The following is a 223,764-nucleotide window of genomic DNA, read 5'->3' as shown; positions in this document are numbered from 1 at the left end:
GATCATTCCATTCATCATCAACGACTATTGGGCCAACGCGCTTTTGCTGCCATTCCTGATCTACGCGATCGCGGCAATCGGCCTGAACATTCTGGTGGGTTATTGCGGACAGGTCAGCCTTGGTACGGGCGGGTTCATGGCAGTGGGGGCTTATGCCTGCTACAAGCTGATGACGGCCTTTCCCGATGTCAGCATGTTTATCCATGTCATACTGGCAGGCGGTATCACAGCCATTGTCGGCGTTCTGTTCGGTCTTCCATCGTTGCGGATCAAAGGGTTCTATCTGGCGGTGGCGACGCTGGCCGCGCAGTTCTTTCTTGTGTGGCTGTTCAACCGTGTGCCGTGGTTCTACAACTACTCGGCTTCGGGTCAGATCAACGCACCGGAGCGCGATGTGTTTGGGATCATCATCACTGGACCGAATGCTCCGGCATGGGCGACGTATCTGTTCTGCCTGATCTTCCTGACCGTCTGCGCCGTGATCGCTCGCAACCTGACACGCGGCACCACAGGGCGCACGTGGATGGCGATCCGCGACATGGATATCGCGGCCGAGATCATCGGGGTGAACCCGCTCAAGGCGAAACTGACCGCCTTTGCCGTCAGCTCGTTTTTTGTGGGCATCTCGGGCGCGTTGTTCTTCGCAGTCTATCTCGGCGCGGTTGAAGTCGGCGAGGTGTTCGGGATCACCAAGTCGTTCCTGGTCTTGTTCATGATAATTATCGGCGGATTGGGCTCTATCTTCGGATCCTTTGCGGGGGCGGCGTTCCTTGTGCTGCTTCCGGTGGTTCTGAAAGTGGTCGGTGCTGACATGCTGGGCTGGCCCACGGATATTGTGGCGCATTTGCAGCTGGTGATCGTCGGTGGGCTGATCATCATGTTCCTGATCCTCGAACCACACGGGCTGGCGCAACTGTGGCGCGTCGCCAAAGAGAAACTCAGACTCTGGCCATTCCCGCACTAGGGGCAGGCCCAATCAGAAAACGGGTGCAAAGCCCGAATCCAACATCGGACCAACCAAGGGAGGAGACACCCGATGAAATTGAAACTGGCAACCGTGGCGCTGGGCGCTGCACTGGCGGCAGGACCGGTTATGGCCGACCTCGTATTCCCGTCGCTCAGCTACCGCACCGGACCTTACGCGGCGGGTGGCATTCCGTTCGCGGATGGCTATGCGGATTACTTTACCCTGCTGAACGAGCGTGACGGCGGGATCGGTGGTGTTCCGGCGAAAGTGATCGAATGCGAAACCGGATATAACACCGAAAAAGGTGTGGAATGCTATGAATCGACCAAGGGCGAAGGTGCTCTGGTTTATCAGCCGCTGTCGACCGGTATCACGTATCAGCTGATCCCCAAGGCGACCGCGGATAACATCCCGATTCACTCGATGGGTTATGGCCGTACATCTGCCAAGAACGGCGATGTGTTCAGCCACACGTTCAACTATCCTGCGAACTACTGGGATGGTGCTTCGGGCGCGGTGAACTATCTGCTGGAAGAGAATGGCGGAGACCTGAACGGCAAGAAAATCGCGCTAGTCTACCACAACTCGGCCTATGGCAAAGAGCCGATCCGCACGCTCGAGGAGCTTTCGGCCAAGCATGGCTTTGAACTGGTCGCCCTGCCGGTTGACCACCCGGGTCAGGAACAGAAATCGCAGTGGCTGCAAATCCGCCGCGACCGCCCTGACTATGTCCTGATGTGGGGCTGGGGTGTCATGAACCAGGTCGCTGTTCAGGAAGCTGCCAACATCCGCTTCCCGATGGAAAACTTCATCGGCATCTGGTGGTCCGGCTCGGAAAACGACGTGCTGCCAGCGGGTGAGGCCGCAAACGGCTACAAGGCGCTGACCTTCCACAACGTGGGCACGGACTTCCCGGTCTTTGACGATCTGAAGACACATGTTGTCGACGCGGGTAAAGCTGCCGGTGCTGGCGATCAGGTTGGTACGGTTCTGTACAACCGTGGTCTTTATGCTGCGATGCTGGCGGCCGAAGCTGCCAAGAAAGCGCAGGAAATCCACGGCACTGCCGACATCACCGCTGCGATGATGCGCGACGGTATGGAAGCGTTGGAAATCACCGAAGCCAAGATGACCGAACTGGGTCTGCCTGGTTTTGGTCCGGCATTCTCGGTCTCGTGTGAGAACCACGGCGGGGACGCTCTGGTTGGTGTGACCCAGTGGGACGCAGCCAACAAAACCTGGAGCCTGATTTCCGAGTTCAAGGCAACCGATGGCGACGTGATCGGCCCGCTGATCGACGAAGACTCGAGCGCCTACGCGTCCGAAAACAACATCGAATCGCGTTGCTGATCCGATGCAATGAAATCCGGGGCGGCGGCAGACCGCCGTCCCGACCCCAACACTCGCACGAGGACACGCGCTGATGCTGGATGCGGCTCAAACCACTGACGTGCAGGCGGAAACCCTGCTTGAGGTCAACAATATCGAGGTGATCTACAACCATGTGATCCTTGTCCTGAAAGGTGTCAGCCTGACCGTTCCCAAAGGCGGTATTACTGCTCTGCTCGGCGGTAATGGCGCGGGCAAGACGACGACGCTCAAGGCGGTGTCGAACCTGCTGCACTCGGAACGGGGCGAAGTCACAAAAGGGTCGATCAAGTATCGCGGGTCAAGCGTGCATGAAAGCGACCCGGCCGATCTGGTTGAAAAAGGCGTGATCCAGGTGATGGAAGGCCGCCATTGTTTCGAACACCTCACGGTCGAGGAAAACCTTCTGACCGGAGCCTATACGCGCAAGGACGGCAAGGCCGCGATCCAGAAAGACCTTGATCTGGTCTACACCTATTTTCCGCGTCTGGCTGAACGTCGCCGGTCGCAGGCGGGCTATACCTCGGGTGGTGAGCAACAGATGGTTGCTATGGGCCGGGCGCTGATGTCGCGGCCGGAAACGATCCTGCTGGACGAACCTTCGATGGGTCTGGCCCCGCAGTTGGTCGAAGAGATTTTCGGCATCGTGAAGGATTTGAACGAAAAAGAGGGCGTGTCCTTCCTGCTAGCCGAACAGAATACAAACGTGGCCCTGCGGTTCGCGCATTATGGCTATATCCTGGAATCCGGCCGTGTTGTGATGGACGGTCCTGCAGCCGAGCTGCGCGAAAACCCGGACGTGAAAGAGTTCTATCTGGGTATGTCCGAAGAAGGCCGCAAAAGCTTCCGCGACGTGCGATCCTATCGCCGCCGCAAGAGGTGGCTGTGAGCGGATGGAGGATCTGGCGATGACTTACTACGACGCACTCGAGACCCGATCAGCCGACAAACGCGCGGCCGATCAGTCAACGGCGCTGCAGGAACAGATCAGACGCGCCCTGTCCGCGCCGGGATTTGCAGCACAGTTGAACGACGCCGATACCAGCGGTGTCAAATCCGTCGACGATTTGGCAAGACTGCCGGTTTTGCGGAAATCCGACCTGAGCCGCGCTCAGGCCGCGCGGCCTCCGTTCGGCGGGTTTACGGTCAAACCTGCGCGTCACTTCCAGCATGTCTTTCAGTCTCCGGGTCCGATTTATGAACCCGGCAGCACCGATCACGACTGGTGGCGCATGGGTCGTTTTGTTCACGCCGCTGGTGTGGGTCCGGGGGACATCGTTCAGAACTGCTTTAGCTATCACCTGACCCCAGCAGGCATGATGTTCGAAAACGGTGCGCAGGCTGTTGGCGCGGCGGTTCTGCCCGCAGGCACCGGTCAGACCGAATTGCAGGTGACGGCTGCGCGCGATGTGGGCTGCACGGTTTATGCGGGAACGCCGGATTACCTGAAGGTAATCCTGGACAAGGCCGATGAGATGGGCGTGGACCTTCACTTTACCACCGCCGTTGTGGGCGGCGGCGCGCTGTTCCCGTCGCTGCGGCAGGGCTATGTGGATCGCGGTATCACCTGCCTGCAAGCCTATGCCACCGCCGATCTGGGCAATATCGCCTATGAAAGCCCCGCGATGGAGGGGATGATCCTCGATGAACATGTGATCGTCGAGATCGTCACCCCCGGCACCGGCACTCCGGTTGCAGAGGGCGAAGTGGGCGAGGTCGTTGTAACTTCGCTGAACCCCGATTACCCCCTGATCCGGTTTGCCACCGGTGATCTGTCGGCCATCCTGCCCGGTCAGTCACCTTGTGGACGCACCAATGCGCGGATCAAGGGGTGGATGGGTCGCGCCGATCAAACCACCAAGATCAAAGGCATGTTCGTGCGTCCCGAACAGGTCGCCGCACTGGTCGACAAACACGCCGAAATCGTCAAAGCCCGTGTCATTGCCGCCCGACAGGGTGAGATGGATACGATGACCGTTCAGATTGAAAGCCCCAGCGGAGACGACATGACCTATGCCAAATCCGTGATCGAAGTGCTGAAGCTAAAAGGCGCGATCGAGGTCGTTGCGCCCGGTTCACTGCCCAAGGATGGTTTGGTGATCGAGGATCAGCGGGTCTACGAATAAGGTCTGCGGCAGTTTGTGCCGCAGATTTGTTCCCGCGCAGACTGGTGTTTCTTAGCGTTTTGGTCGATTAATGGCCAACTCTGCGCATTCGCCAGTTACAAGCCGGGAAAATGGCCGACATAGAAGTTTCAGAACATGGCACGCGCAACCGCGGCGCGTTTGGCACCCGGCTGGTTGGTACGGTCGCCTGTCTTGTGGCGGCGGCCTGCCTGTTGCCGATGCTCGCCGTTGTTCTGGCGGCTGTGACGGGCGGAACGGATACGATCTCGCACCTGTTGCAGACGGTTCTGCCGGGCTATGCGCTAACGACGGTGATTTTGGTTGTTCTGGTTGCGATGGGTACGTTTGCCATCGGTGTCGGGGCTGCGTGGCTTGTGACCATGACGCGTTTCCCCGGCGTTCGGTTTCTTGAGATTGCCTTGGTCTTGCCGCTGGCGTTCCCGGCCTATGTGCTGGCCTATGCCTATACGTTCATTCTGGATCACCCCGGCATTGTCCAAAGCACCCTGCGCGATGTGACCGGCTGGGGCCCTCGCGATTATTGGTTCCCCGAGATCCGGTCGACCGAGGGCGCGGCCGTGATGCTGATCCTTGTCCTCTATCCATATGTTTATCTACTGGCGCGCGCCGCGTTTCTTCAGCAAAGCGCCACGGCTTTTCTTGCGGCGCGGGCGTTGGGCAAAAGCCCTTGGCTGGCGTTCTGGCACGTGTCGCTGCCCATGGCGCGCCCGGCGATTGCAGGGGGCGTTCTTCTGGCCATCATGGAAACCATCGCCGATTTCGGCACGGTCGCCTATTTCGGCGTCCAGACATTTGCCACTGGCATCTACACAAGCTGGTTTTCCATCGGAGACCGGGCCGCCGCCGCGCAGCTTGCTCTGTGTCTGCTGGGTTTTGCGCTGGTCATGGCCGTGGCCGAACGGATGCAGCGCGGTAAGGCGAAATACTATCAGGCAGGGAAAAGCCATGCGTCACTGCCCTCGGCGCAGCTAAAGGGCTGGCAGGCCGTCGCGGGCTTTACGCTCTGCGCCATTCCGGTTCTTCTGGGGTTCCTGCTGCCGGTGTTCATCCTGATTCAGATGGGGCTGGAGTCTGAGCAGAACCTGCTGTCGCGGCGTTATATCGGCTTCATCCAGAACTCGCTGACTTTGGCGGGCACTGCCGCTGTGGTCACGGTTTGCGCCGCAATCTGCGTCGGGTTCTTTCAGCGGCTGCGCCCCGGGCGTTTGTCATCTGGTGCGGGGTACATGGCGCGGTTGGGCTATGCGGTGCCCGGAGGTGTCATTGCGGTGGGCCTGATGGTGCCATTTGCCAGTTTCGACAATGCACTGGATGCGTGGATGCGGGCGACCTTCGATGTTTCGACGGGTTTGCTGGTGACGGGCTCAATCTGGCTGCTGGTCGCCGCTTATATGGTGCGGTTTCTGGCGGCGGCGCTCGGCGCTTATGAAGGTGGGCAAAGCACGGTACACGCCAATATGGACGCGGCTTCGCGTTCCTTGGGGCAAACCCCGCTCGGAACATTGCGCCGGGTTCATCTTCCTATCCTGACGCCGTCCTTGCTGACCGCGCTGCTGATTGTGTTTGTGGACGTGATGAAAGAACTGCCCGCGACCCTGATCATGCGCCCGTTCAACTTTGATACGCTGGCGGTGCAGGCCTATCGGCTGGCCTCGGACGAGCGGCTCGAGGGGGCCGCGGTCCCGTCGCTGGTCATACTGGCGGTGGGGCTGTTACCGGTCATTCTGATCTGCCGACAGGTCGGTCGGCGGCGTTAGTGCGATTCAAAAATATCACACCCGAGTGTCGCCAGACTTGATTCACAAGCGTTTTCCGGCAAGGCTTGGGGTATGAACATGCAGCCTCCCAGCCGGTTCTCTGCAAACTCGGCCCAAATGCCCGTCGCGTTTAACCGGCATGAGATGTCCCATATCCTGTCCGTCTATGGCCGGATGGTCGCCGCCGGAGAATGGCGCGATTACGGTATTTCCAACCTGCGGGACATGGCCGTGTTCTCGATCTTTCGCCGAACTGCGGAACATCCCATCTATCGGGTCGAAAAACATCCCCGGCTTCGGCAGAAACAAGGGATGTATTCAGTCGTGGGCATGGATGGCCGCATCCTGAAACGCGGCCACGACCTGCGCACGGTGCTGCGTGTGCTCGAGCGTAAGCTGATCCGCTCGGTTGACCTTGGTTAGAGCCGTTTATGGGCCGTCACCGGCCCGTCACCCTGTTCCATAATCCGCGCAATCGCATGTTCCAAAGGCTCAAACGTCACGTCCATGTGGAAGGCGTTGGCGTGCAGCAACATATCCTCGGCATAGACCCATGCCACATGCCCCTTCCAGAACAGCAGATCGCCGCGCTGAGGGGGGGTGCCTTGGGGCACCAGATGACCAATTTCGCGTTCCTGATCGCCGCTGTCGCCCGGGCAGGGTTGTCCGCAGGCCAGCAACCCGGCTTGCACAAGACCTGAGCAATCCAACCCGAACCGGCTGTTTCCGCCCCAAAGATAGGGCGTGCCCAGAAAAAGTTCGGCCACTGCAACAGGATCGGTCAGCGTGACGCCGACATGTTTGGCGTGAACGGATGGGATGAATCCAAGCTCGGTCTCCAGAAACCCATTCACCTCGGACGTGGCCGCAATTCTGCTGCCAAAACTCAAAGAGGTCCGGTCGCGGCTTTTCATGTCTGGCCGTGCATATGCGTGGGTGGCTGGTGCGGTGATCCAATGCGTTGCACTCAGGTCCGGGCCAAGCTGTTCCGACCGGACCCAGCCCGCATAGCCGTCTTTTTTGGCAGTGACCCGGCTCCAGCCATCTGCCTGATCCGAGCTTTCGACCGCGTCACCAAAAAGCAACTGCCGATCGCGCGGGCCATCGGGTTCGCGCGACAGGTCTGTGACCGGCTGGATGATGCGTTGGCGCGTCACAGGCCCAGTATCTCGGGCAACGCGGTCAACAAGGCGCGCGGCCCCTGGCCAAACCCGCCTTTACTGCGGCCGGGCTCACTGCTGCGCTGCCATGAGAAGATGTCGAAATGCATATAGCGGCTTTCCCCAACGAAGCGCCGGAGGAACAGCGCGGCGGTGATGGAACCGCCAAACCCGCCCGCGGGGGCGTTGTCCAGATCGGCGATACCCGGTTCGATCAACCCCTCATATGGGTCGTGGAATGGCATGCGCCAAACCGGATCAGCGGCCTTGCGCGCGGCGCGGGTCAACGCCTCTGCCGCGTCGTCGCTGTCGGTGAAATAGGGCGCAAGATCGGTTCCAACCGCCACGCGCGCAGCCCCGGTCAGCGTCGCCATCGAGATCACGAGGTCCGGTTTTCCTTCGTCCGCCAACGCCAGCGCGTCTGCCAGCACCAGCCGCCCTTCGGCATCGGTATTGTTGATCTCGACCGTCAGGCCCTTGCGCGAAGTCAGGATGTCGCCGGGCCGGAAGGCGTTTCCGGCCACCGAATTCTCGACCGCCGGGATCAGAACGCGCAGTTGCAGCGGCAGCTTCAGCGCCATGATCATCCGGGCCAGACCCAGAACATTGGCGGCACCGCCCATGTCTTTTTTCATCAACCCCATCGACGCGCCGGGTTTCAGGTTCAGCCCGCCCGTGTCAAAGCACACACCTTTACCGACCAAGGTCAGCTTTGGCCCCGCCGTGCCCCAGTTCATCTCGATCAGGCGCGGCTTTTGTGCTGCGGCGCGGCCAACCGTGTGGATCATCGGAAAGTTCTGATCCAGCAGCGCATCGCCCGCGATCACCGAACAGGACGCGCCGAATTCCTGCGCGAGGTCCTCGGTGGCGGCCTGCAACTGCTCCGGCCCCATGTCCGAAGCGGGTGTGTTGACCAGATCCCGGATCAGGGCCTCGGCCTTTGCCAGAACCTCGAGGCGCGCGGCATCAATGCCGTCGGGGGCAACCAGCCGGGCTTTGGCCGGTGACTGACTGGCGTAGCGGTCAAACGCGTACCCGGTCAGCAGCCAGCCAAGGCATTCGGTTTCCAGCACGTCCCCGGGAACACATGATGCGATGTGATAGGTGCCTTCCGGCAAAGCCACCGCTGCGGCCGCCAGTGGAAAACGCTTGCGGGCGCGGCCCGCCGGTTTGCCATACCCCGCCAGCGCGCAAAGCGGAGCCTCGTCGGTTCCGGGAACCAACAAGGTTTGACCCATCGCCCCTGTAAACCCGTTATTCGTGACCCAGTTCTGCACCGCGTCAGGCTGATCTTTCACCCAATCCTCCAGATCGGGTTGGGCGATCACGTGCAGCGGGACAGAATGGTCAGAGGGTGAGGCAAAGGTCAGGGTCATGGGTCACTCGGCTGGTTCGATTTGCGCCCAGCCTAGCCGCCCACACTCCATCCGCAAGCCCCTGTCAGACCGAAAGGTCCTGCTGGTCCCAGATAACGGTCAGGGATTTCTCGCCTACGCGAATGAGGCGCGACAGGGTGGCACCGGTGGCGACCGCATCGCCGGCATCCACATTCCGGGCCACGTCATCTGCAACGCCAGCCAGCGCTGTCATGCCGATCTGGTCCGCGATTGCCACCAAAGACCGGGAACATTTGCGCAGTCCGGTCCAATCGCGCTGCCGCCAGAACCGTTCGCAATTCGACAGGCGCACGGCCAACTCCTCGACCGTGCGACACAGCACGTCCAATGCGTTCTTTTCCCCAAGCTGCCGGTACAACCCGTTCAGGCGGTCCGGGTCCAGTCGGACAGATTCCTTGTGTTCAAGCGTGATAATATTTTCCACCACATATTCCCCAATTCACTATACCCCCACGGTACGATGTGACTTTGACCGGGAAGTTCTTTGCAAAACCTTGCTCTGGTGAAGGATAATTGCTCGAATTTTCCGCGAATTCGGGCTAGAGCAGCCCACAGCGAACAAATCAGGGACACGAACATGGATCATGCCAAGCCTTTGCCGAACTATCTGGTCAAACGGTATCATGGCTGGAAAGCCACCACTTATTCCGAGAATCAGGTCTGGTATCGCCGTCTGGCTACAGAGGGGCAGCGTCCGCGCGCCATGGTGATTTCGTGCTGTGACAGTCGGGTTCATGTCACTTCGATCTTCGGGGCTGATCAGGGCGAGTTCTTCATTCACCGCAATATCGCCAATCTCGTACCGCCTTACGCCCCGGATGGTGATCACCACGGCACGAGCGCGGCAATCGAGTATGCCGTAACCGCACTGAAAGTCGCGCATCTGATCGTGTTGGGCCATTCGCAATGCGGCGGGGTTCAGGGGTGCATTGACATGTGCAAGGGACAGGCCCCGCAGTTGGAAGCAAAAGAAAGCTTTGTCGGCCGCTGGATGGACATCCTGAAACCGAAATACGAGCTGGTTTCGGATGTCGAAGACGGGACGGAGCAGGCGCGCCAGTTTGAACGGCAGGCAGTTGTGGCCTCGTTGGAGAACCTGATGACCTTCCCGTTTGTGTCGTCGGCGGTGCAGGATGGCTCGCTCAGCCTGCATGGGTTGTGGACCGATATCGGCGAAGGCGGGCTGCAATGCTATGATCCGCAAGAGAAGAAATTCGTCGTCGTCTAAACCGTCGGGTTTTCTACACATATGACGGGCGTGGGATCAGTTTTCTGATTCTGCGCCCTTTTTTGATCCAACATCCTTTACCCAGCCTGAAGCGATTCAGGTCGGCTGATCCGCAAACTGTGTTGTCCGCCAACATTGGACATTGGTTCAAACGCAAACCTCGTTGGTTAAATTAAAGGCGTTTGCCCGGTTGAAACGGCCCAGCAGCGCACTTGCCCGATAAGAAGAAGCCGAAAAATTAGCCATTCTGCACTTTTTTTTAACTTTTTCGTTGCCGAAACCGGTTTCGGAACAAAAAATCGCAATCAATGACGGCGAATCTTTCATATCGGTCGCGCGATGCCGCAGACCGCCCCTCGGTCTCTGGGCGCGTCAAGCTGGACGAACTGGCTGCGCATCTGGGCTTGTCGAAAAGCACGGTGTCGCGGGCGTTGAACGGGTACTCGGATATTTCGGCCGTGACCCGCGCCAGGGTGGAAACGGCGGCGCGCAAGCTGGGCTATCGCCCTCTGAGCCATGCGCAGGCCATCCGAACCGGTCAGGTCCGCGCAATTGCGATGGTGTTGAACAGTGACGAACCTGATCGTCATAACCCTTTCCTGCAGGATTTTCTGGCGGGCGCGTGCGAAGCTGCCAGCCACCTTGACTGGACCATGACGATTTCGACCGCGACCTCGGAACGGGACACGCTGACAGTCCTCAGCAGACTGTTCGAAGAGCGCAAGGCGGATGGTTTCATTCTGCCCCGGACCGCAGTCAAGGACGCAAGGATCGGCCTTTTGCGCAGCCTTGAAGTTCCGCATATCCTGTACGGTCGCACCGGGTACGGGCAACCGAACACGTGGGAGGAAACCTCGTGGTTCGACGTTGCGGGCGAAACGGCGATGCGCAATGCAGTTTTGCGGCTGGCCGGGTTTGGCCATACGCGCATCGGCTATGTCGGCAGTGACCTCAAGTTCAATTACAGCCACCTGCGCCGCGACGGATATGCCGAAGGTTTGCACAAGGCGGGATTGCCTCTGGACCCCGAGTTGATCCGCGACGGCGCCAGAACGCGGGATGAGGGCGCAGCGCAGGCCATGGCCTTGATGCAGGTCGAACACCCCCCGACGGCGATTGTCTTTGCCACGGATCTGGCGGCCTTGGGCTTTTATCCGGTCGCGCAGGATCTTGGGCTTGAGATCGGGCGTGACGTGTCCGTCATCGGCTATGACGGCATTCCCGAATCCCGATACGCACGCCCGGCTCTGACCAGTTTTGCGGTGGATTCCCACATGGCCGGACAGCGTTTGGCGACGATGCTGATCCGGCAAATCCGGGGCGACGACCCCGCAGGTTTACGCGAACTGACCGAAGCCACCCTGGTCGAGGGTGGATCGGACGGACCGCCAACACGAACGCCACAGGAACTGGCGCACATAATACAGACTGACAATAATCATAACCGGGGAGACCGATCATGAAACTTACACCCAAGATGTCCCGACTGATGCTGGGCACATCGCTGGCAGTGATGCTTGGCGCGCTGTCGGCGCAGGCGGATACGATCCGCTTCTGGACCACCGAGGAACAGCCGGAACGTCTGGCCAAGCAGCAGGAGATGGCCGACCAGTTCAAAGCTGAAACCGGAACGACGGTCGAAGTGATCCCTGTCACCGAAAGCGATCTGGGTACGCGTGCAACCGCAGCCTTTGCTGCCGGTGATCTGCCGGACGTTGTCTATCACACGCTGCAATACGCTCTGCCTTGGGCCGAGGCGGGTATTCTGGATACCGAAGCTGCAACAGAGGTGATCGAGGAACTGGGTGCGGACACATTCGCCCCCGGCGCGCTGGCAATGGCGGCGTTCAACGGTGAAACGGCCTCGGTCCCGGTTGATGGCTGGACCCAGATGGTCGTCTACCGCAAGGACCTGTTCGACGAGGCCGGTCTGGAAGCCCCAAGTTCCTATGCCAATGTTCTGGCTGCGCTGGATAAGTTGCATAACCCGCCGGAAATGTACGGCTTTGTCTCGGCCACGAAGGTTGACGAGAACTTCATGAGCCAGGTGTTGGAGCATGTCTTCCTTGCCAACGGCGTTTCGCCCGTTGGCCCGGATGGGTTCCAGCCTCTGGACGAAGCCAAGACCACCGAGGTTCTGGATTTCTACAAGGCGATTTCCAAAGCCTCGCCTCCGGGTGAGCTCTATTGGAAGCAATCGCGCGAGCTGTATTTCGATGGCAAGGCCGCGATGATCATCTGGTCACCCTTCATTCTGGACGAATTGGCCGGTCTGCGCGACAGCGCACCGCCCACCATCACGGATGACCCAACCTCGCGCGATCTGGCGTCGAAAACGGGAATTGTGACCAACTTCTCAGGCCCGTCCAACCCGGATGGCGCGGCTTGGGGGGACGTGCGGTATTTCGGGATCACCAACGATGCCGATACCGATGCGGCGATGGAGTTTGTGAAATTCGCCATGGATGACGGCTATACCCAGACGCTGGCCATCGCGCCCGAGGGCAAGTTCCCGGTGCGTCGCGGCACTGCGGACAACCCGACGGCCTTTGCCGAAGCCTGGGCGGAACTGCCCGTAGGCGTTGATCGTAAAGCCCCATTGGGTGAGTTGTACGATCAGGCGATGATCGACGAGATCGTCGGCGGTCTGGACGTGGCACAGCGTTGGGGTGTGGCCGAAGGGCAGCTTTCGCTGGCGTCCAAGATGATCAACTCTCAGGCCATCAACCGGATCGTGCGTCAATATATCGACGATGAGATCGACGCCGCCGCTGCCGTGGCTGCGATGAACGAAGAACTTGCCAAGGTTCAGTAGACCCCTGCTTGACCGGCATCTGCAGCGGCGTGCGCGCCGCTGCACCTAACCCTCTGAGGTCCACCCATGTCTTCGGCCACCCCACCGACCGGAACCGGGGCGCTTGCCAAACGCGAGGCGCGTCTGGCCTGGGCGCTGCTTTCTCCGACCGTGATCAGTGTATCGCTTGTGGTGATCCTGCCCTTGCTGGCGATCTTCTGGATCAGTTTCAAGCCGTTCACCCTGTCTGACCTGCGCCCGCCTGCGCCCGTTGTGCGTGAAAGCCTGCGCGGATCAGGCGAGGATCTGCGGATCGAATACCGCGTACGCAACTCAAGTCAGGAGATCGCCATTGAAGGCGTGACCGTGACAGATGTGCTGCCTGATGGCGTAACGGCGGGCGAAATCTCGGCCCCCTGTGTGCTGGACGGACGGGACCTGTTCTGTGACTTCGGCGCGTTGGAAGGTGGTCAGCGCGAACGCATCCGTATTCCCGTTACCGTGGACGGAGACCCTGACGCCTTTGAAGAGGCGATCGAAGGGTCCGAACCCGGCGTCACCGGCAGCGGCCCAAGCGTTCTGACCAATTTCGAGTTCAGCTTTGAAAACTTCGCCCGTGTTTTTGACGGGGATGAGTTCTGGGGCGTTCTGTGGGTCACGCTGTTCTACACGGTTTTCGGCACCATCGGAGCCTTGGTGATGGGCCTGTTCGCGGCTCTGTTGCTAAACAAAAGTTTCAAAGGACAAGGGATCATCCGGGGGCTTTACCTGTTTCCCTACGTGGCCCCGGTGATCGCCGTGGCCTTTACGTGGGTTACGTTGTTTGACCCGTTCTCAGGCTCGGCCAATGCGCTGTTGGTGCAGATGGGGCTGAGCAGCGAGCCGATCAATTTCTTCGGCGAGCGCCCTCTGGCGCTGATCATGGTCACGGTGTTCGAGATCTGGCGTTATTTCCCGCTGTCCTTCCTGTTCATTTTGGCGCGGATGCAATCCATCGACTCCAGCATGTATGAAGCGGCGGATATGGACGGGGCGTCGCCCTTCCAGAAATTCTGGCTGCTGAGCATCCCGCAACTGTTGGGCATCCTGTCGGTGCTGTTCCTGCTGCGTTTTATCTGGACGTTCAACAAGTTCGACGACATCTTCCTGCTGACTGGCGGCAATGCGGGCACACGCACCCTGACCGTGAATGTCTATGAGCAAGCCTTTGCGATCTCCAACATCGGAGCAGGCGCGGCTGTGGCCGTGGTAATCCTGATGTGCCTGATTGCCTTCAGCTTTGTCTTCTTCCGCTTTATCAGCCGAGAGGAGGGCCTGTGATGCGCAAAGGGTATATCACGGGCCCGGTTCTGGGCGCGCTCTGGCTGGTGGTGATCGCCACAACGGTTGCCATCACAATGTCCTTCTCGACCGGGGCGGCGTTTCGTCCGCAGGTCTTGCTCTGCCTGATCTGGGGCGCGGTTGTCGGGCTGATCTACGTCCGGTTTCCAGCACATCGCGCACCGGCGCGGTTGGGAGCCTCGGCTTTGTTGGGCTTGTCTGCTCTGACCGGGTTCGGGCCTGTCCTGATCGGTTCGGACACATCTGTGCAGGCCGTGCTGGTCACGGTGTTTGCCATGGCCATTGTCACGCACCTGTCGTTGGCCGCGATCCTGCGGGATACGCCCTTTGGGGACCTCACTCGGCATGAGTTCGAGGATGCGGTGATCCGGTTCTGCACCGGGTTTGGCTATATCTTCTTCACCGCTATCGTCGTCATTCCCTTCTATGTCATGGTGATGACCAGTCTGAAATCGCAACAGGCCCTGTTGCAGAACCCGCTGGATTTCTCGGTCGACCTGTCGCAAGGCTGGGCGCTGTTCCGCAGCTATACCGAGCTGTTCCGCGATTTCAATTTCGGCACCTACCTTTGGACCTCGTTCTATGTGTCGGTCCTGACGGTGTTCATCACCCTGTTGTTCAGCGTTCCCGGAGCCTATGCGGTGGCGCGGTTCCGGTTCAAAGGGCAAAAGGCGTTCTCGCGCTCGATCCTGCTGATTTACATGGTGCCGATGATCGTGCTGGCGTTGCCGATCTACATCGCGTTTTCTCTGACGGGTCTGCGCAACTCGATCCTCGGCATTGTGATGATCTACCCGGTCACAACGATCCCCGTCGCGCTTTATATGTTGCAAGGGTATTTCCGGGGCCTGCCGACCGAGGTGGAGGAGGCCGGTCTGATGGACGGCCTTTCACGTCTGGCGGTAATCTGGAAAATCACCCTGCCGCTCAGCCTGCCCGCGCTGGCGTCGGTGTCGCTTTATGTCTTCATGATCGCCTGGAACGAATTCCTGCTGGCCTTCATGCTGCTGGACGACCCGTCGAAATTCACCCTGACCCGAGGTGTTACGATGCTGAACTCTTCGGAAATTCCACGCCAACACCTGATGGCCGGGGCGGTGATTGCCACCGTTCCGATCATGGCCCTGTTTCTGGGGCTTGAGCGTTTCATGACCAAGGGCCTGACGGCAGGCTCGGTCAAAGGATGACTGACATGAACTACTATACCACGCCGAGTGAATCGGCCCGCAACATCCTGATTGCCAATGACAGGGGCGGCTACACGATCCCGACCAGTGGTCTGTATCCCTACCAATGGAACTGGGACAGCGCGGTTGCCGCACTCGGTTTTGCCGAGTTCGACATCAACCGCGCATGGGTTGAGCTTGAGACGTTGTTCTCGGGTCAGTGGGCGGACGGCATGGTCCCACATATCCTGTTTCACAAACCCGATCCGGGCTATTTTCCGGGGCCGGACGTGTGGGGCGGAACGGGGCCGATCCCGTCTTCGGGGATCATTCAGCCTCCGTTGGCCGCAACGATGGCCCGGCGGTTATTGGACATGGATCCGGTGACAGGCAAAGAACGGATGCGCGCGCTGTTCCCCAAGATGCTGGCTTGGCACCGGTGGATCATGGCGTGGCGGCTGGACGATCACGGCGCGGTCTGCACCACCCACCCGTGGGAGGCCGGGCGCGACAACGCCCCCGACTGGGACAATACGATGGCGGCGATTGATGCCTCGGACGTGGGCGAATACCAGCGTCGCGACACCAGCCATGTCAACAGCGCCGACCGCCCGACGAAATACGACTATGACCGTTATATCAAACTGGTGAATATCGGCCGTGAGGTTGGCTGGGATCAGGCCAAGCTGCTGGAGCTGAACCCGTTCCGCGTGGCCGACCCGACCATGAGCTTCACCACCCTGCGCGCCGCCCGTGATCTGCTGGCCGTAAGCAAAGACCTCGGGCTTGAGGCTGACGGTCTTTGCGCCGATATCGACCGTCTTGAGGCGGGTGCCCGGTCCTTATGGAATGAGGCACTGGGCGCGTTTGACGCACGGGATGCGCATACTGGTGAATGGGCAGAAAGTGTCTCTAACGCGAGCTATTTGTGCTGGTATGCGGGGATTGACTCGGCCCGTATGCTAGAGCGGGTCAAGACGGTACTGACCACCGTGCCGCACCCCATTCCCAGCTATGACCCGCATATGCCCAAATTCGACGAGCGCCGATACTGGCGCGGCCCGACATGGGCATTCATGAATATGCTGACCGGCTTTGGACTGGCCGAAATGGGCCACGGGGTCGAGGCCGAAGCCCTGCGCCTGAAAACCGCGCGCCTGATCGCCGGACATGGCTTTGCCGAGTATTTCGATCCGCTCACCGGTGGGCCCGCAGGTGGCAATTCATTCACGTGGACCGCTGCCGTTTGGCTGCACTGGGCAGGGAGGAACTGATGGGCAGCATCGAACTCAAAAGCGTCGAGAAGTGGTTCGGCGACGTGCAGGTGATCAAGGGCATCGACCTGCAAATTCAGGAAGGTGAGTTTGTCGTCTTTGTCGGCCCCTCGGGATGCGGCAAGTCCACCCTGTTGCGCATGATCGGCGGGCTCGAGGACATCTCGCGCGGGGGGCTTTTGATCAACGGGGCGGATGTGACCGACCACCCGCCCTCGAAACGGGGGCTGACGATGGTGTTTCAGTCCTATGCCCTGTACCCCCATCTGTCGGTGGCCGAGAATATGGGCTTCTCGCTGAAAGTGGCGGGTGTATCCAAGGCCGATATCGCCGAGCGCGTTGGAAAAGCGGCCGAAGTGCTTAAGTTAGAGCCTTATCTTGAACGCCGCCCCAAAGACCTGTCCGGCGGACAGCGTCAGCGCGTGGCCATCGGTCGGTCCATCGTGCGCGACCCGACCGCGTTCCTGTTTGACGAACCCCTGTCCAATCTTGATGCCGCCCTTCGGGTCGAAATGCGCTATGAGATTGCCAAGCTGCATCAAAGCCTGAACCGAACCATGATCTACGTGACACACGATCAGGTCGAGGCGATGACGCTGGCCGATCGAATCGTGGTGCTGGAGTTCGGCAAGATCGCGCAGGTCGGCACCCCGCGCGAACTGTATGAACGCCCAGCCAACCTGTTTGTGGCGCAGTTCATCGGCAGCCCGAAAATGAACGTCCTGCCCTGTACCGTGGCCGGGGGTCAGTTCCGTCTGGAAAACGGCGGCAGCGGTCCATTTGACCGGACGGGTGAGGCAACACGGCTGGGCATCCGCCCCGAACATATCAGCGTGGTCGAGCCGGGCGCAGGCCACAGCGATGGCGTGGTCGAGGTTGTCGAATATCTAGGCGCTGACATGTTCATCATCGTCGACTGCGGCACCGAAGAAAAAGTCACCGTCCGCCTTGGGGGAGATACCGAAATCAAGGCCGGGGCACAGATCGGTCTGCATTTCGCGCCCGAGAAATTGCAGTTCTTTGATGGGGAAGGACAGGCTTTGTGAGCAGATCGGTCCCAAATAGGTGAGTTTGCATCTTTCCGATCCGCACAGAGGCTGTAAGCTGTCTGAAATTTCAGCGATTCATTGATCGAAGTGATTTCAGGTGGTGATTGTGCATACGAAAAACGACCTTCCCGAACGGGAGCCCCACGTCTGGATTTCTACGACTTGGAACGACACGGTTGGCGTAACTCCGATGACGCGGAGGGAATATGAACGGCACTGGCGTGCGGGTCAGCCCAAAGAAATTGGCGAAAAATACAGCGAATTGCTGCAACGCACTTATAACAAAGTTCCGAAGGGCGAGGTGCTGACGGCAGAAGAAATTGGCGATGTCTGGTACTATGGCTCGCAGGACGGCAATCCTGCACCTAGTTTCATGAACGGAGGCGGGCTGCCGGTGCTGTCAGACTCGGCCAAAACGGTTTTGGAACAGTTCGATCTGGGCGAAACCTATTTCCACTTGATCAGATTGCAGGCCCCGGCGGGCCATGCAACCACGGATGAGCCGTATTACATCCTGAATGTGTGCAATAAACGGTCGATGGGGAACTATTTGGCGTTGGGGCCCGAGGGTGATTTGACGGCTCCATTGAACAATAGATACGGGAAAAGGTTCACGCCAAGATCGGGTTGGGAACACAAACTGGTCGTTACCCCCGAAGCACTGGACGGGCCCGACATCCGGATCGACCCGAAAATTCCCGAACTTCTGTTCCTCTCTGAACGTCTCGTTTCAGCTTTGAAAGCTGCCGGAGTCGATGACGGTTGGGGCTTGGTCCGCTGCCCCGTCGGGGTTCTTTAAACACTGTTTGCGCCAAAACGACCTTAGTACGGCTTGTGTTTTTTCAATCCATACTGCACGCTTTGCGTGTATTGAGTTTCAGGGATTCTAGTATGTTCGATCAGCGACAAAGTGATCATATTCGCAAGCTTCAGGCCGACAGAGCTTCGGCTGCACACCACCCTCGTCCGTCTGCGAAACCGGCCCCACAGAACAGGGGTATCACGATGGGGTATCGCATTGTCGTCGCCCTCATCGTGTATCCAATCGCTGTGACGGCGCGGCGGATTGTTGATATGGGGGCGGATGAAAATTTCAGTATCGAACAATTTACTCATTTGCTTCCGCTGATCTACACTGCGCTCGGGTTTGTCATTTTCATGTTTGCCGGAGGCGTGTTTGCTTTGTTCACATTCCGAAAACGCCCCCGGTTCGCTTGGTTCATCGCAATGTGTTTCATCGGGTATTTCCCAGGTGGGGCCTTGATGAAATTTTTTACCTAGCCGGGCACCATTTGGCTGAGGTCATTGGTGAGCAATAAAAAAAGGGCCAACCTATGGTTGACCCTTCGTTTTTCTGGCCGATTTGACCTTAGCCCTTTTTCAGAACCTCACGGCCCAGCAGTTCTGCGATCTGAACCGCGTTCAACGCCGCACCTTTGCGCAGGTTGTCGGACACGCACCACAGGTTGATGCCGTTCTCGATGGTCGAATCCTGACGGATGCGGCTGATGAAGGTGGCAAAGTCACCGGCGCATTCGATGGGCGAGACGTAGCCGCCCGGTTCGCGCTTGTCGATCACCATGATGCCCGGTGCTTCGCGCAGGATGTCGCGGGCTTCATCCTCGTCCAGGAATTCCTCGAACTCGATGTTCACAGCTTCGGAGTGGCCGACGAAGACCGGAACGCGGACGCAGGTCGCGGTGACCTTGATCGACGGATCGACGATCTTTTTGGTCTCGACCACCATCTTCCACTCTTCCTTGGTCGAGCCGTCCTCCATGAAGACGTCGATCTGTGGAATGACGTTGAAGGCGATCTGTTTCTGGAACTTCTTCGGCTCAACCTCGGTGGTGGGGTTGTAGATGGCCTTGGTCTGATCCCAAAGCTCATCCATGCCCTCTTTGCCCGCGCCCGAAACCGACTGATAGGTCGAGACAACAACGCGCTTGATCCTGGCGCGGTCATGCAGCGGCTTCAGCGCGACAACCATCTGCGCGGTCGAGCAGTTGGGGTTGGCGATGATGTTCTTGTTTTTATAGTCGTGGATCGCCTGCGGGTTACATTCCGGCACGATCAGCGGAATATCCGGGTCGTAGCGATAGAGCGAGCTGTTGTCGATCACCACGCAACCCGCCGCAGCCGCCTTGGGCGCATAGATTTTGGTCGCGTCCGAGCCGATGGCGAACAGCGCCATGTCCCAGCCGGTGAAGTCGAAGGTGTCGATGTCCTGGGTGGTCAGTGTCTTGTCGCCAAAGCTTACTTCGGTACCCAGCGAACGACGGCTTGCCAGAACAGCAAGTTCATCGACGGGGAACTGGCGTTCCGCCAGGATGTTCAGCATTTCGCGGCCCACGTTACCCGTGGCGCCGGCGACAACGACGCGATAGCCCATTTCATGTCTCCAAAGTTAAGGACGCGCGTTCATAGCCGCGTTGCAGCAAAGAAAAAAGAGTTTTCCGGGCATATTTCGCCCGATGACACCGATTTGACGCGGCGCATCGCCTCAGTTTTCGGTCAGAAGCCGTTCGTAGAGGGCGACAAGGGTCTTTGCCTCGCCGTTGATATCGAAATTCTGTTCGACATGGGCACGGGCGGCGCGGCCGGATTGGGCGAGGGATTCGCGGTTCTTCAGCATTTGCGCACTGGCGTCCACCATGGCGGGGATGTCGTCCGGTGGGATGATACGGCCCAGCGTAGGGTCGGTGACGATTTCCGAGAACGCTCCGACATCGGTGGCCACGACGGGCACGCCGCAGGCCATCGCTTCCAACGGGGTGAGGCCGAACCCTTCCCACCGCTGGGGGGCGATGAAGAGGTCCAGCACCTGATACCATTCGGCAATCTGGTCAACGGTGATTTCGGGCATGAACAGGATGCGGTCGGACAGACCGGCAGCGGCAACCTTGTCATTCAGCTCGGCCAGAAAAGCGGTGTGCTTCTCGGTCGCGCGGCCCATTACGATGCCGTGGACGTCATCGACCCGGTCACACAGGCCGATCATCGCATCGACAAAAGCGTCAGTGCCTTTCTGATGACGGATGCGGCCATAGCAGCCCAGCAGCAGACCATCCGGCAGACCCAAGCGAGTACGAACCGCCGCCTTATCCTCGGGCGGGGTGAAATCCTGCAGGTTGATGCCGTGCATAATGACCTGCGCGTCCCGGTCCAGATATCCGGCAGTCTTGCGCGACGTGGCGACCACGGCGTCCATCTTGCCGATCAGCCACTTGGTATAGCCGGTATGGGCGCGTTGCGAGGCGCTGGTGAATAGCAGCTTCAACCGCAGGCGCAGGATGTTGCGCAGGAACAGGCCCAAAAGCATCTCGGTGTTGCGGCGCGCGTGCCAGACACGCAGGGTTTTGCGGGGCAGAAAGGGCAGGCGGCCCAGCGGGATGTGCGGGATATCGGCGGGCAGACCCGGACCGGTGGCGGCAATGTCGATCCATTGCCCTTGTAGGGGCACCAGTCGCGCAATTGTGGCAGTCACGCCCGACAGCCTGCGTTTGAGATTGGGGGCAATGACGCGCGGGTCTGTCAAAGGGGTTCTCCCGAAGAGTCTCAGTCCAGGCTATCGCGGCTGAACAGGTAAATCACGCAGCCAAGCGCGACGGCTATGGCGAAAAATCCGAATATTGCTGTGTAAGGTGCGCTTGCGCCCATGTCCACCGTCGCCGCGTGGATCCGCCCCGAGGCGAACTGTGCCAGCCCAACGCCCCCGATGCCGAAAAGATTGAGCAACGCAACACCGCGCCCCACAAGATGCGGCGCGATAAACGCGCGCCCATGCGCCATGATGACCGGGAAGGCCGCGCCAAGAAAGCCGATCAGGGCCAGCAAAGCCACGGATAGCCAGACGGATGCTTCAATCCAGAAACACATCGCCGTCAGCGCCAGGCTGCTGAGGACATTGCCGCCGAAAATAACCCATTTCCGAGTGCCCAACACGCGATCCAATGGTCCATAGACAAAGATACCCGCGATCATCGCGGCCCCCATGAACAACGTCGCCTGACCGATCTGCGACGTGGTCAGCCCAAACACCTCTCGCAGGTACGGGCCCGCCCACAGACCGCGCAGCGCAGCCGAAGGCGCATAGGCCACCAGCATCAAGGGTAAGATGGTCCATAGCGCCGGTTCCCTGAGCAGGTCAAGCACAGACCCTTTCTGCTCGGTTTCGATCCGCTGAGGATCACGCACCGTTGAAAGAATACCCAGCGCCACAACTGCCGAAACCGCGGCCAGCGTCCAAAGTGTATTGCGCCACCCCATCAATTCCACGGCAAGCGCTGTCGGGTATGAGGCCACCAGATTTCCGACCGACCCGACCCCCATCATCAAGGCCGCAAGGGTCGCGAACTTGGCAGGCGGAAACTCGCGCGCGAATATGTAGTAAGAGGCCATCAGAACCGGGGAACATCCAACGCCGATCAGCCCCATCGCAAGGGTAATGTGAAACGGCGTGGTGGCCACGGCAAACAGGCCCGCGCCACCTGCACCGCCGACCAGCAGCAGGACCGCCGCTGTCAGGCGGGGGCCGACCCGATCCAATGCCCAGCCCACGGGCAATTGCATGGCCGCAAAGACCAGAAACCAAAGGCCTGACGCAAAGGCCAGATCCTCGGGCGTCGCACCGATGTCGCGCCCAAGATCGACGGTGAGAACGGCCAGGAAAGCACGAAAAAACTGGCTGAGCACATAGCCCAGACACAACACCACCAGACCTGCTTTCATCTAACGCCCCTCTTCCCCATCGGCTGACCGGACCTGATTGGCACGACAAACAGGTTCACACAAGCGCGTGTGTCGTGACGATTTCGTGGGAAAGTGGCGGAGATCGCGCTACACTGAGGGATAATTTCCGATCGAGGCGATTATGAAAGACGCTCAGGCCGCGTTCTATGACAGTCTTCCTTTGCTGCGCGATTTTGCCCGGCTTGCTGATCCCGTGCAGTTTTCAGCCCTTCCTGACGATTGGGTCGTCGGGGTTGCCGATATTGTCGACTCGACTACAGAAATTGCCAAAGGTCGCTACAAGACGGTAAATATGGTCGACGCTGCCGTTATCTCTGCCATGATCAACGCCATGAAGGGCAACGACTTCCCTTACGTGTTTGGTGGAGACGGCGCAGGGTTTGCCGTCCCCGCAAGCGCCGCTGAAGACGCCCGATCCACACTGGCTGCCTTGCGGCGCTGGGCGGAAGAAGAGTTCGCAATATCCTTGCGTGCAGCGTTGATGCCCGTTGCCGAAATCCGAGCGGCGGGCCGGGACTTGCGCGTCGCCCGCTATGCCCCGTCTGACGGCGTGGACTATGCGATGTTCTCGGGTGGCGGGTTGGCCTGGGCCGAGGCGCAGATGAAAGCGGGCGCGTTCGCTGTGCCGATTGCGGAGCCCGGTGCCCAGCCGGACCTGACGGGCCTGTCCTGTCGCTGGTCGAATATCAAGGCGGTTCATGGTCAGATCGTGTCACTGGTGATCGAGCCGACCTCACACGCGACCGAGAGCGATTTTGCAGATCTGGCGCAGTCCGTTCTGGCCGCGTCAGAAGGGTTGGAGCGGGCGGGTCATCCTGTGCCAGTGAACGGCCCGCCAATGCACTGGCCGCCGCCGGGTCTGGACATCGACGCGCATGTGTCCCGGCGGGGCCGCAATGTTACCCTTCAGAAACTGGGGTTGCTGGTGCAGAACCTGCTGATCTACCTGTTGTTCAAGATCGGTCGGCCCATGGGAAACTTCCAGCCCGAGCACTATCAGCAGATGGTCAGTCGTAACGCGGATTACCGGAAGTTCGACGACGGGTTGAAGATGACGCTGGATTGCGACGCGGCGACGCTGTCGCAAATCCGGATAATGCTTGAACAGGCCCGTGGACAGGGAAAGATCCGCTATGGCCTGCACGCACAGGACGAGGCGATGATGACCTGTTTTGTTCCGGCGGCCACGCGCGACGATCACGTTCATTTTGTGGATGGCGCATCCGGAGGATATGCTCAGGCAGCCGCCGCCATGCAGGGCTGAGGCGTTATTTCCCTTTCCACTGCGCAGCCAGTGCGCGGGCAGCCCGGGCCAGCAACATGACATCAATGCCGACCGCCAGAAACTGGGCGCCCATATCCAGATAGGCTTGATTGGCCTCATCCGTCGTTCCCAGAATACCCGGGGCTTTGCCCGCGGCCCTGATCCGTGTCATGGCATCTGCAATCACGGCACGCACTTCGGGTGCGGTACTGTCGCCCTGATATCCCATATCCGTAGACAGATCCGCAGGTCCGATAAAGACACCGTCGACGCCCTCTATCTTCAGAATGTCGTCCAGAGCCTCGATCCCGGCGCGGTTTTCGACCTGCACCAACAGGCATATCTGGGCGTCTGCGGTGTGAATATAGTCGGTGGCCGTTCCGTACATCGTCGCCCGTGACGCCATGGCCCCAACGCCCCGCACGCCCTGAGGCGGGTAGCGGCAGGCGCGCACCAGTTCCTGCGCCTGTTGCGCGGTCTCAACCATGGGAACAAGAATGGTCTGTGCCCCTGCGTCCAGAACCATCTTGATCAATGCAGTGTCGCCTACGGGCACCCGGACAACGGGATGGGTCGGACTGGACGACAGCGCCATCAGTTGATCGCGAACGGATCGAATGTCGTTTGGCGCGTGCTCTCCATCAATCACCAGCCAGTCGAACCCGGCCGTGCCCATGATCTCGGCCGTGACAGCCTCGGCAAAGCTGCTCCAGCAGCCGATCAACCTGTCACCGTTTTGCAAAGCCTGTTTGAAGCTGTTTGTAGGGGCGGGCATGTTGGAACCTCTATGTCTGTGACCGGACAAGCTCGGGGATCGAGTCTTGAAAGCATCATTCCCAGTGGTTCCGAGTTTGACCAGCCCAAAAGTGAAGGACCGACCACCGCCCGAGAAGGTTCGGGCGGTTATTTAAGTTCTGCGCGGGTGATGTCATTCAGTGAGATAAATATCAGGCTCTAAATATAGGTTTTTCGGAAATACACGCACGAGTTGCAGTCTGGAACGAATTCGTCCAAGATTCCTTATGCCCAACGACTTGCCACTTACGTCGCGCTCGTTGCCCATAGCTTTGCTGCGGGCACGCGAACGTGTGATGGGCCCTATTCGAAAGATGCTGACCGATGCTGGCGTGACAGAACAGCAATGGCGTGTCCTGCGCGTTCTGCAAGAGGAAGGCCCACAGGAACCCACGCATATTGCAGAGCGAGCCTGTCTTCTGCTGCCCAGCCTCACGCGGATACTGCAAAAACTGGAGGCCAAGGGTTTGATCCGACGCAGGACTCATCCCGGCGACAAGCGTCGCCAGATTGTCGAGGTGACGGCGCAGGGTGAGCGGATTATTCAGGACAATATCGAAGTGATGAAGCATCTTGCCGAAGAAATCAGACAGCAACTGGGCCCCGAACGTCACGAGGCATTGCTTGACCTGTTGAACGACCTGCACGATCTGTAGCCCTTTTGGGGCTTCTGGTTCTGGGCCGCCAAACCGCGCTGCTTTCTAAAGGCAACTCACCTGCTTGCCCCCACAGGTTTGTCGACTAAGATGCGCTGTCGTTGCCAGACAAAGGGGGCATTATGTCGGACATCCTGTTTTCGCTGCCAGAACCGCTTGGAATTCCGGTCGAGGGGCTGTCGTCCCCTTATCCTTTGGGTCGCATTTTCTGCGTTGGGCGGAACTATGCGGCACACGCCGCCGAGATGGGCCACGAGGTTGATCGCGAAGCGCCGTTTTATTTTACGAAATCTGCCGCCAATGCGGTTTTGTCCGGGGCCACTGTGCCGTTCCCGCCGGGAACAGAAAACTTCCATCACGAGATGGAGCTGGCCGTTGCGATCGGCACCCCCGTTTTTCGCGCGTCCCGCGCCGAGGCCGCAGAAGCCGTGTATGCGTACGGGTGCGCTTTGGACATGACCCGCCGTGACCTGCAGATACGGGAGCGAAATAAACAGCGCCCCTGGGATCTTGGCAAAGACCTTGAGAACGGGGCAGTCTTCGGCCCCCTGACCCGCGCTGCGAACTGGTCGCCGGATGACGACAAGCGTATTGTTCTAAGCGTGAATGGCGAGGTGCATCAGGACGCAACGCTGCACGAATTGATATGGAAGATCGACGAAATCATCAGCCATCTTTCAGGCTATTACCATCTGCGGCCCGGCGATCTGATCATGACAGGCACCCCGGCGGGCGTTGGGCCGGTGCAAGCTGGCGACAGGCTGGAGGGTACGATTGACGGTTTGCAACCGATAAGCTTGACCCTATCGGCGGCGGAATAGACCCTAAACAGGGTCTTTCAGCCAGTTCTCTGCAAACTCGACACGCTCAAGGCCGGCGAACCTGCGAACCCGGTCGAACTCTGATTCCAACCGCCCTGTCCGCGCCGCAGACCAGCGGACGGACCGTTCCGGCCAAACCGCGCTGACCCGCAATGCACCGTCGTCGCGGTGGGCCTTCATGTCGATGCGACCGATCATTCGGTCACCTTCCAACAGCGGAAATACATAATATCCGTAGGTTCGTTTTGGGGCGGGTACGAATACCTCGATCCTGTAGTGAAACCCAAACAGCTTTTCGGCCCGGTTGCGATCGCGAAGCATGGGGTCAAATGGGCTAAGTACACGGACGCGGCCCGGTGGCTTGCTCAATTGGCCTACGTCTTCGAAGTCGGGCCGAGACAGCATCCTGCGCGTCCGACCATCGGCGCAGGTCACGTCAATTTCCTCCAGATCTCCTTTTGTTAGAGCCTGTTTGCACCACTCCCGCGCTTCGGTGGTGCTGACCGTATCCCAAAACGCGGCCAGCTCGCCCGAGGTCGCAAATCCCAACCGGTCCATCGCCGCATTGCACAGCCAGTCAACGGTTTCTTCGGGATCGACCTGCAGCTTTCCGGGGCAAAGGTGGTCGTCGATCACGCGTTCTGTCAGGTCATAGCGTTTCTGAAATCCCTGCCGCCCAATCACGGTCAAGGCCCCGGACCGCCAAAGGAACTCCAGTGCAGTCTTGGACGGGTGCCAGTCCCACCAGCCGCCCGATCCTTTCTTTTCGTCTTTGCCGACATCTGACGAAGACACTGGCCCGTGGTCACGGATATGCTGCAAGACGGTCTCAAACCGCTGCTCGAACCCATCCCGACGCCAGTTCTTCCACCGGGATTTCAACAAATCCGCATCACGTTGAAACCTGAGATGCCAATGCCGGTAATACTCCATGGGGATTACGGCTGCGTCATGAGTCCAGTGTTCGAACAGCGCCCGGTCTTTTTCATAGAGGTGTTTGAGATTTTTCGGGCGATAGCTGGGTCTGCGGGAAAACAGGATCATGTCGTGGGCGCGGGCCACGGTGTTGATGCTGTCCAGCTGCACAAAGCCCAACCTCTGGATCAGGTCCAGAAGGTCTGCTCCCTTGGCGCTGCCTGTCGGCGGTTCAAGAAGCGCGTGCCGATCCATGAACACGGCCCGCGCAGTTCGATTGTCCAGTTGACGAAGCGCCATCAGGTCAGCGTCGTTTCAACGTATCGCCATAGCTGATCTTGGGGGTCAGGGTCACACGGGTGTCGACCTCTGCATCGGGGTCGGCAAGCTGCGCGGCGATGATTTCGGCCGCTTTGCGCCCGATCTCGAGCCGGCAGGCGTCCATCGTGGCCAGCTTGCGTGGCAGACCCTGCAAAAGCTCGACATTATTGAAACCAGCCAGACCGATCTGGCCGGGTACATCAATGCCTTGGTCCAACAGGTAAAGCAGGCCACCCGCGCCGATCATGTCGTTGGAATAATACAGAAAATCCAGTTCGGGTGAGCGTTCCAGCATGGCCTGCGTCATCTCGCGCCCCTTGGCCAGGGCCGACCCACCAGAGTAGAATTCGCGATCTTCGATTTCGACGCCGTGCTTGCCCAGTACTTCGGTAAAGCCTTCGAACCGTTTGCGTGCCCGGTGATCCAGCGGCATTTTTGTGCCCATGAACCCGATATGTTCATAGCCGGCCTTGAGGATTGCCTGAGCCATCTCGCGCCCGGCCCGACGGTGCGAAATCCCTACCATGGCGTCGACCGGTTTACCGTCGGTGTCCATGATCTCGACCACCGGGATCCCGGCCGAATCCAGCATGGCGCGGGCCGCGTCCGTATGTTCCAGCCCGGCGATGATCACACCTGAGGGCCGCCACGAAAGCATCTCGTAGAGAACTTTCTCTTCTTTTTCCGGCAGGTAATCTGTGACGCCGACTACGGGTTGCAACTCGGTATCTTCCAAGACCTGATTGATTCCAGTCAGTACTTCCGGGAAAACCATGTTGGAGAGCGACGGAATAATGACCGCGACCAGATTGACCCGGCTTGACGCCAATGCCCCCGCGATTTTGTTCGGCACATAGCCCAATTCCTTGGCCGCAGCCAGAACCCGTGTCCGGGTGGCGTCGGATACATCCCCCCGGTTTCGCAGAACCCGGCTGACCGTCATCTCGGATACGCCGGACGCCTCAGAGACATCACGAAGGGTAAGCGGGCGTTTAGTATCTGTCGTCACTGGGGTACCTGCGTTGTTGTTTTGTGGAATGGTAGCGTGAACAGAGCGCATTTTACAACTGTTGCGCAAAGGTCATGACAACCAGAAAAAACACAGGTAGAGAGAGCCTTGCGCGGCCCCGTGGCTCAACTGGATAGAGCAGCCCCCTCCTAAGGGGCAGGTTGCAGGTTCGAATCCTGCCGGGGTCGCCAGGGTGGTCAGAAAGCCTTGTTTTGGCAATGTGTTATGCCAATTTCACAAGTCGCACAGGCGAGGTCTTAGATTCTTTGATCCATGGATTGCGACGGGACCTGTTCGGTGCTGTGCCACCGTACCACTTTCGCTGGAATGCCCGCGACGGTGCAATTTGGCAGAACGTCCTTTAGTACGACACTTCCCGCCGCAACCTTGCTCATGGCACCGATCTGGACGTTTCCCAGGATTTTGGCGCCTGCTCCGATCATCACGCCTTTTGCGATTTTCGGGTGGCGATCACCGGTTTCGTTTCCGGTGCCGCCAAGGGTGACGTTCTGCATGATCGACACGTCGTCAAGGATCACTGCGGTTTCGCCGATCACGACGCCAGAGCCGTGATCTATCAGGACACCTCGTCCAATCTGGGCCGCCGGGTGAATATCCGGACCAAAAACAAGTGAAACCCGGTTCGCCAGCCAAGACGCAACCTGCGGTCGACCGTCATTCCAAAGCTGGTGTGCTATCCGATGGGCCTGAAGCGCTTGAAACCCTTTGTAATTAAGAAGCGCGTGCAGGAAGCTGGTGCAGGACGGGTCTCGGGCGCGCACAGCCTCCAGATCGGCGACGGTGGCATTTGGGATTGCGGGGTTTGCCAGCAGCAATTCCGTGAACATGTCCGACAGGATATAGTCCTCGAACCCTGCGGTCTGCAGAACGGAGGCCAGTTGATTTGCCACCAGCCTTTCAAGGGACCGTGCGTCCACGAGATGAGCAAGCAGCGCGCGCATGAACGGGTCCTCTGCCATCGACTGTTCAATCTCGGTCAAAAGAACCTCGGACATCGCCTGCCGTGAATGCCGGTTTGCGATTTCCAGTTTCATGACTTGTCTCCTGTTTTGCGCAGGGTCCAGACGCTGCTGACATCTTGGTTTCAGAACGTCTCGACATGGGGGCGCAGTTCGATTTCATAAGTCCAGGCGCTGTTATGCTGACGAGACAGTTCAAGATAGCTGCGCGCGATCTCATCGGGGTGAAGGGTGGTGTCGGGGGCGTCGTAGGGGGCACCGCGGTCGGGTTGATAGATCACCCCGTCGATGACGACATGAGCCACGTGGATTTTTTTTGGGGCCAGCTCTCGCGAAAGGCTTTGGCACAATCCACGCAGCGCGAATTTACCCATTGCGAACGGAGCTGATTGCGCAAATCCTTTCAACCCAGCCGATGCACCTGTGAACAGCATTGTGCCGGTTCCGCGCGGGATCATTCGCCGCGCGGCCTCTTGCGCAACGACCAGCGCGCCCCACCCGTTGACCGACAGCGTCGCGCGCACAGCGTCCAGATCCAGATCAGCGATGGGGCCGCGGGTATAAGCACCGGCGTTGTAGACAACCAGTTCGGGCGATCCGACCTCGGCGTCGACACGGCTGAACATGTTCCGCACACTGTCTGCGTCGGACGCGTCACAGACAAAGTGTTTTGCGCCGATCTTTGACCAGAGTGGGGCGGCCTGTCTGGACGCCACCGCCACATCATAGCCGGATTGCGCAAAGGTGCGGGTGAATGATGCGCCGAGCCCTGGCCCGGCGCCCACAATCAGAGCAACCTTACTCATGGAATTGTTCCCACGAGACAGGTGAGGTTGCCGCCATTTTAGCCACCTCGACAGGTGCGCTCAGCCATTCCTCGTATTGTTGGAGTACCCGCTTCGTATACGCCTTGGCATAGTGCTCGGTCAGAGCGTTCTCGTCTTCAAAACACTCAAACAGGTTGAGCGTGTTGGCCTCGGTCTTGCTTTCAAAGGCCGAAAAGATATGGCAACCGGGTTCCTGCAGGGTCGGTGGAACAATCTCGTTCAGCGCGTCCCTGGCCATCTCGAAATATTCCGGCTTCGTCCGGATCGTGGCGAACAGGAACAGCTTTTTCTTGGTTCCGGTCATTCAGACCTCTCCCATATAGACGGGTTTGAGGCCCTTCACGAGTTCGGCCTGAATTGGTGCGACAGCATCATTGTAGGCGGCCACGCCCATGTCGTGACCAACCTGTGTACGGATGGGGCGCGGGGTTTCCATCTCGATCAGGTTGGCGATGCGATCGGCCACGTTATTGGCGTCTGTGCTGGCATCGCCTTCGTCAAACATCCCGCGGAACATGCCAAGCAGCCGGTCCCGGCCCTTTGCCAGATCGCCATATTCGCTGAGTCTGGCGGTGTCGCTGGGGGCAGGTGCGGTCACAACCAGATCGGTCCCGTGACCACTTGGCTCGATCAGGATCGATTCAATGCCAAAGGGTTCAAGCTCATAGTGCAGCGCCTCGCAATACGCCTCCATCGCCCATTTGCTGGAACAGTAAAGACCGAAGAACGGCATGCCGAACCGCCCGGCAACCGAGCTGAGGCTTATGATTAGACCCTGATTTCTGGGGCGCATGTATTTCAGAACCGCGCGGTTCATACGCATGATGCCATAAAGGTTCACATCGAACAGATCCTTGGCCTGATCCAACGAGAAGGCTTCGGTCAGTCCAACTGGCATGACCCCCGCGTTGTTCACCAGAACGTCAATCGGATGCGTCATTTCTATTCTTTGAACGACGTCTTCGCAGCCGGCTTCGTCTGTCACGTCCAACTCGACAGGTTCAATGCTGCCTGCGACGTCATGGGAAAACTGGGCCAAGGCGTCGGCAGCCAATTTGTTGCGCCCGGTCACGTCGCGCATCGCGGCGTAAACCCTGTGCCCCTGCGATGCCACCATCTTGGCGGTGCGCAGGCCGATTCCGCGGCTGGCGCCTGTGATCAATACAGTCTTGGAAGTCGTCATGATTTCGTATCCTCTGTTTTGAAAATTGTGCGCATGAAAAGAGACAGCGGTTTGTCGGTGCCGCTGGCTTTCATTCGGGTCAGTGCCCCGCTCCAAGAACTCAGCAGCCAATCGGCGGCCTCGGTCGGGGACAGGTGTTGTAGTCCGATTTGTGACAAGTCAGCCTGGCGCAGGCATTGGCTCAACTCGTCGATAAGTTCGTTCCAATGGGTATCGAGTTCGGCCTGAAAAACCGGCCGTTCATCGGCCAGTTCGGTCGACAGGTTGCACATCAGACAACCTTGGGCGTATTGGCGGCTTTTCATGTCGTCCCGCGCGCCTTCAAAGAATGCCTGAACACGGGCCAGAGGTGGCAGAGAGGGGTTGTTCAGACAATCCTGCGCGAATTCAACCTGCCGCTTGTGATAGCGGCGGGCGACTTCGATTCCGAACGCCTCTTTCGAGGGGAAGTGGTGGTAGAACGACCCCTTGGGCACTCCGGCTGTGTCAAGGATGTCATTGATCCCGCTTTCAGCGAAGCTTTTGGTTCTTATTGAATGCTCACCGGCGTCGAGAAGTTTTTCGCGGCTTGCAGCAAGGGCTTTAGGGTTCTTAGGGCGGGCCATGAGGGGGTCCTGTTCGTGGCTTTCAGTTTTTATTAGACCAGTCTCTTATAAACTGGAACTCACATGAACTCACGAATTTGTGAGGGGCAGTCTTTGGTTCAGGTTTGGCGCGCGGATTGAGGACCGGCAGGAGAGTTACTTGCGGATAGATTCGCCTGAAGATTACACTTATAATCTAAAATTGAAAGAGATTCGCAATCCTAAACAACCGAAAAAGCAGCGAGACGTAAGACAATGCGCGTAAATAGGGAAACGGCACAAAGAAACCGGGAAAATGTTGTGGACACAGCATCCAAGCTGTTTCGGGAGCAAGGCGTTGACGGGGTTGGCATCGGGCCGTTGATGAAACAGGCCGGGCTGACCAATGGCGCTTTCTATAAACAGTTCGAAAGCAAAGATGCCCTGGTTCTTGAGGCGGCCGACTACGCCTTCAAACAGAACAGGGCCGCCTGGCGCGAGGCGCTGAAGGCAGAGGCCTCTGATCCCCTTGCCGACTTTAAGAAATGGTATTTGTCCCAAGATCACATCCATCACAGGGGCTTGGGGTGCACCTATTCGACACTGGGATCAGAAGCCCCGAGACGCGGTAAGCCGTTTCAGGACCTTTTTGCCGAAGCTGTCGAAAAGTCATTGGGGATTTTGCACGATCACGCCCCGATGGAGCGGTCGGAAGAGGTGAAAACCCTCTGCGGTCTTGTCGGGGCATTGATCCTGTCCCGCGCGGTTGGCGAGAGCGACCTTAGCGCTGAAATAGTCGAAGCGATGACCGACGCACCGGCCAAACCAAAGGGCTGAAATACCGCGCCTCGTGCTGGCAATGCTGCGATCTGATTGACGCAAAACGGACCGGATTTTCATCAACCTCAACAGAGTGTGATCAGCTTTCTCTTGATTAGATTACGATTGTAATCAAAAATGTCGGTAAACTTATTTTGGAGCTACTGACATGCGATTGAAGACAACCGGTCCTGCCCGAAAGATCCCCAGAAACACCGCGTCTCAATCCTCCGTCGATAGCTGTTCCAAACAGCCCTCCGTTTGGGCGATGATTGCGGCCACGCTAGTTCTGCTGACAGGGTTTCAGGCCGGAGCAGACGCGTTAAGCGACTTTGAAAACTCCGTCGGACATCATACCACGTCGCGATCCGGTGCCTCTATCCACTATGCGGTGACCGGGTCGGGTGACCCGGTCTTGTTCGTACATGAATTTCCCGATCACTGGCTCACATGGTGGCGTCAGATGGATGGGTTGTCGTCGGATTACAGCGTCGCTTCGACGGGCTTGCGGGGCTTCAACCTGAGCGATCAGCCAACTGTGCCCGAGGCCTATGCCTTTGAAAACCTTATCGCTGATGTCGAGGCTGTGATCTCGGATATTGACGCGGGCGCCGTTGACGTTGGCCATCTGCCAACGGAATCGGCTCAACTCCAACCCAAATAATCAAAGGGCGATTGCCATGACAAAGAAGAGACTCCTGATCACGGGCGCAACCGGTTTGGCCGGCGGCCATGCCCTTGCACAACTCGATACCGCTGACTTTGAGGTCAGAGCATTGGTTCGCAGACAGGACCAAAGATCCAAAGCTCTGGAAGAAAGAGGTGTCGAAATCAGCGTTGGTGACATCACCAACATGGCGGATATTCAGCGCGCGTTAACAGATGTGGACCGCGCGTATTTTGTTTATCCGATACGACCGGGGCTGGTATCCGCGACCGTTCAGTTTGCCCACTTTGCCCGCGAAGCAGGTGTAAGCTACATCGTCAATATGTCCCAGGTTTCGGCGCGCCCAGACGCGACAAGCCGGGCGGCACGGGCGCATTGGCTGGCGGAGCGCGCTTTGGATTGGTGCGGCGTGCCCGTTACGCATCTGCGCCCCACATTCTTTGCCGATTGGATGACGCGAACGGCGCCCATGCTGGCGCGGGGCGACACTGTTTATCTGCCATTTGACGGTGGACGCCACGCACCGATTTCCGGCCTGGATCAGGGGCGCGTGATTGCCGCGCTGATGAAATCACCACATCAGCATGCCGGACAAACCTATAAACTGACGGGCACAGCCGAGGTGACTCCGGCCGAGATGGTGGAACAGTTGGGTCAACATATCGGTCGCAGCCTGACGTTTCAGCCGGTCCCGGCGGCGGTCTTCTGTGATCCCATTAAACAACAGATCAGTGGTGCTTTTTCCGATCCCGCCGATCCGGGACTGGTCGAACGGCTTGCTGACATAGACTACCTTGCGCAGCATCTGGGAGAAGTCGCCAAAGACTATGCCGCCGGATCGTTCAGCGGGATTGATACGTCGGTCGCGGATATCACCGGAACCCCGGCGCAGACACTGGCGGAATTTTACTCTGACAACGACGCGGTCTTTCGAGCATCAAAACCTGTGGGATCAGCGGCAAATTAGCGTCGCTTTGATGCCAGCTTCCCAAGTCCCGAAATCGCTATTTGTTTGACGCAAATTTATTTGAAAACCTTTTATAAACAACGACTCACAGGTCAGGACATGAAAACGATTCACGTGGAAAAGAACCCGGATGTCGAGCAAGCCGTTCCGACCGAATGGCGGGTGACATTGAAGACGATTGCAGATGCGTTTGTCGAAGGTCGCAAGCCCATGGGCCCGGGGATCGGCGACGTTGATACGCAGACGCTTGAGATATGCCAAAAGTCCATCACCGACTATCCGGACAGTTTTGGTGAGCTGAGCGCAGAAAGCTGGAAGACATCAATCTACCTGTGGATGGATGGCTATTGGCAGGTCCTCGTCGATCTGTCCAATTCAGACGGGGAAACAAGCGACCTTGTGCTGCACGTTCAGGTTTTCCCCGAAGGTGGTGGATATTTGTTCCAGCCGGGCCTTGTCTATGTGCCCTGATTGATTGGGCGAACGTCAGAAACGGCTCTAACTCGGGGCCGAGATCCGTAACTCCGCACCATCCCTGGCTATGATGTCCAGCAATTGTGTCAGGGCCTTCGCAGGCGCGGACCCGAAATCAACCGTCAGACGATGGGCTTCGACAGACACAGAGTGAATGGCATTGGAAAACGCCCCATTCCCCGTTTCATTGTGACCTTCCAGATCGAACCAACGACTGAACCACTCCTGAAATTGAAGCATGTCGATATAGGGGCGTTCGTGTTCGATACGGACGTTATTCCAGTGCAGATCGGAAACCCGCAATGGTGCCTCTTTCCACTGAAAGATCGTGGCGGGGCACTTGAATGGCTGTGTCGAGGAAAATTCTAAAAACTCGCCGCTTTTTCCTGCCGTATAGAAATCAGCGCAGTAATATCCCCCGTAGAGACCGGTTTCATCGCCCACTTGCAGTTTGATTTCCGCAACGCCCGATTGGTGAACGCGCCGCTGGTTGAGCACAAACCGTTCAAACTGAGTTGCATAGTGATTTTGGGCGTTCTCGGCCAATTCAGCAAAGTTCATTCCTAAGTCCTGAAAATTTCGATGAGAGGAGTGGGTGAATTTTCAATGATGCGGAACGCGGGCAACCAGATCGGTGGCTTTTTCCCAACTGATGCCGGACGTCGCATCGCCGTACAAAACATGAAGCGTGGGGCGCAGCTTTATCAAAGGCCGCAGGCCTTTGGGCTGGCCAACAAGTTCGCAATTCAGAACGTGATTCTTGCCATGTCGATCGAACCCTTCATAGCCCGGCATTGTCACGGTGATCTGCCCGCTCGTCGCGACGCCAGAGCGGTCTGTGCCGCGCGTGTCTTCGTATGCCTCAAGCTCGGCTTGGGTTTGGGTGACCCACAACCCCCAACTCAACGGCTCTTTCACCCCTTGGATCGGGATATCGAGCAAGCCTTTGACGAAGAATTTCTTGTCGTCGATGACGCAGACATCCGGGTCAAGCCAGACACGCTCAGGGCGTTCGCTTTCCGGGATATCGAAAACCTCGATCGGCATGTCATAGCCAAAAGACGGCGTGCCCCGTTGGGGCAGGCCGCAGCAAACACAGGTGTATTCAAACACACGTTCCGAAGCGGACATGTTCAGGCTTCCTAAAGATTGGGCGTCATCAGGTACGAAAACAGAAGGGGGCAGGCGGCGGTGCCCGAAAAACGCCGCCGCCCGGTCAGGTTCATTGATTGTCCAGATGGAGGTTACCATACGGATTGTCGATGACCATCAACCACTTACCATCTGGCTGCTTTCGCAAAACGGCAACGGACAAACCGCCTGTTTCGAAGGCATTTCCATCCGGCCCTGTGCCTTTCATTTGCCAGGGGCTGATGTGAAGCCCGACATCCCCGGCGACAACAACCTGATGTCCGCCATAGGAAAAGCTGGGGTTCATCGAGGCAAACTGCGCAAAGCTTTGGCGTACGGCGTCTTCATCGCTGGTCCCAACACCGGGCTCGAACAGAATGACTGCGTCGGGTTCGTAGGTGTTCATGACCGCGTCGATATCGGCTTTTGCAAAGGACGATGTCATGGTTTCGATGACACTCAGGACATTCGTTTCTTCTTTTGTCATGGTTTTACTTTCTTCGGCTGTGGAGGGGGTCAAGAAAACGCCGAGCGTGATGCAGGCGTAAATCAGCGTCGTCAGGATTTTGGGGGTCGTCATGTCGTTTCCTTTCTTGGTGGGGCAGGCATGTGTGGAACGGGTCCAAACTGCGGCGCAGATTGGATAGGCAGGTGTTTCATGGGCTAAGTCTGGTCAGACGGGGTTGGTGCGGTCCGTCAAAATCTGTTTCAGCTTGTCACTAAAATTTCTGGGGTTTCGAAACTCCGGAACCAGCTTCTGGGCGCAAAGCCCGCGCAGGCTTTCTTCGACGCGGGACACTTCGCGCAGAACGTCGTAATAGCCCGGAGTATCTTTGCCCTGGGTCAATGGGGCCGAGGGATCGACCCGCTGCATTTCCAAAGCTTTGGGCAGGCGTCGGGGGCACGCGCATTTCGCCCTGTCCGGCGAGACCACACCGCATCGCCGGGCGGTAAAAGCCTCGACCTTCGCCGAGGCGCGGGACACGCGCTTGCGGTATGTCGCGGCCGGCAGCCCCAGAATTTCAATGGCCTCGGATTGGCTCAGCTCAAGAATTCGGCCCAGCACGTAGGCTATCCGGTGATCCATATCGAGGCACAATAACATTGCCATCGTGCAGGCGACGCGCAGTTCGTTGAACATGACCACATCGGTTGGGTCTGTCGCGTCAGAATCCTGCAGGCCGTCTTCCAGATCGTCGGCATAATCTTCAAAGGTCAGACCGAATTCGCGCGCCCTGATCTTTCTGGCGGTTAGCAGGTGGTTGACGGCGACCCGGTAGACCCACGTTGAAAACCGGCTGTCTCCGCGAAACTGGCTGAGCCGCGTGATAACCAGAACCAGAATGTCCTGAGTTGCGTCTTCTGCTGCCGTGGCATCTGCAAGCATTCGGATCGACAGCTTGTAAATCGTGTCCTGTATTCTGGACACGACCTCGGTCAAAGCTACCTGATCGCCCTGTTGCGCGGATCTGACGACGTCCTGAATGTCTCGCATCCTGTTCACCTTCAATGTGGTCATCTGTTAGTTTAGACGACAGGCACGTTGCATGTGTGACCGGTTTTTTTGAACAGATGTCAGAATTCACGTAGAAGCATGATGAATCCAAGGTTGAAATCCGGGATCACAACAGGTTTCGGATGAAGCATGTGGTCGTGCCCGTGGCCAGCAGACGCCCCTTCGTATCCTCTACGCGCCCCGAGGCTGTTGCGGTCTGTGTTCCCCGGCTTTCGATCTCGGCCCGGCACCTCACCTGACCGGTCGAGGGTAGGATGGGCCGCAGAAACTTCACTTCGGTTCCCAGCGACGCGAAGGTTTCGCCGCGTTTCAGCACCGTCTGGATGGCGCAACCCAGTGCAGAATCCAAAAGGGTCATTGTCCAGCCGCCATGGATCAGCCGCATGGGATTCAGATAGCGCGGATCGGGATTTCCCAGGAAAGTCACATGTCCCTCACCCAGTTCATGAATCCATTGTTGGGTGACTTCGACGATTGGGGGCGCTGGAAAGTCCTGACGAACGATTGCCTGCATCTGTTCCAGCCCGGTCATCTCGGCGGCTTTCTGTGGGTCAGCCAGACCAAAGGTCAGGTCCGGCATGGGAACCATGTTGTATTTGTCGCCTTCCATGTTCATTCCGGCACCTCCACTGCGACCGCTGTTGCCTCTCCGCCCCCGATACACAGGCAGGCCACGCCCCGCTTGAGCCCGCGGGCCTTCAGCGCGTGGATCAGAGTCACCAGAATGCGCGCGCCCGTCGCTCCAATCGGGTGGCCCAAAGCACAGGCCCCGCCGTTGACGTTCAGTTTGTCACGCGCAATCCCGATCTCTTGCGCGGTGGCCATGGCGACCACGGCGAAGGCTTCGTTGATTTCGAACAGGTCGACATCCTCGACCTGCCAGCCAATTTTCTGCAGCAAAGCGCGGATTGCCGGGATGGGTGCCGTCGTGAACCATGCCGGGTCTTGTGAGTGAGTGGTGTGGCCTATGATACGGGCCATGGTCGGCAATCCGCGCGCCTCGGCCTCGCTTGCCCGGGTCAATACCAGGGCAGCCGCTCCGTCAGCATTGGCCGAGGAACTGGCGGCCGTTATTGTGCCTTCTGCACCGAAGGCGGCTTTTAGATCGGGGATTTTGGCCACGTCGATCCGTTCAGGTCGCTCATCTCGGGATACAGTGGTCGTCGTTTTGCGGCCCGTGACAGTGACAGGGATGCATTCGTTATCGAAGGCACCCGTCGAAAGGGCTTGCTGCGCCCGTTTCAGGGTTTCCGCTGCAAACCTGTCTTGCTGGGCGCGGGTAAACCCATAGCTCTGAGCTGTCGCTTCGCCAAAATCGCCCATGGGCCGCCCGTGTTCATAGGCATCCTCCAACCCGTCCATCATCATGTGATCCAGAACCTCGGCGCTGCCAGCCTTGTGGCCTTTGCGCATTTTGGGCAACAGGAACGGTGCGCTGGACATGGTTTCCATCCCCCCGGCCAGCACGATTTTGGCGCTGCCGGCCCGGATCAGATCATGCCCCAACATCACCGCTTTCATGCCAGAGCCGCAGACCTTGTTCACGGTCGTTGCACCGACAGAGTTCGCCAGACCCGCCGATTTCGCAGCCTGCCTTGCCGGGGCCTGCCCTTGTCCTGCGGGCAACACGCACCCCATCAAAACCTCAGAGACGTCAGAGGAACCGATGCCCGCGTCGTCGAGAACGGCGCGCATGGCGGCCGCGCCAAGTTCGGTCGCGGGCGTAGACGAAAACGCGCCCATAAACGCCCCAAGGGGGGTTCGACGGGCGGCTGAGACGATGATGTCGTCAGGTGCATGCGTGGTCACAGGGAATCTCCTTTTTCGATTAAATTACGATCATAATCCAAATTGTCAATTATCGAATCCCCGTCATGCCAAAGCGATGTGAAAACCGTTGGCCGTTGAATGGGATAGGCGCATCTGCCGAAAGCCGGAAACCGTGAATCCCGAAAGGGGCATTCGCCATTGAGAATGCCATGACGCAGGCTGCCCGGTGATACGCCTTCCGAAATTGAAAGGAAGGAGGTCACCATGAAATTCGGATTTGTCGGGTTGGGCCAGATCGGGGCACCTATGGCCGCGAACCTGGCCAAAACATACGACGTGATGGTCTATGACCTGAACCAGACCGCGCTGGAGGCCGCGGAAAAAGCGGGCGCAATGCGGGCCTCTGGTGCCGAGGACTTCGCCGTCGTTGACGTTCTGATTACGTGCCTGCCAAGCGGTGAGATCGTCGAGAAGCTGTTGTTGGACCAAAACAAAGGGGTCGCGCGACATCTCGAACCTGGCGCGGTCGTGGTCGACATGTCGACGATTGAATACGGAACCACCCTGCGCATCGCCAAAGGTCTTGAAGACCTGAAGCTGCGGTTCATGGATGCGCCCGTCTCGGGGATGTGGAAACGCGCCAAAGACGGGACGCTGACCATGATGATTGGTGGGGATCCTGACCAGTTTGCTCGTCTCAAACCCGCCTTATCGACCATGGCGACTACGATTTTGCATACCGGCGCGGTTGGCTCTGGTCAGTTGACGAAACTGATCAACCAACTGCTTTTTGACATCAATGTCGCAGCGCTGGCCGAGATTTTGCCAATGGCCAGCAAGCTTGGCCTTGATCCGGAAAACACCGCCACGGTCGTGAATTCCGGCACAGGACGCAGTTATGCGTCCGAGTATTTTATTCCGCAGATTTTGGGCGGCAAATTCGACACCGGATACCCGCTGCAGGCTGCTTACAAAGACCTGATCAGCGGGGCGGAACTTTCGGCGCGTTACCAGATCCCAGCGCCCGTTCTGGCCGCTGCAACCACCACCTATCAACAGGCCCTTCTGGAAGGGCACGGCGCAAAGGACAAGGGCGCGATGGTGCTCGTGTACGAACGGTTACTGGGCATCGCCTGCCGAAAGGAGGGGCACGATGAGTGAAGGGAAAGGGATTCAGGGCGGCCTGACAAACTATGGCGACACCGATTTTGCCAGCTACCTGCGGCGCTCGTTCGCGCGCTCGATGGGGTTGTCGCGCGACATGCTGGACAAACCGATTGTCGGGATCGCAATGACGCCGTCGGGGTTCAACAACTGCCACCGGTCAATGCCCGATCTTGTCGATGCCGTGTCGCGCGGCGTTCTGGCGGCCGGAGCGTTGCCGAGACCGTTTCCAACCGTTTCGCTGGGCGAAGTTTTTCTGAACCCAACGTCGATGGTTTACCGCAACCTCATGTCAATGGACACCGAGGAAATGGTGCGGGCACAGCCGATGGACGCGGTGGTGCTGATCGGCGGATGCGACAAGACCGTCCCGGCCCAGCTTATGGGCGCAGCCTCGGCGAATATTCCGGCCATCCAGTTGGTCACCGGTCCAATGATGACAGGTCGACACAAGGGCGAGCGATTGGGCGCCTGTACGGATTGCCGCCGGTTCTGGGGGAAATTCAGGGCTGGTGAGGTATCAGCCGAAGAAATCGCCGATATCGAGGGTCGGCTGGCGACCACTGCGGGCACCTGCGCTGTTATGGGAACAGCCAGTACGATGGCCTGTATCGCCGAGACGATCGGAATGTCCCTGCCCGGCACCGCCGCCATCCCAGCGGTTCATGCGGATCGTCTGGTCGCTGCGGAAGAATGCGGAAAGCTTGCGGTCGAACTTATCCAAACCCCGCGTTACCCGCGTGAGATCATTACCGAGAAATCCGTCGAAAACGCATTGCGCGTCCTCATGGCCGTGAGCGGGTCAACCAACGCCATCGTTCACTTGGCGGCCGTCGCCGGAAGGTTGGGTATCAGGATATCGCCCGAGCGCATCAACCAGATATCCGACGAAACTCCGGTTCTTGTAGATCTTAAACCGGTGGGCGAGGGCTATATGGAAGACTTTTACGCCGCTGGCGGTGTCGGGGCTGTGTTACGCGAAATCCGCCATCTGCTGCATCTGGATACCGTTAGTGTGACTGGTCAAACGCTGGCTGACCGTCTTGAGGCCGAGGCTCCGTGGGTGGATCGCAAGGTTATCCGGGCTTTCGACGATCCCGTGTCCGACAAGGGCGGTCTGATCAGCCTTCACGGAAACATCGCCCCGCAGGGTGCGATCTTCAAAAGAGCGGCTGCCACACCAGAGCTTTTTGAAGTGGAAGGCCGCGCCATCGTGTTTGACAGTCTGCAGGATCTGGCGAACCGCGTGGATGACCCAGCGCTTGATATCACCCCAAATGACATCATGGTGCTCAAGAACGCGGGTCCGGTTGCGGCGGGCATGCCCGAGGCGGGGTATCTTCCGATCCCGAAAAAGCTGGCGCGCCAAGGGGTCAAGGATATCGTCCGAATTTCGGATGCGCGTATGTCGGGCACGGCTTTTGGTACGATCATCCTTCACATCGCGCCCGAGGCCGCGGTCGGCGGGCCCTTGGCGGCCGTGCGGAACGGCGACCGTATACGCTTGTCAGTCGCGGAAAAGCGCATCGACCTGTTGGTGGATGACGCTGAAATTGCGCGACGGCTGGAACAGCATCAATCGCCGACCCTGCAAAGCCGGGGGTATCGCGGGTTGTACAGCCGTAGCGTCCTTCAGGCCGATGAAGGCTGCGATTTCGATTTTCTCACACAAGATGGCTGGTCCAGAGAGGGCGCCAAATGAACCTGTTCGCGAAACTCGAAGCCCGCGCCGAGCAAGGTCGCCCCGTGCGCGTCGGAATGATTGGCGCGGGTAAATTCGGCACCATGTTTCTGGCCCAGGCGCTTCGATTGAAGGGGATCCACATTGTCGGTGTCGTGGACCTGCAGCCGGATGTCGCCAAGTCAAATATGAAACTGGTCGGCTGGGACGACGCAGCCTATGCCGCGCCGACACTGGACGAGGCTGCGGCGACAGGCGCAACCTGTGTAAGTGACAACTGGGAGGCTCTGGTAAAGCACCCGGCCATCGAGATCATCATCGAGTGTACCGGAAACCCGATAGCCGCCGTCACGCATTGCCTGAGGGCATTCCAAAACGGCAAGCACGTCATAAACGTCACGGTCGAAGCAGACGCTTTTGTCGGGTCCGGACTGGCTGAGAACGCCCGCGACGCGGGTGTGATCTACAGCATGGCCTATGGCGATCAGCCTGCTCTGGCCAGCGACCTTGTGGATTGGGCGCGCGCCTGCGGGTTTCGCGTTGTCGCGGCAGGCCGGGGCCACAAGTGGATGCCGCATTACCGTCAATCCACCCCTGACACCGTTTGGGATCACTGGGGCCTGACCAGAGAACAGGCCGAGCGTGGCCGCCTGAACCCCAAGATGTTCAACGCTTTTCTGGATGGCTCCAAACCGGCAATCGAAAGCGCGGCAATCGCAAATGTATGCGGGTTGGACGCGCCCGAAGAGGGGCTCGTTTTTCCGTCAGGTGGCATTGATGACATTCCGAACCTTGCGCGACCGCGATCCGAAGGCGGCGTTCTGGATCACAAGGGGATGGTGGAGGTGATCTCATGCCTGACACCTCAGGGACAGCAGATCCCCCATGATATCCGCAAAGGTGTCTGGGTCTGTTTTGAAGGGGATACCGAATACCTGCGGAACTGTTTTGAAGAGTACAGGGTCGTGACCGACGACAGTGGCCGTTACATGTGCAATTACAAGCGGTGGCACTTGATTGGCCTTGAACTGGGCATTTCTGTTGCGTCTGTCGGGCTTCGGCAGGAACCAACCGGCGCGGCCCGGGAATTCCGGGCGGATGTTGTCGCCATCTCCAAACGTGACCTGAAGAAAGGTGAGCTTCTGGATGGAGAGGGCGGCTACACCGTAGCTGGCGGTCTGCGCCCTGCCTCCGTCTCGGTAGCGTCCGGCTATGTGCCGCTGGGGTTGGCGCATAACGTGGCGCTGATCAACGACGTTCCGGCAGGCCAGCCGGTCAGGTGGCGCGATGTGCGGGCAGAAACGGATACAGATGCCTATCGGTTGCGCCGCGACGTCGAGAACAGCCTTGGCAGGGCCCCGGTTGGATAGCGCGGGGTTTTGTTAGGGTACATTCGCGCTTATCAGGAATGGGTCTCGGCCTGGAAAGCCCAACGGGACGTGTTGGATGACAGCCTTGTCGAAACAAGAGAGTACCGGACCGATGCGAAAACGATTTGATCTTGTAACTCTTGAACTCTTCGTCGCTGTCGCAACGTCCAAAAGCATCGCGCAGGCGTCTGCGGCAGAAAACATCGCCGCATCCGCGATCAGCAAGCGGATTTCGGATTTCGAGGCGCAGGTTGGAACACCGCTCTTTTATCGCCAGCAAAAAGGCGTTGAGCTGACCCCGGCCGGAGCCGAGATGTTGCGGCATGCAAAAGACCTGCAACGCCTACTGGATCGCGTCGACAATCACATGAGCGATTACGCGCAAGGCGTGCGGGGCACGGTCCGGATCGCGGCGAACACATCCGCCATCACCCAGTTCCTGCCCGAGGACCTTGCGCTGTTCGTTGCGGATCATCCCGATATGCGGATCGACCTGACCGAACAGACCTCTGATCAGATCGTGACCGCCGTGCGGGATGGTATCGCCGATATCGGTATCTTTTCCGGTATGATCCCGAAACCGGATCTGGATGTATATGTCTATCGGCGCGACACGCTCATGGTTCTGACACCCAAAGGGCACCCGCTGGGGACGGACGGCCCCGTTGCATTCAGTGAATTTGCCACCCATGACCTTGTTGGTTTGCAAAAAGGCAGTTCGCTTCAGGCGTTCATCGAGAAAAAGGCGGTTGAGCAAGAGCTGGAACTGAGAACGCGCGTGGAGGTTTTGAGTTTTGACGGGGTACGGCGCATGGTTGAGGCTGGCCTTGGTATCGCGATCCTGCCGCTCGGCGCTGTCGAACCTTACCTGACGGCTTCGGATTTGCGGATGGCCCCGCTTGCCGAGGATTGGGCGGAACGCAGCTTGAAGGTCGCGGTTCGCGACAAGAACGCCCTGGCGCGACCGATCCGGTCGCTGATGGCCCATCTGACAAGCGAGTTTGCGTCGGCCTAATCCCGCATCTCAGCGCGCGATGGGGCCGCTCTTGGATCGCTACTGGGTGTCTGGCCGGAAGACCATGTAGACAGATGCGAAAACACAGGAGATTGGATCGTGAAAATCGACCGGGTTGATCACTTTGTCCTCACCGTTGCGTCTATTGAGACCACGTGTGAATTCTATTCCCGTGTTCTGGGCATGGACGTGGTGGAGTTCGCCGGGGGGCGCAAGGCATTGTCTTTCGGGGCGCAGAAAATAAACCTCCACCAACGTGGACGGGAATTCGAGCCCAAGGCATTGACGCCCACGCCCGGCAGTGGGGATTTCTGCCTGATCGCGGCTGTTCCGATTGAAGAGGTCGTTGCGCATCTGGAGCGCTGTGGCGTCGAGGTCGAAGAAGGCATCGTCGCGCGCACCGGGGCCACGGGTCCTATCAAATCCGTGTACTTGCGCGACCCGGACCAGAATCTTGTCGAGATATCGGTTTATGAGGGGTAGTGGCGGCGCCGCGCTCTGCCAACCAATTCTCTTAGTCAGGCGCGCCTATACCCAAAGTTTGCCGCGTGTTCGTCAGCACAATGTCAAATGGGTCATGTGACTTGGATATCTTGACCATGATGCTGGCCCCGATCCACAAGTAATACAGGCTGGCTGCCACGGCAGTTGGGGCCTGCGTCACACGAAGGGACCCATCCGACACACCCGTTTCGACGACGGCGGCAAGGCGGGCGATAATACCGTCTGTTCCATCTTTCAGCGCGCGGCGCATCGGTTCGGAAAAATCGGAAACTTCCGCTCCAAGCTTCACTGCCAAACACCGGCTTTCGCAATCCTCAAGACCCTGACTTTCGCGCCAGTTCGAGAAATACAGCATCAGCATTTCCGCCGCTGTAAGCCCTTGCTTCGCAAAGAGCTGATCCAGATTCTCGTGGTAGGCCTCAAAATACTCGTTCAGCAAAACCACGCCAAACGCATCCTTGGATTCGAAGAAATGATAGAACGAGCCTTTCGGAACGCCTGCGGCCTTTAGGATTTCCGCAAGACCAACGGCACTGAAACCCTTTTGGCCGATCAGGGACTGGCCAGCCGATACAATGTTAGTTCGCGTGTTCATCCGCCCCATCTCTTGCCCCGTTCAGGTGTGTTTCCAGAATAGACGTACAGTCTAATATTTCAGCCGTGCGCGGGCAATAGCCTATGTGACAATGAGATATACTTGTACATCACCGCCTAAAATTGACATTCTTTGCTCAGGAAAAATATCTCTAGACGACTGGTCTAGTTTGCCTTAAGTGAGTCGCTCATGGCCCTCTGCACCGCGAATATCTCCGGGACAGATTCCCGATCGCGTTTCAGATGCGACTGCGCGATCCAACTGAATTGAAGCAACTTTGAAAGTCGAACATGAAAATCCTGATGGTACTGACCTCGCATGACAAACTCGGTGAAACCGGATTGAACACCGGTTTCTGGCTCGAGGAACTGGCTGCCCCCTACTACGTCTTCAAGGATGCGGGCGCGGACGTCACTTTAGCATCCCCGCTGGGAGGTCAGCCTCCGCTTGATCCCAAAAGCGCAGAGGAGGGCTTCCAGACCGACGCGACTCGTCGGTTCGAAGCAGATGCCGACGCTGCGGCGCAATTGGCAGATACGGTCAAGCTGGCGGATGTCGCGCACGGCACTTTTGATGCGATATTCTACCCGGGCGGCCATGGTCCGTTGTGGGATCTGGCCGAAGACGCACAGTCGATTGCTTTGATCGAAGCGTTCCACGCGGCTGGAAAGCCGGTTTCGCTTGTGTGCCATGCGCCGGGTGTTCTGAAAAACGCCAAGGACAGTGACGGTAAACCGCTGGTTGCGGGTAAGAAGGTAACAGGGTTCACCAACTCGGAAGAAGCGGCAGTTGAACTGACCGAGATTGTCCCCTTCCTGGTAGAGGACATGCTCAAAACCAACGGGGGTGAATACTCCTCGGGGGATGATTGGGCGCCCTATGTCCTGCAGGACGGTCTGCTGATCTCCGGTCAGAACCCGGCCTCTTCCGAAGGTGCTGCGGAAAAACTGATCGCAGCCCTGAACGCGTAAATAAGTGACGGGGCGGCGATCCGTGGCCCCGTCTTTTCGATCCGAACGATGACATTCAGCGAAATTTGCAAACACGAAATTCAGGAAGCTGCAACACCATGAGCATGACACTTGGCCGGTGCCTTCTGGCCCTCTATTTCCTCGTCCCCGGACTGATGAAATTCGCTGCGTTCGATATGCACATCGCGCTGATGCAGCAGCACAACGTCCCGGTACCGGAGCCGCTGCTGGTAGTGGCCGGAATTGCAAACATTGCCGGTGCGCTATTGCTTTTGTTCAACCGTTTCGTGCGCGCCGCCAGTTTTGGACTTGTTGCCTATATCCTTGTGGTGAACTTCTGCCTGCATGACTTCTGGAATTTTGAGGGTATCCAAGGTCAGCATGAAGTTCAGAATTTTATCAAAAACCTTGGAATTTTGGCTGGAACACTCATCCTTGCCGGAGCCAGCCCGAAAAGGCCGCTTGATCTGACTTTGCTGTCAAAATCAGACAAGGCCTATGCCGCCTGAACCAACAACCAGTATCAAAGGGAGAATAAGATGCCACAATCAACAGACACCAATCGCCGGATCGTTCTGAACGAACGTCCCATAGGCTTGCCTGACGAAAGCACGTTGCGGATGGAAACGACGGACGTGCCGACTCCGGGTGAAAACGAAATGCTCATTCGCACGGTCTATCTGTCGCTCGATCCTTACATGCGCGGTCGGATGAACGATGCCAAGTCTTACGCGGAACCGGTCGCCATTGGTGGCGTCATGACGGCGCAGGTTGTGGGGCAGGTGGTTGCGTCCAATCTGACAGGGTACGAGCCGGGGGATTACGTTCTGTCCGGCAGCGGTTGGCAGGACTATGCGATTTCGGATGGAACCCAAGTCATCAATCTGGGCAAGTCGCCACAGAACCCCTCCTGGGCCTTGGGCATTCTGGGCATGCCCGGATACACGGCCTATGCAGGGCTTCTCAAGATCGGTGAGCCGAAACCGGGTGAAACCGTTGTTGTTGCCGCGGCTGCGGGCCCGGTGGGTGCAACGGTTGGACAGGTCGCCAAGCTCAAAGGGTGTCGGGTTGTCGGTGTCGCTGGTGGGGCTGAAAAATGTACCCATGTGGTCGAGAACCTGGGTTTTGATGCCTGTATTGATCATCACGCCGATGATTTTGCCGCTCAGCTTGCTGCGGCATGTCCCGACGGCATAGATGTGTATTTCGAAAACGTGGCCGGCAAAGTCCTGTACGCCGTTTTGCCCCTGCTGAACCCGTTTGCGCGCATTCCGGTGTGTGGCATTGTCGCCTGGTACAACCTGACCGGCTTGCCAGACGGTCCGGATATGGGCCCTGCGATCATGGGAACCTTGTTGCGGCTGAAGGTCAAAATGCAGGGCTTCATCATTTTCGACAGTTTCCCACCGTCCGTGTATCAGGAATTCACCCGCGACATGACGGGTTGGATCGAAGACGGGTCGATCAAGTACAAAGAACACATGGTCGACGGTCTCGAGAATGCTCCGCAAGCGCTGAACCAGCTGCTGCAGGGGGGTAATTTCGGCAAGATGGTGATCAACGTCGCTGCGTGATTTTTGCCAGCGTTACTGATAGCTCCGGGGCCAATAGGTGGCCCCGGAGAATCTGACTTCGGACAAGGTTAGTGGCTGAGCTGATCGTGCGGTTTATCTCCGCGGTCGGTTCTTGCGCCCATGGCATTGCAAGGGTTTATTCCGCCACTTCAGCTTCCGGTTCGCGTTTCTTGAACTGTTCGTCAAACAAGCTGCGGAAACTGCCGTTTTTCTGCAAAAGCTCATCAAGGTTACCTTGTTCGATGACAGCTCCGTCCTGAACAACCATGATCTTGTCGGCTTCAAGAACCGTCGAAAGGCGGTGGGCAATCACGATCACCGTAACGTCCTTGGTAAGCGCATCCAGAGCTTCCTTGACCAGCGATTCGGATTTTGCATCCAGTGCGCTTGTCGCCTCGTCCAGCAACAGAATCTCGGCTTTGCGCAGGATCGCACGGGCGATTGCGACCCTTTGTTTTTGGCCGCCTGACAGGAAGGAGCCGTTTTCGCCAACCGGGGTATCGTACCCTTTGGGCAGCTCGCTGATAAAATCATGCGCGTGGGCGGCTTTCGCTGCCGCTATCACTTCTTCATCCGTTGCATCCGGCGCAGAACAGCGAAGGTTCTCCATGATCGAGGTGGAAAACAGGAAGGTGTCCTGACTGACATAAGAAATCTTGCGCCGCAGCGACGAGAAGCTGACATTGCGCAAATCCTGCCCGTCGATTTCGACGCTGCCTTCATCAGGGTCATAAAAGCGCATAATCAAGCCAAACAGCGTTGATTTGCCGCCGCCGGACTGCCCCACAAGCGCAGTTGTCTTGCGCGGCTCAAATGTCAGGCTCATATCTTCGATCACCGGCATCGACCCTTGATATCCGAAGGTTACATTGCGCAATGCGATTTCACCCGGACCTTCGAGAAGATCTTGGGCATCCGGGCTTTCCTGCATCGTGTCTTCCTGATCCAGCAGGCTGAACAACAAGCCGACTCCGACCATTGCTGTCTCGATCTGGACACGCATCTTGGACAGCCGTTTTGCAGGCTCATAGGCCATAAGCAGTGCGGTGATGAACGACATCAGCTGACCGGCGGTCGGCTGCTCGGTTCCGGCAAGTCCGATTGTGCTGACGATCAGAACACCCGCGACAGCGAGGCCCGCAAGAAACTCCATCAACGGGCTGGCGATGGACTGAAGTCGTGCAATGTCGTTGGAGCGCTGCTCAACCTTGTGGATGGCGGTATCCATCCGGTTGATCATCTTGTCTTCAAGCGAAAACACCTTGATCACTTTGATCCCGGACGATGTCTCTTGCAGAACGCGAATGATCTCGGCCAGGGACTTGAACTCGGCCTGCATGATCGAACGGACGCTTTTCAACAGATAGCGAACGCCCATCAACGCAATCGGGCCGACGATAAAGAACATCACAGATAAAACCGGTTGCTGATACACCATCACGATGACAAGCCCGACCAGCGTCAGAGTATCCCGGACAAAGCCCGTGACGATGACGTCGATCAGTTTCCGCGCCGCCTGCGCCCCTTGGGTGGTCCGCATCAGCAAGTTTGACGATTCATTCTTGGAAAAGAAGGAAACGCCATGCCTGAGCAGTTTGCGGTACACCTTTTCCTGCTGAACGGCCACGATCCGGTTCCCCGCTCGGGCCAGATAGACCGCCTGAACATAGGATGCGACGGCTTTCACAAGGAACAGGCCAATGACACCCAGCGCGATCAAATGCGCCCAGCCGCGCATTTCGGGGCTCGTCATGGCGTCGACGATGTATTCCATCATGTAGGCAGACCCGGCTGTCGTCACCGCAACCGCAATCATTGCGACAATCGCGACGGCATAGAGTCCACCCTGCGCAATGAAGCTCTCGCTGATGAGGCGACCCATATAGCCTGACCGCCATTTATCCCAGGCGCGCTTTATCATTGCGTTCTCCAGATCGTGAAACTGTGCGCTCGCTCAGATAACCTATAACCGTTCTTCTCTAAAGAGCAGATGAAACGAATTGACCCAACGGTTTGTTCTGACTGTTTGGCGATAGCCCCAGCCAGATAAGTGTCAGAAAGGCAGTGAGCAAGTGTCAAAGAAAAAGAAAGGACGGTTTTTGTTGTAAACGTCTGAACAAGCAGGGCGAAGGTGTATGGAGAGTGCGCGATCCGGGCATTTAGTTGTTTGAATCAACATACTGAAAAATAAACATATTTTTCGACTATTTTTACGCGCCTATTTGACGCGGATCACAGTTTTGTTCTTTGTTTTTAGCTGCTTGTCCATATTCGGAGATGGCACAGAATCTTCAGGGCGCAATTTTGACGTTCTTGAGCATGGGATAGGCAGTTGTACTTGCGCGGTTTTTTGCCGCTGTCGGTTTTTCGCATAGCTTTCGAAAAAAACGCTCGTTCTTTCCCTTTTCAACTGCTTAAATGTTAGTATTAGGGACGCGGAATCTTAAATTGGTATTAAAATCGTGTCGATTACTGCCGTTATCCTTAGCCTGCCAAAAGATGTAGAGCGGCGACGTTTCTGCGAAGCAGAGCTTGCGCGCTTAGGATTGCGTCATGAATTCTCCGATGCGATTGCAGGCGAACAGCTGGATCGGTCGGATCTGAAACTCATCTATGATGAAGAAATGAACCGCGTTAAGTTCAAGCGGCCTCTTAGTCTAAATGAGGTTGCCTGTACGCTTGGGCACCGCCAGATCTGGCAGCACATCGCCGAATCCGATGATTATGTGGGCCTTGTCCTGGAAGACGATGCCACTTTCATCCGTGATCCAAGGTCCTTTCTGGACGCGCTTGCTGAATGTCCCGAGTGTTTTGAAGATGTGATGATCAAACTGGATGGCGTTCCGGGTAAGAACGCGCAGATCATCAAGGAATTTGCCGATCAGAACCTTGTCATGTCAGACATTCTCCCGCCCAGAACCACCGGGTATATCCTTGGTCGGCGCGCGGCTGCCAGGTTGCTGCAGGTTGATGCTCCGATCGCGCGGCCGGTCGATATCGACCTGAAATTCTATTGGGAACATAATGTGCCCATACTGACCTTGGGTAAGCAGATGGTCGCCGAACGCAATTCCCAGGACAGCAATATCGAAACGGATCGTCGTAAAACCAAGCCGGGGTCGGCGGTCGAAAGATTTGTCCGAAATCTGGTCTATCAGGCTAAGTTTACGCATGGCCGGTTGAGCCATCCGCTGAACCCGGATCTCATTGACGGGCTGGGCCCTTTGCTGCGCAACGATAAGCAGGTCCGGACCCACGTATGAAGAACAGCCTCGTGGTTGTCCGTGCAGGCAGCAACTCACTTCATCACCGTTGGCAGGACATTCCTTATGAGGACCGAAACTACGATCTTTTGATCAGTTACTTTTCGGACGAGGCATTTGCGGAGTTTACGCCCGAGCCCGGTGTCGAGGCTGTTTTGGTCAAGGGCGGCAAATGGGACGGGCTGTACACAACCCTCTTGGACCGCAATTTGGATCAGTATGACTATTATTGGCTGCCCGATGATGATCTGGACATAAGCGCGACAGAGGTGAACGCTTTGTTCGACGCCATGAGCGGTTATGGGCTGCGTATCGCACAGCCGTCTCTCAGCCCCGACAGCTATTTTTCCCATTTCGTGTTCAGCCAGTGCCCCGGCTTTGTTCTGCGCTACACCAATTACATCGAGATCATGGCCCCCTGTATGCATCGGGACATCCTGAAAAAGGCGTTGCCGTTGTTCAAAAATACCATGAGCGGCTATGGGCTGGATTACATCTGGTGCCGCTGGGCCGAAGCCGGGGCCTTTCGCACCGCGATTCTGGATGAAATCGCGATGCACCATACCCGTCCGGTTGGAAAGAACCTGAAAGCTGCCATGGCCGAGACAGGCAACCTCAGTTCGGAAGAAGAAGAGGCCGTGCTGAAAGAGATGTTCGATCTGTCGCGCCGTACCGTGCCCGTTATTTTTGCCGGGATTTTGCAAGGCGGGCAGCCAGTTTCGGGTCGGCTTCAACTGGGATGGCTCATGTGCCGCGGCTGGTTGTCGAAGCTGTCGAATTTCCGCGACGCGGGCGAGGCGCGGTGGGGCATTCTCAAGATCGCGCGGCGTCAGTTGATCAAGCCGCTGGACATGACAACGATATCTCTAAAAACGAAGGCGCTGAAATGAAGTCAAACCGATTCCTGATGGTAGGTGCTGGCCTGTCGGGTGCCGTGATCGGCCGCGCGCTGGCCGAGGAAGGGCATCAGATCACCGTTGTCGACAGCCGCGACCATATCGGCGGCAACTGCCATACCCAGCGCGATGCTGATACGGGTGTGATGGTCCATGTCTATGGCCCTCATATCTTTCATACTGACGACGAAGAAGTCTGGACCTATGTCAACCGGTACGCCAAATTCCTGCCTTATAAGAACCGGGTAAAGACAACCTCTCGGGGTCAGGTCTTTTCGCTGCCGGTCAACCTGCACACCATCAACCAGTTCTTTGGCAAGACCATGCGCCCGGATGAAGCGCACAGCTTTATCACTGAAGAACAGGCCGACACTTCGATCACCGATCCGCAGAGCTTTGAGGAGCAGGCCATGCGGTTCGTCGGGCGTGACCTCTATGAGGCGTTCTTCAAAGGATACACGATCAAACAGTGGGGGTGTCACCCGTCCGAACTGCCTGCGTCGATCCTCAAACGTCTGCCGGTGCGGTTCAACTACGACGACAATTACTTTTTCCATCAGTTTCAGGGGATGCCGGAAAACGGCTATACCGACATGATCGCGGGTATCCTTGATCACCCCTCGATCACCGTCAAACTGAGCACGACTTTTGACCGCAGCATGGCCGAAGGGTTTGACCACGTCTTCTACTCGGGGCCACTGGACGGCTATTTCGATTATGAGCTCGGACGCCTCGGGTATCGCACGCTGGATTTCGAACGCTTTACCTATGACGGGGATTATCAAGGCTGTGCCGTCATGAATTACGGCGAAGAAGACGTCCCTTATACGCGTATCACCGAACACAAGCATTTTGCCCCATGGGAGGCACATGACGGGTCGGTCTGTTATCGAGAGTATTCACGCGCGGCCGAGCCGGGCGACATTCCCTATTATCCGATCCGGCAGGTAAAGGAAAAAGCACTGCTTGGCGAATATGTCGAGTTGGCCAACAAGACCGCGAACGTGACTTTTGTTGGCCGGTTGGGAACCTATCGCTATCTGGATATGGACGTCACGATCCGCGAGTCTCTGGATACGGCGGCGGCTGTTCTTACGTCGCTGGAACGGGGCGATGACCTCAAACCGTTCTTTGTTTCGGTGCTCTAGGCGCGGTCATACCTTTTGCGGGACCGCCGAATCCGGAAACCGGTTGCGTGTGCGGTTCGCAAAAGTCACGAGTGACAGCATCACCGGAACCTCGACCAGAACCCCCACAACGGTTGCCAGGGCCGCGCCCGAGTTCAGCCCGAACAGGCTGATGGCGACGGCGACCGCCAGTTCAAAGAAGTTGGATGTGCCGATCATGGCGCAAGGTGCGGCGATGCGATGGGGCACCTTCAGTGCATAGGCCGCACCATAGGCCAGTGCAAAAATGCCGTAGCTTTGGATCAGAATGGGCACGGCGATCAGCACTATAACCAGCGGCTTGGCCAGAATGGTTTGCCCCTGCAGGCCGAACAGGATGACCACTGTGGTGATCAGGCCCAGCACGGACCACGGCTTTACCCGCGCCGAGAATGCGTCAATGGCCTCTTGCGAGCCCAGTTTGCGCCGCGTGAGCAGACCGGCAATCAGGGGCAACACCACGTAGAGAACCGTTGCCAGAACCAAGGTCTGCCACGGGACCGAGATATCGGTGACCCCCAGCAGAAACGCGACGATCGGGGCAAAGGCCACGACCATAATCAGGTCGTTCACCGACACCTGCACGAGTGTATAGGTCGCATCCCCCTTGGTAAGCTGAGACCAGACCAACACCATCGCCGTACAAGGGGCCGCGCCCAGCAGGATCAGGCCAGCCGTGTATTGCGCGGCGTCTTCCGGTTTAATCCACGGGGCAAACACGTAGTCAAAGAACAAGACAGCCAGCAAAGCCATTGTGAACGGCTTGATCAGCCAGTTGAACACAAGCGTGACGATAAGGCCCTTGGGCTGACGGGCGACCCCAGCGACAGCGCCGAAATCGACGTTGACCATCATCGGATAGACCATGGCCCAGATCAGAACGGCCACCACAAGATTGACGCTGGCGACCTCAGCCGATGCGATAAAGGCCACCAGACCGGGGGCTGCCAGCCCGATCAGCACGCCTGCGATCATGGCAAGGGCGACCCATACGGTCAGGTAGCGTTCGAAAATGCTCATGAGTATGCCTCATTCGTCTGATCGCTGAGCTTGCCAGAGGTCAGCGCCGCAAGCGCAACCATCGTTGCCGCAGTTCCCAGCACCAGTGGAAGCCCCCCGATCTGATAGGTCAGGCCGGACAGGACTGTGCCCAGCAAACGGCCCGTCGCGTTTGCCATGTAATAAAAGCCGACATCCATCGTGACCCGCTCGGACTTGGTGAAGGCAAGGATCAGGTAGGAATGCAGCGAGGAATTGATTGCAAATATCGCCCCGAACACCAGCAATCCAAGAACCAGAGTCGCAGTCAGCCATGTCTCAGGCCCCGCCGATATCAGGACAGCCACCGTCAACGCGGCTGGCACGCAGAACAGCGCCGAGGCCCAAGTGCGGGCTGCCCGGATCAGGTCGCCCTCGGTCCGTTCGGACGCGCGCAGGATTTTGGGGGCGCTGGCCTGAACCGCTCCGTAGAGGATGACCCAGACGGCCATGAAGGTGCCGATCATAAAGAATGCCGCGCGGTTTCCTTCTTCGGTCCCGTCCGACAGGACCGCGTAGAAATAGATCGGGATACCAACCACGAACCACACATCCCGCGCGCCAAACAGAAAGACACGCGCTGCGGACAGCCAGTTCACGTTTGCGGATTTGGAAAAAACCTCGGAAAACTTGGCGCCCTTGCGTCCTTGCGGCAGTCCGGGTGGCATCAACACAAAGACCGCAACCAGAATGAGGGCCAGAACAATGGCCATCGCCAGTGTTGCCCACATGAAGCCCACCGTTGCCAGCAGACCGGCCCCCAGCAGAAAGCCCAACCCTTTGACCGCGTTTTTTGAACCGGTCAGGATGGCGACCCAGCGAAACAGCCCTCCGCCCGTTGTTGGGGCCAGCAGTTTCACGGCGGATTTGGATGACATCTTGGCCAGGTCCTTGGCCACTCCGCTGGCGCCCTGCACGACCATCACAAAGACGACTTTGACGGGAATAGCCCAGTTAGGGTCTAGTTGTGTCAACACCAGCAGCGCCCCGACCTGTAGCGCAAGCCCCGCATACAGCGTCGAGGTCAGGCCGAACCGCGCCGCGATCCAGCCGGCGGCCAGGTTCGTGACCATCCCTGCGATTTCGTAAAGGACGAACAAATACGCCAGCTGCACCGGCGAGAACCCCATCGTATGGAAGTGCAACAGCACCAGCATCCGCAGGGCCCCGTCGGTCAGCATGAAAGCCCAATAAGCTGCCGTGACCGCAATATAGGCCGACAGTCCTTCGGGCCGGTCGGTCACAGCGCGGCCCCGACCATCAGCGCCACATCAACCAGACGATGCGCATAGCCCATCTCGTTGTCATACCACGCATAGATTTTCACCTGCGTTCCGTTCACAACCATGGTCGAAGGCGCATCGACAATCGAAGACCGTTCGTCATTGGTATAATCGGTCGAGACCAGAGGCCGCGTTTCATAGCCCAGAATGCCCTTCAGTTCGCCCTCGGCGGCGGCTTTGAAGAAGGTGTTGACCTCTTCGGCGGTTGTTTCGCGTTCAACCTCAAAGACGCAATCGGTCAGCGAGGCGTTCAGCAACGGCACCCGCACCGCGTGGCCGTTCAAGCGGCCCTTCAGTTCGGGATAGATCAGCGTGATCGCCGTGGCCGACCCGGTTGTGGTCGGGATCAGCGAATTCAGCGCAGACCGCGCGCGTCGCAGGTCCTTGGCGGGGCGGTCCACGATGGTTTGGGTGTTGGTCACATCGTGGATTGTGGTCATCGAGCCATGACGGATACCCAGATTTTCATGGATGACCTTAACGACCGGAGCCAGACAGTTGGTGGTGCAGGACGCCGCCGTCACGATGTGATGCGCGGCGGGGTCATAGGTGCCCTCGTTCACGCCCATCACGATATTGGCGGTCGGGCCGTCCTTGACCGGGGCCGAGACGACAACCTTCTTCACCCCCGCCTCGAAATAAGGAGCTAGTTTTGCCTCGGTCTTGAACACACCCGTGCAGTCGATCACCACATCCACGCCGTCCAGCGGCAGGTCGGTCAGGTCCTTAGTGCCGATAAACGGCAGGCGCGTGCCATTGATGGTTACACTATCCGCATCATGCGCGAACTCGGCATCCCAGCGGCCATGCACCGTGTCGAACTCCAGCAGATGCGCGTGCATCTCGGGGTCACCGACCCCGTCATTGATCCAGGCGATCTTGGCGCCCTTTTCCAGTAGGGGATTCAGGGCCAGTTTTCCCATCCGGCCAAGGCCGTTTACCGCGTAAGTGGTCATTTCGTGTCCTCAACGGGGGTTCTGCCGATATCATCGACAGCAGATTGCAATGCGATCCGATCAAGGCTTTCGACCGGCAGAGAGGTGAACGCCTCAATCCGCCGTTTCAGCGCGCCATAGGCGTTTTGGAAGGCGAGGCTTTTCTCGGCATCCGTGCCGGTCGCTTTGACCGGGTCAACCATTCCCCAATGGCCACTGATGGGCTGGCCTTCCCAAGCCGGGCATTCTTCGTTGGCGGCCTGATTGCAGACCGTAAAGACGAAATCCATCTCGGGCGCGTCGTCTGCGGCAAACTCGGACATATGCTTTGATCGCAGGGCCATCGTATCGTGCCCCTTGTCGCTTAGCACTTGAATGGCGAAAGGGTTGAGTTCCGACGTAGGTTGCGTGCCCGCGGAATAGACGTTGAACCGATCCCCGCCCAATGTCCGCAGAAGGGATTCAGCAAAGATCGAGCGGGCAGAATTTCCCACACATAGAAAAAGTACGTTGAATTTCCGATCCGTCATTTCCTCAGGTCCTTGAGTTGAAGGCATACAGATATCAGGTCGTCCACGGCAGCAGTCGTTCAGCAGGAAATCCAGCATGTGCTGCACGTTCTTCATTTCAATCGAATAGAGCAGAGAGGTGCCCGACCGGTCTTGGGTCACCAGACCCGACCGCTGAAGCGCGTTCAGGTAGTTCGACAAAGTACTGGGCTTGATCCCCAGTTCCGTCGCCAACTCACCCGCCGGGACGGTGTCAGGAAATCGTCGCATTAACATGCGAAATACCGAAATGCGTTGCGGATGGCCCAGAATGGCAAGCTGGTTGGTTATCTCTTCTATCATATTTCATGAAATATAGAAATATTGATGAGTCGGCAACGCCCGATCCGTGTCGTTACAAATAATTCACAATCAAAGAACGAGAGCGCAGCGCGTGTCGGTTCGGCAGACAAAATCCGGCGGATGAAGACTTGCACGCCTCTTCGGGACCGTTTAAACGGTCCTTCGCTTGCCTCAATAGCTCAGCTGGTAAAGCAGGTCCTTCGTAATTAGCGGGTCCCCGCGAGAATGACTTGTGAAACCAAAGGGTTCGCGGCAAATGAATAGAACTAGTAGGGCCATAGTAGGGTCCAGGAAGCCGCTGTAGCTCAGCTGGTAGAGCACGTCATTCGTAATGATGGGGTCGTAGGTTCGAATCCTATCAGCGGCACCACCCTTCTCAGATCGCACTTCGATTTTAGCACTGTAATCAACACCTTCGACGCGCCCGCAAGGTAACGTTTGCGCTTTCGGTTTTTGGACATCCGGGTTAGGCTGCGCTCAGGACCGAAATTCGAGTTGGTCTTGGGGCATTGTAACCCCACCGCGTGCGGTCAGTTTCGACCGTAACGATGCCTTCTCGAGCCCTATGGACAGGGAGGTATTGGCGTACGTCTAGGGCTCCGGTCTAAAGGCCAGGGCGGTCGTCTTGCGGCGGCTTACAAACTTCCTAGTAGCCAGACGGAACACAGGTGCCCGATTTCGTTAATAGAGGAGCCGTTATGAACAGAGGGATTTCCAGCCGCGTGACAAAGCTGTGCCCTTATTGCGCGGAAGATATTAAAGCCGAAGCTGTCGTTTGCCGATTTTGTGGAAACAACGTATCCACTGGGGCTGATCATGAGTTACGCAAACAGCATGAGTTCACCGAGGGAAAGTGCGTCCATTGCGGCACATCCGAAGGATACGTCCGGACTTATGGCAGCAAGTGTATTCTGGATATGTCTCAACATAATCCGAAGCCCAGAAAGATTCGGTGTCCAAACTGCGCTTCTGATCAGGTGACTGCTCAGAAGCAAGGGTTTGGTCTGGGTAAAGCTGTAGCGGGTGGCGTCGCTGCGGGCGGGGTCGGTCTGTTGGCTGGTTTTGTCGGAAGTGGCAAGATCAAAGTAACTTGCCTGCGTTGTGGCCACGCATGGAAGCCAGGAAAGAGCTAGCCGTACCCAATTGACGGTCCGCATACACCCGGCGCCCGTCGAAGCTCATAGCTGCATCTGCTGGTATGGTGGCCTATGCCAAACCCAAATCTAGTCCAGCGCCGCGTATAAATCTGCTGGTCGTTGTTGGCGTGTATCCTTTAGTTGTAACTTTGGTTGAACTACAAAGGGGTAGGGCACTTCCCCCTTTTGGCTTTACTAAAATGGTTTTTCAGCCCGCCGAGGCTTGCCGCACGTGCTTCCTGTGATCGTCCAAGATACACGTCGCGCCCCTTGCGGCTATGTCACAGGCGTTCAATAGGTGATGAAAACCTGATCTGGAAGCTGGCACCGTTTTCGGGTGCCAGAGCTTCGATTGTCGCGTCTGCTTGCCGCAATACGGCTGCGACGATAGACAGGCCCAACCCCGTGCCGCCCTCGTCACGCCTGGTGGTAAAGAAGGGGTCTGTAATTCGGGCGCGGTTTCGCGGGGAAATGCCGGTTCCGTCATTCGACACGATCAGGCTGTTGGAGTCCGGTTCAAATGTAACAGTGACCCGTGTTGCCCCATTCTGAAACGCGTTCTGTATCAGGTGGTGCAGGATGATCTGGCCCTGATCTATGGACAGCGGCAGGCGCAAACCCGGCGGCGCGTTCAGCGTGATGTCCTGATCAGAAAACGCGACGGCTGCGGCGGTCACGATATCCGAAAGCGGTGTCGGGTGCGGGTCAGATTGAGTGCTGGCCCGGGCAAGCTCGCGCAGACGGGCCAGCAATGCGTTCATGCGCAGGCCCTCTTCCTGGATATTGCGAACCAGCTTTTGGCTGCGCTCGCCGGATACGGCGGAGGGTCCATCCGACAGCAACTCGGCTGCACCCAGAATTGCGGTGACCGGTGACTTCAACTCGTGCGTAACGTGGCTTGTATAGGTTTCGATGGCTGCGGATCGTTCGGACAGGGTCGCCGCCATGGAAGCGACGTTATTGCCCAAATCCGCAAGCTCCCGCACGCCAAAATGGTGCACAGGGTCCGGGGCCGGTTTCAAGCCGCTGGCGACATCGCGGCTCTGGTTACTCAGGTCGCGGATCGGCTTTGAAATCAGCCGCCACATCAACCAGCCGACACCCGCAGCCGACAGCAGCATGAACACGGCGACAGAGGCCAGCATGACCCGTTCCTGATACAGGAATTTCCGAAGGTCCATGGGGGTGCGCGACAGATAAACCGCGCCTATGACCCGGTCTTCCAAAATCACGGGATGTGCGACAAACACACGATAGCCCGTGTCGCGGCTGATCGAGTTCAGCACGTGCCGTTTGGATTGGTCGTCCCGATACCGCAGTAATGAGACGGTTTGCCCCTGCAGCGCCTGAACCACTTCCGGGACATGTTCGAATGACCCGCTCACCGACCCGCTGCTGGCTATGACCTGCCCGGAATGATCCAGAAAAACATAACCTGACAGAGTTGTTTTCTTGGCCGCACTCGCCAGTTCAGACAGCCGTTCGGACATCACTGCATAGGGTGCATCCAAGGGCCGGTCACTTGCAACCGGGTCCGGTCGCGGCGGGGAAACTTGTCCGCGAAACAGGTCGAGACGCGGTGGGATAGGATGATGATCCTGAGCCAGATGTTCGATTTGTTCGTCTGATAATCTGTGGCCGTATTCCGGCACTGGCTGGTTTTCGGAAAATCCGGCGGCATAGAGTTCGGCGAAGATGACGGCCTGAGACAGCAGGCTGCGTTCGGTTTCGCGTGCAAACTGGTTGCTGGAAAGACGCGCGCCCAGAACGCCGATAATCGGAAGCGTTACAAGCGCCATGCAGACCAGTGAAACGACCAAGGCAAGGGATGGCCGCCATTTTTGCGTTATCGTCAGCACTGACAGCTGCCCAACTTTACCCCGACGCCGTGGACGGTCTGGATCAGGTCGGGATAGCCCAGAGCGCGGGCTTTCTGTCGGATATTGCGGATATGGCTGTCTACAGTTCGGCCAGAAAGATAGGTGTTCTGACCATAGACCAGCTCGATCAGCTGCGCGCGTGAATAGACCCTGTCCGGCGCTTTGGCGAGTATCGACAGGACTGAAAATTCGATCCCGGTCAGTTGCACCTCGGCCTCGGCAAGGGTGCAGCGATGGGCGTCCTGATCCAGACGCAGGTCCTGATATACCGTGGCGTCGACCGGTGGCTTTGATGCGCTTGCGCGGGCAAGGATGGCTTTGATCCGCAGGACCAGCTCGCGCGGGCTGAAGGGTTTCGTGACATAGTCGTCGCCGCCAAGCTGAAACCCAAGAATGCGGTCGATCTCATCGTCGCGGGCGGTAAGAAACAGGATCGGTACGGTCGAGAATTTGCGAAGTTCCCTGCAGGTCTCCAAACCGTCCATGTCCGGCATGCCGATATCCAGTATGACAAGGTCGGTCGGGGCTCTGTCAAATTGGTCCAGCGCGCCCTGACCGGTTGCGGCTTCAGTTGTTCGAAAACCGGAATCCTCCAGCGCGAACCGCACGACATCGCGAATACGGGCGTCGTCATCTGCGATCAGAATGTGGTTCACCATGCGCCTCCGCTGTCGAAGTTTCACCAAAGTCACGATCAGAGACCATACTGCCCTTGATCGGGTCAAGAGAACCCTGCGCCGAAGCGCGCAGCGGCTGGCGGTGCCGGACGAAATCATCGCCCAGCCACCATGCATCCGTGCGCAACTTGTAGGGAACGCCCCTCATACCCGCACCCTGCGAATGCGGGACAGGCGCAGCATGCCCAGTGCCATCAGGATCATCAGTCCGAAAAGCGTTTGCGGTTCCGGCGTTGAGGAGCCGCTGAACGTGGCATTTGGGTAGGCACCCGGACCAACGCCAGCAACCTGCGGCAACGCCACTGCGGTGGGTTCAGCCGACACTCCGCTGTCGTTCACAACCGTCTTGGACACCGCGACAAACGAGGTATAGCGCGTCTGAAGGTTGAACTGCAGTCCAAGATCGGTGATCTGCGCCTCAAGCTGTTTCGGGTTTCCGCTTTGCACGGCCATGGCCCGGTCGAGATCGGCGATTTTTGTGCGCGCCCATGTTAGCGGGATCGCTGTGCCGTGACCCGCGCCGTCCGTTTCTTCAGGCGTTGATGGCAGAACCGGCGACAGCGGCATTTGCGCCTGTGCCCCTCGGACCAGCCCGTTGATCGTGATGTCACTTGGCCCGCCGCCCTCGTACCTTGCCAATACCCGGATGGATCCGCCGTCGAACAGGTCTGGAATGCGTTCCGGAACCACGTCGGTGACGTGCAGGTCGCCCCAATCGACCGAGATATCCGTCAGAACCGGAGATTTCAGATCCCGCGCCAGCATGTCGGCCACATCAGACGCGTTTTCGGTTGGGTCGACATACCGGGCATAGCCGCGCCCTTCCTCGGCCATCGCATCCAGAAGATACCGGTTCACCGCAGTGCCGACGCCAAAGGCGTAAATGCGGGCATCACCGATCTGCTGACGGATCGTGCGCAGGACACGTGCCTCCTGGCCGATATAACCATCGCTGAGGAAAACGACGATGCGCAGGGTATTTTCCGGCTGCCGCGTCGCAAAAGCGTGACGGATTGCGTTGTCGATCTCGGTCCCGCCTCCGGCCTGCAGGCCCCGGACAAAGCGCAACCCGGCATTGATGTTGGCATGGGTGGCCGGAACCGCGTTCGACGTGAACTCGGATGAGCCAGACGAAAACCGGATGACGCGGAAATAATCCTCCGGGCGCAATCCTTGCAGGGCCGCCTCCATAAAGCGTTTGCTGGCATTCAGCGGGTCACCGCCCATTGATCCTGACGTATCCAGCACAAAGACCAGTTCCCGCGCGGTAATCTGATCTGCCTGCGGTATTTTCGGCGGCTCGATCAGAAGGGAGACAAACCCTCCGCGCGCGTCATGATGGGCGAGAACGCCTGCGCTTGTCTGATCGCCGCCCAGTTCATAGCGTAGAACAAGGTCACGATTGTCGATGACCCGACCGTCCTGGAACACGGCGCTGATCGTGTCGCCAGACTGGGTGACCTGCAGGTCATGCGTGGCGCTTGTCAGGGCAGAGACAGGAACAGCCGCGCTTAGGTTCAGGTCCAGCGAGACGCGGGCAGGGTCTATGGTGTCGGAAAGGGTCAGCCCGAACACCGGTGGATATGCTGGCAATTCAGACACCTGCCAGCCGTTGATTTCGTGCACCTGTTCCGGGGCAGGGGCATCCTCGGTAAACTCGGCCAGCGTCGCGGTATCCGACCCCCGGTCAGAATTCAGCGCCCCTTGATAGCGCGGCCCAACGACCAGCGGCAGGACCAGCTCATAGGCGTCATCTATCTTTGGAACAGGCTGCACATAACTTAGGGTCACCGTGATCGGCTGCCCCGGCATCAGGTTGGCAACTGACTGCGTGAACATATTGGGTCTGTGCTGGGTCAGAAGCGCTGCGGCTTTTCCGTCTTGTTTGGCCTGTTCGAACGTCTCTTCGGCTTCATGTTTGCGCTGGATCTGTGCCTCGACCACCTCGTCGCCGACCTGCATCTGCATCGCAAAAACCGCAGCCTTCTGGTTGAGCGGGAACAGGTATTCCGCCGACATCGGTTGGTCCGAAGGGTTTACGAATTCCTGCCGAACCTGAACCGTCGCCATGTCGCCCTGAATATCGACCTTGAGGTCAGATTTCAGCATCGGCAGGTCCAACTGGCCCGCACTGCCTGTTGCAACCAGCCGTCCCGCGATGTCGTCCTGCTCTTGCGCGTAAGCAGAGCCAGTCCATAGCGCGGGTAATGAGATAAAGAGAATAGCAATCTGGCGTATCATATGTCCGTTCCTTTGATGGTTTGAATGTCGAGGGCCGCGATCGCCGCGGCGTCCAGCGCGCTGCGCAGTTGGGTGTCCAGGGTCCACGGGGTGATCCGTTGCACGCTGCTCCAGGTGCCGCCGGATCCGTTCATCCAGCGCCAGATCGCCTCGCCCACGCTGGGGGTGACCTGCCCCCCTTGCGAGACATAGCTAACCGCCACCAGCCAGGCGTTCCCATCCGGTCCGGTGGCCTTGTAATAGGCGCTGGGGATGCCGTCATAACGGGTGCCGAGGAACCGCACCGTGTATCCCAGACCCCGCAGACAAATCTCGGGTGCATGAAGATGGCGCAGCGGTGCGCGGGTGCTGACCACATTCAATCCCAAGGGACCAAATTGTGCCTTCTGCGCTTGTCCGCCATAGGCTTCGAAATAGACCGCTTCCATCTTGGTCAGCGGCACGTTTCGGGCCACGTGACCGTGAATCTGCGCAGGCAATGGTGGTGCCATAACACTGCCCGACACATCCACCGGGTCGGCCTTTAGCGACACGATGGCGACACTGCCGATCAAACAGGCAAGACCCACTATTGCTTTGATGGGCTTGGGCAGGGACATCGGTTGTCGCCGCAAAAATGCACGGCGCGCCCCTTTTGGGCGGGGCCGATAGAATAGGGCAAAGGGTGCAACCGTCAGGCCCAGTGTGACCAGACCGATCAGCGTGTGCCAAGGTTCGGCCATCACATCCAGATCATGCACAAGACCCGCCGCCAACAGGGAAATGCGCAGGCTGTTGCCCAGCGCGGCACTTCCGATCACGGCCAACAGGCTGAGGCCGCTGATATGCCAGCGCGGGCGCATGACGGCGTTTTGCGTGACCACAAAGGCCATGGACAGCAAAAGACCCGAAGCCCCGGAACAGGGCAGGTCCACAAGAATGTCCTTTTGCTCCAGGGTGATCCGCACGCCGTCACAGACAACGCCCGGATAAAAAACCCCAAGCATGTGGCAGGACAACTCTGCCGAGATCATTTGCAGCGGAAATCCGATCGTGCGCTGAAGGACCATTTCCGTTGGCAAGGAAAACAGGAACAGAACGGCCATCCAGAACGGCGACAGCGCAAACGGCCGCCGATCCAGCCGCAACAGACCAACCAGCGCAAATACATCCAGAGCAAGCGCAAGCGCGCTCAGGATATTGACCGCAAGAACCTGCCCCAGCAGCCGGATGAGTGCGGAGAGCAACAGCAAGCCGATCACCGGGACCTGAGTGCCTGGCTTTGTCGGTGGGCCGCTTATCAGGCTCAGGCCGCTCAGCCCGACGATCAGCAGAATGTAGATATATCCGTAAGAGTCGTAGGCCGGGCTAACCCAGCTTTGGACCAGCCAGAGCAGGGGCTGAGCGGCCAGAATTGCGGATGCGGTCGCAAAGGCGCACCATAAAAATATGTCTGAGATTGCGTGTTTCATGCCGCCAGTTTTGGGCGGTGATTGCGCAGTTCCCCTGCCCAACATGTGCAGATTTTGATGAGATGCCGGGCACCGAAGAAAAGACTGAACGCGCGGCAAGGCTTGAAGCCCAATATCATATTGAAAACGAACGGGCTTTGACCTTCGAACCATCGACCGTACCGATGGCGATACAAGTGCCGCAATCAGATTTCGCCCGCGTGTCTGGATGTCTGTTTTGCAACTGGAAAGGTCGCAAGTATTTCAGCGCCAGATCGGTGCTGAAATATTTTGCCCGCAAGAGGTGCCGCCGTCTGATTCTCAGGCTGCGGAGAATTGGGAAGCCGGTGTAAATCCGGCACTGCCCCCGCAACGGTAAAGAAGGTCAGGTTCGGCAATCAACCACTGGGAGGAGGATCCCGGGAAGGTGTCGAAAACGGGCGCAAGCCCCTTCCGAGTCCGGAAACCAGCCTCGCAGATATGCCAAACCGCGGGTGGCGGTGGGGGGCTTTGGTTTCGGACGTGATCCTCGCACGGTTCCGGGCGGCTCTCCTGTGTCATTCGCCCAAGAAATGCCGCACGGTGCGGCAGGAGAGCCAGAAGTGAACAGCATTCAAAGCCTGTTGGCGCGACGAAATCCAACCCATGCGTTGGAGCAGGCGTTTTATACCGACCCTGCGATTTTTCAGGCCGATCTCGACGCCATTCACTACCGCGAATGGTTGTTTGCCATTCCCGCCTGTGAACTGGTGAAATCGGGCGATTACGTCACCTATAATGTGGGCGCCTATCGCGTGATCATCGTGCGCGGGGCCGATGGTCAGATCCGCGCCTTTCACAACACCTGCCGTCATCGCGGCTCGGTCATTTGCAAAGCCGCCAAAGGCAATGCGCCCAAGCTGGTGTGCCCCTATCATCAATGGACCTATGAGTTGGACGGCTCGCTCTTGTGGGCGCGCGACATGGGGCCGGATTTCGACCCGTCGAAACATGGGCTAAAGACCGTGCATTGCCGCGAGCTGGCCGGGCTGGTCTATATCTGTCTGGCAGAGGATGCCCCTGACTTTGAGACCTTTGCCGAAGTCGCGCGTCCCTATCTTGAGCCGCATGATCTGGGCAATGCGAAAATGGCCTTTGAAAGCTCGATCGTCGAGAATGGCAACTGGAAGCTGGTCTGGGAAAACAACCGCGAATGCTATCACTGCGGCGGTAACCACCCGGCGCTGTGCCGAACCTATCCCGACGATCCCAGCGTCACCGGTATTGGCGAAGGGGGTGAGACCCCGGCCCACCTGCAGGCCCATTTCGACCGTTGCGAGGCGGGCGGGATTCCGTCCAACTTCCAGCTTAGCGCGGAAGGGCAGTACCGCGTGGCGCGGATGCCGCTGAAAGAGGGTGCCGAAAGCTATACGATGGATGGCAAGACCGCCGTGCGCCGGTGGCTGGGGCGGGTGCCTTTTGCCGATGCGGGTGCGCTGCTCCAATTCCACTATCCGACAACCTGGAACCACTTTTTGCCCGACCACTCGATCGTGTTCCGGGTCACGCCGATCAGCCCGACCGAATCCGAGGTCACGACAAAATGGCTGGTCCACAAAGATGCGGTTGAAGGCGTGGATTACGACCTCAAGCGCCTGACCGAGGTCTGGATGGCCACCAATGACGAAGACCGTCGTGTGGTCGAGGACAACCAGCAGGGCATCAACAGCCCCGCCTATGTGCCCGGCCCCTATTCGCCAACGCAGGAATCCGGCGTGCTGCAATTCGTCGATTGGTACTGCAACACCCTGTCGGCGCGCCTGAGCCCCGACACCATCGCCGCGGAGTAACGCCATGAATGACCTCAGCCCCATGGCCCGCACCTGGGAAGATGGCGAGATGCTGGAATGTGTCTCGGTCGTGCCCGAGATGCCGAATACGGCCAGTTTTACGTTCCGCGCGCCCTCGGGGGCGATGTTCGCCTATCAGCCGGGGCAGTTCCTGACGCTGGAAATTCCCGCACCCGGTCAGCCGGGCGGGGTGGTGCACCGGACCTATACGATCTCGTCCTCACCCTCGCGGCCCCGTACGATCACCATCACGGCCAAGGCGCAGCCCGACAGTATTGGTACGCGTTGGATGCTGGACAACCTGAAACCCGGTGCGCGGCTGAAAGCCATCGGCCCGGCGGGGCTGTTCACCAATGCCGAAAGCCGGGCGCGCAAATACCTGTTTATCTCGGCCGGGTCAGGCGTTACCCCGATGATGTCGATGACCACCTGCATGTGGGATGAGGGGCGCGATCTCGACATCGTGTTCATCAACTGCGCCAAACGCCCGTCCGAGATCATCTTTCGGCAACGGCTGGAGCAAATGGCCAGCCGGACTGATGGTCTGGACCTGAAATTCGTGATCGAAGAGGCCGACCCCTACCGCCCCTGGACCGGCTATCAAGGGCAGTTCAACCAGCTGATGTTGGGCCTTATGGCGCCCGATTACCTGGATCGTGAGGTCTATTGCTGTGGGCCTGAACCGTTCATGCAAGCCGTGCGCGATGCGCTTGCCGGTCTGGGCTTTGACATGGACCACTACCATCAGGAAAGCTTTGGTGCCCCTATTGAGACCGAGGCAGATCAGCCCGATCTGGATGATGTCATCCCAGACGATGGTAGCAGCGCCGAGATCCTCTTTGCCGCGTCAGGTGTGACCGCCAAGGTTGCCGAAACCGATACGGTTCTGGCCGCGGCGCGTTCGGTCGGCCTGAACATCCCGTCAGGCTGCACCTTCGGCGTCTGCGGGACCTGCAAGGTCAAGAAAACCTCTGGTGATGTTCACATGGTTCACAATGGCGGGATTTCCGAGGATGACATCGAGGCAGGATATATTCTTGCCTGCTGTTCTAACCCGATCGGAAAGGTCGAAGTGGAGGTTTAAGCCAAAGGGGAAGCGCAACATAGCGCTTCCTTTGACAATGGGCCGCCCTGCGGCGTGCAACCGCCAAAAGCTAGTGTGGACCCTTGCCGAATCAACCCGGTTCCTATTTTGTCGCTGGGATGGTTCCTAACCGCTGTCGGCGGGAAAGGATAAAAGGGAATACGGTGCGACCCGGTCAAACGGGTCAAGTCCGTGACTGCCCCCGCAACTGTAGGCGGTGAGCGACCCGAGATCGTCCACTGGACATTCGTCTGGGAAGGATCGGGACAGCGTTGACCCGCAAGTCAGGAGACCTGCCATCCGAATATTGAAGAACCTGGGCGGGGTGTCCCAGAGGGAGATGACAATGTCTAAAGCGGTTGCGCCGCCCATTGTCTTGCACTCGCCTGTCCCCCGTCCGCGTGAAGGAGGTGATGCGTATGTCATTGCATAATTGTCTGGTCCGGCCCCGCAAATCGCGATGGGGAAACGCGGCCTCAATGCTGTCTGATTGCGCTTGTCTTACCCCCTGCGAGGCAACCCCATGACGCGCCGCGCCTCAAATTATGCCGTGGGCCAACGCGGGCGCTGCCTGACCGAGTTCAGCGTGCCGGTTCTGGTCGCGGGTGCCTTGGTGCTGTCTGCGCTGCTGTGGCTTGCGATTTACATGGTGATCTGATGACGGCTGTTCTGCAAATCCGCGATGTGACGCTTGGGTACCGCGATCTGACGTTGTTCCGCCGACTGACGATGGATATCGAAGCCGGAACTACTCTGGCCGTGTTGGGTGCTAACGGGTCGGGCAAAAGTTCGTTCGTGAAAATGCTGCTGGGTTTGATGGATCCGCTGTCGGGAAGCCTGAACTGGCCCAATGGACGTCCGCGCGAAATCGGTTACCTGGCACAGATGACAGAGTTTGACCGCCGTTTCCCAATTCGCGTGCGGGACTTGGCGGCAATGGGTGCCTGGCGCGGGTTTGGATTTCGGTCAGGGCTGGACAACGCGGCGCGTGACCGGATGACCGCTGCGCTGGATGAGGCTGGAGTGCTGGATATCGCTGACCGCCCGATTCACATGTTGTCAGGTGGGCAGTTGCAGCGCGCCTTGTTCGCGCGCGTCATCATGCAGGACGCTCCGCTGATCCTGCTGGACGAGCCCTTTGCAGCCGTTGACCAAAGCACTGAGGCGCATCTGCTGTCGATTATTCATCGCTGGCGCGACGAGGGACGCTCTGTCGTGTTGGTGGTGCATGACCTGTCTTCGGTACTGGACCATTGCAGTCACGCCCTGCTTCTGGGCGGGCAAGAGGCCACGCATGGTCCGGTGGACGATGTACTGACGCCGGATCGTTTGGTTGCGCAGGGGTATTTGTCCGAAAGCCAGGCGTCCTGGATGTTCCGGTCCAGCCCAAAACCGCAGGAGCCCGCGCATGTTTGAACTGCTCAGCGAGATGTGGAGCTTTGCCTTCATGCGCCGCGCCTTTGTGGTCACGACCGTCTTGTCGGCCTCGGTCGCGCCGGTTGGGGCGTTCCTTGTTCTGCGGCGTCTGTCGCTGGCGGGCGAGGCGATGGCGCATGCGATCACACCGGGCATTGTCATTGGTTTCGTGACCGCTGGCCTGTCGGTCATGTCTTTGCTGGTCGGCGGTCTGATCGCGGGCGTCGGTGTCGCCATGCTGACGGCACTGTTGGCGCGCAGAACGATCCTGCGCAGCGATGCCAGCCTTGCGTCGCTCTATCTGATCGCGCTGGCGGTCGGGATATTCATCCTGTCCGCCGCTGGGTCGGCTGTTCCGTTGAAAAGCTTCCTGTTCGGGTCGATCCTTGGGATCGACGACGCGTCGATGCTGCTGGTGGGCGGGGTGGCAACCGTTACGCTGGTGACCTTTGCGTTCATTTTGCGCCCGTTGATCGTCAGCACCTGTGACCCGGTGTTCTTTGAAACTCAAACAAGACGGCCTTGGCTGGTCGATCAGGGATTTATGCTGCTGCTGGTGCTGAACCTGCTGGCCGCGTTCAAGACTTTGGGTACGCTGATGGCTGTGGGTCTGATGATCCTGCCCGCGACTGCCGCGCGGTATTGGGCCAGCACCATTACAGCTCAACTGGTTCTGGGCTTCGTTTTTGCGCTGTCCAGTTGTTGGATCGGACTGACCCTGTCTTATCTGTTCCCAGAGACCCCGTCCGGCCCGGCCATTGTTCTGGTTGCAGGGGGAATCTTCCTGATCTCGGCCATCTTCGGCCCACTTGGATTTGGCAAGAGAGCCCGCAAACCAGCCGTTTCCAGCGACATACCCGTTGCCCAGATTCAACAAGAAGAGAAAGCCCAATGACTCTTATGAAATCGCTCTATGCCGGCATCGCCTCGGCTTCGCTTGCCCTGGTCGCATTTCCGGCCCTTGCAGGTGAGGACGACGTCCAGATCGTGGCCAGTTTCTCGATCCTCGGGGACATGGTCGAAGAGGTCGTCGGCGATCTGGCCAATGTGACGACGATCGTGGGCCCGGATGCAGACGCGCATGTCTATCAGCCTTCGGTCGCCGACGCCAAAGCCGTGGCCAAGGCAGACATCATCTTTGTCAACGGTCTGGGCTTTGAAACATGGTCCGACACGCTGATTTCGGAATCGGGTACTGATGCGACGGTACACGTCGCCACAGATGGGATTGCTCCGGTCAAAGTCGACGGCGAAATCGACCCGCATGCGTGGAACTCATTGTCGAATGGGGTGGTCTACGTGACCAATGTTGCGGATGTTCTGAAAGCGGCGATGCCAGAGCACGCGGATCAGATCACGGCCAATGCTGACGCCTATATCGCCGAGCTTGAGGCGCTGGACACTGAGACCAAGTCCAAGCTGGCGGATCTGCCTGCGGACCGCCGCACCGTCGTGACAGCGCATGATGCGTTTGGATATCTGGCTGATGCTTACGGCCTGACCTTCCTGGCCCCCGTCGGGATCGACACCGAGGCGGAGCCATCCGCAAAAGATCTGGCCGTCCTGATCGACCAACTGAAGGCCGAAGGTGCAGCCGCCCTGTTTGTGGAAAACATCACCAGCCCGGCTCTGGTTCAGCAAATCTCGGATGAGACCGGCATCGTCATCGGCGGCCGCCTGTTCTCGGACGCGCTGTCCGAGCGGGGTGGCCCGGCGACCAGCTATCTTGCGATGTTCCAGCACAATCTGGGTACGCTGATGAACGCGCTGGGCGAACCGGCAAGCTGATTAGAAGTTTCTTCGCGAGGTGGTCAGACTTACTGACGCCTCGCGGACGCATTGAACCGGGGCCAGAAAGCTCCGGTTTTTTCTGTTCTGCCGTTTGGCGTGTTCAGGCGCGCTTTTCACCGATGGTGGTAACGCCCAGCACCGAAAGCACCTTGGCTTCGATTTGTTCGGCATTCATTCCCGCCACGGCATACATGTCCGCCGGGCTTGCCTGATCAATGAAGATATCGGGCAGAACCATCGACCTGTATTTCAGGCCGTGATCGAACACGCCTTCGTCCGCCAGCAATTGCGCCACGTGAGAGCCGAAACCGCCGATCGCACCCTCTTCGATGGTGATCAGAGCCTCGTGATTGGCCGCAAGGTCCAGAATCAGGTCGCGGTCCAAAGGCTTGGCAAACCGGGCGTCCGCAATTGTTGGCGTGATCCCGCGCGCTGACAGGGCCTCGGCCGCTTTTTGCACTTCGGCCAAGCGCGTGCCGAAGGACAACAACGCCACGCGCGCTCCTTTCTGGATCAAGCGCCCCTTGCCGATTTCCAGAACCTCACCGCGTTCGGGCAGGTCCACCCCGACCCCTTCGCCGCGCGGATAGCGGAAAGCGATTGGTCCGTCGTCATGGGCCGCTGCCGTGGCAACCATGTGCACCAGTTCGGCTTCGTCCGCGGCGGCCATGATGGTCATGCCGGGAAGATTGGCGAGGTAGGCAATGTCGAATGACCCCGCATGGGTCGCCCCGTCTGCCCCCACAAGGCCCGCGCGGTCAATCGCGAACCGGACCGGCAGGCGCTGGATGGCCACGTCATGCACGACCTGGTCATAACCGCGCTGCAAAAAGGTCGAATACATCGCGCAGAACGGCTTCATCCCGCCCGCAGCCAGGGCCGCAGCAAATGTCACGCCGTGCTGTTCGGCAATCGCTACGTCAAAGCAACGTGAGGGGTAGCGTTCGGCAAACAGATTCAGGCCGGTTCCATCCGGCATTGCGGCAGTGACGGCAACGATCTTGTCGTCCCGCGCGGCCTCATCCACCAGCGTCTTGCCAAAGACCGAGGTATACGATGGCGCGTTTGACGGCGCTTTCTTCTGCTTGCCCGTCACAACATCAAACTTGGCCGTTGCATGGCCCTTGTCGCGGGCTTGCTCTGCCGGGGCGTATCCCTTGCCCTTTTTGGTCAGCACATGGATCAGGATCGGACCTGTCGCCCGCGCCTTGACCGTGCGTAGAACCGGCAGCAACTGGTCCATATCGTGACCATCAAGCGGGCCGATATAGGAAAACCCCAACTCCTCAAACAAGGTGCCGCCGACCGCCATGCCCTTGAGCATTTCCTTGGCCCGTTTCGCGCCCTCGCGGAAAGGTTCCGGCAGCAGTGAAACAGCACCCTTTGCAGCCGCCTTCAGATCGTGAAACGGAGCCTCGGCATAAATTCGGGACAGGTAATTGGACAGCGCGCCAACCGGCGGGGCAATGCTCATCTCGTTGTCGTTGAGGATCACGATCAGGCGTTTCTTGAGGTGACCTGCATTGTTCATCGCCTCGAACGCCATGCCTGCCGACATTGAGCCGTCACCGATCACGGCAATCGCGTCGCCCAATCCTTCGGGCGTAACGCCCCCCAGATCGCGCGCGACCGAGAACCCAAGTGCCGCACTGATCGAGGTCGAGCTATGCGCCGCGCCAAACGGGTCGTACGGGCTTTCGCTGCGCTTGGTGAAACCGCTCAAGCCGTCTTTCATACGCAAAGTACGGATGCGGTCACGCCGTTCGGTCAGAATTTTGTGGGGATAGCACTGATGCCCAACATCCCAGATGATCTTGTCGCGCGGCGTGTCAAACACGGCATGCAGCGCCGTGGTCAGTTCCACCACGCCCAGCCCTGCGCCCAGATGCCCGCCGGTGACCGACACGGCCGAGATCGTTTCCGCCCGCAGCTCATCCGCAACTTGACGGAGTTGCGCGTCCGAGAACTGCCTCAGGTCCGCGGGGCGGCTCACAAGGTCCAGCAAGGGCGTGTTCGGGCGATCTGACATTTGGCGCGTTCCTGGCTTAGCTGTCCCGGGCAATAACGAAGCGCGCGGCGTCCTTCAAGGTTTCCGCAGGTGCCCCATAAACTTCAAGCGCGTCGCAGGCCCGATCCACCAACTCGGCCGCCCGGCGCTTGGCGGTGTCCAGACCGAGCAGCGACACAAAGGTTGCCTTGCCCGCCTCTGCATCCTTTTGAAGACGTTTTCCGGCGATCGCCGCGTCCCCTTCAATATCCAAGATGTCGTCAGCGATCTGAAAAGCAAGTCCAAGATCCCGCGCGTATCGGCGCAGGGGGTCGGGATCCTCGCCAGCCAAACGCGCACCGGCACAGGCCGACCATTCGATCAAGGCACCTGTCTTGCCAGCCTGAAGCCGCGTAATCTGGTCCAGTGACAAAGGCGATTTTGCCGTTTCCGCCGCAATGTCCAGCGCCTGACCCAGCACCATGCCCTGGGCACCGCTTGCCTTGGCCAGTGTCAGGGCCAGTTCCGCGCGTATCTCGGCCGATCCGACCTCGGGCCGGGTGCACATCTCAAACGCCAGGGTTTGCAACGCATCCCCGGCCAAAACCGCCGTTCCCTGATCCCATTTCACATGGACCGTCGGACGCCCCCGGCGCAGGTCATCGTCATCCATGCAAGGCAGATCATCGTGAACCAGAGAATAGGCGTGCAGCGCTTCTATCCCCGTTGCGGGCCAAATGGCCTGCGCCGGGTCCACACCGTGCAGCCGTGCGCTTTCCAGAACCAGAAATCCACGCAGCCTCTTGCCGCCTTCGGTGGCATAGGCCATCGCACGGGTCATATCCAGATCATCCAGCGCGCTCAGAACCAGATCGAACTGTTTCTGAATCCGCGCGGCATCCCGTGCCAGAATGTCCTGAAACATTTACTGACCTTCGACAGGAGTCGTCCCGGTTGGCTGACCATCCGCGTCCAGCGTGATCGCGGCCACCTTTTCTTCGGCCCGCTTCAACTCGTCCTCGCAGCGCTTTTTCAAAGCCGCACCGCGTTCATATAGGGCAATGGACTGATCCAGCGCCACATCGCCGCGCTCAAGTTGACCAACAACGGCCTCAAGCTCTTTCATCGCTTGTTCAAAAGTCATCTGATCTACAGGAGTATCGGTCATCGGGCTGCTTTCATCAATTCTTCCACATGGGCGCGCGTGGCCTCGGCCAGTGCGTTCAGATCATACCCGCCTTCCAGAGTCGAGACGATACGCCCGTCACAACATTCATCGGCGATCTTGCACAGCTCGGCCGTGATCCACGCGAAATCGCCGGTCGACCAGTTAAGCTCTGCCAAAGGATCGTCCTGATGCGCATCGAAACCCGCCGAGATAATGATCAATTCCGGCTTGAACGCGCGCAGGCGCGGAAAGGCTTGGGATTCATAAGCCGCACGCATCTCTGTTCCACCGGATCGGGGCGGCAGCGGAATATTCAGAACCGTATCGTAAGCCCCTGTTTCATCCGGACGTCCGGTGCCGGGCCACAACGGTATCTGCTGGCTGGTTATGACCAGCGCACGCGCCTCGTCCCACAGCAAATCCTGCGTGCCATTTCCGTGATGCACATCAAAATCCACCACGGCCACCCGACTCAACCCGTGGTGATCCAGCGCATGTTTGGCAGCCAGCGCCGCATTTCCAAACAGACAGAACCCCATCGCCGTTTCAGATTCGGCGTGGTGCCCCGGCGGGCGGATTGCACAAAACGCATTCGGACAGTCGCCGCCCAGAACAAGGTCGACCGCCCGAACAACAGCCCCAGCCGCGCGATACGCCGCATCCACCGATCCCGGCGACATGAACGTGTCACCGTCAATCTGCCTGTACCCCTCCGTCGGACGACTGCTGCGAATGTCCCGAATATGACTTTCGGGGTGAATGCGCAGCAGGTCATCATCCGCAGCAAGCGGAGCCGTCCTTCGGTCCAGATCCAACGATTCCAGTGCATGAAGAATATGCTCAAGCCGCGCGACCCGTTCGGGATGCCCGTCCGGGGTCACATGTTCAAGACAATCCGCATGAGTCAAAAGAGCAGTCTTCATCAGGATCCGATCTTCATCTGGCTATAAATATCCTCGCCGAAGGCATAAAATCGCCGCGCAGCGGCAAAATCAATCCGGGGCCAACATATATCCCGCCCCGCGTACTGTCTGCAGATAACGGGGTTGCTTTGGGTCCTGTTCGATCTTGCGGCGCAGCCGGGTGATCTGGACATCCACCGCGCGTTCCTGTGCCTGCCCCTTGTCGCGGCCCAGATCCTCGACCAGTTTGGCGCGGCTGATGGGTTCTCCGGGCTGGGCCGAGAAAATCTTCATCAACTGGCTTTCGGTTGCGGTCAAACGCACGGGGTCTTCGCCCTGCCACATCTCGCCCCGCTCTACATCATAGCGGATCGGTCCAAGTATCAGAATCTTGCTCGCTGCTTCTTGCGCCGGGGTCTCGGGCATGCGCCGCAGAATTGCATTGATGCGCAACAACAGCTCTTTTGGCTCAAACGGCTTGGCCAGATAATCGTCGGCCCCGGCCTCAAGCCCTGCTATGCGGTGTTCGGTTTCACCGCGTGCCGTCAGTAACAGGATCGGCGTCGCGTGTGTCTCCCGCAGAGCCTTGGTCAGGCTGACACCGTCTTCGCCGGGCATCATGACATCCAGAACGATCATGTCGAAATCCAGACCCGACAAAACCCGCCGCGCATGGGCTGCGTCCCGCGCGGCTGTGACAAGAAAGCCGTTCCGCATCAAAAACTTCTTGAGCAGATCACGGATGCGCTCGTCATCGTCAACAATCAGCAGATGGGCGTCCATATCGCTCATGAGGTGGTATCCCGCAGTTTCTTATAGGCATGACGCATATCAGCATCCATCATCGCTTCAAGCACTTTGCGAAAACCTGAAACGGCCTCGGGGCCGGCGTCCTTATAGGCGGCGCGCATCCGCACACGTTGGGCTTCGGACAATCTGGCCTCCAACTCCTCTCCCTTATCGGTTAAAAATAGGTGTCTTTCGCGTTTGTCCACGGTTCCGACGCGACTTTCCACCAGACCATCGTCAATCAGAGTGCGCAGAACGCGGTTCAGGGACTGTTTGGTGACACCGAGAATCGCCAGCAAGTTGTTTACAGTTGTGCCGGGGGCGCGGTTGATAAAGTGGATGGCCCGGTGATGTGCGCGGCCATAGGCCAGCTCTGACAGGATGCGGTCCGGGTCTGCCGTGAAACCGCGATACGCGAAGAACATCGCTTCGATACCCTGCCGCAGTTGCTCATCCGTCAGAAACAACAGGCTTTCACCGCCAAAGACCTGGGCGGGACGGGTGTCGGACATATCATGCCTCATTGGTTACTCGGGGCCGAGTTTATGTCAGCGTTATTGACATTCCAAGAGCGGACAGGTATCGAATCGCAGTTTTTGCGCAACATTATGTCCGCTTCGGACTTAATTGACGCAATAATTGGAAATCAGACCCAGTTCAGGAGGTTGCGCATGGCGGGGTATGACGATCGTGACGGTGTCATCTGGTTGGATGGCGAGCTGGTGCCATGGCGCGATGCAAAGGTCCACATCCTGACGCACGCAATGCACTATGCCTCGTCCGTCTTCGAAGGCGAGCGTGCCTATAACGGCAAGATTTTCAAAAGCCGTGAACATTCGGAACGTCTGATTGCTTCGGCCGAGGCGCTGGATATCCCGATGCCATATACGGTCGATCAGATCGAAGCCGCCAAGCAAGAGGCGTTGAAGGCCAGCGGGTTGCAGGACGCCTATATCCGGGCGCTTGTCTGGCGTGGGTCGGGCGATGACATGGGTGTGGCATCGGCCAAGAACCCGGTGCGCATGGCCGTGGCCGTCTGGCCATGGGGGGCCTATTACGGCGACGCCAAGATGCAGGGCGCCAAGCTGGACATTGCGGAATGGAAACGCCCCAGCCCTGAAACCATCCCTGTTCACGCCAAGGCTGCGGGTCTGTACATGATCTGCACCATCTCCAAGCACAAGGCCGAGGCCAAGGGCTGTTCAGACGCTCTGTTCATGGATTACCGGGGCTATGTCGCCGAAGCGACCGGTGCCAACGTGTTTTTCGTCAAAGATGGCGAGGTCCACACGCCGCTGGCCGATTGCTTCCTGAACGGCATCACCCGTCAGACCGTGATCCAGATGCTGAAAGACAAGGGCATCACCGTTCACGAGCGCCACATCCTGCCCGAAGAGATGGCAGATTTCGAGCAATGCTGGCTGACAGGCACAGCCGCCGAAGTTACCCCGGTTGGGCAGATCGGCGATTACACGTTTGAAGTCGGCGACATCACGCGCGAGATCGCTCAGGATTACGAGGCGCTTGTGCGCGCGTAGTCTGAAAAAACCTGAAAGACCTAAAACCCTCGCGTTTGCGGGGGTTTTTCTTTGCGCCCCGTTCAAGGTTTCGTGCAGATCGTCCACATGGCTGGACGTTGTGGCAAGTGTGTGTAGGGTTGACCTATGTTGGACCTGCTCAGCGATATCCTCACACGACTGTCCCTGCGGGGCACGTTCTATTTTAGAACGTCATTTACGCCGCCTTTTGGTGTTCAGGTGCCCGCCTTCGAAAACGTGGCGCGGTTTCATTTCGTTCAGCGTGGCGAATTGAAGGTCTATGTCTCTAACACAGGGGAAATCCTGCGATTAAGGCAAGGTGATCTGATCGTGATCCCCCATGGTGCCGCGCATGCTTTGTTGTGTAACGAGGTGCAGCCACTGGATGCGCTGCCGTTGGAACAGGTGCTTGAGAAATCCGGTTATACCGGCGACGGCGTTCTGATCTACGGTGGCGAGGATAAAAGCCGCGACACGCAATTGATTTGCGGCCATTTCTCATTCTCCGGCCCTCCGGGACGGCAAGGCACGGGCCATATGTTGATAGACCGGCTGCCTCCTTACATCCTGATCGAGAATTACGGTGAAGAGGCCGGAGCGTGGATCGAATCCACCCTGCGCATGATCGGATCCGAGGTTGGCGGCGCGCGGATCGGTGGCGACCTGATTGCGTTGAAACTGTCCGAGGTGCTGTTCGCACAAGCCATCCGCGCCCATCTGGAGCATCAAAGCCCGAATGACTCGGCCTTGGCTGGGTTCGCTGACCCCCGCATCTCGCGCGCGCTGGGCGCTTTTCACAAGGCCCCGGCGCAGGAGTGGAGCGTTGAATCGCTCGCGCGAGAGGCGGGCATGTCCCGCACGGCCTTTGCCCAGCTTTTCACCGAGAAGATGAACACGACGCCGATGCAATATCTGACGGACTGGCGCATGCAGATCGCATGTCATGGCCTGACCGAGTCGCGCTGGAACGTGGCGGATGCGGCGGCCGAGGTTGGCTATGCCTCCGAAGCGGCCTTTTCGCGCGTGTTCAAAAAGCAGATCGGCCTGTCGCCGGCCGCATATCGCTCGATGCACTGATCGCCCTGTATTCTGAACGATCTGCATAGTGTTGTGAACGATCCAGAATTAAGCGTCCGACACGATCTTCCTACATTGGCCTCATGCCAAACAAGGAAAGGAAGTTTCAATGTCTGTCCGCTTCGTCACCCGCAACATTCACGCCTATCTCGACTACCCTGTTGCCTTTGCCCTGATGGGGCTGCCCTTTCTTCTGGGGTTGGGGCAATCAAACCCGTTGGCTCTGTGGCTTTCGGTGGTCACCGGGGTCGCCGCCTTTGTCCTGACCGTGCTGACGGATCACCATCTCGGACTCTGGCGTGTGTTGCCTTATAAATTCCATCTGGCCGTCGACCTGCTGGTTGGGATCACCTTTCTGGCGGCACCCAGCCTGCTTGGGTTTTCGGGGCTGGATGCAGTATACTACTGGCTGAACGGCGCGGCGGTGGTCGCCGTCATCTCGCTCAGCACGCCGGAAGAGGGTGTAACTGCCTGAGCGACCACATTGCACGGTGTCACAATATCATCGTGATAGTTTCAAGAATCTGAGCCGCTTGTTTTACAAACAGGCGGCTCACTGCCGCTCACCAATCGCGTGGTCCCGTCGGGCCACTAGACAGGAGAGCTTGCATGACCCGAATCCTTCGCCCCAGCCGTCGCACCTTTTTGGCCGGAAGCACGGCGTTTGCCGCCTCGCTTTCGGTTCCCGCCATAAGCCGCGCATCCTCGCGCCCGGTGTTCACCCATGGCGTCCAATCCGGGGACGTCGATACGACCTCGGGTATGATCTGGACCCGCACGGACCGTCCGGCCCGGGTGATGATGGAGGTCTCAACGACCGAAAGCTTTGCCGACGCGCGCAAGCTGCCGCCGATGGACGCCATTCCCAACAGCGACTTGGCCGTCAAGCGCCTGGTCGATGGCCTGCCGTCGGATCAGGATATCTTCTACCGCTTCGTCGCCGCAGACCTGAGCGATATTAACATCACATCAGAGCCTATTGTTGGCCAATTCCGCACTGCACCTACCCAGAGACGAGACATCCGCTTTGCCTGGTCGGGCGACACGGCCGGTCAGGGCTGGGGCATTGATGACGAGGGAATGCGGACCTACGCGACGATGGCGCAGCACAAACCAGACTTTTTCATTCATTCCGGTGACACGATCTATGCCGACGGCCCGATGCAGGACGAAGTTGTCAAAGACGATCAGGTGATCTGGAAGAACACCACTCTGATCGACGAAAAACGCAAGGTGGCCGAAACGCTGGATGAATTCCGCGCCCAGTGGAAATACAACCTGATGGACGAACATGTGCGCGCGATGAACGCCGTTTGTCCGACCTTTTTTCAGTGGGATGACCATGAGGTCGTGAACAACTGGTCGGATGCCAAAGACCTGATGTCTGACGACCGCTATACCGAGAAATCGGTTCACGTGCTGCAATCCCGCGCCGGGCGCGCCTTTCACGAGATGACGCCGCTGCGCATTACACCCGCTGAACCGGGGCGCGTTTACCGCAAGATCTCTTACGGGCCGATGCTGGACGTGTTCTTTTTGGATCTGCGCAGCTATCGCGGGCCGAACGGCGCCTCGATGGAGGATGAGATCACCGATCAGTCCCGTATCTTGGGGGCTGAACAGCTTGCGTGGTTGAAACGCGAGCTGGCTCAGTCCGGGGCGACCTGGAAAGTTATCGCCTCAGATATGCCCATCGGACTCATTGTTTGGGATAATTGGAAAGAAAAAGCAGGGGCCGAGGCGATCGCGAATGGCGATAGCGGACCAGCCAAGGGACGCGAGCTTGAAATCGCCGATCTGTTGCGCTTCATCAAGACCGAAGGGGTTACCAATACGGTTTGGTTCACCGCAGATGTCCACTATACCGCTGCGCATTATTACGACCCTAACAAAGCCCAATTTCAGGATTTTGAGCCGTTCTGGGAATTTGTGTCCGGCCCGTTGCATGCTGGAACTTTTGGTCCGAACACACTGGATGGAACCTTTGGCCCAGAGGTGAAATTCGAAAAAGCTCCGGTAGAGGGGCAGGGAGTCAATCTGCCGCCGAGCGCAGGTTTGCAGTTCTTTGGGCTTGTCGACATCGACGGCACCACGGAACAGATGACCGTGCGTCTGATGGATCGCTCTGATGCGGAACTGTGGTCCGTCACGCTGGACCCCAAGGCCAAAGCGATCTGATCAAAACCTTGCATGCCCCCGGCCAGTGGTCGGGGGCTGTAAAGCGGCTCCGATCCTCAGAAATCCACGCCGCGCTGGGCCTTTATCCCAGCTTGGAACGGGTGTTTCTCTTCGGTCATTTCCGTGACCAGATCGGCATAGTCGCGCAAGGCCTGCGGCGCATCCCGGCCGGTCAGAAATACGCTGGTCTTGTCCGACCGGGCGTTCAGCCCATCAATCACCTGCTCGACTGATAGATACTCATACCGCAAAGCGATGTTGATTTCGTCCAGAACCACGAGGTCATAGTCACCGCTGGCCATCAGCGCCCGTGCCTTGTCAAACGCGGCATTGGCGGCGGCGATGTCGCGTTCGCGATCCTGCGTGTCCCAGGTAAAGCCCTCACCCATCGTGTGCCAGGTCACCAGATCGCGTTCTTCGAAAAAGCGGCGCTCGCCGGTTTTCCACTTTCCCTTGATAAATTGTACCACGGCGACCTTCTGACCCCATCCGAGCGCGCGAATGACAACACCGAAGGCCGCGGATGACTTGCCTTTGCCTTTACCCGTATTGATCAGAACCAGGCCCCGCCCGGGATCGACGGCCTCGGACACTTTCTTGCGGTGCTTTGCCTGCACCTTTTGCATCTTTTCCTTGTGATCTTCTGCGTCGCTCATCTCGGGACCCTTATTTGATGTTGGACCCAAATTAGGTGAAGTTCAAAAAAGGTAAAGATCAGGCTTTGGGGTCCGTTGCCTGACGTGCCTTTTCGCGCTCCAACCCCAGTTGGCGTTCGCGCAAAATGACGACCACATTGCCCGCGATCACAAGAGCAGCCCCGCCGAGCATGACCAGCGTCGGCAGCTCATCGAACCAGATATATCCGATCAATACGGCAAACAGCATCGTTGTATAGTCATAAGGCGCGAGCATTGAGGCCTGTCCAAACTTGTAGGACGAGGTCACCAAGATCTGTGCAACTCCGCCGGTGAGCCCCATAATGACCAGTATTAGAGTCTGTTCCAGCGTTGGCATCGTCCATCCCCAAAAGGCGGTCAATGCGGACAAAAGGGTAGCCGTCAGAGAAAAATAGAAGACGACCGCTGCGGGGTGATCTACCTGAACCAGTTGCCGGATATGTATTTGCACAAAGGCCCGCGCCATTGTCGACGCCAAGACGCAAAGCGCCCCGATAGTCGCGGCCGTATCCATGTTGTTGCCGCCCAGACGCGGCCAGATCATGATCAGAACCCCCAGCAACCCCAAAGCCACCGCGCCGATACGGATCATGCGAATGCGCTCGCCCAGCATGATCGCGGCCAGAATCAGGGTGAAGATCGGCGTGGCATAGCCTATGGCCGTCACTTCGGGCAACGGCAGCAGACTGAGGCCGGTAAAGGTCAGCCCCATGGCGCTGGTGCCCAATACACCGCGCCAGAAATGGCCCATGGGTTTTTTGACCACAAGGCCCTGCGAAAGCTCTCCGCGCCACGCCAGCCAGCCTATGATGACCGGAACAGCAAAGAGCGAGCGAAAAAACACCATCTCTCCGGGTGGGAAGGTGTCAGACAAGGCTTTGACCAGGGCCTGCATCGACGTGAACAGGACCAGAGCGCTGAGTTTCAGCGCCACAGCCAGAAGTGGTTTGTTTGACGTTAGGGGGTCAGCCATCGGCGCGACCCTGCGCCTTTAGCGGGCAAAGATCAACGTGCGGAATTCCGTTGTGACCAGTCCGATGGCAGAGGGTGGCCGATTTCCTCGGCGAATTCGGTCAGGAAGCGGATCATGCGGTCGGCACGTTTCCGGGCCAGCGCCTTGCCGCGATCCGTCAGCATATCTTCCGGAAGTTTCAGTAACTTGACCTTCCAATGGTCGACCGAGAAATGCAGATCGTCCAGTATTCGGGACTCTGCGAAAGGGTCCGCTGGGTCGTAAAGGGATCGCCCCAACGCGCCTGAAACAGAGAAGTTGCGCGCCACACCAATGGCCCCCAGCGCATCCAGCCTGTCGGCGTCGCGCAGAATACACGCCTCTGTGGTTTCAGGGGGGATATTTGCGGAAAAACTATGGGCTACAATAGCATGTTGCGTGGCTTTGATTTCCTCGGGCGTATAGCCGAAATCACTCAGAATAGGCTCTGATTCCTCAGCGGATCGCCGGGACGCAAGGTGACGGTCCGGGTCGTTCTTGGGCAGGTTGACCAAATCGTGCAAATAGCTGGCCGCCAGCAGGACGCGCATGTCGGTTGCTTCGTCCGAAATGGCCTGCGCATTCACCCAGACCCGGTCCAGATGCGCCAGATCGTGCGCTGGGTCAGTCTCCATGCGTTGCACGACAATGCCGCGCAAGTGGTGGCGCAGATCAGCCGATATGTCCACGATTCTCGCCAATCTGACCGCGGTGCAGAAGTAAGTGGTCCAGGATGACGCAGGCCATCATCGCCTCGCCCACCGGCACCGCGCGGATGCCGACGCAGGGGTCGTGGCGGCCTTTGGTGATAATCTCGGTTTCCTCACCCGATTTGGTGATCGTCTTGCGCGTAGTCAGGATCGACGAGGTTGGTTTTACGGCAAACCGCACCACGATGTCCTGCCCGGTCGAGATGCCACCCAAAATGCCGCCCGAGTGGTTCGAGCTGTATTGCGGGCCGTTCTGACCCATGAAGATCTCATCGGCGTTGGCCTCGCCGGTCAGTTCGGCGGCGGCCATACCTTCGCCAATCTCAACGCCTTTGACCGCGTTGATCGACATCATTGCGGCAGCGAGATCAGTGTCTAACTTGGCATAAACCGGCGCACCGATCCCAGCGGGGACGCCGCGTGCGACGACCTCGACCACGGCGCCGACAGAATTGCCGGACTTGCGCAGATCGTCCAGATAATCGGCCCAGTCATCAGCGGCCTGCGCATCGGGTGTCCAGAACGGGTTCTGTTCGATCTGCGACCAGTCGAAGTTGGCGCGGTCGATTTTGTGGGGGCCGATCTGGGTCATGTAGCCGGTGATCTGCACGTTGGGCGCGATCTGCTTGATTGCCTCGCGCGCCAACCCTCCAGCAGCCACCCGCGACGCAGTTTCGCGTGCCGAGCTACGTCCACCGCCGCGATAATCGCGGATGCCGTATTTCTGCCAATAGGTGATATCGGCGTGGCCCGGACGGAACTTGTCCATGATATCGCCGTAGTCCTTGGAGCGCTGATCGGTGTTCTCGATCATCAGTTGCACCGGGGTGCCGGTGGTCTGGCCCTCGAACACGCCTGAGAGGATTTTCACCTGATCCGGCTCGCGTCGTTGCGTGGTGAACTTGTTCTGGCCCGGTTTGCGCTTGTCCAGCCAGTGCTGGATCATCGCTTCGTCGATGGTGACCCCCGGAGGGCAGCCATCCACCGTGGCACCCAAGGCAGGGCCGTGGCTTTCACCCCAAGTGGTGACGCGGAAGAGGTGTCCGTAACTGTTCATCGACATGGGGCGTGCTCCTTTGAGGGTTGTGATTAGCGGGGAGAGCCCTGGGCCTCAAGCGGATTTGCGACTGAGGAGAGGGAGGGGGCGCTGCCCCCATCGCGGCAAGCCGCGATTCCCCCGAAGTATTTTTGAACAGAAGAAGGGTCAGGCCGGTTCCAGGAGTGCAGCGCGGGTTTTGCTGATTTTGAGCGCGGCTTGCGCAGCCTCGCGACCCTTTTCCACGAAATGCGCGCGGTAGATCGCATTGTGGTGGTCGGTTTCCTGATATTGGTGTGGTGTCAGCGAGACCGACAGGACCGGGACGCCCGTATCCAGTCCGGCACGCATCAGGCCGTCAACCACGGCTTGCGCCACGAAATCGTGCCGGTAGATACCCCCATCCACCACAAAAGCGGCGCAGGCGATGGCGGCATATTTGCCGGTTTTAGCCAGATCGCGGGCCAGCAGCGGCATCTCGAACGCGCCGGGCACGTCGAAGACGTCAATCTGATCGGCGGGGATAAGCTGTTGGAATCCTTCCAGCGCCTGATCGACAATATCGGAATGCCAGTTGGCTTTGACGAAAGCATAGCGGGTGTGTGTCATCATGATCTCCTACGTAAACAGACACGTCACCCAAGGCGATCACGAGCAGACGCGCCAAGCGGCACGCTGCGCGTTCTCTTTCATCCGGACTGTAACCGTCGGCTCTGGCCTCTCACCAGATCTGCTTGTCACCCCGGAGGATCCGGGGCCGCTCGCGGGCTTACGGGTCGTGGCCCGCATACCGCCGGTGGGGAATTCCGCCCCGCCCTGAGAACGAGGCAGACCTTGCCAAGGACCAAGCGAATCTGCAAGTCGTTCCGTCAGGAGACATGCAATGCACCCAAATCCGGCTTTCCGCGCTGAAGACCGCACCCGCCATATCGCCTTTGCCCGTGACCGGGCCTTCGGGGTTTTGGCGCTGTCAACTGACGACGCCCCCCTGATCAGCCATATGCCGTTCTTGCTGAGTTCCGACGGCTCGGTGGCCGAGCTGCATCTGGTTCGGTCGAATCCGATCGTGCGGGCCCTGACCGCCCCGCGCGCAGGGCGTATCGCGGTATCCGGGCCGGATGGGTATGTTTCACCGGATTGGTATGGTCTGGCAGATCAGGTTCCTACATGGAACTATGTCGCCGTGCATCTGACCGGACGGCTAGAAAAGCGTCCGCAGGCCGAGTTGCGGGGCCTTTTGGATCGGCAATCGGCCTTCTACGAAGAACGGCTGTTGCCCAAACCCGCATGGAGCGCTGACAAGATGTCGCCCGATGCGCTGGATCGCATGCTGAGGATGATCGTGCCCTGCCGGATGTATGTCGATGATATTCAGGGGACATGGAAGCTGAACCAGAACAAACCCGCTGAGGCGCGCGAAGCGGCGTCAGAACATGTTGCGGGCGGGCTGGGCACCGAATTGGAATGGCTGGCCACGCTGATGCGCGATGCGTGACCAGACCAAGGATTAATCAGAGAAGGTCGCGAGATAGGCCGCGATGTCGTCGGCGCCTTTCTTCAGCTTGACGCTCATGTTGGGGCGCGCTTTTTCGTCGTTCAGGAAATCCTGAATGAACCCGATCGGGTCCTTGGAGTAGGCAGCGATGTTTTCTTCGGTCCAGATCAAGCCTTCCTGACCGGATCGGATCATGTCATCGGTGAAAAGACCGATGGGCAGCCGCTCACTTCCGTTCAGGTAATCGTTCTCGGTTCCCGCGACCCGGCCGACTACGCCATAGAGATTCGGTCCCGTGATGCCACCTTTGACCAGAACCTCGCCATCCTTGATGATCGCGTGACAGGACGAACAGCGATTGTAGAGTTTTTCGCCCTGCGCCGGGTCACCGGCTGCAAAGACCTGACTCGAAGCAAGCAACGCAAAGGTCAGAATGGGTCCAGATAGGTTTGGCATGAAAGGCGTCCTGTTAACGGTGGCATTTTCCTGCGCCTTTATGCATTCGCGTAAAAAGTGCAATCGAAATAGTTCGTTTTGAAGATTTGGAAAAATATCTATTTTTGATCCATTATTTACAGGGTTTGAAATCGCGCCAAAGTAGAAATTTTTGCGGCAAAACCACGCCCAAATTTTGCAATTTCGGGCTGTGCACAGCGGAGTCAGCGCCTATTGGCAACTCGGGCTTTCCCGCGCCCTGCTGATCCGAATCACCTTCCGGCGAACTCAACATTGGCCCCCGGAATTCCTGCCTAAAATCCCCTCGTGGCTTGAAAATTCCGGGTTACGTTGTGACATGAATGCCCAGATGCGGCGTAGTGCGCGCCTATGACCGCTGGACGAACCGATTTCTCCCGGCTAGATAGCCGCGATGAGACGCCGCTTTGATGCGGTGCTGATGCATGTTTGCCCGGGCCATCCCCGGGCGCCGGAATCGGAGAAAACCTCGTGTCCCACGCAGAAGACCACGAAGGCACCCGCAGAGATTTCCTCTACTACGTCGCTGGCGGCGCAGGTGTCGTTGCGACGGGTGCAGCCGTATGGCCCCTGATCAACCAAATGAACCCCTCGGCAGACGTTCAGGCGCTGTCCTCGATCCGTGTGGACGTAAGCGGCGTTGAGCCGGGGACACAGCTGACCGTGAAATGGCTGGGTAAACCCGTCTTTATCCGTCACCGCACCGGTGCCGAGATTCAGGACGCCAAGGAACAGGACGCCGAGGGCGTTGATGCGCTGCCCGATCCGCTGGCACGGAACTTCAACCAACCGGCCGACGCACCTGCGACCGACGCAAACCGCGTGATGCCATCGCCCGAAGGCGAGGCCCCCGGCGCGTGGCTTGTCCAGATGGGCGTTTGTACGCACCTGGGCTGTGTGCCGCTGGGCGATGCCGGTGACTTTGGCGGCTGGTTTTGCCCCTGCCACGGTTCGCACTATGACCTTGCTGGTCGTATCCGTAAGGGCCCCGCGCCTGAAAACCTGCCCGTCCCGCCCGCGGAATGGGTGGACAACAGCACCATCAGACTCGGCTAAGGGAGACCCAACTTATGTCCGGAATTCCCCACGATCATTACGAGCCGAAGACAAACGGCGAGAAGTGGCTGAACAGCCGCCTGCCCATCGTCGGCCTGATTTACGACACCATCATGATCCCCACCCCCAAGAACCTGAACTGGTGGTGGATCTGGGGCATCGTCCTGGCGTTCTGCCTGGCGCTGCAAATCGTCACCGGTATCGTTCTGGTGATGCACTACACCCCGCATGTTGATCTGGCCTTTGCCAGCATCGAACACATCATGCGCAACGTTAATGGCGGCTATATGCTGCGTTATCTGCACATGAACGGCGCGTCGCTGTTCTTTGTTGCGGTTTACATCCACATCTTCCGTGGCCTGTTCTACGGGTCGTACAAAGCCCCGCGTGAGATCACGTGGATCATCGGGATGCTGATTTACCTGATGATGATGGGCACCGCGTTCATGGGCTATGTTCTGCCCTGGGGTCAGATGTCCTTCTGGGGTGCGACCGTGATCACCGGCCTGTTTGGGGCGATCCCGTTCGTGGGTGAGGCGATCCAGACCTGGTTGCTGGGCGGACCGGCGGTGGATAACGCCACGCTGAACCGCTTCTTCTCGCTGCACTACCTGCTGCCGTTCGTGATTGCGGCGCTGGTGGTCGTGCATATCTGGGCCTTCCACACCACCGGCAACAACAACCCCACGGGTGTTGAGGTTCGCCGTGGCTCGAAAGCCGAGGCCGAGAAAGATACACTTCCGTTCTGGCCCTATTTCGTGATCAAGGACTTGTTCGCGCTGGCTGTCATTCTGGTCGTGTTCTGGGCGGTTGTTGGCTTTATGCCGAACTATCTTGGCCACCCCGATAACTATATCGAGGCCAACCCGTTGGTCACGCCTGCACACATCGTGCCCGAATGGTACTTCTTGCCGTTCTACGCGATCCTGCGTGCCTTCACCGGCGAGGTCTGGGTTGTGCAATTCGCCAGCTTCATCACTGGCGGCATCATCGACGCCAAGTTCTTTGGTGTTCTGGCGATGTTTGGTGCGATCCTGGCGATGGCGTTGGCCCCGTGGCTGGACACGTCGACCGTGCGTTCGGGTAAATACCGTCCGATGTTCAAATGGTGGTTCTATCTGCTGATCATCGACTTCTTTGCCCTGATGTGGCTGGGTGCGATGCCCGCCGAGGAGCCCTATGCGACTTTCTCGCTGATCGCGTCCGCCTACTGGTTCGCCTATTTCTTCGTGATCCTGCCGATCCTGGGTGTCATCGAAAAACCCGATGCTCAGCCGGAGACCATCGAAGAAGACTTCAACGCGCATTATGGCAAGGCTGACGCCGACGCCACGCCGGCCGAGTAAGAAGAGGGACCGGAAACATGTTCAAGAAACTTGCAATCGGTGCCGCGTTTGCTTTGGCTCTTACCCCTGCTGCGTCCCTCGCGGCAGGTGGCGGCGAGCAGCATATCGAGGATTTCCACTTCTCGTTCGAAGGGCCGTTTGGCACCTGGGACAAGCATCAGCTTCAGCGTGGCCTTCAGATCTATACCGAGGTCTGCGCGGCCTGCCACGGCCTGCAATATGTGCCGCTGAGGACGCTGGAAGACCTTGGCTACTCGGAAGAGGAAGTCATCGCTTATTCGGCGGGTAACTTCGAAGTGTTCGACCCCGAGCTGGACGATTTTCGCCCGGCCATCCCGACCGACCACTTCCCGGCGAACAACGGTGTTGGCGCGCCTGACCTGAGCCTGATGGCGAAAGCCCGTGCTGGGTTCCACGGCCCTTACGGTCTGGGGATCAACCAGCTGTTCAAAGGCATGGGTGGTGCGGAATACATCGCCTCGTTGCTGGACGGCTATACCGGCGAGGAAAAGGAAGAGGCAGGCACCATTCTCTATGAGAACAAAGCCTTCCCCGGCGGTTGGATCTCGATGGCGCCACCGCTGTCCGAAGATCAGGTGGAATTCGCCGACGGTCACCCGGCCACGGTTGAAGCCATGTCCGAAGACATCGCTGCGTTCCTGATGTGGACCGCTGAACCGAAGATGATGGAGCGCAAATATTCCGGCTTTGTCGGCGTGCTGTTCCTGTCGGTCTTGTCGGTGCTTCTGTATCTGGTCAACAAGCGCTTGTGGGCCGGTGTGAAAGGCAAGAAGACCGTCTAAGGTTTTTGGTAGCTGAAAAATTTGAACCCCCGCGCCATCTGGTAGCGGGGGTTTTTGTTGAGGGCGCGGTAAGGGGGCTAGCCCCTTCTTGGCCTGCGGCCAATTCATCCCCGGGATATTTTTTAGCCAGATGAAGGGCGGATCAGGCTTTGAGTTGGCTGGTCGTATGACCGGTGATTGTGGCGGTGACGATCTGGCCTTCGGGTTGGGGGGAGGTGAAGGTGACTTCGGTGAATTGCTCGGTACGGCCCATATGTGGGTTTTCCATCAGGATGTTATGAGTTTTGCCCAGTTGAGCGGTCAGGTGATTGGCGACCTGAGCGTCTCCGGCGGCGCGCAGGCGGGCGGCGCGGGACTTGATGATGTTGCCGTTGATTTGTTGCGGGATGCGGGCGGCGGGGGTGCCTTCGCGTTTGGAATAGGGGAAGACGTGCAGCCAGGTCAGGTCGCAGTCGGTGACCAGTTTCAGCGAGTTTTCGAAATGGGCGTCCGTTTCGGTTGGGAAACCTGCGATGATATCCGCACCAAAGGTCATGTCAGGGCGCAGCTTGCGGGCCTCTTCGGTAAAACGGATGGCATCGTCGCGCAGGTGGCGGCGTTTCATGCGTTTCAGGATCAGGTCATCGCCATGTTGCAGCGACAGGTGCAAATGCGGCATCAGGCGCGGTTCTGTCGCGATGGCCTGCATCAGGTTTTCGTCCACCTCGATCGAGTCGATCGAGCTGATCCGCAGGCGCGGCAGGTTCGGCACCAGTTTCAGGATGCGCATCACCAGATCGCCGAGCTTGGGTTGTGCTGGCAAGTCGGCGCCCCATGAGGTGAGGTCAACGCCGGTCAGCACCACTTCGTTATAGCCCCGGTCCACCAGCCGTTTGATCTGATCCACCACCACGCCCGCGGGGACGCTGCGCGAGTTGCCGCGGCCATAGGGGATGATGCAGAAGGTGCAGCGGTGATCGCAGCCGTTCTGGACCTGCACATAGGCACGCGAGCGGGTGCCGAAGCCGTCGATCAGGTGGCCAGCGGTTTCGGTCACGGACATGATGTCGTCGACCTGCACCGCCTCGGTCTGGCCGATAAAATCGGCGGCCATGCCTTTCCAGGTGTCGGGCTGCATCTTCTCGGTGTTGCCGATGACAGCATCGACCTCGTTCATTTGCGCAAAGGTTTCGGGTTCGGTCTGGGCGGCGCAGCCGGTGACGATCAGCCGTGCATCGGGGTTTTCGCGGCGCAGCTTGCGGATTTCCTGCCGGGCTTTCCGCACGGCCTCGGCGGTCACGGCGCAGGTATTCACTACGACGGCATTGCTGAGCCCTGCCTGCTGTGACAGTTCTTTCATCGCTTCGGTCTCATAGGCGTTCAGGCGGCAGCCCAGAGTGGTGAATTTGGGCGCGCTCATCCCAGCGTCCTCAGGAACTCAGGCGTCAGGGTGCCTGAGAACACGTGGCAGGTCGGGCCCGTCATCCACACGCCATCCTCGCACCAGTCGATCCAGATCGTTCCGCCATCGAGTTCGATCTGTACTTTGCGCCCCGTTAGGCCGCGCCGCGCAGCCGCCACTGCTGTGGCGCAGGAGGACGAGCCTGAGGCTAAAGTGATGCCCACGCCTCGTTCCCAGACACGCATTCGGATATGACCCGGGTCGATCACCTGCGCCACCTGCACATTGGTGCGTTCGGGGTAAAGCGGGTGATGCTCGTATCGCGCGCCGAATTCGGTCAGGGGGACGGCCTCGGCATCCTGGACAAAGAATGTGCAGTGCGGATTGCCCATGCCTGTTGCCGTCGGCCCGCCCTCGATTGGCAATTCCAAAGTGTCTACATCTTCGGCCAGCGGTATGTCGCGCCAATCGGTTTGAGGGTGTCCCATATTGACCGACGTCAGGCCGTCACCGGCATCTTGCGCGTAAAGCGTCCCGCGCTCGGTTGTCAGGGTTAGGGCGGATTTTCCGGTTTCCTCCATCAGAAACCGCGCAATGCAGCGCGTGGCATTCCCGCAAGCCGCCGAGGTCGACCCATCCGCATTGTAGAACACCAGATGCGCATCCGATTCGCCGTTTTCGATGACGGCCAATTGGTCAAATCCAACACCAAACTGCCGGTGACCGATTCCTTTTGCCAGTGACGGGGAAATTTCGGCTGTATGCGCGCGCGCATCCACAATGACAAAGTCATTGCCCAGCCCGTGCATCTTCATGAAGGGCAAACCGATGTTCGGATCTTGTTGCATGGCGGGCATATAGCGTTGCGCAGGACGGGAATCCAGCCTGCTGTGCAAATTCCTCAAAAAAGGGGTTGACCCCCCTGCGCCACCTGCCTAAGTAGGCCGCCTATCGGGACGCCGAAACGCAAGAAATTGCTGGCGAAACGAGGTGCAAAAAAGGTCTTGAACCCAGTTGGGAAAATGACTTAGAGAGCGCCACGGATCAAGAAGATCCAAACAAAAGAGTGGGCCGTTAGCTCAGTTGGTAGAGCAACTGACTTTTAATCAGTGGGTCGCAGGTTCGAATCCTGCACGGCTCACCACTTTTTCAAACAACATCATGCACGTTGGCCTTTCAGGGCCGGCATTGTTGTTTCGGTGACGCCGTATATCCACAGTTTTCGCGATTTTTCTTGGGACTTGTGAAAGAGTTCCCCTTTGTGGTCATTGCGTTTCATCCATTTCCTGATGGTAGCGATCTGCTTTGCAATTGAGCGAACAGTAGCAAACAGGACGTCTGGCACGTCGGAGTCCTTGCCAGACTGGGACACGGCAAAACGGATGTGTTATCTTGCAAAAACAGGGCCATGCAAAAGGGGAATCGAACGTGCTGACGCGACACCAGACAGTTGCATGGCGACCAGAGGGTTAAGATGAAGCTTCGGCACCGTCGCCTTTTTTCCCCAACCATGTCGCAGGCCGCCTTCAAAGGGCTGAGGCTGCTCAGGCAAGGCACACCGCCAAGCTGCGATCCAAGGGCCGAGAGGTTTGTGTTGCGGCAACAGAAGGTGCTGGCTGCTCCGATTCCAAAAGTTGCCAGCCGCACTGTTCAGGCGATGTTCGCCCAGGCCAGTGATAACGCGCCGGGTCATGAGTTCGACAGCACGCCAGATGAGATTGCGGCCGGGTTTCCGGACTATTTTGTGTTCTCTTTTGTGCGCAATCCCTGGTCTCGGGTTCATTCATGCTGGAAAGACAAGATTGCTGATGCGGTGACGGCGTCAAAGCTTTCGATTCTTTCGCGGTTTGAAGGAATTCGCCCGTTTATGCCGTTCCCGGAGTTTGTCGAGTGGTTGGACAGCGATTATGGAAGTGATGCTGTTGCGGATCGCCATTGGCTGTCGCAGACGCGCCACTTGTCCACCAGCGGGGGAGTGCAGATCTGCGATTTCGTGGGCAAGATTGAAAGCTTTGACGCTGATCTCGATCAGGTTGAAAGCCTGACCGGAGTGACATTCCCCAGAATCGCTGCGCAGAATGTCAAACCTGCCGCAGACAGCTATCACGCGGCATTTGATGAGCGCACCCGCCAGATCATCGGTCGGCGCTACGGCGAAGATATAGAGGCCTTTGGGTACCGGTTCGATTGAGGGGCGCTTGCCAGTAGGACATCGGAGTCCCGCACCCATTTCCTGGTTCTCGGGCACCATGATCAAAGGCATTTACCCTGTCGGCCCATGGACACTGACGGGCCACTGTTTTTCATCTGGCAACAGTAGGCGCCATGCTCTTCACGCCGGTGAAACATTATTGCAGATATTCGCGTAGTATGATGTCAACGTACTGAAAACTATGTGTTTCCATTATGGAAACAATTCGTTTCCTCAAGAATCGTGGACACAGTTTTGCCACAATGTCATCATCTTTAAGTGGGCGGCATGTTATTGTTTTGAGCGCATACCGGTTTTATTCATTGACTGGTTAGAGGGGGTTGTAGAGTGCAACTTGCCGCCCCGCGACTTCCACTGCAACTGGTGTAATCGGACCTGCTTTGTGCTAGGTGTGTTGGTATGTGTTTCCGACGGATCAGGGTGCGCTCGCTACCTTGACCCTATCCGTTTGCGAAGGATCATCAGCCGCGTAGTCGGCTGCTATTTTTTCAAGCTGCTGACGACGTTGTGCCATCCCGTCTGTCTCGGGAATTTGCAGGTGTTCCAGAATCTGCGCCCAGCGATGCAACCAATCATGCTTTTGCGCTGCGGCGGTAAGGTTGATCCTGCGCATGCGGTCCAATTCTTCCTTGTCGTCCAGCAAAGCTACAATTTGGTCAATGGCCGCGTCAGGGTCTTCGGACAGCTTGATAACGGACTCGGGCCAATCGAAATACCGCGCATAGTCTTCGGTTTCCGGCGCGTATCCAACTTGGGCAGCACCGCCCGCTATGCCTTCTACGTGGCGGGGTCCCCATGCGATGTTGCCCTTTATCTGATCTTCGTGGCCGATTTTGGCGATATCGACCATGAACAGTTTGGAGTGTTGAACGAGATTTGCCAGCAGATCGCGGTGCACACGGTGTTGCGCGGTGACGGGCGGTTTGGTGGCCGAGTCATACAGGTAGAAACCGCCGCGTTCCTTGATCTTATGAAGCAACCTTTCGTGCAATTCCGGGCGTCTGCGACCCATGTAATAGACGTCGATCGGGCGGTCAGATGCCACTGCGTCTGGCGCAAAGCGAACCATGTCAGCCGCACCCGGCAGGTGAATGACGGGTTTCCCTGTAATGCGCGCAAGGTCATCGCAGGTTTCAGCAAAGGCGCAGCAGATCAGGTCAAACTGCGCAAGATATTTGATCAGGGGCAGATGAAGGTTCAGTTCCTTCGACCACACCTCTTCCAGAACGCAGACAGCCAGACCGCAGCGTGCGCGCCAGTTTGGGATCGCGTCCAACGCCAAAAGCTCTTCTGGTTTTTGCGCGTCGCAAAAGAACAGGTCGTAATCGCGATCCAGTATGGTTTTCTGCACGCCGGACGGCCAATGCCGGAACAGGTCCGAGCGTTTGGACAGCCACCGCTTGGGATTGAAGGGCAAACGGCGTTCCTTGACGCGTTTTGGTGCCAGAACTTCAGCGTTCTCAATGTCGGCTATCACGTCTTCGAACTCAAACCCCGAACAGCGCGAGACGTTGTCGTTCAGGCTGCGCTGGGAGAAGATCAGGACTTCTCTGGGCGTCTTTGCGGACGGGGCTGGACTGGTCAAACACGTATTCCTTGTAAAGTATTCCAGGTCAAATGTATTTCAGAGCCACGACGTGGCCTATTCAAAGACTTTCTTCCCGAACCTTTCAACTTGTCCCGCTGATCGCCCAGTAAGATCGAGATTTCAGCAGTGCCCGGACGATATCGGCTGGCCGCTTCAAAAACTATGGAAAAAATCTGCGTTGTCTGGTTAAGTTTTTACGTCTGGTTCATTTCGCGGGCTCTTATTTAGGGTCATTTCCTTTACCACTGATCCACGCCCGGTCTCAGAAGCTGAACCGCCCGATATTTGGTGACCGTTGGAACAGGCGGATGGTTAATGATTTTTACTGAAACGCCTTTGCAGGGCTCTTTTGTTGTCGATCTGCAGGAAATCTCGGATGATCGTGGTTTTTTTGCCCGCGCCTTCTGCGCCGACGAATTCGAAGCGCACGGTCTCAAGCCAGCGGTAGCGCAGGTAAACCTCTCATATAACGAGAAAAAGGGAACGATCCGTGGCCTGCATTACCAAAACCTACCTGCGGCCGAGGCCAAGTTCATGCGCTGTATCTCGGGGGCCATTTATGACGTCATCGTCGACCTGAGGCCGGACAGCCCGACCTATCGCCAGCATTTCGGAATTGAGCTGTCCGCGCAGAACCGCCGTGCGCTGTACGTGCCAGAGATGTTCGCGCATGGCTATATTGCACTGTCGGACGGCGCGCAGGCGTTCTATTCGGCCAGTGAATTCTACACACCCGGAGTGGAGGGGGGGATTCGATATGACGATCCTACTCTTGGGATACAATGGCCCATTCCAGTCAGTATTGTTTCCGAAAAGGATGCATCCTGGCCTTTGCTTGACACGTAACAGCCCACAGATTCTGTGACCGGAGCTTGAAACCAGATGAATTTGAAGGCCCAAAATTCAAAAGTGCTGGTCACTGGTGCCTCTGGCTTTATCGGTCGGGCCTGTGTGCGAAACCTTGCAGGTGCTGGGTATCGGGTTATCGCGACCTATCGAACCGATCCGCCGCCGCCAATGGATGGCGATGTGGAGTGGGTAAAGGTCGACATGGCGGACACCGCTGCGGTCGCGGACCTGTTGCAGCGCCATCAGCCCAGCCATTTGCTGGCTTTGGCCTGGTATATGGGGCCGGGCAACCAGCAGTCGCTGGAGAACTTTCGCTGGATACAGCATTCGGTGGATTTGCTGTTCTCGTTTGCCGAGGCCGGGGGGCAGCGTGTGGTGTTTTGCGGCTCGTGCATGGAGTATGATTGGAGCGCGCCCGTCAAACTGCGCGAAGGTGTGACCCCGCTGGTTCCGGCAACGGAATACGGCGCGGCCAAGGTGGGCCTTTCGGTTGCGTTTGACCGGATGTGTGCTGCGTTGGGGATATCTGGAGCATGGGCGCGGCCGTTCTTCCTGTATGGGCCGGGCGAAAACCCAAAGCGGCTTGCAGCAGATGTGATCGTTTCGCTGCTGGAAGGGCGAGAAGCCTTGTGCACGCATGGCCGTCAGAAACGGGACTTCCTGCATGTCGACGATGTTGCCCGCGCTTTGGTCGATCTGCTGGGCAGCGATCTGCAAGGCCCGCTGAATATCGGCAGCGGCACCGCGATCCCGCTGGCCGACCTGATAACCGAGATCGCCCGTCAGATCGGTGCCGAAGACTTGGTTCGGTTGGGCGCACGAGAAGCGCGCGCGGGTGATCCGCCCTTGGTCGAGGCCGACAACACGCGCCTGTGTCGCGAGCTGGGCTGGTCGCCGAGATTTAATTTGGAAACCGGAGTTGCGGATACCATCGCCTGGTGGCGCCGCGAAATTGTGAAAGAAACTTGATATGAGTAACGAGAACATAGTTATCCTTGGCTCTGGCATGGCCGGACTTGGCGCGGCGCATCATCTGCATTCTCAGGGCGTGACGAGCAGAATGTATGACAAGAACCCGTTCCCCGGGGGCCATACCGCGACCTTCGCCCATGACAGCGGTTTCATCTTTGATGACGGGCCGCATATTTCGTTCTCGAAGGACCCTCGCATTCAAGAGCTGTTTTCAAGCAATGTGGATGGCAAGTTTGAGAAACTGCAGGCTTACGTGAACAACTATTACCACGGCGCATGGGTCAAGCATCCGGCGCAGGCGAATTTGCATAACCTGCCGGATGAGCTGAAAACCCAGTGTATTCTGGACTTTATCGAGGCCTCCAAGCAGGACGTGGTAGAAAAACCCGCCAATTATCTGGAATGGCTGATCTCGGTCTTTGGTGAGACGTTCGCCACGCATTTCCCGGCTGTCTATGGCAAGAAATACCATACCGTTGACGCTGATCAGATGAGCACGGTCTGGATGGGGCCGCGCTTGTACCGCCCGTCGATGGAAGAGGTGATCCGCGGCGCGGTTTTTGCGGAAACGCCGGACGTGCACTATATCACCGACTTCCGCTACCCGACCGAAGGTGGGTTCATTTCCTATCTCAAGCCGTTCATGAAAAAGACCGACCTGCATCTGGATCACAAGGTTGTCGCCATTGATCCCGTTGCAAAAACTGTCCGGTTCGAAAGCGGCGTGACCGAAGAATATGGCAAGCTGATTTCATCTATCCCGCTGCCGGACCTGATCCCAATGGTCAAAGGCGCCCCCCAGCATGTTCTGGATGCTGCGGCAAAACTGGCCTGTACCACCTGCGTAACCGTGAATATCGGGCTGGCGCGCGATGATTTCACGCCTGCAACCTGGACATATATCTATGACGAGGACATTGTTTTTACCCGGTTGAGTTTCCCGCACAAGATGTCGACCCAGACCTGCCCGCCGGGATGTGGCTCTATTCAGGCGGAATGCTACTATTCACACAAATACAGGCCGCTGGACGTCGCGCCCGAAGAACTGATCCAGCCGGTGATTGATGACCTCGTCAAGATTGGCCTGATCGCCGAGGACGAAAAGATTCTGCACACGGATGCCCGTCTGATCACCCACGCCAACATCATCTTCGATCTTGACCGTGAAGAGGCGCTGCCAATCGTTCACAAGTGGCTGGACGAGGTTGGCATTACCTATGTCGGACGGTTCGGAGAATGGGGCTATCAGTGGACGGACGAGGCGTTCAAATCCGGTGAGCGCGGCGCCCGAAACGTCATTCAAGAGCTTCAGGCCGTCTAACGCGACGCGTGCCGATCACGAAGCGGTCGGCACGGTTCTGCGAAAGTCCTGATCCAGTTGGTTTTCCTGCAATAGGGCCTCTAACTGGGCCAGACGCTTGTATTTGCGACCTTCAAAATCCTCGACCTGCAGGTCGCAAGCTTTGACCGCATCATATAATTGCTGCGCCCCCCGGACCGCGTCCCATTTGGGTTGAAAGCCCGGGATAGACTTTTCAATCTTGGCCGAGCTGACCCGGTATGACCGGTTGTCAGGTCCGGCATCGGCGGCATAGTCGATTTTTGCACCCGGAACCGTGTCGGCCACGATCTCGGCCAGATCTCGGATCTGATAGTTGTTTTCGGTCCGGCAGACGTTGAACGCCTCGCCCGAAATCTCGGCAGGGTCGGCTTCGAGCGTGGCGAGGAAGGCGCGGGCCATGTCTTCGACGTGGATGATCGGACGCCACGGCGTGCCATCTGACATCATCAGGATGCGACCCGAGGTGTAGGCATGTGCGATCAGGTTGTTGAGAACAATGTCGAACCGCATTCGGGGGCTTGCACCATAAGCGGTGGCAAAGCGCAGGAAAGTGGGGGCGAAGCTGTCATCTGCCAGCGGTTTCAGATCCCGCTCGGCCAGAACCTTGGACACGCCGTAATCCGTCTGTGGGTTAAGCTGACCGTCTTCATCGACAAAATCCTCTCCGGCCCGACCATAGTTCGAGCAAGAGGACGCGAAAACAAACCGCCGCACACCAGCGGCCTTGGCCTGTTTCGCCACATGGATCGTGCCTTCGTGGTTGATCTGTTGCGTCAGGCCGGGGCGAAGCTGTCCCAATGGATCATTCGACAGGGCCGCCAGATGCACCACCGCGTCGAAGCCTTTGAGGTCGTCAACCGTCAGGTCGCGAATGTCCTTGCCCAGGTTCGGGATTTCGGGAACGTCCCCGCCGGGGGCGAAATCGGCCCGGTCAAAGAGATTTATATCGCACCCAGTCACCTGGATTCCCGCCTCGGCCAATACCGGGGCGGTGACCGTCCCCACGTAGCCGAGATGACCCGTTAACAGAACCTTTTGAATGTTCCCATGTTGCCCACGGTCGGTTGCCATTTTTCCACATCTCCTCAAGCCGGCGTTTGTCCGCCAGATGGTCCATACAATACCAGAAACCAGGATGGCGGTAGGCCATCAACTCACCCAATTCCATCAGCTTGGGCAGGGGTCCTTCTTCCCACATGATCTCGTCGCCATTCACGCTGGCGACGGCGTCGAACACTTCGGGCTCCAGCACAAAGAACCCGCCATTGATCCAGTCGGCCGCCGTCTCGGGCTTTTCCATGAAGCCTTCGACCAACCCGTCTTCGCGCACTTGCAGATGCCCGAATGTCGTCAGGGGGCGCACCATCGTGATGGTAGCCAGCTTGCCGTGTGATTTGTGAAAGGCAACAAGTGCGTCCAGGTCGACGTTTGAGACACCGTCCCCGTAAGTCAGCATGAACGTGTCATCGCCCAGATACGGTTGCAGTCGGGCCAGCCGCCCACCGGTCATGGTTTCTGTCCCGGTGTCGATCAGATCGACTGTCCAGGGCGGCATCTGCGCATCCAGAACACTGTTGTGATAATCGGGTTCGCCGAACAGTTCGCGCTTGGCGAAGTCGATCCTGAGATTCCCGTCATACTGACACAGATCGGAAATATAGCGTTTGATCAGGTCGCCCATGTAACCAAGGGCCAGCACGAACTCATGATGCCCATAGGTCGAGTAGTGCTGCATGATATGCCACAGGATCGGTCGGTTGGCGATTTCGACCAGTGGCTTGGGGCGAACGCGGGTTTCCTCGATCAGGCGAGAGCCCTTACCACCTGCAAAAATGGCTGTTTTCAATAGTGCCTCCCCAACGGATACTAGAACTCGGAAAAGATAAAAAACTACGAATGGCTAAAGTCGACAACACCGGGCAGGCCGCTGTCAATCTTTGAAATCTGAAGCCTTCCAAATATTTTGGAGACGTCGGGATGATGGATGTGATTTGAGCGTATTGCGCGACCTCCTGCCGTCCGATTGTCCTGATGTCCCTCATGCCAACGACGCGCCCCGCAATCTGAAGTCCGCGACGAGTGCTTTGGCGACAAGATTCGTTTTGGTCATGTACGTCACCAGCAAGATCCACATGCCGTCCAGACGCCCCAGAACATTGCTCTCGGTAATATTCAGAAAGATGAAGCCCACGCTCAACGCAAACACGAGGACAAAGTCGTCTCGGGGTTTCAGGTGCCGCAGGCAGTAAAACACCGAACTGTAGAACCGAAAGAAAGCGAGAAACAGCAGCACGACGCCAACAAACCCAATGTTCAGCCAGGTTTCGATCAGCCCATTGTGCGAATAGTAGGGCGTGAACCCCAGCTGGTACTGATTTTCATAGATGCGCATATGGGGGGCTGCGTCATGCCAATAGCCCGCATACCCAAACCCCAGCCAAAACCGATCCATAGCAAACGGCCAGGTCAGCTCCCAAATGGGAATCCTGTTGGACAGCGTGGGCTGGCGTCCGATCATCGCAAATAACGGCTCGGCAACGTCAGAGGCCAGGACCAGCGTTCCCAGCCCGATCACAAAGGCTGAAAAGAGCATGAAGCCCAAAGCCCAAAGGAACTCGAGCCGGGGCATGATCTTGATCATGAGAAAGCCCGAGACGACAAACAGCCCGATGATCTGCGCGGTTCGTGAATCGGAGGCGACCAAAAGAACAATCGCTGCGACCACCGTGACCTGAAAGAACAGGCGTAGCCGTCCAGTCGTGACCTTTATGGCGAAGAAGGACGACAGAATCGCCATCACGGAGTTCGCGCCCAGCTCGTTCTTGTGCAGGTAGATGCCGTTCCACGAGTTTTCCCAGGGCGGCAATCCACGTGCTTGCGGAAGGGCGCCAATAGCAGCCAGAGACAGGGCCATGGACAGCGCAAAATACAGCGCCACAAACAGCGCCAGACCCCGCATGGACATCATACTGGCCAAGGTCAGGCCGAACAGGGTGGTCGCGACCAAAGGAACGGTGCGCTCCATCGTAAGCAGGCGATAGTCGCTCCAGGATGCAGACAGCATGGCAAGAATGATCATCAGCACAATTTCGGGCGAGGCGAATACACTGCGCAGCAGGTGCCGATAATACAGAGCAATGATTGCAAGGATCGGAAGAAGCGTGAGGATCTCGATCCGATTGGCAAGGTTGTTGCGATAAAGGACAACCGACAGAATGTCCGATCCCACAAGGATCAGTAAGATCATGCAGATCATCAGGACGTTGCGGTGGAACGATGTGCCCGCCGCCTGCTGATAGGGGATACTGCTAAAGGAACGCCTCATGACACGGCCAACAAACCCAAATACCCAGATGCTGAATGCGCGATTCAGCAGATCACTCAGAAAACTATGAAACCAAGCCTAGCAAAGCCCGGCTGCACGAGTCCATCGTCGTGCTGTTTCCGTGCCGGTTTGCGCGCCGTAAATCCCAATTTCATCAATAAATTCAGCAAATCGACACCGCGCGTGGAATATGATTTAACGAATCCGGCCTCTGCGCCGGTTTGTCACGCCGCATTTTCACGGATTGGCCCGCAAGCTTATGGCAGCAGCCCCATTTGAAGTTTTCCGGGCGGCCTTGTGACTTATGAGTTGATGTCGGCTTCTGACGGTTGGGTATTTTTATGAAGGCTCTGCACCCCATCACGCATATCGGTTTTTCATGACCTGGTATTTTGTTCCCAGAATGCTGTCCGCATTCATGTCTGTCGTGATCCTCGTGGTGATGACGCGTGTGCTGGGGCCCGCAGAATTCGGGCGCTATACCCTGACCCTGCTGCTGGGCACGCTGCTGTTCTCGTTCACATTCTTTTGGCTGGTGATCTCTGTCGGACGGTTTCATCACGCCAAGGAGTTCGAAGGCAGAACGATCGGAACGGTTCTGGGATCTGCCGTCCTGATTGTCCTCGCTCTGCTGGCAATCGTGGCGATGTCTTACGTTGTTCTGCCCTTTGCCTGGGCCAACAGCTTTTTCTATGCGGCCGTGTTTTGCATCAGCCACGCGATCCATGAGATCGGTGCAGTTTGCTTGCGTCAGTATAACGAAGGGCCAAAATTTGCGGCTGTGACATTGCTGCGTCATGCGCTGGGCGCGTCATTGGCCGTTGCGTTCATCGTGAACGGCGGCGGATACGAAAGCGCCGTGATCGGTATTTCGCTGGGCGCTGCGCTGACAGGGGCATATGCGGTGCTTGTTACGGTCGGTCGGTCTCGCGTCTATTTTCCCAAACGGGCCGAGGCGAAAACATACCTGTTCTTTGGCTTCCCCCTGGCCGTTGTCGGGTCAACCTCGGTCTTTCGCGCCATGTCCACACAGTCGTTGCTGGCGGTGCTGGTCGGGATCGAAGCGGCGGGCTATTTTGCGGCAGCTCAGGCGCTGACCATGCGATCGCTTGTGCTGACGATGAGCACGCTGTCAAACGTGGTGGCGCCTTCCGTCTTTGAAGCGCATGAGGTCAAGGGAATTGCGCATTCCGACTCGGTTCTGGATCGTTACTTCTCGTTCCTGATGCTGATCTCGATGCCGATTGTCGTTGCACTGGTCAGCGCAGCCGGCGTGTTCGCGAACCTGCTGTTTGACCACAGTTTTGCGCAAGAAACGGCCGGATACCTGCGGGTTCTGGCAATCGCGGCTTTCGTGACGGGCCTTCAGGGGGCGTATTTCAGCTATTCGTTCATGCGATCAAAAAAGACCGGCCTGCAACTGGTGATCACATTCGGGACGCTGATCGTGCATGCCCTACTGTCACTGGCCGTCATCAACCTGTTCGGAGCACCCGGAGCATCCTATGCGTTTTTGGTCAGCAGCCTTTTCAGTTTTGTCGTGTATTTCTACATCGGACGGAAGGTTGATCCGCTGAAAGTCCCCGTCCGGGAATTGACCAAAGCCCTGATGGGGGCGTTGATTTTCGTGCCGTTCGGCGTGATGGCGGAAGGGTCCTCAACCCTCCTTATCCAGGCCGTTTTGCTCTTGGTCGGGTCTTTGGCAATGTTCGCTACACTTGTTGTTATTCGGCAGACTGCAGCCGTTACTGTCTGGAACAGGATACGGGGCCGGGTTGGTTAGCCAAACTTTGCCACCGTGGATAAAGTATATTTAACAATATATTAACCACCATCTGGCCACAGTTCCTTCAGTGTGTGGGCATAATTTTGCCCAGTTGCTGTGGGTTTCTTGAATCGGGCGATTGGGTCCCTCGTGGTTGGTTGAATATGATGTTAGATTGTCACTGATCTCAAGATTTTGTGTCACTTGATGGCTTATCGCGTGGGGTGATCTATATTCAGAGCCAACTGCCTGAACGCACAAGAGCATGAGGTCAAAAGGCAGGTGAAACAAAGATGACAAAAGACCGAACAAGAGCAACGTACTAGATGGTAATCGTTTATCTTCTCTCTGGGCCGCTTGTCGCCGTTCTGTGCTGTGTCGCGCTGATTCTCACGGGCTCGAGCACGGGGGTGGCTGTGCTGGGTGGATTGCTGATTGGATGCTTTACGCCGTTTCTGGTTGCCGTTTTGCATTTCGCATTCAGCCGCAAGTTGCGCCTGAAAATGTTCAGTAAACTGCCCTCGAAGATCGGTCAGTAACGATATCGGAAACAGTGCGCAGAAATGTGCCTGATTGTTTCCGTTTTGGAAACATTAACAGCCGGTTAACCACCCGTTGACCCCTCGGGTGCCCTGTTTCGATGCAAAAGGTTTCGGGCGCCGATAATCTCCAACAAATAAGTTGTCTCTTTATTTTAAAGGTGCGATCATGTTGCGGGGCAATAATCCCGGTCGGTGTTGGCACCGAGTCGGGGTATAACATGGGTGGGATCACGCACTTGGTGCGCTGTACCCCAAATTCGAGCGAATAGAATTTGTAGTCGCCGCTGTATCCGAGCTTAACGGCGCAGCGTGTGGCGAAGCGTTACGCGGTAAGTTTTGCCGCTGACGTTTTGAGTGCTGTTGTGTTGTCTTGGGGGTTATTATGAACCACGTTCGAAGTTCTATTCGGATAGAAGATTCTGAAATATGCAAACCAAATCAAAGATCTATTTCTGAAGTTGTCGAGTTCTGCAATTTAAAAAGCTTTTACGCCGTCAAGGGTAAACGTCTGCTGGACATTTTTCTTATCCTGATCGGTGCACCATTTGTGCTGCCACTTATTCTTGTCATTGCGATCCTGGTCAAACTGGACGGTGGCCCTGCCATCTATCGGCAACGGCGCGTGGGTATCGGTGGCAAGGAGTTTGACTTTCTGAAGTTCCGTTCGATGGTTCCGAATGCGGACCAGATGCTGGAGCAACATCTGAAAGAATGCCCTGCGGCGGCGGCCGAATGGCGCAAGCATCAAAAGTTGGAGAATGATCCACGGGTCACGCGGTTTGGCCGGTTCATTCGCATGACATCGCTGGATGAACTGCCACAGCTTTGGAACGTCCTTATGGGTGATATGAGCCTGGTTGGTCCGCGACCCATGTTGCCTGAACAGCAGGTTCTGTATCCGGGTCTAGAATACGGCTTGATGAAGCCCGGAATCACTGGTCTGTGGCAGGTATCTGATCGCAACGATGTCGAGTTTTCGCATCGCGCGCTTTTTGACAGCGACTATGCCAGGCAAATCGGGTTCTGGTTTGATCTCAAGATTCTGTTCCGAACCGTGGGCGCAGTGTGCAACGCGACCGGTTACTGAAAATTCCGGGCTTGTTGCCTGCAAGTTAAGTGGTGACCGAGATGACTTTTGGACTGTGTGAATTGTTTGGAAAAGCGTCCGGCTGGGTTGGGGATCAATTCCGGTCCTTTGGTCGTGGCGTGGTTGCGGCATTTTTTGTGCTATACGCCGGAGCCGCCTTTGCGGATTTCGATCTTGAGCCCGGCGACAACGTCCGCGTGACGTTTACGGGGCTGGATTACCTGTCATTTGAAGCGGCAATAGACGTGCATGGTTACGTGAACCTGCAATGGCTAGGTCAGTTCGAAGCACAGGGGTTGTCGCTGGAGGAATTGGAACAGCGCGTGCGTCTGGACGCCTCGGGCAAAATCGTAAAGCAATACAACAACAACGGTGAGATTTTCATCATTCAGCTCGACGGTGATGAGATCGAGATCTCTCGGAACGGGTATCGTCCGATCATCATTGGCGGAGATGTCGCGCGGACAGGTCAGATCGACTATCGGCCGGGTGTCACGGCCCGTGAAGCCGTCGCATTGGCTGGCGGTGTCAGAAGCCAGCTTCTGACGGATGACGTCACCATTGACCCCATTCAACTGATGCGTTGGCAAACGGCCTATGGTCAGGCGGCGTTGGATCAAGCCGAAGCGCTGACCCGGAAATGGCGGGTCACAACTGAATTGTTGCAAAATATGAACCATCCCGAGCCTTTGATCGGCGATGTTTCCGTATCGGAAACAGTTCTGGCGGACCTGATCACTGAGCAGATCAAGATTCGCACGGTGAACCTGGCCAATGAAACAGGTGAACGGCATTTCTTTGAAGATGCCGAGGAACAGGCTGGCCAACGAATCGCGATTCTTCAGAAACAAAAATTCCAACTGGCCAAGGCGCTGGCTGCCGACGAAGAAGAAGAGGCGCGGGTCGTCAGCCTTGTGGAACGTGGTCTGGCACCTGGATCTCGGATCGCCGATACACGCCGTACAACCGTTCTGTCCGCAACACGGCTGCTGGATGTCGACGAAGACCTTGCCGCGACCAGTCTGGTCTTGACCCGGCTGAGACGGGATCGCGAACAATACGAACAAGAGCGGTCGTTGCGTCTGTTGCAGGAGCGCAGGGACGCAAATCTGGCCATTCGGGAATCGACGCTGCAAATGGACACGATCGCCAAATATCTGGCCGGCGCGTCCAATGAGATGGGGATTGATAGTCTTATTACCGACATCGACTACACGGTGAAAATTTATCGCTTGGTCGAAGGTGAACTGCAGGCGGTTCAGGGGGACAAGCAAACACGTTTGCTTCCGGGTGACAGCCTGGAGATCAAGGTTGAAGAGTTGCTGCCCGAAGCGCCGCTGACCGAGTGACCTCAGCCAATACATTCTCAGTCAGAGGAGGCACATCCGGCGCGGCGCAAGTTTGAAAAAGTAAGTGACCATCTGCGTCGCCATAGCTGTTAAACGGGTAACGAATTTCGAATGTGGTTTTTAGCATGAAAAACGAAGCATCCAGCGTGGCGTCTTTTGGGGCCAGTGTTCCCTCTCAGGCTGATACGGCGCACCTGACCACTTTGAAGGCTTTGTTGCTGGTTGTTGCTTTTGCGATCATGCAGATGATACCGGCCGCCATAAACGGGTTTCCGTTCGTTTTCTTTGACACGGAAGGGTATCACAAAGCGGGCGGGGCGGTGGTGCAGACGATTGCCGGAAAGCCCGCTCAGGAGCTGATCGCTGAAAGTGCCGGATCGCAAGCGCAGAGTTCCGGCGAAGAGACAACTGCACAACCTGGAAACTCGGACAAGGGCGGCAAGTTCGCAGTGCCAATGTCACGATCCCCGTATTACGGGATTTTCGTGTACGCCTTTTTTAACCTCCAGCCCTATTTGCTTGCGTTTTTTCAGTCACTCATCGTTGGCTATGCGGCGTGGCTGGCTGTCAGGCAGTTGTGCCCGGTTGATCCTGTAAAACCCTATTTGGCCGCTGGTGCGGTTTGCGCTTTGGCGACACCGCTGCCATATTTTTCCACATATACCATGCCGGATATATTCGCGGCATTGGCCCCTATCTGCCTGTTCCTTTTGTGTTACGGCAGAAAGAACCTGTCGGTCCTTCAGCAAGTGTTCTGTTGGGTCACGCTGGCAGCCGCGGCTGCGTTCCATAACAGCCATATTCTGGTGATCTTCGGATTGCTGATGATCTTGCTGATCATGTCGATCTGGCCACGGCTCAGGCCCACGTTTTCCGGTCTGCTTGTGTCATTTTCTGCCTTTGGCGCAGGTGTGTTTGCGGTCTTTCTGTTCGCCTATGTCGCCTTCACCATTTTCGGAAGCTGGCCGCAGAGCATCCCCTTTCTGACCGCACGGGGGATCGAGGATGGACCGGTTGCGGAACTCATAGAGAATGATTGCGACCAGCATGGGTTCACAATCTGCGGTGCGGCTCCGTTGCAAAGCCGCGACTCGCAACATTTTCTCTGGCATCCGGACGGGTTTTTCCGGTCGTCTGATCCGGACACCAAACTGCAACTTAGCAATGAGGACGCTTCGGTCTTTTTGACGGCAGCATTGGAATATCCGGGGATGCAGATCGCGGCATCGCTGAAAAATTCGGCCGAACAGTTCGGCCTGTTCGGGTTGTACGAGTTTGAAACGGCCAAACGGGTCTTTCTTGAGCAGGCACCGCTGTTCATGAGTGAAACTGATCTGAAAAATTACGGGAACTCGATGGCTGTTACCGGGGCCTACCCGTTTGTTGCGTTATCGACCCTGATCTATGTGGTTGCGGCCTTCAGCTTGGTGACTGTGTTCTACATTTACGCGTCACGGCCTGTTTCAAACGCGGCCTTGGCTTTCGGCATCCTGATATTGGCAACGCTTGTCGTGAACGCTGTGGTCTGCGGTGTGCTATCGGATCCGCATCACCGGTATCAGGCGCGCGTTGTCTGGCTGTTACCGCTGTTGGCGACCTATCTTGTGTTTCACATCAATCAGCGTCGCGCCGGGACTTAGGGTTTGGGCGCCGCATATTGCAAATAGCTGAGGCGGCGGGCCTCTCTTCTGCCGCGTGAAACAGTGTCGAGGATCAGGGCGCAGGCGATACACACAATCGACATCAAAAACCCGGTCAGGGCTGCGAATAAGGATGGAAAGCGGGCGACCTGATTTGTTTCCAGGAACTCCAAAAGCACCGACAGGAACACAAGGCCCGAAGGGATGAAAATCAGCCCTGCGAGCGAGAAAAAGAACAAAAGCGGTTTCTCTTCCTTCACCAGAAATCCGATCATGCGCAGGATTCGCAGGCCATCTCCGTAGGTCGACAGCTTGGACACCGAATTCTCGGGCCGCGCACGATACTTGACCTGAACTTCATCAATCGGAAGCCGCATCTGAAGCGCGTGAACGGTGAGTTCGGTTTCGATCTCAAACCCGCTGGACATACTGGGAAAGCTTTTGACGAACCGTCGACTGAAAACCCGGTAGCCTGACAGCATGTCCTCGAGGTTTCGGCCAAAGAACAGCTTAACCAATGAGGTCAGCATCCGGTTGCCAAATTTGTGGCCGGGCCGATAGGCCGCGTCGTCCGAGTGTTTTCGCGCCCCGTTTACCATGTCCAGATTATTGTTCCGCAGCAATGCGATCAGGTCGGTGACGTTGCTGGCGTCATAGGTGGCATCACCGTCGGCCATGACATATACGTCCGCCTCCACGTCCGCGAACATGCGCCGAACCACGTTTCCTTTACCCTGATTTGTTTCGGACCGGACGGTCGCGCCCGCACGCTGCGCGACCTCGATTGTTGCATCCGACGAATTGTTGTCGAACACATACACATCGGCGTCTGGCAGCGCTTCCTGGAATTCAGAAACGGTCAGTTCAATCGCCGCCTCTTCGTTATAGCAGGGTAATATGATCGCAATCCGAACCGCATCATCCGAAGCAACGTGATCTGGGTTGCCACCCTTCAAACTCGAAGCTGCTTCCTCCTTCAACACGGCACTCATCCTCCAAAAAAACAAAAAACACGGATTGACAGAATATGTTTTGGGATACCAGATATTCACCTATGCCAAAAGAAAAATTGACATAAGGGTCAAAGCTCTAACCTGTTTTGCTGCCAATTTGCTGCGGTCTTTCCAGAGCTATCAGTGGGGTCCAAGCTAAACCCCGACCACTTGGACGTAGATTGTATTATCAAAGGCGGCGGTGGATTTGTGAACATGCCTTCCTCTCAGTTTTTCAAGTTTGTAATCGTGGGTGGCATCGCGTTCTTCGTGGATGCCGGTCTGCTGCTGCTGACAACCGAGTGGTTCAGCCTGATCCCTGAGATTGGGCGCATTATCTCTTTTTGCGGGGCCGTCACAACGACCTGGTATTTGAACCGAACCTACACCTTCGCAACCCTCAGCCGCCCGACGCTGAGAGAGTTCGCAAGCTATGTGTTGGCGATGAGTTTTGGCCTGGCGGTGAACTATGCCGTGTTCGTTGCGTTGATCAGGCTCAACGAGACAGCCGGCGCCTATCCGGTGATTGCATTGGTGCCCGCGACGCTGGCCGGGATGGTCATCAATTTTCTGTTTTCGCGGCGCATTTTGGGGTCGGACCAGAAAACGGAACAATGAAACCGTTCCGCAACCTGTGCTGATTGAAGATGCTTGCCGGGTAGCTTGACGTGTCAGGCGTTACCCCAGATTGGGGTCCCCATAGTTCTTGGCGCGTTTCAAATCGACGCGCGTCGCAACCAGGGCCGCTGGCCTGACATCAGCGTTTTCCAACTCACGAATGGCCTGAAAGACGGAATTTCTGTGCGTGTTGTTCCATCTGGTAAACAAAATGACCCGCTGGGAAATCTGCGACAGATAGGCCGACTCCACCGCCGCCAGCAGGGGCGGTGTGTCCAATAGGATCACTTCGTACATATCGGACAGGGTAATCAACAGGTTGAGGAACGCCGGAGAGCGCAGAAACTCTTCCACAAGCGTGACTTTTGCTTCGGAATCCAGGTTGCCGGCAAGCGGCAGGATATCCAGCCCATCCTGAGGCGTCGCAACAATGTGTTCCTGAAAGGACGAGGGATTGGCGGTGCAGTACTTCAGTTCATCGACCGACAGTTTCGACAGATCCCGATAAGCAGACGCAACCGTATCGCAGTCAATAATCAGCGTGCGGAATTTTGTCTTGGCGCAGACGGACCCGATCAACAGCAGGGATGATGTTTTCCCTTCGTCCGGCAGCGCGGACGCGCCAGAGAAGATGACGCACCCGTTGTTCGCAAATCCCTGATTGGGCTTGCCGTCCAGACTTTTCGAAAAAAACTCGACCGCTTGCGAAAAGGACGGCTCACCTTGCTGGCGCAGCGACCGCAAACCAACATCACTGCTGGCCAACAGCTTTTTGCCATATCGAATAAATTCGGGGTCCAGCTTTCCGTCATTGGTAAAGAACGCTTCGAATTGTGGAGCGCTTTTGATCTCGGGAAGGATCGCGGACAGCTTCACCCCTGTTGCGCTTTCGAACTCATAGGTGGTTCTGAGCCGCCTTTGAAAAATTTCGCGTGCAACGGTCCAGCCCAGACCGGCGAAGATGATCATGAACATCACGCCGATGGATGTCTGGGACCGCTTGGGTTCCGACGGGTCGACTGAGACGCGGGCCCGCTCAATAAGATGCGCCCCGGCGTCCAGATAATCGCCTTGTTCGGCCCGACGCCCAAGCTGGGACACGAAGTCCCGGTAAATCGCTTCGGTGACCAGGATTTCATTCTCAATCCGCTTGGTAACCGAATCGTGCTGGACCTGTTCGGCCTGTTGGTCTCGAAACACTTGGATGCTGCGATTCAAGTCGTTCAGTTGGTCGTCCAACTGTTCCACCCGTTTTTCGGCAATGTCCTGCGCCGCGCTGAGCCGTTCCAGTGCTTCTTCGGTATTGGAATCCTCTCCAAGATCCGGGGGAAGCAGTCCGATTTGCTTGGCAAAGCCAATCGCGTCCTGGGATTTCCCCTGCGCGCGCAGCGTGTGGATCGTATTGGTTTGTTCCTTGATCCGGGCCAGTTCATTTTCAACCAACTGAGCCCGCCGTTCGGCCTTGATACGCTGGGCCTTGATGGTCGCGTATTCGTCGGGGGAATAGGGAATTTCGATCGAATGCGTTTCCAGATCCGAGCTCAGTTTATTCAGATCATCCCGCAGATGCCCGATCCGCGTTGTAAGCCAACTCTGGGATTGGCTCAGATCATTGCGCTTCATGGTTGTCAGGTTGGACAGATACTCTGACGCAAGGCTGTTGGCGATGTCTGCCGCCTTCTGCGGTGACTTGGCCGTGACCCGAATCTGGTACACCGCCGAAATGTCGCCAATCTGTTCGATCCGCGTGGAATTCAACAGATTTTCGATTGTCGTTTCCCGCGCAAGCTCTTCGGCCGAGCTTTCAGTGTCCACAACCGTGTCATCATCGCTGCTTAGGGCGTTGACCAGACCATTCTTGAGGCTGCGCGCCAATGCGATCGGCGACAGGTTGATACTGGTGTCTTCCCCCGAGAATTCAGGATCCAGATGAAGCTGCATCCGATCGACGACACCCTCGATCAAGTCGGTAGAGCGCAGAAGTTCAAGCTCACTTTCCAGCGAAGTCAGCGATAGCGGCAGACCTGAAACGTAAGGTGTGAACTGCGTTTCGGTCTGAACGCGCGTCTCCATCATGACTTTCGCGCTGGACGTATATTTTGTGTCTGCGGTGTAAGTGAATATATATGCTATAACAGCACCCACAAACCCCATCGCAATGATCCAGGGGAGAGAGCGCCTTATAGCCCAAGCAATATTGGACAGCGTTCTAAGCTCTGGGTCGCCTGCCGAAGCAAGGCTCGTCCCAGAGAGTTCGACATCTAATCCTCGGCGGTACTGATCAGTCATAACAAAAAACAACGTGCGGTAAGGATAGGCCCGAGCATAGTGTCGGCGGGCTTATATCAACAGGGAAATCAACAGATGGCGTCAACAATGGCCCTAGAAAACCATGATTGGCTGCGAAAAGATAGGAAGTTTAAGGGGGTTTGCCATTTCGCACGGGGCTGCGCCAATAAACTGAGCAGTTCGTGGAGTATGTATTAGCGAGAATCGGCAGTCCTGATAACCTGCCGTTACTCTAAGTGTTTTAACCAGTTGGCTATGAGATGAACAAGATTCTCGACAAGCGTTTGTCGCACACAATAGTAGGTGGAATGCCCGTCGCTCTCGCCAGCGACGCCGAACTCACGTCGGCGATGCTGGACGATGTTGAACGGCGCAGGGCCGGGCTGAACCGCCGCGCATTGACGGTGTTCGATTCGAACGCACAGGGAATATCGCTCTATGCCGAAGATGCAAAATTCGCCAAAGCGATAGACTCGGCCGACATCATTCATGCCGACGGGCAGATCGTCGTCTGGGCCTCGAAGTGGACGCAAGGGGCCAAGGGTATCCCCGAACGCACGGCCACCACCGATTTCATCCACTCAGCCGCTGCTGCAGCGGCGAAGAACGACGTAAAGTTCTATCTTCTGGGCAGCACTGAAGAGATTAATCGTGGATGCGCCGAAGAGTTGACCGCGCTGTATCCCGGCCTGAACATCGTGGGCAGGCGAAACGGATATTTCGATGCATCCGAAGAAGAGGCCGTCATCGCGGACATCAACGCAAGCAAGGCGGATATCCTGTGGGTCGGCCTGGGGAAGCCGAAAGAGCAGTTGTTCGCCAATCGCATTGCCTCAAAACTGGACCACTGTGCCTGGATTGTGACCTGTGGCGGGTGTTTTCATTTTGTCGTGGGGGATTATCCGCGCGCGCCTTTGTGGATGCAGAAAATGGGGCTAGAGTGGTTGCATCGCATGGCGACCGGTCCGCGGTATCTGTTCAGAAGGCATATGCGGACGCTGCCGCATGCATTGAGTATTGTGCTCAGAAAAGATGTGCCCAAGCGGTTCGAGCGCAGATAGAAGGGCGCAAAGACTGGCTGAACTGAGTTTCCCGGAGTTCCGCCAGAGGTATTGGTAAGTTGGTTTGTTCAGAAGGGATTTCGCGTGGGGAAGGTGGATTTCATAGGAATCGGTGCGCAGAAGGCTGCGACGACCTGGCTGCATCACGTTTTGTCCGAGCACAGTTCGGTGACGACGAACGATACCAAAGAGCTGAATTTTTTCACCGCGAATTTTGACCGGGGCTACGCATGGTACGAAAGCTGCTTTGCAGATGCTCCCCCCGAAAACATATGCGGAGAGTGTTCTCCAACCTACTTCTTCAGTTCGGATGCACCCCGGCGGGCGCGGGCCTATAACAAGGATCTCAAGCTGATCTGCATCCTCAGGGATCCGATTGGGCGTGTGTTCTCGAACCATTTGCATGAAATTCGCAAAGGCCACATCGCGCCCTCGACTTCGGTCGAGGCGGGTCTGGCCCAAAACCCCGCCTATGTGCAGCAAAGTCAGTACAAGACCAACCTGGAAAACTGGCTGCAGCACTTTGACCGGGACGCTTTGCTGGTTCTGTTTTCCGAGGAAGTGGCCGCAAATCCCGACGAGTCTTATGACCAGATCTGCGGGCATCTTGGCCTCTCGTCCCGGGAAGGGTCCGAGGCGATTTCAGAAAGGTTTCATGAAAACATCACCTACAGGAATAAGACTTTGCAAAAGTCGCTTCGGTTTGGCGGCGATATGATGCGATCACTGGGAATGGGTGACGGGGTGAAAAAGCTGAAGACCCTTCCGGGTTTGAAACAGATGCTGTCGATGAACAAGCAGCATTTGAAAATCATGGTTCCGCCGCCCACGTCTGAAACGCGGGAAAGACTGGCGAACCAGTTCAGGCCCGACATGGAATTCGTGGCTGAACTGACAGGGCGTGAAACCTTGCCATGGTCCACCTGGAGCGATCTGCGACCGGCGGATGCCGAGGCAAAGGGATAACCATGCAGGGATCATCGGCGACGCATAACATTGGCAGGACCGGCGCAAGAAACCGGAACTGCAAGAACAGAAACATGCTTTGCCGATGACGGGTGAGCAGTCACATAACGACGTGCCGCATGTTGCCATCTGCATTGCAACTTACCTGCGCCCTCAGGGTTTGCGGTCTTTGGTCGAAAGCCTGAACCGGCAGAAGATAGAAGTTCCCGGAATTCGTGTAACCTTGGTGATTGCCGATAACGCACCCGACGCCCCTGCGACGGATGCGTTGGGTGATATCCAGAAGTTGAGCCATTGGCCGGTGATCTACACCGTTGAATACGAACGCGGAATCGTGTCGGCACGCAACAGAACGCTGAGCGAAGCCCCGATTGACGCAGATTACATCGCCTTTCTGGACGATGATGAAGTGGCATCCGAGGACTGGCTGGCGCAGATGCTGCAGACGATGACCCTGCCGGAAACTGTCGCCGTGCAAGGGGCGGTAGAGCCCCGGTACCAGCAACCGCCACCGGACTGGATCGAGGCGCTTAATCTCTTTCGCATGGGTCCTTATGCGCAGGGGGCCATGCTACCGGCTGCGGCGACGAATAACGCGATGGTGGATGCGGCGGTCATTCGGGACCGTGGCCTGCGGTTCGATCCGCGCTTCAACATAACCGGGGGCGAAGATGAAGAGTTCTTTTCTCGGCTGCGGGAAGGTGGTGGAATGATCCGGGCCGCAGCAGATGCACTGGTTTGGGATGATGTGCCGGAAAACCGTTTGACATTGCGCTGGCTTGGCCGACGGTGGTTCCGAATGGGCAATACGTTAAGCCGCATCGCCCTGATCCGGCGGCAAGGTATTGCGATGCGTGCCCTGAAAAGCGTTGCGGCCATGGGTTGGGGTGCGCTGACCTGTTTGTGCCTCGGCTTTGGCTCTCGGGCCAGGTTTTACAGGGGGTGGCTCGAAATTCTCAGGGGGGCGGGCATGGTCGCGGGACTGCTGCGCTTTGACTTTGCGGAATACAGCAGTGCGGCCGTCAAAGTCGATCGCGTGAAGGAGGGATGATTGTGCAGCGTGCCTCTGACGACCCGGGTTTTTCGATTGTCATTCCGGCCCGCAACATGGAGCGGTTTCTGGACGAAACGCTTCTGAGTGTGCAGGACCAGACGTTTCGGGATTTTGAGGTGATCTGCATCGACGATGGTTCAACGGACAACACCCGAGAAATTGCGGAGCGTTTTGTAAAAGCGGATGGCAGGTTTCACGCCGTGGACGGCCCGGCCAAAGGTGTCAGTGCGGCCCGAAATCTTGGCTTGAGCCTTGCCAAAGGAAAGTTTGTTCTGTTTCTGGACGCTGATGACCTGCTGCATGCGCAGGCATTGAGCACATTTTCCGAAGCTCTGAAAAACACCGACGCCGTTGCCGCTGTTGCTGGGGTTCAGAGAATCGACGTGGACGGGCAGCCCATGCGCGGGGCTGACAACCGCCAGCTTGTGCCGGATCACGATCAGTTGGCTGCGTTGTTGCGCAAAAACTTTGTGGTCAATGGGGGGGCATTGGCCATCCGAACCGAATGCGCCCAGCGCTGCGGTGGGTATGATGTAGCGCTGGTCAACGGTGAAGACTGGGAATTCTGGTGCCGCCTTGCCCTGCTGGGTGAATTCATTGTTGTGTCTGGGCCTGCTTTGCTGAAGTACCGCCAAGTCGCCAGCGGTGCCAATTTCGGGGCGCGCGGCCCGGTATTTGCGCGGCGTGTACCTTGTATCGAACAAATTGCGGCGAACCCTTTGATGAAAGAGCGGTTCGGGTCGCGGTTGCGGTCGCTCCTGCGCGCGCGGCAAATTGATATCTTCTGGTCAGGCGTGCGAAATCAGTACCAATATGGGCGCAAGTCGGCGGCCCTGTTCGAAGGCGCCTGCGGTGCTGTTTTGTACCCCGACAGCCTGCTGCGCCCCCGCTTGATCTGGCGATTTCTGCAGAGTTTGGATCGGACGGCGAAATGAGGTACGGTCGCCCTGTTGATCCTGGGGGAGTATGCGTCTCATGATGTTCTCGCGACGTGCCATACTGCTTCAGGGTACGGCTTTGGCGGTGTCCGCCCCTATTGCGATCGGGCTGGTATCTTCGTTGGGGGCGGATAGTCAGGGCGAAACCCAGATGGGTTTCGTGGGCGATGACACCGTTCAGATCACGGTCATCGACACACTGTTCGAAAGATCCGATCCGGTGGCCGTCAAGCCCGAAGACAATCGCGAATGGATTCCCGATCCTTATGTCTCATTTGGCTCGGTTGGTCGGCTCAACAGGCAGGACGGCTATTTTTCAGGTGATGCCAATGTCACCCAGCCACAGCTTTTCACAGCTTGGCCCAAAGTCTTGTCCGACAGCAGGTTGTCCGGTTTCCGTACCGGAACCGAACCGCACCAGCAGCACGCGCTTGCAGACCAACCAGAAAATTGGCGTGTTACCGTCAACGGACACCCCGCCACCGTCGTTGCGTTGTATCGCAAGTCTACCCCGATCCGGACCGAGGCCTTGGATGTCCGCCGTTGGGACAGCACCAAGCGTCACGTTTTGACATTCGTATTGGACCGCCCGATCCCGGAAAGGGCGGCCCTTTCCTTCAAAGGACCCTCTGTCGCTGAAATTCAGGGTCAAAAGCCTGCCTCAACCTTCAGCGAAGCCGTGCATGTCTGTCAGGCAGGATATCCGCTGCAAGGCCCCAAAAAGGCTTATGTCGGAGAGTGGTGGGGGCATGACCAGAACGGAACGGCTGGTAACACAGACGCGGTTCTTTCGGAACAAACCGGCTGGCGCTTGATTGATGAGCTGGACGGCACGGTTGTGCGCACCGGCAGTCTGGTGCTTGCCAAACCCGCGACCGAACCACACCGGGATGAAGAAAACTTCAACGGCTGCGATATCTATCAGGCCGATTTCTCGGATTTGGACAGCAATGGCGACTATCATCTGCACGTGGACGGTCTGGGGGTCTCCTTTCCCTTCAAGGTTTCCGACGCGCCTTATGCCGATGCGCTAAGGTTGGCTGCGCGTTGGTATTATCATCAAAGATCGGGATGCGAGATTGCCGAACCTTTTGGGGAAGGCAGAACCCGCCCCCGCAATGGTCATCCCGAAGATGGGCTGGTGGTGTGGCAGACCGAAGTGCAGCTTGGACGAACATCCGAGGGCTATGACGGGTCGAGCGTTTTCAAGATATTGCGCGAGCAACCGATTGGAAACGCGAGTCTGCAGGGCTCCACCGCGTCATGGTCCGAGGACCTCAACCCAAATGCCTGGGGGGGATGGCACGACGCAGGCGATTGGGACCGCCGCATTCAGCACACCGATGTCGTCTATCACATGGCCCATATCGTCGAGTCGTTCGACTATGCCCGCACACTGGACCTGAATATCCCCGAAAGCGGCAGATCATTTTCCGACGAATCCGTGCGTGCCCGTAAGAACGAGGCCGATCGCGGGGACGGAGAGACCGTTCTTCCCGATCTGATACACGAGGCATTGTGGGGCATTTCCCTGTGGCGCAGAACCCAGCGCGAGGATGGCGGCATAGGCGGGGGGGTTGAATACTCGAACTCGGGGATATTCGGCTCGGTCTCGTGGAATCCGGTTCAGATCGCATATAGCTATGGTCCGGAAGATTGGGCCTCGTACTGGTTTGCCTTTAGTGCGGCGAAACTGGGTCACGTCATCAAGCACGTGTGCGGTGACGCCGTTCTGGGCGACAGCCTCATCGACGAGGCAGTGCGCGCCTGGCATTGGGCCGAGCAGGAGTTTTTGTCCAAAAACCCTTATGCACCCGCGCCACTGAACGAAGACGGAACCGAGCCAAAACCGGAAAAATGGGTGAGCGTTGTCTCGCGGTCCCGTGTCGCTGCCGCCGCAAGTATCTATCGCGCCAGCGGGGATGCGACGGCCTTGAAGGTGTTTGAGGATAACAACCCGTTCGAGCCCTTGTCTGACAATCCCGCCGTGGGCATTCAACGTGAGATCTTCCAGTTCTCATATTATGAATATCTACAGGCTGGACGGGAAGGCAGGCCAACACATCCCGAGATCGTCAAGTCGATCAGCGGCTGGATCAGGTATCGCGCCAACAGGGGCGAGCGTATGGGGCAAGACTTTGGCCTGCACAGCACGGCGACGTATCCGTGGGGTCCGGGTTGGCTTCGGTTTGGGCCGGGGTCGAATTGGCGGGCCGCGCATTTTGCCCTGTATTTCGCGGCCAATGGCGCGCTTCCGCCTGAAATGCAGGCAGCAGTGGTCGAAGGGATGTGGTTCGGACTGGGGTGCAATCCGGCCAATGTAAGCTTTGTTCAGGGGTTGGGTCGCCGGGATTATGCCGATCCGTTGTTGATTGATGGGCGCGGCAATCCACCCATTCCCGGCCAGATCAGCTTTGGCGTCGCTGGCGGCGTGATGCACAAATGGGAACAGCAAAAGACCGACGGATCAATCTATCCGACCGACCAGCTGGCCTGGCCGAAATATGCCCAGATCTTCGAAAGCCGGACAATCGCGATCTCGTCCGAGCACGATATCAAGGCCAACGCCATGGAGTGGCTGATCGCATGCGCCATGGTCAATTATCGAAAACCAGAAGCGCCCCCCGAGCACGACGGGTAGAGGACGGCCCAGCGCATGTCGAACCACTGGCGCGATTGCTATGTGTGTCTTTCAACGGCGGAAATCCGAGCACGGGTAATCGCATAGGGTCACAATGGTGTCGGTGACCCTTTCTTGCCCTAACTGTCTTGGATATGACGGTTACAGCGCCCGTCGGACATGCCGGTCGCCGATGCCTGCGTCGAACAATTGGGAGCGCGCAAATGAAGTTTCGCCCTGTGGTGCTTGCCGCGATAATCGTTTCACTACCGCTTACAGCCGTTGCGCAGTCCGAGGACGCGGACCAGACCGGGCTGTTGTTGGAACTGAACACTCTACAGGATGTCGAAGGGGCCTGCCGTTTGACGTTTCTGGTCGACAACAAGACAGGGTCCGAAATAGATGCGGCAAGTTTCGAGACGGTGATATTCGATGCGTCGGGCAGTGTCGTCAGTCTGTCGCTGTTCAACTTCCGTGATCTGCCCGCGGGTCGGCCGCGTGTGCGTCAGTTTGATTTGCCGGGCATGACATGCGCAGGGGTGGGCCGGGCGTTGATCAACGGTGCAAACACCTGCGTAGTTGCGGGTGCGGACAGTCAACTGTGCGATGACAATCTGAAGCTGAACAGCCGGACAGAAGTGGAGTTACTTGGATGAGCCCGCTGGACGCATTGCGCGAAATCCTGGCCCTTGGCGGGCCGGTTGTTGGAATTCTCATCGCGATGTCCGTGGTGACACTTGCGGTGACGCTTTACAAACTCTGGCAGTTTGCCGTGTCGGGCGTCGGGCGGCACCGTGTGTTGTCGCAGGCGCTTGCGGCATGGGATGATGGTGATGTTCGGGGCGCGCGTGCGCGATTGGCCGAAAGCCGCAGCTATCTTGCTCCGCTTGTCGGGGTCGCAATGGACGCGCCGGACACGCCCGGGCTGGACCAACGGCTGGACGCCGAGGCAGGGCTGGCACTGGCGGGGCTGGAACGAGGGTTCCGGCTGTTGGACACTGTGGCCCAGCTTGCGCCTTTGCTGGGTCTGTTTGGCACCGTGCTTGGCATGATCGAAGCCTTCCGCAGCCTTCAATCCGCAGGCTCAACGGTCGATCCGTCCTTGCTGGCCGGTGGTATCTGGGTCGCGCTGATCACGACGGCCGTGGGACTGGCTGTTGCCATGCCCACCTCGATGGTTCTGTCCTGGTTCGAAAGCCGCACGGCGCGCGAACGGGTTTTCGCGGATAAGGCTCTGCGCACGGTGCTGGTGCCGGGTCAGGGTATTCCCGGCCCAGTCGATACCTCTGCGACGGCCGTCGCGCCCGAGCATGCGTAACCCTGCACCGTTCGTCAGGCGAAGATTGTCGATGACGCCGCTCATCGACGTCATCTTTCTGTTGCTGCTGTTTTTCATGCTGTCATCAACTTTCGCCAAATACGGCGAGATCGAGTTGAGCAATGCGACAGGCGGAGGCGCGGCCTCAGAAACCCCGGCAGAGCGGCATTTTGTGCAGCTTGGAACCGACCGGCTTGATCTGAACGGTGCGCCGATCACACTGGATGAGCTGGGTAATCAGCTTGAAACCGGGCAGGTTCTTGTCAGTCTTGACCCCGATACGACGTCGCAGCGTCTGGTTGACCTGTTGGTCCGGTTGCGCGGGCGTGATGGCCTCAGCGTATTGGTGCTGGAATGATCCGGTCGATGCGTCCCCACCGCAAACGCGATTCCACCATCGCGCTGATCAACGTCGTTTTCCTGATGCTGATCTTTTTCCTGATCGCGGGCACCGTGGCACCGCCGTTGGATCCTGATCTGGATCTTGTCGATACGTCGGATCTTGAAGGCCGCGAACCGCCCGATGCCCTGATCCTGCATGAGGATGGCCGCGTCAGCTTTCGTGGCCAGACGACCGATGCCCAAGCCTATATGGAGGGTCGCGACCCCGGCGCGGTCCGGATCGTTCCCGACCGTGCAGCACCCGCCCCCCGTCTGATCGAGGTTACCGGCGAATTGCGCAGGCTGGGCGCGACCTCGGTTTACGTGGTCACCGAAAAGGCGCTGGAATGATCCGGGGTTCGGTCGTCATAGCGGCTGTGGCCATTTTAGTATCGCTGTTTGTTCATGTGATGGGCCTGACATTCACGGCCCCAAGCCTGTCGGAACAACCAACCAGTGAACGCCCGGCGGACACCGTGGCGCTGGGCAACACCTTCGAAGACCTTGCCGAAGTGATTGCCGAGCCGGTTGAGCCGGACCCACCCGAAGCGCCTGAACCACCTGTCGAAGCACCGGAAGAACCGCCCGAGGTGCCTGTCAGCGAGGCGCTTGTTGCATCCGACAACCCGCAGGTGACACCCTCGCCGGATTTAGGGGATGCAGAGGTCGTGCAGCCGGTTGTGACCGAGCCTGTTGAGCCGGATGTGGCTGAGACCGAGAACACGTCAGAAGGTGACAACGCCGCCAGCCAGGAGGTGGATGAGACACCACTGGTGGAACCATCCGAAGTAACAGAAACACTCGAAGGTGCCCCTGACGCGGTTGCGACACAGGTTGAACCCGTCGTGCCCGAGCCGCAACAGCTTGCCGCGCTGCCGCCACCCGAAGCCGCACCTGTTCCCGAAGTGTCGCCTGTCCCGGTGGTGCCGCTGGAAAACGAAGCTATTGAGCCAGACCTGTCGACGCCGGCAGAATCCGCGGATGAAACCGATGAAACCTCGGATCTGGCGGTGACCTCTTCGATACGCCCACAACGGCCGGAGCGCACGCCCGCCCCGCAAAGACAGGGGGTTCAAGGCGGGGCGCGGGATTTCAGCGCTCTTAGATTCCCATCGCAGGAGGTCGAGTCGCCACTGACCACGTACCGGCGCAGGGGGATCGACGCATTCACTTCGGGTAACACCGGCAGCCGCTCTGGTGGGCGCGGTCCGGGGAACTCGAACACGACCAATTATGCGGGCCAGGTACTGGTTCATCTCAACCGCGCGCCGGTGGTATTTGTGTCTGCCCGAGGATTTGCGCAGGTGTTTTTCGAGATCAACCCGGATGGAACGCTGGCGTGGGTCGATGTCGTGGACAGCTCCGGATCGTCCGAAGTAGACCGCGCGGCCAGAGCGCAGGTGCGCGCGGCCTCGCCTTTCCCGCCGCCACCGGGCGGGGTGAGCCGGAAACTCTCGTTCTTTTATACAAGCAACTGACGCGTCCCGCAGGCAGATCAACCGCGCATTTCTCGGCACGATTCCCACGCGGGATTCCTGACATTTAGGTAAAAGCTCAGGTGGTCAAAAATTGTGCAATTACAGCCGACGGTAATCTTTCCCAGATTTAAAGAGGCGGCTTTGTATTTCTGCGTTCAACTTATTGAAACGATTCCTGAGAGTTTATTTAAGACATTGTAAATAAACATAAAAAGTTGTCTCATTTCAGTGAGGATGTTGTGCAAACTTGCAACAGAATTCCGTCCTCTCAATTTGAAACGCTGTGGAGCCATTGTGCGCGCAGGGTTTTTCTTTGAAGAAGCAGCCAGCTGCCATTGTGTGGCTACACTCCTCTCAAAACTAATGGATCAACCATGAAAAAAGTTCTCTTTGCATCGACTGCGCTGCTTGCAACCGCAAGTGTTGCTGCCGCAGAAGTTCGGTTCAGCGGTTACGGCCGTTTTGGTATCGGTTACCAGGAAGATCGCACTGGCACGGTTGCGAACTTCACCACCACCGCAAGCGGCGATATCGTTCGTGGAACCGGCACCACCGCAAGCGCCACCGTTGACACCGACAACACCATTCTGGTCTCGCGTTTCCGTCTGAACATCGACGCAAATGTCGAAACCGACAGCGGCGTTGAATTCCAGGGTCGTGTTCGTCTGCAAGCTGACGACGACTCGGGCAATGGCGAGCAGAACGAAGCCGGTCTGAACGGCGCACGTTTCTCGGTCATCTACAGCGGTCTGCGCGTTGACGCCGGCAACGTCTCGGGTTCGTTCGACAACCTGGGTGACTACTTCGGCACCGAGCCGGGCCTGGAACAGTTCCTGGGTCAGTACTCGGGCGTCAACTACTCGTTCCTCGAGTACAGCTCGACCGGTTCGGGCGCGAACGGCGTGTTCTTCCAGTACGCAGTTGGCGACCTGTCGTTCGGTGCTTCGTATGACCAGCGCACCCTGGCTCTGGCGGGTCAACCGCAAGACGCGGACCGTTGGGACATCTTCGCAAGCTACGTCTTCAACAACATCACCGCATCGCTGGCCTATGGACAGACCGATCTGGTTGACGGCGAAGATCAAAGCCTGACCGTCTTCACGCTGGGCGCTGAACTGGGCGACTTCTATGGCACCCTGTTCGTTGCAGACGATGACGTCATCGACGATGCGGAAAACGGCACCGCATACGGTTTCTCGGTTTCTTATGACCTGGGCGCGGCAACCACCCTGCAGTTGGTTTACGGCGACGGTTCTGCTGACGACGACACCCGCAACATCGGTGTTGGCGCCATCTACGACCTGGGCGGCGGTGCATCGCTACGCGGCGCAGTTGGTGAAATCAAAGACGGTGACGCCGACGGCCGCATCCGTGCTGATTTCGGTGCTCAGTTCAACTTCTAAGTTGACCTGAACCATCAAGGTTCAAGGGCGGGTCGTGTGACCCGCCCTTTCTTGTTTTCGCTTTCTACTTCTTTTCGAAAAACAGAATGACTTCGCCCAACCGGACACCGTACCGCGAGACATAGGCGCGGTTCAGCAGGCGATCGTCCAACAGCAGCCACATCCAATCATCGAAATTGACCCGCATCGTGCCGTCCTTCACGGGCAGGTCGATCTTGTATTTCCAGTTGAACGTGTCTCCACGCTCCATTCCGCTGGCGGTTCCAAGTACGCCGGGCGCGGTGCCGGTCCAGGTGTCTTCGCCCGTTTTGGTCAGTGTCCAGATCCGCTGTTCCGTGGCCCCATCGTCATAGACGAAATCCTCAACCAGCGTCAGGGTTTCACCATCCCATGTGCCCTCGATATCGACAGTGAACCGACGCGGGACGTTGCCCAGAATGTCCTGAAACTGGCCATATGCGACGGTCTTGCCTTCAAAAAACTCTTCCAGATTCAACTGGCGATCAGACAAGAAGGTTTTGGGCACGCGGGGTTTGGCCGAGCAGGATGCCAGAACGGTCACACCGACAATCGCAATCGTCGAGATCAGAAAGCGCCTCCAGTTCATTGAACCGTCCTCGTTTCCGGCGCGCTGTCATAGCCGTTCGCACCGTTTAGATGGGCGGCCTTTGCCTCGGGTGCAGGGCGCATCGTTGCAACCAGTTCGGCGACCTTGATGCCGAATTTGCGCATCTCGGACCTGTTCATGATCACCCCGTTTTCGGTCAGGTACATCCAGTCGGTCACATCCAGCGTGTGCCCTCCGGCGTCTTCGGGCAGGATGATGCGATAGGTCAATTTGACGGTCGCGCCCGAAATCGTACCTTTCCCTTCGCCCACGATGTCATCCGCTGTTGCGGTAAAGGTGTTCCCGGTGCCAAGTGTCAGATACCACTTGCGAGTCATGTCCTTGCCGTTGGAATAAGTGAAATATTCGGCCAGCGTTCCGGTGTTTCCGTCCCATTCCCCGACCATGCGGGCAACAAAACTGTTCGACATCTTGCCGTTGGGCCCATAGATCAACCCTTCGGATAGGATTTCACCGTTCAGCGCCTCTTTCATTTTGAACGTGGGTCCGGTCCCGGCATAGTCCGCAGGCGATTGCGCGCGAAAGCTCAGAAAGCGGCCTCTGGCGATCAGAAAGACGAGGATGGCGAGTAGTAGGGCAACAACGAAAGTCATTTGGCTGATACCTCAGTTGGCAGCGTCAGGACCATTCCAAACGCGCCGAGTTTCAGGATGCAGGGCAATACGGCATAGGCGAGGTTGAGCGTCTGCAGAGCCGCCGCCGAATTGGTTTGTCCCGGTGTGAAGCCGCTGCGTTCCAGCAATGGCAGAGTGAAGAAGGCCGCGAGCGCAAGGCCCAGCTTGCCAGCAAAGGACCAGATGCCAAACGCAGCCGATGCGTTCAGACCCGCACGGGTCAGGGCGACCGAGAACATTGCGGGCAGCACAACCATGTCCGCACCCAACGCCGCACCAGAAGCCAGACAGATCAGGGCGAACCCGGTCAGGTTTCCAGCAGATAAGGTGGCCGCACCGATAAACCCCGCAATCGCCAATGGCATCGCGATCATCAGAGTCTGTTTCGGGCCAATTCTATTGCTGAGACGTGCCCACAAGGGAACGCTTGCCCCGGCGCTGAGGAAAAACAGGATCAGCAGTGGACCAGCCTTGCCGGGCAGTTGCAGGCGGTCTTCTACAAAAAACAGAAACAGCGTCGATGTTATCGCAACGGGCAAGCTGTTGATCAGCGCCAGCGCCAGCAGACGCAGCGCCCCGGCCTGCCCCAGCCCGGCAACGGACAATCCCTGGCCGGTGATCGGGGTGCGCTGCCAGATAGGAAAGGTCACGATCAGCGTGATGATAGCCAGACCACCCAGAAACAGACCAAAGGCAGGGTAGCCCTGAGCACCCGCGCCAAAGGCCACAAACAGGGCGGGTGCGCTTGCGGCAAGAACGACTCCGGCCAGTTGCCCACCTTCGCGATAGGCTGCAAGGGTCATCAGCTCTCTGGCATCGGCGCGTTTTGCCAGCGTCGCGCTGCGGCCATAGAGCAGGATGGTCCCAAGGCTGTAGGCGGAAAAGAGAAGTATCAAAACAGACACTAACGCATTCAGTTTCGCCCCATCGGGCAGGGAAAACAGCAATGGAAACCCAACAGCGAGGCCAAGTGCGGCCAGGGTCGCAAACAGCACCTGCGCCCGCGGCCAGCGATCTATGGCCCAGCCGATCAGGGGATCCTGTATCAGGTCCACCAGACGGATCACCAAAAGAACGGTCCCGATAACCCCCAGCCCAATACCAAGATTGACGGCAGCAAAACGCGGCAGATGAATATAGAGCGGAATACCCGCCGCAGCGAGCATCAGCGCATAGAGACTGACGCGCGGGTACAGCATCACTGCCCCTTCAACTGTCGGGTAAAGCTGGCGCTTCGCGTGTCTGCGCCAAGGAAAATGGACATGAAGGCCCGTTTTGCGCCGGGATAGGACAGGGTGCAGGTCTTCTGGCCGTTGCGCCAGAACCCGACCATGTTGGGGCCTTCGGATATCGCGATATAGCTGTCGCCCTTGCCGACCGCCTTATAGCACCCCTCAAGCGCGCTTTGCGGCGGCGCGGGATTTCCCTGCCGCGCCATCTCCTCCAACGTGGACTCGACCAGAGCCTTTTGCTTGAGTGTCTTCCTATATGTCAGCTTCAGGCCAAAATCGGCGTCCCAACTGAACGCCGCGCCGTTCGGAGTGAAAAGCTGCGCGTCATAAACCGGTATGCCCAGAAATCGGAAGGTTGCACTGCCAATCTGCTGCGGGCTGGACAGGGTTTGCGAGATCGGCGAAGCCGCCAGCCCGCCCGGTATCAGTACCGTAAGGGATACCAGTGCGGCGCAGCAGGTATCAAAGATCCGCTGAGACAGGGATGGCCGGATCTTTTGCAAGAATGCCATTTTCAGCTCCGAGGGTTTGCGGGGCGCCGTTCAAAAGCCCGACGACATGCATCGCGCTGGCGATCCCGTCTTCGTGAAAACCGTGCCGGTTATAAGCACCGGCAAACCAGGTTCGGTTCTGTCCCTGCATCTCGCGGATTTGCCCTTGGGCTTTCAGGGCTGCCTTGTCGAATACCGGATGCGCAAACTCGACCTGATCATAGATTTTATCCGCAGGAATGTCTGAACCTGCGTTGAGCGATACAAACAATGGATCGCTGTCGGGGATGTTCTGCAAACGGTTCATCCAGTAGGTCACGCCCACGTTTCCAGCCTGCGAGCGGTAGGTCCAACTGGACCAGCACGCGCGTCGCCGGGGCATCTGGCGGGGGTCGCAATGCAGGATCGCGGTGTTCGGCTGATACCGGATCGCGCCCAGAGCGTCCCTTTCGGCAGGTGTCGCGCTGTCGCCAAGGATGGTCAGCGACTGATCGGAATGGGTGGCCAGAATGATCTCGTCAAACTGGTCGACCTGTCCCTGGCTGTGAACCGTGACACCGGTATCGTCGCGCTGCACGTGATCAACGGGTGCGGCCAGGCGGATGTCGCAGCCGCGCCCGCGCAGCGCAGCATCTATGCGGCGGACATATTCGACGCTGCCGCCTTTGACCGTGTACCACTGGTGTTGTTTGGCGCGTCCGCTGGCCAAAAGCGCGTGGTTGCGGAAAAACTGCACCAGAGACCGCGCCGGGAACTGATCCACGAACTCGACCGGGGTCGACCAGATCGCACCGCACATCGGCATCAGGTAGTTGTGGCGGAACCAGTGACCAAGACGCAGTTGGTCAACCAACTCACCGATTGTGGTGTCATCGTCCTGCGCCGCAATGGGGGCCTCTTTGCCGAACCGCAGGATGTCTGCGATCATCTTGTAATAGGCCGGACGCGCCAGATTGCGTTTCTGAGCCGTCAACGTGCGTAGGTTGTTCAGGCCGTATTCGATGCGGCCATTGTCGATTGTCGCGCCAAAACTCATTTCCGATTTGATAACGGGAACATTCAGCTCATCGAACAGTTTGGTCAGATAGGGGTAGGTCACATAGTTGAAGACGATGAAACCTGTATCCACCGGCTGATCGCCATTCTTGCCGGCCATCACCGTTCTGGCGTGGCCGCCCAGTCTGGGCTCGGCCTCAAAGACGGTCACGTCGTTATTTTCTGAAAGGTAGTAAGCTGCGGAGAGACCTGAGATTCCTGCGCCAATTACTGCGATTTTTTTCCGGACGCCCCGGGATTCATCGAACATTCAAGCCTCGTTATGTGACATTTTACAATAAGATACGCAGACTGGGCCGGGGTGGATCAATCAGGTTATGAGAAATTCAGCAAAGAACACTGCCAAGTCTTCAGGCGTTGAGACCCGTTTTCGGTCCCGGCGCGTGATCCATTGCCTTGGCGTGGCCGTAAAAGCATCACATGGAACGGATCGGTCGACGCATGAGCAGCTTTGATGGAAAAACCTATTGGATTATCGGCGCAAGCGAAGGCTTGGGGCGTGCTCTGGCCGACGCGCTTGGCCGTCAGGGGGCGCACCTGATCCTGTCCGCGCGCAATGCGGACCGTTTGGATGAAATCTGCGCAGGGCTTCCCAATGCCCGGTCTGTTCCGATGGATGTGACCGATTTAGACTCTGTTCGTGATGCAGTGGCCAAGGCTGGGGCTGTTGATGGGTTGGTCTACAACGCAGGCGCTTATGATCCGATGCGCAGTGCTGACTGGAACACCGAAGCGGCCTTGGCCATGAGCGATGTCAACTATCTGGGTGCCGTTCGCGTGTTGGGGGAAACAGTTCCGGGATTTGTTCAAGCTGGGCGCGGTGAGATCACCCTGATCGGGTCCCTGGCGGGCTATCACGGTCTGCCGGCCGCTATCGGGTATGGGGCAAGCAAGGCGGCGTTGATTTCCTTGGCGGAAACCATGCGCCATGACCTGGCCGGAACCGGCGTCACGGTGCGCATCGTAAACCCGGGTTTCATCAAAACCCGCCTGACCGAGAAGAACAGTTTCAAGATGCCGATGCTGATGACGCCCGAGGATGCAGCCGCCCACGTGGTCAAGGCAATGTCGCGGCGTCGGTTCCGCACCGATTTCCCGGCCCCGTTTTCCTGGGTGATCCGGTTGATCGACTATCTGCCGGATATTCTTGTTTATCGCGGAAAATAGACTCTAACAAAACTGACCGTGGCAAAACCAACCCGCTGACATGGTGCCGCCATGTCCGTAAAACAGCCAGAGCCGTTCCCCTTGTTCGGTCACCACCACCCAGTAATCGCGCACGCCGCTGCGCCAGTTGGGGTCGTCCAGCCACCATTCCGGCGCGATCCGTTCCGGGCCGGTCGCCTGCGTCAACTGCCAGTCGCGCCCGCGCCAACGAAAGGCGCTGGGCACGTTCGGAGTGTCCGGGGCCATCACCGGTTCGGGCTGCCACATCTGCAAGGGGCGCGGGCGCGGCGGCGCAGGCCAGTCGCGCGCGGGCTCTGACCATGCCGCCGCCAATACCTGCGCGGTCTTCTCGGGGATGTGCGAGGCCGCCGGATGTCGCCGTGTGATCGCGTCTAACCCGACCCGCGCGCCCAGTTTGCCGATCAGATCCTCGACAGCGGTGTTTCCGTCCAGCCGCTCGCGCACGGCGCGGCGTGCCTCGGCATGACCCGTCATGGTGCGGGCGTGGATCGGCTCGGTCTGCACCGCCTCAAGCCGCAACATGTCGATGCCATAGCCCGCGTCGATCTTGTCAATTTTCATCTCTAACAAAGGCCGAATACGGTGTTTGTCATAAGTCGGACGGGCCAGGCCAACCTCGATAACCTCGGCTGCCTGATCCGCGCGATGCGCCTCAAGCCGCAATGTTCGCACCCCGCGCGCTTTCTCCTCCAGCTTGGCGCAAAGTGTTGGCAGAACCCGGTCTGTCGCGGCCATCACATCTTCGGTCAGGCCAATCGGGTTGGGCAGAGTCATCCGCACCGCAAAGTGATGCGGCGGACGGGCGGGTGAGACCGGCTCGGGCGCGCTGCCCATCGCCTGATCCAGCCGTAACACCAACCCCCGCCCGAACCGCCGCGCCAGTGATGCGCGTGGTTGGCCCAGCAAATCCCCGATCCGGCGCAGGCCCAGACGGTTCAACTGCGCCACCACCTGATCCTCAAGCCGCAGCGCCGCGATGGGCAGCGGGCTGAGCGCGCCATAAGATTGCCCCGGCGCTGCAATCCGCGCGCCGCCGCCCAACGCGACCACCTGTGGTGCGGCCCCGCCCTTGGTCCAGTGCCGCCGCTTGGTGGCGCGGGCGCGGGTGGCGCGGGCTTCTTGGCTGATGGCGTCGCCATTGCGGTCGGATGTGGCCTCTTGCCCCGCGTATCGCGCCAAAGCCCAGGCTGCGCCCAGCGTGTCGGCGATGCCCATCTGTACGCTCAGACCCATATCGGCGCAGTCGGTTTCGATCACGTTCAGCAGCGCCTCTTCCCCGCCGAACAGATGCGCGCATCCTGACAGGTCAACGATCAGGCCATCCGGTGCTTCCTCGGCCACCCACGGGCTGAACTTGCCCACCCAGCGGCGCAACGCGGTCAGAAAGGCAGCCTCGGCCGGGGTGTTGCGGGGGCGGGTGATCAGGGCGGCGCACATGGCGTGGGCATCACGCACCGGCTGACCGACACGCAGCCCCGCGGCCTGTGCCTGATCATTCAACGAGGTGACAACCTGCATGTTCGACTGTTCTGCCACCACCACCAAAGGCCCATCCTGCAGCCCCCGCGCAGCGCGGACCAGCCGTTCAGCCCCCAGGCGGGGAAACCAGAGTGAGAGTATTCGGCGTTTGGGCATCGGCAGACATCAAAATGTTCCCATTTTGTTCTTATCCGAGAATCACGTCCCGAGTCCACGCTTACCCGCAGGTCAGGCGTTGAATGATCCCTGCGCCATCGACGAACACGTTCAGCCGGTCAATGCGGTAATCCTGCGTGGCAATCCCGTCGGGGCCCAGTATGCGCGACCGTTCGGGCAATTGTGCCTGAATGGTCGAAACCGGTTGGCCAACGGAATCGGCGAATGCCTCACCCTGACAAAAGGCAAGATCAACGGGTGCGGCCTCGGGTGCGATGCGGGCCTCTTCCGGGGCGGGCGGAGTTTCGGCACAGGCTGCCAGCAGGACCAGCGCGGGTAAAAATCGATGCATTGGCGTTTCTCCTCCTGACAACGTCGTTACTGCAATATCAAACAATTAGCCAATCTGTCACGAAAGCACAGTTGAAAACGCCCTGTAATTGACGCAGGGTCGAGGCATAAAAGACAGGGAGACAAGCACAATGCGTACCCGTGCCGCCGTCGCCGTCCAGGCGGGCAAACCTTTGGAAGTGATGGATGTGAACCTCGAAGGCCCCAAAGCGGGCGAGGTTCTGGTCGAGATCAAGGCAACCGGCATCTGCCATACGGATGAATTCACCCTGTCCGGAGCCGACCCCGAGGGGCTGTTCCCCGCGATTCTGGGCCATGAAGGTGCCGGTGTCGTGGTCGAGGTCGGTCCGGGTGTCACCAGCCTGAAGCCGGGCGATCACGTGATCCCGCTCTACACCCCTGAATGCCGCGAGTGTGAATATTGTCTGCACCCCAAGACCAATCTGTGTCAGGCGATCCGCGAAACGCAGGGGCAAGGGTTGATGCCCGATGGCACCTCGCGCTTTTCGACCTTGGACGGCGATCCGATCCTGCACTACATGGGCTGCTCGACCTTCGCCAACCACACGGTTCTGCCCGAAATTGCGCTGGCGAAAGTGCGTGAGGACGCGCCGTTTGACAAGATCTGCTATATCGGCTGCGGCGTGACGACCGGTATCGGCGCTGTCATCAACACCGCCAAAGTGGAAATCGGCAGCCGTGCCATCGTGTTCGGTCTGGGCGGTATCGGTCTGAACGTCATTCAGGGCCTTCGTCTGGCCGGGGCCGATCAGATCGTCGGCGTCGATCTGAACCCCGCCAAGGTTGAGATGGCGACCAAGTTCGGTATGACCGATTTCGTGAACCCAGCCGAGGTCGAGGGCGATCTGGTGCCTTATCTGGTCAATCTGACCAAAGGTGGCGCGGATTACACCTTTGATGCTACCGGCAATGTGGGCGTGATGCGCGCCGCACTGGAATCGGCGCATAAGGGCTGGGGTGAATCGATCATCATCGGCGTGGCACCTGCTGGGGCCGAGATCTCGACCCGTCCGTTCCAGCTGGTCACCGGGCGTTCGTGGCGCGGCACGGCCTTTGGCGGTGCCCGTGGCCGGACCGATGTGCCGAAAATCGTCGACTGGTACATGGAAGGGAAGATCGAGATCGACCCGATGATCACCCACACCATGGGTCTGGACGACATCAACCACGGGTTCGACCTGATGCATAAGGGTGAGAGCATCCGTTCGGTTGTAGTCTACTGATAAAGCGAAAATAAATTCACGGGGCGGGCTTTTGCTCGCCCTTTTTGTTCTTACATTCATCCTCAAGAATACTATTTCAGGTTGAGGGATTGAATTGACGACACGGAATACTGACCGCCTTGCGGTCCTGATTGATGCAGACAATGTGCCAGCAAAACATGCGGCAGAGATTTTTGAAGAAATTGCCACATTGGGTGAAGCCGGGCTGAGGCGTATCTACGGCGATTTTTCCAGCGGATCGCCACAAGGGTGGAGCGCCCAATCTTTGGCTGAATTCGCTATTGTTCCCCACCAGCAATTTGCGAACACCACCGGTAAAAACTCCAGCGATATTGCGCTGGTCATTGATGCAATGGATATTCTGCATTCAAGCCGATTTAGCGGATTTGTCTTGGTATCTTCGGACAGCGATTTTACCCGACTTGCAAGCCGTATCCGAGAACAGGGTTTGGACGTGTTTGGAATAGGTGAGCGGAAGACGCCCAAGGCGTTTGTGGCCGCCTGTAACAGGTTTATCTATATCGAAAATATCGAAAAACTGGAAACCGGCGTACCGCAAAACAAAAAGCCTGAAAGTTTGAAGACGAAGCATGAATTGAACCATGCATATCAGTTGATCCGGAATGTCGTGTTGAACACGAATGAACCTGACGGATGGGCAAGCCTTGCTTTCGTCGGAAGTCAGCTGGGAAAGATGTATCCCGACTTTGATTCACGCACATATGGCCACAAAAGATTGAGCGACTTGGTGCGGGCCATCGACCGTTTTGAAAAGAGTGGTACAAACGGCGATCTAAAGATCAGATGCGGGGAAGTTTGAAGAGAGAGAATTAATCCCCCGGCCGCGTCGCCCCCGTATCCGAACGCGGTGACCGTACCCGCAGAACCGGAGTATTGACCGACGAGGTATTCGCCCGGCTCTCGCGCCAGACGACAAAGACGCCGGATGCGATGATGATGCTGGCTCCGACCGCGACCCAGCCGTCGGGTCGTTCGCCGAAAAAGATCATGCCGAACAGCGTGGCCCAGATGATCTGGCTGTATTGGCTGGGCGCGACGACCCCGGCGGGCGCAGCGCGGTAGGCCAGTATGATCAGGTGCTGGGCGATGACTGAAAACACTCCAACCAGCGCCATCATCGCCAGATGCAACAGCGAGGGCGGCAGGTAGACCGCGGGTTGGGCCAGACTCATCACCAAGATGGCCAGCAGCATCGGGTAGAGGATCAGCACCGCCGAGCGTTCCTCATTCCCGATCTTGCGCACCAGAACGGATGCAAAGGCGCTGCAAAACGCGGCTGTCAGGGCGGCAAGATGGCCAAGCGTGATGTCTGTCGCCCCGGGGCGCAAAACGATCAGCACGCCGATCAGACCGACGCCGACGGCTGCCCAGCGCTGGGCGCGCACGACCTCTCCCAAAATGGGGATGGACAGGACTGTTACGATCAGCGGGAAGGAAAACAGCAGCGAGTACACCTCGGCCAGTGGCAGGACCGAGAAGGCATAAAACGCGCAGGACATGCCGGTGACCATCAGGGCCGAGCGCAGCAGGACCAGCCACGGGTGGTGCGGCAGGAAATTCCCGGTGGCCCGGTCGGTCAGGATCGTGACTGCCATTGGCACGAATGAGAATAGCGTGGCGAAAAAGATGATCTGCATCACCGAGTAGGTCCCGCCCAGCACCTTGATCAGCGCGTCATGGCTGGCAAAGACCGCAAAGCCTGCAAAAGCATAGCCAAGGCCCTTGAGGGTGTTGTTTTGCGTGGTCATCACGAAGGTCTCGGCAATATGTCAGGTGGGTTGCCTGTTGCTTACCCCTATTTGGCCGAGTCTGGTAGCCTCAATTTTACCGCTAACATCGGTTTTTGGTTGGGGCGCTATCGCAAGATCGGCGGTGCGTCCTTGGGTTGGCGTGCGGACTGAACGCCCGCCTTCATTCCAACGCCGATCCTGCGCGCCAGCGCGACCCATGGGGTGGCGGTTTCCGACGGCAGGGTCTGGTTGGCGACCTCTTCGAAAAGGTCCAGCCAGTGGGCGAACATCTCGGGCCGCACGTCAGGCTGTTCGATATGGACCCGCTGCGGATTACCGTCATAGCTGCGCTCAAACAGGATGGCGTTGCGCCAGAAGGCGGCGATCTTGTCCTCATGCGCGGGCCAGTCTTGGACGTGTTTGTTGAAGACCGGTCCCAGCACCGCATCCTCGCGCACGCGGGCATAAAAGGCGCGGACCTGCGCGTTGATCTGGTCCGGTGTCGCGGGAAAGCGTGGCGGCAGGGTGGGTCGGGTCATCTGGGTCTCGGGCTTCGGCACTGTTTCGGGCATACCCGGCTGCGCGCTCAGGCAACAGGCGTGGTTTTGTCGCGCGGCTCGGGGGTCAGCAGGTGCCGGATCAGGGCCACCGGATGCGCCTTGAGGCTGAGGCGGGTGGCCACGTAATCCTCGACCACCTGCTCGCCCAAGGTCATCTGCGGCAGATAAGCTTCGGGTTCCTCCAGCGCCTCGCCCTCCAAATCCTGCGAAAACAGCGGCAGCGGCTTCGCGGTGGCAATCGCCTTGGCCTGCCACAGCGCCTCGCGCCGGGTCAGGTCGCAGGCGGCAAAGGCATCGGCCTCGGCCAGCCGTTCGATCACCGACGGCCCCAGCCCCGCGCGGCGCCACACGTCATCGACCTGATGGTAGCCATTGCCGCGTGCAGCGGTCAGCCAACTGGCGTCTTCCTCGCTCAGGCCCTTGATTTGACGGAACCCCAGTCGCAGGGCCAGCCCGCCGTGACCGTCGGGTTCCATCACATTGTCCCAAAAGCTGGCATTGATGCAGACCGGGCGCACCTGTACGCCGTGTTCACGCGCATCCCGCACGATCTGGGCGGGGGCGTAGAACCCCATCGGCTGCGAATTCAGCAGCGCGCAGGCAAAGATGCCCGGATGATGGCATTTGATCCAGGCTGAGGCATAGACCAGCAGCGCAAAGCTGGCCGCGTGGCTTTCGGGGAAGCCGTAAGAGCCGAAGCCTTCGATCTGGGAAAAACAGCGTTCTGCGAAATCCTGTTCGTACCCGTTGCGTTTCATCCCACGCAGGAACAGCGCGCGGAACTCGCTGACATTGCCGTGCTTTTTGAAGGTCGCCAGTGATCGCCGCAGCCGGTCGGCCTGTTCCGGGGTGAACCCCGCGCCCACGATGGCGATCTGCATGGCCTGTTCTTGAAACAGCGGCACACCCAGCGTTTTGCCCAGCACCTCACCCAACGCGTCTGAGGGGAAGCTGACCTCTTCCTCTCCGTTCCGGCGGCGGATATAGGGGTGGACCATGTCGCCCTGAATGGGGCCGGGGCGGATGATGGCGACCTCGATCACCAGATCATAGAAATTGCGTGGCCGCATCCGGGGCAGGAAGTTCATCTGGGCGCGCGATTCCACCTGAAACACGCCGATCGAGTCCGCCTTGCACAGCATGTCATAGACCACCGAGTCCTCGGGCGGCAGGGTGGCGAGGGTATAGCCCGTCTGGTGGTGCTGGGTGATCAGATCGAACGCCTTGCGGATACAGGTGAGCATCCCAAGGCTGAGCACATCGACCTTCAGAATGCCCAGCGAGTCGATATCGTCCTTGTCCCAGCAGATGACCGTGCGATCCTCCATCGTGGCGTTTTCGATGGGAACAAGCTCGTCCAACCGCCCTTCGGTGATGATGAACCCACCCACATGCTGCGAGAGGTGACGGGGGAAGCCGTCAATCTCATAGACCAGCATTAGAGTCTGTTTCAGCCGTCGATCCTCGGGGTCGAGGCCGATTTCGCGCATCCGTTCGGCCTCGATCCCTTTGGCCGAGAAGAACCCCCAAAGCTGAGAGGACAGAGCCGAGATCGTATCCTCGGTCAGGCCCATGGCGCGGCCGACCTCACGGATGGCGCGCTTGCCGCGATAGTGCACGACCGTGGCGCAGAGCCCCGCGCGTTCGCGGCCATAGCGGTCATAAATGTGCTGGATCACCTCTTCGCGGCGTTCATGTTCAAAGTCGACGTCGATATCGGGGGGCTCGTCCCGTGCCTCGGAGACGAAGCGTTCAAACACCATCGTGCCCATCTCGGGGCTGACCTCGGTGATGCCAAGACAGAAGCAGACCACCGAATTGGCCGCCGAGCCGCGCCCTTGGCACAGGATGCCGCGCGAGCGGGCGAAATGGACGATATCGCGGACGGTCAGGAAATAGGGCTCATATTTCAGCTTGCCGATCAGGGTCAGCTCATGCGCCAGCATTTTCTTGGCCTTCTCCGACGCCCCCGCCGGATAGCGCCACTTCAGCCCCTCATGCGCCAGTCGGTAAAGGCGTTCGGTCGAAGTTTCCTGCGCGCTGCCCTCGCTGGGGTATTCATAGCGCAGCTCATCGAGTGAAAAGGTGAGGGTTTCGCTGAGCGTATAGGCGCGGGTGACAGCGCCCTCATGACCCGTGAAGATACGTAGCATCTCACCCTCGGAGCGTAGGCGCTGTTCGCCATTGGCCAGTGCCTCGCGGCCCAGATCATCGACCTTGCGGCGCAGGCGGATGGCGGTCAGCACATCGGCCAGTTTGCGGCGGGTGCCGTGGTGCATCATCGGCGCGGCACTGGCGAGGGTGGGGATGCCGAGTTGCTTTGAATTAGCCTCTAACAAGGGAAAATGAGTACTATCGGCACCGTCATATCTGGGGTGCATTAGCAGATGCATCCGCCCGGCAAAGCGGCGCGTCAACTGCTGCGCCTGTGTCCGCCACGCGTCCGCGCCGCCCTGTGACGGGGTCGCCTGTGGCCAGAGCAGCAGGTGGAGACCGTCGGAAAACTCCATCAGGTCGGACAGATGCAGGATGCAGTCGCCTTTTTCAGCCCGCAGGCGACCAGCCGACAGAATACGGCACAGGTTGCCCCAGCCCTGCCGGTTCAGGGGCAGGGCGGTGACGGTGGGTGCGTCGGTAAAGATCAGCCGCGCGGCGGGGATCAGGCGCGGCACTGCGTGGACGGGATATGAGGGCGGTTTGGGGATGTGATCGGGGCAGGGCGGGCCGACAGAGGTGTTCTGCGCCTCCCACTCCAACCGTTCGCGTACCTTTCGGGCGATCTCGCGCGCCTGGGTGTGGGCGCGAACGATCCCGGCCACCGAATTGTCGTCGGCAATCGCGATGGCGGGCAGGCCCAGGGTGACGGCACGCTCCATGTATTCCTCGGGGTGGGACGCCCCGGTGAGGAAGGTGAAATTCGACGTGATCGACAGCTCGGCATACATGGCGATTCCCTATTATATTCACCTTTTGTTCTTTTTCGAGTCCTTTGCGCAGGAAACGGGTCGCTTGGCTTTGCGACGCTGGGCAGGGTGGACAAAAAGGAGACCTGACATGTTCAAGATCACTGCACTGCCCACCGATGAGGTGCGCGCCCTCCAAGCCGGTGGGCCGGACGCTTACGGCACAGCGCCCGAACGCGCCATTTCAACCGGCGCAGGCAATCCCTGCCGGCACTGTTTGCAGAACATCCCAGAGGGAGAAAGCATGTTGGTACTGGCCTATCGGCCTTTTTTAGAGACACATTCTTACGCAGAAACCGGCCCGATCTTTTTGTGCAGCAGCCCGTGTGACCGGTACGAAGGTGACGCAATGCCCGAAATCCTGACCACCGCGCCGGACTATCTGATCAAGGGCTACGGAGGGGATGATCGGATTGTCTATGGCACCGGGGTGATCGCCCCAACGCAGGACATCGCGACAGCGGTCGAGGGGATTTTTGCCCGGTCAGACGTCGCCTATATCCATGTTCGATCTGCGCGCAACAACTGCTACCAGGCCCGGATCGACCGCATTTAACCCGTCTGAGGCCGCAGCCACATGTCTTTGCCATCTAACGGTGATCCTGATTGCCGCATCGCGCATGCGGCACTTGCCCCCGGTTTGCGCATCGCTCATAAACGCAGTGACACATGCCCCGCGAGGCCGACAACCGAAGAAGGATCGCCAGCCGTGACCATCGAAGCGCCGGAAACCAAGATCGTGGAAACCGCCCGAGTTGCCTGTGATGGCGGCGAAGGTGCGTTGGGCCATCCGCGCGTGTGGCTGCAAATCCCCGAAGACACTGGTTGGGTCGAATGCCCCTATTGCGACTGCAAATATGTCCTGAAGGGCACAGAAAAGGGCTGATCGCCCTTTCGGGATGTGAACGCCAAAATCTCGCCGCGTTTTTCGTGCTAAGGCTCAACCGGAACCAATCCGGGTGAGAGTGATGACAGACCTTCACGCTACTGACACAGAAAACCCTGTTTTTGGTTGGACAGGGTTTGGCCTCGCGTCGATTGCGCTGTTTGCAGCGCTTTTTGTGTTCTGGGCAGGACCGTTCGCGCCGCAGCAATCCACCGGGGTTTCCTTGGGGGAATTGGCGGCCGAGATCGGAAAATCCACGCTGCGCGCCGCGGCCGGGCTTGAGCAGCCCGAACCGGTGGCACCGACCCGTGATCTGGATGATTTCCTGCGTATCGGGGTCGCCATGCTGGGCGGGCTGGCAATTGTGTTGTCCGTTATTGGTATCCTGCGTCACGAAAAGAGACGCCCCGCTATTGCAGGCGTTGCCATTGGTGTGGGCGCGATCCTGTTCCAGTTCTTTGCCTTTGCATTTTTTGCCTTCCTCGGTGTGTTGATTATCATGGCGCTGCTGAACAGTTTCTCGGACGTCTTCAGCGGCCTGTTTGGTGGATAAGCCGCGTTCCTGACTGGTCACGCGCGCGGCCCTGTGGCAGAACCATCCCTGACCGACAGGGAGAGCGCGCATGAGCAATTTCGGAAAAGGATGTCATCTGCATCTGATCGACGGATCGGCCTTTATTTTCAGGGCTTATCACGCGCTGCCGCCGCTGACGCGCAAATCCGACGGGCTGCCGATCGGGGCGGTGTCGGGGTTCTGCAACATGCTGCAGAAATATGTCGAAGGGAATGATGGGCCTGATGCGCCGACTCATGTGGCGGTGATCTTTGACAAAGGCTCACACACGTTCCGCAATGACCTTTATGACCTTTACAAAGCCAACCGCGAGGCGATGCCCGAGGATCTGCGCCCGCAGATGCCCCTGACCCGCGAGGCGACCCGCGCCTTCAACATCGCCTGCAAAGAGCTTGAGGGCTATGAGGCGGACGACATCATCGCCACGCTTGCGGTGCAGGCGCGTGAGGCCGGCGGGCGGGTGACCATCGTGAGTTCCGACAAAGACCTGATGCAGTTGGTGGGCGGCGGCGTCGAAATGCTGGACGCGATGAAAAACAAACGCATCGACCGCGATGGCGTGGTCGAGAAATTCGGCGTTGGTCCTGAACGGGTCGTGGATGTGCAGGCGTTGGCCGGGGATTCCGTGGACAACGTACCGGGCGCTCCGGGCATTGGCGTCAAGACCGCCGCCTTGCTGATCAATGAATATGGTGATCTGGAAACCCTGCTGGACCGCGCAGAAGAGATCAAGCAGCCCAAACGTCGTCAGACCCTGATCGAAAAGCGCGACCAGATCGAGCTGTCGAAGAAACTGGTGCAGTTGGACGAAAACACGCCTCTGGACTTCACGCTGGACGATCTTGAGGTGAAAGACCCCGAGCCGGACACGCTGATGGGCTTTCTGGCCGAGATGGAGTTCCGCACCCTCACGAAGCGGATTGCCGACAAGCTTGGCGTCGACTCTCCTGTGATCCCCGAAGCCCCTGCGCCCGAGGTTGTATCAGAGGCCGAGGTGATCCCGTTTGATGCCTCAAAATACGAATGTGTGAGGGATGCGGCGGCTTTGCAGATGTGGATCGACCGGGCCTATGAAACCGGCTGGGTGGCCGTCGATACCGAGACGACGGGCCTGAATGAGATGATCGCTGATCTGGTGGGCATATCGCTAAGTGTTGAGGCTGGTTCGGCCTGTTACATCCCGCTGACGCACCGCGATGGGGCCGCAGATGATCTGTTCGGCTCAGACGCGCTGGCCGAGGGACAAATGCCTTTGGATGAGGCTCTAACCCTGTTGAAACCGATGCTTGAGGACCCGTCGATCCTGAAGATCGGGCAGAACATGAAATATGACGCCAAGATTTTCGCACGCTACGGCGTGGAAGTGGCGCCGATCGACGACACGATGTTGATGTCTTACGCCATGCATGGTGGCGAGCATGGGCACGGGATGGATACCCTGTCCGAGCGCTATCTGAGCCACACGCCGATTCCGATCAAGCCGCTGCTGGGCTCGGGCAAATCGGCAATCACTTTCGACAAGGTGCCGATTGATGAGGCCACGGCTTACGCCGCTGAGGATGCGGATATCACCTTGCGCCTGTGGAAGCTGTTCAAACCGCAACTGCATCAGGTGCAGGTGACGACGGTGTATGAGACGCTCGAACGCCCTCTGGTGCCTGTCCTCAAGGAAATGGAAATGCACGGCATCAAGGTCGACCGCGATGTCCTCAGCCGCATGTCCAACACCTTCGCGCAGAAAATGGCCGGGTTAGAGGCTGAAATTCACGAATTGGCCGGGGAGACTTTCAATGTCGGCTCGCCCGCGCAACTGGGTGAGATTCTGTTCGACAAGATGGGACTTGAGGGCGGCAAGAAGGGTAAAACCGGGAAATACTCGACCGGGGCCGATATTCTGGAAGACTTGGCCACCGAGCACGAGTTGCCCCGCCGCGTGCTGGATTGGCGGCAGCTTTCCAAGCTGAAATCGACCTATACCGATGCGTTGCAAACCCATATCAACCCCGATACGGGCCGGGTGCATACGTCTTATTCGATCACGGGGGCCAACACGGGCCGTCTGGCCTCGACCGATCCGAACCTTCAAAACATTCCGGTGCGCACCGAAGAAGGCCGCCGCATTCGCGAGGCGTTCATTGCTGAGCCGGGCAATGTGATGGTCAGCCTCGACTATAGCCAGATTGAGCTGCGCATTTTGGCCCATATTGCCGATATTCCGGCGCTGAAACAGGCGTTTTCGGATGGGCTGGACATTCACGCGATGACCGCATCCGAGATGTTTGACGTGCCACTGGACGAGATGACGCCGGATATCCGCCGTCAGGCCAAGGCGATTAACTTTGGTGTGATCTATGGCATTTCCGGCTTTGGTCTGGCGCGCAACCTGCGCATTCCGCGGGCCGAGGCGCAGGGCTTTATCGACCGGTACTTCGAGCGGTTCCCGGGTATCAGAGCCTATATGGACGACACGGTCGCCTTTGCCAAAGAGCATGGCTATGTCCAGACGCTGTTTGGGCGCAAGATTCACACGCCCGAAATCAACGCCAAGGGGCCGCACGCAGGCTTCTCGCGCCGGGCGGCGATCAATGCACCAATTCAGGGGACAGCGGCAGACGTGATCCGGCGCGCGATGGTGCGGATGCCAGAGGCGATCAACGGGTTACCTGCAAAGATGCTGTTGCAGGTGCATGACGAATTGCTGTTCGAAGTGGCCGAGGATGCGGTGGATCAGGTGATCACTGTGGCGCGCGACGTGATGGAAGGCGCATCGGACCCGGCGGTGAAACTGGACGTCAAGCTGAGTGTCGATGCCGGGCAGGGTGCGAACTGGGCCGAGGCACACTGAGGCACACCAGCGCGCTTCTCATCAGGTCCGACTGACCCTCTTCGCAGCGGGTCAGTCCTGCGGCCTGACCAGGCGATTGACCAACCGTTGCACGGCAGGTCCGAGAATCAGGATGACCGAGAACGCGATCGGCCAGCAAAAGGCCCAGGAAGCCATCCAGTCGCCCAGTGTGGTTGGGCCTATCCCGATCGCCTTTACCGTAGCGATACCTGTAACGATGCAGGACATCAGGCCCGACATGATCAGGCTGAACAGAGCGCGGGCAAAGCGGGCAGGGATCATTGACTAAATCCTATTGGTCTCGACCCATGTCATCTGCGGGATTTTTTAGAAAAATGCCAGAGCTAGGCGCGCATCCACCTCAAGCTGTTGATCGTTTGCGGTGTTGAGGGCACGTATTCGGCGCTGACCCATCCTGCGTATCCTGCATCATCCATCGCGCTGAACAGGGCGGGAAAATCGGTTGACCCGCGCCCGGGTTCGGATCGGTCCGGTGCCGCGCCAATTTGGGCGTGAACCATATTGTCGTTGAACCGGGTCCACACGTCCAGCGCGTTGCCATGGATCATATGGGCGTGAAAGCTGTCGAATTGCAGGCCGATATTGGGGCGGTTCACACGGTTCAAAACATCAGCAGCCAGATCGTAGTCGTTCAGGAAATAGTCTGGCTGCGAAACCGGGTTCAGCGGCTCAATCGTGAACTGTTGCTGGGGCGCGAAATCGGCAGCCCATGTCAGGTTCTGCACGAAACAGTCCAGCGCGTCCGGCCCCGAGGCATAGCCCGACATGATGTGTATCAGCCCCGGTTTCAGAACCTCGGCGTAACGCATCACGCGACGCATATCCGATTGGAACCGTGCTTCGCCGCCGGGGATTGCCGCATAGCCCGGCTGTCCGCCCGTGTAATTCGGTGGTGGCGCGTTGATCAGGACAAGGTCCAACCCATTGGACAGCAAGGCCCGCCGCGTCTCCTTGGCGGCCAGATCATAGGGAAACAGAATCTCAACGGCTTGAAACCCGGCCTCTGCTGCAGCCTGAAACCGGTCGAGATAGGGAAGCTCTGCAAAGAGCAATGAGATATTGGCGGCAAATTTGGGCATTGGCAGGTCCGGACATTTGGTGAGCGGACCTTAGCTGTCGGGTGATTTCAGGGAAAGGGACTGAAAACGACAGATTGTCGAAAATCGGCCAGATCGTCCGATGCAATTCAGAGACATTCGGGACAATGCGGCGAATCATTTTCGGTCGCCGGTCCAACAGAAGGTCTGACACCATGGCGATGAGCCCTGACCCCGTGCGCGGGAACACTCTTTCTGTGTCCGCCGGGCGCAGTTCTGCCTTGCCCGGCAATGGCTTGGCGGTGGCCAGCATGCTGACATGGGCGGCCGGTTTTCCGGCGGCCGAGGTGTTGTTGCAAAGCTGGCCTCCGGTCGCGTTGCTGGTGGCGCGACTTGCGATTGCGGTGTTGGTGATGGTGCCGATCTGGGTGCTGTTTGACGGGCCCTCACGGGTGCTGCGTGCCCGCTGGGGACATGCGATGCTGGTCGGCGGAACGCTGGGGGCGGGGATGTTCCTGATCATTCTGGCGCAAAAGCTGACCGACCCGGTGACCGTGGCCATCATCGCCTCATGCGCGCCCTTGTTTGCGACTTTGCTGGAGCTGGCGACGGGTGCGCGGCGTCTGCGTTGGAATTTTGCCATCGGAGTCGTCGTGTCGATCATCGGAGGGTTGATCGCGACCAGCGCGGTGGCCCCTGCGCAACTGGGGCTGGGCGCGGGGTGTGCCATTGTGTCGACGGGGCTGTTTTGCTGGGCAAGCATGGCAACCGCGCGGGACTTTCCTGAACTCAGCCAAACCGGGCGCAGCACCATTACATTCTTGGGCGGGCTGGTCGTGGCTGTCATTCTATTCGTCACGGCGGGGCAGTTGGGGATGGATGTCATCCCTGCGGCTCCGGTCGACATGCAGCAGGCGGGGATGCTGATGATCTACGCGCTGATCTCGATGGGGTTGAGCCAGGTGTTCTTTATCTCATCGGTCGGCAGGATCGGCGTGGCGCTGGCCTCGTTCCACATCAACATCGCGCCGTTTTACGTGATGTTGATCATGCTTGTGCTGGGGGATGAGTGGAACTGGACCCGCGCGCTGGGCGCGGGGATCGTGGCGGTGGCCGTGGTGCTGGCGCAAGACCGTCGGGTGGCGCGCCGGGCCTAACCCGGCAAATCCTCGGACCGGATCAGGGGGAAAAACTGTCCGCCTGACCAGACGCCGAACCATCCGTCATTGTGTTCGGCAATGTCGACCATCCGGTAGAAACTTTTGCGGTCGATCCGCGCTTCGAGGTTGGCACGCACCAATATGTAGGGCGCGGGCTCATCTGTTTCAGGGTCGATAACAATGCGGATCGGGTGATCCGGTCCTGCGACGGCGGTATCACCGACATGTGTCGTGAAAGTCAGCACCTGCGCCGCGCCGGTGTCCGTCGCATCGAAATCAACCGCCACAAAAGGCGCGTCCTCGACAGTGATTCCCACCTTCTCGACCGGGGTAACGAGGTAATATTTCCCGTCTTCCTTCTTAAGAATTGAGGAAAAAAGCTTCACAAGCTCGAACCTGGTGATCGGTGACCCTAGATAAGACCAAGAGCCATCTTTGGCGATATGGATGTCCAGATCGCCACAAAACGGAGGATTCCACAGATGAACCGGGGGCAAGCCCCTGGTTTTGGCGGCTTTGACTGATGCCGCAATGCCATCAGGGGAAGGTGTCACAGGTTTTTGTCCGCTCATTACTTTTGCCATTTCCTTTTCGCGCGATACACTTCAACCATATTAGTCCACGGAAGGGAAAGTCATGACCGAACCTGCCGACCTCGTGTCCGAGATCGAAGCGCTGGAAACCAAACTGCAAGAGGCCAAGTCCTCGATCACCCGCCGCTTTATCGGACAGGAACGGGTCGTGGACCTGACCCTGACCGCGCTGCTGTGCGGCGGGCATGCGCTGTTGATCGGTTTGCCCGGTCTGGGTAAGACGCGACTGGTTGAAACGCTGTCGACGGTGATGGGCTTGCACGGCAATCGCATCCAGTTCACGCCGGACCTGATGCCTGCTGATATTCTGGGGTCCGAGGTTCTGGATACTGCCGAAGATGGCAGCCGTCATTTCCGCTTTATTTCAGGCCCGATCTTTTGCCAGTTGCTGATGGCCGATGAGATCAACCGTGCCAGCCCCCGGACGCAATCGGCGCTGCTGCAAGCGATGCAGGAACGCACGGTGACGGTCGCGGGCGAGGATCGCTCGCTGGGGACGCCGTTCCATGTGTTGGCGACGCAAAACCCGATTGAACAAGAGGGCACATATCCGCTGCCCGAGGCGCAGTTGGACCGCTTTCTTGTGCAGATCGACGTGGAATACCCGGATCGTCAGACCGAGCGGGATATTCTGTTGGCCACTACGGGTGTTGAGGAAGACGACGCGCATGAGATTTTCACTAAAGAGGAGTTGCTGGCCGCGCAGGTTCTTTTGCGCCGGATGCCGGTGGGCGACTCGGTCGTTGAACTGATCCTCGATCTGGTTCGTGCCTTCCGCCCTGACGAGGCAGGCGTGTCTGAGCGTGTGGCTGAAACCGTTGCGTGGGGGCCGGGTCCGCGAGCGGCGCAGGCGCTGATGATGACGGTGCGCGCACGGGCGATGTTGCAAGGACGGCTGGCCCCGAATGCCGAGGATGTGCTGGACATGGCACGCCCTGTCCTCAGCCACCGGATGGCGCTGAACTTTGCGGCGCGTGCGCGCGGGGACAGCCTTGCTGATCTGATCGAATCCACGGCTGCCGGGTTGATCCGCACCGAGGCTGCGGCGTGAATGCCGCGCTGACCCTTCGCGAAAGATCCGAGGCCGAGGCGTCCCGGCTGCCGCCCCTGTTGGCGCGGGCTGAACATCTGGCCGGAACCGTTCTGCTGGGCGATCACGGGCGCAGGCGGTCGGGTCTGGGTGATGATTTCTGGCAATACCGCCCGGCACAGATCGGCGACAGCCGACGGATGATCGACCATCGCCGCTCGGCGCGCGGGGATCAGCAATTTGTGCGCGAACGCGAATGGCAGATCGCGCAATCGGTGATGCTCTGGGTCGATCAGGGCGCGTCGATGCGGTTTGCGTCCGACAAATCCCTGCACACCAAAGCGGACCGGGCGCGCCTGCTTGGTCTATCAACGGCGATCCTGCTGGTGCGGGGCGGGGAACGCGTCGGCCTGACCGGAACAACCCTTCCGCCCCGGCGCGGCAATGCGCAGATCGTGCGACTGGCGCAGGCGTGGTCCGAAGATGCCGCAGCCGATTACGCCCCGCCCGAACATAGGGCCATGATCCCACATGCGCGTGCCGTCTTCATTTCCGATTTCCTCGGGCCGATGGATGAGGTCGAACTGGCCCTGACCAAAGCCGCCGACCGGGGCGTGCGCGGTGTTCTGTTGCAGGTTCTGGACCCGACCGAGGAGAGCTTTCCCTATCGCGGGCGGACCATATTTGAAAGCGTTGGCGGCACAGCGCGACACGAAACCCTCAAGGCCGGAGAGTTGCGGGACCGTTATCTGGAGCGTCTCGCCAGCCGCAAGGACGCACTGACGCAACTGTGTCGCGCGACCGGATGGCAACTTGGGTTGCACCACACGGGTGACAGCGCGCAAGCGGCTCTGTTGTGGCTCTATCGTGCGCTGGACGGGGGAACGGCATGACAGTTCTGGCGGGTATAGGGTTTACCGCACCGTGGGTGTTGCTGGGTCTTTTGACCCTGCCCATTCTGTGGCTGATCCTGCGCGCCGTGCCTCCCGCGCCCATCCGCAGGCTGTTTCCGGCGGTCACGCTGCTGCTGGGGCTGAAGGATGAAGAAAGCGTTTCGGACCGCACCCCGTGGTGGTTGCTGCTGTTGCGTATGCTGGCGGCGGCGGCGATTATCATCGGGTTGGCCGGCCCGGTTCTGAACCCGTCCCGAGAGCAAGCCGGATCAGGGCCATTGATGTTGGTGCTGGATGGAAGCTGGGCGGGCGCATCCCGTTGGTCTTCGACGCTGGATCAGATCGACGCGCAACTGACCGAGGCCGGGCGCGCCGGGCGCACGGTCGCGATCCTTAACCTGACAGACCCAGAGGTTCCTGTATTCCAGGCTGCCGAAGCGTGGAGCGGTCGATTGCCGGGATTGGTTCCGATGCCGTGGCAGCCCACGGCGACACAGGTTGAACAGGCTCTGGCCGCGCTGGATCAGGTTGAGGGCGGGTTTGAAACGCACTGGTTCAGCGATCGGCTGGCCTTTGAGGGCAGTGATGCGATGCTTGCGGCTTTGCAGGCGCGCGGGGGTGTGACCGTGTATCAGTCGCCCTCGTCCGTTGTTGGGTTATTGCCGGCTGGCTATCAGGACGGTGTCATTCAGTTGACCGCGCAGCGGGCTGAGGCTGGTCCGGCTGAGCGCTTCACGGTTCTGGCGCAGGGCCGCGATCCGGCGGGGGCGATGCGGGTGTTGCAATCTGCCGAGGTGGAATTTGCAGGCGACGAAACGCAGGCCCAGATAGAACTGGCCCTGCCGTCAGAACTGCGCGCCCGGATCACGCGGTTTGAAATTCAGGGCCAGCGGTCTGCCGGGGCTGTGACATTGACCGATGACAGCCTGCGACGGCGTGAAGTTGCGTTGATCGCCGGGACACGGAACCGCGAAGGGTTGGAGCTGCTGTCACCGCTGCATTACCTGACGCAGGTTTTGATCCCGACGGCGGATTTTGTTGATGGCGGATTGCTGGATGTGCTGCCAGCCAACCCGGATGTGATCGTTCTGGCCGATGTCGCCAAACTGTCCGGGGGCGAACAATCGGCGCTGGTCGAATGGGTTGAACAAGGCGGGTTGCTGCTGCGATTTGCGGGGCCGCGCATGGCCGCCAGTGGTCTGGGCCGTGACGAGGAAGATATCCTGTTGCCGGTCCGCCTGCGCAGCGGTGGCCGGTCTGTCGGCGGCGCGATGAGCTGGGGCGAGGCCAAGGGGCTGGCGCCGTTCCCCGAAAGCTCACCCTTTTACGGGCTGAAAGTGCCCGGAGATGTATCTGTCATCACGCAGGTCATGGCACAACCAGACCCTAATCTGGCGGATCGCGTGATTGCATCGCTGTCGGACGGCACGCCACTGGTGACCCGCAAAGCGCTTGGGCTGGGTCAGGTTGTGCTGTTTCATGTGACGGCTGATGCAGAATGGTCTAGCCTTCCCCTGTCGGGCCTGTTTGTCGAAATGCTGGATCGGCTGGCCGTCGCCTCGGCCGCCAAGTCTCGGCAGGTGTCTCAGTTGCAGGGCACCACGTGGGAGCCAATTCAGGTGATGGATGGGTTCGGCACCTTGTCTGATGCTGGCAATCTGTCGGGCGTCGATGGTGTCGATCTTGTCTCCGGTGAAATTGGCCCGGATCTGCGTCCGGGGCTCTACGAAAGCGGCAAGCAAAAGCTGGCGCGGAATGTCCTGACCAGCGACACGGTCCTTAGCCCGGCTGTCTGGCCGTCGGATGTGCCCATCAAGGGGCAGGAAATTAGCACAGAAACGCCCATCGGGGGTATCCTGCTCAGCCTTGCGCTGCTGTTGCTGACGGTGGATGTCATTGCGTCTCTGGCGCTGTCAGGACGGTTGGGTCTGGCCAAGGCCGCGGCCACTGCGGTCGGAATATTGTTGTTTGTGCCCCAAGCGGACGCGCAAACGCCCGCGGATACAGATTTTGCCCTGAACGCCACCAAGGAACTTGTGCTGGCGCATGTCCTGACGGGTGATGCGCAGGTCGATGACATTGCGGGTGCCGGAATGCGGGGTCTTGCGCAAACGCTCTTTTATCGCACGTCTGTCGAACCGGCCGAACCGATCGGCGTTGATCTGGAACGGGATGAGCTGGCCTTTTTCCCGCTGCTCTACTGGCCCATAACCCCCCAGCAACCGCAACCGTCTGCCGAAGCCTACGCCAAGCTCAATGCTTACCTCCGCTCGGGTGGGATGATCCTGTTTGACACGCGGGACTCGGATGTGGCGCGATTTGGGGCCTCCAGCCCCAATGGGCGCAAATTGCAGCAGTTGGCCGCGCCTTTGAACATCCCTTCGTTAGAGCCTGTCCCGCGTGACCATGTCCTGACGCGCGCTTTCTATCTGCTGCAGGATTTTCCGGGGCGCTACGCCGGAACCGAGGTCTGGGTCGAAGCCGCGCCGCTGGATGCCGAACAGATCGAGGGGATGCCGTTCCGCAACCTCAACGATAACGTGACGCCAGTGGTAATCGGCGGCAATGACTGGGCCGGAGCATGGGCCGTTGACCGCAACGGTCAGGCGCTGTTGCCCGTTGGACGCGGCTATGCGGGTGAGCGACAACGAGAGCTGGCCAATCGCTTTGGTGTCAATCTGGTCATGCACGTTCTGACCGGGAACTATAAATCCGATCAGGTGCACGTGCCTGCCTTGCTGGACAGGTTGGGACAATGACAGGAACCGTTATCTTTGATCCCCTGATCCCGTGGCCTGTTTTGGCCACCGTTGCCGCTATTGCTCTTGCCGGGGTGGTTCTGGCCCTGTGGCGGGGTCTGTCCGGTTGGGCGCTACGCGGTTTGGCGGCCCTTGTCGTGATCGGGGCGCTGGTCGGTCCGGTCTACCAGATCGAGGATCGCGCGCCCCTGACGGACATCGTGTTGATGATCGAGGATGAAAGCGCCAGTCAGACCCTTTCGGACCGGGCCGAGCAGACCGCGTTGGCGGCTGAAGAACTGGCCGCCGAGATCGAGTCGCGCGACAATACCGAGCTGCGCCGGATCAAAGTCGGCGATGGTGACGGCGACGAAGGTACGCAGGTCATGGCCGCATTGAACGAGGCCTTGGCCGAGGAACCGCGCGCGCGGATCGCCGGAATTCTCGTGGTTTCGGACGGGATTGTGCACGATGCGGATCTGGCACCGGACCTGCCAGCACCGATGCATCTGCTGCAAACCGGGCGTGCCACAGATTGGGACCGCCGCCTTATTGTGCGCAATGCCCCGGCCTTTGCCATTATCGGTGAGCCGGTTACCCTGACCCTGCGCGTTGAGGACAGCGGCGCCGCCCCTGCTGGCGCGACCAGCGCGCCGCTTGAAATTTCGGTCGACGGGGCCGAGCCCGAACACTTTTCGATCCCCATTGGCGTCGATGTGGAATTGCCTGTCAGCCTTCCGCATGGCGGGCGCAATGTCATTCAGTTCACGGTGCCCGAAGCCGAAGGCGAACTGACAGACCGTAACAACACGGCGCTGATCCAGATGAACGGCGTCCGTGATCGTCTGCGCGTGCTGCTGGTATCGGGTGAACCCCATCCGGGCGGGCGGACGTGGCGGAACCTGCTGAAATCCGACAGCTCGGTCGATCTGGTGCATTTCACGATCCTGCGGCCACCTGAAAAACAGGACGGCGTTCCGGTGGATGAGTTGTCGCTGATCGCATTCCCGACTCGAGAGCTGTTTCTGGAAAAGATCAACGATTTTGATCTGATTATCTTTGACCGTTACAAGCGGCGAGGCATTTTGCCTGCCATCTATCTGGACAACGTCAACAACTATATCAACGACGGCGGTGCCGTCCTGATCGCGGCGGGGCCTGACTTTGCCAGCGCGGACAGTATCTTTCGTTCCCCTCTGGCCCCGATCCTGCCTGCGCAGCCAACCGCGCGGGTGATCGAGGAACGCTTTGTCCCGATGGTGACCGATCTGGGGCACCGCCATCCGGTCACGACTGATCTTGGCGATTCCGAACAATGGGGTGCGTGGCTACGCCAGATCGACGTAAAGCACCGCTCGGGCGAGCTGCTGATGACCGGGATTGATGACCGGCCCTTGCTGGTTCTGGATCGTGTAGGCGAAGGTCGCGTGGCGATGCTGGCTTCGGATCACGCGTGGCTCTGGAGTCGCGGGTTCGAGGGGGGCGGGCCGCAGCTCGAACTACTGCGCCGGCTGGCGCATTGGATGATGAAGGAACCCGAGCTTGAGGAAGAAGCGCTGTGGGCCGAAGCCAACGGCCAGATCATGCGCATCATTCGGCAGACCCTAGAGGATGAGGTCGGCCCGGTTACGGTCACGCGCCCGAATGGGGAAACGCTGGACATCACGCTGGACATGATTTCCCCCGGCCGGTTCGAAACCCAGTATTTCGGGCCGGAAATCGGACTATACCGGTTGCAGGAAGGCGAGTTATCCGCGGTCATCGGGTTGGGTCCGGCCGCGCCGAAAGAATTTGAGCGCACGATTGCAACCTCGGACGTTCTGGATCCGCTGCTGGCTGGATTGCGCGGTGGGGCGATCAGGCTAGAGGACGGCCTGCCCGCCATCCGCAATGTTCGCGCGGGGCGACCGGCGTCCGGGCGCGGCTGGATTGGATTGACACCGCGCGACGCTTATGAAACCCGGGACGTCACGCAGGCCGGTTTGCTGCCGCCGTGGTTGGTGCTGCTTCTGGCGGGCGGCTTCCTGCTGGGCGGTTGGTTGCGCGAGGGGCGTCGCTGACGGCCCGCGCCCGTGACCCGAACAGCGCGGTAAGCGCTTAAACACTTCTTCACGCTCTGGCTGGATGTTGATCTCGGGTTAGTCCGGGATCACCAAAGATGAGTCTTGCAACAAAACTGGCACAGGAACGACGCGCACGTCTGGCGGCAGAGCGTCTTTTGGAAATGAAGCAGGCCGAATTGTCCGCCGCCAACCGCAAGCTGGGCCTGCATGCGATGGCCTTGACCAAGCGCATCGGCGAAACGCAGGCCGAGGTGGAAACAGTTCGGGGTGAGAATGAAAAGGTCAAATCCGACCTGACGCTGGCCAATGCCAAGATCGAGGTGGCCGAACGGCGGTTGTGGCATTCGATCCAGACGTTTCAGGACGGGTTTGCGTTTTTTGACGGGGATAACCGTCTGATCGGGGCGAATACGGCCTATCTAAGCCTGTTCGACGGGATCGACGAAGTTGCGCCGGGCGTCGCATATCCACGGATACTCGAGATTTTGACGGCTGAAGGGTTGATTGATCTGGGGTCCGAGGCTGGACCGGAATGGATTGAAAGGATGCTTGCACGATGGGCGCAACCGCATCCTGACGCAGAGGTTATTCGCCTGTGGAACGGCCACTATGTCAAGCTGATCGACCAGCGGGGCAATGGTGGCGATGTTGTAAGTCTGGCGCTGAATATCTCGGCCTCGGTCCGGCATGAGGCCGAGTTGACGGCAGCCCGCGAACGTGCCGAAGCAGCCAACCGTGCCAAATCCGCATTTCTGGCCAATATGAGCCATGAGATACGCACTCCGATGAATGGCATTGTCGGGATGACCGACCTGTTGACTGAAACCCCATTGGACGAGGAACAAAGGCTCTATCTCAATACGATCCGCAATTCGGGCGAGGCGTTGCTGGTCATCATCAACGACGTTCTGGATTATTCCAAGATCGAGGCGGACAAGCTGATCCTGCACCCCGAACAGTTCGACTTTGAGCGCTGTATTCTTGAGGTCGCGATGCTGTTGCAGCCAAGTGTCCGCGACAAGGGGCTGACGCTGCTGGTCGATTATGACCTGTTTCTGCCAACACTATTTGTGGGCGATCCGGGGCGTGTGCGTCAGGTTCTGACAAATCTGGTGGGTAATGCGGTGAAATTCACCGCCAACGGCCATGTGCTGATCCGTGTCACCGGGGTGCCCAACTCTGATACCAAGACCTGCGATATCCATGTGGCGATCGAAGACACCGGGATCGGAATCGAAAAGGACAAGATCGACCACATATTTGGTGAGTTCAATCAGGTCGAAGATGAACGCAACCGTCAGTTCGCGGGGACCGGGCTGGGTCTGGCCATCACGAAACGCCTGATCTCGTTGATGGGTGGCACGATCTGGGTTGAAAGCGAACCGGGGCGTGGGTCGTGTTTCGGGTTCCGCGTGCCGATGCCGACCGTCGAAGGCGTGCAACCTGCCCCTCCGGATCTGGGCGGGGGGCTGCACCATGTGATGGTGGTCGAGGACTTGGCGGTAAACCGGGCCATTCTGTCGAAACAGCTCGGCCGATTGGGATCGCGCGTCACGGTGTGTTCTTCGGGCGGAGAGGCATTGACCGCAATTGACGATACCGTGGACCTGCTTTTATGCGATCACGATCTGCCGGATATGGATGGGTTGGAATTGGCAACCACGCTGAAAGATCGCGGGTGGGGCGACCTGCCTGTGGTGGTGATGTCGGCCAATCCCGCTGTCATCCACGCAAACCCGGCCCGCCACCTGATCGAAGGGGTTTTGCAAAAACCCATTCCCCGGGCCGAGCTTTACACTCACCTGACCGCGCTTGGTCAGGAAGCGCGGATCGAAGATGCAGGAGCAACTGTGCTCGAACCCGCGGAGCCAGAACGCACCCATGCGGTTTCAGGCGGACGCCTGATGCGTGTTCTGGCCGCTGAAGATAACCGGACAAATCAACTGATCCTGGAAAAGATGGTCAAGGATCTGAATATCGACCTGAGGTTCGCCGGAAACGGGCTTGAGGCCGTTGAAGCCCATCTTGAATTCGATCCTGACCTGATCTTCATGGATATTTCCATGCCGAAAATGGACGGCAAGCAGGCCACTGGTGAAATCCGGCGGCGCGAGATTGAGACGGGCCGCCATGTTCCGATCGTCGCGCTGACCGCGCATGCGATGTCAGGGGATGATCAGGGGATATTGTCGGCCGGTCTGGACCATTACCTGACCAAGCCTCTGCAAAAACAGAAAATCCACCAAGCGATCCTGAACCATCAACCCGAGGGCACTCAGGCAGTCGTTGCCGGACAGCCCTAACCGAATTAGGTTGGGCGCATGTCAGATGAACGCGGTTTTCAGCCTCGCGCACTGGGCGAGATTGCCATTCGATGCGCCGATATGCCGGCGATGGTCGAGTTTTATGAAACAGTGATCGGCTTGCGGCGTCTCAGCGGCGACCAAGACAGCGCGATCGTTTTCTTCGAGATCGCGCAGGGTTTCGGTGGGCATACTCAGGTTTTGGCCCTGTTCCACCATACAGCCGCACCGCGTCCCGGCCTGCATCCCACAGGTGATCTATCCCCGGTGACCGGCGGCGCGTCGGCTTTGCATCACATTGCATTGTCGCTGCCCTTTGAAGAACAGGACGCTGTCATACGTTGGTATGAACACATTGGACAGCCCTACCGGGTCGAGCAATTCGGCTGGATAGGCTGGCGCGGCATTTTCACCGAAGACCCCGAGGGCAACACCGTTGAACTGGTCGCTTACGACCGGTCAATGCTGACTCAGGCCTGATAGGGGCGCACGAAAACGGGTTTGTCCTCGGTCGACAGGTCGGGCCGGTATTCATACCCACCGCTGTCAAAATCCAACAACCCCACCGGGTCGGTCAGGCGGTGCTGGATGATGTATCGCGCCATCGCGCCGCGTGCTTTCTTGGCGAAAAAGCTGACGATCTTGGGGGTGCCCGCCTTGTCCTCCATGAACATGGGCGTGACAAACCGCAGCTTAAGCGCTTTGGGATCGACCGCGCCGAAATATTCCTGACTTGCGCAGTTCACCAGCACGTCCGACCCGATCTGCGTGCCTTGCGCGTTCAGAGCTTTGCTGAGTTGATCGCGCCAATATTCATACAGGTTCTTGCCGCGCCGGGTTTTCAGCTTGCTTCCCATCTCAAGCCGATAGGCTTGGATCGCATCCAGTGGGCGCAGCACGCCGTATAAGCCCGACAGGATACGCAGGTGATCCTGCGCCCAGGCCATTTCATCGGCATCCAGGGACGCAGCTTCAAGCCCTTGATAGGTGTCCCCGGCAAAGGCCAACGCAGCGGGGCGGGTCAGATCGGCCTCGGGTGCATCGGAAAAGGCGCGATACCGGTCACGGTTCAGACGGGCCAAGTCATCGCTCAGGTCCATCAGCTTTTTGAGATCGCCCAGCGTCAGGTTGCGGGCGGTTTTCGATAGCCGGATCGCGTCATCCTGAAAATCGGGTTGGGTCACCGTCACATCGCGCTCGGCCCAGTCCAGCCGTTTGGCCGGGGAAATCACTACCAGCATATCCGCCCTCTTTTCTTGCCTGATAGGGCGTATTTAGCCCGCCTGTTCCAGCACGTCCAGAAAGGCGGCGCCAAACCTTTCGTGACGACGATCCCCCAGCACCTGTTCCAGCCCGCGCTGATCGCCGGGGCGCAGTTGAGCGACCTTGGCCAGTTGCGAGGCCGAGCAGGTCAGCGGCTTGTCGATCCCTTCGGGCCCGCGCGTCAGATCGTTCTGCACGGCCAGAAGTTGGTCGTAGATCTCTCCCTGATCGCGCCCGGCCAGTTTGCGGCGGGCAGGGTGCAGCGCGGCGGCCTCACCCGCGATCACCTCAAGGAAGGTGTCGCCATAGCGTTCCAGTTTCTTCGCCCCCACACCGCCGATCCGGGCCATGTCGTCCAGAGTCATGGGGCGGGTTTCGGCCATCTCGATCAGGGTGCGGTCGGGGAAGATGACATAGGCGGGCACCCGCTGCGATTCCGCCAACGCGCGGCGCTTGGCCTTGAGCGCCGACAGCAACGGCGCGTCTTCTTCGGCCACCATCGCTTTGACGGCGGGGCGGCGGGTGGCTTTGCGGATCGTGTCCTTGCGCAGGTTGATCTGTGCTTCGCCCTTCAGGATCGGTTTTGCGGCCTCGGTCATGCGCAGGGCACCGTGGCGATCAGGGTCGGGGCGGACCAGATCATGCCCCATCATCTGCCGGAAAATCGCCTGCCATTGCGGGCGGGACCAGTCCTTGCCGATGCCCCATGTGGACAGCGCATCGTGCCGCCGCGCGCGGACCTTGTCGGTTTCGTTGGCCAGCAGGATGTCGATCAGATGGCCTGCGCCGAACCATTCCTCGGTGCGCAAGATGGCAGACAGGGCCATGCGAACCGGCGTGGTACCGTCGAATACCTCGGGCGGGGCATCGCACAGATCGCATTTGCCACAGGGTTCGGCCTGTTCACCGAAGTAACCCAGCAGGGTTTGACGGCGGCAAACCAGCGCCTCGGCCAACCCAAGCAGAGCATTCAGACGGGCGTGGTCGGCCATGCGGCGTTCCGGTGGGGCCAAACCTTCGTCAATTTGCGAGCGGCGCAGGCGGATGTCGTCGGGGCCGAATAGAGTCAGCGTTTCAGCCGGGCCACCATCACGCCCGGCGCGGCCGATTTCTTGATAATAAGCCTCGATGGATTTCGGCAGGTCCGCATGGGCGACCCAGCGAATATCGGGTTTGTCGATGCCCATACCAAAAGCAACCGTGGCGACGACGATCAGACCGTCCTCACGCGCAAAGCGGGTTTCGACAATGCGGCGATCCTCGGGGTCCATGCCGCCGTGATAGTGACAGGCCGAGTGCCCTTCGGCGCGCAAGGCTTGGGCCAACACTTCGGTCTTGTTGCGGGTGCCGCAATAGACGATGCCGGATTGGGTTTTGCGCGCAGCGGCGAAATCCAGAACCTGTTTGCGCGGCCCGTCCTTGGCGGCAAAGGCCAGATGGATGTTGGGCCGGTCAAACCCCCGCAGGAATTTGCGGGGCGCGGAGCCGTCGAACAGTTTCTCGACAATTTCGTCTTGCGTTTCCGCATCCGCCGTGGCGGTGAAGGCGGCCAAGGGGACGTTCAACGCGTGCCGCAGCTCTCCGATCCGCAGGTAATCGGGGCGAAAATCATGACCCCATTGGCTGACGCAATGCGCCTCATCCACCGCAATAAGGCTGACATTGATCCGCCGCAGCATCCCCAGCGCGGACCCGGCAGCCAGACGTTCGGGGGCCATGTAGAGCAGTTTCAGGCGACCGGCCTCCAACGCCTCCCACACCGCGTCGGTTTCCTCGGGGGTGTTGCCGGATGTCAGAGCGCCAGCTTCGACCCCGGCTTCTTGCAGCCCGCGCACCTGATCGCGCATCAGGGCAATCAGCGGAGAGATCACCACCGTCACCCCGTCTCGCAATAGGGCAGGCAGTTGGAAACACAGGGATTTCCCACCGCCTGTGGGCATGATGGCCAGCACGTTCTCGCCCGCAGTCACGGCATCGACAATCTCTTCCTGACCCGGTCGGAAGTCGTCGAATCCAAAGACATCTCGCAGCAAAGGCGCGGCGTCGAACATGGGGGGATTGCCCTGTTTTAAGGTTTGTCTGCTCTTAAGACAGGACAATCACATACTAAGATTCGGTGAACAAGAGGTCAGACGAAATAGACCATATTGTTGATCAGGATGATCCGCAGCGCATAGACGCCGACCAGAACGACCAGAGGCGTCAGGTCCAGACCGCCCATATTCGGCAGAACCCGGCGGATTGGGCCGTAGATCGGTTCGAGTATCCGGTTCAGACCGTACCAGATTTGCGCCACCAACTGCTGGTGCAAGTTGAGAACCTGAAAGTTGATCAGCCAGCTCATGATCACATGGGCCAGAATGATGAACCAGACAATGTCCAGGATCAGCAGCAGGATTTGGATCAGTGACAGCATGGGGCCTCCGGTATTTGCGTCAGTCGAGACGTAAGCGCCCACGGGCGAAAGAGCAAGTCTGCGCCAACAGAACGCTTGCGAAACCGCCCAAAGCCCCGTCTTATGAAAGGCAACAAGAACAGGGGCAGTCATGGCAGAGATTTCCAAGCGCAAGCGCATCTGGGGCTGGTGGTTTTTCGACTGGGCGACGCAGCCATATCACAGCCTTCTGGTCACCTTCGTCTTTGGACCCTATTTCGCCGGGGTAGCCGCTGGGTATTTCGCAGGAACCGGGCTGGACTCTCAGGCGGCGGCTGCACGGGCGCAGACGGTTTGGGCGAATTGCCTGACCATTACGGGGCTGATCATCGCCTTTGGTGCGCCGCTTTTGGGCGCGATGGCAGATGTGTCAGGGCGGCGCATCCCTTGGATCTTTGGGTTTTCCGTCATGTATGTCGTGGGGTCCGCGGCGCTGTGGTACACGCTGCCGGATGGTTCAAACATGTGGCTGATGCTGTCGGCCTTTGGTCTTGGATTTGTCGGCGCGGAATATGCGCTGATCTTCATCAACTCGCAATTGCCTGATCTTGGCGACGATAAGGAAGTGGGTGAGATTTCCGGCTCGGGCTTTGCCTTCGGTTATTTCGGAGGGCTGATCTCGTTGGCGATCATGCTGTTGTTGTTTGTCGAGCAGGCCAACGGCAAGACGCTGATCGGACTGGACCCTGCTTTTGGGCTGGATGCGGCGCAGCAACAGGGCACCCGGTTCGTCGGCCCGTTCACGGCAGGATGGTTCATCCTGTTCATGGTGCCGTATTTCCTGTGGGTGCGGGACGAGTCATCGTCCAAGAAACACGGCTCGGTACGCGACGCGCTGGGCTTGTTGGCGCATTCGATTTCCAACCTGCGGCACCGGCTTAGTCTGGCCAGCTATTTGGGATCGTCCATGTTCTACCGCGATGCGCTGAACGGGCTGTACAGCTTTGGCGGCGTATATGCCCGTCTGGTGCTGGAATGGGACCTCATCAAGATCGGCGTCTTTGGGATCGTCAGCGTTCTGGCCGCCGCCGCCTTTTCGTGGGTGGGCGGGAAGCTGGACAAGAAAAACGGCCCTAAACCGGTCATTCTGGTGAGCATCTGGGTTCTGATCCTTGTCTGCGTCACGATCGTATCCATGGACCGGACACAGGTTTTCGGCATCGCTTTGCCCGAAGGATCGGGCCTGCCGGATCTTGTGTTCTTTGCCTGCGGCATCCTGATTGGCGGTATGGGTGGCATTTTGCAGTCAGCCAGCCGGTCCATGATGGTGCGCCACACCGATCCCAAAGCCCCGGTGGAAAGCTTTGGTCTTTATGGTTTGTCTGGTCGCGCCACGTCCTTTGTCGCGCCTCTGTTGATCGGGATTGCCACAACCGCGACCGGCAGTGCGCGTCTGGGGGTGTCACCCATCATTCTGTTGTTTATTCTGGGTCTAATCCTGATGCGCTGGGTGAAACCGGAAGGGGATCAGAGCAGATGATATTACAGCGTTTTTTGGCAATATTGGCCTTAATCACACTGGCAGGCTCCGCAGGGGCGCAACCCCTGGCCAAGCAATTATTCGGAGCGCAAAAGCAAAGTTCACAACAAAAACCCGCCGCTTTCGGCAGTTATTCGCGCGGATGCGCTGCGGGGTCGGTGCAACTGCCCGAAACAGGCCCGACATGGCAGGCCATGCGCCTGTCACGCAACCGCAACTGGGGGCACCCGGTGGCGATAGATTATGTGCAGGACCTCAGCCAGTTTGCGGCCAGGCAACCGGGTTGGAATGGTCTCTATATCGGGGATATCAGCCAGCCGAGGGGCGGGCCAATGACATCGGGGCACCGGTCGCACCAGTTGGGTCTGGACATTGATATCTGGATGCTTCCCGGCAACGACATGCGGCTCAGCCGCAAAGCGCGCGAGAATATCTCATCCGTTTCCATGCGCCGTTCAAATGGGGCGTTTGTCAACGACAACTGGACCAAACAGCATCACGCCGTTTTGCGTGAAGCAGCCAAGGACAAACGGGTCGCCCGCATTTTCGTCTTTCCGGGCGCGAAAGTGCAGATGTGCAAAGAGGAAAAAGGTAACCGCGCCTACCTGCGCAAGATCCGGCCGTGGTGGGGGCATCACTATCATTTCCACGTGCGGCTTGCCTGCCCGCGCGGGTCCAGAGGCTGCGTCAATCAAGACCCGCCGCCCAAGGGTGACGGCTGCGCCGAAGCGCAGCAATGGGTGAACAATATCCTGAACCCGCCGCCGCCTGACCCAAATGCGCCGCCACCCAAAAAACGCCGGGAATATCGTCTGGCCGATCTGCCCCAGCAATGCGCCGCCGTTCTGCAATCCAACTGATATCCGCGTTTTGTTTGGCAGGACCGGCCTGGGCCGTCGAAACAAAGACCGCCGTTGAGTTAGGCAGCTTTGCCTGGTGTGATCCGGCTGGCTGGTTCGGTGGGTTTTCCGCGCTGCATGTTTCGCCGGACGGTCGCAAGATGATTGCGTTGAGCGATCGGGCCATATTGGTGCACGCCAGAATAATACGTGAAGCCGATGCAATTACCGGAGTTGAGATCACGGGGAAATGGCCGGTGCTCTCCAGCACGGGTCAGCCATTATCCGGGATTTCCGGTGACTCCGAAGGGCTGGCCGTCGCGCCAGATGGCAGTTACTTCATTTCTTTCGAACGTGTTCATCGCGTCGCCCATTATTCAGCGCCGGGGTCCAAGGCGCGCGTTCTGCCGCGCCCCAAAGCGTTTGATCAGTTGCCCTATAACGGCTCCTTCGAAGCGTTGGCGATCGACGACAAGCAGCGGCTCTATACCTTGACCGAGAAAGGCCGGACCGAGGATGTGGATATTCCGGTGTACCGGTGGAACGGACAGGTCTGGTCAACAGCATTTGTTTTACCCCAACGTGGACGGTTTTCACCCGTCGCAGCCGATTTCGGGCCGGACGGCAGACTTTACGTTCTGGAACGCGCTGTGTCGCTGACAGGTTTCCGGTCGCGCCTTCGCAGGTGGCAGATTCAAGAAGACTCGCCCGTCGGCGAAGAGGTTCTGTTCACCACCGGAACAGGGGGGCACGACAACCTCGAAGGCGTGTCGATCTGGCGCGATGATCAAAACCGCCTGCGCGCCACTATGGTGTCCGATGACAACTTCCTTGCGTTGCAGCGCACCGAACTGGTGGAATACCTGCTGCCTGATTGACAGCCGCCGAGCAAGCGTCTAGAAGCGCGGCTTGCCTTGGGACGGTCCCTTGGCCAAGTCGCCGCTACCTTGTCAAAACGGGCATCTGAAAATGCAACGCAGCTATATTCCCGGCATTCTTGCCATGGCCACCATTGTTGTGGCCTCAAACATCCTGGTCCAGTTCCTCATCCTGGACGGTCTGTTGACCTGGGGTGCTTTCACCTATCCTCTGGCCTTTCTGGTCACTGACATCATGAACCGCGTCTATGGCGTCGGTCCGGCCCGCAAGGTCGTATTCGCTGGTTTTGTCACCGGCATCATCTGTTCGCTGATCGGCAGCCAGATCATTCTGCAAGGCGACGGCTTTACCTATGCCGCCGTGCCGTTGCGCATCGCCGTGGCTTCGGGCACGGCCTTCCTGATCGCGCAACTGACCGACGTCACGGTGTTCAACGCGATGCGCAGTGGCCGCTGGTGGCGCGCACCACTGGTCTCGACACTGGTTGGATCTGCGCTGGACACCGCGATCTTCTTCACCCTGGCCTTCTCAGCCTCGGTCACTTTCTTCGGCGCAAATGCGGATGCCGCGATCAACTGGGCGTGGGAACCGGTGCCCTTCATGCTGTCCGGCCCGATGGCGCCGCTGTGGGTCACGCTGGCCTTTGCCGACTGGCTGGTGAAATTGTCGCTGGCGCTGATCGCGCTGATCCCGTTCAAAGTGATCGTTGCGCGGCTGTCCGCCCAACCTGCGTAAAAAGTGCTTTGAGAATGGCGCATCTTGTGTCACCATCCTTATCAACCGCAACAGATAGAAAAGGAGGTGATCCAGTGTCGAGAAAGAGATTGGAGAGAGGTGTCGGAACAACCGGGGGGAAAGCCTGCTAGGGCAGCCCTTGGCGGAGCGCTCGCTCCGGCTGGTCGATTGATCTAACCGACCCGACCTCCTGAACTTTCGAAGGGCCGTCCCACCGGGGCGGCCCTTTCTGTTTTCGCGCAGGCCAAGTAAGGTCCACCCCATGTTGCGCATTACCGATGATATCGTCCTGCAGGATTGGGAATTGACCGAAAGTTTCGTGCGGTCGTCGGGCCCCGGCGGGCAGAACGTGAACAAAGTGTCCACCGCTGTCGAGCTGCGGTTCGAAGCCGCGCGCTCGCCCTCTTTGCCCGATCCAGTCAAAAACCGGCTGAAACGGTTGGCTGGGCGTCGCTGGACCAAAGACGGTGCAATCATCATCCAATGCGAAGAGACCCGCAGCCAGGCCCGCAATCGTGAGATTGCCCGCGACCGGTTGGCAGACCTGATCGCACGTGCGTTGGTGAAACCCAAACGGCGGATCGCGACAAAACCCACCTACGGCTCGGTAAAACGGCGCTTGGCGGCGAAAAAGGCCCGCTCGGATGTCAAGGCGCTCCGGGGTCGTGTGTCGGAAGATTAATCTGGAAAGTTCGCGGTGCCTTGCTACTCTGGCGCGCAAAGACGACTGGGAGGCAAGGGTATGAGGCTAGAAGGAAAAACCGCAATCGTGACTGGAGGCGCCTCGGGGTTTGGGGCGGGTATCGTCCGAAAATTCCTGTGCGAAGGCGCGCGCGTGATGATCGCGGATATCAACGGCGATGCGGCCCATGATCTGGCGGCCTCACTTGGGACGCAGGCTCTGGCGCAACAAGTGGATGTCGCCGATGACAGCTCGGTTCAGGACATGGCGGACACGGCAGCCGACAGGTTCGGGCATCTGGACATTTTGGTGAACAACGCCGGTGTCACCCACTTGCCGACCCCCTTGGAGGCTGTAAGCGAAGCGGATTTTGACAGGGTCTTTGCGGTGAACATGAAATCCGTCTACCTCACGGCGCGCGCCTTTGTTCCGCAGATGAAGACACGCGGAACAGGGGCAATCCTGAACGTGGCCTCGACCGCCGGATTGTCACCGCGCCCGAACCTGAACTGGTATAACGCGTCCAAGGGCTGGATGATCACCGCAACAAAAACGATGGCGGTGGAACTGGCCCCCTCGGGTGTGCGTGTCAACGCGATCTGCCCGGTCGCGGGCGAAACCCCCCTTCTGAAATCGTTCATGGGAGAGGACACGCCCGAGGTTCGGGCCAAGTTCCTGTCCACCATCCCCTTGGGCCGTTTTTCAACGCCCCAAGACATGGCCAACGCAGCCTGTTTCCTATGCTCGGACGAGGCCAGCATGATCACCGGAACCGCTTTGGAGGTCGACGGTGGCCGCTGTATCTGATCCGCTCTTCATCTGGCCAAAAATATCCCCGCCGGAGGCAGCGCGCTTGCGCGCTTTTCGGCCCGAAACCCCAAGACGCCCATGACACCCGGACCAAAGAACCTGATCACCGATGTTCCCGGCCTTTTGGTCGGTAACGCGCAGGACGATGCGTTGAAATCGGGCGCAACCGTGCTGACCTCGGACAGCCCCTTTACGGCGTCAGTGCATGTCATGGGCGGCGCACCGGGCACGCGTGAGACCGATCTGTTGGCGGCGGACAAATCCGTGGACAGGGTGGATGCCCTTGTCCTGTCCGGTGGCTCAGCCTTTGGGCTGGATGCGTGTTCTGGTGTTTCTGACGCGTTGCATGCACGCGGGCGCGGGTTTCAGGTGGGCCGCGCGATTGTTCCTATCGTACCGGGCGCGATCCTGTTCGATCTTTTGAACGGTGGAGAAAAAGAGTGGGAGGACAACCCCTATCGCGCTCTTGGACGGCGTGCATTTGAAACCGCGTCGGATCAGTTTGAACTGGGAAGCAGCGGGGCAGGGACTGGCGCGCTTGCGGCAATGCACAAGGGCGGTCTGGGGTCGGCCTCATTGGTTCTGGCCAACGGGGTCACGGTCGGTGCCCTCGTCGCCGCAAATCCACTTGGCAGCGTCACCACTCCGGGAGACCGGCATTTCTGGGCCGCACCTTTCGAAGTCGACCAAGAATTCGGTGGACTGGGCCCCGACCCTGCAACCGATCTGGGGCGGCAGGTGGTCAGCCGCAAGGCGCAGGTCATGCATCCGGCCGAACCGGACAAGACAAACACAACGATTGCAATCGTTGCCACCGACGCAAAGCTGACCAAGTCACAATGTCAACGTGTGGCGGTTGCCGCCCATGACGGGATCTCGCGGGCCATTGTTCCCGCCCACACGCCGGGTGACGGGGATTTGGTGTTCGGGGTCAGTACCGGTGCGCAAGAGATCGGCAGCACCGGGCTGGACTTGGGCATGATTGGCCATGCGGCGTCGATCTGTCTGGCCCGTGCGATTGCACGCGCAGTGTATCTGGCAACACCGTCAGAGGGCGATTTGTTGCCCTGCTGGTCCGACCACAATAGCGACACTGTGAGCGGCACAGGATCAAAGTGAAATCCGACCTTCGTACGCGGCAATCTGCGCGTTGACTCTGCTCTCGTGCGGGTTTCCATTCGGGGCAGCCAATTTGTATCGGAGCAAAGCTATGAATCGCATCCTCGCAACCGCACTCATGGGCCTGCTGGCCGTTCCTGCATTTGCTGAAGGCGACGCAGACGCTGGCAAGAAAGCCTTCAATAAGTGCAAGTCCTGCCACCTGATCGCCGATCCCGCCGGAGAAGTGATCGTCAAGGGCGGCAAGACCGGACCGAACCTCTATGGTATTGCCGGACGTACAGCCGGAACCGTTGAGGGGTTCAAATATGGTGACAGCCTTGTCGCCGCAGGTGAAAACGGTCTGGTCTGGGACGAGACAACATTTGCCGAATACGCTCAGGACCCCAAGGCGTTCCTGAAATCCTATCTCGATGACACGGCTGCCAAGTCCAAAATGACATTCCGCCTGAAGTCGGGTGCCGAGGATGTGTACGCTTATATTGTCAGCGTTTCGGGTGAGTAACGTCTGAAACTCCGCACTCTGGAAGTTTAAGAAAGGCCGCAGCTACCTGCGGCCTTTCGTGCGGTTGATAACTCGGTCGATCAGCGCCACCTTGGACCTATGTGGTTTCGACTGCATCTTTCGGATGCAACCGCAAAGCCAAGTCGGTCCGGCGACAGCCAGAAGATTTTATCCGGCCGTTCAGTGGGATCGGCAGCAGGAGACATCAAATGGGAATCATGATCCCGGCCTGGGTTGATGGCGATTTAACCCCCGTGGACAAATTGGAGGCGCATGAAAAGGGCCTCCGGCACAAGGCGGTGTCGGTCTTTGTCGTGCGCGGTACCGAAATTCTGCTGCAGCGTCGGGCGATGGGCAAATACCACACGCCGGGTCTTTGGGCGAATACGTGCTGCACTCATCCCGACTGGGGCGAGACGCCTTCGGAATGCGCCGTGCGCCGCCTGCGCGAAGAACTGGGGATTACCGGGCTATACCCCGAATACCGCCACCGGTTGGAATATCACGCTGATGTCGGCAACTCGATGATTGAACATGAGGTGGTGGACGTTTTCCTTGCCCATGTGCGCGGCCCCCTGACCATCGAGCCGAACCCGGACGAAGTGATGGATATCCGTTGGATCGACTATCACGATCTGCTGGCCGAGGTGCAGCGCCACCCCGCGCGGTTCACGCCATGGCTCAAGATCTATCTACACAACCATGCCGACACGATTTTTGGCCCCGATCTGATCATCTCGGCCAAGACCTGAGGGCTTGCAAGGCCGCCCCAAGCCGCCTAAATCAACGCGTCATGGCCAAGCAGAAGACAGACCCGAATTACAAAGTCATCGCCGAAAACCGGCGGGCACGTTTCGATTACGCGATCGAGGACGATATCGAGTGCGGCATCGTGCTGGAAGGGTCCGAGGTCAAGTCCCTGCGGGCCGGGGGATCGAATATTGCGGACAGCTATGCCTCGGTCGATGATGGAGAGCTGTGGCTGGTCAACAGCTATATCGCGCCCTACGAGCAGGCGAAGGTCTTCAAGCATGAAGAACGCCGCCGCCGCAAGCTGTTGGTGTCGCGCAAAGAACTGTCGAACCTGTGGAACGCGACCCAGCGCAAAGGCATGACGCTGGTGCCGCTGGTTCTGTATTTCAACCACAAGGGCCGGGCCAAGGTGAAGATCGGGATCGCCAAGGGTAAAAAGACCCATGACAAGCGCGAAACCCAGGCCAAACGGGATTGGTCACGTCAGAAACAGCGGTTGATGAAGGATCATAGCTGACCCTTCCGCCTTTTCAGAATGCCATTGCTGCTGACACTGCCCGTTGCCAGCGTGCATAGGCGGCATCTCGGTCTTCTTCTGACAACTCGGGTTCAAATCTGCGATCCAGCGCCCATGTTTCCGAGAATTCATGTTGCTTGGGGTACAGCCCCGCGCGCATTCCAGCCAGCCAAGCTGCGCCCAGAGCCGTCGTTTCCTGCATGACAGGGCGGTCGACCGCAGCCCCCAGATAATCAGCCAGACCCTGCATGGCCCAGTCCGATGCGCTGGCTCCGCCATCGACGCGCAAAGTCACCTTGGTGTCCTGGCCCCAATCCCCTTGCATGGCGTGCCACAGATCGCGCGTCTGGTAGGCGATGCTTTCGAGCGTTGCGCGGGCAAATTCGGCGCGCCCGGAGTTACGGGTCAGACCAAAAACAGCCCCGCGGCAATCCGGTTTCCAATAGGGCGCGCCCAGACCGGTGAAGGCAGGAACCAGAACGACGTTCTGGTTCGGGTCGGCCTGCTGAGCAAGCTCGCCGCTTTCGGCCGCAGACTCGATGATCTGCAACGCATCGCGCAACCATTGCACGGCGGCCCCGGCGACAAAGATCGACCCTTCCAGCGCGTAGGTGCGCTGACCGTTTAATTGGTACGCGATGGTTGTCAGCAGGCGGTTCTTGGATTCCACCGGCTGTGACCCGGTATTCAAAAGCGCAAAGCAGCCGGTGCCATAGGTGGATTTCATCATGCCCGGTTTGAAACATGCCTGCCCGATCGTCGCGGCCTGCTGATCGCCTGCGACGCCCAAAATGGGAATCTCGCCGCCCAACAGGGTTGTCGTTCCAAAGTCCGAGGCACAGTCGTGCACCTCGGGCAGCATGTTCATCGGAACATCCAGCAGATCACAGATCTCGGCGCTCCATTCTCCGTTATGGATGTCGAACAGCAGGGTCCGTGCTGCGTTGGTGGCATCGGTGGCGTGGCTGCGCCCTTCGGTCAGGCGCCAGATCAGGAAGCAGTCGATGGTGCCGAACATCAATTCTCCGGCTTCGGCCTTGTCCCGCGCACCCGGCACGGTATCCAGCAGCCATTTCACCTTGGTGCCTGAGAAATACGGGTCCAGCAGCAGCCCGGTCTGCGCGGTGACGTCGTCTTCGCAACCCGCTTGTTTGTAACGGGCACAAATCTCGGCGGTGCGGCGGTCCTGCCAGACGATGGCATTGTAGATCGGCTTGCCCGTGGCGCGATCCCATACGACAGTTGTTTCGCGCTGATTGGTGATCCCGATCCCGGCGATCTGATCCGGCGTCACACCGGCACTGTCCATCACTTCGCGGCAGACCCGAAGAACACTATCCCAGATTTCCTCGGGGTCGTGTTCGACCCAGCCTTCCTGTGGAAAGTGCTGGGTAAACTCATGCTGAGCGGTGTTTACGCGTTGCATATCCGCGTCAAACAAAATGGCCCGCGAAGATGTAGTGCCCTGATCAATGGCAAGAATAAAGGTCACGCCTGCGCCCCTCCCGTTTCGTTTTGCGGGACTTTAGCGCAAACAGGGACGCGGGTGCCAGTGCGTTCAGACCGGAATGTTGTCGATCAACCGGACGCCATCCGCCCAGGCCGCCGCGAACAGGCGCGCAGGGCGCGATGCATGGGTCAGCGGCTCGAGCGTATCGGCGCAGCGCAGCTGAATATATTCGACCTGCGTGAACCCGGCGGCCAGCAATTCGGTTTCAGCCCGCGCGCCCAAAGTGTCAAATTGCGCACCATCGGCCAAATCCTTGGCAAGCGCGCGCATGATCCGGTGTTTGTTGGCGGCAATATCCAACCCTTCCGGCGACAGACGCAGATTGCGCGACGACATCGCCAGCCCCGAGGGTTCGCGAACCGTGGGGCAGCCGATTACCTCGACCGGAATGTCCAGATCACGTGCCATGCGGCGCACGACCATCAGTTGTTGATAGTCCTTTTCCCCGAAATAGGCGCGATCCGCCTGCGTTTGCAGAAACAGTTTGGCGACCACGGTCGCGACGCCATCAAAATGGCCGGGACGGAACTCGCCCTCCATCACATTGGTCAGGCCCGCGACGGAAACGGTGGTGGCGAACCCCTGCGGATAGATTTCCTCGGGCTCGGGCACATAGATCGCATCGACGCCGTAAGGGACCAGTTTTTGCGCATCCTCGTGTTCGGTGCGTGGATACTTGGCCAGATCCTCGGGGTTGTTGAATTGCTTGGGGTTCACGAAAATGGTCACGATGACCCGGTCCGAGCCCGCCTTGGCTGCTTCGACCAGCGACAGGTGCCCCTGATGCAGCGCGCCCATCGTGGGTACGACGCCAATTTTTTCGCCGTTGGTGTGCCATTGAGTCGTCAACGCGCGCAGATCCGTCAGGCGGCGCAGGATTGGGGCAGTCATTTAGTGGGTCCTTTGGCCGGGGCCTGATCTGAGAACACGTGTTCCTCGGCCGGAAAAGTCCGTGCGCGGACTTCGGCGGCGTAGTCGGCGATGGCTGATTCCGCCAGCGGGCCAAGCTCGGCATAGCGTTTGACGAATTTTGGTTTGAAGGCTGTGAAGAAGCCGACCATGTCATCCACCACCAGAATCTGACCGTCGCACCCGGCAGAGGCACCGATGCCAATCGTGGGGATCGCGATGTCAGCCGTAATCTGGTCGGCCAGCCCTTGTGGAACCTTCTCGAGCACTACGGAAAACGCACCCGCTTCGGCAACGGCGCGGGCATCGGCCAGAACTGCCGTGGCCTGTTCGTCCCGGCCTTGCACCTTGTAGCCGCCCAGCGTGTTGATGGATTGCGGCGTCAGCCCGATATGCGCCATCACCGGGATGCCGCGCTTGACCAGAAAGCGGATGGTGTCCGCCATCTCGACCCCGCCCTCCAGCTTGACCGCGCCCGCACCGGTTTCAGCCATCAGGCGGGCGGCGTTGCGGAAAGCCTCGTTCGGTGAATGCTCGTAGCTGGCGAACGGCATATCAATGACCATCATCGCATTGTTCAAACCGCGCGCGACGGCTTGACCATGCAGGATCATCATCTCCATCGTCACGCCAAGGGTCGATTCCAGACCATGCAGCACCATGCCGACGCTGTCGCCCACCAGAACAAAGTCGCAATGGTCATCCATCAGCCGTGCCATCGGCGTGGTATAGGCAGTCAGGCTGACCAGAGGTTCGCCGCCTTTGCGGGCGCGGATATCCTCGGCGTTCGGGGCCTTTTTATGGGCGGTGGCGCTCATGATCGCTCCTCCGGGATTCATGTTGCAGCGCGGCATAGCAGATCGGACACGGGCTAAGAAACCCCGGTTGCGCCAACAATCCCTTGATTGACCTAAGGTTTAAAGTGACATTGGTCTTGGAAAGGCCCGGAAACCAAGGGGCCGCGGATATTCAGTGGGGAGCTATTTCTATGACAAAGCAGATGTTTCGGTCCTTTGCCTCGGCCCTTGCCGTGGGCGTCAGCCTGTTTGCAACGCAAGGTTTGGCCAAGTCCGACATAACCATCGCGATGCAACTGGAACCACCGCATCTGGACCCGACCAGCGCCGCGGCGCAGGCCATCGATTCGGTTGTGTACACGAATATCTTCGAAGGTCTGACGCGGTTCATGGGCGATGGTTCGGTCGTGCCCGGCCTGGCCGAAAGCTGGGAGATTTCCGAGGACGGCACGGTCTATACCTTCAAGCTGCATGATGGGGTTACGTTCCATGATGGCACGACGATGGATGCCGAAGACGTCAAGTTCAGCCTTGGTCGCGCCACCGCCGAAGACAGTGCTAACGCGCAAAAAGCCCTGTTTGCCGGGATCGAAAGCGTCGAGGTCGTGGACCCCCTTACCGTCAAGGTCACACTCTCGGCCCCGAACGGGAATTTTTTGTTCAATCTGGCCTGGGGTGACGCGGTGATCGTGGCCCCCGAGAGTATCGAGAATATCAAGACAAACCCTGTCGGAACCGGCGCTTTTACCTTTGGTGAATGGGTTCAGGGCGACAGCATCACCTTGAACCGAAACCCGGATTATTGGGGCGAACAACCCGCGCTTGAGACTGCCACGTTCAAGTTCATCTCGGACCCCACCGCCGCCTTTGCCGCGATGATGGCCGAGGATGTGGATGTATTCGACAATTTCCCGGCGCCTGAAAACCTGCCTCAGTTCGAGGCTGATCCGCGGTTTCAGGTGCTTGTCGGGTCAACCGAAGGCGAAACCATCCTGTCCACCAACAACAAGCAGCCCCCGTTTGATGATATCCGGGTGCGGCAGGCAATGGCGCATGCGATTGACCGGCAGGCCATTATCGACGGGGCCATGTTTGGCTATGGAACGCCGATTGGAACCCATTTTGCTCCGCACAACCCGGCCTATGTCGATCTGACCGGGAAATCAGCCTATGACCCCAAGAAAGCCGCCCAATTGCTGGCCGACGCAGGGTATGAAAAAGGGTTCGAAACCACGCTTCATCTGCCGCCCCCATCTTATGCCCGACGGGGTGGCGAGATCGTTGCAGCACAATTGGCCGAGGTTGGAATTCAGGCGGAAATCATCAACGTGGAATGGGCGCAGTGGTTGGAATCCGTGTTCAAGGGTAAGGATTTTGGCCTGACGATTGTCAGCCATACGGAACCCATGGATATCGGGATCTATGCCCGTCCGGATTACTACTTCCAGTATGACAGCGCTGATTTTCAGACTTTGATGGACACGCTGAACGAGACCACCGACCCGGAAGAGCGCAAAAAGTTGCTGGGTGAAGCCCAAAGGCTGATCTCGACCGACTATGTCAATGGATACCTGTTCCAGCTTGCCAAGCTGGGCGTTGCAAAAGCGGGCGTTCAGGGCCTTTGGAAGAACGCGCCGACGGCTGCCATCGACCTGACGGAAATCAGCTGGTCCGAATAATCTTGTCGGGGCCGCTACGTGCGGCCCCTGTTATTCTGAAGAACCCTGACGAACTTGATCATGACCTTGTTTCGCGCCATTTGTTTCCTTGCGTCCCTTGCCTGCACCGTGTTGGTCATGGGCGGGCAAGCGCAGGCGCAAAACGCCCTTGGGGGTCGGTTGGATGCACTGGCAGGTACGCCGGAAAACCCTTTGCAGGTTGGTATCGGCATCAGAATCGACCAGATCACCAGCGTCGACCAGAAGGCCGAGAATTACGGCGCGGTTGTTGTGTTGCGGGTGGAATGGACGGACCCCGCACTGGCCTTCGATCAACAGGCATTGGGCCGGGATATCCGGGTTTTCAATCCTCCAGCCCTGGCCGACCACGCGGCAAGTATCGGGGCCGTGTTGCCCGCTTTCGTCATTCACAACCAACAATCCAACAAGTGGATTCACGAGTCCGCCGCCTCGCTGCGGTATGACGGTCGGGTGGTCTATGTCGAGAAGTCCAATCTGACGTTGCAGGCACCGCATTTCGATTTTCGCAAATACCCGTTCGACACGCAGGATTTCTTCTTTGAAGTCGTCTCGATCTTTCCCTCGGAATACGTGTCCTACTATCCGCTCGAGGACCACTCGGGCCTTGGCGACATGCTGGGCGAGGAAGAGTGGGTTCTTGGAAACGCCCGTGTCGAAGCATCGACGGTTCCGGGCCTGTCAGGGCAGGACAGTGATCAGATTGCGCTGGTCTTTGAAGGCAGCCGCCACCTGACCTATTATGTGATCCGTGTTTTCCTGCCGATGCTGGTGCTGATCACGGTCGGCTGGGCGCTGTTCTTTCTGGACGAATACCGCAGGCGAATCGAAATCGCCGGAGGCAACCTTTTGGTGTTTGTGGCCTTCAACTGGGCAATCTCGGCCGATCTGCCCAAGCTGGGGTATCTGACCTTTCTGGATTTCGTTCTACAGTGCATGTTCCTTATGACCGGGGCTTTGATCGTGTTCAACGTGGCCCTGCGTAAGCTCAAAGTGTCGGGCCGAGAAGAGGCTGCGCGCAAGCTGGACAACTATGCGATCAAGTGGATCTATCCTCTGGGCTATGCCGCTATCGTGGGTTACGCGGTTTTTGCCTATCTTCTGATCCCTTAGGTGCTGGACCCGGGCGATATGTGATCCTAACGTGGCACCAATGCTCCGTTACGCTCTTAAACGTCTGATATCCCTGATGATCAGCCTGGCCGTGGCTTCGGTGGTCATTTTTGCCGTGATCGAGGTTGCGCCCGGCGATCCCGCGTCCTTTATGCTAGGCGTCAACGCGCAAGAGGACACGCTGGCCGCGCTGCGTGCGGAGCTTGGATTGGATGGATCGAAGCTTCAGCGTTACTTTAGCTGGGTTGGCGGGATGCTGGTGGGGGATTTTGGAACCTCCTACACATATCGCACACCGGTTTCGCAGATGATCGCAGATCGGTTGTGGGTGTCGCTGCCGTTGGCGCTGTATTCACTGACCCTGTCGACCCTGATCGCCTTTCCCGCTGGTATCTATGCCGCTGCGCGCCGGGGCAAGCCAGGGGATTTGACCGTGATGGGTGCCACGCAACTGGGCATCGCGGTTCCCAATTTCTGGTTTGCAATGATGCTGGTGCTGATCTTCGCCATCAACCTGCGCTGGTTCAACGCTGGCGGGTTCGCAGGGTGGGACACCGGGTTCTGGACTGGCCTGCATTCCCTGACCTTGCCCGCTATCGCACTGGCCCTGCCGCAAGCGGCGATTTTGGCGCGGGTGATGCGGTCATCCCTGCTGGATATTCTGGGCGAAGACTTCATGCGGACGGCGCGCGCCAAGGGTCTGTCGCGCAGGCAAGCCTTGTGGAGGCATGGCGTGCGCAATGCACTGATCCCGGTGCTGACCATTATCGGGTTGCAATTTTCTTTCCTGCTGGCCGGCTCAATCATCATCGAGCAGGTATTCTACCTTCCGGGCCTTGGTCGGCTGGTCTTTCAGGCGATCTCTGCCCGCGACCTGATCGTGGTGGAATCGGTGGTCATGCTGCTGGTGTTTGCAGTCATCACCGTGAATTTTCTGGTCGATCTGGCCTATGCCGCCGTCGATCCCCGCCTGAGGAGCCGGACATGAGCCGCAACCTGATCCTTGGCGCGGCTTTGTCGTCGCTGGTTGTTTTGGCGGCGTTGCTCTCGTTTGTCTGGACGCCCTACGACTATGCGGCGCTGAGCATTCCGGACAAGCTGCAACCACCAAATGCGCGACACTGGTTCGGCACGGATCATTTTGGCCGCGACATGTTCTCCATGATTATGGTCGGTGCCCGAACGTCGATTGCGGTGGCCTTGGTCGCGGTGGGTATCGGCATGGCGCTGGGGGTGCCGCTGGGATTGGCAGCAGCAGCGCGCAAGGGATCGTGGCTGGATGAGCTAATCATGCGCGGCAACGATCTGGTATTTGCGTTTCCTTCACTGGTCATCGCGATCCTGATCACCGCCGTGTTCGGGGCAGGGGCGGTCAACGCAATCATCGCGATCGGCATATTCAACATTCCCGTTTTTGCCCGTATCACTCGTGGCGCGGCACTGTCCCTGTGGGAGCGTGAGTTCATCCTTGCCGCCCGCGTGTCCGGCAAGGGTGCCGCCCGGATATCAGCCGAACACATCCTGCCCAATGTCGCCAATCTGCTGATCGTGCAGGGGACCATTCAGTTTTCGCTGGGCATACTGGCCGAGGCGGGCCTGTCTTATGTCGGTCTGGGGGCGCAACCGCCAACGCCCAGTTGGGGCCGGATGCTGGCCGACGCCCAGACAATGGTCAGTTTTGCCCCGCATTTGGCTCTGATTCCCGGGTTTGCGATTATCGTCACCGTGCTGGGTCTGAATCTTTTGGGGGACGGCCTGCGTGATTGGCTGGATCCGCGGATAAGGGTGGCGCGCGCATGAGCTTGCTGTACATCGAAAACCTGTCGCTGACGATCCACGGGGTTGAAATTCTGAAACAGGTCAGCCTGTCGGTCGACCCCGGCCAAATCGTTGCCGTTACGGGTGAAAGCGGCTCGGGCAAGTCCATGACGGCCCTGTCCGTCATGAGCCTGCTGCCGAACGGGGCGCAAACGCAGGGCGCAATCCGGCTGGACGGCCATGACCTGCTAACCCGCCCCGAGGCGGACATGTGTGCCTTGCGCGGAGCCTCGATCGGAATGGTGTTTCAAGAGCCGATGACCGCTCTGAACCCGGTCAAGACCATCGGGGATCAGGTGATGGAGACAATCCTGATCCACAAGGCGATGCCCCGCCCACAAGCCCGTAAACGCGCCGAGGAGGTTCTGACCCGTGTGGGCCTGCCGCCTGATCGTTTCCCCCTGACCCGCTATCCGCACGAATTGTCGGGCGGTCAGCGTCAGCGTGTCGTGATCGCCATGGCCATTGCACTGCGCCCGACGCTGTTGATCGCGGATGAGCCGACGACTGCGCTGGATGTCACCACGCAGGCGCAGATCCTCGAGCTGCTCAGGGGGTTGGTCAGCGAGTATGGCATGGGTCTGCTGATGATCACCCATGATCTGGCGGTTGTGGCGGATCTGGCCGACAAGATCGCCGTTATGCGTCACGGCGAAGTTGTTGAAGAAGGGGCCACGGAAAACCTGTTGCGCAACATGCAGCACCCCTACACCCGCATGCTGTTCGAGGCGTCTGGCCACAAGGTTTCCCTGCCCGATACGATAAGCCCGCGCCCGTTGCTGGAGGTTACGCAGGTCGTTCGCGATTACCGCCTTCCCCGGAAAGGCTTGTTCGATACACCCGGTCATCACCGCGCCGTCGATCAGGTCAGTCTCACCCTTAATCGAGGCGAGCGTTTGGGGTTGGTCGGTGAGTCTGGGTGTGGAAAATCGACCCTAACCCGGGCGATTTTGGGGTTAGAGGAGGTTCAGTCCGGGGAAATCCGACTGGACGGGGAACCCGTTTTTGCGGGCCACAAGCCAAACCCGGTCGTGCGGCGGAAAATGCAGGTGGTGTTTCAAGACCCCTATGGCAGTTTCAACCCCCGCCACCGGGTCGCGCGGCTGATCACAGAGCCGTTTCACGTATTGGAAAATCCCCCCAAAGGGGCCGAACGTCAGGACTTGATCGCCGAAATGCTGAGTGCTGTGGGCCTCAGCCCCAAAGATGCAGACAAGTACATCCACGAATTTTCTGGAGGTCAGCGGCAGCGCATCGCCATTGCCCGCGCCTTGATCATCCGGCCCGAGTTGATCCTGTTTGACGAGGCGGTTTCAGCGCTGGACGTATCCGTACGCGCGCAAATCCTCGACCTTCTGGCCGAGCTCTGCGCGGCGTATGACCTGACCTATTTGTTTATCAGCCACGATCTCAGCGTTGTCAGAACAATCACCGACCGCGTTATGGTGATGCAGGCCGGTAAAATTGTTGAGCAAGGTGAGACCGAGCAGGTCTTTTCCGACCCAAAGCATCCCTACACCCAAACCCTGATCGACGCTGCGCCCATCCTGCCAGAAATTGGCAGTCAGGTGGCCTAATCCCACATGTTAGAGCCGTAATAGGAGACCAAAATGCCCAATCCTCTCTGGTTCAACCCAACCCATTGTCTGATCGGTGGCGCATGGGTCGATCCTGCCTCGGGGTCGACACTGCCTTTGGTCAACCCGTCTGATGGGGTCGAGATTTGTCGTATCGCCCAGGGCGAGGCTGCAGATGTCGATGCGGCGGTTCAGGCCGCGCACTCGGCCCTGGATGGCGACTGGGGTCGTAAAACCGCACTGGAGCGGGGCCGCATCCTGACGCGATTGGGTCAGTTGGTATTGGAGCGGGTCGATGATCTGGCAGCTTTGGAGGCGATGGATGTTGGCAAGCCGCTGACACAGGCCCGCGCCGACGCTGTGGCGCTGGCACGGTATTGCGAGTTCTATGGCGGTGCCGCCGACAAGGTCATGGGCGAGACGATCCCTTATCTGGAAGGCTATACCGTCTACACCTTGCGTGAGCCGCATGGCGTGACCGGCCATATCGTGCCATGGAATTACCCCATGCAGATCATTGGCCGTTCGGTCGGGGCGGCGCTGGCGATGGGCAATGCCTGTGTCTTGAAACCTGCCGAAGAAGCCTGTCTGACGGCGCTTGCCTTCGCGCATCTGGCGCAAGAGGCCGGGCTGCCAGCAGGTGCATTGAACGTGGTGCCCGGACTGGGTGCCGAGGCTGGTGCCGCATTGTCCGGTCATCCGGGCGTGCATCATATCTCGTTCACCGGGTCGGTCGCCACAGGTGCGTTGGTGCAACAGGCGGCAGGCCGTAATGTAGTGCCGGTGACGCTGGAACTGGGCGGAAAGTCCCCGCAACTGGTGTTTAATGATGCCGATCTGGACGCCGCCCTGCCGTTTCTGGTGAACGCAGGCATTCAGAACGCAGGTCAAACCTGTTCGGCCTCGTCCCGCATATTGGTGCAGCGTGGGGTGTATGAGCAGGTCAAATCCCGTATGGCCGACGCCTATGCCGATCTGACCGTTGGGCCCGCGAATGAGGATTTGCGGCTCGGCCCCCTGATATCGGCCCGTCAAAAGGACATCGTCGAAGGGTTTCTGTCCAAGGGGGCGGACCTGAAAATCGCTGCGCAGGGACGCATCGTTGAGCACGCGCCGCCAGATGGGGCCTATGTCCGCCCAACTCTGTTCGCTGACGTCCCGCCCGATCACGCCCTGGCCCGTGATGAAATATTCGGCCCCGTGCAGGTCTTAATCCCCTTTGAGTCCGAGGAAGACGCCGTGCGGATTGCCAACGGAACTGATTACGGCTTGGTGGCCAGCATCTGGACCCGCGATGGTGCGCGCCAGATGCGATTGGCGAAACGTCTGCGCTCGGGTCAGGTTTTCGTCAACAATTATGGCGCCGGTGGCGGCGTGGAACTGCCCTTTGGCGGGGTAGGAAAATCCGGGCATGGCCGCGAAAAGGGATTTGAGGCGTTGTTTGGGTTCTCACAACTCAAAACAGTGGCAAGTTACCATGGTTAGAGCCTAAACGATCACCTCGATCGACTCCTGCGCGCCCACTCCGAACACGCGTTTGTAGCGGCCGATTTCCTCTGCCGGGCCCATGGCTTTTTCCGGGTTGTCCGACAGTTTGACCGTTGGGCGGCCATTGGCCGAAACAGCTTTGCACACCAGCGAAAACGGGGCCAGCGCGTCATCGGGCACCAGCCCGCGGAAATCATTGGTCAAAAGCGTGCCCCAACCAAACGACACTTTGGTGCGCCCCGCAAACTGGCTGTGAAGCTCGCGGATCTTGTCCACGTCCAGCCCGTCAGAAAAGATCACCCGCTTTTCCATTGGATCCTCGCCGCGTGATTTCCACCACTGGATTGCAGTTTCCGCGCCGGTGGCCGGATCGCCGCTGTCTACGCGGATACCTGTCCAGCCGGCCAGCCAATCGGGGGCGCGATCCAAAAATCCCTGCGTGCCATAGGTGTCAGGCAGGATAATGCGAAGATTACCGTCATGTTCGTCATGCCAGTCACTGAGAACATCATAAGGCGCCTGCGCCAGCGCCTCATCGGTTTCAGCCAGCGCCGAATAGACCATCGGCAGCTCGTGCGCGTTGGTGCCGATGGCTTCAACCTCGCGCCGCATGGCAATCAGGCAGTTCGACGTGCCGCTGAACGCAGGTCCCAACCCTTCGATCATGGCTTGGACGCACCAGTCCTGCCACAGAAAGGAATGCCTGCGACGTGTTCCGAAATCGGCGATGCCCAACCCCTCAATCCCGCGTAGCTGTTCGATTTTCTCCCAAACGCGGGTCATGGCACGGGCATAGAGCACCTGAAGCTCGAACCGGCGCATGTCATTCAGCACGGCGCGGGACCGCAGCTCCATCAGAACGGCCAAAGCGGGGATTTCCCACAGCATGACCTCGTGCCACTTGCCTTCGAAGGTCAGTTCGTACTGATCGCCCTTGCGTTCCAGATGATAGGGCGGCAGGCGCAGATTTTCGAACCATTCCATGAAATCCGAGCGGAACATCTGTCGTTTGCCGTAGAACATATTGCCGCGCAGCCATGTGCTTTCGCCCCGGCTGAGGCTGAGTGAGCGGATGTGATCTAACTGTTCCCGCAGTTCGCCTTCGTCGATAAGCTGGGCGAGGGGGATGTGATTCGACCGATTGATCAGCGAAAACACCACATCCGTTTGGGGCTTATTTCGAAACACTGACTGGCACATCAGCAGTTTGTAGAAATCTGTGTCGATTAAAGACCGGACAATTGGGTCAATCTGCCATTTATGATTGTACACACGCGCCGCAATATCGACCATGAGGAACTCCTGCGATTTCCGTTGTTAGATCAATCGGTGCGTTGAATGGCAAGAGTCGCTCGTTCGGGGACAATGACAATGTCAGGTCACAAAGCGAGCATATTGTGAGTTCTTTTCGCTTGTTAGTGGAAAGTAGGTTAGGGAAGACGAGGTTAAAATAGTGAATGGTTCTCGAGTACGATTTTGATATCGTTGTCGTCGACCCGGGGGATGGCGGCCTAGAGACGGGTGCGGATGGGTATTCGCAAAAGCCGGTTTTGCGCGCGATGTTCCGCGACGTGAAAACGGCGGACGCTTTGCGTGCCACCTCGCCGAAAATCCGCAAAATCTTTCAGGATGCGGGTTTTGGTCTCGACGCCACGGGCAGCGAGTTGCTGCACGGCCTTTATCGTCCGCGTGACGAGGCCGAGCGTGAGCGGATTCTGCGCGCCTTGTTTGCCAATATTCGCGATCTGGGGGTTCAGGGCGAATATTGCGGTGAATTTGACTTCTGGAAGTTCCTGCGTGACGTCAAAACGGCCCGCCCACGGAACGGTCAGCGCAGAAAGGTGGCCGATTGGACGCCCAATCCGCGCTACAAATCGCCTGCAGCCCCTCAGCGTCGGACCGTACCGGCACGGGTCGGTGTCGCCTTGGGCCTGGCCGTGGTCATATTTGTTGTTCTCAAATACCTGGCGGATTCAGGGTCGACGCCTTAAGCCAGGGTCACACCAGCATTACGCATTGCAGTTTGGGCCGCCGCCAATGAGCCGTCCAGATCAATCGCGCGGCACATATCCATGCGCACTGTCACGTCAAACCCAAGCCGCGCCGCATCCACTGCCGAGAAATGAACGCAAAAATCAGTGGCCAACCCAACCATGGTCAGTTTCCTGAGGCCGCGCGTGTTCAGATACCCTTCAAGGCCTGTGGGGGTCGTCTGGTCATTTTCGAAAAAGGCGGAATAGCTGTCGATGTCCCTGCGAAATCCCTTGCGGATGATCAGATCGCCGTCGCTGCGCAGGTCAGGGTGAAACGCCGCGCCCTGTGTCCCCTGCACACAGTGATCCGGCCACAATACCTGCGGGCCATAGGGCATCTCGGTCATATCATAAGGGTTTTTGCCCGCATGAGAACTGGCGAAAGACGAATGCCCTGCCGGATGCCAGTCCTGAGTCAGGATAACCGCGTCGAAATCGTCCATCATGGTGTTGATGGGGGAAACGATTTGATCCCCGCCGGGCACAGCCAGCGCACCGCCGGGGCAAAAATCGTTTTGGACGTCGATTACGATCAGGGCGTGTGTCATCGGGGCCTCCTTGCGTTGTCTTATCGGTAGGCGGCAAGCAGGGGGGCGTCAATCCGGTCCCTTGCGACTCTTTGCATGCAGGTTTAGACCGCGCGCATGTATACCATCGCTGCCCTCTATCACTTCACCCGATTCCCGGATCACGCGGCCCTGCGCGCGCCGTTGCTTGAGCTGTGTCGCGCACAAGCGGTCAAAGGCACGTTGCTGCTGGCGCAAGAAGGGATCAATGGCACCATCGCAGGCCCCCGCGCCGGAATCGACGCGGTTCTGGCGCATATCAAGGCGTTACCGGGATGCACGGACCTTGAGTGGAAAGAGGCCACCGCCGACCATCCGCCCTTTGGCAAGATGAAGGTGCGCCTGAAGAAAGAGATCGTGACCATGGGCCAGCCGGATGTCGATCCGCGTGCCCGTGTCGGCAACTATGTCGAGCCTGAGGATTGGAACGACCTGATCCGTTCCGACGATGTGGTGGTCATCGACACGCGCAATGATTACGAGGTGGCGATTGGCACGTTTGAAGGCGCAATAGACCCTGAAACCGCGAGTTTCCGCGAGTTCCCGGCCTGGTGGGAAGAGAACAAGGACCGTTTCCACAACAAGCGCGTTGCCATGTTCTGCACGGGCGGGATCCGGTGCGAGAAATCGACCAACTTCCTGCTGGGGCAAGGGGTTGAGGATGTCTATCACCTGAAAGGCGGCATTCTGCGTTACCTTGAGGAAATGCCCGCCGACGACAGCACATGGCAGGGCGAGTGTTTCGTGTTCGACAATCGCGTGTCCGTTGGGCACGGGCTGGTCGAGGGGCCACACAATCTGTGTCACGGCTGTCGCCGCCCCATCCTGCCCGAAGATATGAAGCGCCCTGAATATGAGCATGGCGTGTCCTGCCACCGGTGCATCAATGAAACGTCTGAGGCTGACAAAATGCGCTTCCGCGAGCGGCAGAAACAGATCGGTCTGGCGCGTCAGCGCGGGCACGAGCATCTGGGTACGACCTAAACCTCTGATTTTTCAGGTTGCGGGTATGTGCCTCTGACCCGATGATTAACCGTGTCTTATGTTGACGGAGGTTTCATGCACCGCGACCCGATAACTCTGGAAGAGTGGAAGTCGACCCTGGTCGCCGCCCTGGGGTTGGTGTTTGCCAGTTTCATCGCATGGTACGGGCTGTCGCGACTGAGCGAGACCACGGCAGGCGACAAGATCGGCACTGCAACAACGGTGCTGCTGACGATCTGGCTTGTGTCGCAGACCTGGTATTACATGACTCAGGTCAAATCACCCCGGCGGCAACTGTTGTTGATGGGGATTTCCTTCATTCAGGTCGTCCCCTTTCTTTTCGCGGCTGTCTATGGATCGTTCGGCTATTACGACCTGTGCGTCGTAGGCGCGCGCGGCCCAACGGACGTTTTGTATTTCTCTTATGTGACCTTCACGACGGTTGGGTTCGGGGATTTGCACCCTGCCGGAATGTGTCGCGGCTTGGCCGTGGCCGAAGCCATCACCGGCTATATCCTGTTGGGCTTGTTTGTGGCCGCAGCGGTCGGGATTTACGCCCGTTCACACAGCGAAAACTGATCCGCTATTTGTTGTGGTCGATCCACAGCGACATCGCATGTTTGTCCCGAAAACACTCCTGCGGAATTTGCCTGCGTTTGCCGCGGGCAATGCGCTCGGCATAGGCCACCTGCTTGCCGGTCGGATAATTGGCAAAGGGTGATGGATCATGCGGTTTGAGCGTTGAAATCCACTGTGACATGGCCCGACGGTCCCGTTGCGCTTCGACGGGGATTTCCAAAGCTGTTTGTTGAGCGATCGCGCGCGCATAGCGCATTTGCCGATCGGTGACGGGCAGCAGGTGATAGTCGTTCGACGGGCCGTTCAGAGCAGTATTTTGCGTGGCGTAAGACATCGGAATGTTCCTCTGACTATGTAGAACATAAATGGAACATTAACTTTTCTATTCAAGAGGACGGCGATTCACATCAGCGAGAGTTTGCCGTGCTTACGTTTATTGACTGATCAATCAATAAAAGTTAGAGCCGGCGGAAAGACATCTGAAAAGGACCCGGTCATGAAATTTCAGCCCAAGGCGAGCCATTTCATTAATGGTGACTATGTCGAAGACACCAATGGCGCCCCCATCGACGTTATCTTTCCCGCAACCGGAGAGATTATCGCCCGGCTGCATTCCGCCACACAAGAAGTTGTAGAACAGGCTCTAAACAGTGCAAAAACGGCTCAAATCGAATGGGCCGCGCTGTCGGGAACCGAGCGTGGCCGGGTTCTGCGCCGTGCCGCTGACATCATGCGCGAACGCAATCGCGAACTGTCCCTGCTCGAGACGCACGACACAGGTAAACCCCTGCAGGAAACACTGGTCGCAGATGCCACCAGCGGGGCCGACGCGCTGGAATATTTCGGCGGGTTGGCAGGTTCCTTGACCGGTGAGCATATCCCGCTGGGCGGTGGCGATTTCGTCTATACGATCCGCGAGGCGCTGGGCGTTTGTGTTGGCATCGGTGCATGGAACTATCCCACCCAGATCGCCTGCTGGAAGGGTGCGCCCGCGCTGGCCTGTGGCAATGCGATGGTGTTCAAACCGTCGGAAACCACGCCTTTGTCCGCGTTGAAAGTGGCCGAGATTCTGATCGAGGCTGGTGCCCCCAAGGGCATCTACAACGTGGTTCAGGGGTACGGAGATGTCGGCGCGTCGCTGGTGACCGACCCGCGCGTGGCCAAGGTCTCGCTAACCGGGTCGGTGCCCACCGGCCGCAAGGTCTATGCCGCCGCCGCCGCCGACATGAAACACGTCACGATGGAGCTGGGCGGCAAGTCCCCGATGATCGTGTTTGACGATGCCGATATCGAAAACGCCGTCTCGGGCGCGATTCTGGGGAATTTCTATTCTTCGGGTCAGGTCTGTTCCAACGGCACGCGCGTCTTTGTGCAGAAAGGCATCAAGGACCAGTTCCTCGCCCGCCTGTCCGAACGTCTGGCCACCGCGAAAATTGGCGATCCGCTGGATGAGAGCGTGAATTTCGGCCCGATGGTCAGCGAAAACCAGATGAATATCGCGCTGGGCTATATCGAAAAGGGCAAAGCTGAAGGTGCGCGTCTGGTTTATGGCGGCGACGGGATCGAAGGCGACGGCTTTTACATGCAGCCCACTGTTTTTGCCGACGTCACCGACGACATGACCATCGCGCGTGAGGAAATCTTTGGTCCCGTCATGTCCGTTCTGGACTTCGACACCGAGGCTGAGGTCTTGGCCCGTGCCAATGATACCGAGTTCGGCTTGGCCGCCGGCGTCTTTACCAACGACTTGACTCGCGCCCACCGTATCGTGGCCGGGTTCGAGGCGGGCACCTGCTATATCAACACCTACAATCTGGCCCCGGTCGAGGCCCCGTTTGGCGGCTCCAAGATGTCGGGCGTCGGGCGCGAGAACTCGAAACTGGCGATCAACCATTTCAGCGAGATGAAGACCGTCTATGTCTCGATGAACGATGTCGAGGCACCCTACTGATCAAAACCGGCCATTCACGCTCTGTTTTCGACATTAGACGTCGGGAACAGAGCATAAGCCGCCCCTGACCTGTGGCTGACTTTCCAACAAGCGCCAAGTTCGCACGCAGGAGGTCAGCCCATGAAAACCCACGCTCAGGCCGTTGTGATCGGAGGGGGTCTGGTCGGCTGCTCGATCCTGTATCATCTGGCCAAGCTCGGCTGGACCGATGTTGTCCTGCTGGAACGCGATGAACTGACCAGCGGATCCACATGGCACGCAGCGGCCAATATCCACGGGCTGCACGACAACAACAACATCACCCGCATCCAGCATTATACGATGAACCTGTATAAAGAGCTGGAGAAGGAAACCGGGCAGGGCTGCGGTGTTTTTCAGTCGGGATCACTCTATCTGGCGCAGACTGAGGACCGCGAACACCAACTGCGTCTGCAGGAGGCCAAGGCGAAGTTCTATGGTCTGAACTTCCACGAGATCAGCCGCGAACAGGCGATGGAATTGCACCCGCTGGCACAATTCGACGACATTCGTTGCATCATGTTCGAACCCGATGGCGGCAATGTCGATCCTTCGGGCGTGACGCATGCCTACGCTGCTGGTGCGCGCGCGATGGGGGCCACGATTGAGCGGTTTTGTCCCGTAATAGGCACTGAACAGCAACCCGACGGCACGTGGATCGTGCGCACGGAAAAAGGGGATGTCCGCACGCAATGGGTGGTCAATGCAGGCGGTCTCTGGGGGCGTGAAGTTGCGGCGCTGGCCGGGATCGAGCTGCCCCTGCAACCGACCGAACATCAGTATTTCGTCACCGAAGCGATTGATGAGGTTGCCGCCTTGGGCCGCCGCTTGCCATCCATCGCCGACCGGGATGGGGAGTATTATTTCCGGCAGGAAGGCAACGGGTTGCTGATCGGTGCCTACGAGAAAGACATGAAGTTCTGGGCCGAAAGCGGTACGCCGCTGGATTTCGCCCATGACCTGTTCCCCGACGATCTGGACCGGATCATGGAAAACGTCATCCGCGCCACCGAACGGGTGCCAGTCGCCGCGACCGCAGGTGTGAAACGGGTGATCAATGGCCCGATGATCTGGTCGCCGGATTCGAATGCGATCTGGGGGCCTGTGCCCGAGGTGCGGAACTATTTCTGCTGCACCGGGATCATCCCCGGATTTTCGCAATCGGGCGGTCTTGGCCTGCTGTCGGCGCAATGGATGATCGAGGGTGAGCCGCAATACGACATGTTCGCGTGGGATCTGGCGCGTTTTGGCGACTGGGCCGACAAGAAATTCACCAAGGCGCGGGTCCAAGACGCTTATACGCACCGCTTCGCCATCCATTTCCCGAACGAAGAACGCAGCGCGGGACGCCCCGCACGTGTGCGCCCCGCTTATCAGATGCAAAAGGATATGGGCTGCGTCTTTGGTCTGAACTGCGGGTGGGAACATCCGCTCTGGTTTGCCGACCAACCCGGAGTGACCGACACCAACGGCTTTACACGACAGAACTGGTGGGATCCTGTGGGCCGCGAGGTGCGGATGTTGCGCGACCATGTGGGTGTGATCGACATCTCGAACTTTGCCAACTACATCATCAAAGGGCCCGGTGCACATGATTGGCTGGATCGCCTGGTCGCCAACCGCGTGCCGACCGAGATCGGGCGGTCCTGTCTGACCCCTCTGATCTCGGTACGCGGCGGAGTTGCGGGTGATTTCACCATCACCAAAACCGCCGAGGATGAGTACATGATGATCGGCTCGGGCATGGCCGAACGCTATCACCAGCGGTTCTTCAACATGATCGACTTGCCCGACGGTACGGCGCTCGACGTCGCCACGGACCGTATCGCAGGGTTTAACGTGGCAGGACCCAAGGCGCGCGACGTGTTACAGCGCCTCACGAATGCGGACCTGTCAAACGAGGGGTTCCGCTTTATGCGGTCCCGCCGGATCGAGGTTGCGGGTGTGCCCTGTCTCGCCATCCGCGTCAGCTTTACGGGCGACTTGGGGTGGGAGCTTCATTGCGCAGAAGAAGATCAAATCAGGCTCTATACAGCGCTTTTGGAGGCCGCGAATGACTTTGGTGGGGGGCCGGTTGGTGGTCGTGCGTTGGGGTCATTGCGGATTGAAAAGGGATACGGTTCCTGGGGGCGGGAATATTCTCAGGAATATTGGCCGCAAGAAGTTGGGCTGGCCGGACTGATCAAGCTGGACAAGAATTTCTTGCACAAGGACGCGTATCTGGCCGTCAGAGACAATGCCCCGCGAGAGGTTCTGTCGATGTTTGAAGTAGACGCAACCAATGCCGATGCATCCGGTGGCGAGCCGATCTTTACCCCAGATGGAACACCTGTTGGGCGGGTGACCTCTGGCGCATATGGCTATAGCGTCGGGAAGTCTCTGGCGATCGGCTATGCCGACCCCAAGGTTGCCCAGCCCGGAGACACGGTGACTATTTTCATCCTTGGAAAGCCGCACAAGGCCACGATTTTATCCGAGCCGCCATTTGACCCGTCCGGTCTGCGCCTGCGGGATGTGACGCAACCGGTGATGGACCCGGTAAAATGACAGGCACGTTCGACCAGGTCGCGGAATTTGCGCTGCGCCGGACAACGGACCAGATGCCGCAAAGCGCGATGGACGCTGCCGCCCTGATGATGCTGGACACGATGGGCATCCTGATTGCCTCTGGTCCGATGGAAGCCGGGGTGATCGCCCGTGAAACAGCGTCTTTGCTGTATGCCAGCACGCAGGATGCCTATAGCGCGCGTATGATGTTCGACGGCCGGCGAGTCAGCATGGCAGGGGCCGCCTATGCCATGGCGACCCAGACCGACAATCTGGATGGGCATGACGGGTACAACCCGACCAAGGGGCATATCGGCGTTGTCGTCTTGCCTGCGCTCGTTGCCTTGGCCGAGCATTGCCCCGACCTGACCGGACCCGAGGCGCTGGCCGCTGTGATCACCGGGTATGAGGTGGCCGGGCGCGCCGGGTTGTCGCTGCACGCGTCGGTCAGCGACTATCACACATCGGGCGCGTGGAACGCGCTGGGGGTGGCGGCAATGGCCGCGCGCCTAAGGGGTCATACGCCGGAACAATTGCGACAGGCGATGGGGATCGCCGAATATCACGGCCCGCGCAGTCAGATGATGCGGGAAATTGCGAATCCGACGATGCTGCATGACGGCTCTGGCTGGGGTGCGCTGGTTGGCCTGTCCGCCGCTGTTCTTGCCGAAAAGGGATTTACCGGTGCCCCAGCCATCACGATCGAAGCCCCGTCTGCGGCGTCTCATTGGGCCGATCTGGGTCAGTTCTGGCAGGTCGAACATCAATATGTGAAACCCTACCCGATCTGCCGCTGGGCGCATGCGGCGATTGATGCGGTTCGCGCGGTCATGCTGTCAAACGACCTGACGCACGATCAGATTCAATCCATGCAGATCAACAGTTTTGACGAGGCAGCGTGTCTGTACGCTGGAATGCCGGAAACGACGTCTCAGGCGCAGTATTCTCTTCCTTTCGCCGTTGCGGTTCAGGCGATTTACGGGCGGATCGGGGTCGAGCATATCTCGGGGTCTGGGTTGACGGATCAAGCCGTTTCCCAATTCATGACACGCATTCATGTTTCTCGGTCCGATCGCCATGCTGAGAGGTTTCCAGAAGGCAGATGGGCGGATGTCAGTATCCAAACCAAGGATGGACGGGTATTGAAGTCAGGCGATACGCATGCGCGCGGGGGTCCCGAAGTGCCCCTCGAACGCGAAGACGTGATCGCCAAATACACAGAGTTTGCCGCGCCCGTGGTGGGTGAGCAGCGGGCGAATGCCATCCGCAACGCCATCTTGGGCTGGTGCGAACCGACGAGCCGGTATTCTGACCTGGCGCAATTGATCTTTGACCCGGCTGCTCGATAGTTGGTTGAACCAATATGGCTCTAACACGGAGGTTTTTGACATCCCTCCAGTTTTCATTCAGTGGCTTTCGACAGGAGGGCGGTAATCTCACTTCGGGTATCGGCACTGTGTTGCAGCAATTCCCTGGCGTCGGCCAAGGGCCTCTCTGGGCTTCGGATCAACGGCTCTGAAAGCCTCTGGGTGGATTGGCTGACTTGACCAAAACGGTCGCCATGCTCTACGTCGACTTCTTCGGGAAGGTCGGCCAGCCAAAGCATTTTGTTGGCCGCGTCATGCTGACCCGAGGTCTTCAACACCTCCGCTGCGGTGGCGAAGTCGCCAGTTTCCTGCAGCGCCCGAGCCCGAAGGTCAAGAGCGTCTGTTGGCGGTGTGTTGGCCAGTTCAAGCAGTGCCTGATGCGGCCGGTCGTTTTGCAAGGCAGATTGGGCCCGAATACGCGCGCGATCCGATCTGTGTGTCTTGTCTTGAATCCGATTGGCCAGAGAATGGGCAGGACCCGCAAAACCAAGAGATGACATTCGGGTCGCGACCGCGACGGCGGTTTCCGTTGTCAGTGCGTAAGAATTTCTCTTCGACAGGATCAGGATGCGTCGCAAAAATGTTGTGTCATCCGCACGTTCCACCAGCATTTGAGTGACCCGGTTCAAGGCGACCTCATCCTCTGTATCTTTGGGGGTTTGTCCCAGAAGGTTCAGCGCCTGATCAAATTCATGGTTCAGGCTTAGAGCAACCGCATGGGTGCGACGGGTCAGGGGCTGAAACTCTGAACCTCGGAATTCAACAGCATAAGAGGCCGCCAATTCGACTTCTGTCGCAGAAACCGAGCCCCGTTCGAGCCAGCGTTTTTCAACAAGCCGTGCAAGGGCCAGCGGAGCCTCGACCGTCGTATCCGAGGATGAGAGGACGTCAGACAGAAGCGTTTCGGCGCGCATTCCATCGCCTTCTGCGGTCGCGACGGTCGCCTTGGCCTGCGACGCACTTGCGGTGGCATAATCCGAAACCCTGTCAACGGCCCGCAATACGCGTCGCGCTGCCTCAAGTTCCTTACCTGCGGTCAAAATTTCGGCCAAGGCCGGGCCTATCTGACGCCGTAAGTGTTTTGGCAGGCGTTGAAAGGTCTGTTCAACAATTGTCAGCTGAGCATCCGCCGAAAGACTCCCTTCGGTCAGCACTGCCCACAATGCCGCGTCACTGTCACATCCTTGCTGGCCTTCGAACGGGTTTGACCCGGAAACTTGTCCATCATCCAGATACTGAGCGATCGCCTTGATGCGTTCTGATTCAGGCGTGTTCCGGCCTGACAACCCCAAAGCCTGAACCGCTTCTGCGCCAAACCCATGAGACGCATAAAGCTTTGCCAATTCCAGAACCTTCGCTTCGTCGATGGTATCGAATTCCTCATACAAAGCTGACCGGAGCGCTGACACCTGTCCGGGAAACGGGCCCATTCCCCCCCACGCCTCAAAGCCTAATTCGGAATTGGACAGGCACCGCCGCTGGTGTTTGTTCGGGATAATGCCTGTATCCAGCAATTCGTCCAATTCATCCAAAACCGAAGTCACGCTGATGTTTGCGTCCAGATCAAATGGCGCCGCCGGAAGGTCTTGTGCGATGGACGCCCTGGGCCCAACCGGAGCAATCTTCAGATCGACAAGATCGTGGTCGGCCCCCTGCAGCAACCGGGTCGACAACTGACTTTCAAGCTGCTGTGCATTCAGGCTCAATAATGACAATGGCAACGCTTCAGGCTGTTGAGATTGCTGCAACGGGCTTTGTGGCGGAACAGCTTTTGGCAACAGCGGAGGAGGGATGTCGCCGCTGATTTCCGGGAGCTGTGCCTCCGGAGCAATATCGACCACGATCATCGTCTTGTTGTGCAAAAACGAGGACGCAACACAGTCGCAACCGAACTGCATCTCCAGCGCGCCTCCTGGTTCACCTTGTGAAATCGCGGCCAGACGATCCTGCGTCAACCGGCGAAAGACCGCGCGGGTATCGAATTTCACGTCATCCAACGCGACGCTCAGGCGCGCGCCGTTCTTGGTCTGCGCAAGGGTCCAGCCCGTGTTCGCGGGCACCTGCACAACCAGCCGCGTGTAACCTTCGTGTTCACCTGACCGAACCGGAACATCCTGTGCGGCAGCCGTCTGAGCAATCACCATTAGAACCGCTGCGAGTATTCCTGTCCTGATCATGCCGCCGCCTGCTTGAGCTCTTTCAACGCATCTTCCAGCTCAGAGAAGCCCGGTCGGTTATGAGTGGGCGTGTTCTGGCGTCCAACCTCAATACACATTGCAGGATTGTGGTTGTGTAAATTGGCAACCAGAACTTCCCGGATCAGTTGGTAGAAATGGTTGTCCTCCTCAACGACGGCTTTCAGCTTTCCAGCGAAGGGTCCGACCAGACCGTAAGCCAGGAAAACTCCCAAAAACGTCCCGACCAGGGCGCCGCCAATCAGTTTCCCCAGAACTTCGGGGGGCTGGTCGATGGATCCCATTGTCTTGATCACCCCCAAAACAGCGGCGACAATTCCCAGAGCGGGAAGGCCATCAGCAACCGTCTGCAGAGCGTGGCTGGAGTGCATGGCGTGGTGAAAATTCGCCTCCATCCGCTTTTCCAGCACTTCTTCGACTTGATGTGGATCGTCATAGTTCATCGACGCAGAGCGCATCGTGTCGCAGATCAGATCAACGGCTTCTTTGTCTGACTGAATTTTTGGATAGGCCGAAAACAAAGATGAATTTTCGGGATCTTCAATGTGCTGTTCCACCTCGACCGGGTTGGCCTTTGCAATTCGGATCAGGGAAAACAACAGGCACAGGAGATCGCGATAGTCTTCGGGCTTCCATTTCGGGCCCCTGAACACCTTGCCGATGTCCTTGGCGGTGTGTTTCACAGCGCTCATGTCGTTGCTGATCAGAAAAGCGCCGACAGCCGCCCCCCCGATCATCATCATTTCAAACGGCAGCGACTTCAAAATAATGGCCATCTTGCCGCCAGCAGCCAGATAGCCGCCAAATACCATGACGAAAATAACGACAATTCCGATTAGTCCGATCATGTGCGATCTCCAGCAGAGTCAAAGACGGGGTTGCAAAAATTCAGTTCATTCCTGCGGGGCTGAGGCGTTTCGACCAGCCATGATGACACTGATCGTGTAAGCCGCCTCGGGGCTGAGCCCGGCTAGAACGCCGGCTGCCGCATCGGGTGACATGCGCGACACGAAACCCGCCGCAAATCCCGGGTCCATCGTCTCAAACAAGGCTGCGGCGTCTTTCGGTTTCATGTTTTGGTAGACGTCAGTCAGGCGCGTCAGGTCGGTTTCGGCCGCTTTTTCGGCATAGGCCAGCGTTTCGCGCAGGTTTTCTTCGGCTTCCTGCAGGGCGACCAGCCTGCTCTCAATGGCCTGATCCGCGATGCTCAGGGCCTTTTCCTTGACCAGCAACGCTGCCTCACGGTCTTTCAACGCGTCTTCGCGGCGCAGCAGAGCGGTCAGAAGTTCCTGCGCACCGGGCTCGTCCACCTGAGCCTTTGCCGGTTCGGAAACTGTCGGGTCGCTGCTTTTGGCCAGGGCGGGCCCGGCTTCAAGGCCTACTCGAATTGCCGCCGAGCCGACCATCAAAGCCGATATCACGGCAAGAACACCGCCTCTGGGTCGATTGACAGGTTCGCGTTTCATCCAGTGACCTCGCCTCGGTTCCGACCATGCCGCATGAACATCAGGCCAACCGGCCGCTTGGCGGAACTGTCCTGCTCTGGCTTCGAGACGTGATCCGTTTCCTCGTCCGAGGTCTCAGCCTTTTGTTCCACTTCGGGTGCAACCTCAGTCTCCGGGACGTCCGGCGTAGTTTCAGCTTCTGCAACGGTGGGGGCTTCAGGTGCGGGTTCTTCCGTGATGACGTCGTGCATCGACGCCATCATCAGTTCCAACTGCTGCGCAACTGCTTCTGCCCGCTGTGTCAGATCCTTCAGGTCATCGCCGGATTTATCGGAGGCCGCTCGTGCTGAATCCAGGGATTTTTTCAACTCATCTGCCTGCGTCGACAAGACGGCAACCGCGCCGCCGACCCCTTTTTCCAGATCGGTGAAACGCCTCAGGCGCCGGGACAGAACGAAGCAGTACAAACCCGCGCCAAGGGCCCCCGCAACAAGCAACATATCTGCGATCAGTTCCAACTTCGCCTCCTAGTTCAGTACGAATTCCATAACGAGGACATCGCGCACGCGCCCCTCTCCGACGACTATTCCGATGCGCCGAAGCAGATGTCCGCGGATGCGCATCAGCGCCAGCGAATCTTCGAGGTCGGCGATTTCGACCGCGCGCAGGTATCCGTTCAGAACATCCATGATTCGCGGCTTCATTTTTTCGACGTCACCCAGGAATTCAGAATTCACCTCAAGCTGAGCGTGAAATTTCAAATGGCGGGACGTGCCCGTATTTACCGAAACGATCACTGGCGGAAGATCGACGAAGCCAACATCGGGTAACGCCATTCCGGGCGGTTTTTCCTTTTTTTCCTTAGCCTCATGCGTACCGGTTTTGTTCCCGATTGGCAGCGCCCCCGAGGTGGTCAGAAAATACCCCCCTGCCGCACCGACCACCGCCAGAATCAGCCCGATGATCAGCCCTTTTTTCCCCGACTTTTGAGGGGTTTCTGCCTGTTCTGCGGTTGCGTCGGTCATGACGTCCTCATTCATCTGTTCTGCAATCGTCATAACCCGGCAGGGACTAACCGATTGTTAAGGGCAATCGTCCAAACAAGGGATGCGCCGGGCAGAATGTCGGCGAGTCGGAGGTGAGCGTGCAGCAGATCGGAACTGTCTGGGCTAATTTGGACAGGCGTAAACAAATCATCCTAGCCGGTGCGGTTGCGCTGGTGTTCTTAGGGGTCCTTGCGATGTCGCGGCTTGTGACGGCACCGTCGATGACTTTGCTGTATGCAGGGCTGGAAAGCGGCGCGGCGGGGGACATCGTCCGGTCGCTGGAACAGCGTGGCGTATCCTACGAAATTCGGGGCGGCTCGATCTACGTGCCGGGGTCGCAGCGGGACGAGCTGCGCATGACACTGGCCAGCGAAGGTTTGCCAGCCAACGGGACTCAGGGGTACGAGCTTCTCGATTCGCTCAGCGGTTTTGGCACCACGTCCCAGATGTTCGATGCCGCTTATTGGCGCGCAAAAGAAGGTGAGCTGGCCCGGACCATCGTCGGCAGCCCGCATATCAGCCAGGCGCGGGTGCATATTGCGAATGGGTCAACAAACCCGTTTCAACGCAGTATCGCGCCAACGGCGTCGGTCTATGTGGTGACTTCGGGGGCGGATATCACGGGGGATCAGGCCAAGGCGATCCGGTTCCTCGTGGCCTAGGCCGTAAGTGGGCTTGCGCCTGAAAACGTGGCGGTAATCGATTCCAGCGGGGCCGTGATTGGCGCACAGGACAATGCCGTCGCTTCGGACACGGCCGATGACAAATCGCGCCAATTGCGTGAGCGGGTCTTGCGGCTTGTCGAAGCACGGGTCGGGACCGGAAACGCGGTTGTCGAGGTCAGCGTCGATACCGTGACCAAAACGGAATCCATCCGCGAACGGCGGTTCGACCCCAACGGTCGGGTCGCAATCAGCACAGATGTCGAGGAACGCTCGGACAGTGCACGGAACCAGTCGGCGGATGTCACCGTGGCGTCGAATCTGCCAGACGGCGACGGCGCGGGTGGTGACGAATCGAACTCGAACGCGACGCAAACGCGCGAACGTGTGAATTATGAAGTTTCGGAGACAGAGCTTGAGGTTCACAATGCGCCGGGGGCGATCAAAAGGTTGACTGTTGCCGTTTTGGTCAACGGAACACGTGTGGTAGATGCTGCCGGGGTCGAAAGCTTCGAACCGATGCCGCAGGCTGAACTTGACGCGCTTGAGGAATTGGTGGCTTCAGCAGTTGGTTTCGACGCCGAACGCGGTGACGTAATCACTCTGAAGTCATTGAATCTCCCGGTTGCCGAACCCCAGGGCACGCTGGCGTCTGCTTCGATCTGGCAGAAGGTGCATCTGGACGCGATGTCGTTAATTCAGATGGCAGTTCTGGCGATTGTCTCGCTGGTTCTGGGTCTGTTCGTGATCCGCCCGATTCTGACGAAGCCAACCGATGCGACCGCCTTGTTGCCTGCGTCCCAGCCGACCGAGCCGGATACGGTCCTGACCGGCGAGATCGCGGCCAGTGACAGCGGTAATTTCGCACCGCTCGAAGGGCAGGCACCTGCAGGCAATGTACCGGCACTTGCCACGCCAACCGGCGCTGATCCGGTGGACCGGCTGCGGGCAATGATCGGCGACAAGCAGGAAGAGACTGTCGAAATCCTGCGCAGTTGGCTTGAGGAAGAGGAGGAACGTGTCTGATGTCGATTGCTCACCTTCTGGAAGATTTCACACTGCAGGCGGGAACAGGAAAGGTGCACCTTCTGGATGACGACGCGCTGGAAGAAATGCGGCTGGCCGCGTTTGAAGAAGGCTACAGCGCGGGATGGGAAGATGCACTTCAGGCGCAGGAACAGGGTCGCGGCGAAGTGTCTGCAACTCTGGCCAAGTCGCTTGAGGATATGTCTTTCACATATCACGAAGCGATCGCTCGGATGTCCATGTCGTTGGAGCCGATGTTCCAGAGCCTGATGCGAACCGTATTACCCGAAACATTTGATCGGGGTTTTGCGGCCCGGCTGGTCGAGCAACTGACCGAAATGGCGCGTGATCACATGGGCCCATGCAGGTCTTTGTACCCGAGGGATGCGCGCCCGAGTTGGAGAGCATGGTGCCAGAAACTCTGTCCTCCGCGACCCGGGTGATCGAAGACCCGGCACTGGGGGCCGGGCAAGCACGTCTACAAGTCGGTGTTTTCCAGCGTGACGTGGATTGCAGCGCCCTGCTTGCAACGATCTCCGGCGCATTCGACGCGTATGTTTTTCAGGCAAAAGAGGCATTGAGCAATGAGTGACGACCAAACCCCAAAACTCGAAAAATCCAGCCCCTTCGATTCGGTGCCGATCGAGGTCACGGTCTCGGTCGGGCGCGCACGTCCCCTGATCCGGGATTTGCTGAACATGGGAGAGAATGCGGTGCTGACCCTGGACAAGCGGATCGAAGATCCTGTCGATCTGTATGTCGGTGATCAATTGGTGGCACGCGGCTTGCTGGAAGAAATGGAGGGCGATCAGGCGGGTCAGCTGGCCGTCAGGCTGACCGAAATTGCGGATTTGCAGAACGGGATCGGCTGATGCGATTGCTGCTTTGGTTGGCCGTGGCTGCCGTATGTCTGACGCCCTCGCTGGCAACGGCGCAAGAGCTGTCGCTCTCGCTGGGAGAGGGCGGCTCGATCTCGGCGCGGACCATCCAGTTGATCCTTCTGATCACGGTGCTAAGCCTTGCGCCCGGACTGGCGATCATGATCACGTGCTTTCCGTTTCTGATAACGGTTCTGGCCATTCTGCGGCAAGGAATCGGATTGCAGCAATCTCCGCCCAATATGCTGATTGTGAGCCTGGCGCTGTTTCTCACCTATTTCATCATGGAGCCGGTCTTTACCGAAGCCTGGACTACTGGCATTCGCCCAATGGTGGACGAAACTCTGGATGTGGAACCTGCGCTCGAGCGCGCCCTGCAACCTTTTCGTGGCTTTATGGCGGCGCGGCTGGATCCGGATACCTTCCATGCGATGGCGGCCCTGCGCCCCGAGGGGGAGGCGATTGCCTTGTCGCCCCAAGCGCCGCTTTCCATCCTGATGCCGTCCTTCATGTTGTCCGAAATCGCGCGGGCGTTTCAGATCGGGTTCCTGATCTTCCTGCCCTTCCTGATCATCGACCTCGTTGTAGCGGCGGTGCTGATGTCCATGGGGATGATGATGGTGCCGCCCGCGACAGTATCCCTGCCGTTCAAACTGGCCTTCTTCGTCATCGCGGATGGCTGGTCCCTGATCGCGGGTGCGCTGGTGCGCAGCTACATGACGTGACCTGCTATTGCCGGGTGATCTGCAAGCGCGCGCGCAGGCCTCTGTCACCGGCCTCAAAGCTCAGCGCGCCGCCGTGTTGTTCCGCAACAGTGGCGGCAATCGTCAGACCCAGCCCGAAACCATCGGACGATCCCGTATTTGACCCACGCCGAAACGGAGTCATCAGATCTTCGATATCCGAAACGGACAGGTCGGTGCCCTTGTCCTGAATTGTGATGGTCGCGGTGCGCGCATCGGTTTCCAGTTGCACCTCGGCATGGCGGCCATATTTCAGGGCGTTGTCAATCAGGTTGGTCAAGGCGCGTTTCAGGGAGATCGGGCGCCCCATGACCAGCATGCGCCGTGTCTCCGGCAGGCTTCCTTGCCCTCGGCGCGACATAAAGACCGACGGCGCGCCCTGCACGGCAACCGGGTCGACCTTTTGCAAGGTGACCGGCAGACCCATGTCCTGATAATCCGAGACGATCGACTCCACCAAAGCGGTCAAAGAAATCTGGCACGGCTCTTCAACGCTCAGTTCAGATCGTGTGTAGGTCAGGACACTTTCGATCATCCCCGTCATCTGGTCCACATCGGCCTCGAGCTTTTCGCGCAGCTCGTCATCGGGGATCAGGGCGGCCCTCAGCCGAACACGGGTTGCGGGCGTTCCAAGGTCGTGGCTGACCCCGGACAGAACTGTTGCACGTTTTTCCAGTTGCGCGCGTTCCGCTTCGAGATGCGCGTTGACCGCCGACACGATGTCCCGCAGCTCAGCAGGGCCGCTCGTGTCGTAGCTGTCCGGACCGCCGCGCCGCTGACGCTCTCGCAAGGCGTGGGAGAAACGTGTGAACGTATCCGAGGTGTTTCCGACCGACGTCATGATCACCGCCAGCGCAACGATACCCAGAAGGATGGCCGGCAATCTCAGGTCGGCAGGCGCCGCCTCGCATCCCCAGACGTTTGTTCCATCCACCTGATACCAGGGTCCGCGCCCGAATTGCGCGAATACGATCGGCTCGCTGCAATAGGTCGCCAGCAGTCTGGTCAGGTTGCCCATCTTTTCGGGCCCGGTCTGATCGCTGCCCGAAACGATATCAGACACCGGATAGACCAGCCGGTCAGACAGGACGGCCAGAGTCAGTTCCCGTCCGCTTAGCGGGGATGAACTGTCGGTCAGGATGGACAGGTTGGTCACGAACCGGCGGTCGGAAAACCCCGGAACGCGATTGAACTCACCTCGCTCTGCAAGCGCTGCGTTTTCGGGCGACAGAGGTGCGATGGAAAACTCTGGGGAGGAGACCATTCCGGTGCGCAGATCCTCATAGATCGTAAACCCGGCAACAAAGGAACGCATCTGGAACTGGGTCCAGGCGCGGGATGACGCGAACCACAGGCTGGCACAGAGAACGCCAACGGAAAATGCCGACACAGCCCAGACCCAGCCGAGATTGCGCAGGCGCAGGGTCATTCTTCCTGCACCGAGACGTCTGCAGCAAACACGTACCCGACACCGCGCTCGGTGCGCAGCATCTGCGGGTCCTTCGGGTTGGCTTCGATCTTTGACCGCAACCGACCAACCAGCATGTCAATGGCCCGTCCCTGTGCCTCTGGCTTGTCCGCGTCGCCTGTCACGTCCAGCGCGGCTACGATTTCGTCGCGTGTCAGGGGGATGTGCGGGTTGGCCAGCAGAACCTTCAGCAATGCTGTTTCACGTTGCGACAGCGTGACCAGATAGCCCTCGGGCGAATGTACTTCATCCCGTTTGCCGTCATAGAGCCAGCCGTCGAACCGGAAACTGCGGGTCCGGCGGCGATAGGCCAGTGAAGGTGTCCTGCGCGCCCTTTGCATAACTGCGCGCACGCGCGCCAGCAGCAGTTGAGGATTGAACGGCTTGGCGATGTAGTCGTCAGCCCCAACCTCGTACCCCGCCATTCGCTGGTGATCTGCCGACAAAGCGGACACCAGAATGATCGGCACGTCCTGTTCGGCCCGCAGCCGGGAACAGATTTCAACTCCGTTCTCATCGCCCAGCATCACATCCAGCAGAATAAGGTCGATGCGGCCCGCGCTCAGATGCGCGCGAATTTCGGCCTCGGAACTGGCGGGCAGGGCGATAAAGCCGTTTTGCTGTAGGAACTGGGTCATCATCGACCGCATGTCCGGGTCGTCATCGACCACCAACAGCCGCGGAATGCTCACTGTGTCCGTCCTCCCGTGCTCTGCCTCCCGACGCCATCAATTGTAACGAACGGAAACAGATTCAATGTCAACGTAACACGCTGTAACAGAAGCGGTGAATATTTGGACCATCGCAGCGGTTTGACGCGGATTCCACGTTGCCAGACAGCGCCCGAGCCCCAGTATGGCCGTTATCGCTGCTGCGGCAGCCAGTGAGTTCTCAGGGAGGAGACAGGAAATGAAGCGTTTTGCATTAGCCACTGTATCGACGATGGCGGTTGTGGCCGGATCGTCGGTGCTGGCGGGGCCCGAGGCCGAAGTTCTGCATTGGTGGACGTCGGGCGGTGAGGCCAAGTCGGTTGCTGTTCTGCAGGAAGAGTTTGCCTCGAATGGCGGCACCTGGACCGATATGCCCGTGGCCGGTGGCGGCGGTGATGCAGCGATGACCGCCTTGCGCGCCCGTGTTCTGGCCGGGAACGCGCCGACCGCTGTTCAGTTGAAAGGCCCGGCGATTCAGGAATGGTATGAAGAAGGCGTTCTGGCCGATATCTCATCCGTTGCCGAAGCCGAAGGCTGGGCCGATGTTCTGCCGGCCTCGATCGCGGGTCATATGATGTGCGAAGGCACATGGTGTGCCGCGCCTGTGAACGTCCACCGCGTGGACTGGATCTGGGCCAATGCGGATGTTCTGGCCGCCAATGGCATCGAGATGCCGACCACGTGGGACGAGTTCAACGCGGCCGCCGTCAAGTTGATGGACGCTGGTGTGATCCCACTGGCCCATGGTGGTCAGTCCTGGCAGGACGCGACCGTGTTCGAGGCCGTTCTTCTGGGCATCGGCGGACCGGAGTTCTATCAAAAGGCGCTGGTCGATCTGGACCCCGAGGCGTTGACCTCGGACACGATGGTGCAGGTGTTTGACCAGATGCGCACCCTGCGCGGTTACGTGGACGAAAACTTCTCGGGCCGTGACTGGAACCTGGCGACGGCCATGGTGATGAACGGCGAAGCAGCCTTCCAAATCATGGGTGACTGGGCCAAGGGTGAATTCCTGGCGGCGGGCAAAAAACCGGGTGAGGACTTCCTGTGCGCTTCGACCCCCGGTGACGGTTATCTGTACAATGTCGACAGCTTTGCCATGTTCGACGTGGAAGGCGACGACAAGAAAGCCGGTCAGGACCTGCTGGCCAAGCTGATCGTCGCGCCAAATTTCCAGAAAGTGTTCAACCTGAACAAGGGCTCGATCCCGGCACGCACCGACGTGGCGCTGGATGACTTTGACATCTGCGCCAACCTGTCGGCCGAAGACATGGGCTCGACCTCGGCGGCGGGGTCGCTGCTGCCGTCTTATGCCCACGGCATGGCGCTGCGCGGTTCGCAGTCTGGCGCGATTACCGATGTTGTAACCGCGCATTTCAACTCGGATATGTCCTCGGCTGACGCGGTTCAGCAACTGGCGGACGCGGTGGCAAACAGCTACTGATCCAATACGCTCTGCCCCCTATAGTGTGGGGCAGAGCATCTTTCCCTGGAGGAAAAAATGTCCGAATGGCTGGAAAACCACCTGCCCAAGGTGGTGCTGGCACCGTCGTTCATCGCCGTATTGATCTTTGTCTACGGCTTTATCGGATGGACGGCATGGGTGTCGCTAACCCGATCGAAACTGCTGCCGAAATACGAGATCAAGGGCTTCATCCAGTATGAGCGCCTGTTCGACTCGCCCCGTTGGGATACGGCGATCAACAACCTGTATATCTTTGGCGCGCTGTTTATCGTGATCGCGATGGTGCTGGGCCTGCTGCTGGCCATCCTGCTGGATCAGAAGATCCGGGTCGAGGGCGCAATCCGCACGATCTACCTCTACCCCATGGCGCTGTCGATGATCGTGACCGGCACCGCGTGGAAGTGGATCTTGAACCCCGGTCTAGGGATCGAGTCGATGGTGCAGGGCTGGGGTTTCACGAATTTCGAATTCGACTGGCTGGTGAACCCGGACTACGCGATCTACACCATCGTGATGGCCGCGATCTGGCAAAGCTCAGGCTTCGTCATGGCGCTGTTTCTGGCTGGTCTGCGGTCGGTGGACGGAGAGATCATCAAGGCAGCTCAAGTCGATGGCATCCCCACATGGCGCATCTATACGGCGATCATCATCCCGTCGATGGCTCCGATCTTCCTGTCGGCCTTCATCGTGCTGGCGCACCTTGCGATCAAAAGCTTTGACCTTGTCATCGCCCTGACGGGCGGCGGTCCGGGTTACGCAACCGACCTGCCTGCAACCTACATGTACGCCATGGCGTTTTCGCGCGGCGATATCGGTCAGGCGGCGTCGTCCGCGATGATCATGATGCTGGTCGTCTTTGCCATCGTGGTTCCTTACCTTTACTCAGAGCTGAGGGCGAAAAATGACTGATCTGTCGATGCCCCAATCCCAAACCGAACCCCGTAGCCAAAGTGCCGCTGGCAAGATTGCCCTGCGTTGGCTGCTCTATGTCCTGCTGGGCCTGTTTGCGCTATATTACCTGATGCCGCTTTTCGTGATGTTGACCACATCACTGAAAAGCCTTGAGGAAATCCGCACCGGGTCTCTGATATCGCTGCCGCGCGAGGTCAGCTTTGATGCCTGGAAAACCGCATGGTCCGGTGCCTGTACCGGTATCCAGTGCGAGGGTCTGCGCCCCTATTTCTGGAACTCGGTCCTCATCGCGGTGCCTGCGGTGGCGATCTCGACCCTGTTGGGCGCGCTGAATGGCTATGTCGTGGCACAATGGCGGTTCAAAGGCGCGAACATCATCTTCTCGCTGATGCTGTTTGGCTGCTTCATCCCGTTTCAGGTGGTTTTGCTGCCGATGGCGCGTCTGCTGGGCATGATGGGGATCGCCGGAACCATTCCGGGTCTGATCTTTGTCCACGTCATCTACGGGCTGGGCTTCACCACGCTGTTTTTCCGCAACTACTACGTCACCATCCCGTCCGAGCTGACCAAGGCCGCGCGCGTTGATGGGGCCGGGTTCCTGCGGATTTTCTGGTCGATCTTCCTGCCGCTGTCGCTGCCAATCATCGTTGTGACCGTGATCTGGCAGTTCACGCAGATCTGGAACGACTTCCTGTTCGGCGTGTCGTTCAGTCAGGCGGGAACGCAGCCCGTGACCGTGGCGCTGAATAACATCGTAAACTCCACCACCGGCGTCAAAGAATACAACGTCGACATGGCCGCCGCGATCATCGCGGGGTTGCCGACGCTGCTCGTCTATGTCGTCGCCGGTAAGTATTTCATCCGCGGTCTGACCGCCGGTTCCGTGAAGGGATAAATCATGGCCCCGATCCTCGATATCCAAAACCTGTATAAGAATTACGGTGCGACCGAGATTCTAAAGGACATCAACATCTCGATCGAACCGGGCGACTTCCTGGTTCTGGTCGGCCCCTCGGGGTGCGGCAAGTCCACCCTGCTGAACTGTATCGCAGGGCTGGAGGAGATCACCGGCGGCACTCTGTCCATTGGCGGGAATGACATGACCCATGTCAGCCCCAAGGACCGCGATATCGCGATGGTGTTTCAGTCCTACGCTTTGTATCCGACCATGACCGTGGCCAAGAACATCACGTTCGGCATGAAGGTCCGCGGGGTCGATCAGGCGACGCAGGATGCCAAGCTGAAAGAGGTGGCGCAGCTTTTGCAGATCGAGCCGCTGCTGAACCGTCGCCCGAGCCAGTTGTCGGGTGGTCAGCGTCAGCGGGTTGCGATGGGTCGGGCGCTTGTGCGCGATCCCAAACTGTTCCTGTTTGACGAGCCGCTGTCGAACCTCGACGCCAAGCTGCGGGTTGAGATGCGGACCGAGATCAAGAAACTGCACCAGACGCTGGATGCGTCCATCGTCTATGTGACCCATGACCAGATCGAGGCGATGACGCTGGCGACCAAGATCGTCGTGCTGAAAGGCGGCGTGGTGCAGCAGATCGGTACCCCGGCTGAGATCTATAACAACCCGGCCAACCTGTTTGTGGCCGATTTCATGGGCTCGCCCGCGATGAACCTAATCCCGGCGCAAGCGCGTAAAAATGGGTCGGGTACCCAGATCGCCATAGCCCGCGACGGCGGTGAACTGGTGCTGAACGACGCCCGCGACTTGGCACTGCCGCAGGATGTGATTCTGGGCCTGCGTCCCGAAGACATCGCCGAGGCCGGGTTCCGCGCAGGTGATGGCGTGCAAGAGGCCGAATGCTTGGTCGATATGGTCGAACCGGCGGGGGCCGACACCTATGTGGTCTCGGAACTGGGCGGCAAGCAGGTCACGGCGCGTCTGCACGCGGAAACTCGTGCGCAGGCAGGCAAGATGTTGAACCTTGCCTTTGACATGAGCAAGGTGTCCTACTTTGCCAAGGAAACCGGTGAACGCCTGAATTAAAAACAAAAGCGCCGCGCGATCAGGGATCGGGCGGCGCTTTTTCGAGCGTAGAGCGGATCAGCTCACCTTGTTCCGGTTCATGTCCTTGATCAGGCGGTTCAGGTCACCACCACGGGCATCCAGCATGGCCCCGATCTCGGTCCGTTCGGTCAGCAGCATATTCACGCCTTCGATGAACATGTTGAAGAACTTGTCACGCCCCGACTTGTCCGAAACAAGGAAGGTCACTTCAAACGGCGACGATCCCTGTAGCTTGACCGAGGTGCGAACCTCGTACCCGGCCTTGATTTTGCGGGCATTGCGCACGGTGACTTCACCGCCGATGAATTCCCGGAATCGGCGGCCGTATTTGTTCGAGATATAACCCTGAAACGCGCTGGTGAACTGTTTCAACTGCGCCGGGCTTGCCGAACGTCCGTCAGCCCCAAGCACATAGCGGGCCATGATCGGGACGTCGGCATATTTTACAAAGATTTTCTCAAAATCGCGGATCATCGCTTTTTCGGACTTACCCGAGGCGATCACGCGGTTGATTTCATCCACGACACTGACAACCAGTGCTTTGGCGCTGGCTTCGGTCTGGGCAAAAGCAGGAAGGGCGGTCATCAGCGCACCGGCCAGGCCGGTGGCGATGAAACCGCGTCGGTTCAGATGGTTACTCGGCATAGGGGTCCTCGTAGGGGTCTAGGTAGGGGTCCCTGACAGGGTCGGTTCCGGTTTCGGCATAGGGGTCATCATACAGACCCAAATAGGCGTCTTCATCGTCCCTTGCCAGTTCAAAGCGCCGGTTTTGCAGGTAGATGGTCTGCGCCTGCCGGTAGCTGTCAGCGCTTTCATACAGGATTGAGTCGACCGTGTCCGAGAACCGGCCGCGATCCCCCATACGGCGCACGACCTCGGCGTAGACACCGATGTTGTCGACGGGGCGAACGGGGGTAAAGTTGATTGGGTTCGAGAACAGATTGACGATCACGCCAATCGAATCCCGCTGGGTTGACGGGCCGTAGAACGGCAGCTCGACATAAGCGCCTTCACCGACGCCCCAGACATGCAGTGTCTCGCCGAAATCCGTATCCACCGGCGGCAGGTTCAATTCGCTGGCAGGATCAGACAGGCCCGCGCCGCCGACGGTTGTGTTGATCACGAACCGCAACAGGGCATTCCCGGATTGCTTGAGATTGCCCTGCAGCAGGTAATCCAGCGCCTGCCCCGGCATCGTCAGGTTTTCGGCGAAATGGTTGAAGCTGGTGACCACAGGATCCGGGACGATCTTGACATATCCCTTCGAGGCCGGGCGGAACAGGAACCGGTCAACACCAAGGTTGAACTTGTGGATGCCCCGGTTGGTGTTTTCATAGGGATCGAATGTTTCCCCCGGAGGCGTCCCTTCGGGCGGGCGCGTGGCACATGCACCAAGAACGGCCATAAGGGACAGGACGATTACGGGCTTTAAGCGAATTCTGCTCAACACGGTCTTTGCCACTCCAACCTGCTCGGATGTCATACAGCCGAACGCTTAATCAATACTGCTTCTGGCCGCACAGGGGCGGCACAATTCGATGACACATAGGTGTTTCACAAATACATTGAAACAGCCAGCGTTTAACCCGCACGAAGGGTCAAGGTAAAGTGACCAGAGAGGAACACTCCGGAATAAGAGAAGTTATGCTTAGTGCGCGGGCAACCCTAAAACCGCCGGTTTCGTGCTTTTCCAAATCCCAGAACCCGGTTAGCGTCCGACCGAGTCGAATTTAGGTGAGGATCATCACATGAGCATCGCAGCAAAACTGGAAAGCCTGGGCGTCACTTTGCCGGACGCGCCTGCTCCGGCCGCCAATTACGTCCCTTTCGTGCGTGTCGGGAATGTCGTCTATGTCTCGGGTCAGATTTCAAAGGATGACGACCTGATCACCGGCAAGCTGGGCGATGACATGGACGTCGAGGTCGGAGCCGCCGCTGCCAAAGTCTGCGCGATAAACTTGCTGGCACAGGTCAAGGCGGCCTGTGGCGGGGATATCGACAAGCTGGTGCGCGTGATCAAGCTGACCGGGTTCGTGAACTCGACCGCTGATTTCACCGCGCAGCCGCAGGTGATCAACGGTGCATCCGATTTTCTGGTCGAGGCGCTGGGCGAAGCGGGCCGTCATTCGCGCTCGGCCGTCAGCGCCGCGTCGCTGCCTCTGGGCGTGGCGGTTGAGATCGAAGGTATCTTCGAGATCGCATGACGCCTGCATTGCCAGCCGCGTTCCTGCAGGCTCCGATTGCGCATCGGGCCTTGCATGACATCTCGGAAAACCGCCCGGAAAACAGCCGGGCGGCCATTCGTGCAGCGATCCGGGCCGGCTACGGTATCGAGATCGACCTGCAACTGACTGCAGATGACCGGGCCGTGGTGTTCCACGACTATGACTTGGCGCGTCTGACCGGCCAATCGGGTCCGATCCGTCAGGTTTCGTCGGCTGAGGCCTCGAAGCTGCCGTTGTTGTTTGGCGATGACGGCATTCCAACACTGGACGAGGTGTTGGACATCGTTGCGGGTCGGGTTCCCCTTTTGATCGAGCTCAAGGATCAGGACGGCGCGATGGGATCCAATGTCGGCCCGTTGGAGCATGACACTGTCCGCGCCTTGCAGGGCTATGACGGCCCCGTGGCTCTGATGTCGTTCAACCCCAATTCGGTGGCGGAACTGGCGCGTATCGCTCCGCATTTGCCGCGTGGGATCACAACCTGCGCCTATGAGCCGAAGGTCGAGCTGTTGCCGCAGGATGTGTGCGACCATCTGCGCGGCATTCCGGATTTCGACCGGGTCGGAGCCAGCTTTATCAGCCACGAAGCCGCCGACCTTGCGCGCCCTCGCGTGGCAGAGCTGAAGGCGCAAGGCGTTCCGATCCTGTGCTGGACCATCCGCACGCCCGAACAAGAGGCAGAGGCCCGCAAGGTTGCCGATAACGTGACCTTCGAGGGGTATTTGGCAGCCCATCCGGGTTGAACCCACCCCCGTCCGTCACAGATAAAGACCAGACGCGGAGGGCACATGGATCAGGCACAGATCGAGGTTCGGGTACTGAATTCACTCGCGCAGATACCTGCGGCTGAGTGGGACAGTTGCGCCTGCCCCGAAGCCTTGGACGGGGGTCGCCCGGTTGATCCTTTCACCACGCATCGGTTTCTGCTGGCGCTGGAACGAAGCGGTTCGGTCGGGCGCGGCACCGGCTGGCAGCCGCAATATCTGACCGCCTATCTGGACGGGATGCTGATTGGGGCGGCGCCGATGTACGCCAAGTCGCACTCTCAGGGCGAGTACATCTTCGACCACAATTGGGCGCATGCCTATGAAAACGCGGGTGGGCGCTATTACCCCAAGCTGCAGATCGCGGTGCCCTTTACACCTGCAACAGGGCGGCGGTTTCTGGTGCGGCCGGGTTACGAAGGGGTCGGTATGTCCACTCTGGTTCAAGGGGCGGTGCAACTGGCGGCAGACAATCACGTGTCTTCGATCCACGCGACCTTTTGCACCGAGGCAGAGGCCGCTGCGGGTGAGGAAATGGGCCTGATGGTCCGCCATTCACAGCAGTTTCACTGGCTGAATGATGGATACGCCGATTTCGACGGGTTTCTAGCCGCGCTATCGTCGCGCAAACGCAAGAATATCCGCAAGGAGCGCACGCAGGCCATCGGGTTCGGCGGTGATATCCGCACCTATACCGGCGGCGACCTACTGCCTGAACATTGGGATGCGTTCTGGCGGTTCTATCAGGACACGGGCTCGCGCAAATGGGGGATGCCGTATCTAACGCGGCAATTCTTTGATATCGTGCATGAAACCATGGCGGATGACATGGCCTTGGTGCTGGCAGAGCGCAACGGGTATCCGATTGCAGGCGCGTTGAATTTCATCGGGCGCGAGACGTTGTTTGGCCGCTATTGGGGGTGCGTTGAACACCATGCCTGCCTGCATTTCGAACTGTGCTATTATAGGGCGATCGACTTCGCCATTTCACAGGGCTTGGCGCGGGTTGAAGCCGGTGCACAGGGGGAACACAAGCTGGCGCGCGGCTATCTGCCCACGCGCACGCATAGCCTGCATTGGGTGAACGACCCCGGCTTTGCCGATGCGATCAAGAAATATCTGGACGCCGAGGCCCACGCAGTGGGAGAAGAGATCGAGATTCTAACGGATTACGGCCCGTTCAGAAAATCGAACCCGGAGGAACAGCAATGACCGAATTATTGTCGACCGAGACCCGCGGCCCCCTTCTGGACCCGCTGTTCAAGAACGGCTGGACCATGGTCAAGGACCGGGATGCGATTACAAAAACCTTCATCTTCGAGGATTTCGTCCACGCGTTCGGCTGGATGACGCAGGTGGCGATTTTTGCTGAAAAGTGGAATCACCACCCTGAATGGTTCAATGTTTACCGCACGGTCGAGGTGACCCTTTCAACACATGACGTCGGCGGGCTGTCGTCGCTTGACGCAAAACTTGCCCGCAAGATGGACAGCCTGGCCTAGCCGCGATCTCCGCGCGACCCCATACCTCCGGCAAGGCTGGCGACTTCGCCCAGACGCCTGAATTCGGCCGGGGTAACCGTGCCGTCGCTGACATCAATGTTGCCGGGTATTCCGGTTCTTCGGTTCCCGACCATGCGCACGGATCTGGCGGCCGGGTTGATCTCGAGGCAGCGCGACTCATAACAGGTCAAGCCGCTGGTGCTGATCTGGATCTGTTGTTGACCGTCCGGACCTGTGACCACGGGTGCCTGCGGCACATCGCAGGCCGCAAGCACGCCAAGAACGCCCAGAGAAATCCATTTGTTCATTGCACGCTCCTGTTCGGTTCGACGGATGTTAGTCCAACTGCCCGTTGCCGTCCTGATCCGCGGATGTAAAATCCTCATTCATCTGCGCGTCGTATTCTGCACGAGAGATAAGGTTGTCCCGATTGCGGTCAACGCTTTGGAACTGTTTTATGTCCAGAAACGGCTTGGCCTCTTCCAGACCAAGGGTGCCGTTCTTGTCCTCGTCCATGGCCTGAAACGCATAGTCGGAAAAGGCGTTGAACTCATCCTTGGACAGGAAACCATCGTTATTTGCGTCGATGGCTTTCAGCTCATTTTCATGCAGCTCTGCCGTGGTCTCGGCAAAAGCTGCCCCTGCCAGAACGGTCAGGCCAAGTGTCAAAATCCCAAGTCTCATCACGTTCCCCCTCAGCATGTGAATCTCTGACCTTCGATCCCGCCAACTGCGGCACCTGCCGCTGTCAGGATCGTTTTGCCGGACCCGCCGCCAAACTGGTTGCCGATGACGCCGCCCAAAAGCGCGCCGCCGACCGTGCCGCTGAGACAGGCGATCTCATGCTGGCGCGCGGCTTGTTGTTGCGGGGTGGGGGCCGGGCCGCAGGCGGCCAATGCGCCGACTGAGACCAGACATAGGGTGAATACCTTGAACCTCATAAACAACTCCCTGATGAATACGGGTCGAGTATTCGCGCATCAGGGCAGTCTATCAAGTTAAATAGAAGGTTTGGCCCCGACAGAACCGGGGCGAACAGTATCAGATGACGTCCAGCAGGCCCTCACCGGCAGAAATTTCGCACGCACCGGGGCTTTCTTCCAGATTCAGCGCCGTGACCTTGCCGTCTTCGACCAGCATCGCATAGCGTTTCGAGCGCGCGATCAGACCGGCAGGCGGGGCGTCGAAATCCATGCCGATGGCCTTGGTGAACTCGGACGCGGCATCGGCCAGCATGGTCAGGCCCGCATCGGACGCGCCGGTGGCCTCGCCCCAGGCTTTCATCACGAAGGGGTCGTTGACCGAAACGCAGATGATCTCATCCACGCCTTTGGCGTCGAACTGATCCTTGGTGCGCATGAAGCTGGGCACATGGGCCGAATGGCAGGTGGGTGTGAACGCACCGGGCACGGCAAAAATCACCACTTTGCGCCCGCTTGTCTTGTCGGAAACCCGCACCTCTTCGGGGCCTTCCGCGCCGATCTGGATCAGCGTGGCGTCGGGCAGCATATCACCTGTTGAAATCATTTTTGTACTCCTGTCGTTTGGATTTGCAGAGTCGGGCTTAGCCGCAATATAGGTGGTCGCGTGGAGGAGACCACGGGAATTCGACAGGGTGAGGGGAAGATGAGCCATATTGTCGTAATCGGTGCCGGACAAGCGGGCGCATCGCTTGTTGCAAAGCTGCGCAAGGACGGGTTTGAGGGCGACATCACCCTGATCGGGGCCGAGCCGCATCTGCCTTATCAGCGCCCCCCGCTGTCCAAGGCCTATCTGCTGGGCGAGATGGAGTTGGAGCGCCTGTTCCTGCGCCCCGAGAGCTTTTATGCCGAGAACAACATCACCCTGCGACTGGGCCAGCGCGTGACCGCGATTGATCCGCAGGCCAAGACCGTGTCGCTGGGTGATGAAGTCATTTCCTATGACGAGTTGGCGCTGACCACCGGGTCCGACCCGCGCCGCTTGCCTGCCGCGATTGGTGGCGATCTGGCGGGTGTTCATGTGGTGCGCGACCTGGCCCATATCGACGAGATGGAGCCGCGCGTCAAAGAAGGTGCTCGTGCGTTGATCGTGGGCGGCGGCTATATCGGGCTTGAGGCCGCGGCGGTCTGTGCCAAGCGCGGGGTCAAGGTGACCTTGGTCGAAATGGCCGACCGCATCTTGCAAAGGGTCGCCGCCGCCGAGACCAGCGACTATTTCCGCGCGCTTCACACGCAATACGGGGCGGATATCCGCGAGGGTGTCGGTCTGGATCGTCTGGTGGGCGAGGACGGCAAGGTCACGGGTGCGATCCTGACGGACGGAACCGAACTGGATGTTGACTTTGTGGTCGTTGGCGTGGGTATCGCTCCTGCGACCGCTCTAGCGGAATTGGCGGGGCTGGATCTGGACAATGGCATCAAGACCGATGCCCATGGCCGCACCTCGAACCCGTCGATCTGGGCGGCGGGGGATTGCGCGTCATTCCCACATGCCGGGGGGCGTATCCGTCTGGAAAGCGTGCCGAACGCGATTGATCAGGCTGAGATCGTTGCCCAGAACATGCTGGGTGCGGCCAAGGGCTATACCGCGACGCCGTGGTTCTGGTCGGATCAATATGACGTCAAACTACAGATCGCGGGTCTGAACACCGGCTATGATCGCGTTGTGACGCGGCAAGGTGAAGGCGCAACCGTATCCTTCTGGTACTACAAAGGCGACCAGTTGATTGCCGTGGACGCGATGAACGACCCGCGCGCTTATATGGTCGGCAAACGCCTGATCGACGCGGGCAAAACCGCTGATCCCGCCGTGGTTGCCGACCCCGAAGCGGACCTCAAGCCGCTGCTCAAAGCGTGAGGATCATCGCCGGAGAGTTCCGGGGCCGCGCATTGGCCTCGGTCGGCAAAGGGGATGCAGGTGCGCATCTGCGGCCAACAACGGATCGGGTGCGCGAAAGCCTGTTCAACGTGCTGGCGCACCAGATCGACTTTGACGGGCTGCGCGTGCTGGACCTGTTTGCAGGCACCGGCGCGCTGGGGCTTGAGGCGCTGTCGCGCGGCGCATCCCATGTGACCTTTGTGGATGACGGGCGCGTGGCGCAGGGGTTGATCCGTAAGAATATTGACCTGACCCGCAGCTCTGACCGAACCCAGTTGATCCGCCGCGACGCAACCCGGCTGGGCGAAAATCCAGACGCGGCCTATGATCTGATCTTCCTTGATCCGCCTTACGGCAAGTCGATGGGGCAAAAAGCCATTGCCGCGCTGAGCCATGGCTGGATCGCGGATGACGCCTTGATCGTGTGGGAGGAGAGCGCCCCCATGCAGCCACCATTGGGGTTCACCCTGCAGGACACCCGCAAATACGGCGACACGCATATCTCGCTGATGTGGAAAGAGGGCGCGAATGCATGATTTGGTGATCTTCGATTGCGACGGGGTGTTGGTGGACAGTGAGCCCCTGTCCAATCAGGTGCTGGTCGAAAACCTTGCACGCTATGGGCTGGACCTGACCATTGAAGACAGCGTGGGGTTCTTTCTGGGCGGCACCATGACCGGTGTGCGCGACAAGGCCCGCGCGCTGGGCGCGGACCTGCCCGAGGATTGGGTGGATGAGGTCTATACTGAGACCTACGCCCGCTTGCGTGACGGAGTGGACCTGATGCCGGGGGTTGCCGATCTGCTGGCCGCGTTGGACACGCGGGGGATTCCGTTTTGCGTTGCCTCAAACGGCAGCCCGGACAAGATGCAGATCACGCTGGGACAGAATGGGCTGTGGGACAGGTTTCGGGATGTCACCTTCTCGGCCCATGTTCTTGGGGTGGCAAAACCCGACCCGACCTTGTTCCTGACTGCGGCGCGACGCTTCGGAGCCAAGACCCCGGTTGTGATCGAAGACAGCGCCAGCGGTGTCACCGCCGCGATGCGCGCCAATATGCGTTGCCTGGCCTATGCGCCACAGGGTGCAGGGCAGAAACTGGCCGAACTGGGGGCCGAGCCGTTCTCGGATATGGCGCAGGTGCCCACGCTTTTGGGGCTTTGACCCAACTGTGATAGGCTGCGGCATGGATCGCGCATTGCCACCTTTGTTCTGGGCACCGAAACAGGATGCTGAAACCGTCACTGGCCCCGAGCGCACGCCGATGCGTGCGCCGATTTTCATCCATGACGCAGTCATCCCGTGGCGGGATGAGACTTTGCTGCTGAAACTGCTACGCGATCAGGCCAAAGATCAGGACGAGTAGGTCGGGTGGAACATATCACCCGGCGACAGGGTGAAAATCTCGACCCCATCTGCCGTCACACCCACCGAATGTTCAAACTGCGCCGATAGCGACTTGTCGCGGGTCACAGCGGTCCAGTCATCGGCCAGCGTCTTGGTCTCGGGGCGGCCCAGATTGACCATGGGTTCGATGGTAAAGAACATCCCCTCTTCCAGCACAGCACCGGTGCCTGGACGCCCGTAATGCAGCACGTTGGGCGGCGCGTGGAACACCCGGCCCAGCCCATGGCCGCAGAAGTCGCGCACAACGCTCATGCGATGCGCTTCGACATAGGCCTGAATCGCGTGGCCGATATCGCCGAACGTGTTGCCCGGCTTGACCATCTCGATCCCCTTGAACAGAGCGTCATGGGTCACTTGGATCAGACGTTCCGCCTTGCGAGGCAGTTTGCCCGCCACATACATGCGCGAGGTGTCACCGAACCAGCCGTCGACGATGACGGTAACGTCGATATTCAGGATATCGCCATCCTTCAGCCGCTTGTCGCCGGGAATGCCGTGGCAGACCACGTGATTGACGCTGATACAGCTTGCGTGCTGATAGCCCTTATAGCCGATGGTGGCCGATGTTGCGCCTGCGTCCTCGACCATCTGGGTGATCAGGCCATCAATCACCCCGGTGGTTTGACCGGGAAAGACATGCTCTGCAATGTCATCCAGAATCCGCGCAGCCAAGGCCCCTGCCGCGTGCATGCCGGCAAAGTCGCCCTGTTCATAGATGCGGATACCGTCCTTGGTCAGACGGCCACGATGTTCCTTCATCGGTGCGAGGCTCCAAATGTTTCGCGCAGCATTTCTTTTACGCTGCTTGTGCAGAAAGTACCAGAGGGTGATGGGTCGCGGGTTTTTTCAACTGTTCAAATGGCGTTGAGCACGGAAATTTCAAGCACAGCTCACTGTCCGCCTCTGTTATGCTGCGCCAGCACTATTACCATTTCGGCGTGGCAGTATGAAGATCCTGACAGTGAACAGTTGGCTTGTTGTGGCATTGGCCGTTTTTCTAACCGGCTGCCGCGAGGATCATAGAGTTTTGACCGGGCAGGAGTTGGCCTCGGAACTGAACACCAGCCGCAAGATTGCGTTCGAGCGGTTCCACATCTCTGGCACCGCCACTCTGCGAAGCGACAGGACGTTTGAGGCCACGGTCCCCCGTCTTGGGCGTGACACTGGAACATGGTGGCTGGACGGCGACAAAATCTGCAGCCGATGGGCGAACTTCCGGCAAGGGCAAGAGCTTTGCGCCGTGATCGGGCAGAACGAAGAGGGTCAATTTCGGGGAGAAAGCCCGACATCGGGCGCTTTTCTGGGCAGTTTCCGGTTCTTGAACTGAACCAGCTTGTGCAAGCCCCCCGACCTTATGTTCGGGGAGGCTTGTCAGATTGTTGTTTGTCTCAGACGCAGGTGTAGAAAATGAAATGCACGGGACGAACTGACCCGTCGGCTTGCGTTCTGTTGCTGACACCAAGGTCTTTTTTGATCGCAGCTTGCCCGGTCAGATTTGGGCTGGCCTGACCCGCGCAGAACGCTGCAACGCGGCGTCGGACTTCGGGCTCGGTCACTTCGTCAGGGAAGAACCCGATTTCGATCGTCTTGTAGACGCCGCCTGATTCCAGCGGAAATGCCAGATCCAGACCTTGTTGGTCAGCGGGGTTCGGGAAAACACCTTGAACCAGCGTGGCACGACGGGTTGCCGCCGCCTGAGGGTCCACGGAACAGGCGGTCAGGGTGAGCGCCGCGATAAGTACTGAAAATGTCTTTTTCATTGATGTCTCTGATATTGCCTCGGAACTGGAAGGCTGGAAACCGTCGTCTCAGGCCCACCCTTCAAGTTGTGTGTGCTGGTGCAGTGTGGCACTTTTAAGGCGAGTGGCGGCCAATTCTTCGCGTGGCATCCGAAAAGAGTCCGACCCCCAAAAATGCGCTTGGCTGCGACTTACGCCAGACGTGTGGGCTGCACCCAAACGCCGTCGGCTGAGATGCGAGTCGCGTAGACCAGACGCTCCACCCCCTGCGCCTGAGCAGTTTCAAACGCCGCGGCATAAGTCGGGTCGATATCGGCGGCCAATGCAAACCGGTCGCAATCCGTGCGCTGTACAAGATACAGCATGATCGCCCGATGACCCTGCGCCGCCATTGCCGACAGTTCGCCCAGATGTTTGGTGCCGCGTGCAGTGACGCTGTCGGGGAACTCGGCCAAACCCGGTTGGCGCGACAGGGTCACGCTTTTGACCTCGACATAGGCATCCGGCAGGCCGGGTTGGGTCAGCAGAAAGTCGATGCGGCTGTTTTCGCCGTATTTCACCTCGGGGCGGACGGCTTCATAAGGGGTGAGTTCGGGGATGTCGCGCGCCTCTAAAGCTGCGCGCAGGGCTTTGTTCGGAACGGACGTATCGACCCCGGTGAAATGGCCGTTTTCATGATCGACCAGCCGCCAGCCGTATTTCAGCTTTTTCTTCGGGTCGTCATTGGGTTCCAGCCAGATTTTCTGCTCTGGTTCCGCCAGCCCCATCATTGACCCCGGATTGGCGCAATGGGCGGTCACCTCGCGCCCATCCTCCAACCTGCAATCGGCCAGAAAGCGTTTGTAGCGGCGGATCAGGCGGGCGGGAACAAGAGGGGTTTCAAATCGCATGGCCTAGGGCCTATACCTGCCCAATGGGTCGATCAAGAGGGGGGCACGCGCCATGGCCAATCCAACCGCCGCAATGCTGGTGATCGGGGATGAGATCCTCTCGGGCCGCACGCGCGACGCCAATATGCATTACCTTGCCGGTGAATTGACCAAGCTGGGCATCGACCTGAAAGAGGTGCGTGTCGTCAGCGACGAGGCCGCCGCGATCGAGGCGGCAGTCAAGGCGCTGTCTGACGCCCACGACCACGTCTTTACCAGCGGCGGGATCGGCCCGACCCATGACGACATCACCGCCGACTGCATTGCCCGCGCTTTCGGTGCGCCGATCGACGTTCGTGACGATGCGCGTGCCCTGCTTGAGGCGCATTACGAGAATTCCGGGCTGGAGTTGAATGCGGCGCGGTTGCGCATGGCGCGCATTCCTGACGGCGCCACACTGATCGACAACCCGGTTTCGACTGCGCCGGGCTTCACCATCGAGAACGTGCATGTAATGGCCGGGGTTCCGACGGTCTTTCAGGCAATGGTCGCCAGCGTTCTGCATGGGTTGACCCGAGGCAGCCCGCTATTGTCACAAACCCTGCGGGTGGATCGCGGGGAAGGGGATATCGCCGGTACGTTGTCCGTTTTGGCCGACGACTTCCCGGACCTTTCCATTGGCAGCTATCCGTTTCAGGTCAACGGCGTGTTCGGATCCAATATAGTCATCCGCGGGACCGACGGTGCGCGCGTTGACGCGGCCACAATCCGACTGGCGAAAGAGTTAAACCTTTGACGCGGCACTGGGGCGACGTGGTCGATGGCACTTGGCCTGCCGCACAGTACAGGGTGCAAGGCCCGTTTCGGTTGCGGCGGGGGCTGGGCGGGGGCTCTCGCGTATCGGCTGCAAACGCACTTGCCCCAGCGACAATAGCCGACATTGAAGATGCCGAAGCTGCGATGCAGTCCATGGGACAAAGGCCCCTGTTCTGCGTTTGGCCGGGGGATGAAGAACTGGACCAGCAGCTTGCGGATCGCGGGTATGATGTATTGGACCCGGTCAACATCTATTCCTGCCCGGTTCAGCATCTGACGGATATCCCGATCCCTCGCGTCACGGCCTTTGCCATCTGGGATCCGTTGGCAATCATGAACGAAATCTGGGCCAAAGGGGGCATCGGCCCCGACCGTCTGGCCGTGATGGATCGCGCACCGGGGCCGAAGACCGGACTATTGCTGCGTCGGGCGGATCAGCCTGCGGGTACTGCTTTCGTCGCGGTGCATGACGCGACGGCCATGGTGCACGCGTTAGAGGTTTTGCCGTCGCACCGTCGTCACGGCTTGGGTCGGTGGGCGATGCGCGCTGCGGCGTTCTGGGCGCAGGAGCAAGGCGCTGAAACGCTTAGCGTGATCTGCACCAAGGCCAATGATGGGGCCAATGGTCTCTATCATGCGCTCGGGATGGAGATCGTCGGCGAATACCATTACCGTCAGCTTACCCAAGGAGAGAGCCCGACGTGACCGATCAAACCCTGCCCACAGCCCTGAACCTGCCGATGGCCGACCCGCTGCCGCCTGCGACCCAAAAGTACTTTGATATCTGCGTCGAAAAGCTGGGTTTTGTGCCAAATGTGTTAAAGGCCTATGCGTTCGATATCGACAAGCTGAACGGCTTTACGGGGATGTATAACGACCTGATGCTGGGCGACAGTGGGCTGTCCAAGCTGGAACGTGAAATGATCGCGGTTGTGGTCTCGGCCATCAACAAGTGCTTTTACTGTCTTGTGGCCCATGGCGCGGCGGTCCGGCAATTATCGGGCAATCCCCAACTGGGTGAGATGTTGGTGATGAACTACCGTGTCGCCCCTTTGGATACGCGTCAACGCGCGATGCTGGACTTTGCGGTAAAGATGACAACTGCCAGTACCGAGATCGAAGAACCTGACCGTCAGCGCCTGCGCGACGCAGGTTTTTCGGACCGCGATATCTGGGACATCGCCAATGTGACCGGCTTTTTCAACATGTCCAACCGGGTTGCCAGCGCCACGGCGATGGCCCCCAATGATGAATATCACGCGCAGGCCCGATGATCCGAAACCTAACCCTCATATTGGCCCTGTGGGTCGGGCCGGCTGGCGCGCAAGACCTGACGATGTCTTCTGGTTCGCGTCTGGTTAGCGACAGGACCAGTGCCTTGGACAGCTATGACATGCCAACCGGGGCTTTTGCCGATGGCTCTGTGCCTGCCCGAACGGTCGAGGGCCGGGTCGAGCGTTTGACGTGGCGCTTGCAGGCGGGGTCCAGCACGACGCTGCAACTGCTGGAACCGCTGCGGGATCAGATTCAGGCGCAAGGCTTCGACGTTCTGTTTGAGTGTGAGGCGCGCACCTGCGGCGGTTTCGATTTCCGCTTTGGAACCGAGGTCGTGCCAACGCCCGACATGTATGTCGCCATTCAGGACTATCGCTTTCTGTCTGCCACGCGCGGGGACGAGGCGCTGAGCCTGCTGGTCAGCCGCAACCCACCAGATGGGTATGTGCAGTTGATCCGGGTGACACCTGCGGATGCCGAAGCCCCTCCGCCGCTTGTCATCGAAGAGACGGTGGACCAGTCGCAGGGGTTGCTGGCTGATCTCGAAGAGAATGGCCATGTCATTCTGGACGATCTGCATTTTCGCACCGGCGAGATCACGTTGGGCGACGGTCCTTTTGCGTCGCTTGCCCTGATCGCTGCATATCTGAAAGAAAACCCAAGCGTGCGGATGGCGCTTGTGGGCAACACGGATGACACCGGCACGCTCGAGGCAAATATCTCGGTCAGCACGGGCCGCGCTCAGGCGGTTCGCGTCCGTTTGATTGAAAAATACGGTGTCGTGGCAGACCGGCTTGAGGCGCGCGGGATCGGGTATCTTGCCCCGTTAACCTCGAACGCCACGCCCGAGGGCAGGGATCTGAACCGCCGGGTCGAAGCGATTTTGCTGGTCAACTGATCCGTCACATCACCCACCACAGGTAAAGCGGCAAACCAACCGTGATGTTGAACGGGAACGAAACGCCCAGGGACAGGGTCAGGTAAATCCCGGACTCGGCCTTGGGCAGCGCAATCTTCATTGCCGCTGGCACCGCGATGTACGAGGCCGACGCAGACAGTACCATCAGCAGGAACAGGCTGCCTTCGGGCAGGCCGATGACTGCACCGACGGCCCAGGCCATCATCGCTCCGATCAGGGGCATTAGCACACCAAAGCCAAACAGCCCCACCGACAGTTTATCGCGGTTACTTAGCAGGCTCCGCCCGGCTGAAAGGCCCATGTCCAAAAGAAACAGGCAAAGGATTCCGGTAAAGGGCGTCACGATGAACGGCGCGATCATTTGCATACCTTCACCGCCCGTGATGGCTCCGATGAGGAAAGCGCCGGTCAGCAGAACAATGGACCCGTTTGCCAGAAGATCGCGCCATAGCCCTTCATCCTTGATGCCGTTGCCGTTTGATCTGTGGGCAAGCCACAACGCGGACAGGATGGCGGGTACCTCCATCGCCGCAGCGACGGCGACCATGAACCCGTCATGGCTGAGGCCGACAAGGTCCAGCAGGCTTGTGGCAGTCACGAAAGTGACGATCGAAATCGACCCATAATGCCCGGCGACCGCAGCCGCGTTCAGCGGGTCCAGCCGGGTCATCACCCGCAGCAAACCAAAGGCCACGAACGGAATGGCAAAGGACAGCGCCACACCACCCAGCAGGGTTAGAAACAGGTCCAGATGGATTCCATGTTCGGCCAGATTGCTGCCGCCTTTGAAGCCGATGGCCAGCAACAGATACAGCGACATGAACTTGGCCGCTCCCGCAGGGATCGACAGATCACTGCGCACAAAGGCGGCCAGCAGCCCAAGTGCGAAGAAAAGGATCGTTGGCACCAGCAAATTGCTGGACAGCGTGTCGATTACGGTTGGCATTTGCGGCTCCTGTCCCGGTTTTTGGGCTAGGTGCCTTGTCGAATTGTATTATCCCAATATTATCTTTCTAAATTTAACATAGTTTAAGGCTATGAAATGCGCCCAACCTTGCGTCAGCTAGAATACATAGTCACCGTCAGTCGCCTTGGTCGGTTCGGGCTTGCGGCCGACGTTCTGAATGTCAGCCAGCCCAGCCTTTCGGCGCAGATATCGGCGGTAGAACAAGAGCTTGGCCTGCGTATTTTCGAACGCAATCGGGGTGGTGTTCACGCAACGGCCAAAGGCGAGGCGTTCATTTCACGCGCCCAGAAGATATTGGCCGAAGTTCAGGACCTGCGCCACGCCATGACCAGCGACGCGCCGGTGGGCGGACGTTTGAGGTTGGGTGTGTTGCCGTCAATTGGTCCATATCTGTTGCCGCAGGCCATCAAGAAAATCCATCAGGAGCGCCCGGGGTTGCGTATTGTGGTGCGTGAAGAAAACACGCGCGATCTGGAGCAGGGTCTGAAAGCCGGGCGCTTTGACCTGATTATCTCAACCCCCGAAGATCACCCCAACACGATGCAGCAGCGCCTTTTCAATGAAACTTTGTGGATTGGCGTGGCCGTCGACGACATGCTGGCGCGGGATTTACACGGCGTCACCGCCGAAGACCTGCGCGACCGTCTGATTCTGACGCTGGATCAAAGCCATCGCCTATCCCGAATCGTATACGCGCTGGCCGCCGAATGCGGTGGGGTCGTGTCGGATGAGTATGAAGGGACAACGCTGGATTCGATCGTTCTGATGGCGGCGTCGGGGGTTGGCGTTGCGGTTTTGCCCGATTTGTACGCGCGGCGGCAGGGAATCTACCGCGATGAGGTTCGGCTGCGCCCCTTGGCCATTCCTAATGCCAACCGCGATATCGCGTTGTTGGCGCGCCGTGGGGAAGACGACCTGCAAGGTCGAAATATTCTGACGCAATCTCTGCGCAAAGTAGCCCGCGATATGGGTTTGACGGTGCCGTTTGAATAAAAAAAGACCCGCACAGGATGCGCGGGTCATACAGTCTTCACCGGGGAGAAATTACCAATCCATCGGGCCCTTGTCGTTGAAGGACTCGACCAGAAAATCAATGAATGCCCGCACTTTGGGCTGCGTGAAACGGCCCGGCGGGTACACCGCATAGACGCCCTGCAACTCGTCAGGCAGCGACGGCATCGCATCCAGAACCTTGCCGCTTTTCAGCGCGTCCGCATACAGATAGCTGGGCAGATGTGCGATCCCAAGGCCCGAGATCGCCGCGTTCAGCAGCGACTGACCGTCATTGACGCTCAACCACCCTGCGGTGCGGACCTGACGTTTTTCGCCCGAAGGCGCAGTCAGTTTCCACACATTGCCCGACGACTGGCTGGAATAGTGCAACAGCTTGTGTTCGTTCAGATCGTCGATCTTTTGCGGGCGTCCGTATTTCTCGATATAGCTTGGGGCGGCGACCATGCGCTTTACGGTTTCCGTCAGCTTGCGGGCGCGCAAGGTGCTGTCTTCCAGCTCTCCGATTCGCACGGCCACGTCAAAGCCTTCCGAAATCAACTCCACATACCGGTTGTTGAGAACCATATTCACCGTGATATCCGGATAAGCCGCCAGGAATCCTGACAAAACCGGTGACAAGTGATTCACGCCGAAATCTGTTGCGACGCTGATTCTAAGCAGCCCGGACGGGGCCGATTGCATCGAGGTCACCAAGGCGTCGGCTTCGCCCGCATCATTCAGCACGCGCCGTGCCCGGTCATAATAGGCGAGGCCGATTTCTGTCGGTGAAACACGACGAGTCGTGCGGTTTAACAGGCGGGCGCCCAGGCGGGCCTCCAGGCTCGATACGTGCTTTGACACGGCCGACTTGGAGATGCCCATCTTTTTGGCCGCATCGGTGAAGCCACCCTGGTCCACCACGTTGGCAAAGGCTTCCATTTCGGTCAGTCTGTCCATTCTCGTTCCCCAGGTATTGGTTCGTTGACCGATTTTTGCGGTCAATCTGGGCGGAAACTGGGCAGACATGGGATAATATCAGGGATTTAATTCGGATCGTTTGCGTATAGGAAACGCGGAAACGATGGTTTCTGAATCCGCCACAAACTCAATACACGTAGGGTTTTAGGGGATTTTGCCTGCATATGTTAAGATGAGCATGGCAAATTTGTGACCATGGAGGAGACAATGAGAGCTCTTTTTACCATCGCTGCCCTGACCCTTTCCGCATCGCTTGCTTTGGCCGGAGGAGAGACGCCTTCGAACTCCGATGCCGAGGTCTATTTCGTGAATTTGTCGGATGGAGATACCGTAAAATCACCGGTGACGATCGTTTTCGGCCTGAGCGGAATGGGCGTCGCCCCAGCGGGAACAGAAAAAGAGAACACGGGCCACCACCACCTTCTGATCGACCGCCCGCCGCTGGGCGAGGGGGAGGACGGCGCGGATGAGCTGGCCTATGGCCTGCCTGCCGATGACAACCACATCCATTTCGGTGGTGGGCAAACCGAAGTGACACTGAATTTGGCCTCGGGCGAACATACGCTGCAACTGGTACTTGGCGACGCCGGGCATGTGCCGCACGCCACGCCGATTGTGTCAGAAGTGATTACGATCACGGTCGAGTAGGAGGCGTGTGCGTTCGGTCGACCTATTTAAGCGGCAACAGGTAGCAGGAAGACCCCGCGCGCCAGCGCCGAATTCAGTCGTTCTTTCGTATACCAATTGTTGAGGACCGCCTTAGTCATCAAATCGGGGTTTTCCTGTGTGAACGCTGCAAAGTCATCTGATTGCCCAATGGCAAGACGCTCTGCGATCAGACTCATGAATGCATAGGTGATCGTCAGATTGAACTTGTCAGGGTCACCCGCCTTGGCTGCAAGCGATCGGATTCCTTTGGCGTAGATCGCCGCGGCATCGATGAAATCATACTTGCGCAGCAGATCGTATGCGACCTGCACGTGCTCGGCATGTCCGAATGTTGTGTTGTCGATGGCGTGTGCTTCAAACGCGCAAGTGATATCGACGCTCATTCTCCGTCCTCCTTAAAGCGATGACTGTCTTCGGATGTCCAGTCGAGGTCGTAGACACTTTTGAGTTGCTTGATCTTCTCTAGCGTTTCCTCGGAAAACGCCGGTTTGTTTTCAAAACTATGCAAGGTCATGCCTTCGATTAGATCGCTCAGGGTCATGTCCAGCGACTCTGCCAGCCCCTTCAGAACTTTCAAAAGGCGTCTTTCGATTCGAATTCCAGTTTGGATACGTACTATTTTCTGATTCATATGTTGTATATGTACATATGTACATTAGGAGTCAAGTGGCATCAAAAAAGCCGCCTCTTTCGAGACGGCTTCCCTTGGTGCAAAAAATTATCGTCGCGTCAGAACGTGGCGGCCAACCGTGTGCCTTGGTTGATCGCGCGTTTTGCGTCCAGTTCGGCGGCCAGATCCGCGCCGCCGATCACATGCGGGGTGATGCCGCGTTCGATCAACGCATCCGCAAGGCTGCGTTCCGAGACCTGACCGGAACACAGAACAACTGTATCCGCTGCGATAACGGTCGGGTCCGCGCGCTCTTCGCCAAAGCTGATATGCAGGCCGTCATCGTCGATACGTTCGTAATTGACGCCGCCAACAAAGTTCACGTCCTTCATCTTGAGCGTCGCGCGGTGAATCCAGCCTGTGGTTTTACCCAGACCCTTGCCGTGCGCCTGTTTCTTGCGCTGCAGCAGTGTGACCTCGCGGGCCGGGGCTGCAGGCTGCGGTCCTTCGGGGGCCAGACCCGAGCGGTGCTCGGCCGGGTCGGTCACGCCCCATTCCTTCATCCACGCAGGCAGGTCCGTGGTGATGCTGTGACCGTCTTCCAGCAGAAACTCGGACACGTCGAACCCGATGCCGCCGGCACCAATCACGGCGACAGATTTGCCGACCTCGGCCTTGTTGCGCAGAACGTCGATATAGCTGATGACATTCTCGCGGTCTTGCCCGGGGATTTCCGGGTCACGCGGGTTGACGCCGGTCGCGATGACGACTTCATCAAAACCGGTCAAGTCATCGGCGCTGACCTCGCGGTTCAGTTCGACCTTCACACCCAGATCAGCCATCATGGTGCGATACCAGTCGACCAGGCCCCAGAATTCCTCTTTACCCGGAACCTGCTTGGCCATGTTCAGTTGCCCGCCAACTTCGGCGGCGCGGTCGAATAGGGTTACGTCATGGCCGCGCTGGGCCGCAGTCATCGCGGTGGACAGACCGGCCGGACCTGCGCCGACGATGGCGACGGTCTTGGGAGTTTCAGCGTTTTCGATCACAAGCTCTGTTTCATGACAGGCGCGCGGATTGACGAGGCACGAGGTCAATTTGCCGCCGAATGTATGGTCAAGGCAGGCTTGGTTGCAGGCAATACAAGGCGCGATCTGCGCCGACTGGCCCGCGATGGCCTTGTTCACGAAATCCGCATCCGCAAGCATCGGACGCGCCAGGGACACCATGTCGGCGCAACCGGTGGACAGAACCTCTTCGGCCACTTCGGGTGTGTTGATCCGGTTCGAGGTGATCACCGGAATGCCCACTTTGCCCATCAGTTTCTTGGTGACCCATGCGAAGGCCGCGCGGGGCACGCTGGTGGCGATGGTCGGGATTCGCGCTTCGTGCCAGCCGATGCCGGTATTGATGATCGTCGCCCCTGCCGCTTCGACCCGCTGCGCCAATTCCACAACCTCTTCATGGGTCGAGCCGTTGGGCACAAGGTCGATCATCGACAAGCGGTAGATGATGATGAAATCGGTGCCCACGGCTTCGCGCGTGCGGCGCACGATTTCGATCGGCAGGCGCATCCGGTTTTCATAAGAGCCACCCCAGCGATCCTCGCGCTTGTTGGTGTGGGTCACGAGGAACTGGTTGATGAAGTACCCTTCAGAGCCCATGATCTCGACCCCGTCATAGCCCGCTTTCTGGGCCAGAACAGCCGCGTTGACGATGTCACTGATCTGCTTCTCGATACCTTCTTCGTCCAGCTCATTGGGCGGGAACGGAGAAATGGGAGATTTCACCGGGCTGGGCGCTACACATTTGGGACCATAGGCATAACGGCCTGCATGCAGAATCTGCATGGCAATCTTGCCGCCCGCTTCGTGCACGCGCTGGGTGACGATGGAGTGTTTGGCCACCTCGTCATCGTTGGTCATCATCGACGCGCCCGGCAGAACCGAGCCTTCAAGATTCGGGCCGATCCCGCCCGTCACCATCAGGGCCACACCCCCACGGGCACGGTCTGCATAGAACTCGGCCACGCGGTTCCAGTCGCCGGTTTCCTCAAGCCCTGTATGCATCGAGCCCATCAGAACGCGGTTTTTCAGTGTGGTGAAGCCCAGATCAAGTGGGGCCAGCATATTTGGGTACGCAGTCATGGCGAACTCTCCCTCCCGGAATTTCAGCGCTAGATTGACGTTCGCGTCAACATTGTCACGCGAAACCTTGCGTCACGGTCTATGCTGTCGCAACGGCAGTTGATACAGACGGACCGTGACAGGAAAAAGAGACCAAGCATGACCCCTGATGAAATCGCGAAACTGCCCTACCGTCCTTGTGTCGGCCTGATGTTGATGAATGCCGATGGCAGGATTTTCGTGGGAATGCGCAACGACGGCCCCAAAGATGCGTGGCAGATGCCACAGGGCGGGGTGGATAAGGGTGAAGATCCCCGCGATGCGGCCCTGCGCGAGCTTTGGGAGGAAACCGGGGTCACCGCTGACCTGGTCGAGGTCGTGGCTGAAACCCCCGGTTGGCTGCCTTACGACCTGCCTCATGATATCGTGCCGAAAATCTGGAAGGGCCGTTATCGCGGGCAAGAGCAGAAATGGTTCCTGCTGCGCTTTTCAGGCCGCGACGATCAGATCAATATCGAAACCGATCACCCAGAGTTCACGCGCTGGAAATGGCAGGAGCCCGCGCGGTTGGTGCAAGAGATCGTGCCCTTCAAACGCGCCGTCTATGAACAGGTGGTCGAGGCGTTCCGCGCCCATCTGCGGTAGGCACGCTTTTCACTCACCCCGCGACAACTTGCCGTGAGGGGGCGTGGTTCGGGCAACAACCCGTCTTTAGCTTGGTGCGCATGAGAGATACCGCGCACAGCCCCCCCGCCATCGTCCCCGCCGGGCGCAAGTTCATCGGTTCTGACCGCCGCGCGCCCTTGCGCGATGGGTTGCAGGGCTGTGGGGAATATCATGCCGGACAGACGGCAGGGCGGTTTTATCCCATCGCCTGTGTCGCGCTTGAAGTCACGCAGAGGTGCAATCTGGATTGCACGCTGTGTTACCTCTCGGACCGGGCCGAGATGACCTATGACCCGCCGCTCTCGGTCCTGTTTTCGCGGCTGAAGACGATCTACAGCCATTACGGTGCAGGTGTCTCGGTCCAGTTGACCGGCGGAGATCCAACCTTGCGCAAGGTCGAGGATCTTGAGGCGTTGTGTCGAGAAATTCGCCGTTTGGGGATGCGGTCCTGCCTGATGACCAATGGTATCCGGGCCAGCCGAGCCTTCCTGACCCGGCTGGCGGCGGCAGGGCTGGATGATGTGGCCTTTCACGTCGACATGACGCAGGAACGCAAAAGTTTCCGTTCCGAAGTCGAATTAAACACTGTCCGCCGCGCTTATATCCGCCATGCGCGCGGGCTGGGGTTGCGTATCCTGTTCAATACTACGGTGTTCGAGGGGAATTTCGACGAACTGCCGCTGCTGGCGCGATTTTTGCGGGATCAGCCCGAGGTGGCGTTTGTCTCGTTCCAGATGCAGGCCGATACCGGGCGCGGCGTGTTGCGCGAACGCCCCGAGATGATCACGCAGGACAGTGTCGCGCAGGCGGTTGAGGAAGGCTACGAGACAGCGTTGCATTTCGATACTGCCGCCGTGGGACATTCCAAGTGCAACCGTTACGCCAGTGTTGTGACCGCTGGCGGGCGGGCTGTGTCGCTGCTGGGCAACCGTCGGTTGGTGCATAGGGTGATGGCAGCGTTGGAGGCGGTGGACGACAATCAGGACGCCCATATCCGCATTCGCCCCAAGGTCGGGCGTATGATCCGGCGGCATCCGCTGCTGGCTTTGCGTGCGCTGGGGCAACTGGGGTCGTGCGTCACCCGACTGGGCACAGGCCTTGTGCGCGGCCCGGTGCGGCGGCAGGCGGTGTTCATTCACAATTTCATGGCGGCGGATCAGTTGGACGAAGATCGCTGTGCCTCCTGCGTGTTCATGGTGGCCACGGCCAACGGTCCCCTGTCGATGTGTGTCCACAACGCGCAGCGCGATATGCATCTGGCCAGCCCGGACCGGATCGACGGGCCGACCGGCCCTAGCTGGTGGAACGCCGCCGTTCCACGCCTGTCCAACGGCCCCGACCTGCCGGACCTCAGCGATCCGGCCCTTGCCCCGATGAAACGGTTAAAAGGGCAGATGCGCGCTATGCGTCAAGCCCGGAAGGATGCGTCATGAGACACCTGCTGATCTTGCTGTTGCTGCCCTTGCTGGCCGCCTGTGCCAGTGTCGAACGTCTGGCGCTTCCTGCGCCCGAGCCTCTGCCGGGCAGTGCTCTGACCCGCACCGCACCACCGCCCGGCGCGCGTGTTGATCACAGCGACTGGACTGCCTTTCTGAACCGCTATGTCGCGCCCGATGCGCAGGGGGTGAACCGGGTCGCCTATGGGCAGGTGACGCAGGCCGACAAGGTTCGGCTGGACGAGTATCTGACCGCGTTGCAAGCAGTGGACCCTGCCGATCTGACCCGCGATCAGCAACTGGCATATTGGATCAACATGTATAATGCGGTGACGGTGGATGTGATCCTTGAGAACTACCCCGTCGCCTCGATCCGTGACATCAAGGACGGGCCGCTGTCGATCGGGCCGTGGAACCGGCCTCTGGTCATGGTCGCGGGGCAAAGCCTGACTCTGAACGAGATCGAGCACCGCATTATCCGCCCCACCTTTGATGAGCCGCGCATTCACTATGCCCTGAACTGTGCGGCTGTGGGCTGCCCTAACCTAATGGCGCGTGCTTGGCAGGCCGAAACGCTGCAGCGTGACTTCGCCGCTGCCGAACATGCCTATATCAACGACCCGCGCGGGGTTCGGTTCAACGACAATAGCGGGCTGATCCTGTCGAAAATCTTCATCTGGTTCCGCGAGGATTTCGGGCCGAACGAGCAGGCTGTACTGGCCTATATCCGAACTGTCGCCGATCCCGATCTGAAAGACAGGCTGCAAGTCGTGCCCCGTGTCAGCGCCTATAAGTATGACTGGGCGCTGAACGACGCGGCGACGGGTTCTTAGGTCTACTCAACGCACTGACCCAGACGGCGACCGTTCTTCGTATCTTCGAGGATGTAAAACCCGCCCTGATCGCCATTGACGGTCAACCAGTGCGGCATCTCCTCGGACATAACTCCGAACAGATAAGTCACCGGATGGGTTCGATTACCGTAGTAGGCAAACAGCATTTCGGCATCGGCCACAGGTTCACCATCAAGGACAAGCTTGAAGTTCTCACCCGTGTCCGTTCCGGAAAGTTCAATGCCGCCGGGTGCCGAGCAATCTGCCGAATACCGCCCTTGGGTTTTTGTAATGTCGAAATCCTCATCGAATTGAGGCAACCAATGTAAGAAAGACGCGCAATAGGAGTCAGGTTCGGCCTGATCCCAATGCTGACATGGTCCCTCTTTCATGCTTGCAACAGCTAAGTTTGGTATCGTTAAGGCAATGAGAGGAAATAGTATATTCTTCAATTCT

Annotated in this window: 225 protein-coding genes, 3 tRNA genes, 1 pseudogene and 3 riboswitches (1 of these 232 running past the window's edge); of the genes and pseudogenes, 133 read left to right on the top strand and 96 right to left on the bottom strand. The window is 58.6% G+C overall.

Translation table 11 applies throughout. The features are described from left to right. From ACR0MS_RS07995 to ACR0MS_RS07970, 6 genes are all read left to right on the top strand, one after another. Positions 1–964: the 3' portion of a branched-chain amino acid ABC transporter permease gene (locus tag ACR0MS_RS07995; protein ID WP_171123898.1), read on the top strand. It extends 113 nt beyond the left edge of the window; 964 of the gene's 1,077 nt are visible here — the last part of the coding sequence; its start codon lies off the left edge, out of view; it ends in the stop codon at positions 962–964. 72 nt (positions 965–1,036) lie between these two features. Further along, positions 1,037–2,317: an ABC transporter substrate-binding protein gene (locus ACR0MS_RS07990; protein WP_480571176.1), complete on the top strand. Its 1,281-nt coding sequence runs from the start codon at positions 1,037–1,039 to the stop codon at positions 2,315–2,317. 73 nt (positions 2,318–2,390) lie between these two features. Beyond that, positions 2,391–3,224, top strand: coding sequence for an ABC transporter ATP-binding protein (locus ACR0MS_RS07985; RefSeq protein WP_480571179.1), 834 nt, complete (start codon positions 2,391–2,393; stop codon positions 3,222–3,224). Between the two features lie 19 nt (positions 3,225–3,243). After that, complete coding sequence (locus tag ACR0MS_RS07980) at positions 3,244–4,461, top strand: phenylacetate--CoA ligase family protein (protein ID WP_480571182.1); 1,218 nt, start codon at positions 3,244–3,246, stop codon at positions 4,459–4,461. A gap of 110 nt (positions 4,462–4,571) precedes the next feature. Continuing rightward, the gene (locus tag ACR0MS_RS07975) at positions 4,572–6,239 is read left to right on the top strand and encodes an ABC transporter permease (RefSeq protein WP_480571184.1); all 1,668 of its coding nucleotides are present in this window, start codon (positions 4,572–4,574) and stop codon (positions 6,237–6,239) included. Positions 6,240–6,311: 72 nt separating this feature from the next. Next, a complete protein-coding gene (locus ACR0MS_RS07970) occupies positions 6,312–6,662 on the top strand; it encodes a DUF2794 domain-containing protein (RefSeq protein WP_170387086.1) in 351 nt (116 codons plus the stop codon). Here the strand turns inward: ACR0MS_RS07970 and ACR0MS_RS07965 are convergent. The 3 genes from ACR0MS_RS07965 to ACR0MS_RS07955 form a co-directional block, all read right to left on the bottom strand. After that, positions 6,659–7,396, bottom strand: a complete 738-nt coding sequence (locus ACR0MS_RS07965; protein ID WP_480571187.1) for a C40 family peptidase — start codon at positions 7,394–7,396, stop codon at positions 6,659–6,661. The genes ACR0MS_RS07970 and ACR0MS_RS07965 overlap by 4 nt on opposite strands. Next, complete coding sequence (locus tag ACR0MS_RS07960; protein WP_480571190.1) at positions 7,393–8,775, bottom strand: leucyl aminopeptidase family protein; 1,383 nt, start codon at positions 8,773–8,775, stop codon at positions 7,393–7,395. Before ACR0MS_RS07960 ends, ACR0MS_RS07965 begins: the two co-directional genes overlap by 4 nt. Before the next feature lie 64 nt (positions 8,776–8,839). Further along, positions 8,840–9,223 (bottom strand): hypothetical protein, encoded by a 384-nt coding sequence (locus ACR0MS_RS07955; RefSeq protein WP_480571193.1) that lies wholly within the window; start codon positions 9,221–9,223, stop codon positions 8,840–8,842. Positions 9,224–9,373: 150 nt separating this feature from the next. Between ACR0MS_RS07955 and ACR0MS_RS07950 the strand changes: the two genes are divergently transcribed. The 8 genes from ACR0MS_RS07950 to ACR0MS_RS07915 all read left to right on the top strand — a co-directional run bounded on the left by ACR0MS_RS07950 (position 9,374) and on the right by ACR0MS_RS07915 (position 18,447). Further along, positions 9,374–10,024, top strand: a complete 651-nt coding sequence (locus ACR0MS_RS07950) for a carbonic anhydrase (RefSeq protein ID WP_480571197.1) — start codon at positions 9,374–9,376, stop codon at positions 10,022–10,024. 308 nt (positions 10,025–10,332) lie between these two features. Beyond that, complete coding sequence (locus tag ACR0MS_RS07945) at positions 10,333–11,487, top strand: LacI family DNA-binding transcriptional regulator (RefSeq protein ID WP_480571200.1); 1,155 nt, start codon at positions 10,333–10,335, stop codon at positions 11,485–11,487. Beyond that, positions 11,484–12,839 (top strand): ABC transporter substrate-binding protein, encoded by a 1,356-nt coding sequence (locus ACR0MS_RS07940; protein ID WP_480571203.1) that lies wholly within the window; start codon positions 11,484–11,486, stop codon positions 12,837–12,839. Before ACR0MS_RS07945 ends, ACR0MS_RS07940 begins: the two co-directional genes overlap by 4 nt. Before the next feature lie 66 nt (positions 12,840–12,905). Further along, complete coding sequence (locus ACR0MS_RS07935) at positions 12,906–14,138, top strand: carbohydrate ABC transporter permease (RefSeq protein ID WP_480571206.1); 1,233 nt, start codon at positions 12,906–12,908, stop codon at positions 14,136–14,138. Continuing rightward, positions 14,138–15,346 (top strand): carbohydrate ABC transporter permease, encoded by a 1,209-nt coding sequence (locus ACR0MS_RS07930; protein WP_480571209.1) that lies wholly within the window; start codon positions 14,138–14,140, stop codon positions 15,344–15,346. The genes ACR0MS_RS07935 and ACR0MS_RS07930 overlap by 1 nt, the downstream gene beginning before the upstream one ends. A gap of 5 nt (positions 15,347–15,351) precedes the next feature. Next, positions 15,352–16,599: an MGH1-like glycoside hydrolase domain-containing protein gene (locus tag ACR0MS_RS07925; RefSeq protein WP_480571212.1), complete on the top strand. Its 1,248-nt coding sequence runs from the start codon at positions 15,352–15,354 to the stop codon at positions 16,597–16,599. Beyond that, positions 16,599–17,645 carry an ABC transporter ATP-binding protein gene (locus tag ACR0MS_RS07920; RefSeq protein WP_480571215.1) on the top strand — a complete coding sequence of 349 codons (1,047 nt, stop codon included), beginning with the start codon at positions 16,599–16,601 and terminating at the stop codon, positions 17,643–17,645. The genes ACR0MS_RS07925 and ACR0MS_RS07920 overlap by 1 nt, the downstream gene beginning before the upstream one ends. A gap of 109 nt (positions 17,646–17,754) precedes the next feature. Continuing rightward, positions 17,755–18,447 carry a hypothetical protein gene (locus ACR0MS_RS07915; RefSeq protein WP_480571219.1) on the top strand — a complete coding sequence of 231 codons (693 nt, stop codon included), beginning with the start codon at positions 17,755–17,757 and terminating at the stop codon, positions 18,445–18,447. 23 nt (positions 18,448–18,470) lie between these two features. Here the strand turns inward: ACR0MS_RS07915 and ACR0MS_RS07910 are convergent, their stop codons facing one another. The 4 genes from ACR0MS_RS07910 to ACR0MS_RS07895 all read right to left on the bottom strand — a co-directional run bounded on the left by ACR0MS_RS07910 (position 18,471) and on the right by ACR0MS_RS07895 (position 22,379). After that, positions 18,471–18,764 (bottom strand): hypothetical protein, encoded by a 294-nt coding sequence (locus ACR0MS_RS07910; protein ID WP_480571222.1) that lies wholly within the window; start codon positions 18,762–18,764, stop codon positions 18,471–18,473. 253 nt (positions 18,765–19,017) lie between these two features. Further along, positions 19,018–20,040 (bottom strand): aspartate-semialdehyde dehydrogenase, encoded by a 1,023-nt coding sequence (locus ACR0MS_RS07905; protein WP_480571225.1) that lies wholly within the window; start codon positions 20,038–20,040, stop codon positions 19,018–19,020. A gap of 111 nt (positions 20,041–20,151) precedes the next feature. Next, positions 20,152–21,186, bottom strand: coding sequence for a glycosyltransferase family 4 protein (locus ACR0MS_RS07900; protein ID WP_480571228.1), 1,035 nt, complete (start codon positions 21,184–21,186; stop codon positions 20,152–20,154). Positions 21,187–21,206: 20 nt separating this feature from the next. Beyond that, positions 21,207–22,379, bottom strand: a complete 1,173-nt coding sequence (locus ACR0MS_RS07895; protein ID WP_480571231.1) for an MFS transporter — start codon at positions 22,377–22,379, stop codon at positions 21,207–21,209. A 142-nt stretch (positions 22,380–22,521) separates the two neighbouring features. Here ACR0MS_RS07895 and ACR0MS_RS07890 point away from each other — a divergent pair, with 142 nt between their 5' ends. Continuing rightward, positions 22,522–23,664, top strand: coding sequence for a DUF3095 domain-containing protein (locus tag ACR0MS_RS07890; RefSeq protein ID WP_480571234.1), 1,143 nt, complete (start codon positions 22,522–22,524; stop codon positions 23,662–23,664). 4 nt (positions 23,665–23,668) lie between these two features. On the opposite strand, the gene ACR0MS_RS07885 is transcribed toward ACR0MS_RS07890, so the two are convergent. Next, a complete protein-coding gene (locus ACR0MS_RS07885; protein ID WP_480571237.1) occupies positions 23,669–24,439 on the bottom strand; it encodes an HpcH/HpaI aldolase family protein in 771 nt (256 codons plus the stop codon). Between the two features lie 247 nt (positions 24,440–24,686). Here ACR0MS_RS07885 and hpaR point away from each other — a divergent pair, with 247 nt between their 5' ends. Together hpaR and ACR0MS_RS07875 are read left to right on the top strand one after the other, a co-directional pair. Next, the gene (gene hpaR / locus ACR0MS_RS07880) at positions 24,687–25,115 is read left to right on the top strand and encodes a homoprotocatechuate degradation operon regulator HpaR (RefSeq protein ID WP_480571240.1); all 429 of its coding nucleotides are present in this window, start codon (positions 24,687–24,689) and stop codon (positions 25,113–25,115) included. Positions 25,116–25,237: 122 nt separating this feature from the next. Further along, a complete protein-coding gene (locus tag ACR0MS_RS07875) occupies positions 25,238–25,936 on the top strand; it encodes a fumarylacetoacetate hydrolase family protein (RefSeq protein WP_480571243.1) in 699 nt (232 codons plus the stop codon). 3 nt (positions 25,937–25,939) lie between these two features. On the opposite strand, the gene ACR0MS_RS07870 is transcribed toward ACR0MS_RS07875, so the two are convergent. Then, the gene (locus ACR0MS_RS07870) at positions 25,940–27,151 is read right to left on the bottom strand and encodes a winged helix-turn-helix domain-containing protein (RefSeq protein ID WP_480571245.1); all 1,212 of its coding nucleotides are present in this window, start codon (positions 27,149–27,151) and stop codon (positions 25,940–25,942) included. A 4-nt stretch (positions 27,152–27,155) separates the two neighbouring features. Further along, complete coding sequence (locus ACR0MS_RS07865; protein ID WP_480571248.1) at positions 27,156–28,181, bottom strand: LacI family DNA-binding transcriptional regulator; 1,026 nt, start codon at positions 28,179–28,181, stop codon at positions 27,156–27,158. A 114-nt stretch (positions 28,182–28,295) separates the two neighbouring features. Between ACR0MS_RS07865 and ACR0MS_RS07860 the strand changes: the two genes are divergently transcribed. Beyond that, positions 28,296–28,372, top strand: a tRNA-Arg gene (locus ACR0MS_RS07860). Positions 28,373–28,438: 66 nt separating this feature from the next. Here ACR0MS_RS07860 and cysE read toward each other — a convergent pair. The 5 genes from cysE to ACR0MS_RS07835 are packed head-to-tail and all read right to left on the bottom strand — an operon-like array spanning position 28,439 to position 31,776. After that, entirely contained in the window at positions 28,439–29,236 is a 798-nt protein-coding gene (gene cysE / locus ACR0MS_RS07855) for a serine O-acetyltransferase (RefSeq protein WP_480571251.1), read from the bottom strand. 50 nt (positions 29,237–29,286) lie between these two features. Beyond that, positions 29,287–29,967 (bottom strand): SDR family NAD(P)-dependent oxidoreductase, encoded by a 681-nt coding sequence (locus ACR0MS_RS07850; RefSeq protein ID WP_480571254.1) that lies wholly within the window; start codon positions 29,965–29,967, stop codon positions 29,287–29,289. Continuing rightward, positions 29,960–30,292 carry a putative quinol monooxygenase gene (locus ACR0MS_RS07845; RefSeq protein WP_480571258.1) on the bottom strand — a complete coding sequence of 111 codons (333 nt, stop codon included), beginning with the start codon at positions 30,290–30,292 and terminating at the stop codon, positions 29,960–29,962. Before ACR0MS_RS07845 ends, ACR0MS_RS07850 begins: the two co-directional genes overlap by 8 nt. After that, positions 30,293–31,171 (bottom strand): SDR family oxidoreductase, encoded by an 879-nt coding sequence (locus ACR0MS_RS07840; RefSeq protein WP_480571261.1) that lies wholly within the window; start codon positions 31,169–31,171, stop codon positions 30,293–30,295. It lies immediately after the preceding gene. Next, positions 31,168–31,776, bottom strand: a complete 609-nt coding sequence (locus tag ACR0MS_RS07835; protein ID WP_480571264.1) for a TetR/AcrR family transcriptional regulator — start codon at positions 31,774–31,776, stop codon at positions 31,168–31,170. The genes ACR0MS_RS07840 and ACR0MS_RS07835 overlap by 4 nt, the downstream gene beginning before the upstream one ends. A 279-nt stretch (positions 31,777–32,055) precedes the next feature. On the opposite strand from ACR0MS_RS07835, the gene ACR0MS_RS07830 reads away from it, so the two are divergent. The 4 genes from ACR0MS_RS07830 to ACR0MS_RS07815 all read left to right on the top strand — a co-directional run bounded on the left by ACR0MS_RS07830 (position 32,056) and on the right by ACR0MS_RS07815 (position 34,658). After that, a complete protein-coding gene (locus tag ACR0MS_RS07830) occupies positions 32,056–32,571 on the top strand; it encodes a TetR/AcrR family transcriptional regulator (RefSeq protein ID WP_480571267.1) in 516 nt (171 codons plus the stop codon). A gap of 151 nt (positions 32,572–32,722) precedes the next feature. Beyond that, complete coding sequence (locus ACR0MS_RS07825) at positions 32,723–33,217, top strand: alpha/beta fold hydrolase (protein WP_480571270.1); 495 nt, start codon at positions 32,723–32,725, stop codon at positions 33,215–33,217. A gap of 16 nt (positions 33,218–33,233) precedes the next feature. Next, the gene (locus ACR0MS_RS07820) at positions 33,234–34,187 is read left to right on the top strand and encodes an NmrA family NAD(P)-binding protein (protein WP_480571273.1); all 954 of its coding nucleotides are present in this window, start codon (positions 33,234–33,236) and stop codon (positions 34,185–34,187) included. Positions 34,188–34,286: 99 nt separating this feature from the next. Continuing rightward, the gene (locus ACR0MS_RS07815) at positions 34,287–34,658 is read left to right on the top strand and encodes a DUF7668 domain-containing protein (RefSeq protein ID WP_480571276.1); all 372 of its coding nucleotides are present in this window, start codon (positions 34,287–34,289) and stop codon (positions 34,656–34,658) included. A gap of 27 nt (positions 34,659–34,685) precedes the next feature. On the opposite strand, the gene ACR0MS_RS07810 is transcribed toward ACR0MS_RS07815, so the two are convergent. The 6 genes from ACR0MS_RS07810 to ACR0MS_RS07785 all read right to left on the bottom strand — a co-directional run bounded on the left by ACR0MS_RS07810 (position 34,686) and on the right by ACR0MS_RS07785 (position 39,117). Next, a complete protein-coding gene (locus tag ACR0MS_RS07810; protein WP_480571279.1) occupies positions 34,686–35,222 on the bottom strand; it encodes a hypothetical protein in 537 nt (178 codons plus the stop codon). A 42-nt stretch (positions 35,223–35,264) separates the two neighbouring features. After that, positions 35,265–35,792, bottom strand: coding sequence for a DUF2199 domain-containing protein (locus tag ACR0MS_RS07805; RefSeq protein ID WP_480571282.1), 528 nt, complete (start codon positions 35,790–35,792; stop codon positions 35,265–35,267). Positions 35,793–35,883: 91 nt separating this feature from the next. Continuing rightward, entirely contained in the window at positions 35,884–36,372 is a 489-nt protein-coding gene (locus ACR0MS_RS07800) for a YybH family protein (protein WP_480571285.1), read from the bottom strand. Positions 36,373–36,465: 93 nt separating this feature from the next. Next, the gene (locus tag ACR0MS_RS07795; RefSeq protein ID WP_480571288.1) at positions 36,466–37,287 is read right to left on the bottom strand and encodes an RNA polymerase sigma factor; all 822 of its coding nucleotides are present in this window, start codon (positions 37,285–37,287) and stop codon (positions 36,466–36,468) included. A 127-nt stretch (positions 37,288–37,414) separates the two neighbouring features. Then, positions 37,415–37,924: a PaaI family thioesterase gene (locus tag ACR0MS_RS07790; protein WP_480571291.1), complete on the bottom strand. Its 510-nt coding sequence runs from the start codon at positions 37,922–37,924 to the stop codon at positions 37,415–37,417. Beyond that, positions 37,921–39,117, bottom strand: a complete 1,197-nt coding sequence (locus ACR0MS_RS07785; RefSeq protein WP_480571294.1) for an acetyl-CoA C-acyltransferase — start codon at positions 39,115–39,117, stop codon at positions 37,921–37,923. The genes ACR0MS_RS07790 and ACR0MS_RS07785 overlap by 4 nt, the downstream gene beginning before the upstream one ends. Positions 39,118–39,342: 225 nt before the next feature. On the opposite strand from ACR0MS_RS07785, the gene ACR0MS_RS07780 reads away from it, so the two are divergent. The 5 genes from ACR0MS_RS07780 (at position 39,343) to ACR0MS_RS07760 (ending at position 44,791) form a co-directional block, all read left to right on the top strand. Then, positions 39,343–40,239 (top strand): NAD(P)-dependent oxidoreductase, encoded by an 897-nt coding sequence (locus ACR0MS_RS07780; RefSeq protein ID WP_480571297.1) that lies wholly within the window; start codon positions 39,343–39,345, stop codon positions 40,237–40,239. Then, positions 40,232–41,944 carry an IlvD/Edd family dehydratase gene (locus ACR0MS_RS07775; protein WP_480571300.1) on the top strand — a complete coding sequence of 571 codons (1,713 nt, stop codon included), beginning with the start codon at positions 40,232–40,234 and terminating at the stop codon, positions 41,942–41,944. Before ACR0MS_RS07780 ends, ACR0MS_RS07775 begins: the two co-directional genes overlap by 8 nt. Next, complete coding sequence (locus ACR0MS_RS07770; RefSeq protein WP_480571303.1) at positions 41,941–43,293, top strand: NAD(P)H-dependent oxidoreductase; 1,353 nt, start codon at positions 41,941–41,943, stop codon at positions 43,291–43,293. The genes ACR0MS_RS07775 and ACR0MS_RS07770 overlap by 4 nt, the downstream gene beginning before the upstream one ends. A gap of 112 nt (positions 43,294–43,405) precedes the next feature. Next, positions 43,406–44,308, top strand: a complete 903-nt coding sequence (locus ACR0MS_RS07765) for a LysR family transcriptional regulator (RefSeq protein WP_480571306.1) — start codon at positions 43,406–43,408, stop codon at positions 44,306–44,308. Positions 44,309–44,407: 99 nt separating this feature from the next. Continuing rightward, complete coding sequence (locus tag ACR0MS_RS07760) at positions 44,408–44,791, top strand: VOC family protein (RefSeq protein ID WP_480571309.1); 384 nt, start codon at positions 44,408–44,410, stop codon at positions 44,789–44,791. A 31-nt stretch (positions 44,792–44,822) separates the two neighbouring features. Here ACR0MS_RS07760 and ACR0MS_RS07755 read toward each other — a convergent pair whose 3' ends face one another. After that, the gene (locus ACR0MS_RS07755) at positions 44,823–45,407 is read right to left on the bottom strand and encodes a TetR/AcrR family transcriptional regulator (RefSeq protein ID WP_480571312.1); all 585 of its coding nucleotides are present in this window, start codon (positions 45,405–45,407) and stop codon (positions 44,823–44,825) included. Positions 45,408–45,697: 290 nt separating this feature from the next. On the opposite strand from ACR0MS_RS07755, the gene ACR0MS_RS07750 reads away from it, so the two are divergent. The 3 genes from ACR0MS_RS07750 (at position 45,698) to ACR0MS_RS07740 (ending at position 47,952) form a co-directional block, all read left to right on the top strand. Continuing rightward, entirely contained in the window at positions 45,698–46,378 is a 681-nt protein-coding gene (locus ACR0MS_RS07750; RefSeq protein ID WP_480571315.1) for a type 1 glutamine amidotransferase domain-containing protein, read from the top strand. A 98-nt stretch (positions 46,379–46,476) separates the two neighbouring features. Further along, entirely contained in the window at positions 46,477–46,887 is a 411-nt protein-coding gene (locus ACR0MS_RS07745; RefSeq protein ID WP_480571318.1) for a DoxX family protein, read from the top strand. 30 nt (positions 46,888–46,917) lie between these two features. Further along, positions 46,918–47,952, top strand: a complete 1,035-nt coding sequence (locus ACR0MS_RS07740) for an NADP-dependent oxidoreductase (RefSeq protein WP_480571321.1) — start codon at positions 46,918–46,920, stop codon at positions 47,950–47,952. Positions 47,953–48,088: 136 nt separating this feature from the next. Here the strand turns inward: ACR0MS_RS07740 and ACR0MS_RS07735 are convergent, their stop codons facing one another. Continuing rightward, positions 48,089–49,873, bottom strand: a complete 1,785-nt coding sequence (locus ACR0MS_RS07735; RefSeq protein WP_480571324.1) for an ABC transporter ATP-binding protein — start codon at positions 49,871–49,873, stop codon at positions 48,089–48,091. Positions 49,874–50,414: 541 nt separating this feature from the next. On the opposite strand from ACR0MS_RS07735, the gene ACR0MS_RS07730 reads away from it, so the two are divergent. From ACR0MS_RS07730 to glf, 3 genes are read left to right on the top strand one after another with little or no spacing between them, the layout of a single operon-like run. Next, entirely contained in the window at positions 50,415–51,215 is an 801-nt protein-coding gene (locus tag ACR0MS_RS07730) for a glycosyltransferase family 25 protein (protein WP_480571327.1), read from the top strand. Continuing rightward, on the top strand, positions 51,212–52,105 hold the full coding sequence (locus ACR0MS_RS07725) for a hypothetical protein (protein WP_480571330.1): 894 nt from the start codon (positions 51,212–51,214) through the stop codon (positions 52,103–52,105). Before ACR0MS_RS07730 ends, ACR0MS_RS07725 begins: the two co-directional genes overlap by 4 nt. Beyond that, the gene (glf, locus tag ACR0MS_RS07720) at positions 52,102–53,259 is read left to right on the top strand and encodes a UDP-galactopyranose mutase (RefSeq protein ID WP_480571333.1); all 1,158 of its coding nucleotides are present in this window, start codon (positions 52,102–52,104) and stop codon (positions 53,257–53,259) included. The genes ACR0MS_RS07725 and glf overlap by 4 nt, the downstream gene beginning before the upstream one ends. A 6-nt stretch (positions 53,260–53,265) precedes the next feature. Here glf and arsB read toward each other — a convergent pair whose 3' ends face one another. Genes arsB through ACR0MS_RS07700 form a run of 4 tightly spaced genes read right to left on the bottom strand, consistent with a single transcriptional unit; the run spans position 53,266 to position 57,384 of the window. After that, the gene (gene arsB, locus ACR0MS_RS07715) at positions 53,266–54,297 is read right to left on the bottom strand and encodes an ACR3 family arsenite efflux transporter (RefSeq protein WP_480571336.1); all 1,032 of its coding nucleotides are present in this window, start codon (positions 54,295–54,297) and stop codon (positions 53,266–53,268) included. Next, the gene (gene arsJ, locus ACR0MS_RS07710; protein WP_480571339.1) at positions 54,294–55,559 is read right to left on the bottom strand and encodes an organoarsenical effux MFS transporter ArsJ; all 1,266 of its coding nucleotides are present in this window, start codon (positions 55,557–55,559) and stop codon (positions 54,294–54,296) included. Before arsJ ends, arsB begins: the two co-directional genes overlap by 4 nt. Next, positions 55,556–56,554: an ArsJ-associated glyceraldehyde-3-phosphate dehydrogenase gene (locus ACR0MS_RS07705; RefSeq protein WP_480571342.1), complete on the bottom strand. Its 999-nt coding sequence runs from the start codon at positions 56,552–56,554 to the stop codon at positions 55,556–55,558. Before ACR0MS_RS07705 ends, arsJ begins: the two co-directional genes overlap by 4 nt. Beyond that, complete coding sequence (locus ACR0MS_RS07700) at positions 56,551–57,384, bottom strand: arsenate reductase/protein-tyrosine-phosphatase family protein (protein ID WP_480571345.1); 834 nt, start codon at positions 57,382–57,384, stop codon at positions 56,551–56,553. Before ACR0MS_RS07700 ends, ACR0MS_RS07705 begins: the two co-directional genes overlap by 4 nt. 294 nt (positions 57,385–57,678) lie before the next feature. Here ACR0MS_RS07700 and ACR0MS_RS07695 point away from each other — a divergent pair. Continuing rightward, positions 57,679–57,754 (top strand) — tRNA-Thr (locus ACR0MS_RS07695). 1,047 nt (positions 57,755–58,801) lie between these two features. On the opposite strand, the gene ACR0MS_RS07690 is transcribed toward ACR0MS_RS07695, so the two are convergent. From ACR0MS_RS07690 to xrtT, 5 genes are read right to left on the bottom strand one after another with little or no spacing between them, the layout of a single operon-like run. After that, on the bottom strand, positions 58,802–60,379 hold the full coding sequence (locus tag ACR0MS_RS07690) for an ATP-binding protein (RefSeq protein WP_480571348.1): 1,578 nt from the start codon (positions 60,377–60,379) through the stop codon (positions 58,802–58,804). Next, positions 60,373–61,059 carry a response regulator transcription factor gene (locus tag ACR0MS_RS07685; RefSeq protein WP_480571351.1) on the bottom strand — a complete coding sequence of 229 codons (687 nt, stop codon included), beginning with the start codon at positions 61,057–61,059 and terminating at the stop codon, positions 60,373–60,375. Before ACR0MS_RS07685 ends, ACR0MS_RS07690 begins: the two co-directional genes overlap by 7 nt. After that, on the bottom strand, positions 61,031–61,225 hold the full coding sequence (locus ACR0MS_RS07680; RefSeq protein ID WP_480571354.1) for a hypothetical protein: 195 nt from the start codon (positions 61,223–61,225) through the stop codon (positions 61,031–61,033). The genes ACR0MS_RS07685 and ACR0MS_RS07680 overlap by 29 nt, the downstream gene beginning before the upstream one ends. Then, on the bottom strand, positions 61,222–63,318 hold the full coding sequence (locus ACR0MS_RS07675; protein WP_480571357.1) for a VIT and vWA domain-containing protein: 2,097 nt from the start codon (positions 63,316–63,318) through the stop codon (positions 61,222–61,224). The genes ACR0MS_RS07680 and ACR0MS_RS07675 overlap by 4 nt, the downstream gene beginning before the upstream one ends. Next, positions 63,315–64,769, bottom strand: a complete 1,455-nt coding sequence (xrtT, locus tag ACR0MS_RS07670) for an exosortase T (protein ID WP_480571360.1) — start codon at positions 64,767–64,769, stop codon at positions 63,315–63,317. The genes ACR0MS_RS07675 and xrtT overlap by 4 nt, the downstream gene beginning before the upstream one ends. Positions 64,770–65,033: 264 nt before the next feature. Further along, positions 65,034–65,237, top strand: a riboswitch (cobalamin riboswitch). Positions 65,238–65,320: 83 nt separating this feature from the next. Here xrtT and ACR0MS_RS07665 point away from each other — a divergent pair. The 6 genes from ACR0MS_RS07665 to ACR0MS_RS07640 all read left to right on the top strand — a co-directional run bounded on the left by ACR0MS_RS07665 (position 65,321) and on the right by ACR0MS_RS07640 (position 70,865). Then, the gene (locus tag ACR0MS_RS07665; RefSeq protein ID WP_480571957.1) at positions 65,321–66,577 is read left to right on the top strand and encodes an aromatic ring-hydroxylating oxygenase subunit alpha; all 1,257 of its coding nucleotides are present in this window, start codon (positions 65,321–65,323) and stop codon (positions 66,575–66,577) included. 4 nt (positions 66,578–66,581) lie between these two features. After that, the gene (locus ACR0MS_RS07660; RefSeq protein WP_480571363.1) at positions 66,582–67,661 is read left to right on the top strand and encodes an FAD-binding oxidoreductase; all 1,080 of its coding nucleotides are present in this window, start codon (positions 66,582–66,584) and stop codon (positions 67,659–67,661) included. A gap of 103 nt (positions 67,662–67,764) precedes the next feature. Then, positions 67,765–67,976: riboswitch (cobalamin riboswitch) on the top strand. A gap of 208 nt (positions 67,977–68,184) precedes the next feature. Further along, positions 68,185–68,319, top strand: coding sequence for a hypothetical protein (locus tag ACR0MS_RS07655; protein ID WP_480571366.1), 135 nt, complete (start codon positions 68,185–68,187; stop codon positions 68,317–68,319). Next, positions 68,319–69,077 carry a metal ABC transporter ATP-binding protein gene (locus ACR0MS_RS07650; protein ID WP_480571369.1) on the top strand — a complete coding sequence of 253 codons (759 nt, stop codon included), beginning with the start codon at positions 68,319–68,321 and terminating at the stop codon, positions 69,075–69,077. Before ACR0MS_RS07655 ends, ACR0MS_RS07650 begins: the two co-directional genes overlap by 1 nt. Further along, entirely contained in the window at positions 69,070–69,972 is a 903-nt protein-coding gene (locus ACR0MS_RS07645) for a metal ABC transporter permease (RefSeq protein ID WP_480571372.1), read from the top strand. Before ACR0MS_RS07650 ends, ACR0MS_RS07645 begins: the two co-directional genes overlap by 8 nt. Further along, positions 69,969–70,865, top strand: a complete 897-nt coding sequence (locus ACR0MS_RS07640) for a metal ABC transporter solute-binding protein, Zn/Mn family (protein ID WP_480571375.1) — start codon at positions 69,969–69,971, stop codon at positions 70,863–70,865. Before ACR0MS_RS07645 ends, ACR0MS_RS07640 begins: the two co-directional genes overlap by 4 nt. A 103-nt stretch (positions 70,866–70,968) precedes the next feature. On the opposite strand, the gene dxs is transcribed toward ACR0MS_RS07640, so the two are convergent. From dxs to ACR0MS_RS07610, 6 genes are all read right to left on the bottom strand, one after another. Then, entirely contained in the window at positions 70,969–72,897 is a 1,929-nt protein-coding gene (dxs, locus tag ACR0MS_RS07635) for a 1-deoxy-D-xylulose-5-phosphate synthase (RefSeq protein ID WP_480571379.1), read from the bottom strand. 16 nt (positions 72,898–72,913) lie between these two features. Further along, positions 72,914–73,780, bottom strand: coding sequence for a polyprenyl synthetase family protein (locus ACR0MS_RS07630; RefSeq protein ID WP_480571382.1), 867 nt, complete (start codon positions 73,778–73,780; stop codon positions 72,914–72,916). Next, positions 73,781–74,023, bottom strand: a complete 243-nt coding sequence (locus ACR0MS_RS07625; RefSeq protein ID WP_037313918.1) for an exodeoxyribonuclease VII small subunit — start codon at positions 74,021–74,023, stop codon at positions 73,781–73,783. It lies immediately after the preceding gene. Next, positions 74,020–74,946 (bottom strand): histone deacetylase family protein, encoded by a 927-nt coding sequence (locus ACR0MS_RS07620; RefSeq protein ID WP_480571386.1) that lies wholly within the window; start codon positions 74,944–74,946, stop codon positions 74,020–74,022. Before ACR0MS_RS07620 ends, ACR0MS_RS07625 begins: the two co-directional genes overlap by 4 nt. A gap of 69 nt (positions 74,947–75,015) precedes the next feature. Next, the gene (locus ACR0MS_RS07615) at positions 75,016–75,717 is read right to left on the bottom strand and encodes a response regulator (protein WP_480571389.1); all 702 of its coding nucleotides are present in this window, start codon (positions 75,715–75,717) and stop codon (positions 75,016–75,018) included. After that, entirely contained in the window at positions 75,714–76,226 is a 513-nt protein-coding gene (locus tag ACR0MS_RS07610; RefSeq protein WP_171123984.1) for a MarR family winged helix-turn-helix transcriptional regulator, read from the bottom strand. The genes ACR0MS_RS07615 and ACR0MS_RS07610 overlap by 4 nt, the downstream gene beginning before the upstream one ends. Before the next feature lie 159 nt (positions 76,227–76,385). Here ACR0MS_RS07610 and ACR0MS_RS07605 point away from each other — a divergent pair, with 159 nt between their 5' ends. The 4 genes from ACR0MS_RS07605 to ACR0MS_RS07590 all read left to right on the top strand — a co-directional run bounded on the left by ACR0MS_RS07605 (position 76,386) and on the right by ACR0MS_RS07590 (position 80,507). Next, positions 76,386–77,252 (top strand): branched-chain amino acid aminotransferase, encoded by an 867-nt coding sequence (locus ACR0MS_RS07605; RefSeq protein WP_480571392.1) that lies wholly within the window; start codon positions 76,386–76,388, stop codon positions 77,250–77,252. Positions 77,253–77,378: 126 nt separating this feature from the next. After that, positions 77,379–78,329, top strand: coding sequence for an AraC family transcriptional regulator (locus ACR0MS_RS07600; RefSeq protein WP_480571395.1), 951 nt, complete (start codon positions 77,379–77,381; stop codon positions 78,327–78,329). 109 nt (positions 78,330–78,438) lie between these two features. Continuing rightward, positions 78,439–78,804, top strand: coding sequence for a hypothetical protein (locus ACR0MS_RS07595; RefSeq protein ID WP_480571398.1), 366 nt, complete (start codon positions 78,439–78,441; stop codon positions 78,802–78,804). Positions 78,805–78,938: 134 nt separating this feature from the next. Further along, on the top strand, positions 78,939–80,507 hold the full coding sequence (locus tag ACR0MS_RS07590; protein WP_480571401.1) for an alkaline phosphatase D family protein: 1,569 nt from the start codon (positions 78,939–78,941) through the stop codon (positions 80,505–80,507). A gap of 56 nt (positions 80,508–80,563) precedes the next feature. Here ACR0MS_RS07590 and cobO read toward each other — a convergent pair whose 3' ends face one another. The 5 genes from cobO to ACR0MS_RS07565 all read right to left on the bottom strand — a co-directional run bounded on the left by cobO (position 80,564) and on the right by ACR0MS_RS07565 (position 84,530). Continuing rightward, complete coding sequence (gene cobO / locus ACR0MS_RS07585) at positions 80,564–81,163, bottom strand: cob(I)yrinic acid a,c-diamide adenosyltransferase (RefSeq protein WP_171123989.1); 600 nt, start codon at positions 81,161–81,163, stop codon at positions 80,564–80,566. Positions 81,164–81,221: 58 nt separating this feature from the next. After that, on the bottom strand, positions 81,222–82,157 hold the full coding sequence (locus tag ACR0MS_RS07580) for a DMT family transporter (protein WP_480571405.1): 936 nt from the start codon (positions 82,155–82,157) through the stop codon (positions 81,222–81,224). Between the two features lie 32 nt (positions 82,158–82,189). Beyond that, complete coding sequence (locus tag ACR0MS_RS07575) at positions 82,190–82,864, bottom strand: HD domain-containing protein (RefSeq protein WP_480571408.1); 675 nt, start codon at positions 82,862–82,864, stop codon at positions 82,190–82,192. Continuing rightward, entirely contained in the window at positions 82,848–83,948 is a 1,101-nt protein-coding gene (aroC, locus tag ACR0MS_RS07570) for a chorismate synthase (protein WP_480571411.1), read from the bottom strand. The genes ACR0MS_RS07575 and aroC overlap by 17 nt, the downstream gene beginning before the upstream one ends. Positions 83,949–84,089: 141 nt before the next feature. Then, positions 84,090–84,530, bottom strand: a complete 441-nt coding sequence (locus tag ACR0MS_RS07565) for a 6,7-dimethyl-8-ribityllumazine synthase (RefSeq protein ID WP_480571414.1) — start codon at positions 84,528–84,530, stop codon at positions 84,090–84,092. A gap of 68 nt (positions 84,531–84,598) precedes the next feature. Next, a riboswitch (FMN riboswitch) is annotated at positions 84,599–84,749 on the bottom strand. A gap of 55 nt (positions 84,750–84,804) precedes the next feature. On the opposite strand from ACR0MS_RS07565, the gene ACR0MS_RS07560 reads away from it, so the two are divergent. After that, entirely contained in the window at positions 84,805–85,416 is a 612-nt protein-coding gene (locus tag ACR0MS_RS07560) for an FMN-binding negative transcriptional regulator (RefSeq protein WP_480571416.1), read from the top strand. Positions 85,417–85,428: 12 nt separating this feature from the next. Here ACR0MS_RS07560 and ACR0MS_RS07555 read toward each other — a convergent pair whose 3' ends face one another. Further along, a complete protein-coding gene (locus ACR0MS_RS07555; RefSeq protein WP_480571419.1) occupies positions 85,429–85,872 on the bottom strand; it encodes a c-type cytochrome in 444 nt (147 codons plus the stop codon). A 489-nt stretch (positions 85,873–86,361) separates the two neighbouring features. On the opposite strand from ACR0MS_RS07555, the gene petA reads away from it, so the two are divergent. The 3 genes from petA to ACR0MS_RS07540 are packed head-to-tail and all read left to right on the top strand — an operon-like array spanning position 86,362 to position 89,095. Further along, entirely contained in the window at positions 86,362–86,946 is a 585-nt protein-coding gene (petA, locus tag ACR0MS_RS07550; protein ID WP_480571422.1) for a ubiquinol-cytochrome c reductase iron-sulfur subunit, read from the top strand. A gap of 14 nt (positions 86,947–86,960) precedes the next feature. Further along, positions 86,961–88,292, top strand: coding sequence for a cytochrome b (gene petB, locus ACR0MS_RS07545; protein WP_480571425.1), 1,332 nt, complete (start codon positions 86,961–86,963; stop codon positions 88,290–88,292). Between the two features lie 17 nt (positions 88,293–88,309). Then, entirely contained in the window at positions 88,310–89,095 is a 786-nt protein-coding gene (locus tag ACR0MS_RS07540) for a cytochrome c1 (protein ID WP_480571428.1), read from the top strand. A 142-nt stretch (positions 89,096–89,237) separates the two neighbouring features. On the opposite strand, the gene mtaB is transcribed toward ACR0MS_RS07540, so the two are convergent. After that, positions 89,238–90,494: a tRNA (N(6)-L-threonylcarbamoyladenosine(37)-C(2))-methylthiotransferase MtaB gene (gene mtaB, locus ACR0MS_RS07535; RefSeq protein WP_480571431.1), complete on the bottom strand. Its 1,257-nt coding sequence runs from the start codon at positions 90,492–90,494 to the stop codon at positions 89,238–89,240. Then, complete coding sequence (dapF, locus tag ACR0MS_RS07530) at positions 90,491–91,333, bottom strand: diaminopimelate epimerase (RefSeq protein ID WP_480571434.1); 843 nt, start codon at positions 91,331–91,333, stop codon at positions 90,491–90,493. Before dapF ends, mtaB begins: the two co-directional genes overlap by 4 nt. A gap of 211 nt (positions 91,334–91,544) precedes the next feature. On the opposite strand from dapF, the gene ACR0MS_RS07525 reads away from it, so the two are divergent. Both ACR0MS_RS07525 and ACR0MS_RS07520 read left to right on the top strand, forming a co-directional pair. Beyond that, a tRNA-Lys gene (locus ACR0MS_RS07525) sits at positions 91,545–91,620 on the top strand. Positions 91,621–91,950: 330 nt separating this feature from the next. Further along, complete coding sequence (locus ACR0MS_RS07520; RefSeq protein WP_480571437.1) at positions 91,951–92,667, top strand: sulfotransferase family 2 domain-containing protein; 717 nt, start codon at positions 91,951–91,953, stop codon at positions 92,665–92,667. Positions 92,668–93,103: 436 nt separating this feature from the next. On the opposite strand, the gene ACR0MS_RS07515 is transcribed toward ACR0MS_RS07520, so the two are convergent. Then, positions 93,104–94,273, bottom strand: a complete 1,170-nt coding sequence (locus ACR0MS_RS07515) for a glycosyltransferase family protein (protein WP_480571440.1) — start codon at positions 94,271–94,273, stop codon at positions 93,104–93,106. A gap of 318 nt (positions 94,274–94,591) precedes the next feature. Between ACR0MS_RS07515 and rfbC the strand changes: the two genes are divergently transcribed. Genes rfbC through ACR0MS_RS07500 form a run of 3 tightly spaced genes read left to right on the top strand, consistent with a single transcriptional unit; the run spans position 94,592 to position 97,418 of the window. Beyond that, positions 94,592–95,122 carry a dTDP-4-dehydrorhamnose 3,5-epimerase gene (gene rfbC, locus ACR0MS_RS07510; RefSeq protein WP_480571443.1) on the top strand — a complete coding sequence of 177 codons (531 nt, stop codon included), beginning with the start codon at positions 94,592–94,594 and terminating at the stop codon, positions 95,120–95,122. 36 nt (positions 95,123–95,158) lie between these two features. Then, a complete protein-coding gene (locus ACR0MS_RS07505) occupies positions 95,159–96,094 on the top strand; it encodes an NAD-dependent epimerase/dehydratase family protein (RefSeq protein WP_480571447.1) in 936 nt (311 codons plus the stop codon). 1 nt (position 96,095) lies between these two features. Next, positions 96,096–97,418 carry a protoporphyrinogen/coproporphyrinogen oxidase gene (locus ACR0MS_RS07500; protein ID WP_480571450.1) on the top strand — a complete coding sequence of 441 codons (1,323 nt, stop codon included), beginning with the start codon at positions 96,096–96,098 and terminating at the stop codon, positions 97,416–97,418. A gap of 15 nt (positions 97,419–97,433) precedes the next feature. Here ACR0MS_RS07500 and ACR0MS_RS07495 read toward each other — a convergent pair whose 3' ends face one another. The 3 genes from ACR0MS_RS07495 to ACR0MS_RS07485 form a co-directional block, all read right to left on the bottom strand. Continuing rightward, positions 97,434–98,444: an NAD-dependent epimerase/dehydratase family protein gene (locus ACR0MS_RS07495; RefSeq protein WP_480571960.1), complete on the bottom strand. Its 1,011-nt coding sequence runs from the start codon at positions 98,442–98,444 to the stop codon at positions 97,434–97,436. Continuing rightward, the gene (rfbF, locus tag ACR0MS_RS07490; protein ID WP_480571453.1) at positions 98,371–99,285 is read right to left on the bottom strand and encodes a glucose-1-phosphate cytidylyltransferase; all 915 of its coding nucleotides are present in this window, start codon (positions 99,283–99,285) and stop codon (positions 98,371–98,373) included. The genes ACR0MS_RS07495 and rfbF overlap by 74 nt, the downstream gene beginning before the upstream one ends. Positions 99,286–99,477: 192 nt before the next feature. After that, the gene (locus ACR0MS_RS07485) at positions 99,478–100,764 is read right to left on the bottom strand and encodes an O-antigen ligase family protein (protein ID WP_480571456.1); all 1,287 of its coding nucleotides are present in this window, start codon (positions 100,762–100,764) and stop codon (positions 99,478–99,480) included. A gap of 379 nt (positions 100,765–101,143) precedes the next feature. Between ACR0MS_RS07485 and ACR0MS_RS07480 the strand changes: the two genes are divergently transcribed. The 5 genes from ACR0MS_RS07480 to ACR0MS_RS07460 all read left to right on the top strand — a co-directional run bounded on the left by ACR0MS_RS07480 (position 101,144) and on the right by ACR0MS_RS07460 (position 107,147). After that, positions 101,144–102,547 carry an oligosaccharide flippase family protein gene (locus tag ACR0MS_RS07480; protein ID WP_480571459.1) on the top strand — a complete coding sequence of 468 codons (1,404 nt, stop codon included), beginning with the start codon at positions 101,144–101,146 and terminating at the stop codon, positions 102,545–102,547. Positions 102,548–102,855: 308 nt separating this feature from the next. Then, positions 102,856–103,068, top strand: coding sequence for a hypothetical protein (locus tag ACR0MS_RS07475; RefSeq protein ID WP_480571462.1), 213 nt, complete (start codon positions 102,856–102,858; stop codon positions 103,066–103,068). A 406-nt stretch (positions 103,069–103,474) separates the two neighbouring features. Beyond that, positions 103,475–104,158, top strand: a complete 684-nt coding sequence (locus tag ACR0MS_RS07470; RefSeq protein WP_480591246.1) for a sugar transferase — start codon at positions 103,475–103,477, stop codon at positions 104,156–104,158. A gap of 41 nt (positions 104,159–104,199) precedes the next feature. Beyond that, a complete protein-coding gene (locus ACR0MS_RS07465; protein WP_480571465.1) occupies positions 104,200–105,507 on the top strand; it encodes a polysaccharide biosynthesis/export family protein in 1,308 nt (435 codons plus the stop codon). Between the two features lie 125 nt (positions 105,508–105,632). Further along, a complete protein-coding gene (locus ACR0MS_RS07460) occupies positions 105,633–107,147 on the top strand; it encodes a hypothetical protein (protein WP_480571469.1) in 1,515 nt (504 codons plus the stop codon). On the opposite strand, the gene ACR0MS_RS07455 is transcribed toward ACR0MS_RS07460, so the two are convergent. Then, a complete protein-coding gene (locus tag ACR0MS_RS07455) occupies positions 107,144–108,130 on the bottom strand; it encodes a glycosyltransferase family 2 protein (RefSeq protein WP_480571472.1) in 987 nt (328 codons plus the stop codon). The genes ACR0MS_RS07460 and ACR0MS_RS07455 overlap by 4 nt on opposite strands. A 225-nt stretch (positions 108,131–108,355) precedes the next feature. On the opposite strand from ACR0MS_RS07455, the gene ACR0MS_RS07450 reads away from it, so the two are divergent. Further along, positions 108,356–108,757 carry a GtrA family protein gene (locus ACR0MS_RS07450; protein WP_480571475.1) on the top strand — a complete coding sequence of 134 codons (402 nt, stop codon included), beginning with the start codon at positions 108,356–108,358 and terminating at the stop codon, positions 108,755–108,757. A 60-nt stretch (positions 108,758–108,817) separates the two neighbouring features. Here the strand turns inward: ACR0MS_RS07450 and ACR0MS_RS07445 are convergent, their stop codons facing one another. Further along, complete coding sequence (locus ACR0MS_RS07445; protein WP_480571478.1) at positions 108,818–111,046, bottom strand: GumC family protein; 2,229 nt, start codon at positions 111,044–111,046, stop codon at positions 108,818–108,820. Positions 111,047–111,306: 260 nt separating this feature from the next. Here ACR0MS_RS07445 and ACR0MS_RS07440 point away from each other — a divergent pair, with 260 nt between their 5' ends. From ACR0MS_RS07440 to ACR0MS_RS07390, 11 genes are all read left to right on the top strand, one after another. Continuing rightward, entirely contained in the window at positions 111,307–112,107 is an 801-nt protein-coding gene (locus ACR0MS_RS07440; RefSeq protein ID WP_480571481.1) for a WecB/TagA/CpsF family glycosyltransferase, read from the top strand. Positions 112,108–112,200: 93 nt separating this feature from the next. Continuing rightward, entirely contained in the window at positions 112,201–113,073 is an 873-nt protein-coding gene (locus ACR0MS_RS07435; protein ID WP_480571484.1) for a sulfotransferase family protein, read from the top strand. Positions 113,074–113,158: 85 nt separating this feature from the next. Then, positions 113,159–114,124 carry a glycosyltransferase family 2 protein gene (locus ACR0MS_RS07430; RefSeq protein ID WP_480571487.1) on the top strand — a complete coding sequence of 322 codons (966 nt, stop codon included), beginning with the start codon at positions 113,159–113,161 and terminating at the stop codon, positions 114,122–114,124. A 2-nt stretch (positions 114,125–114,126) separates the two neighbouring features. Beyond that, positions 114,127–115,062 (top strand): glycosyltransferase family 2 protein, encoded by a 936-nt coding sequence (locus tag ACR0MS_RS07425; protein WP_480571490.1) that lies wholly within the window; start codon positions 114,127–114,129, stop codon positions 115,060–115,062. A gap of 40 nt (positions 115,063–115,102) precedes the next feature. Next, on the top strand, positions 115,103–117,706 hold the full coding sequence (locus tag ACR0MS_RS07420) for a glycoside hydrolase family 9 protein (protein ID WP_480571493.1): 2,604 nt from the start codon (positions 115,103–115,105) through the stop codon (positions 117,704–117,706). A gap of 203 nt (positions 117,707–117,909) precedes the next feature. Further along, positions 117,910–118,341, top strand: a complete 432-nt coding sequence (locus tag ACR0MS_RS07415; RefSeq protein WP_480571496.1) for a hypothetical protein — start codon at positions 117,910–117,912, stop codon at positions 118,339–118,341. Continuing rightward, complete coding sequence (locus ACR0MS_RS07410; protein ID WP_480571498.1) at positions 118,338–119,003, top strand: MotA/TolQ/ExbB proton channel family protein; 666 nt, start codon at positions 118,338–118,340, stop codon at positions 119,001–119,003. The genes ACR0MS_RS07415 and ACR0MS_RS07410 overlap by 4 nt, the downstream gene beginning before the upstream one ends. A gap of 31 nt (positions 119,004–119,034) precedes the next feature. After that, the gene (locus ACR0MS_RS07405) at positions 119,035–119,361 is read left to right on the top strand and encodes an ExbD/TolR family protein (protein ID WP_480571501.1); all 327 of its coding nucleotides are present in this window, start codon (positions 119,035–119,037) and stop codon (positions 119,359–119,361) included. Then, on the top strand, positions 119,358–119,735 hold the full coding sequence (locus tag ACR0MS_RS07400; RefSeq protein WP_480571504.1) for an ExbD/TolR family protein: 378 nt from the start codon (positions 119,358–119,360) through the stop codon (positions 119,733–119,735). The genes ACR0MS_RS07405 and ACR0MS_RS07400 overlap by 4 nt, the downstream gene beginning before the upstream one ends. Beyond that, positions 119,732–120,862 (top strand): energy transducer TonB family protein, encoded by a 1,131-nt coding sequence (locus tag ACR0MS_RS07395; RefSeq protein ID WP_480571507.1) that lies wholly within the window; start codon positions 119,732–119,734, stop codon positions 120,860–120,862. The genes ACR0MS_RS07400 and ACR0MS_RS07395 overlap by 4 nt, the downstream gene beginning before the upstream one ends. A gap of 374 nt (positions 120,863–121,236) precedes the next feature. Beyond that, positions 121,237–122,265: a porin gene (locus ACR0MS_RS07390; protein ID WP_480571509.1), complete on the top strand. Its 1,029-nt coding sequence runs from the start codon at positions 121,237–121,239 to the stop codon at positions 122,263–122,265. A 64-nt stretch (positions 122,266–122,329) separates the two neighbouring features. On the opposite strand, the gene ACR0MS_RS07385 is transcribed toward ACR0MS_RS07390, so the two are convergent. From ACR0MS_RS07385 to ACR0MS_RS07365, 5 genes are read right to left on the bottom strand one after another with little or no spacing between them, the layout of a single operon-like run. Beyond that, positions 122,330–122,872, bottom strand: coding sequence for a DUF3833 family protein (locus tag ACR0MS_RS07385; RefSeq protein ID WP_480571512.1), 543 nt, complete (start codon positions 122,870–122,872; stop codon positions 122,330–122,332). Beyond that, positions 122,869–123,486, bottom strand: coding sequence for a DUF3833 domain-containing protein (locus ACR0MS_RS07380; RefSeq protein WP_480571515.1), 618 nt, complete (start codon positions 123,484–123,486; stop codon positions 122,869–122,871). Before ACR0MS_RS07380 ends, ACR0MS_RS07385 begins: the two co-directional genes overlap by 4 nt. Continuing rightward, entirely contained in the window at positions 123,483–124,706 is a 1,224-nt protein-coding gene (locus ACR0MS_RS07375; protein WP_480571518.1) for an MFS transporter, read from the bottom strand. The genes ACR0MS_RS07380 and ACR0MS_RS07375 overlap by 4 nt, the downstream gene beginning before the upstream one ends. Next, positions 124,706–125,251 carry a hypothetical protein gene (locus ACR0MS_RS07370; protein ID WP_480571521.1) on the bottom strand — a complete coding sequence of 182 codons (546 nt, stop codon included), beginning with the start codon at positions 125,249–125,251 and terminating at the stop codon, positions 124,706–124,708. The genes ACR0MS_RS07375 and ACR0MS_RS07370 overlap by 1 nt, the downstream gene beginning before the upstream one ends. Then, positions 125,202–126,536, bottom strand: a complete 1,335-nt coding sequence (locus ACR0MS_RS07365; RefSeq protein WP_480571524.1) for an NAD(P)/FAD-dependent oxidoreductase — start codon at positions 126,534–126,536, stop codon at positions 125,202–125,204. Before ACR0MS_RS07365 ends, ACR0MS_RS07370 begins: the two co-directional genes overlap by 50 nt. A 191-nt stretch (positions 126,537–126,727) precedes the next feature. Here ACR0MS_RS07365 and ACR0MS_RS07360 point away from each other — a divergent pair, with 191 nt between their 5' ends. Next, a complete protein-coding gene (locus ACR0MS_RS07360) occupies positions 126,728–127,453 on the top strand; it encodes an SDR family NAD(P)-dependent oxidoreductase (protein ID WP_480571966.1) in 726 nt (241 codons plus the stop codon). 3 nt (positions 127,454–127,456) lie between these two features. Here the strand turns inward: ACR0MS_RS07360 and ACR0MS_RS07355 are convergent, their stop codons facing one another. Together ACR0MS_RS07355 and ACR0MS_RS07350 are read right to left on the bottom strand one after the other, a co-directional pair. Continuing rightward, entirely contained in the window at positions 127,457–129,109 is a 1,653-nt protein-coding gene (locus ACR0MS_RS07355) for a DUF6504 family protein (RefSeq protein ID WP_480571527.1), read from the bottom strand. 61 nt (positions 129,110–129,170) lie between these two features. Continuing rightward, positions 129,171–129,461: an I78 family peptidase inhibitor gene (locus ACR0MS_RS07350; protein WP_480571530.1), complete on the bottom strand. Its 291-nt coding sequence runs from the start codon at positions 129,459–129,461 to the stop codon at positions 129,171–129,173. 130 nt (positions 129,462–129,591) lie between these two features. Between ACR0MS_RS07350 and ACR0MS_RS07345 the strand changes: the two genes are divergently transcribed. Together ACR0MS_RS07345 and ACR0MS_RS07340 are read left to right on the top strand one after the other, a co-directional pair. Continuing rightward, complete coding sequence (locus ACR0MS_RS07345; protein WP_480571533.1) at positions 129,592–130,704, top strand: S-(hydroxymethyl)glutathione dehydrogenase/class III alcohol dehydrogenase; 1,113 nt, start codon at positions 129,592–129,594, stop codon at positions 130,702–130,704. A gap of 94 nt (positions 130,705–130,798) precedes the next feature. Next, positions 130,799–131,524, top strand: coding sequence for an NYN domain-containing protein (locus ACR0MS_RS07340; RefSeq protein ID WP_480571536.1), 726 nt, complete (start codon positions 130,799–130,801; stop codon positions 131,522–131,524). 10 nt (positions 131,525–131,534) lie between these two features. Here ACR0MS_RS07340 and ACR0MS_RS07335 read toward each other — a convergent pair whose 3' ends face one another. The 3 genes from ACR0MS_RS07335 to ACR0MS_RS07325 all read right to left on the bottom strand — a co-directional run bounded on the left by ACR0MS_RS07335 (position 131,535) and on the right by ACR0MS_RS07325 (position 135,960). Further along, a complete protein-coding gene (locus ACR0MS_RS07335) occupies positions 131,535–132,473 on the bottom strand; it encodes a DMT family transporter (RefSeq protein ID WP_480571539.1) in 939 nt (312 codons plus the stop codon). A 107-nt stretch (positions 132,474–132,580) separates the two neighbouring features. Next, complete coding sequence (locus ACR0MS_RS07330; protein ID WP_480591237.1) at positions 132,581–132,994, bottom strand: group III truncated hemoglobin; 414 nt, start codon at positions 132,992–132,994, stop codon at positions 132,581–132,583. 47 nt (positions 132,995–133,041) lie between these two features. Further along, complete coding sequence (locus ACR0MS_RS07325) at positions 133,042–135,960, bottom strand: error-prone DNA polymerase (protein WP_480571545.1); 2,919 nt, start codon at positions 135,958–135,960, stop codon at positions 133,042–133,044. Positions 135,961–136,069: 109 nt separating this feature from the next. On the opposite strand from ACR0MS_RS07325, the gene ACR0MS_RS07320 reads away from it, so the two are divergent. From ACR0MS_RS07320 to polA, 4 genes are all read left to right on the top strand, one after another. After that, a complete protein-coding gene (locus ACR0MS_RS07320) occupies positions 136,070–136,534 on the top strand; it encodes a DUF1203 domain-containing protein (protein WP_480571548.1) in 465 nt (154 codons plus the stop codon). A gap of 153 nt (positions 136,535–136,687) precedes the next feature. Further along, on the top strand, positions 136,688–136,864 hold the full coding sequence (locus ACR0MS_RS07315) for a zinc-finger domain-containing protein (RefSeq protein WP_480571970.1): 177 nt from the start codon (positions 136,688–136,690) through the stop codon (positions 136,862–136,864). 82 nt (positions 136,865–136,946) lie between these two features. Continuing rightward, complete coding sequence (locus ACR0MS_RS07310; protein ID WP_480571552.1) at positions 136,947–137,417, top strand: hypothetical protein; 471 nt, start codon at positions 136,947–136,949, stop codon at positions 137,415–137,417. A gap of 70 nt (positions 137,418–137,487) precedes the next feature. Next, positions 137,488–140,283 carry a DNA polymerase I gene (gene polA / locus ACR0MS_RS07305; protein ID WP_480571555.1) on the top strand — a complete coding sequence of 932 codons (2,796 nt, stop codon included), beginning with the start codon at positions 137,488–137,490 and terminating at the stop codon, positions 140,281–140,283. 51 nt (positions 140,284–140,334) lie between these two features. Here polA and ACR0MS_RS07300 read toward each other — a convergent pair whose 3' ends face one another. Beyond that, positions 140,335–140,565: a DUF2798 domain-containing protein gene (locus ACR0MS_RS07300; RefSeq protein ID WP_480571558.1), complete on the bottom strand. Its 231-nt coding sequence runs from the start codon at positions 140,563–140,565 to the stop codon at positions 140,335–140,337. A 62-nt stretch (positions 140,566–140,627) separates the two neighbouring features. Next, entirely contained in the window at positions 140,628–141,383 is a 756-nt protein-coding gene (locus ACR0MS_RS07295; protein WP_480571561.1) for a hydroxypyruvate isomerase family protein, read from the bottom strand. 173 nt (positions 141,384–141,556) lie between these two features. On the opposite strand from ACR0MS_RS07295, the gene ACR0MS_RS07290 reads away from it, so the two are divergent. Next, the gene (locus tag ACR0MS_RS07290) at positions 141,557–142,498 is read left to right on the top strand and encodes a DMT family transporter (protein ID WP_480571564.1); all 942 of its coding nucleotides are present in this window, start codon (positions 141,557–141,559) and stop codon (positions 142,496–142,498) included. Here ACR0MS_RS07290 and ACR0MS_RS07285 read toward each other — a convergent pair. Beyond that, a complete protein-coding gene (locus ACR0MS_RS07285; RefSeq protein ID WP_480755254.1) occupies positions 142,495–143,073 on the bottom strand; it encodes a DUF1285 domain-containing protein in 579 nt (192 codons plus the stop codon). The two genes, ACR0MS_RS07290 and ACR0MS_RS07285, sit on opposite strands and share 4 nt — an antisense overlap. 64 nt (positions 143,074–143,137) lie before the next feature. Here ACR0MS_RS07285 and ACR0MS_RS07280 point away from each other — a divergent pair, with 64 nt between their 5' ends. From ACR0MS_RS07280 to ACR0MS_RS07255, 6 genes are all read left to right on the top strand, one after another. Then, the gene (locus ACR0MS_RS07280; protein ID WP_170789493.1) at positions 143,138–144,145 is read left to right on the top strand and encodes an AAA family ATPase; all 1,008 of its coding nucleotides are present in this window, start codon (positions 143,138–143,140) and stop codon (positions 144,143–144,145) included. After that, positions 144,142–145,017 carry a DUF58 domain-containing protein gene (locus ACR0MS_RS07275; protein WP_171240299.1) on the top strand — a complete coding sequence of 292 codons (876 nt, stop codon included), beginning with the start codon at positions 144,142–144,144 and terminating at the stop codon, positions 145,015–145,017. Before ACR0MS_RS07280 ends, ACR0MS_RS07275 begins: the two co-directional genes overlap by 4 nt. Further along, positions 145,014–147,776: a DUF4159 domain-containing protein gene (locus tag ACR0MS_RS07270; RefSeq protein WP_480571571.1), complete on the top strand. Its 2,763-nt coding sequence runs from the start codon at positions 145,014–145,016 to the stop codon at positions 147,774–147,776. The genes ACR0MS_RS07275 and ACR0MS_RS07270 overlap by 4 nt, the downstream gene beginning before the upstream one ends. Beyond that, on the top strand, positions 147,773–149,815 hold the full coding sequence (locus tag ACR0MS_RS07265) for a hypothetical protein (RefSeq protein WP_480571574.1): 2,043 nt from the start codon (positions 147,773–147,775) through the stop codon (positions 149,813–149,815). The genes ACR0MS_RS07270 and ACR0MS_RS07265 overlap by 4 nt, the downstream gene beginning before the upstream one ends. A 98-nt stretch (positions 149,816–149,913) precedes the next feature. Continuing rightward, the gene (locus ACR0MS_RS07260) at positions 149,914–152,121 is read left to right on the top strand and encodes a response regulator (RefSeq protein ID WP_480571577.1); all 2,208 of its coding nucleotides are present in this window, start codon (positions 149,914–149,916) and stop codon (positions 152,119–152,121) included. An 18-nt stretch (positions 152,122–152,139) separates the two neighbouring features. Next, the gene (locus ACR0MS_RS07255; RefSeq protein WP_480571580.1) at positions 152,140–152,601 is read left to right on the top strand and encodes a VOC family protein; all 462 of its coding nucleotides are present in this window, start codon (positions 152,140–152,142) and stop codon (positions 152,599–152,601) included. On the opposite strand, the gene yaaA is transcribed toward ACR0MS_RS07255, so the two are convergent. The 3 genes from yaaA to ACR0MS_RS07240 form a co-directional block, all read right to left on the bottom strand. Continuing rightward, positions 152,592–153,362, bottom strand: a complete 771-nt coding sequence (gene yaaA / locus ACR0MS_RS07250; RefSeq protein WP_480571583.1) for a peroxide stress protein YaaA — start codon at positions 153,360–153,362, stop codon at positions 152,592–152,594. The genes ACR0MS_RS07255 and yaaA overlap by 10 nt on opposite strands. Positions 153,363–153,395: 33 nt before the next feature. Continuing rightward, positions 153,396–155,435 (bottom strand): DNA helicase RecQ, encoded by a 2,040-nt coding sequence (recQ, locus tag ACR0MS_RS07245; protein ID WP_480571586.1) that lies wholly within the window; start codon positions 155,433–155,435, stop codon positions 153,396–153,398. A 77-nt stretch (positions 155,436–155,512) separates the two neighbouring features. Continuing rightward, complete coding sequence (locus tag ACR0MS_RS07240) at positions 155,513–155,800, bottom strand: YggT family protein (RefSeq protein WP_171123085.1); 288 nt, start codon at positions 155,798–155,800, stop codon at positions 155,513–155,515. A gap of 130 nt (positions 155,801–155,930) precedes the next feature. Here ACR0MS_RS07240 and ACR0MS_RS07235 point away from each other — a divergent pair, with 130 nt between their 5' ends. From ACR0MS_RS07235 to smpB, 10 genes are all read left to right on the top strand, one after another. After that, the gene (locus ACR0MS_RS07235; protein WP_480571591.1) at positions 155,931–157,298 is read left to right on the top strand and encodes an MFS transporter; all 1,368 of its coding nucleotides are present in this window, start codon (positions 155,931–155,933) and stop codon (positions 157,296–157,298) included. Then, entirely contained in the window at positions 157,295–158,158 is an 864-nt protein-coding gene (mepA, locus tag ACR0MS_RS07230) for a penicillin-insensitive murein endopeptidase (RefSeq protein WP_480571593.1), read from the top strand. Before ACR0MS_RS07235 ends, mepA begins: the two co-directional genes overlap by 4 nt. Beyond that, complete coding sequence (locus ACR0MS_RS07225; RefSeq protein ID WP_480571596.1) at positions 158,131–159,015, top strand: esterase-like activity of phytase family protein; 885 nt, start codon at positions 158,131–158,133, stop codon at positions 159,013–159,015. Before mepA ends, ACR0MS_RS07225 begins: the two co-directional genes overlap by 28 nt. 91 nt (positions 159,016–159,106) lie before the next feature. Next, positions 159,107–159,751 carry a queuosine precursor transporter gene (locus ACR0MS_RS07220; protein ID WP_480571599.1) on the top strand — a complete coding sequence of 215 codons (645 nt, stop codon included), beginning with the start codon at positions 159,107–159,109 and terminating at the stop codon, positions 159,749–159,751. Positions 159,752–160,013: 262 nt separating this feature from the next. Then, a complete protein-coding gene (gene arfB / locus ACR0MS_RS07215; RefSeq protein ID WP_180885286.1) occupies positions 160,014–160,433 on the top strand; it encodes an alternative ribosome rescue aminoacyl-tRNA hydrolase ArfB in 420 nt (139 codons plus the stop codon). A 60-nt stretch (positions 160,434–160,493) separates the two neighbouring features. Beyond that, the gene (locus ACR0MS_RS07210) at positions 160,494–161,240 is read left to right on the top strand and encodes an SDR family oxidoreductase (RefSeq protein WP_480571602.1); all 747 of its coding nucleotides are present in this window, start codon (positions 160,494–160,496) and stop codon (positions 161,238–161,240) included. A gap of 81 nt (positions 161,241–161,321) precedes the next feature. Continuing rightward, positions 161,322–162,362 (top strand): P1 family peptidase, encoded by a 1,041-nt coding sequence (locus ACR0MS_RS07205; protein ID WP_480571605.1) that lies wholly within the window; start codon positions 161,322–161,324, stop codon positions 162,360–162,362. A gap of 91 nt (positions 162,363–162,453) precedes the next feature. After that, positions 162,454–162,867, top strand: a complete 414-nt coding sequence (locus ACR0MS_RS07200; protein ID WP_480571608.1) for a c-type cytochrome — start codon at positions 162,454–162,456, stop codon at positions 162,865–162,867. Positions 162,868–163,076: 209 nt separating this feature from the next. Beyond that, positions 163,077–163,619, top strand: a complete 543-nt coding sequence (idi, locus tag ACR0MS_RS07195; RefSeq protein ID WP_480571612.1) for an isopentenyl-diphosphate Delta-isomerase — start codon at positions 163,077–163,079, stop codon at positions 163,617–163,619. A gap of 41 nt (positions 163,620–163,660) precedes the next feature. After that, positions 163,661–164,137 carry an SsrA-binding protein SmpB gene (gene smpB / locus ACR0MS_RS07190; RefSeq protein WP_171123065.1) on the top strand — a complete coding sequence of 159 codons (477 nt, stop codon included), beginning with the start codon at positions 163,661–163,663 and terminating at the stop codon, positions 164,135–164,137. Between the two features lie 13 nt (positions 164,138–164,150). Here smpB and glpK read toward each other — a convergent pair whose 3' ends face one another. From glpK to panB, 3 genes are all read right to left on the bottom strand, one after another. Further along, positions 164,151–165,629 carry a glycerol kinase GlpK gene (gene glpK / locus ACR0MS_RS07185; protein ID WP_480571616.1) on the bottom strand — a complete coding sequence of 493 codons (1,479 nt, stop codon included), beginning with the start codon at positions 165,627–165,629 and terminating at the stop codon, positions 164,151–164,153. Positions 165,630–165,695: 66 nt separating this feature from the next. Continuing rightward, positions 165,696–166,538, bottom strand: a complete 843-nt coding sequence (gene panC, locus ACR0MS_RS07180) for a pantoate--beta-alanine ligase (RefSeq protein ID WP_480571619.1) — start codon at positions 166,536–166,538, stop codon at positions 165,696–165,698. Then, on the bottom strand, positions 166,535–167,374 hold the full coding sequence (gene panB / locus ACR0MS_RS07175; protein WP_480571622.1) for a 3-methyl-2-oxobutanoate hydroxymethyltransferase: 840 nt from the start codon (positions 167,372–167,374) through the stop codon (positions 166,535–166,537). Before panB ends, panC begins: the two co-directional genes overlap by 4 nt. Positions 167,375–167,544: 170 nt before the next feature. On the opposite strand from panB, the gene ACR0MS_RS07170 reads away from it, so the two are divergent. The 6 genes from ACR0MS_RS07170 to ACR0MS_RS07145 are packed head-to-tail and all read left to right on the top strand — an operon-like array spanning position 167,545 to position 175,043. Continuing rightward, the gene (locus ACR0MS_RS07170; RefSeq protein WP_480571625.1) at positions 167,545–169,032 is read left to right on the top strand and encodes an ABC transporter substrate-binding protein; all 1,488 of its coding nucleotides are present in this window, start codon (positions 167,545–167,547) and stop codon (positions 169,030–169,032) included. A gap of 60 nt (positions 169,033–169,092) precedes the next feature. Beyond that, a complete protein-coding gene (locus tag ACR0MS_RS07165) occupies positions 169,093–170,163 on the top strand; it encodes a ligand-gated ion channel (RefSeq protein WP_480571628.1) in 1,071 nt (356 codons plus the stop codon). A 40-nt stretch (positions 170,164–170,203) separates the two neighbouring features. Then, positions 170,204–171,151: an ABC transporter permease gene (locus ACR0MS_RS07160; protein WP_480571631.1), complete on the top strand. Its 948-nt coding sequence runs from the start codon at positions 170,204–170,206 to the stop codon at positions 171,149–171,151. Then, positions 171,148–171,963, top strand: a complete 816-nt coding sequence (locus ACR0MS_RS07155; RefSeq protein ID WP_480571634.1) for an ABC transporter permease — start codon at positions 171,148–171,150, stop codon at positions 171,961–171,963. Before ACR0MS_RS07160 ends, ACR0MS_RS07155 begins: the two co-directional genes overlap by 4 nt. Next, the gene (locus tag ACR0MS_RS07150) at positions 171,960–173,558 is read left to right on the top strand and encodes an ABC transporter ATP-binding protein (RefSeq protein WP_480571636.1); all 1,599 of its coding nucleotides are present in this window, start codon (positions 171,960–171,962) and stop codon (positions 173,556–173,558) included. Before ACR0MS_RS07155 ends, ACR0MS_RS07150 begins: the two co-directional genes overlap by 4 nt. 33 nt (positions 173,559–173,591) lie before the next feature. Next, a complete protein-coding gene (locus ACR0MS_RS07145) occupies positions 173,592–175,043 on the top strand; it encodes an aldehyde dehydrogenase family protein (protein WP_480571639.1) in 1,452 nt (483 codons plus the stop codon). Positions 175,044–175,046: 3 nt separating this feature from the next. On the opposite strand, the gene pncB is transcribed toward ACR0MS_RS07145, so the two are convergent. Next, positions 175,047–176,339 (bottom strand): nicotinate phosphoribosyltransferase, encoded by a 1,293-nt coding sequence (gene pncB, locus ACR0MS_RS07140; RefSeq protein ID WP_480571642.1) that lies wholly within the window; start codon positions 176,337–176,339, stop codon positions 175,047–175,049. Positions 176,340–176,503: 164 nt separating this feature from the next. Between pncB and ACR0MS_RS07135 the strand changes: the two genes are divergently transcribed. Continuing rightward, positions 176,504–177,037, top strand: a complete 534-nt coding sequence (locus ACR0MS_RS07135) for a hypothetical protein (protein ID WP_480571644.1) — start codon at positions 176,504–176,506, stop codon at positions 177,035–177,037. Here ACR0MS_RS07135 and pncA read toward each other — a convergent pair. After that, on the bottom strand, positions 177,034–177,627 hold the full coding sequence (gene pncA / locus ACR0MS_RS07130; RefSeq protein WP_480571647.1) for a bifunctional nicotinamidase/pyrazinamidase: 594 nt from the start codon (positions 177,625–177,627) through the stop codon (positions 177,034–177,036). The two genes, ACR0MS_RS07135 and pncA, sit on opposite strands and share 4 nt — an antisense overlap. A 96-nt stretch (positions 177,628–177,723) precedes the next feature. Between pncA and trhO the strand changes: the two genes are divergently transcribed. Both trhO and ACR0MS_RS07120 read left to right on the top strand, forming a co-directional pair. Beyond that, the gene (gene trhO / locus ACR0MS_RS07125; protein ID WP_480571650.1) at positions 177,724–178,629 is read left to right on the top strand and encodes an oxygen-dependent tRNA uridine(34) hydroxylase TrhO; all 906 of its coding nucleotides are present in this window, start codon (positions 177,724–177,726) and stop codon (positions 178,627–178,629) included. A gap of 75 nt (positions 178,630–178,704) precedes the next feature. Continuing rightward, positions 178,705–179,208, top strand: coding sequence for an ion channel (locus tag ACR0MS_RS07120; RefSeq protein ID WP_480571653.1), 504 nt, complete (start codon positions 178,705–178,707; stop codon positions 179,206–179,208). Between the two features lie 4 nt (positions 179,209–179,212). Here ACR0MS_RS07120 and ACR0MS_RS07115 read toward each other — a convergent pair whose 3' ends face one another. Next, positions 179,213–179,542, bottom strand: coding sequence for a hypothetical protein (locus ACR0MS_RS07115; RefSeq protein WP_480571656.1), 330 nt, complete (start codon positions 179,540–179,542; stop codon positions 179,213–179,215). 162 nt (positions 179,543–179,704) lie between these two features. Between ACR0MS_RS07115 and betB the strand changes: the two genes are divergently transcribed. The 3 genes from betB to ACR0MS_RS07100 all read left to right on the top strand — a co-directional run bounded on the left by betB (position 179,705) and on the right by ACR0MS_RS07100 (position 185,073). Next, a complete protein-coding gene (gene betB, locus ACR0MS_RS07110) occupies positions 179,705–181,159 on the top strand; it encodes a betaine-aldehyde dehydrogenase (RefSeq protein WP_480571659.1) in 1,455 nt (484 codons plus the stop codon). A gap of 120 nt (positions 181,160–181,279) precedes the next feature. Then, a complete protein-coding gene (locus ACR0MS_RS07105) occupies positions 181,280–183,724 on the top strand; it encodes a GcvT family protein (protein WP_480571662.1) in 2,445 nt (814 codons plus the stop codon). Beyond that, the gene (locus ACR0MS_RS07100; RefSeq protein ID WP_480571665.1) at positions 183,721–185,073 is read left to right on the top strand and encodes an MmgE/PrpD family protein; all 1,353 of its coding nucleotides are present in this window, start codon (positions 183,721–183,723) and stop codon (positions 185,071–185,073) included. The genes ACR0MS_RS07105 and ACR0MS_RS07100 overlap by 4 nt, the downstream gene beginning before the upstream one ends. Before the next feature lie 53 nt (positions 185,074–185,126). On the opposite strand, the gene ACR0MS_RS07095 is transcribed toward ACR0MS_RS07100, so the two are convergent. From ACR0MS_RS07095 to ACR0MS_RS07075, 5 genes are read right to left on the bottom strand one after another with little or no spacing between them, the layout of a single operon-like run. After that, positions 185,127–187,268, bottom strand: a complete 2,142-nt coding sequence (locus ACR0MS_RS07095; protein WP_480571667.1) for a hypothetical protein — start codon at positions 187,266–187,268, stop codon at positions 185,127–185,129. Continuing rightward, complete coding sequence (gene motA, locus ACR0MS_RS07090; RefSeq protein ID WP_180885249.1) at positions 187,265–188,134, bottom strand: flagellar motor stator protein MotA; 870 nt, start codon at positions 188,132–188,134, stop codon at positions 187,265–187,267. The genes ACR0MS_RS07095 and motA overlap by 4 nt, the downstream gene beginning before the upstream one ends. Positions 188,135–188,179: 45 nt before the next feature. Further along, positions 188,180–188,752, bottom strand: a complete 573-nt coding sequence (locus tag ACR0MS_RS07085; RefSeq protein ID WP_480571671.1) for a MotE family protein — start codon at positions 188,750–188,752, stop codon at positions 188,180–188,182. Further along, a complete protein-coding gene (locus ACR0MS_RS07080; protein WP_480571674.1) occupies positions 188,749–189,249 on the bottom strand; it encodes a hypothetical protein in 501 nt (166 codons plus the stop codon). Before ACR0MS_RS07080 ends, ACR0MS_RS07085 begins: the two co-directional genes overlap by 4 nt. A gap of 9 nt (positions 189,250–189,258) precedes the next feature. Continuing rightward, entirely contained in the window at positions 189,259–189,756 is a 498-nt protein-coding gene (locus tag ACR0MS_RS07075) for a flagellar basal body-associated FliL family protein (RefSeq protein ID WP_480571677.1), read from the bottom strand. A 119-nt stretch (positions 189,757–189,875) separates the two neighbouring features. On the opposite strand from ACR0MS_RS07075, the pseudogene fliF reads away from it, so the two are divergent. From fliF to fliP, 5 genes and pseudogenes are all read left to right on the top strand, one after another. Next, a pseudogene (gene fliF / locus ACR0MS_RS07070) lies at positions 189,876–191,465 on the top strand (flagellar basal-body MS-ring/collar protein FliF). Then, positions 191,465–191,908, top strand: coding sequence for a hypothetical protein (locus ACR0MS_RS07065; RefSeq protein WP_480571680.1), 444 nt, complete (start codon positions 191,465–191,467; stop codon positions 191,906–191,908). The pseudogene fliF and the gene ACR0MS_RS07065 overlap by 1 nt, the downstream one beginning before the upstream one ends. Further along, the gene (locus ACR0MS_RS07060) at positions 191,875–192,057 is read left to right on the top strand and encodes a hypothetical protein (RefSeq protein ID WP_480571682.1); all 183 of its coding nucleotides are present in this window, start codon (positions 191,875–191,877) and stop codon (positions 192,055–192,057) included. The genes ACR0MS_RS07065 and ACR0MS_RS07060 overlap by 34 nt, the downstream gene beginning before the upstream one ends. Continuing rightward, positions 192,050–192,337, top strand: a complete 288-nt coding sequence (locus ACR0MS_RS07055) for a FliM/FliN family flagellar motor switch protein (protein ID WP_480571685.1) — start codon at positions 192,050–192,052, stop codon at positions 192,335–192,337. The genes ACR0MS_RS07060 and ACR0MS_RS07055 overlap by 8 nt, the downstream gene beginning before the upstream one ends. Beyond that, positions 192,337–193,068 (top strand): flagellar type III secretion system pore protein FliP, encoded by a 732-nt coding sequence (gene fliP, locus ACR0MS_RS07050; protein WP_480571688.1) that lies wholly within the window; start codon positions 192,337–192,339, stop codon positions 193,066–193,068. Before ACR0MS_RS07055 ends, fliP begins: the two co-directional genes overlap by 1 nt. Positions 193,069–193,072: 4 nt before the next feature. Here fliP and ACR0MS_RS07045 read toward each other — a convergent pair whose 3' ends face one another. Continuing rightward, positions 193,073–194,515 (bottom strand): sensor histidine kinase, encoded by a 1,443-nt coding sequence (locus tag ACR0MS_RS07045; RefSeq protein WP_480571691.1) that lies wholly within the window; start codon positions 194,513–194,515, stop codon positions 193,073–193,075. After that, entirely contained in the window at positions 194,512–195,246 is a 735-nt protein-coding gene (locus ACR0MS_RS07040; protein ID WP_480571694.1) for a response regulator transcription factor, read from the bottom strand. The genes ACR0MS_RS07045 and ACR0MS_RS07040 overlap by 4 nt, the downstream gene beginning before the upstream one ends. A gap of 217 nt (positions 195,247–195,463) precedes the next feature. On the opposite strand from ACR0MS_RS07040, the gene ACR0MS_RS07035 reads away from it, so the two are divergent. From ACR0MS_RS07035 to ACR0MS_RS07020, 4 genes are read left to right on the top strand one after another with little or no spacing between them, the layout of a single operon-like run. Next, on the top strand, positions 195,464–196,708 hold the full coding sequence (locus ACR0MS_RS07035) for an ABC transporter substrate-binding protein (protein WP_480571697.1): 1,245 nt from the start codon (positions 195,464–195,466) through the stop codon (positions 196,706–196,708). Between the two features lie 57 nt (positions 196,709–196,765). Then, a complete protein-coding gene (locus ACR0MS_RS07030; RefSeq protein ID WP_170387762.1) occupies positions 196,766–197,638 on the top strand; it encodes a carbohydrate ABC transporter permease in 873 nt (290 codons plus the stop codon). Continuing rightward, the gene (locus ACR0MS_RS07025; RefSeq protein WP_180885230.1) at positions 197,631–198,536 is read left to right on the top strand and encodes a carbohydrate ABC transporter permease; all 906 of its coding nucleotides are present in this window, start codon (positions 197,631–197,633) and stop codon (positions 198,534–198,536) included. Before ACR0MS_RS07030 ends, ACR0MS_RS07025 begins: the two co-directional genes overlap by 8 nt. A 3-nt stretch (positions 198,537–198,539) precedes the next feature. Then, positions 198,540–199,634 (top strand): ABC transporter ATP-binding protein, encoded by a 1,095-nt coding sequence (locus ACR0MS_RS07020; protein WP_480571700.1) that lies wholly within the window; start codon positions 198,540–198,542, stop codon positions 199,632–199,634. 57 nt (positions 199,635–199,691) lie between these two features. Here the strand turns inward: ACR0MS_RS07020 and ACR0MS_RS07015 are convergent, their stop codons facing one another. Both ACR0MS_RS07015 and ACR0MS_RS07010 read right to left on the bottom strand, forming a co-directional pair. Next, positions 199,692–200,300, bottom strand: a complete 609-nt coding sequence (locus ACR0MS_RS07015) for an MlaC/ttg2D family ABC transporter substrate-binding protein (RefSeq protein ID WP_480571704.1) — start codon at positions 200,298–200,300, stop codon at positions 199,692–199,694. Beyond that, positions 200,290–201,060 (bottom strand): MlaA family lipoprotein, encoded by a 771-nt coding sequence (locus ACR0MS_RS07010; RefSeq protein WP_480571973.1) that lies wholly within the window; start codon positions 201,058–201,060, stop codon positions 200,290–200,292. The genes ACR0MS_RS07015 and ACR0MS_RS07010 overlap by 11 nt, the downstream gene beginning before the upstream one ends. A gap of 343 nt (positions 201,061–201,403) precedes the next feature. On the opposite strand from ACR0MS_RS07010, the gene ACR0MS_RS07005 reads away from it, so the two are divergent. Genes ACR0MS_RS07005 through ACR0MS_RS06990 form a run of 4 tightly spaced genes read left to right on the top strand, consistent with a single transcriptional unit; the run spans position 201,404 to position 204,146 of the window. Continuing rightward, a complete protein-coding gene (locus ACR0MS_RS07005; RefSeq protein ID WP_480571708.1) occupies positions 201,404–201,859 on the top strand; it encodes a RidA family protein in 456 nt (151 codons plus the stop codon). Continuing rightward, the gene (locus ACR0MS_RS07000; protein WP_480571711.1) at positions 201,856–202,623 is read left to right on the top strand and encodes a glycerophosphodiester phosphodiesterase family protein; all 768 of its coding nucleotides are present in this window, start codon (positions 201,856–201,858) and stop codon (positions 202,621–202,623) included. Before ACR0MS_RS07005 ends, ACR0MS_RS07000 begins: the two co-directional genes overlap by 4 nt. Positions 202,624–202,668: 45 nt before the next feature. Further along, a complete protein-coding gene (locus ACR0MS_RS06995; protein WP_480571714.1) occupies positions 202,669–203,856 on the top strand; it encodes a GNAT family N-acetyltransferase in 1,188 nt (395 codons plus the stop codon). Next, positions 203,853–204,146 (top strand): 4a-hydroxytetrahydrobiopterin dehydratase, encoded by a 294-nt coding sequence (locus tag ACR0MS_RS06990; protein WP_170387748.1) that lies wholly within the window; start codon positions 203,853–203,855, stop codon positions 204,144–204,146. The genes ACR0MS_RS06995 and ACR0MS_RS06990 overlap by 4 nt, the downstream gene beginning before the upstream one ends. Here ACR0MS_RS06990 and ACR0MS_RS06985 read toward each other — a convergent pair. The 4 genes from ACR0MS_RS06985 to ACR0MS_RS06970 form a co-directional block, all read right to left on the bottom strand. Then, positions 204,143–204,454 (bottom strand): hypothetical protein, encoded by a 312-nt coding sequence (locus tag ACR0MS_RS06985; RefSeq protein WP_480571717.1) that lies wholly within the window; start codon positions 204,452–204,454, stop codon positions 204,143–204,145. The two genes, ACR0MS_RS06990 and ACR0MS_RS06985, sit on opposite strands and share 4 nt — an antisense overlap. A gap of 28 nt (positions 204,455–204,482) precedes the next feature. Further along, positions 204,483–204,830, bottom strand: coding sequence for an EF-hand domain-containing protein (locus ACR0MS_RS06980; RefSeq protein WP_480571720.1), 348 nt, complete (start codon positions 204,828–204,830; stop codon positions 204,483–204,485). 11 nt (positions 204,831–204,841) lie between these two features. Beyond that, entirely contained in the window at positions 204,842–205,087 is a 246-nt protein-coding gene (locus ACR0MS_RS06975) for a glycine zipper 2TM domain-containing protein (protein WP_480571723.1), read from the bottom strand. Between the two features lie 100 nt (positions 205,088–205,187). Further along, positions 205,188–205,673: a redoxin family protein gene (locus ACR0MS_RS06970; protein ID WP_480571726.1), complete on the bottom strand. Its 486-nt coding sequence runs from the start codon at positions 205,671–205,673 to the stop codon at positions 205,188–205,190. 99 nt (positions 205,674–205,772) lie between these two features. Here ACR0MS_RS06970 and ACR0MS_RS06965 point away from each other — a divergent pair, with 99 nt between their 5' ends. The 4 genes from ACR0MS_RS06965 to ACR0MS_RS06950 are packed head-to-tail and all read left to right on the top strand — an operon-like array spanning position 205,773 to position 208,371. After that, positions 205,773–206,984 (top strand): NAD(P)/FAD-dependent oxidoreductase, encoded by a 1,212-nt coding sequence (locus ACR0MS_RS06965; RefSeq protein ID WP_480571729.1) that lies wholly within the window; start codon positions 205,773–205,775, stop codon positions 206,982–206,984. Continuing rightward, on the top strand, positions 206,981–207,541 hold the full coding sequence (gene rsmD, locus ACR0MS_RS06960) for a 16S rRNA (guanine(966)-N(2))-methyltransferase RsmD (RefSeq protein ID WP_480571732.1): 561 nt from the start codon (positions 206,981–206,983) through the stop codon (positions 207,539–207,541). The genes ACR0MS_RS06965 and rsmD overlap by 4 nt, the downstream gene beginning before the upstream one ends. After that, the gene (locus ACR0MS_RS06955; RefSeq protein ID WP_480571735.1) at positions 207,534–208,169 is read left to right on the top strand and encodes an HAD family hydrolase; all 636 of its coding nucleotides are present in this window, start codon (positions 207,534–207,536) and stop codon (positions 208,167–208,169) included. The genes rsmD and ACR0MS_RS06955 overlap by 8 nt, the downstream gene beginning before the upstream one ends. 22 nt (positions 208,170–208,191) lie before the next feature. Further along, positions 208,192–208,371: a hypothetical protein gene (locus tag ACR0MS_RS06950; RefSeq protein ID WP_480571738.1), complete on the top strand. Its 180-nt coding sequence runs from the start codon at positions 208,192–208,194 to the stop codon at positions 208,369–208,371. Here ACR0MS_RS06950 and map read toward each other — a convergent pair. Beyond that, entirely contained in the window at positions 208,359–209,171 is an 813-nt protein-coding gene (gene map, locus ACR0MS_RS06945) for a type I methionyl aminopeptidase (protein ID WP_480571741.1), read from the bottom strand. The two genes, ACR0MS_RS06950 and map, sit on opposite strands and share 13 nt — an antisense overlap. A gap of 187 nt (positions 209,172–209,358) precedes the next feature. Here map and ACR0MS_RS06940 point away from each other — a divergent pair, with 187 nt between their 5' ends. After that, positions 209,359–209,739: a hypothetical protein gene (locus ACR0MS_RS06940; RefSeq protein WP_480571744.1), complete on the top strand. Its 381-nt coding sequence runs from the start codon at positions 209,359–209,361 to the stop codon at positions 209,737–209,739. Positions 209,740–209,800: 61 nt separating this feature from the next. On the opposite strand, the gene ACR0MS_RS06935 is transcribed toward ACR0MS_RS06940, so the two are convergent. Then, on the bottom strand, positions 209,801–210,172 hold the full coding sequence (locus ACR0MS_RS06935; protein WP_480571747.1) for a hypothetical protein: 372 nt from the start codon (positions 210,170–210,172) through the stop codon (positions 209,801–209,803). Between the two features lie 170 nt (positions 210,173–210,342). Next, the gene (gene sfsA, locus ACR0MS_RS06930) at positions 210,343–211,041 is read right to left on the bottom strand and encodes a DNA/RNA nuclease SfsA (RefSeq protein WP_480571750.1); all 699 of its coding nucleotides are present in this window, start codon (positions 211,039–211,041) and stop codon (positions 210,343–210,345) included. A 52-nt stretch (positions 211,042–211,093) separates the two neighbouring features. Here sfsA and ACR0MS_RS06925 point away from each other — a divergent pair, with 52 nt between their 5' ends. From ACR0MS_RS06925 to ACR0MS_RS06910, 4 genes are read left to right on the top strand one after another with little or no spacing between them, the layout of a single operon-like run. Continuing rightward, entirely contained in the window at positions 211,094–211,816 is a 723-nt protein-coding gene (locus ACR0MS_RS06925) for a competence/damage-inducible protein A (RefSeq protein WP_480571753.1), read from the top strand. Further along, entirely contained in the window at positions 211,813–212,541 is a 729-nt protein-coding gene (locus ACR0MS_RS06920; protein ID WP_480571756.1) for a GNAT family N-acetyltransferase, read from the top strand. The genes ACR0MS_RS06925 and ACR0MS_RS06920 overlap by 4 nt, the downstream gene beginning before the upstream one ends. Beyond that, the gene (locus ACR0MS_RS06915; protein WP_480571759.1) at positions 212,538–213,110 is read left to right on the top strand and encodes a peroxidase-related enzyme; all 573 of its coding nucleotides are present in this window, start codon (positions 212,538–212,540) and stop codon (positions 213,108–213,110) included. The genes ACR0MS_RS06920 and ACR0MS_RS06915 overlap by 4 nt, the downstream gene beginning before the upstream one ends. Further along, on the top strand, positions 213,107–214,009 hold the full coding sequence (locus ACR0MS_RS06910) for an OmpA family protein (protein ID WP_480571762.1): 903 nt from the start codon (positions 213,107–213,109) through the stop codon (positions 214,007–214,009). The genes ACR0MS_RS06915 and ACR0MS_RS06910 overlap by 4 nt, the downstream gene beginning before the upstream one ends. Before the next feature lie 4 nt (positions 214,010–214,013). Here ACR0MS_RS06910 and ACR0MS_RS06905 read toward each other — a convergent pair whose 3' ends face one another. Beyond that, a complete protein-coding gene (locus tag ACR0MS_RS06905; RefSeq protein ID WP_480571765.1) occupies positions 214,014–214,976 on the bottom strand; it encodes a sodium-dependent bicarbonate transport family permease in 963 nt (320 codons plus the stop codon). Between the two features lie 96 nt (positions 214,977–215,072). Between ACR0MS_RS06905 and ACR0MS_RS06900 the strand changes: the two genes are divergently transcribed. Further along, entirely contained in the window at positions 215,073–215,990 is a 918-nt protein-coding gene (locus tag ACR0MS_RS06900) for a hydrogen peroxide-inducible genes activator (RefSeq protein WP_480571768.1), read from the top strand. Positions 215,991–216,041: 51 nt separating this feature from the next. Here ACR0MS_RS06900 and ACR0MS_RS06895 read toward each other — a convergent pair whose 3' ends face one another. Beyond that, entirely contained in the window at positions 216,042–216,947 is a 906-nt protein-coding gene (locus ACR0MS_RS06895) for a LysR family transcriptional regulator (protein WP_480571771.1), read from the bottom strand. 228 nt (positions 216,948–217,175) lie between these two features. Between ACR0MS_RS06895 and ACR0MS_RS06890 the strand changes: the two genes are divergently transcribed. Further along, positions 217,176–217,616, top strand: coding sequence for a DUF4399 domain-containing protein (locus ACR0MS_RS06890; protein WP_480571775.1), 441 nt, complete (start codon positions 217,176–217,178; stop codon positions 217,614–217,616). 26 nt (positions 217,617–217,642) lie between these two features. Here ACR0MS_RS06890 and ACR0MS_RS06885 read toward each other — a convergent pair whose 3' ends face one another. From ACR0MS_RS06885 to ACR0MS_RS06875, 3 genes are all read right to left on the bottom strand, one after another. After that, positions 217,643–218,020 (bottom strand): hypothetical protein, encoded by a 378-nt coding sequence (locus tag ACR0MS_RS06885; RefSeq protein WP_480571777.1) that lies wholly within the window; start codon positions 218,018–218,020, stop codon positions 217,643–217,645. Next, positions 218,017–218,214 (bottom strand): hypothetical protein, encoded by a 198-nt coding sequence (locus tag ACR0MS_RS06880; RefSeq protein ID WP_480571780.1) that lies wholly within the window; start codon positions 218,212–218,214, stop codon positions 218,017–218,019. The genes ACR0MS_RS06885 and ACR0MS_RS06880 overlap by 4 nt, the downstream gene beginning before the upstream one ends. Before the next feature lie 152 nt (positions 218,215–218,366). Further along, the gene (locus ACR0MS_RS06875; protein WP_480571783.1) at positions 218,367–220,394 is read right to left on the bottom strand and encodes an FAD-dependent oxidoreductase; all 2,028 of its coding nucleotides are present in this window, start codon (positions 220,392–220,394) and stop codon (positions 218,367–218,369) included. A gap of 138 nt (positions 220,395–220,532) precedes the next feature. Between ACR0MS_RS06875 and ACR0MS_RS06870 the strand changes: the two genes are divergently transcribed. The 3 genes from ACR0MS_RS06870 to ACR0MS_RS06860 all read left to right on the top strand — a co-directional run bounded on the left by ACR0MS_RS06870 (position 220,533) and on the right by ACR0MS_RS06860 (position 223,308). Further along, complete coding sequence (locus ACR0MS_RS06870; RefSeq protein ID WP_480571786.1) at positions 220,533–221,018, top strand: RNA pyrophosphohydrolase; 486 nt, start codon at positions 220,533–220,535, stop codon at positions 221,016–221,018. An 80-nt stretch (positions 221,019–221,098) separates the two neighbouring features. Continuing rightward, on the top strand, positions 221,099–222,472 hold the full coding sequence (locus tag ACR0MS_RS06865) for a radical SAM protein (RefSeq protein WP_480571789.1): 1,374 nt from the start codon (positions 221,099–221,101) through the stop codon (positions 222,470–222,472). Then, the gene (locus ACR0MS_RS06860) at positions 222,469–223,308 is read left to right on the top strand and encodes a DUF547 domain-containing protein (protein WP_480571792.1); all 840 of its coding nucleotides are present in this window, start codon (positions 222,469–222,471) and stop codon (positions 223,306–223,308) included. The genes ACR0MS_RS06865 and ACR0MS_RS06860 overlap by 4 nt, the downstream gene beginning before the upstream one ends. 2 nt (positions 223,309–223,310) lie before the next feature. On the opposite strand, the gene ACR0MS_RS06855 is transcribed toward ACR0MS_RS06860, so the two are convergent. Next, positions 223,311–223,700 (bottom strand): hypothetical protein, encoded by a 390-nt coding sequence (locus ACR0MS_RS06855; RefSeq protein WP_480571796.1) that lies wholly within the window; start codon positions 223,698–223,700, stop codon positions 223,311–223,313. Positions 223,701–223,764 lie beyond the last annotated feature (64 nt).

The organism is Ruegeria sp. CJ2 (genome assembly GCF_056536745.1).
The sequence above is the reverse complement of the archived record's forward strand: the minus strand, read 5'-3'. Positions and strand labels throughout refer to the sequence as shown.

What these genes read in the sequence shown, in the direction of transcription:
- ACR0MS_RS07990 (WP_480571176.1), top strand. Translation starts at nt 1,037, where the DNA reads ATGAAATTGAAACTGGCAACCGTGGCGCTGGGCGCTGCACTGGCGGCA.
- ACR0MS_RS07985 (WP_480571179.1), top strand. Translation starts at nt 2,391, where the DNA reads ATGCTGGATGCGGCTCAAACCACTGACGTGCAGGCGGAAACCCTGCTT.
- ACR0MS_RS07980 (WP_480571182.1), top strand. Translation starts at nt 3,244, where the DNA reads ATGACTTACTACGACGCACTCGAGACCCGATCAGCCGACAAACGCGCG.
- ACR0MS_RS07975 (WP_480571184.1), top strand. Translation starts at nt 4,572, where the DNA reads ATGGCCGACATAGAAGTTTCAGAACATGGCACGCGCAACCGCGGCGCG.
- ACR0MS_RS07970 (WP_170387086.1), top strand. Translation starts at nt 6,312, where the DNA reads ATGAACATGCAGCCTCCCAGCCGGTTCTCTGCAAACTCGGCCCAAATG.
- ACR0MS_RS07960 (WP_480571190.1), bottom strand. Translation starts at nt 8,775, where the DNA reads ATGACCCTGACCTTTGCCTCACCCTCTGACCATTCTGTCCCGCTGCAC.
- ACR0MS_RS07950 (WP_480571197.1), top strand. Translation starts at nt 9,374, where the DNA reads ATGGATCATGCCAAGCCTTTGCCGAACTATCTGGTCAAACGGTATCAT.
- ACR0MS_RS07945 (WP_480571200.1), top strand. Translation starts at nt 10,333, where the DNA reads ATGACGGCGAATCTTTCATATCGGTCGCGCGATGCCGCAGACCGCCCC.
- ACR0MS_RS07940 (WP_480571203.1), top strand. Translation starts at nt 11,484, where the DNA reads ATGAAACTTACACCCAAGATGTCCCGACTGATGCTGGGCACATCGCTG.
- ACR0MS_RS07935 (WP_480571206.1), top strand. Translation starts at nt 12,906, where the DNA reads ATGTCTTCGGCCACCCCACCGACCGGAACCGGGGCGCTTGCCAAACGC.
- ACR0MS_RS07930 (WP_480571209.1), top strand. Translation starts at nt 14,138, where the DNA reads ATGCGCAAAGGGTATATCACGGGCCCGGTTCTGGGCGCGCTCTGGCTG.
- ACR0MS_RS07925 (WP_480571212.1), top strand. Translation starts at nt 15,352, where the DNA reads ATGAACTACTATACCACGCCGAGTGAATCGGCCCGCAACATCCTGATT.
- ACR0MS_RS07920 (WP_480571215.1), top strand. Translation starts at nt 16,599, where the DNA reads ATGGGCAGCATCGAACTCAAAAGCGTCGAGAAGTGGTTCGGCGACGTG.
- ACR0MS_RS07910 (WP_480571222.1), bottom strand. Translation starts at nt 18,764, where the DNA reads ATGAGTAAATTGTTCGATACTGAAATTTTCATCCGCCCCCATATCAAC.
- ACR0MS_RS07905 (WP_480571225.1), bottom strand. Translation starts at nt 20,040, where the DNA reads ATGGGCTATCGCGTCGTTGTCGCCGGCGCCACGGGTAACGTGGGCCGC.
- ACR0MS_RS07895 (WP_480571231.1), bottom strand. Translation starts at nt 22,379, where the DNA reads ATGAAAGCAGGTCTGGTGGTGTTGTGTCTGGGCTATGTGCTCAGCCAG.
- ACR0MS_RS07890 (WP_480571234.1), top strand. Translation starts at nt 22,522, where the DNA reads ATGAAAGACGCTCAGGCCGCGTTCTATGACAGTCTTCCTTTGCTGCGC.
- ACR0MS_RS07885 (WP_480571237.1), bottom strand. Translation starts at nt 24,439, where the DNA reads ATGCCCGCCCCTACAAACAGCTTCAAACAGGCTTTGCAAAACGGTGAC.
- hpaR (WP_480571240.1), top strand. Translation starts at nt 24,687, where the DNA reads ATGCCCAACGACTTGCCACTTACGTCGCGCTCGTTGCCCATAGCTTTG.
- ACR0MS_RS07875 (WP_480571243.1), top strand. Translation starts at nt 25,238, where the DNA reads ATGTCGGACATCCTGTTTTCGCTGCCAGAACCGCTTGGAATTCCGGTC.
- ACR0MS_RS07870 (WP_480571245.1), bottom strand. Translation starts at nt 27,151, where the DNA reads ATGGCGCTTCGTCAACTGGACAATCGAACTGCGCGGGCCGTGTTCATG.
- cysE (WP_480571251.1), bottom strand. Translation starts at nt 29,236, where the DNA reads ATGAAACTGGAAATCGCAAACCGGCATTCACGGCAGGCGATGTCCGAG.
- ACR0MS_RS07850 (WP_480571254.1), bottom strand. Translation starts at nt 29,967, where the DNA reads ATGAGTAAGGTTGCTCTGATTGTGGGCGCCGGGCCAGGGCTCGGCGCA.
- ACR0MS_RS07845 (WP_480571258.1), bottom strand. Translation starts at nt 30,292, where the DNA reads ATGACCGGAACCAAGAAAAAGCTGTTCCTGTTCGCCACGATCCGGACG.
- ACR0MS_RS07840 (WP_480571261.1), bottom strand. Translation starts at nt 31,171, where the DNA reads ATGACGACTTCCAAGACTGTATTGATCACAGGCGCCAGCCGCGGAATC.
- ACR0MS_RS07835 (WP_480571264.1), bottom strand. Translation starts at nt 31,776, where the DNA reads ATGGCCCGCCCTAAGAACCCTAAAGCCCTTGCTGCAAGCCGCGAAAAA.
- ACR0MS_RS07825 (WP_480571270.1), top strand. Translation starts at nt 32,723, where the DNA reads ATGCGATTGAAGACAACCGGTCCTGCCCGAAAGATCCCCAGAAACACC.
- ACR0MS_RS07820 (WP_480571273.1), top strand. Translation starts at nt 33,234, where the DNA reads ATGACAAAGAAGAGACTCCTGATCACGGGCGCAACCGGTTTGGCCGGC.
- ACR0MS_RS07815 (WP_480571276.1), top strand. Translation starts at nt 34,287, where the DNA reads ATGAAAACGATTCACGTGGAAAAGAACCCGGATGTCGAGCAAGCCGTT.
- ACR0MS_RS07810 (WP_480571279.1), bottom strand. Translation starts at nt 35,222, where the DNA reads ATGAACTTTGCTGAATTGGCCGAGAACGCCCAAAATCACTATGCAACT.
- ACR0MS_RS07805 (WP_480571282.1), bottom strand. Translation starts at nt 35,792, where the DNA reads ATGTCCGCTTCGGAACGTGTGTTTGAATACACCTGTGTTTGCTGCGGC.
- ACR0MS_RS07800 (WP_480571285.1), bottom strand. Translation starts at nt 36,372, where the DNA reads ATGACGACCCCCAAAATCCTGACGACGCTGATTTACGCCTGCATCACG.
- ACR0MS_RS07795 (WP_480571288.1), bottom strand. Translation starts at nt 37,287, where the DNA reads ATGCGAGACATTCAGGACGTCGTCAGATCCGCGCAACAGGGCGATCAG.
- ACR0MS_RS07790 (WP_480571291.1), bottom strand. Translation starts at nt 37,924, where the DNA reads ATGAACATGGAAGGCGACAAATACAACATGGTTCCCATGCCGGACCTG.
- ACR0MS_RS07780 (WP_480571297.1), top strand. Translation starts at nt 39,343, where the DNA reads ATGAAATTCGGATTTGTCGGGTTGGGCCAGATCGGGGCACCTATGGCC.
- ACR0MS_RS07775 (WP_480571300.1), top strand. Translation starts at nt 40,232, where the DNA reads ATGAGTGAAGGGAAAGGGATTCAGGGCGGCCTGACAAACTATGGCGAC.
- ACR0MS_RS07770 (WP_480571303.1), top strand. Translation starts at nt 41,941, where the DNA reads ATGAACCTGTTCGCGAAACTCGAAGCCCGCGCCGAGCAAGGTCGCCCC.
- ACR0MS_RS07765 (WP_480571306.1), top strand. Translation starts at nt 43,406, where the DNA reads ATGCGAAAACGATTTGATCTTGTAACTCTTGAACTCTTCGTCGCTGTC.
- ACR0MS_RS07755 (WP_480571312.1), bottom strand. Translation starts at nt 45,407, where the DNA reads ATGAACACGCGAACTAACATTGTATCGGCTGGCCAGTCCCTGATCGGC.
- ACR0MS_RS07750 (WP_480571315.1), top strand. Translation starts at nt 45,698, where the DNA reads ATGAAAATCCTGATGGTACTGACCTCGCATGACAAACTCGGTGAAACC.
- ACR0MS_RS07745 (WP_480571318.1), top strand. Translation starts at nt 46,477, where the DNA reads ATGAGCATGACACTTGGCCGGTGCCTTCTGGCCCTCTATTTCCTCGTC.
- ACR0MS_RS07740 (WP_480571321.1), top strand. Translation starts at nt 46,918, where the DNA reads ATGCCACAATCAACAGACACCAATCGCCGGATCGTTCTGAACGAACGT.
- ACR0MS_RS07735 (WP_480571324.1), bottom strand. Translation starts at nt 49,873, where the DNA reads ATGATAAAGCGCGCCTGGGATAAATGGCGGTCAGGCTATATGGGTCGC.
- ACR0MS_RS07725 (WP_480571330.1), top strand. Translation starts at nt 51,212, where the DNA reads ATGAAGAACAGCCTCGTGGTTGTCCGTGCAGGCAGCAACTCACTTCAT.
- glf (WP_480571333.1), top strand. Translation starts at nt 52,102, where the DNA reads ATGAAGTCAAACCGATTCCTGATGGTAGGTGCTGGCCTGTCGGGTGCC.
- arsB (WP_480571336.1), bottom strand. Translation starts at nt 54,297, where the DNA reads ATGAGCATTTTCGAACGCTACCTGACCGTATGGGTCGCCCTTGCCATG.
- ACR0MS_RS07705 (WP_480571342.1), bottom strand. Translation starts at nt 56,554, where the DNA reads ATGACCACTTACGCGGTAAACGGCCTTGGCCGGATGGGAAAACTGGCC.
- ACR0MS_RS07700 (WP_480571345.1), bottom strand. Translation starts at nt 57,384, where the DNA reads ATGATAGAAGAGATAACCAACCAGCTTGCCATTCTGGGCCATCCGCAA.
- ACR0MS_RS07685 (WP_480571351.1), bottom strand. Translation starts at nt 61,059, where the DNA reads ATGGTGAACCACATTCTGATCGCAGATGACGACGCCCGTATTCGCGAT.
- ACR0MS_RS07680 (WP_480571354.1), bottom strand. Translation starts at nt 61,225, where the DNA reads ATGAGGGGCGTTCCCTACAAGTTGCGCACGGATGCATGGTGGCTGGGC.
- ACR0MS_RS07675 (WP_480571357.1), bottom strand. Translation starts at nt 63,318, where the DNA reads ATGATACGCCAGATTGCTATTCTCTTTATCTCATTACCCGCGCTATGG.
- xrtT (WP_480571360.1), bottom strand. Translation starts at nt 64,769, where the DNA reads ATGAAACACGCAATCTCAGACATATTTTTATGGTGCGCCTTTGCGACC.
- ACR0MS_RS07665 (WP_480571957.1), top strand. Translation starts at nt 65,321, where the DNA reads ATGCCGCACGGTGCGGCAGGAGAGCCAGAAGTGAACAGCATTCAAAGC.
- ACR0MS_RS07660 (WP_480571363.1), top strand. Translation starts at nt 66,582, where the DNA reads ATGAATGACCTCAGCCCCATGGCCCGCACCTGGGAAGATGGCGAGATG.
- ACR0MS_RS07655 (WP_480571366.1), top strand. Translation starts at nt 68,185, where the DNA reads ATGACGCGCCGCGCCTCAAATTATGCCGTGGGCCAACGCGGGCGCTGC.
- ACR0MS_RS07650 (WP_480571369.1), top strand. Translation starts at nt 68,319, where the DNA reads ATGACGGCTGTTCTGCAAATCCGCGATGTGACGCTTGGGTACCGCGAT.
- ACR0MS_RS07645 (WP_480571372.1), top strand. Translation starts at nt 69,070, where the DNA reads ATGTTTGAACTGCTCAGCGAGATGTGGAGCTTTGCCTTCATGCGCCGC.
- ACR0MS_RS07640 (WP_480571375.1), top strand. Translation starts at nt 69,969, where the DNA reads ATGACTCTTATGAAATCGCTCTATGCCGGCATCGCCTCGGCTTCGCTT.
- dxs (WP_480571379.1), bottom strand. Translation starts at nt 72,897, where the DNA reads ATGTCAGATCGCCCGAACACGCCCTTGCTGGACCTTGTGAGCCGCCCC.
- ACR0MS_RS07630 (WP_480571382.1), bottom strand. Translation starts at nt 73,780, where the DNA reads ATGTTTCAGGACATTCTGGCACGGGATGCCGCGCGGATTCAGAAACAG.
- ACR0MS_RS07625 (WP_037313918.1), bottom strand. Translation starts at nt 74,023, where the DNA reads ATGACCGATACTCCTGTAGATCAGATGACTTTTGAACAAGCGATGAAA.
- ACR0MS_RS07620 (WP_480571386.1), bottom strand. Translation starts at nt 74,946, where the DNA reads ATGAAGACTGCTCTTTTGACTCATGCGGATTGTCTTGAACATGTGACC.
- ACR0MS_RS07615 (WP_480571389.1), bottom strand. Translation starts at nt 75,717, where the DNA reads ATGAGCGATATGGACGCCCATCTGCTGATTGTTGACGATGACGAGCGC.
- ACR0MS_RS07610 (WP_171123984.1), bottom strand. Translation starts at nt 76,226, where the DNA reads ATGTCCGACACCCGTCCCGCCCAGGTCTTTGGCGGTGAAAGCCTGTTG.
- ACR0MS_RS07605 (WP_480571392.1), top strand. Translation starts at nt 76,386, where the DNA reads ATGGCGGGGTATGACGATCGTGACGGTGTCATCTGGTTGGATGGCGAG.
- ACR0MS_RS07600 (WP_480571395.1), top strand. Translation starts at nt 77,379, where the DNA reads ATGTTGGACCTGCTCAGCGATATCCTCACACGACTGTCCCTGCGGGGC.
- ACR0MS_RS07595 (WP_480571398.1), top strand. Translation starts at nt 78,439, where the DNA reads ATGTCTGTCCGCTTCGTCACCCGCAACATTCACGCCTATCTCGACTAC.
- ACR0MS_RS07590 (WP_480571401.1), top strand. Translation starts at nt 78,939, where the DNA reads ATGACCCGAATCCTTCGCCCCAGCCGTCGCACCTTTTTGGCCGGAAGC.
- cobO (WP_171123989.1), bottom strand. Translation starts at nt 81,163, where the DNA reads ATGAGCGACGCAGAAGATCACAAGGAAAAGATGCAAAAGGTGCAGGCA.
- ACR0MS_RS07580 (WP_480571405.1), bottom strand. Translation starts at nt 82,157, where the DNA reads ATGGCTGACCCCCTAACGTCAAACAAACCACTTCTGGCTGTGGCGCTG.
- aroC (WP_480571411.1), bottom strand. Translation starts at nt 83,948, where the DNA reads ATGTCGATGAACAGTTACGGACACCTCTTCCGCGTCACCACTTGGGGT.
- ACR0MS_RS07565 (WP_480571414.1), bottom strand. Translation starts at nt 84,530, where the DNA reads ATGACACACACCCGCTATGCTTTCGTCAAAGCCAACTGGCATTCCGAT.
- ACR0MS_RS07560 (WP_480571416.1), top strand. Translation starts at nt 84,805, where the DNA reads ATGCACCCAAATCCGGCTTTCCGCGCTGAAGACCGCACCCGCCATATC.
- ACR0MS_RS07555 (WP_480571419.1), bottom strand. Translation starts at nt 85,872, where the DNA reads ATGCCAAACCTATCTGGACCCATTCTGACCTTTGCGTTGCTTGCTTCG.
- petB (WP_480571425.1), top strand. Translation starts at nt 86,961, where the DNA reads ATGTCCGGAATTCCCCACGATCATTACGAGCCGAAGACAAACGGCGAG.
- ACR0MS_RS07540 (WP_480571428.1), top strand. Translation starts at nt 88,310, where the DNA reads ATGTTCAAGAAACTTGCAATCGGTGCCGCGTTTGCTTTGGCTCTTACC.
- mtaB (WP_480571431.1), bottom strand. Translation starts at nt 90,494, where the DNA reads ATGAGCGCGCCCAAATTCACCACTCTGGGCTGCCGCCTGAACGCCTAT.
- dapF (WP_480571434.1), bottom strand. Translation starts at nt 91,333, where the DNA reads ATGCCCGCCATGCAACAAGATCCGAACATCGGTTTGCCCTTCATGAAG.
- ACR0MS_RS07520 (WP_480571437.1), top strand. Translation starts at nt 91,951, where the DNA reads ATGAAGCTTCGGCACCGTCGCCTTTTTTCCCCAACCATGTCGCAGGCC.
- rfbC (WP_480571443.1), top strand. Translation starts at nt 94,592, where the DNA reads ATGATTTTTACTGAAACGCCTTTGCAGGGCTCTTTTGTTGTCGATCTG.
- ACR0MS_RS07505 (WP_480571447.1), top strand. Translation starts at nt 95,159, where the DNA reads ATGAATTTGAAGGCCCAAAATTCAAAAGTGCTGGTCACTGGTGCCTCT.
- ACR0MS_RS07500 (WP_480571450.1), top strand. Translation starts at nt 96,096, where the DNA reads ATGAGTAACGAGAACATAGTTATCCTTGGCTCTGGCATGGCCGGACTT.
- ACR0MS_RS07485 (WP_480571456.1), bottom strand. Translation starts at nt 100,764, where the DNA reads ATGAGGCGTTCCTTTAGCAGTATCCCCTATCAGCAGGCGGCGGGCACA.
- ACR0MS_RS07480 (WP_480571459.1), top strand. Translation starts at nt 101,144, where the DNA reads ATGACCTGGTATTTTGTTCCCAGAATGCTGTCCGCATTCATGTCTGTC.
- ACR0MS_RS07475 (WP_480571462.1), top strand. Translation starts at nt 102,856, where the DNA reads ATGGTAATCGTTTATCTTCTCTCTGGGCCGCTTGTCGCCGTTCTGTGC.
- ACR0MS_RS07465 (WP_480571465.1), top strand. Translation starts at nt 104,200, where the DNA reads ATGACTTTTGGACTGTGTGAATTGTTTGGAAAAGCGTCCGGCTGGGTT.
- ACR0MS_RS07460 (WP_480571469.1), top strand. Translation starts at nt 105,633, where the DNA reads ATGAAAAACGAAGCATCCAGCGTGGCGTCTTTTGGGGCCAGTGTTCCC.
- ACR0MS_RS07450 (WP_480571475.1), top strand. Translation starts at nt 108,356, where the DNA reads ATGCCTTCCTCTCAGTTTTTCAAGTTTGTAATCGTGGGTGGCATCGCG.
- ACR0MS_RS07445 (WP_480571478.1), bottom strand. Translation starts at nt 111,046, where the DNA reads ATGACTGATCAGTACCGCCGAGGATTAGATGTCGAACTCTCTGGGACG.
- ACR0MS_RS07440 (WP_480571481.1), top strand. Translation starts at nt 111,307, where the DNA reads ATGAACAAGATTCTCGACAAGCGTTTGTCGCACACAATAGTAGGTGGA.
- ACR0MS_RS07430 (WP_480571487.1), top strand. Translation starts at nt 113,159, where the DNA reads ATGACGGGTGAGCAGTCACATAACGACGTGCCGCATGTTGCCATCTGC.
- ACR0MS_RS07420 (WP_480571493.1), top strand. Translation starts at nt 115,103, where the DNA reads ATGATGTTCTCGCGACGTGCCATACTGCTTCAGGGTACGGCTTTGGCG.
- ACR0MS_RS07415 (WP_480571496.1), top strand. Translation starts at nt 117,910, where the DNA reads ATGAAGTTTCGCCCTGTGGTGCTTGCCGCGATAATCGTTTCACTACCG.
- ACR0MS_RS07410 (WP_480571498.1), top strand. Translation starts at nt 118,338, where the DNA reads ATGAGCCCGCTGGACGCATTGCGCGAAATCCTGGCCCTTGGCGGGCCG.
- ACR0MS_RS07405 (WP_480571501.1), top strand. Translation starts at nt 119,035, where the DNA reads ATGACGCCGCTCATCGACGTCATCTTTCTGTTGCTGCTGTTTTTCATG.
- ACR0MS_RS07400 (WP_480571504.1), top strand. Translation starts at nt 119,358, where the DNA reads ATGATCCGGTCGATGCGTCCCCACCGCAAACGCGATTCCACCATCGCG.
- ACR0MS_RS07395 (WP_480571507.1), top strand. Translation starts at nt 119,732, where the DNA reads ATGATCCGGGGTTCGGTCGTCATAGCGGCTGTGGCCATTTTAGTATCG.
- ACR0MS_RS07390 (WP_480571509.1), top strand. Translation starts at nt 121,237, where the DNA reads ATGAAAAAAGTTCTCTTTGCATCGACTGCGCTGCTTGCAACCGCAAGT.
- ACR0MS_RS07385 (WP_480571512.1), bottom strand. Translation starts at nt 122,872, where the DNA reads ATGAACTGGAGGCGCTTTCTGATCTCGACGATTGCGATTGTCGGTGTG.
- ACR0MS_RS07380 (WP_480571515.1), bottom strand. Translation starts at nt 123,486, where the DNA reads ATGACTTTCGTTGTTGCCCTACTACTCGCCATCCTCGTCTTTCTGATC.
- ACR0MS_RS07375 (WP_480571518.1), bottom strand. Translation starts at nt 124,706, where the DNA reads ATGCTGTACCCGCGCGTCAGTCTCTATGCGCTGATGCTCGCTGCGGCG.
- ACR0MS_RS07370 (WP_480571521.1), bottom strand. Translation starts at nt 125,251, where the DNA reads ATGGCATTCTTGCAAAAGATCCGGCCATCCCTGTCTCAGCGGATCTTT.
- ACR0MS_RS07365 (WP_480571524.1), bottom strand. Translation starts at nt 126,536, where the DNA reads ATGTTCGATGAATCCCGGGGCGTCCGGAAAAAAATCGCAGTAATTGGC.
- ACR0MS_RS07360 (WP_480571966.1), top strand. Translation starts at nt 126,728, where the DNA reads ATGAGCAGCTTTGATGGAAAAACCTATTGGATTATCGGCGCAAGCGAA.
- ACR0MS_RS07355 (WP_480571527.1), bottom strand. Translation starts at nt 129,109, where the DNA reads ATGCCCAAACGCCGAATACTCTCACTCTGGTTTCCCCGCCTGGGGGCT.
- ACR0MS_RS07350 (WP_480571530.1), bottom strand. Translation starts at nt 129,461, where the DNA reads ATGCATCGATTTTTACCCGCGCTGGTCCTGCTGGCAGCCTGTGCCGAA.
- ACR0MS_RS07345 (WP_480571533.1), top strand. Translation starts at nt 129,592, where the DNA reads ATGCGTACCCGTGCCGCCGTCGCCGTCCAGGCGGGCAAACCTTTGGAA.
- ACR0MS_RS07335 (WP_480571539.1), bottom strand. Translation starts at nt 132,473, where the DNA reads ATGACCACGCAAAACAACACCCTCAAGGGCCTTGGCTATGCTTTTGCA.
- ACR0MS_RS07330 (WP_480591237.1), bottom strand. Translation starts at nt 132,994, where the DNA reads ATGACCCGACCCACCCTGCCGCCACGCTTTCCCGCGACACCGGACCAG.
- ACR0MS_RS07325 (WP_480571545.1), bottom strand. Translation starts at nt 135,960, where the DNA reads ATGTATGCCGAGCTGTCGATCACGTCGAATTTCACCTTCCTCACCGGG.
- ACR0MS_RS07320 (WP_480571548.1), top strand. Translation starts at nt 136,070, where the DNA reads ATGTTCAAGATCACTGCACTGCCCACCGATGAGGTGCGCGCCCTCCAA.
- ACR0MS_RS07310 (WP_480571552.1), top strand. Translation starts at nt 136,947, where the DNA reads ATGACAGACCTTCACGCTACTGACACAGAAAACCCTGTTTTTGGTTGG.
- polA (WP_480571555.1), top strand. Translation starts at nt 137,488, where the DNA reads ATGAGCAATTTCGGAAAAGGATGTCATCTGCATCTGATCGACGGATCG.
- ACR0MS_RS07300 (WP_480571558.1), bottom strand. Translation starts at nt 140,565, where the DNA reads ATGATCCCTGCCCGCTTTGCCCGCGCTCTGTTCAGCCTGATCATGTCG.
- ACR0MS_RS07295 (WP_480571561.1), bottom strand. Translation starts at nt 141,383, where the DNA reads ATGCCCAAATTTGCCGCCAATATCTCATTGCTCTTTGCAGAGCTTCCC.
- ACR0MS_RS07290 (WP_480571564.1), top strand. Translation starts at nt 141,557, where the DNA reads ATGGCGATGAGCCCTGACCCCGTGCGCGGGAACACTCTTTCTGTGTCC.
- ACR0MS_RS07285 (WP_480755254.1), bottom strand. Translation starts at nt 143,073, where the DNA reads ATGAGCGGACAAAAACCTGTGACACCTTCCCCTGATGGCATTGCGGCA.
- ACR0MS_RS07280 (WP_170789493.1), top strand. Translation starts at nt 143,138, where the DNA reads ATGACCGAACCTGCCGACCTCGTGTCCGAGATCGAAGCGCTGGAAACC.
- ACR0MS_RS07270 (WP_480571571.1), top strand. Translation starts at nt 145,014, where the DNA reads ATGACAGTTCTGGCGGGTATAGGGTTTACCGCACCGTGGGTGTTGCTG.
- ACR0MS_RS07265 (WP_480571574.1), top strand. Translation starts at nt 147,773, where the DNA reads ATGACAGGAACCGTTATCTTTGATCCCCTGATCCCGTGGCCTGTTTTG.
- ACR0MS_RS07260 (WP_480571577.1), top strand. Translation starts at nt 149,914, where the DNA reads ATGAGTCTTGCAACAAAACTGGCACAGGAACGACGCGCACGTCTGGCG.
- ACR0MS_RS07255 (WP_480571580.1), top strand. Translation starts at nt 152,140, where the DNA reads ATGTCAGATGAACGCGGTTTTCAGCCTCGCGCACTGGGCGAGATTGCC.
- yaaA (WP_480571583.1), bottom strand. Translation starts at nt 153,362, where the DNA reads ATGCTGGTAGTGATTTCCCCGGCCAAACGGCTGGACTGGGCCGAGCGC.
- recQ (WP_480571586.1), bottom strand. Translation starts at nt 155,435, where the DNA reads ATGTTCGACGCCGCGCCTTTGCTGCGAGATGTCTTTGGATTCGACGAC.
- ACR0MS_RS07240 (WP_171123085.1), bottom strand. Translation starts at nt 155,800, where the DNA reads ATGCTGTCACTGATCCAAATCCTGCTGCTGATCCTGGACATTGTCTGG.
- ACR0MS_RS07235 (WP_480571591.1), top strand. Translation starts at nt 155,931, where the DNA reads ATGGCAGAGATTTCCAAGCGCAAGCGCATCTGGGGCTGGTGGTTTTTC.
- mepA (WP_480571593.1), top strand. Translation starts at nt 157,295, where the DNA reads ATGATATTACAGCGTTTTTTGGCAATATTGGCCTTAATCACACTGGCA.
- ACR0MS_RS07225 (WP_480571596.1), top strand. Translation starts at nt 158,131, where the DNA reads ATGCGCCGCCGTTCTGCAATCCAACTGATATCCGCGTTTTGTTTGGCA.
- ACR0MS_RS07220 (WP_480571599.1), top strand. Translation starts at nt 159,107, where the DNA reads ATGCAACGCAGCTATATTCCCGGCATTCTTGCCATGGCCACCATTGTT.
- arfB (WP_180885286.1), top strand. Translation starts at nt 160,014, where the DNA reads ATGTTGCGCATTACCGATGATATCGTCCTGCAGGATTGGGAATTGACC.
- ACR0MS_RS07210 (WP_480571602.1), top strand. Translation starts at nt 160,494, where the DNA reads ATGAGGCTAGAAGGAAAAACCGCAATCGTGACTGGAGGCGCCTCGGGG.
- ACR0MS_RS07205 (WP_480571605.1), top strand. Translation starts at nt 161,322, where the DNA reads ATGACACCCGGACCAAAGAACCTGATCACCGATGTTCCCGGCCTTTTG.
- ACR0MS_RS07200 (WP_480571608.1), top strand. Translation starts at nt 162,454, where the DNA reads ATGAATCGCATCCTCGCAACCGCACTCATGGGCCTGCTGGCCGTTCCT.
- idi (WP_480571612.1), top strand. Translation starts at nt 163,077, where the DNA reads ATGGGAATCATGATCCCGGCCTGGGTTGATGGCGATTTAACCCCCGTG.
- smpB (WP_171123065.1), top strand. Translation starts at nt 163,661, where the DNA reads ATGGCCAAGCAGAAGACAGACCCGAATTACAAAGTCATCGCCGAAAAC.
- panC (WP_480571619.1), bottom strand. Translation starts at nt 166,538, where the DNA reads ATGACTGCCCCAATCCTGCGCCGCCTGACGGATCTGCGCGCGTTGACG.
- panB (WP_480571622.1), bottom strand. Translation starts at nt 167,374, where the DNA reads ATGAGCGCCACCGCCCATAAAAAGGCCCCGAACGCCGAGGATATCCGC.
- ACR0MS_RS07170 (WP_480571625.1), top strand. Translation starts at nt 167,545, where the DNA reads ATGACAAAGCAGATGTTTCGGTCCTTTGCCTCGGCCCTTGCCGTGGGC.
- ACR0MS_RS07165 (WP_480571628.1), top strand. Translation starts at nt 169,093, where the DNA reads ATGACCTTGTTTCGCGCCATTTGTTTCCTTGCGTCCCTTGCCTGCACC.
- ACR0MS_RS07160 (WP_480571631.1), top strand. Translation starts at nt 170,204, where the DNA reads ATGCTCCGTTACGCTCTTAAACGTCTGATATCCCTGATGATCAGCCTG.
- ACR0MS_RS07155 (WP_480571634.1), top strand. Translation starts at nt 171,148, where the DNA reads ATGAGCCGCAACCTGATCCTTGGCGCGGCTTTGTCGTCGCTGGTTGTT.
- ACR0MS_RS07150 (WP_480571636.1), top strand. Translation starts at nt 171,960, where the DNA reads ATGAGCTTGCTGTACATCGAAAACCTGTCGCTGACGATCCACGGGGTT.
- ACR0MS_RS07145 (WP_480571639.1), top strand. Translation starts at nt 173,592, where the DNA reads ATGCCCAATCCTCTCTGGTTCAACCCAACCCATTGTCTGATCGGTGGC.
- pncB (WP_480571642.1), bottom strand. Translation starts at nt 176,339, where the DNA reads ATGGTCGATATTGCGGCGCGTGTGTACAATCATAAATGGCAGATTGAC.
- ACR0MS_RS07135 (WP_480571644.1), top strand. Translation starts at nt 176,504, where the DNA reads ATGGTTCTCGAGTACGATTTTGATATCGTTGTCGTCGACCCGGGGGAT.
- pncA (WP_480571647.1), bottom strand. Translation starts at nt 177,627, where the DNA reads ATGACACACGCCCTGATCGTAATCGACGTCCAAAACGATTTTTGCCCC.
- trhO (WP_480571650.1), top strand. Translation starts at nt 177,724, where the DNA reads ATGTATACCATCGCTGCCCTCTATCACTTCACCCGATTCCCGGATCAC.
- ACR0MS_RS07120 (WP_480571653.1), top strand. Translation starts at nt 178,705, where the DNA reads ATGCACCGCGACCCGATAACTCTGGAAGAGTGGAAGTCGACCCTGGTC.
- ACR0MS_RS07115 (WP_480571656.1), bottom strand. Translation starts at nt 179,542, where the DNA reads ATGTCTTACGCCACGCAAAATACTGCTCTGAACGGCCCGTCGAACGAC.
- betB (WP_480571659.1), top strand. Translation starts at nt 179,705, where the DNA reads ATGAAATTTCAGCCCAAGGCGAGCCATTTCATTAATGGTGACTATGTC.
- ACR0MS_RS07105 (WP_480571662.1), top strand. Translation starts at nt 181,280, where the DNA reads ATGAAAACCCACGCTCAGGCCGTTGTGATCGGAGGGGGTCTGGTCGGC.
- ACR0MS_RS07100 (WP_480571665.1), top strand. Translation starts at nt 183,721, where the DNA reads ATGACAGGCACGTTCGACCAGGTCGCGGAATTTGCGCTGCGCCGGACA.
- ACR0MS_RS07095 (WP_480571667.1), bottom strand. Translation starts at nt 187,268, where the DNA reads ATGATCAGGACAGGAATACTCGCAGCGGTTCTAATGGTGATTGCTCAG.
- motA (WP_180885249.1), bottom strand. Translation starts at nt 188,134, where the DNA reads ATGATCGGACTAATCGGAATTGTCGTTATTTTCGTCATGGTATTTGGC.
- ACR0MS_RS07085 (WP_480571671.1), bottom strand. Translation starts at nt 188,752, where the DNA reads ATGAAACGCGAACCTGTCAATCGACCCAGAGGCGGTGTTCTTGCCGTG.
- ACR0MS_RS07075 (WP_480571677.1), bottom strand. Translation starts at nt 189,756, where the DNA reads ATGACCGACGCAACCGCAGAACAGGCAGAAACCCCTCAAAAGTCGGGG.
- ACR0MS_RS07065 (WP_480571680.1), top strand. Translation starts at nt 191,465, where the DNA reads ATGTCGATTGCTCACCTTCTGGAAGATTTCACACTGCAGGCGGGAACA.
- ACR0MS_RS07055 (WP_480571685.1), top strand. Translation starts at nt 192,050, where the DNA reads ATGAGTGACGACCAAACCCCAAAACTCGAAAAATCCAGCCCCTTCGAT.
- fliP (WP_480571688.1), top strand. Translation starts at nt 192,337, where the DNA reads ATGCGATTGCTGCTTTGGTTGGCCGTGGCTGCCGTATGTCTGACGCCC.
- ACR0MS_RS07045 (WP_480571691.1), bottom strand. Translation starts at nt 194,515, where the DNA reads ATGACCCTGCGCCTGCGCAATCTCGGCTGGGTCTGGGCTGTGTCGGCA.
- ACR0MS_RS07035 (WP_480571697.1), top strand. Translation starts at nt 195,464, where the DNA reads ATGAAGCGTTTTGCATTAGCCACTGTATCGACGATGGCGGTTGTGGCC.
- ACR0MS_RS07030 (WP_170387762.1), top strand. Translation starts at nt 196,766, where the DNA reads ATGTCCGAATGGCTGGAAAACCACCTGCCCAAGGTGGTGCTGGCACCG.
- ACR0MS_RS07025 (WP_180885230.1), top strand. Translation starts at nt 197,631, where the DNA reads ATGACTGATCTGTCGATGCCCCAATCCCAAACCGAACCCCGTAGCCAA.
- ACR0MS_RS07020 (WP_480571700.1), top strand. Translation starts at nt 198,540, where the DNA reads ATGGCCCCGATCCTCGATATCCAAAACCTGTATAAGAATTACGGTGCG.
- ACR0MS_RS07015 (WP_480571704.1), bottom strand. Translation starts at nt 200,300, where the DNA reads ATGCCGAGTAACCATCTGAACCGACGCGGTTTCATCGCCACCGGCCTG.
- ACR0MS_RS07010 (WP_480571973.1), bottom strand. Translation starts at nt 201,060, where the DNA reads ATGGCCGTTCTTGGTGCATGTGCCACGCGCCCGCCCGAAGGGACGCCT.
- ACR0MS_RS07005 (WP_480571708.1), top strand. Translation starts at nt 201,404, where the DNA reads ATGAGCATCGCAGCAAAACTGGAAAGCCTGGGCGTCACTTTGCCGGAC.
- ACR0MS_RS07000 (WP_480571711.1), top strand. Translation starts at nt 201,856, where the DNA reads ATGACGCCTGCATTGCCAGCCGCGTTCCTGCAGGCTCCGATTGCGCAT.
- ACR0MS_RS06995 (WP_480571714.1), top strand. Translation starts at nt 202,669, where the DNA reads ATGGATCAGGCACAGATCGAGGTTCGGGTACTGAATTCACTCGCGCAG.
- ACR0MS_RS06990 (WP_170387748.1), top strand. Translation starts at nt 203,853, where the DNA reads ATGACCGAATTATTGTCGACCGAGACCCGCGGCCCCCTTCTGGACCCG.
- ACR0MS_RS06985 (WP_480571717.1), bottom strand. Translation starts at nt 204,454, where the DNA reads ATGAACAAATGGATTTCTCTGGGCGTTCTTGGCGTGCTTGCGGCCTGC.
- ACR0MS_RS06980 (WP_480571720.1), bottom strand. Translation starts at nt 204,830, where the DNA reads ATGAGACTTGGGATTTTGACACTTGGCCTGACCGTTCTGGCAGGGGCA.
- ACR0MS_RS06975 (WP_480571723.1), bottom strand. Translation starts at nt 205,087, where the DNA reads ATGAGGTTCAAGGTATTCACCCTATGTCTGGTCTCAGTCGGCGCATTG.
- ACR0MS_RS06970 (WP_480571726.1), bottom strand. Translation starts at nt 205,673, where the DNA reads ATGATTTCAACAGGTGATATGCTGCCCGACGCCACGCTGATCCAGATC.
- ACR0MS_RS06965 (WP_480571729.1), top strand. Translation starts at nt 205,773, where the DNA reads ATGAGCCATATTGTCGTAATCGGTGCCGGACAAGCGGGCGCATCGCTT.
- ACR0MS_RS06955 (WP_480571735.1), top strand. Translation starts at nt 207,534, where the DNA reads ATGCATGATTTGGTGATCTTCGATTGCGACGGGGTGTTGGTGGACAGT.
- ACR0MS_RS06950 (WP_480571738.1), top strand. Translation starts at nt 208,192, where the DNA reads ATGGATCGCGCATTGCCACCTTTGTTCTGGGCACCGAAACAGGATGCT.
- map (WP_480571741.1), bottom strand. Translation starts at nt 209,171, where the DNA reads ATGAAGGAACATCGTGGCCGTCTGACCAAGGACGGTATCCGCATCTAT.
- ACR0MS_RS06940 (WP_480571744.1), top strand. Translation starts at nt 209,359, where the DNA reads ATGAAGATCCTGACAGTGAACAGTTGGCTTGTTGTGGCATTGGCCGTT.
- ACR0MS_RS06935 (WP_480571747.1), bottom strand. Translation starts at nt 210,172, where the DNA reads ATGAAAAAGACATTTTCAGTACTTATCGCGGCGCTCACCCTGACCGCC.
- sfsA (WP_480571750.1), bottom strand. Translation starts at nt 211,041, where the DNA reads ATGCGATTTGAAACCCCTCTTGTTCCCGCCCGCCTGATCCGCCGCTAC.
- ACR0MS_RS06925 (WP_480571753.1), top strand. Translation starts at nt 211,094, where the DNA reads ATGGCCAATCCAACCGCCGCAATGCTGGTGATCGGGGATGAGATCCTC.
- ACR0MS_RS06910 (WP_480571762.1), top strand. Translation starts at nt 213,107, where the DNA reads ATGATCCGAAACCTAACCCTCATATTGGCCCTGTGGGTCGGGCCGGCT.
- ACR0MS_RS06905 (WP_480571765.1), bottom strand. Translation starts at nt 214,976, where the DNA reads ATGCCAACCGTAATCGACACGCTGTCCAGCAATTTGCTGGTGCCAACG.
- ACR0MS_RS06900 (WP_480571768.1), top strand. Translation starts at nt 215,073, where the DNA reads ATGCGCCCAACCTTGCGTCAGCTAGAATACATAGTCACCGTCAGTCGC.
- ACR0MS_RS06895 (WP_480571771.1), bottom strand. Translation starts at nt 216,947, where the DNA reads ATGGACAGACTGACCGAAATGGAAGCCTTTGCCAACGTGGTGGACCAG.
- ACR0MS_RS06890 (WP_480571775.1), top strand. Translation starts at nt 217,176, where the DNA reads ATGAGAGCTCTTTTTACCATCGCTGCCCTGACCCTTTCCGCATCGCTT.
- ACR0MS_RS06885 (WP_480571777.1), bottom strand. Translation starts at nt 218,020, where the DNA reads ATGAGCGTCGATATCACTTGCGCGTTTGAAGCACACGCCATCGACAAC.
- ACR0MS_RS06875 (WP_480571783.1), bottom strand. Translation starts at nt 220,394, where the DNA reads ATGACTGCGTACCCAAATATGCTGGCCCCACTTGATCTGGGCTTCACC.
- ACR0MS_RS06870 (WP_480571786.1), top strand. Translation starts at nt 220,533, where the DNA reads ATGACCCCTGATGAAATCGCGAAACTGCCCTACCGTCCTTGTGTCGGC.
- ACR0MS_RS06865 (WP_480571789.1), top strand. Translation starts at nt 221,099, where the DNA reads ATGAGAGATACCGCGCACAGCCCCCCCGCCATCGTCCCCGCCGGGCGC.
- ACR0MS_RS06860 (WP_480571792.1), top strand. Translation starts at nt 222,469, where the DNA reads ATGAGACACCTGCTGATCTTGCTGTTGCTGCCCTTGCTGGCCGCCTGT.
- ACR0MS_RS06855 (WP_480571796.1), bottom strand. Translation starts at nt 223,700, where the DNA reads ATGAAAGAGGGACCATGTCAGCATTGGGATCAGGCCGAACCTGACTCC.